The sequence below is a fragment of the Aeromonas sp. XH genome (assembly GCF_033348475.1).
GTDB lineage: Bacteria > Pseudomonadota > Gammaproteobacteria > Enterobacterales > Aeromonadaceae > Aeromonas > Aeromonas sanarellii.
In genome coordinates this window covers 2382409-2609347 of sequence record NZ_CP137630.1, presented here as the reverse complement: position 1 = coordinate 2609347, position 226939 = coordinate 2382409, and the positions used below count along the sequence as shown (strand labels likewise).

The following is a 226939-nucleotide window of genomic DNA, read 5'->3' as shown; positions in this document are numbered from 1 at the left end:
GCGGGCGCTGCTGATGCTACAGGATCTGGGCTGGCTGACCCTCAAGGAGGGGATAAACCCCCTCAAGGCGAGCGAGTTCGACGTGGTGAACAACCCCCACAACCTCAAGCTGGTGCTGCTGGAGGCGGCGCAACTGCCGCGCTCCCGTGAGGACGTGGACTTCTCGGTCATCAACGGCAACTTCGCCGCCTCGAGCGGTATCCCGTTCAGCAGCGGGCTCTTCCTCGAGCGCAGCTACGACTTCATCAACTGGGTGGTGGTGAAGAGCGCCGACGCGGACAAGCCGTTCGCCAAGGACGTGGCGGCCGCCTACAACTCCCCCGAGTTCAAGGCCTATGCCGCCAAGCGCTTCCAGGGGTACAAGTATCCCCAGGGCTGGCAGAGCAAGGGCTGAGCAGGCTCGACGGACAGCAAAACGGGCACCTCGGTGCCCGTTTTGCTTGGTGGCTCGCCTGCGGCGCTAGTAATGATGCAGCCACCAGCGGGCGGCCAGGAGTGCGGTCAGGCTGCCGAGCAGGGCGCTCGCCAGCACGTCCAGCGGCCAGTGCATGCCGATCAGGGTGCGCGACAGACCGATGCCGAGGGCCCAGAGCGGCAGCAGCCAGACCCCGGCGGGGGCGCGGGCCAGCCAGATCAGGCCGAAGAACTGGGCCAGGCTCATGGCGGCGATGCTGTGGCCGGAGGGGAAGGCGTAGTTGACCTCTGCCTGCCAGTGCTGGCCGAGCCAGGCGGGCAGCGCCAGCAACTGGGTCGCGGCGTGGACCTGTTCGCCGCGAAGCGCCAGGCTGCTGGCATAGAACTGGCGGATGGCGGGGATGAGCTCCTGGCGTTCCAGCCAGAGAAGGTAGGGTCTGGGCTCCTCGGTCAGCTGTTTGACGAGACTCTTGATGATCCAGTCGCTCGCCAACACGGCAAACAGGACGCCGGCCAGCGCCAGCAGGGCGCGACCATCCAGCGTCAGCTTGTGTCGGGTCAGCAGCAGCAGGGCGGCAACGGTGATGGCGATGCCCGGCAGGTCCACCATGCGGGTGAGGGCGTAGGGCCACCATAGCCAGCCCGAGTGCAGGGCGTCGCTCATGAAGGGCTGCCAGGGCAGGCAGACGAGCAACAGCTGCGGCAACAGCAGCACGGCGTTGAAGCCAAGTACCTGACGGCGGGGCAGTGAAGAGGAGTGGGTCGGCATGGCGGAGCTCTGGTCGGTGGCGCTGGGCGCGGCTAACAAGGAGGCGCCATTGTGCCAGCCAGGCCCCAGCGGTCAAGCCGGGGGCGGCGTGGGGCAACATGCTGTTACACAGGGAGGTCGCCAGCCCGTGGCGGCGCCGCCCCTCTGTGCCGGGTGGGGCGTTCGAGAACAAGCCTCTGAAAATTCGGTGCGTTTGGGCTAGAATGGCGCGCCTGTGGCCCTTGTGGATTGAGACCCGTGTCGATGAAGATCGTCGTTGATGAAAATATGCCCCATGCCCTGGAGCTGTTTGCCGAATTTGGTGAAGTGATCCCCCTGCCGGGAAGAGCAATAACGGCGGCGGATCTGCAAGAGGCGGACGTGCTGCTGGTGCGCTCCGTGACCCGGGTCAACGAAGCGTTGCTGGCGACCAGCCCCAGGCTGGGCTTCGTCGGCACCGCCACTATCGGCACGGACCACATCGATCAGGGCCTGCTGGCGGCACGGGGCATTCCCTTCTTCAGCGCCCCCGGCTGCAACAAGGTGTCGGTCGGCGACTATGTGCTCTCGGCCCTGCTGGTATTGGCCGAGCGCCACGAGCTGAACTTGAGCGAGATGAGCCTCGCCGTCATCGGCGCCGGCAACACCGGCGAGAGCGTGGCCGGCAAGGCCGAGGCGCTCGGCATGAAGGTGCTGCGCTGTGACCCGCCCCGGGTCCGCAGCGGCGCGGCCGGCGACTACGTGGGCTACCGGACCGCCCTTGGCGCCGACATCGTCAGCTTCCATGTCCCCTATACCCGCGAGGGACAGGATGCCACCTTCCACCTGCTGGGGGAGCGCGAGATAGCGGCTCGTCCGGCCGGGCAGATCCTCATCAACGCCTCCCGCGGCGAGGTGTGGGACAACCGGGCCCTGCTTGCCCGCCAGCAAGGCCCGGCCCCACTCAGGCTGGTGATGGACGTCTGGGAAGGGGAGCCCGAGCCACTAGAAGCCCTGGTGCCTTACACCGAGATAGCCACGCCGCACATCGCGGGCTACAGCCTGGAGGGCAAGGCCCGCGGCACCTGGATGCTCTATGAGGCGCTCTGCCGGCAGCTGGGGCGCACGCCGCGCCAGGATCTGCAATCCCTCTTGCCCGCCCCCGAGGTGCGCGACGTGACGCCGGGCCAGCCGGCGGATCAGGGCCTCATCAAGCAGCTCGTCCACCTCATCTATGACGTGCGCCGGGACGACGCCCGTTTTCGCAACCGGATCGGGCTGCCCGGTAGCTTCGACGAGCAGCGCAAGCGCTACCCGGAGCGGCGCGAGCTCTCCTCCCTGCAGGTGAAGGGCCCCTTCGCCGACGACAGGCTGGCCCGCCTGGGCTTTGCCGTCGTGGGCGCATCAACCTAATTTCAACGGCGAGGATCCGGGCGCAAGGCCGGATCTTCGCCTCGGCCCGGCGTGGTGCCGGGCCGCCATCAGACGATCACGCTTGCCACCCGGGGGGCCTCATGCCCGGCCCCGACAGGCAGCATCACAGGAGAGACAACAGTGAGTCAGCAATTCAACGTAGCGGTATTGGGCGCGAGCGGCGCCGTGGGTGAGGCCATGATCGAGATCCTGGAGGAGCGCGGCTTCCCGGTCGCCACCCTCTATCCGCTGGCCTCCAGCCGCAGTGCCGGCGACACGGTGCGCTTTGGCGGCAAGAACGTCGAGATCCTGGACGTGGAGGCGTTTGACTGGAGCCAGGTGCAAGTAGCCCTCTTCTCCGCCGGGGCCGAGGTCTCTGCCAAGTGGGCGCCGATTGCCGCCGAGCACGGCTGCATCGTCATCGACAACACCTCCTGCTTCCGTTATGACGAGGACATCCCCCTGGTGATCCCGGAAGTGAACCCGGACGCCCTGGCGGATTTTCGCAACCGCAACATCATCGCGAACCCGAACTGCTCCACCATCCAGATGCTGGTGGCGCTCAAGCCCCTGCACGACGAGGTGGGTATCGCCCGCATCAACGTGGCGACCTACCAGTCCGTCTCCGGCTCCGGCAAGGAGGGGGTGAGCGAGCTGGCGGGCCAGACCGCTCACCTGCTCAACGGTCGCCCGGTGGAGCCCGCCCTCTACCCGCAGCAGATCGCCTTCAATCTCATCCCGCAGATTGACGCCTTCACCGACAACGGCTACACCCGCGAGGAGATGAAGATGGTGTGGGAAACCCAGAAGATCCTGGGGGATGCCAGCATCGCCGTGAACCCCACCTGCGTGCGGGTGCCGGTCTTCTACGGCCACGCCGAGGCGGTCCACGTGGAGCTGCATCAGCCGCTGGACGCCGAACAGGTGAAGGAGCTGCTGCGCCATGCCCCGGGCGTCACCCTGTTTGACGACGAGCACGACTATCCGACCCCGGTGCGCGACGCCACCGGCAAGGACGAGGTGCTGGTGGGCCGGGTACGCCAGGATATTTCTCACCCTTGCGGTATCAATATGTGGATCGTGGCCGATAACGTTCGTAAGGGCGCGGCGACCAACAGCGTGCAGATTGCCGAACTGCTGGTGCGCGACTACCTCTGATGTCGGCCTGCGGCGGGGAGGGAACCCCGCCCTTGCGCCGGCGCCGTGGCGCCGGGATGTGACCGGGAACCCACTCTCCGGTTTTTGGAATCTTGAGAGATATCAGTGAACTAGGTTTTTTTCTACACTCTGGTTCGCGTCCGGGGCTCTTATTTGGCAGCGGCCGGGCGCGAAATATGTCGGATCGCTGGCTTGAGACCGGCGCCTGATTTATATTGAGCCGATTGTTTTGGGGTAACTATCCAGATTTTTCAATGTGATAGGGCCGTCATACGAAGGAACGAATATGGGACATTCCCGCATAACGCTGGCAACGCTACTCGCATTGGGGCTTCTGGGCACGGTTCAGGCCGACGAGGCGGGGCGAGAGCCTTTCTTTGTCGAGCTCAAGGGGCCGGACGGCTCACCGCCCCCCGCGGTGCAACCAGAGCCCCAGGCCCAGCCCGTGGCCCCCGTCGTATTGCCCAAGGCAGAGCCGATAGTGCGTCAGGTGGCTTCTGCGAAGGCGGGCAGTTATGGTCCCGTTCGTCCCACCGATACCCTCTGGAGCCTGGCGAGCAAGCATCGCCCCTCCAATCGGGTGAGCGTCTACCAGACCATGGTGGCTATCTATGACAAGAACCCCAGAAGCTTTGCCGATGGCAACATCAACCACATTCTGGTGGGCTCCCACATCCTGCTGCCCACGGCGGCCGAGGCGGGCCGCATCACGGATGCCGAGGCGCGCCGCCGCTTCAACAGCGACAACGCCAGCTGGAAGGGGCTGAGCCCCAAATACCTGGCCAGCAAGCAGGCTCGCACCGCGCAGCCCGTCGCCAGTCAGCCCGCGCCGGCCAAACCTGCTGCCGCCCCCAAGGCGGCCCCGATCCCGGCGGCGCCCAAGGTGACCGCTCCTGCCACCGAGGTGAAGGAGACCGCCAAGGCCGCGCCCGCCCCCGTGGCAGCGAACAGTGCCGCGAGCAGCGCCGCCGGCACGGCGCCAACCCCTCTTCCCGCCACCCCGGTGGGCAAGCCCTCCACCGAGATGGCGCTGGCGCTGGAAGATGCCAACGCCCAGCTCGGCCAGGTCACCGAGATGAACCACAGGCTCAAGCTGCGCCTGCAATCCCTGACCGAAGAGGTGGAGACCCTCAAGGCCCAGTTGCAGGATCAGACCGCGCTGCAAAAGGAGGTGGCGGAGCTCAAGGCCAAGCCGGTGCCCCCCGTGGTGGCACCCGCGCCCAAGCAGAGCTGGCTGATGGAGCTGCTCTCCTCGCCGCTCAACCTCGCCATGATCATCCTGCTGCCGGTGCTGCTGGTGCTGGCCCTGGTGACGCTCTGGCTGCGGGCCCGCGCGCGCCGCGAGCTGGAAGAGCAGGAGAAGAGCCTGTCCGAATCGACCTCCATGGTGATGGGGGACGAGAGCAGCGAGTTCGATCAGCTGATGACGGTGGGCATCACGGATGAAGACCCCCTGCACCCCATGCCGGATCTCAACGAACCGGATGGCAGCGGTAAGCAGGGCGGGGCCGATGCCTCGGCCGACGTCATCTTCAGTGATGACGAGACCGCCCTGTCCGCCTTCGACGTGGAGCCCGCGGTGGCGACGGCGAACCGGGATCCGGATCTGGTGCCAGAGCTCGATCTGGCCCACGAGGGGGGCTTCGATCTCCCCGTGGTGCCCGAACTGGATCTCTCCGACGAGTCCGATGCCGCCCCCCGTGCCCGCGACGAGGTCATGACGGAGGAGGAGCTGCAGGCCGCCCTGTTTGCCGAGCTGGATGCGGATCTCGAGGCGGATCTGGCCAAGGCCCAGGCAGAGAGCCGGAGCCGCCGTGACGAGCCGTTCGACAACTTCGACTTGAGCGATGTGGAGACCGGTTTTGGCGAGCCAGCCCAGGACGCGCCTGCCGCCAAGGACGCTCAGGAGGGGGCCGGCTATGGCAAGGATGACGTGGACGACATGCTGGCCGAACTCGGTCTGGAACCCACCAAGGGGGCGAGCCCGGCCTGGGATCCCAACGAGCTGGCCCTGGCGGACTTCGAGGATGCCTTCGCCGAGGTGGAGCCCCATGCCGGCGATCTGAAGCCCCGCGAGCAGGCGCAGGCCAACGACTACGTGGAGATAGACAAGCTCCTGGCCGAGGCCAACGCCAGCAGCACGGAGCAGGAACCCTATCAGGGCTTCTCCCTGGACGTGGGGCTGGACGGTTTCCCCGAGGTGTTGCCGGAGTCCAACGGTTTCGACGTGGATGCCGACGACGGCGGGGTGGGGGCCAAGCTGGATCTGGCCCGGGCCTACCTCGAGATCGACGACAAGGAGAGCGCCCGGGAGTTGCTGGAAGAGGCCGCAGCCCAGGGCAGCGAACACCAGCGCGCCGAGGCACAGAAGCTGCTCAAGCGCCTGGGATAAGGGCCGTTTGCCGGCGAACGAACCAAGAGGGCAGCCTGCGGGCTGCCCTCTCTTTCATGGTCACGAGTGCCGCCGCCTCCACGGTCTGGGACTTTTGAGCCCGAGCGCGTATAATCCGCCCCGTTTCTTTCACCGCATCCTTTCATCAGAAGACACCGTTATCCATGCGAATTGCCCTAGGTATTGAATATGACGGCAGCCGGTATTTCGGCTGGCAGCGTCAGCGCGAAGTGATCAGCGTCCAGGAGGAGCTGGAAAAAGCCCTCAGCCGCATCGCCAACCACCCCGTCTCCATCCAGTGTGCCGGTCGCACCGATGCGGGGGTGCACGCCACCGGCCAGGTGATCCACTTCGATACCGAGTCCAATCGCGCCGAGGGGGCCTGGACCCTGGGGCTCAACTCCAACCTGCCCCCTGACATCGCCGTGCGCTGGGTCAAGGAGGTGGACGAGCACTTCCACGCCCGCTTCAGCGCCACCGCCCGTCGCTACCGTTACGTCATCTACAACCACAACTACCGCCCAGCCATCCTCGGCAGCGGCGTCAGCCACTACCACGAAACCATCGACGCCGAGCTGATGCACCAGGCCGGCCAGTCCCTGCTGGGCGAGCACGACTTCAGCACCTTCCGGGCCGTCGCCTGCCAGTCCAACACCCCCTGGCGCAACGTGACCCACCTGTGCGTCAGCCGCTCCGGCCCCTATATAGTGCTCGACATCAAGGCCAACGCCTTCCTGCACCACATGGTGCGCAACATCACCGGCTCCCTGCTGCTGGTGGGGCAGGGTCTTCAGCCGGTGGAGTGGATTGCCGAGGTACTGGCGGCGAAGGATCGCAACCTGGCGGGCCCCACCGCCAAGGCGGGCGGCCTCTATCTGGTGGACGTGGATTACCCGGCCGAGTTCGGCCTGCCCCAGTTGCCCCTCGGGCCGCTCTGGCTGCCGGACTCGGCACCGGGTACGACCAGTTTTTAGTAACTGGGCCCGAAAATTTGTGGTTTAATGATCCGTCGTTTATTGCCATCGAGCCCTTAAGTCATTGAACAATCTAGGCTCGATGTGTTTTGTCAGGCACAAATGCATTAAGGAATTCCATGAGCTGGCTTGAGAAGATCCTTCCCAAGAGCAAGATCACCACACCGCGTCGTCACAACATTCCGGAAGGGGTGTGGACCAAGTGTACTGCTTGCGAACAGGTGCTCTACCGGGCAGAACTGGAGCGCAATCTCGAAGTGTGCCCCAAGTGTGATCATCATATGCGCATCAGCGCCCGCGCCCGTCTCGAGAGCTTCCTCGACGTCGAGGGTCGCAGTGAAGTCGCGGCCGAGCTGGAGCCGCAAGACATCTTGAAATTCAAGGATTCCAAGCGCTACAAGGATCGTCTGTCTGCCGCCCAGAAAGAGACGGGAGAAAAAGATGCGCTGGTGGTGATGAAGGGGACCCTCAAGGGGGTGCCGGTCGTCGCCTGTTCGTTCGAGTTCTCCTTCATCGGGGGCTCCATGTCCTCCGTGGTCGGCGCCCGCTTCGTGCGCGCCGTCGAGGAGAGCATCAAGGAGGGCCGCGGCCTGGTCTGCTTCTCCACCTCCGGTGGCGCGCGGATGCAGGAAGCCCTGTTCTCCCTGATGCAGATGGCCAAGACCAGTGCGGCGCTCGACAGGCTCACCAAGGCGGGCCTGCCCTTCATCTCCGTGCTGACCGACCCCACCATGGGGGGCGTCTCCGCGAGCCTGGCCATGCTGGGTGACATCAACGTGGGCGAGCCCAAGGCGCTGATCGGCTTCGCCGGCCCCCGCGTCATCGAGCAGACCGTGCGCGAGAAGCTGCCGGAAGGCTTCCAGCGCTCCGAGTTCCTGCTGGAGAAGGGCGCCATCGATCTCATCATCGACCGCCGCGAGATGCGCAACCGCCTGGCCGGCCTGCTGGCCAAGCTGATGAACACTCAGGTCATCGAAGACTGAAGATGAGTTCACACATGCAACAATCCCAAAGCCGGTCGCTGGTCGACTGGCTTTCTTATTTGGAACAGATCCACCCGGTCAACATCGACATGGGGCTGGAGCGGGTCGGCGCCGTCGCCCGGCGCATGGGCCTCACCGAGCTGCCGTTCAAGGTGATCACGGTGGCGGGCACCAACGGCAAGGGCTCCTCCTGCGCCATGGCGGCCAGCATACTGATGGCGGCGGGCTACAAGGTGGGGGTCTACTCCTCGCCACACCTGCTGCGCTTCACCGAACGGGTGCGCGTCAACGGTCAGGAGCTGGCCGACGACGCGCACTGCGCGGCGTTTGCCGAGGTGGAGGCGGCCCGGGGCGACATCGCCCTCACCTTCTTCGAGTTCGCCACCCTGGCGGGTCTGTGGCTGTTTTGCCGCGCCGCCCCCGATGTGCTCCTGCTGGAAGTGGGGCTGGGGGGGCGGCTCGATGCCACCAACGTGGTGGAATCGGACGTCGCCCTGATCACCTCCATCGCCCTGGATCACTGCGACTGGCTCGGGGATACCCGGGAGGCGGTGGCAGTGGAGAAGGCCGGCGTCTATCGCAAAGGTAAACCCGCCATCAGCGGGGAGCCCAATCCGCCTGCGACCATAGCGAGCGAAGCGGCGCGCCTCGGCGCCTGCCTGCGTCAGGTCGGCCGCGATTTTCACGGGGACGAGTACAAAGGCGACTGGGATTACCACGGCCTGCACCACTGGCTGGGGCTGCCCAAGCCGGCCCTGCCGCTGATGAACGCGGTCACCGTGCTGGCGGCGCTGGAGTCCCTCGGCCTGCCGCTGGCGGAGTCCGCCATCCGCGAAGGGCTGGCCAATGCCCGCCTCGCGGGGCGGATGCAGCGTCTGCAAAGCGATCCCGCCGTCATCGTCGACGTGGCCCACAATCCCCATTCGGCGGCCTATCTCGCGAACCAGCTGCGCCTGCTCCCCTGCAAGGGCAAGCGCCGCGCCGTGGTGGGCATGCTCAAGGACAAGGATATGGCGGGTTCCCTTAAGGAGCTTCAGGGGCTTGTCGATGGGTGGTATCTCGCGAGCCTTCACGGTCCCCGTGCCGCCACGGCGGCCCAGCTGGCCGCCGCCCTGGGTGAACAGGGGCCGGCCGCGCAGTTTGAGTCGGTGAGCGAGGCTTATGAGGCTGCTCTGGCCGTGTCGAGTCCTGACGATATGGTCATCGTGTTCGGCTCGTTTTACACTGTCGCCGACGTGCTGGCGGCGAGCGCCTGAGCCGTTTCTGCGCATCATGGGTCCAGCGACACGGGCAGGGCGCTGCCTGGTGCTGAGGTTTCAAAACGGAATGGCGTGAGGGGCCGTTCATGGTGGATGCCGGCAAAATTGCAAAAATACTAAGCAACATGGGTGGGAATTAACTTGGCTTCGAAGTTTCAAAACAGATTGGTGGGGACCGTCATCCTGGTCGCCCTGGTGGTCATCTTTCTGCCGGACCTGATGGACGGCAACAAGCTGGAGCAGAAGGACGAGGCCTTCGCCAAGATCCCGCTGCGTCCGGAGCTGGAGCCCGCCAAGCCCGCCCTTCAGGTCTCGGCGGCGAGCACCCTGCCGGCCGAGCATCTGGCGAGCCAGCAGCAGGCCTCTGCCGCGACCCAGTGGCAGGTGGAGGAGATCGGCGACACCGTGACCCTGGCCAATCAGGCGGGAACCAACCCGGCAGCGACCAACCAGGCGCCCGTCACCCAGCAGCAGCCGGTGCAGGCCGCGGCACAACCCAAGCCGCAGCCCAAACCCGAGCCCAAGCCGGAAGTGATCGCCAGGAAGCCGGTGGAGCAACCCAAGCCCAAGCCGGTGCCCCCCAAGCCGGTAGAGGTGCAAAAGCCGGTGGAGGCCAAGCCGCAGGCGGGCCAGATCAAATCCATGGATGATCTTATCGCGAGCAAGATGGCCCAGCCGGCCCCGGCTCCTGCCGCCACGTCGGCCCAGGGAAGCTGGATCCTGCAGCTCGGCGCCTTCAAGAATGCAGACAGCGTCAATGCCCTGGTGAGCAAGCTGAGGGCGGCGGGCTACTCGGCCCAGACGTCGCCGAGAACCCCGGTGCAGGGGCAGATCAACCGGGTCTTCATCGGGCCGGATGTCTCCAAGGCGAAGTTGCAGGGCATGCAGAGCCGGATCAGCCAGATGACCGGCTTGAGCGGCTCAGTGGTGGCCTACAACCCCTGACAGGGTGATGAAATGAAAAGACCGCGCCTCATGGCAACATGGGCGCGGTCTTTTTTTGTGTCCAAAACGGGGGAGGCAGTGTGGCTATCGGGCAGCCGAGGAGGCCTAGATGCACTTCACCGGCTTGGGCAGGCCCGCGATCTTGGTGGCCTGTTTGGCGGGGCCTTCCGGGAACAATTTATAGAGGTAGCGGCTGTTGCCCTTCTCCGGGCCATACTGCTTTTCCATCGCCTTGACCAGGGCGCGGATGGCGGGGGAGGTGTTGAACTCCAGGTAGAAGGCCCGCACGAACCGCACCACTTCCCAGTGGGGCGCCTCCAGCACTATCCCCTCCCGCTCGGCCAGCACCAGGGCCAGCGCCTCGCTCCAGTCCGTGACATGACGCAGATAGCCCTGGGCATCGGTCTCGATGGCCTGGCCGTTGAATTCCAGCTGATGATGCTCAGACATAAGGGCTCCTCACAAAGGGGCTGTCGGGACTGGGTTATTGAGATTGGGCGGGCATGGTAGCGCCTTGACCCCGGATCGGCAACCGGTGCGGAGGCACCGCCGCGTCCCTTTACCGATCATGGCCCTGCCGCCAGGGGGTCTGGTCGCGAGATCCGCGTCCTCAGGCCTGCTCCTGCCGGGTCAACAACTGGCCGTCGTTGGCGAGCATCAGCAGCTCGTCCGCCAGCTGGCTGATGAGGGTGAGCTGCTGGCTCAGCATCAGCTGCTCCTCGCTGCTCTCCGGAGCAATGGCCGGACAGGCTCCCGCGAGCGGGGCCGGCATCTCCCCCGCCAGGTGGCCGGCGGCCTGCTCCAGGGTCTGGCTGATGTGGCGGCTGATCTCCTCCAGCCCCTCGATGGGCTCGAGCTTGTCGCGGTGTGCCCCGAGCGCCGAGATGTAGGAGAGCAGGGCATGGTTGCGCCAGGTGAGGGTGAAGCAGAGATCCAGGAAGCGGCGGCGCTTGCTCGGCTCCACCAGCATGCTCTGCCAGGCCATGGCCAGCTCGCTGTCGGCGAGGTGGGCGCACTTGCGGGCCACCCGGTAGTCGAGGGATTCATCCCGCTGGCGATGCAGGCTGGCGAGCACCGCCGAGAGGTACTTCGCATTGGCGGACAGGGAGTTGGCAATCAGGGTCGGCAGCCGCTTGTATTGCCAGTCCGGCCAGAGCCAGGCCACCAGGGCGTAGGAGAGCAGGCAGCCTAGCAGGGTATCGAGCAGGCGGGGCCCCAGGATGGCGAAGCCGATGCCATCCAGCAGGTTGAACGCCATCAGCACGTAGAGGGTGATGAAGCAGACGGCGGCGCTGTAGTTGCTGCGCACCTGGGTGAAGAACAGGAAGGCGGCGAGCCCCATGATCCCGAGCTGCAGGTGCAACTCGGGGAAGAGCCAGAGCACGGGCACGCCGATGAGGATGCCGGCGAAGGTGCCGAGCATGCGTTGCACCAGGCGGCGGCGGGTGGCGCTGTAGCTCGGCTGGCAGACGAAGAGCACGGTGAGCAGGATCCAGTACCCCTTGTCCAGGCTGAACGCCTGCAGGATGCCATAGCCCACCACCAGGCCCAGCGAGAGCCTCAGGGCGTGACGAAACACCATGGAGTCCGGGGTCAGGTGCTGCCTGAGCAATGCCAGCAGGGGCAGGGCGACCGGTCGTGCCAGAGGAGGCAGGCTGGTGGGCGGCGCGGCGGGGTTTTGCAGCTCCTCGGCGCTTTGCAGCAGCTGGTTGATGCTGGCCAGGTTGCGGCGCAGGAACTTCATCGGCGTCAGCAGGGTCTTGGGGTAGTGCTGCTTGAGGTGGGTGAACTCCAGCTGATCGCCGAGGGCCTCCAGGGTCCAGTGAATGCGTTTGTGGTGGGTGTAGGGCTTGTGCACCAGGATGGCGTAGCCGAGCTGCTGACAGGCGTCGGCAAGCTGTGACAGCACCTCCTGGAAGCCGTCGAGGACGATGCCCTGCTTGAGTTCGGCTTCCAGCTTGCTGTAGGGGTAGTGGCTGGAGGTGGCCCGCTCCTGGATCTCCAGGGCAAGCAGGTAGAGGCGCAGCAGGCCCGCGAGCTCGGGGGCCACCCCGTGGCGGCCGGGGGCATGAAGACGGGCATTGAGCGCCGTCTTGGCCTGGTTCAGGGCATTGACCAGGTTGATGTTGAGCTGGGCCAGATTGTGGCGGATGGCCTGGGCGCCGTGTTCGTCGGCCGGGAAGAAGCGGGATTTCTCCTGCAAGTAGCGGGCGAGGGCGAAGTAGCTCTGGGCGAGCTGCTCGTGCAGGGTCTTGTAGGGCAGCAGCCAGAGCCAGACCAGGGACACCAGGCCGTACCAGAGGGCGCCGGCGCACAGGGCCAGCGGCTGATAGAAGAGATCCGGCGCCTTGGCGGCCCCCAGCATGGTGTAGGTGGCAATCAGCAGGGAACCAAAGCTGATGGTGGCGTAGCGTTGGCCGAGGGCACCCACCATGACGAAGATAAAGGTGGAGCCCGCGAGCCCGATGGCAAAGAGCCAGGGGGTGGGGAAGAGATACTGTACGCACAATGAGGCAAACAGGAAGCAGAGCAGGGTCATGGCGAGGTTCTTGACCCGGCCCCAGAGGCTGTCGTCGGTCTCGGCGATGGCGCCGGCCACCACCCCGAGGGAGAGCAGCACGGTGAGCTGGATGTCACCGGTAGCCAGCGCGAAGGCGAGCAGCCCCGCGATGGCGAGCAGGACCTTGAGGGCGAAATAGATGTGGCTGTCTGTCAGCAGTCGGCGCAGCAGGCCGGAGAAATCCATCGGCATGCTAGGCACCACCCTTGAACGAGGTGAAATCGATGTGGCAGTCGATCAGCAGACGGCGCAATAAACCTGAGAAGTCCATGGGCATGGGATGAAGGCAACCCTTGAGCGAAACGAAAGCGAAAGCATAACCCGTCGATAACGAAACGGCCCTGATTTGGATCAGGGCCACTTCGCTTCATATCCTTGATTTGCAACTTATCCTGACAGAAATGGGCGCCAATAAAAACCCCGCCGAAGCGGGGTCTTGTGCATCTTATGCATCCATCAGTTGCGGTTGCCGCCAAGCAGGCTCAGCAGGCTCAGGAAGATGTTGTAGATGGAGACATACAGGGTGACGGTGGCAGAGATGTAGTTGGTCTCGCCGCCGCGCACGATCTGCTGGGTGGTCAGCAGGATGGCGCCGGAGGAGAAGAGCATGAACATGGCGGACAGGGCCAGGCTCAGGGCGCTCATCTGCAGGAAGATGTTGGCGACCATGGCCACCAGCAGCACCCAGAACCCGACGAATAGCATGCCGCCGAGGAAGGAGAGGTCCCGCTTGGTGGTCAGGGCATAGGCAGACAGGCCGAAGAAGGTGAGCGCAGTACCGCCCAGCGCCGTCATCACGATCTCGCCGCCGCCGTTGTTCATGTACATGTTGATGATGGGGCCGAGGCTATAGCCCAGCAGGCCGGTCAGGGCGAAGGTGAACACCAGCCCCATGCCGTTGTCACGGTTCTTCTCGGTCAGGAACATCAGGCCGTAGACACCGATGAGGAACACGGCCCAGTGCAGGGGCGGCATGTTCATGACGGTTGCTACCCCGGCTACCACGGCTGAGAAGCCAAGAGTGAGGGAGAGCAGCATGTAGGTGTTGCGCAGCACCTTGTTGGTGTCGCGCACGGCACCCTGGGTGCCAGTGTAGATAGAACGGGTATCCATCTTGATGTCCTCTTGATTTCCGGGTGAAGCAACCCATTGTGCTTCGTTAACGCATTGTATGCACTGAATGTGTGGATGACGAGCGCTGATTTCAAGCGCCACCCCACCTGCGTGGTCCCTACTATCCCAGAGCAAAGATGTATTGCGCATGAACAAGTGGAGGTCGTTGCCATTCTGGGCCGCACCGCTCCCCTGTCCATGGCAGGGCGTCCCCCTTCCCCGGCCTGGCTGTCGACCAGCCTGAAGGCGCCCCTGTGCGGCATGAGGGCCGAGGCCTCTCCTTCCTCCTCGGTTGTCAGGGTTGGCCTGCGGCAGGGGAGGGCGTGTGTCGGCTGTGTCTGGAATCGTCGGAATGCCGCCCGTGACGGGTTTCGGCCCAAGGGGCGGGATGGCTACACTCCCCTGAGTCGATGCGGGCCGGGCGCCTCTAGCCCGGCGCATCCGGATCACACAGAGGGAGTGGCCTATGGCGGTTGCATGGAAGAGGGTGAGGTGGCTGGCGGCATTGCTGGTGGCGGGACTGATGACGGGGTGCGCCGCCCTGGTGCCGGCCCCCATCGAATATCTGAGCCAGGATCCGCCCCCGGGGGCGCTGCCCCATGGGCAGAAGCGCTATGTGGATGATGGCAGGTGTCCGGCCGGTCAGGTGAAGCAGTTGATCGGAGGGGATGCGAAGAAGAATATCCCGCGCCAGGTGGAGTGCGTGCCGCGTCCGCAATGAGGCGGGACACTGCTGGGTGAACTCACTGCAACAAAGAGAGCCGGGGCGATCGCCTCGGCTCTTTTCTATGGTCGAACGCCGATGGGGTGGCTAGAACGCATCCCCCGGCACCCGCACCCAGCCCTCCATCAGGATGCGGGCGGAGCGGGACATCACCGCCTTGGTGACGGACCACTCCCCGTTCACCAGCCGCGCCTCTGCGCCCACCCGCAAGGTGCCGGACGGGTGGCCGAAGCGCACCGTCTCGCGCTCGCCCCCCCCCGCGGCCAGATTGACGAGGGTGCCGGGAATGGCCGCCGCGGTGCCGATGGCCACCGCGCAGGTGCCCATCATGGCGTGGTGCAGCTTGCCCATGGAGAGGGCCCGCACCAGCAGGTCGATCTCGCTCGCGTTGACCTCCTTGCCGCTGGCGGTGCTGTAGTCCTTGGCCGGCGCGACGAAGGCGATCTTCGGTGTATGCTGGCGAGTGGCCGCCTCTTCGGGGCTCTTGATGAGCCCCATGCGCAGGGCGCCGGCAACCCGGATCGCCTCGAAGCGGGCCAAGGCCTCGGGGTCCGTGTTTATCTGCTCGCGCAGCTCGGTGCCCTCATAACCGATGTCCTCGGCATTGACGAACACAGTGGGGATGCCGGCGCTGATCAGGGTGGCTTTCAGTACGCCGCTCTTTACAACAGACGCGGGTACCTCCAGATCGTCCACCAGATTGCCGGTGGGGAAGAGGGCGCCGCCCTCCTCGCCATCGTCTGAGGGATCGAGAAACTCCAGCACGATCTCGGCGGCGGGGAAGGTGACGCCATCCAGCTCGAACGCGCCGGTCTCCTGCACCTGGCCGTTGGTCACCGGCACGTGGGCAACGATGGTCTTGCCGATATTGGCCTGCCAGATCCGCACCACGCAGATGCCGTTGTCCGGGATGCGGGCCGGATCCAGGAGTCCTGCGTGAATGGCGAAGGCCCCCGCGGCGGTGGAGAGGTTGCCGCAGTTGCCGCTCCAGTCCACGAACGCCTTGTCGATGGCGACCTGGCCGTAGAGGTAATCCACGTCGTGATCGGGCTGGCTGCTCCTGGAGAGGATCACGCACTTGCTGGTGGAGGAGGTGGCGCCCCCCATGCCGTCGATGTGGGCGCCGTAAGGGTCCGGGCTGCCGATGACCCGCATAAACAGCTTGTCGCGGGCCTGGCCCGGCTGTTGGCAGCGCTCGGGCAAGTCCTGCAGACGGAAGAAGACCCCCTTGCTGGTGCCGCCGCGAAGATAGGTGGCCGGGATCTTTACTTGAGGATTGTGGGTCATAGCGATTGTCCTGCTCGTGCTCATTCTGGATGTAAGACGGCAGCCAGGGTGGCTGCCGTCTTGAGGTGACGTTAGCTGGCGGCCTTGTGCGCGGTCGACGCCAGGAAGTCCTGGGCGAAGCGTTGCAGCACGCCACCGGCCTCGTAGACCGAGACCTCCTCGGCGGTGTCGAGGCGGCAGGTCATGGGCACCTCCAGCACCTCGCCGCTCTGGCGGCGCACAACGAGCACGAGATCGGCGCGCGGCAGGCGCTCACCCACCACATCGTACGTCTCGGTGCCATCGAGGCCCAGGGTGAGGCGGGTGGTGCCCGGCTTGAACTCCAGCGGCAGCACCCCCATGCCGATGAGGTTGGTGCGATGAATGCGCTCGAAGCCTTCCGCCGCTATCACCTCCACCCCGGCCAGCCGTACCCCCTTGGCCGCCCAGTCCCGGGACGAGCCCTGGCCGTAGTCGGCACCGGCGACGATGATGAGCGGCTGCTTGCGCGCCATGTAGGTCTCGATGGCCTCCCACATCCGCATCACCCGGCCCTCCGGCTCGACCCGGGCGAGGGATCCCTTCTTCACCGCGCCGTTGACCACCGCCATCTCGTTGACCAGCTGGGGGTTCGCGAAGGTGGCGCGCTGGGCGGTCAGGTGATCGCCACGGTGGGTGGCGTAGGAGTTGAAGTCCTCCTCCGGCAGGCCCATCTTGTGCAGATATTCGCCGGCCGCGCTGCTGCGCAGTATGGCGTTGGAGGGGGAGAGGTGGTCTGTGGTGATGTTGTCCGGCAACACCGCCAGCGGCCGCATCCCCTTGAGGGTGCGCTCACCCGCCAGGGCCCCTTCCCAGTAGGGGGGGCGACGGATATAGGTGCTCTGCGGGCGCCAGTCGTAAAGCGGCGCCACCTTGGGGCCTTGATCCTCCTCGAGGGTGAACATGGGGATATAGACCTGGCGGAACTGGGACGGCTTCACCGAGGCCTTGACCACGGCGTCGATCTCCTCGTCGCTCGGCCAGATGTCTTTGAGGCGAATTTCCTTGCCGTTCACCACCCCCAGCACATCCTTTTCGATGTCGAAGCGGATGGTGCCGGCGATGGCGTAGGCCACCACCAGGGGCGGGGAGGCGAGGAACGCCTGCTTGGCGTAGGGGTGGATGCGGCCGTCGAAGTTGCGGTTGCCCGACAGCACCGCCGTGGCGTAGAGATCCCGGTCGATGATCTCCTGCTGGATGGCGGGATCGAGCGCACCTGACATGCCGTTGCAGGTGGTGCAGGCAAACGCCACCACGCCGAAGCCGAGCCGCTCAAGCTCGCTGTCCAGCCCCGCCTCTTTCAGGTAAAGCGCGACTGTCTTGGAGCCGGGGGCCAGGGAGGACTTCACCCAGGGCTTGCGGCTGAGGCCGAGTCTGTTGGCGTTGCGGGCCAAGAGGCCTGCGGCGATCACGTTGCGCGGGTTGCTGGTGTTGGTGCAACTGGTGATGGCGGCGATGATCACGGCGCCATCCGGCAAGAGGCCGTCGGCCTCCTGGGCGCGAGCCTTGTCCAGATCCACCGCGATACCGCGCTCAGCCAGGGCGGAGACCGGCAGGCGGCGATGGGGGTTGGAGGGGCCCGCCAGGGTGCGTACCACGGTCGACAAGTCGAAGTGCAGCACCCGCTCGTACTGGGCGTCCGCCAGGGCGTCGGCCCAGAGGCCTGCCTCCCTGGCGTAGATCTCAACCAGCCTGACCTGCTCGTCGTCACGGCCGGTCAGCTTGAGGTAGTCGAGGGTCTGCTGGTCGATGAAGAACATGGCCGCGGTGGCGCCATACTCCGGCGCCATGTTGGAGATGGTGGCGCGATCGCCGAGGGTGAGGGCGGCGGCGCCCTCGCCACGGAACTCCAGGTAGGCGCCGACCACCTTCTGCTGGCGCAGGAACTCAGTGAGGGACAGCACCAGGTCGGTGGCGGTGATGCCGGGGCCGGGCTTGCCGGAGAGCTCGACGCCGACGATCGAAGGCAGCCGCATCCAGGAGGCGCGCCCCAGCATCACGTTCTCGGCTTCGAGCCCGCCCACCCCCACCGCGATGACGCCGAGGGCGTCCACGTGGGGGGTGTGGCTGTCGGTGCCGACGCAGGTGTCCGGGTAGGCCAGGCCGCGATCGGCGTGGATGACCGGCGACATCTTCTCCAGGTTGATCTGGTGCATGATGCCGTTGCCTGGCGGGATCACCTCGATGTTCTTGAACGCCTGCCTGGTCCAGTCGATGAAGTGGAAGCGATCCTCGTTGCGGCGATCCTCGATGGCGCGGTTCTTCTCGAACGCCTGCGGATCGAAGCCGCCACACTCGACGGCCAGCGAGTGGTCGACGATGAGCTGCACCGGCACCACTGGGTTCACCTGGGCGGGATCCCCCCCCTGATCGGCGATGGCGTCGCGCAGGCCTGCCAAGTCCACCAGGGCGGTCTGGCCCAGGATGTCGTGGCATACCACCCGCGCCGGGAACCAGGGGAAGTCGCGATCGCGCTTGTTGTGCACTATCTGGTCGAGGCACTCACCGAGGATGGCCGGATCGCACCGGCGAACCAGGTTCTCGGCGTGGACGCGGGCGGTGTAGGAGAGCCTGTCCCAGGTGCCGGGCTGGATGGCTTCGACCGCCTCACGGGCGTCGAAGTAGTCGAGCGCCGTGCCGGGCAGGGGCTTGCGATATTGGCTGTTGATCATCACTTGCGCTCCTTGAGCGGCACGAACTGGAGATCCTCCGGGCCGACGTAGTTGGCGCTCGGACGGATGATCTTGCCGTCGATGCGCTGCTCGATGACATGGGCCGACCAGCCTGAGGTGCGGGCGATGACGAACAGCGGGGTGAACATGGCGGTGGGCACGCCCATCATGTGGTAGCTGACGGCGCTGAACCAGTCCAGGTTCGGGAACATCTTCTTGGCGTCCCACATGACTTCTTCAAGGCGCTCGGCGATGTCGAACATCTTGGTGTTGTGCTGCTCCTGGCTGAGCTCGCGCGCCACCTCCTTGATCACCTTGTTGCGCGGGTCCGAGACGGTGTAGACAGGGTGGCCGAAGCCGATGACCACTTCCTTCTTCTCGACCCGGGCGCGAATGTCGGCCTCCGCCTCGTCCGGGTTCTCGTAGCGCTTCTGGATCTCGAAGGCCACCTCGTTGGCGCCGCCGTGCTTGGGTCCGCGCAGGGCACCGATGGCCCCCGTGATGCAGGAGTACATGTCGGAGCCGGTGCCGGCGATGACGCGGCCGGTGAAGGTGGAGGCGTTGAACTCATGCTCGGCGTAGAGGATGAGGGAGGTGTGCATGGCGCGCACCCAGGAGTCACGCGGCTTGTGCCCGTGCAGCAGGTGCAGGAAGTGGCCGCCGATGGAGTCGTCGTCGGTCTCTACGTGGATGCGCTTGCCGTTGTGGCTGAAGTGGTACCAGTAGAGCAGCACAGAGCCTAAGCAGGCCATCAGCTTGTCGGCGATGTCGCGGGCGCCCGGGTGGTTGTGATCGTCCTTCTCCGGCGACAGGCACCCCAGCACGGAGACGGCGGTGCGCATCACGTCCATGGGGTGGGCGCTCGGGGGCAGCTGCTCCAGGGCGGTCCTGACCCCGGTGGGCAGGCCGCGCAGGGCCTTGAGCTTGGCCTTGTAGGCGGTGAGCTCCGCCACATTGGGCAGGTGGCCGTGCACCAGCAGGTGGGCTATCTCTTCAAACTCGCAGCTGGTGGCCACGTCCAGGATGTCGTAGCCACGGTAGTGCAGGTCATTGCCGGAGAGGCCGACGGTGCACAGGGCCGTGTTGCCGGCGGCGGTGCCGGAGAGGGCGACGGATTTCTTCGGCTTGAAGCCGGTGGTTTCGGGAATGGCGCTCATCACATGTTTCCTCATTCAGTCCGTTGAAGCGCCGGCCGCCAGCATGAGACGGCCGGTCGCGGCTTATTCCTTGGTGGACAGGTCCTTGGTGAACAGCCTGTCCAGGGTCTGTTCGTAGTGGTGGTAGCCGAGGAAGTCGTAGAGGGACTCCCGGGTCTGCATGGTGTCGACCACGGCGCGCTGGTGGCCGTCGCGGCGAAGCGTCTGATAGACGTTGAGTGCGGCCTGGTTGGCGGCGCGGGCGGCACTCAGGGGGTAGAGCACCATGTCGACGCCGTGGGCAGCGAGTGCCTCCTTGTCAAACAGCTCCGTCTTGCCGAACTCGGTCATGTTGGCGAGGATGGGCACCCCGGCCGCCTGCTTGAAGCGATCGTACTGGTCCAGCTCGGTCACCGCCTCGGCGAAGATCATGTCGGCGCCTGCCTCCACATAGGCGGCGGCGCGCTCCAGGGCCGAGCCCAGCCCCTCTACCGCCAGGGCGTCGGTGCGGGCCATGATGACGAAGCTCTCGTCCTGGCGGGCATCCACCGCCGCCTTGATCCTGTCCACCATCTCGGAAACCGAGACCACCGCCTTGTTCGGCCTGTGGCCGCAGCGCTTCTGGGCCACCTGATCCTCCATGTGGACGGCGGCCACCCCGCCGCGCTCGAAGGCGCGAATGGTGCGGGCGATGTTGAAGGCGCCGCCCCAGCCGGTGTCGATGTCCACCAGGAGCGGCACCTGGGTGGCTGCCGTGATGCGCTCGGCGTCGATCAGCACGTCGTTCATGGAGGTCATGCCGAGATCCGGCAGGCCGAAGGAGGCGTTCGCCACCCCGGCGCCGGAGAGGTAGAGGGCCTGGAAGCCGCTGCGCTCGGCCATCAGCGCCATGTAGGCGTTGATGGTGCCGACGATCTGCAGGGGCTTCTCGTTGGCCAGGGCAGTGCGAAAACGCGTCCCGGCCGAGGGGGATAGGTTGGACATGATGACTCCTTTCATGGGGTGCTTGTCTGCTGTGGATGCTGGCTGTGAATACCATCATCTCACACTACGTTTACGTCAACGTCAATTATGCTTAGGTCCAAGGCCCGTCAATCTGCGGGCACCGGTGGCTTCCCTTCTGAGAACTGCTTTTTATTCAATCGGATAGCTCTTTCTTCCCCAGGTGCGCCTGGCCAATGCCATGGCGCCGCCGTGGTGGTTCAGGGCCGATTCTGGCCTCTTCCCCGAGGGGGGGCAACGGATTAGCAGGGGGGTGTCATGAGATGAAAAGTGGCTGTCGCCCGATGCAAAGCGGACGTTCACGTAAATCCCTAGATTCACTCTGGACGATGTTTTCACCCATGAATGAATCTGGAGAACAGCCATGGCCAACGCCATACGCTTCTATGAAACCGGGGGCCCCGAGGTCCTGCGCTACGAAGAGGTCTCGGTCGGTGAACCCGGGCCGGGCCAGGTACGGCTGCGCCATGCCGCGGTCGGCCTGAACTACGCGGACACCTATTTTCGCAACGGCACCTACCCGATCCCGCTGCCCAACGGCCTGGGGGTCGAGGCGGCCGGGGTGGTAGAGGCGGTGGGTGAGGGCGTGACCAGCGTCGCCGTCGGCGATCGCGTCACCTACACCGGCTTCATCAATACCCTAGGTGCCTACTCGACCGAGCGCCTGATCCCGGCCGCGCCGCTCATCAAGCTGCCGGACAACATCTCCTGCGAGACCGCCGCCGCCATGACCATGCGCGGCCTCACCGCCGCCTACCTGATGCGCCGCATCCACGCCTTCAAACCCGGTGACAGCATCTTGCTGCACGCCGCGGCAGGGGGCGTCGGCCTCATCGTCGCCCAGTGGGCCAGGCTGCTGGGGCTGACGGTGATCGGCACCGTCTCGAGCGACGCCAAGGGCGAGCTGGCCCGGGCCCACGGCTGCGACTACATCATCGACTACAGCCGCGAGGATGTGGCCACCCGGGTGCGCGCCCTGACCGGCGGCGCCGGCGTTGACGTGGTGTTCGACAGCGTCGGCAAGAGCACTTTCATGGGCTCGCTTGATTCCCTCAAGCGCCGCGGCCTCATGGTCTGCGTCGGCACCGCCTCCGGCCCCATCGAGGGCTTCAACCCCCAGTTGCTGGCCATGAAGGGCTCCCTCTACCTGACCCGTCCGGCGCTCGCCGACTACATCGCCGATCCGGACGAGAAAGGGGCCCTGGCCGCGGAGCTGTTCGACCACGTGGCCAGCGGCCGGATCAAGATCGAGATCAACCAGCGCTACGAGCTGCAGGATGCGGCGGCGGCCCACCGGGATCTGGAGGCGCGCAAGACCACGGGCTCCTCCATCTTCGTTATCTAGGGCCCGAGCTCTCCGCCCCATGGGGCGGGGAACTTGTCCGGTCGCCTGACTTGTCATCTAGGGAGAGAGACATGCGTGTAGAACAACTGACTTGCCATATCGGCGCCGAGCTCAGCGGCGTCCAGCTGGCGGATGCGGCCCACGACGCTGGGCTGTTTGCCGAGATCCGCGCCCAACTGCTCAGGCACAAGGTGCTGTTCCTGCGGGATCAAGAGATGAGCCGCGCCGATCACGTGGCCTTCGCCCGCCGCTTCGGCGAGCTGGAGGATCACCCGGTGGCGGGCAGCGACCCGGATCACCCCGGTCTGGTGCGCATCTACAAGTCGCCGGAGGTGCCCAACGATCGCTACGAGAACGCCTGGCACACGGATGCCACCTGGCGCGAGCAGCCCCCCATGGGCTGCGTGCTGCGCTGCGTGGAGTGCCCGCCGGTGGGGGGGGACACCCTCTGGGCCAACATGGCGGCGGCCTACGCCGCGCTGCCGGAGGAGATCAAGCAGAAGATCGCCGGCCTGCGCGCCCGTCACAGCATAGAGGCGAGCTTCGGGGCGGCCATGCCCATGGAGAAGCGGCTCGCCTTGAAGGCCATGTTCCCGGACGCCGAGCACCCCGTGGTGCGCACCCACCCGGAGACGGACGAGAAGATCCTGTTCGTCAACGCCTTCGCGACCCACTTCACCAACTACCACACCCCGGCGAATGTCCGCGTCGGCCAGGACTACAGCATGGGGGGCAGCGATCTGCTGCGCTACCTCATCAGCCAGGCCTATATCCCCGAGTTCCAGGTGCGCTGGCGCTGGCAGCCGGGCAGCGTGGCCATCTGGGACAACCGCAGCACCCAGCACTACGCCGCTATGGATTACGCCCCCTGCCATCGCAAGATGGAGCGGGCCGGGATCATGGGCGACAAGCCCTTCTGATCAATCCCCGGGCCCGCGCCCGGGGGATGTCACCACGCCAGGCGCTTCATGGAAGGCCAGCCAATTTAAGGAATGAACAGATGCAATTTTTTGACGATTCCCTGCACCCGGAAAACATGGAGAAGGTGGTCATCACCGTCGCCCCCTACGGCCCCGAGTGGGCGCCGGGCGACTTCCCGGAAGACATCCCGGTGACCATGGAGGAGCAGGTCCAGAAGGCGGTCGACTGCTACGAGGCGGGTGCCACCGTGCTGCACCTGCACGTGCGCGAGCTGGACGGCACCGGTTCCAAGCGTCTCTCCAAGTTCAACGAGCTGATCGCCGGGGTCCGCAAGGCGGTGCCGGACATGATCATCCAGGTCGGCGGCTCCATCTCCTTCGCCCCCGAGAGCGAGGGGGAGGCGGCCAAGTGGCTCTCCGACGACACCCGCCACATGCTGGCGGAGCTGACCCCGAAACCGGATCAGGTCACGGTGGCCATCAACACCACCCAGATGAACATCATGGAGCTGCTCTATCCGGAGTACCTGGAAGGCACCTCGCTCGCGAACCCCGCCTACCAGGCCGCCTACAGCGAGATGACGGTGCCGGCCGGCCCGGCCTGGGTGGCCGAGCACTTGAAGCGCCTGATGGCCAGCGGCATCCAGCCGCACTTCCAGCTGACCGGGATGCACGCCCTGGAGACCCTGGAGCGGCTGGTGCGCAAGGGCATCTACATGGGCCCGCTGAACCTCACCTGGATCGGCATCGGCGGCGGCTTCGACGGCCCGAACCCGTTCAACTTCATGAACTTCGTCCACCGTGCGCCAGACGGTGCCTGCGTCACCGCCGAGTCGCTGCTCAAGAACGTGCTGCCGTTCAACATGATGGCCATGGCCATGGGCCTGCACCCGCGCTGCGGCATCGAGGACACCATCATCGGCCAGCACGGCCAGCGCATGAGCTCGGTGGAGCAGATCCAGCAGTGCGTGCGCGTCGCCCACGAGCTGGGCCGCGAGGTGGCCAACGGCAAGGAGGCCCGTGCCATCTACCGCATCGGCGTGCAGTACGACAGCATCGAGGAGACCCTGAAGGCCAACGGCATGGCGCCGAATCGCGTCCCGGGTCAGCTCGGCGTGCCGCAGCGCTGAGCCAGTCGGGTCGCGGTGTGAAAAAGAAACGCTGCGACCCGCCAACACCGTTTGCCAAGAGGGCGGCAGCCCTTGCACTATGCAGCATCCGTCAAGCTGATAGATGTATCAATAATGGGGTCCCGGTGGCTCCGGCCACCGGGACCCAGACCGGGAACCTGCCAATTTGGAGTAGCACGAGGGATTGTATGGCTACGTATCGTATCGATGACGACGCCGAGGCCGGCAAGGTTGCCGTGCCCCGCCGCTATGCCTGGATAGTGTTTGCGCTGACCTTCGGTCTGCTCATCTCCGACTATATGTCGCGCCAGGTGCTCAACGCCGTCTTCCCCATGCTCAAGGGGGAGTGGGCGCTCTCGGATACCCAGCTTGGCCTGCTGAGCGGCATAGTCGCGCTCATGGTCGGGCTCTTGACCTTCCCGCTCTCTTTGCTCGCCGACCGGTTCGGGCGGGTGAAGAGCCTGGCCCTGATGGCCGCCCTCTGGAGCCTGGCCACCCTGGGTTGCGCCCTGGCCCAGAACTACGAACAGATGTTCGTCGCCCGCTTCCTGGTGGGAGTGGGGGAGGCCGCCTACGGCAGCGTCGGCATCGCCGTGGTGGTCTCCGTCTTCCCGCGGGAGATGCGGGCCACCCTCTCCGGCGCCTTCATCTCGGGCGGTCTGTTCGGCTCAGTGCTCGGCATGGCGACCGGGGGCGTGCTGGCCCATTTTCTGGGCTGGCGCTGGGCCTTCGCCGGCATGGCCCTGTTCGGCCTGGTGCTGGCGGCGCTCTACCCCATGGTGGTGAAGGAGTCGCGCATCGCGACCCCTTGCCGCACAGCCAGGGGCAAGGCTGGAGAGCGCAGCCCGCTGCGCAGCCTCTATGCCAGCCGTTCGGTGATCGCCGCCTATGTGGGCAGCGGCCTGCAGCTGTTCGTCGGCGGCACCGTCATCGTCTGGATGCCGAGCTACTTCAACCGCTACTACGGCATGGCGACGGACAAGGCGGGGGCGGCGGCGGCCATCATAGTGCTGTGCAGCGGCGCCGGCATGATCCTGTGCGGCATGCTGAGCGACAGGCTGTGCAAGGCGCGGCCGGATCGCAAGATAAGCCTCGCCATCGCCTATTGCCTCGGCAGCTGCGTCCTGCTCTCCCTGGCGTTCGCGCTGCCGGTGGGCTTGGCGCAGATACTCCTGATCTGCCTCGGCATGTTCATCGCCACCGGCACCTCGGGCCCGGCCGGCGCCATGGTGGCGAACCTGACCCACGCCAGCATCCACGGCACCGCCTTCGCGACCCTGACTCTGGCCAACAACCTGCTGGGCCTCGCGCCCGGCCCCTTCATCACCGGCAAGGTGTCCGATCACATAGGGCTGGACAACGCCTTCCAGCTGGTGCCCCTCATCAGCATCGCGGCGGCGCTCGTCTTCCTCTACGCCAGGCGCCACTACCACAAGGACGTGGCCCGGCTGGAGGGGGAGGCGCAGCCCAGGGGCGCCGGCGCCTCCGTCATCGAGCCGGCCCCCGCCGAGGCGAGGATCTGAGGCCCTGGGGGCACATGAGTTTTATCCGTCCGGCGACGATCGCCGGATAGGGGTTGATCACAGGGAGACAAGGGCATGGGCAGTACCCTGCACAATACGCTGAACATAGAGGTCTATTTCGATTTCATCTGTCCCTGGTGCCTGATCGGCAAGCGCCAGCTGGACCAGGCCCTGGCACTGCTGCGGGCCGAGCGCCCCGAGTTGCAGGTGACGCTGCGCTGGCGCGGGGTGCAGTTGCTGCCCCAGCTGCCGGCCGGGGGGGAGGATTTCAACGCCTTCTACCTGCAGAGGCTGGGGGGCGAGCAGGCGCTGCGCCTGCGCCTGCGCCAGGCCCAGGTGCGCGAGGCTGCGGCCGGCGTCGGCGTGACCCTGGACTTTGGCCGCATCCCCCGCATGCCGAACACCGCCGATGCCCACCGCCTGTGGCAGCGGGCCGGCGAGCTCGGCACCCCTGAGCAATGCGAGGCGCTGCTGGAATCCCTGTTTGCCTGTCACTTCCAGCAGGGGGGGGATCTGGGGGACTGTCATACCCTGCTCGATCTGGCTGCCGCGGCCGGTTTCGCCACCGACGCCCTGGTGGGCGGCCTGGAGGGGGACGGCAGCCCCTTCTGCGGTACCGCCGAGGGGGCCGCCAGCCGGGGGGTACCCAGCTTCGTGCTGGGGGGACGGGTTCTCTCCGGGGCCCAGCCGGTGGAGCGCCTGCTCGCCAGCCTGCGTCAGGCCGTCGTGACCGAGGGCACGGCGGCGCAAAGGCGCATCGCCGTGCCAGCCAGCCGGGTGCCGGCGCCGGGCAAGCGCGCCCTGATCGAGGAGGGGGGCAGGAGCCTGGTGCTGTTCAACATCGATGGCCGCTTCCACGCCATCGACGACGGCTGCCCCCACCAGGGGGCGTCGCTCTGCGGCGGCAAGCTGGAGGGAGAGGTGATCCAGTGCTGCGCCCACGGCCTGCGCTTCAACCTGAACACCGGCTATCTGCTGGGCTCCACCCAGCTCAGGGTCAACCGCTACCCGGTCGAGCGGGCGGGCGACCAGCTCCATATCGTCGTTGCACCGGAGGAGGACATCCCATGCACGCGTTGAACCCCGCCGTCACCGCCCGCGTCTCGCGGGTGCGCGAGCTGGCCCCCGGCATGGCGGTCAGCCTGGTGGTGGCCGCCGCCGCCACCTTCCTTTCCGAACACTACGGCGCCCCCGTGCTGCTGTTTGCCCTGCTGCTCGGCATGGCCCTGAACTTCCTCAGCGCCGAGGGGAGCTGCAAGGAGGGGATCGCGTTCACGGCCCGCAGCGTGCTGCGCATCGGGGTGGCCCTGCTCGGCATGCGCATCACCCTGGGCCAGATCGCCGAACTCGGCTGGATGCCGGTTGTCCTGGTGGTGACCCTGGTGGTGGTGACCATAGGCCTGTCGGTGGTGGTGGCCAAGGCGATGGGCTTCCAGCGTCTGTTCGGCATGCTGACCGGCGGTGCCACCGCCATCTGCGGTGCCTCCGCCGCCCTGGCCCTGGCCGCCTCCCTGCCCAATCATCCCCAGAAGGAGCGCGCCACCCTGTTCACGGTGATCGGGGTCTCGGTGCTCTCGACGCTGGCGATGATCACCTACCCCATGATCGCCCGTTTCTTCGAGCTGACGCCGGTGGAGGCGGGGGTCTTCCTCGGCGCCACCATCCACGACGTGGCCCAGGTGGTGGGGGCGGGCTACAGCATGTCCACCGAGACCGGGGACGTGGCCACCGTGGTCAAGCTGATGCGGGTCGCCATGCTGCTGCCGGTGATCGTCGCCGCCGCCATGCTCACCCGGATGCAGGGGGCGGACGGCGCCTTGGACAAGCGCCCGCCGCTGCTGCCCATGTTTGCCGTCGGCTTCCTGGTGCTGGCCTGCATCAACAGCACCGGCTGGGTGCCCGCCCTGGTCCAGAGCGGGGTCAACGATCTGTCGCGCTGGTGCCTGGTGATCGCCATCGCCGCCATCGGCATGAAGACCCAGTTGAAGGAGCTGGCCTCGGTCGGCATCAAACCCATCCTGTTGATGGTGGGGGAGACCGCCTTCCTCGCCGCCCTGGTGCTGGTGCTGATGCACTGGGGCATCAAGCCGTAACGAATAGAGAAACCCCACCCCTCCCCTTGGCAGGGGTGGGAGCTAAATAGCTCCTCCCTCTTATGAAGGGGGAGGCTGGGAGGGGGTTGTGAATGCGACACTGCGCCGAATAACGAAAACGGTCATAAAACGAACGCGCCCCCGTGGCCAACGGACTAGCCAGAGAGGTATCCATGAACAAGATTTATCCCAGCGCCCAGGCCGCCCTCGGCGATCTGGTGCAGGACGGCATCACCATCGCCTCGGGGGGCTTCGGCCTGTGCGGCATCCCCGAGCGGCTGATCGAGGCGCTGCGCGAGACCGGCAAGCGCGGCTTCACCGTCATCAGCAACAACTGCGGGGTGGACGAGTTCGGCCTCGGGCCGCTGCTCTACAGCCGCCAGATCAGGAAGATGATCTCCTCCTACGTGGGGGGCAACAAGGAGTTCGAGCGCCAATATCTCGCCGGCGAGCTGGAGCTGGAGTTCACCCCCCAGGGCACGCTCGCCGAGAAGCTGCGGGCCGGCGGCGCCGGCATTCCCGCCTTCTTCACCAGGACCGGTTACGGGACCCTGATCGCCGAGGGCAAGGAGACCCGTCAGTTCGACGGCGAGTGGTACGTGATGGAGCGCTCCCTCACCGCCGATCTCGCCATCATCAAGGGGGCCAGGGCGGACAAGGCGGGCAACCTGATGTTCAACAAGACCGCCCGCAACTTCAACCCGCTCTGCGCCAAGGCGGGCCGGGTCTGCGTCGCCGAGGTGGAGGAGATCGTCGAGGTGGGGGAGCTGGCCCCGGACGAGATCCACCTGCCCGGCATCTATGTGCAGCGGCTGGTCCTGAACCCCAACCCCGAGAAACGTATCGAAGTGCGGACAGTGAGGAGTTAACCATGGCCTGGACCCGTGAAGAGATGGCGCAGCGCGCCGCAAGGGAGCTGCAGGACGGCTTCTATGTGAACCTCGGCATCGGCCTGCCGACCCTGGTGGCCAACTATATCCCGGAGGGGATGGAGGTGTGGCTGCAGAGCGAGAACGGCCTGCTCGGCATAGGCCCCTTCCCGAGTGAGGAGGAGCTGGATCCGGACCTCATCAACGCCGGCAAGCAGACCATCACCACCCTGCCCGGCAGCAGCTTCTTCGACAGCGCGGAGAGCTTCGGCATGATCCGCGGTGGCCACATCAACCTGGCGTTGCTCGGGGCCATGCAGGTGTCCGAGCGCGGCGATCTCGCGAACTGGATGATCCCCGGCAAAATGGTCAAGGGGATGGGGGGCGCCATGGATCTGGTGGCCGGGGTCAAGCGGGTGGTGGTGCTGATGGAGCACTGCGCCAAGAACGGTGAGCACAAGATACTGGAGTGGTGCAACCTGCCGCTGACCGGGGTCGGGGTGGTGGATCGCATCATCAGCGATCTCGCCGTGCTGGACGTCACCCCGCACGGCCTCAGGCTGGTGGAGCTGGCCCCCGGCATCGCATTCGAACAGTTGCAGGCCGCGACCGGCTGCGCCATCGCGCGCTGAGCGCGCGGTTTTCCGGCGGGGAAGGGGCCTGGCCTTTCCCCGCCGTTTTTATTTTCCTCGCCCCGTTTTCCTTCGCCCCGAACGCCCCTCCCACGCTACCTGACCCTGCCGCCCGACAGGGCTGATCGGCCCGGCATCGGGGCTGGTTGACACCGCTTTCAGCCCCCTTTGCCATCGCCCGACGGCGCTGTCACCAAATGAAAAGTGGCTGACGTTCAATGGCAAGCGTGGTCCCGGAGGGAGGCCTTACAGTCGACGCACAAGAAGAGAGAGACCGCGTCATCAGCGCGAGCGACACCCCGGGGCCGATGCAAAAACAGAGCTGCATCCAGGAGCCGAACAAGGCGGTGCGCCATAGCCAGGTCATCCCGCTTGCATCAATAAAAAAGCCAACGGAAACGGCGTTCAGACAGATAACAACAACGACATCAGATGACGACACTCGGAGAGACTGTAATGGATTACAAGCACACGAGTCATGGTTGCGGTGCCCTGCGCCTCAGCCTGCTGGCGACGGCCATCGCGGCCGCTCTCCTGCCCAGCGTTCAGGCGGTCGAGATCGACACGGACAGCGAAGAGTGGTCCGTGCGCTTCGACAACACCGGCAAATTCAACTACGGCGTGCGCACCGAGAGTGCGGACGACCGCATGCTGGCCACCCCCAACAACAACGACGGCGACTACAACTTCAAGGACGCCGGTGACACAGTCACCACCCGCTTCGATCTGCTGACCGAGCTGGACGTGGTGAACAAGGGCAACACAGGTTTTCGCGTCAGCGCCGCCAGCTGGTATGACTACGCCTATCGCGACGTGGGGGCCGATGACAACCCCTTCATCAACGGCAACAACGTCAGCTCCGGGATCGTCGGCCAGCCGCCCGTGGCGGCCAACCCTCACCTGAGCGACTATGCGAACCGCTACTACCACGGCCCCTCCGGCGAGATCCTCGACGCCTTCGTGTTCCACAGCATGGAGGTCGGCGAGGAGTCGCTGCTGAGCTTCAAGGTGGGCCAGCACAACGTCTACTGGGGGGAGACCCTGCTCAACCCGGTGCACTCCCTGAGCTACGGCCAGTCGGGCCTGGATCTCGCCAAGCTGGCGGCGTCCCCGGGCACCGAGGCGAAGGAGCTGTTCGTGCCGCGCAACCAGGTCTCCGCCTCCTTCACCCTGAACCCCGAGTGGACCTTCGCCGCCCAGTACTTCCTGGAGTGGGACGCCGCCCGCCTGCCGGAGGCCGGCACCTATTACGGCAGCTCGGATCTGGTGGGCTTCGGCGCCCAGTCCTTCCTGCTGGGGCACACCGGCGGGCCGGGTCTCGCCGGGCCGAACGGCACCCTGACCAACATCCGCCGCGGCACCGACATCGAGCCGGGCAAGCACGGCGACTGGGGCATCATGGCCAAGTGGTCCCCCGAGGCGCTGGACGCCACCCTGGGGGCCTTCTACCGCCGCACCGCGGACATCCTGCCCCAGGCGGTGCTGGATGCCCGCGGCATGACCATTCGCGGCGCCGCGCCGCTGCCGGGCGGCGCCATCCCCAACCTGCGCCAGTCCATCGCCACCACCAGCTACTCCCTGGCCTACGGCGAGAGCATCGACATCTTCGGCCTGAGCCTCTCCAAGGACATCGCCGGGGTGAGCGTGGGCAGCGATCTGAACTATCGCCACAGGATGCCGCTCGCCAGCATCCCTGCGCTGCTCAGTGCCGCAGGGCCTGGTGGACTGGCCAATGGCTTCGGTGCCTTGCCCCCCCGCCACGCCGGCACCGGGGTGATCACCGATGATTCCGACGGCTACAGCGCCACCGGCGACACCCTGCACTGGACCCTGAACGGCCTGATGACCATGGCCGACACCCCGCTGTTCGACGGCGCCGCCCTGCTGGCCGAGCTCTACTACAGCAACCTGCTGAGCCTGGACGAGCACAACAAGGCGCTCTACAAGGGTGAGGAGAGCTACCAGGGCATCGACAAGCCGACCCGTGACAACTGGGGCCTGGCGGTCAACTTCACCCCCACCTGGTATCAGGTCTTCCCCGGCGTCGACATGACCATGCCGCTGTCGGTGAACTGGGGCCTGTCCGGCATCTCGCCGGTGCAGGCGGGCGGTGCGAAAGACACCGGCAACTACGCGGTCGGCCTCGGTGCGACCATCTACAACCAGTACTTCGTCGATCTGAAGTACGTGGACTCCTTCGGCAAGTCCGCCGAGTGCAACGACGGCGCCAGGGACGGCGCCACCCCCAATGCGCTCGATGCGACCCAGCGCACCACCTGTTACGCCGGCGGCTACTCCTCCTTCTCCGGTGGCGGTGCCACCACGGAAGACAGGGGCGCCATCTACCTGACCCTGAAGACCACCTATTGAGTCAAGCGACCGAGTCGGAGAACGAGATGATGAAACCTACACAAACATTGCTGGCCCTCTCCCTCGCCCTGGCCTTTGCCGGCCAGGCCCAGGCGGCCGTTTCCGCGAGCGAGGCGGGCAAGCTCGGCACCAGCCTGACCGGGGTGGGCGCCGACGCGGCGGCCAACGCCGATGGCTCCATCCCCGCCTATACCGGCGGCCTGACCACACCGCCGGCCAGTTTCAAGGCGGGCGACAGCATGCGCCCTGACCCCTATGCGAGCGACAAGCCCCTGCTGGTGATCGACGGCAAGAACGCAGGCCAGTACAAGGGGGCGCTGACCGCCACCACGGCGGAGCTGCTCAAGCGCTTCCCTGACTTCCGGGTGGATGTCTACCCGACCCACCGCAGCGTGGCGCTGCCCAGGGAGGTGTTGGACAACACCAGGCTGAACGCCGTCAGCGCCCAGACCCTGGAGGGGGGGCTCGCGGTGGACAAGGTGCTGCCGGGCATTCCCTTCCCGATCCCGCAGACCGGGGCCGAGGCCATGTGGAACTTCCTGCTGCGCTATCAGGGGGTGAACATCGCCACCAAGTACGACTCCTGGAACGTCGATGCCGCAGGCACGGCGGCGCTCTCCACCACGGGGCAGGCGTTCATCAACTACGCCATCTACGAGGACATGAAGAAGCCCATCTCGGCCAAGGACACCTACTACCAGATGAAGCTTTACTACACCGGGCCCGCCCGCCGCGCCGGTGAAGCCATCATGCTGCGCGATGCCGCCAACCCCTTGGAGCAGCCGCGCAAGGCCTGGCAGTACCTGCCGGGGCAGCGCCGGGTCAAACTGGCGCCGAACCTGGCCTATGACACCCCGAACCCGGGCACCTCGGGCGCCGGCACCTATGACGACGTCTTCGTCTTCAACGGCGCGCTGGACCGCTTCGACTGGAAGCTGGTGGGCAAGCAGGAGATGATCGTTCCCTACAACACCTACAAGCTGACCTATGAGCCCGATGCCCGGGCGCTGACCACCCCGAACTTCCTGTCGCCGGATCACGTGCGCTGGGAGAAACACAGGGTCTGGGTGGTGGAGGGGACCCTCAAGGCCGGCGAGCGCCACATCTACGCCAAGCGTCGCTTCTACCTGGACGAGGACAGCTGGATGGCCCTGGCGTCCGATCAGTACGACGCCCGTGGTCAGCTCTATCGCGGCTCCTTCGCCTTCCTGAGCCAGAGCTACGACAAAGAGACCCCGGATGCTACCCCCTTCATGATCTATGACCTGGTGGCGGGCACCTACAACATCAACGGTGTGGTGGGCCCCCATGGCGGCATCAAGTATGGCGCCCCCCTGTCCAAGGCGAAGTGGTCGCCGGAGTCACTGGCGGGCGCCGGGATCCGCTAAGCGTTGATGATCTCCACTGACCTCCCTCCCGGCCACCCCCTTCGAAAGGGGGAGGCGTGAAGTGCTCCCTCCCCTTGCCAAGGGGAGGGCCGGGGTGGGGTTGTTGCGACCATCCGATGGGTTTTGAAGACAAGGAAGTGGTATGGGTTCATTCAATAAGTTGGCGCCCTGGCTGTGCGGCGCCCTGCTGATGCCGGGGCCCGCGCAGAGCGCGGAGACGATCACGGCGGCGACGGCCTATGTGGACGTGCTGGACTTGCCGGCCAAGCCGAGCGCCCTGGCCAAGCAGAGCCCCCTGCTCGATCTGGCCCAGGCCGGGAAACGGCTGGTGGCGGTGGGGCAGCGGGGGCACATCCTCTACTCCGATGACGACGGCCGGCACTGGCAGCAGGCCGGGGTGCCGGTGAGCGTGGATCTCACCGCCGTCGCCTTCCCCAGCCCCGAGCAGGGCTGGGCCGTGGGTGGGGACGGGGTGATCCTGCACAGCGCCGACGGCGGCGCCAGCTGGCAGAAGCAGCTGGATGGCCGCCAGATAGGCGAGCTGGTACGCGCCTATTACGCCGAGAAAGCCAAGGCCGAACCGGACAACGAACAGTGGGCCGCGCTCGTGGAGGAGGGGCAACGCCTTATCGAGGAGGGGGCGGACAAGCCGCTGCTGGACGTCTGGTTCGCCGACGACCGGCTCGGCTATGTGGTCGGGGTCTTCAACCTGATCCTGCGCACCGAGGATGGCGGCCAGCACTGGACGCCGATGCAGGATCGCACCGACAACCCGGATGGGCTCCATCTCAACGCCATCGCCCGGGCCGGGGAGAGCCTCTATCTCGCCGGCGAGCAGGGTCTGCTGCGCCAGTGGGATGAGGCGGCGCAACGTTTCGTGGCGCTGCCATCCCCCTACGAGGGGAGCTTCTTCGGCCTGATCGGCCGCCCCGGCGAGCTGCTGGTCTATGGCCTGCGCGGCCACGTCTATCGCAGCACGGACGGTGGGGCGAACTGGGTTCAACTCGCCAGCAAGCTGCCCATCAGCATCAGCGCGGCGGTGCAGGACGCCGGCGGTCATGTCCGCCTCTTCACCCAGGCCGGTCACATGTTGCTGGTGGATGGGGATAGGCCGCTGCAACTGGTGGCCGAGGCGGAGCCATCCCCGGTGGCGGGCGCCCTGCTGACGCCCCGTGGCACCCTGGCGCTGGTGGGTCACCGCGGCGTGCGCACCCTGGCGGTGAATTGAGGCCGTCACAGGCTTTGCCAAATCAGGCCGTCAGGATGACGGCCCCATCACGATAACGAGGATCCAGAGATGGGCCATGTGAAGCAAGATGCGATGCCGGTGATCCGCGAGCTGGCGGATTTCGATCGGCGCTCCGGCAACCTGCTGGAACGACTGGTGTTCAACCACAGAGCCCTGTTCATGCTCTTTATGACGCTGGCGACCCTGGTGCTCGGCTATATGGCGACGACGAGGCTGGAGCTTAGGCCCAGCTTCGAGAAGATGATCCCCCAGAGCCAGCCCTATATCAAAAACTTCCTGGAGAACCGCCAGTCCCTGCGCGGCCTCGGCAACTCGGTGCGGGTGGTGGTGGAGAACACCCAAGGCGACATCTTCGATCCCGGCTATCTGAGCGTCCTCAAGCGGGTCAATGACGAGCTGTTCCTCACCGAGGGGGTGGACCGGGCCTGGATGAAGTCCCTGTGGAGCCCGGCGGTGCGCTGGACCGAGGTGACCGAAGAGGGCTTCCAGGGCGGGCCTGTGATGCCGGACGCCTATCAGGGCAAGCCCGCCGACATCGAGCAACTGCGCCAGAACATCCATCGGGCCGGCATCGTCGGCAGCCTGGTGGCGAGCGATTTCAAGTCCAGCATGCTGATCGTGCCCCTGCTGGACAAGGCCTCGGCCACAGGCCAGCCCCTCAACTATCACGAGTTCTCCCAGCGCATCGAACAGCTGCGCAGCCAGATCGAGTTCGACGGCAAGCCCCATCAGGCGGGGGAGGAGGGGACGGGCAAGTACAAGCTCCGGGTCATCGGCTTCGCCAAGCTGGTGGGGGATCTCATCGATGGCCTTATTCAGGTGATCATGTTCTTCGGCCTGGCGGTGGTGACTTCGCTTGCCATCATCTTCCTCTACACCCGCTGCGTGCGCAGCACCCTGCTGGTGGTGGGTTGCTCGCTGATCGCCGTGGTGTGGCAGCTTGGGCTGGTCGCCTGGCTCGGCTACGCCATCGATCCCTATTCGGTGCTGGTGCCCTTCCTCATCTTCGCCATCGGGGTCTCCCATGCGGCCCAGAAGATGAACGGCATCATGCAGGATATCGCCCGCGGCACCCACAAACAGATCGCCGCCCGCTACACCTTCCGTCGCCTGTTCCTGGCCGGGGTCACGGCGCTGCTCGCCGACGCGGTGGGCTTCGCGGTGCTGATGCTGATCGACATCCCGGTCATTCAGGATCTCGCCATCACCGCCAGCATAGGGGTGGCGGTGCTGATCTTCACCTCCCTGCTGCTGATGCCGGTGGCGCTCTCCTTCGTGGGGGTCGGGCGCAAGGCGGCGGAGCGGGCCCTCAGGATCGACACCAATGCCGCCGCCAACCAGGGTTTCGGCAAGCTCTGGGCGCTGCTGGACTGCTGCACCGAGCGCAAGTGGGCCACCTTTGTGGTGGCGTTGGGTCTGGCCATGGGGATCGGCGGCTACCTGGTGAGCCTGAACCTGAAAGTCGGCGATCTGGACAGCGGGGCCCCCGAGTTGCGGGCGGATTCGCGCTACAACAGGGACAACGGCTATATCACCAGCCACTATGCGCTCTCCAGCGATCTGTTCGCGGTGATGGTCAAGACGGCGCCGGAAGGTTGCCTCAACTATCAGACCCTGATCCTGGCGGATCGCCTGGGCTGGGAGCTGCAGCAGCACCCGGGGGTGCAGGCCACCAGCTCCCTGGTCAACGCGGTGCGCCAGATCACCGCCGGCACCTACGAGGGCAACCCCAGGCTCGCCAGCATCCAGCGCAACCAGAACGTGCTGAACTACGCCGCCCAGCAGGCCTCGGTCAACAGCCCCGAGCTGTTCAACACCGACTGCTCCCTGATGCCGGTGATAGCCTACCTCAAGGATCACAAGGCCGAGACCCTGAGCGGCGTGGTGGCCATCGCCGAGCGGTTTGCCCGGGAGAACAGCACGGCGGATCGCCAGTTCCTGCTGGCCGCCGGCTCGGCGGGCATCGAGGCGGCCACCAACCTGGTGGTGCACGAGGCGAACCGCACCATGCTGCTCTACGTCTATCTGGCGGTAACCGTGTTCTGCCTCATCACCTTCCGCAGCTGGCGGGCGACCGTGGTGGCCCTGGTGCCGCTGATGCTCACCTCTGTGCTGTGCGAGGCGCTGATGGTCTTCATGGGGATAGGCGTCAAGGTGGCGACCCTGCCGGTGATTGCGCTCGGGGTCGGCATCGGGGTGGACTACGCGCTCTACCTGCTGAGCGTGCAGTTGCACCATCAACGCCAGGGCATGTCGCTGGTGGAGTCCTATCGCCAGGCCGTGGCCTTCACCGGCCGGGTGGTGGGGCTGGTGGGCATCACCCTGGCCGCCGGCGTGGTGGGCTGGGTCTGGTCACCGATCAAGTTCCAGGCGGATATGGGGATCCTGCTCACCTTCATGTTCCTGTGGAATATGCTGGGGGCGCTGATCGGGGTGCCGGCGCTCTCCTACTTCCTGTTGCGCGGCACCCGGCCCGCCCTGGCCGGGGAGAAAGGGGCAGAACCCAGTGCGAGCGCGCCCCAGGGGAGGATGGCGTCGCCACTGCCGGCCGATGCCCGCTAGGAAGCGGCAAGGGGCAACAGAGGGAGGCGTCAGGCCTCCCTCTTCTTTTGGGCGCTATGGTGGAAATGTGCGGGATGAACAGGGTAGGGGATGTCGCTACCTTGATCCCCGTGCTGATAGGCGGTGGCTCCTGCCGCCAGGAGAGGGGAATACAAAGAGGGAGGCACTGGCCTCCCTCGTTAACCTCTGGCAACAGAGCTGACTGGCCTAGCCGTAGGCCAGGCTGGTGCGCACGTTCTGGGTCGCCTTGGGCACTATCTTGTTGCGGGTGCGCCAGGTGGCCGGCGGCATGCCGAACTGGGCGTTGAACCAGCGGGTGAAGGAGCTCGGCATGGAGTAACCCAGCATGTCGGCGATGTGGCCCAGCGAATAGCCGGAGTTTTGCAGGTAGCGCATCACCAGGTCCCGACGTACCTCGTTGACCAGCTCGCTGAAGGTGGCGCCGCTCTCCTCGAGGTGGCGCTGCAGGGTGCGCACGTTCATCCCCAGGGTGCGGGCGATCTGCTCTATGGTGGCGCGCCCCATGGGCAGCAGCAGGTAGATGGCCTTGCGCACGTCGGTGAGCAGGGATTGCTGGGTCTCCACCACCAGGGTGTCCAGGTACTGGCGCGCGTGGCGGGCCATGGCCTGGTTGGCCAGGGGATTGGGAACGTCCAGATCCGCGGCGTGGCAGACGATGCCGTTGAACTCGCTGCCGAACTCCAGCTTGCAGCCGAACAGCCGCTTGTGGATGGAGAGATCCGCCGGCGCGTCATGGGTGAAGTTGACGCTGATGGGATGCCAGTTGGCGCCAACCCCGACCTGGGAGGCGCAGAAACGGTACATGACGCCGACCGCGAGCTCCGTGGTCTGGCGCGACGGCATGGGGGTGTCGGTGATGATCTCCTCGCGGATGATGACCGTCTTGCCCGCCTCCTCGATGTAGATGGCCAGGGCGTTGTTGAACAGGTGGATGTACTGCACCATCACCTGCAGGGCTTCGCGCAGATTGGGCTGGTAGCTCAGCAGCAGGCTCACCTCGCCAAAATCCGACAGCTGGCGATGCTCTGCCATGCGCAGCCCCAGGCTCTGGCAGTCGCCGGTGCGGGCGGTGAGCTCCAGCAGGTTGATGATGGTGGCGACCGGGATGCGCTGATTCGGGACATCCAGTATGGAGGCGCTGAGCCCGGCCTGGGACAGCAGGCTGGGGGTGTTGAGGCCCAGTTGGCGGGCGACGTCGAGGTAGTTGGTGAGGGTAGCGGCTCTGGCAAGAAGGGTCATGATGCAGTTCCCATGGCGACAGCTCATCTGCTGGTTGTTAACCATTTATTATCATTTCGGCTACATCATGGGAAGGCTTATTAACTTATCTATTAGTCGCAGATCCCAGGGGGTGAGCTCGCTCACAGTCCGCTTCCGATGGCGTCCCGACCCCGTGATCGCCGCCTTGTCCGGCCGAGTCTCTGTCGCAAAAAGACAACTCCATGGCACCCAAGGTAAAGCAGCCGAATGGCGAGCCCCTTACTGTGGCTTCCATATCGGCCGGCTCTCGCCGGATAGCCAGGACAGGGGGAGTGAGATGAAACAAGGGCAACCCAGGGCCAGGGTGCTGATAGTGCCGGGCCTGCGCGATCACGTGGCGGATCACTGGCAGACCCTGCTCGCCGCCGAGCTGGAGCAGGTGGTCACCGTGCCGCCACTCACCTCGGACAAGCTGAGCTGCAAGGCCAGGGTCGAGGCCATCGAGGAGGCCCTCGCCGCCATCGAGGGGCCGGTGATCCTGGTGGCCCACAGTGCCGGGGTGCTGATGGTGGCCCACTGGGCTGCCCAGTACGGCGCAATCAGACAGCACAGGGTCCAGGGGGCTCTGCTGGTGACGCCACCGGATCTGGATGCCGACTGGCCGTCCCACTATCCCAGCAAGGAGGCCATGGCGGCCGGCGGCTGGCACCCCTTGCCGCGCACCGGGTTGCCGTTCCCGAGCCTGGTGGCCATGAGCCGGAACGATCCCCTGGCGAGTCCGGAGGCGGTCCGCGCCCTGGCCCGCGACTGGGGGAGCGAGCTCGTCGACGTCGGCGCCGTGGGGCACCTCAATCCGGCGAGCGGCTTCGGCCCCTGGCCAGAGGCCCGGGCGCTGCTGGCACGCTTCGAGCGCTGATCATCCCATTCAGGGGACGGAGTCTCCCCTGCAGTCCACAAGCCTGTGACCATGAACCGAAAGGAGTCCCTATGGTGAAGACCCGCATCATTGCGCCGGCAGAGGGCGCCCACGCCTATCCGCTGCTGATCAAGAGCCTGCTGCTGTCCGGGGGGCGTTATCACCCGGAGCGGGAGATCGTCTACGCAGACAGGCTGCGCTACGACTATCGCACCCTCAAGCAGCGCATCCACCGCCTCGCCAACCTGCTGACGGCGGCGGGAGTGGGCCCCGGCGACACCGTCGCCCTGCTGGACTGGGACAGCCACCGTTCCCTCGAGTGCTTCTTCGCGGTGCCCATGATAGGCGCCGTGCTGCACACGGTGAACGTGCGCCTCTCCCCCGAGCAGATCGCCTTCACGATGAACCACGCCGAGGATCACCTGGTGCTGGTGCACGACGACTTCCTGCCGGTGCTGGAAACCATCCAGCACCAGCTGCCCACGGTACGCGGCTATGTCCAGCTGACCGACGACAAAGCGACACCGACCCGCCTGCCGGTGCTGGGGGAGTACGAGACGCTGCTGGCCGGGGCGGGCGATCACTTCGACTTCCCCGACTTCGATGAACACTCGGTGGCGACCCTGTTCTACACCACGGGCACCACCGGGGATCCCAAGGGGGTCTATTTCAGCCACCGCCAGCTGGTGTTGCACACCCTCAACGAGCTGGGGACCCTGGCGGCCCATGCGGGACAGTCACTGCTCTGCTCCGACGATGTCTACATGCCCATCACTCCCATGTTCCACGTCCACGCCTGGGGCGTGCCCTATGTGGCGACCATGCTGGGGGTGAAGCAGGTCTATCCTGGCCGCTACGAGCCGAACAAGCTGGTACGCCTCTATCGGGACGAGGGGGTGAGCTTCTCCCACTGCGTGCCGACCATCTTGCAGATGATCCTCGATTGCGAGGAGGCCAAACAGACCTCGTTCGAGGGCTGGAAGATGCTGCTGGGGGGCAGTGCGCTGCCGCTCGGCCTCGCGGCCCAGGCCAGCCAGAAGGGGATCCGGGTGCACGCCGGCTACGGCATGTCGGAGACCTGCCCGCTCCTGTGCGTGGTGCACCTGACCGAGGCGGAGCTGGCGCTGCCCATGGCGGAGCAGTTGCCGCTGCGCATCAAGACCGGCAAGCCCATCGGCCTGGTGGATCTGCGCATCGTCGATCTGGCGGGCCGGGAGCTGCCCCACGACGGCGAGGCCATGGGGGAGATAGTGGTGCGCGCCCCCTGGCTGGTGCAGGGCTACCTGAAGGAGCCGGGCAAGGGGGCTGAGCTCTGGGACGGCGGCTGGCTGCACACCGGGGACGTGGCCTCCATCGATCCCCAGGGGACGGTGGAGATCAAGGACCGCATCAAGGACGTGATCAAGACCGGCGGCGAGTGGATCAGCTCGCTGGCGCTGGAGAACCTCATCAGCGCCCACGACGGGGTCCACTCGGTGGCCGTGGTGGGGGTACCCGACGAGCAGTGGGGGGAGCGCCCGCTGGCGCTGGTGGTCGGCAAGGAGGGAGTGAGCCTGGATCCCCAGGCCATCAAGACGCACCTGCAGGGGTTCGTGGAGAGCGGTTGCATCAACCGCTGGGCCATTCCCCGCCAGATCCGCATCGTACAGGAGATCCCCAGGACCAGCGTCGGTAAGGTGAACAAGAGGCTCATCCGGGAGCGGGAGCTCGGCGGGTCGGGGGGACACTGAGCCTCCCTCCGTCATACCTGAACCTGCCCCTAGGCCGCCCCCACTGTTTGAGGGGGCATATTGTTGGGACCAGAACGCTTGACTACGCTAATTGAGCCATTACATAAGAGGCGTGCGCTATGGGTAAACATCAGGTTCATCTTGTCAACGAAGAAGTGGATTTTCCCGCCAATGAACAGCTGGTCTCCACCACGGATCTGCAGGGGGTCATCACCTACGCCAATGATCACTTCTGTCGGGTGGCGGGATACAGCCGTGCGGAGATGATAGGGCAGCACCACAACATGGTGCGCCACCCGGACATGCCCAAGGCGGCCTTCGCCGATCTCTGGGGCAAGCTCAAACAGGGCAAACCCTGGCGCGGCATGGTGAAGAACCGCTGCAAGGATGGGCGCTACTACTGGGTCGATGCCTATGTCACCCCCATCTTCGAGCAGGGACGGATCAACGGCTACCAGTCGGTGCGCAGCCGCGCCACCCCCGAGATGAAGGAAGTGGCCGCCCGCACCTACGCCAGGCTGAAGGCGGTGGAGCGGGGGGAGCGCAAGGCGGGCCTGAGCCTGCGCCCCGTGCGCCCCGCGCTGGCCATCGTCGGCCTCTTGCTGATGCTGGCAGGGGGCGGCTATCTGATGGGGCCGTGGGCTCCCCTGTTCATGCTGCTGCCCATGGTGTGGCTGGGCCTTCTCTATCGCCACGCCCTCATCACCACCCCCCGCTATCTGCGCCAGCTGGCCGAGGAGTATGACAGCCTGACCCGGCTCATCTACTCGGGGGACGAGCCCAGCGCCATCGCCGATTTCCACATCAAGCTGCTGCAGGCCAGGATCCGCACCGTACTCGGGCGGGTGGACGATGCCACCCTCTCCCTGCAGGATCTGGCGGTGCACCTCAAGACCGCCTCCAGCGAGGCCAGCGCCGACATCGCCGAGCAGGACATCCAGACCCAGCAGGTGGCGACCGCCATCACCGAGATGGCGGCCACCGCCCACGAGATCGCCCGCAACATCCAGGAGACGGACAACCAGATCGCCCAGGCCAAGGCCCACTGCGAGAACACAGACCAGCAGCTGGAGGATACCCAGCAGAGGGTGACGGAGCTGGCGACCCAGGCAGAACATGCCTTCACGGCCGCGGTGGCACTGGCGGAGGAGTCGGATCGCATCGGAGTCCTGATGAGCGAGATCCAGGGCATCGCGGATCAGACCAATCTGCTGGCGCTCAACGCCGCCATCGAGGCGGCGCGGGCCGGGGAGCAGGGGCGCGGTTTCGCGGTGGTGGCGGACGAGGTGCGCACCCTCTCCACCCGCACCCACAAGGCGACCGAACAGATCCAGGGCAGCATAGGGCAGATCCAGCGCACCCTGAACAACTGGAAGGGGATGATGCAGCAGAACCTGCAGCAGACCCAGTCCTGCGTCGCCCTGACCCGGCAGGGATCGGAGAGCCTGCATCAGGTGCTGGCGGAGATAGAGCGGGTGGTCGACCTGTCGACCCAGATCTCGGCGGCGGCGGAGGAGCAGCAGGCGGTGGTCGAGGACATCAGCCGAAACGTCAACGTCATCTCCCAGCACTCCCACACCAACAGCAGCAAGATGCAGGACATGGACGCCTCGAGCGACATCCTGCTCACCAAGGCGCGCCAGCTCAAGTCCCTGGGGCAGACCTTCGGCTAGTCTCCATCCCCTGAATGCAAAGAGGCCACCCCTGGGTGGCCTCTCTCTTGCGGGCGCGGGGCTCGCGGTGTTGGATGCGGGGCATGCCCCCCTCGGCCGGCCCCCTCCGGCCTTCGCACCATCTGCCATCGCGGCATCAGCCGGACTGTTCCGCCAGCGTCATGAGGCCGCCGCTCTTGTCGCAATACATGGCCCTGTCGGCCTGGATGAGCCACTGCTCCGGGCTCCAGTCTTGCTGGTACTGGCTGACCCCTATGCTGATCCCGACCCGCATGGGTTGATCACTCACCACGAAGGGGGCCTCCATGGCCTGGCGGATCACCCCGGTGACCGCCTCCGCCTGATGGGTGTCGTAGCCGGGCAGCAGCAGGATGAACTCGTCCCCCGCGAGGCGCGCGAAGAAGTGATGATGGCCGATGGCGTCGTGGATCCGCCGGGTCAGCTGACAGAGCAGCGCATCCCCCTGGCTGTGGCCGAAGTTGTCGTTGATGCGCTTGAAGTCATCGAGATCGCAAAACAGCAGGCAGCCCGGCTTGTCGCTCTGTACCTGCGTCTTCAACTGCTCCATCAGGCTCAGGCGATTGGGCAATCCGGTGAGGGGATCGCGCCGAGCCAGCTGCAGTATCTCCTGCTCCCGCTGCTTGCGCAGCGCCACCTCCCGGTAGAGCCGCTTGTTGTTGGCGAGCAGGTAGAGGGCGAGCAGCAGTATGATGGCGCCGGCTCCCAGGCTCAGCAAGAACCAGGGGCGCCAGAAGATCCACTGCTCGGACGGCACCCGGTAGAGGAAGCGGGTCAGGGACACCGGCCTGGCCACCAGCCCTATCTCGACCAGCTGCTGCATGATGTGGGCGAAGCGATCCGGATTCATATACCCGATCTCCACATAGAGCGGCTGGATCATCTCCTTGCTCATCTGCAACTCGTACTCCATGTGGGCTTGGCTGCGGTTGACACCATATTCGGTGCGCAGCAAGGCGATGGCCTCCTCGGGATGGGCGAGGGCGTAGCGCCACCCCTTGAGACTGGCGGCCCGAAAGCGCGCCACCCGATCCGGGTTGAGCTGTTCCTGCGTCTGGGTGGTGAAGAGGATGTCGCTGTAGAAGTCGATGCCGTAGTTGCGGGGATTGATGACGGAGACCGAGACGCCGCGCTCCTCCAGGTAGAAAGGCTCGTTGCTGAGGTAGGCGTTGAAGATGTCTATCTTACCCTCGATCAGATCGTCGATGTTGACCGAGGTGGGCACCGGGATGAGCTGGCGCTCGTGCAGCCCCTGATAGTAGAGGGTGGCGAGCAGCTCGGCGTCCTGATGGCCGGGGAACATCATGATCCGTTTGCCACGCATGTCCGCAACGGTGAGAATGCCGCTGTCGCGACGGGCCAAGAAGATGGACGGGGAGTGCTGATAGACGCTGGCAAGTGCCAGCAGGGGTTCACCATTGGCGTAACTCGTCAGCACCTCGGTGTTGCCGACCCCGAAATCGGCGCGGCCACTCAGCACCTCCTGGACCGGGCTTATCCCCTTGCCGCCCGGACGGATCTCGACATCCAGCCCGGCGTCGGCATAGTACCCCTTGGCCTTGGCCATGTGATAGCCCACGAACTGGGGTTGGTGCAGCCAGCGCAACTGCAAGACCACCCGGTCCGGCAGCTCATGGGGGCGCTCACTGGCCAGGAGGGGGGAGGCGTAATTGATGCCAATCAACAACAGCCAAAACAGGCATTTTTTCATTCGTGCGATTCTTGTGCTGAGGGTCCATGGGGGATGGCCTGCAGGCCTGCATTCTAGTTGTTAACAAAATACATTCTAAAGGGTTATAGATGTACCGGATACAGTTGCAACACAAAGATTTCATGGTGATCAACAAGAGTCCAGGCCTTGGCATGCATGACGACGGCGGTGAGCCGGGCCTGGTCAGCCGGGTCAAGCAGGACACGGGGCTCACCCTCTATCCGGTCCACCGTCTGGACAAGATGACCTCGGGACTGGTGCTGCTGGCCCGCACGCCCGAGGCCAACCGTGCGCTCAGCATGGCCTTTGCGGCGAGGGAGGTGAGCAAGCAGTATCTGGCCCTCTCCGATCGCAAGCCGAAGAAGAAGCAGGGCTGGGTGAAGGGGGACATGGAGAAGGGGCGCGGTGGCAGCTGGATGCTGGCCCGCACCCTGAACAACCCCGCCATCAGCTGGTTCGATTCGGTGTCGGTGCGCGAGGGGCTGCGCCTCTATCGCATCAAGCCCCAGACTGGGAAGACCCACCAGATCCGGGTGGCCATGAAGAGCATCGGCGCCCCCATCCTCGGCGACGCGCGTTACGGCGGCACGGCGGCGGATCGCGGCTATCTGCACGCCTGGCGTCTCGCCTTCACCCTGGCGGGGGAGCCCTTCGATCTTGTCTGCCCGCCCGACGAGGGGGCGCAGTTTCTGCTACCCGAGCTGCACGCCGCCATCGCGGGACTTGGCGAGTGAGTGCCGCCGCCGCGAAGGTGCCTGCCAGCGGCTGGATCCTGGCGGACTTTGACGACACCCTGGCGCCCGGTGACAGCCATGCTGGCCTGCTGCGCCATATCCTGCGCCGCCGTCTCTGGCCGCTGCTGCTGTGGCCGGTGATGACGCTGGGCGGGCTTGTCTATCTGCTGCCAAGCCAGCGCCGACGCGGCATTTCGCTGATCTGGTGGGCCATCACCCTGGGGCTCTCGCCCCTGGCGTGGCGCCGACTGGTGCGGGAGTACTGCCTGACCCGGCCCGGCCTCTATCGGGAGGCGCGCGCCCTCTTGATGGGAGAGGGGCACCGCTGCTGGGTCATCTCCGCGAGCCCCCGCGCCCTGGTACGAGCCCAGCTCCATCGTCAACTGCCAAGGCTCCCCCATCGCATTCTGGGCTCACGCATGCACTATCGCCTCGGTGGTCTGGTGCCGCGTTGTTATTGCCACGGCAGGCACAAGTTGCAGCCCGAGCTCCTCACCCTGGACGCCGTGCTCACCCTGAGCGACAGCCTGCACGATCTGCCTCTGCTGGCGTTGGGGGAAGAGGCTTGGCTCATCAATCCGACGCGCCGCCGTCTGCAACTGGCGCGGGCCCGCTTGCCCCACCTCAGGGTGAAAACCTGACACCTGTAAGGCAAAGCTGACAGCCTTGTGGGGCGCCAAGGAGCGCAGCGCAAGGCTGGGACATGGTTGTCACATTTCATTTACATTTTTTGCCGCAGATCCCCGCCAAACTATCTGAATACCGCCTCTTCTCATCTTCGGCGCCCGCCTCTCTAATGAAACAAGTTGTTAACAAGGCCGTCTGGCTGCTGTCGAGTCATCCGGCGTGACCCATTTCGTTATCCGTTCATCGCAAGGAGCGCATCATGACGACCCCCTCTTCCCGTACTCACACCATCAACCCGCTTGGCACCGACGGGTTCGAGTTCGTCGAGTACACGGCGCCCGATGCCAAGGGCATTGATGCCCTCAAGGCGCTGTTCGTCTCCCTGGGTTTTGCCGAAGTGGCCAGGCACAGGCACAAGCAGTGCTGGCTCTATCGCCAGGGGGACATCAACTTCGTGGTCAATGCCGAACCCCACTCCCAGGCGGAGGAGTTCGCCCGGGCCCACGGCCCGAGCGTCTGTGGCATGGCGTTTCGGGTGGCGGACGCGGGCCTGGCCCAGCAGTACGCTATTGCCCAGGGGGCCAAGCCCTTCGTCGGCAAGATAGGCCCCATGGAGCTCAACATCCCCGCCATCTACGGCATCGGCGAGAGCACCCTCTCCTTTGTCGACCGCTATGGCGAGCGAGGCTCCATCTATGATGTGGACTTCGTCTTCTACCCCGACTGGCAGGCGCGCATGGCCGAGGTGGATGCGGGGCTCTATGAGATCGATCACCTGACCCACAACGTCCATCGCGGCAACATGAACCTCTGGTCGAATTTCTACGAGCGGATCGGCAACTTCCGCGAGATCCGCTACTTCGACATCGAGGGCAAGCTGACCGGGCTGCATTCCCGCGCCATGACGGCGCCCTGCGGCAAGATCCGCATTCCCATCAACGAGTCGGCGGACGACAAGTCCCAGATCGAGGAGTACCTGCGCCAGTACAAGGGGGAGGGGATCCAGCACATCGCGCTCGCCTCCGCCGACATCTATCAGACCATCCGCACGCTCAGAGGGCGGGGGACCGGCTTTATGCCGACCCCGGACACCTACTACGAGAAGGTGGACAGCCGGGTGGCGGGGCACCAGGAGGATCTGGCGGCGCTGAAAGAGTTGCGCATCCTCATCGACGGCTCGCCGACGAAGGACGGCATCCTGCTGCAGATCTTCACCGACACCGTGATCGGCCCCGTCTTCTTCGAGATCATCCAGCGCAAGGGCAACGAAGGCTTTGGCGAGGGCAACTTCCAGGCATTGTTCGAATCCATCGAGCTGGACCAGATCCGCCGTGGCGTGCTGGATGGCGCCGAGCAGGGCCAGAGAAAGGGAGAACCTAACGATGCGTAACTGGATAAGCTTCCCCCATCGGGAGGGGACCCACTCCCGCCAGGCCCATGCCGATCTGCCGGAGCAGGCCATCTACGAGCGCGAGCTGGGGCGTTCCGGCTTCTTCGGCCCCGCCACCCACATGCACCACAAGCACGCCCCCACCGACTGGAGCAACTGGGAGGGGCCGCTGCGGCCGCGGGCCTTCGATCTCAACGAGCTGCAGGAGGAGGTGAGTTCCCTTTCCCCCTGGGTGATGCCGGACATCCTCAGCAATCCCCACTGCCGCTACCGGATCTGGCGCCTGCATGAGCCCATGCCGTTCCTGGTGCGCAACGCCGACGGGGACGAGCTGCTGTTCATCCACGAGGGGGGCGGCGAGTTCTACTGCGACTACGGCCATCTCACGTTGAAAGATGGGGACTATGTGGTGATCCCCCGTGGCACCATGTGGCGCATCGAGCCGACGGCGCCCCTGTTCATCCTGATGATCGAGGCGACGGACGACAGCTACCAGCTGCCGGACAAGGGGCTGGTGGGCAACCACGCCATCTTCGATCCGGCGGCACTGGACGTGCCCGCCATCAACGAGCGTTTCCTGGCCCAGCAGGACGAGAACCCCTGGTCGCTGCAGATCAAGCGCCACAACCAGGTCTCGGTCGTCACCTGGCCCTTCAACCCCCTGGATGCCCAGGGCTGGCACGGGGACTTGTGCGTGGTGCGCCTCAACTGGCGGGACATCCGTCCCCTGATGAGCCACCGCTACCATCTGCCCCCCTCGGCCCACTCCACCTTCGTGACGAGCCGCTTTGTCATCTGCACCTTCGTGCCGCGCCCCATAGAGAGCGATCCCGGCGCCTTGCGGGTGCCCTTCTATCACAGCAACGACGATTTCGACGAGGTGCTCTTCTACCACGCCGGGGACTTCTTCAGCCGGGACAACATCGAGCGGGGCATGGTCACCTTCCACCCCGCCGGCTTCACCCACGGCCCCCATCCCAAGGCGTTTGCGGCAGGGCTGGCCCATACCAAGACCTTCACCGACGAGGTGGCGGTGATGCTCGATACCCGGGACGCCCTGGCCGTCGGCCAGATCGGCGAGAAGGTCGAGAACCTCCAGTATGTCTCCAGCTGGCAGCGGCCAGAGACCAGCGGCAAATAAGGAATTCCACATGAAATTGGCAACCCTGAACAACGGCAGCCGCGACGGCGCCCTGATGGTGGTGAGCCGGGATCTTTCCCGCGCCGTGCGCGTGCCGGCCATCGCCCCCACCCTGCAAGGGGCTCTGGACGCCTGGGACGAGGTGGCGCCACGACTGGCAAGCGTCTATCAGGCCCTCAACGACGGCACCAGCCCGGATGCCTTCCCCTTCGATGAGGGAGCCTGCCTCTCCCCGCTGCCCCGCGCCTACCAGTGGCTGGATGGCAGCGCCTACGTCAACCACGTGGAGCTGGTGCGCAAGGCCCGCGGCGCCGAGATGCCGGACAGCTTCTGGCACGATCCCCTGATGTACCAGGGAGGCTCGGATACATTCCTGGCTCCGCGCGGTCCCATCGTCATGGGTTCCGAGGCGTGGGGCATCGATTTCGAATCGGAAGTGGCCGTCATCACGGACGACGTGCCCATGGGGACGAGCCCGCAAGAGGCGGCCGGCCACATCAAGCTCTTGATGCTGGTCAACGACGTGAGCCTGCGCAACCTCATCCCGGGGGAGCTGGCCAAGGGGTTCGGCTTCTTCCAGTCCAAGCCCTCCAGCAGCTTTTCGCCGGTGGCCATCACACCGGACGAGCTCGGCGGCGACTGGCGCGATGGCAAGGTGCACCTGCCCCTGGTGACACATCTCAACGGCGCCCTGTTCGGGCAGCCCAACGCCGGGGTGGACATGACCTTCAACTTCTATGAGCTCATCGCCCACGCCACCAAGACCCGGCCCCTAGGAGCGGGCAGCATCATCGGCTCGGGTACCGTCTCCAATTACGACAGAAGCCTTGGATCCTCCTGCCTTGCCGAGCTGCGGATGCTGGAAATTATCGAGTCGGGTCAAGCCACTACACCCTTCCTGCGCTTTGGTGATACAGTGTCCATCGCGATGCAGGATCGCAATGGACTGAATCTGTTTGGCACCATTTTGCAGCGGGTCATGCCGGCGGACGCCAGCCAGACGCAGTGAGAGGATCGGCGGGGACAGGGGCTGGCGAGCGGCAGGTGTCCTTGCACCTGCCAACACAGGGACAGACTATGTTGCAGTTGTTTGGATATTGGCGGTCATCGGCAAGTTATCGGGTGCGGATCGTGATGCAGCTCAAGGGGCTCGATTATGAGCAGCATCCGATCAATCTGCGGCAGGGAGAGCAGCGGGAGAAGGCCTATCGCCGGATCAACCCCCAGGGGCTGGTGCCGTTTCTGGTGGACGGCGAGGTGCAGGTGGGTCAGTCGGTGGCCATCATGGAGTACCTCGACGAGACCTACCCCGCCCACCCCCTGATGCCGTCCGCCCCCGAGGAGCGGGCCCGGGTGCGCCAGATCGTCAACATGATCGCCTGCGACATCCACCCCCTCAACAACCTGCGGGTGCTCAACTATCTGGAGGAGGTCTTCAGGGTGGGCAAGGAGCAGGAGGCCAGCTGGTATCGCCACTGGATCGACGAGACCTTCACCGCGCTGGAGCAGCTCTTGATGACCACGGCCGGGGTCTACAGCGTCGGCAACGAGGTAACCCTGGCGGATTGCATGCTGGTGCCCCAGGTCTACAACGCCCGCCGCTTCAACATAGCCCTGGACGACTACCCCACCATCAACCGTATCGTCGCCAACTGCGAGCAGCTGCAGGCCTTTATCAAGGCCGCCCCCGCCAATCAGCCGGACGCCCAGCCCTGATTTCACCCCCGTGATAAACAACAAACATCCCGCACCGTCAGGCGACCGTGCGGGGTGTTTGCGTCATGGTCGGGGCTTGTCAGCTGCGAGCCTCCTGGCGCTGGAAGAAGGCGATGAACTTGCCGAATTTCGCCTCATCATAGCTCTTCTCCTTCTCCAGCAGCCCGGTGTTGAAGGATTCCAGCAGCTTGCCGCGGGCGTCCAGCACGTAGAAATGGGGCACCCCCAGATACTCGGGATAGGCTTTGAGGAAGGATTCGTTCTTGTTCTGCTCGCTGACGTTCACCTTGACCACCACGAAGGTGCGGTTGAGCTGGCTGGCAAGATCCGGCTCCCGGTCCAGAAAGCGGTTCATCTCCTGGCACCAGCTGCACCACTCGCCCCCCACCAGCAGCAGGACCTTTTTGCCCTCTTGCTGCGCCCTGGTGGTGGCGGCGGCCAGATCTTTCGCCGGATCCCGCGTCTCGTCATAGCCCTGGCTGTAATCGGGCAGGCCCCTGGCCCAGAAGTGCTCGTCCGCGCGGGCGGCGCCGTTGAACAGCAGGGTGCCCAGCACCAGGGGCAATAACAGGTGTTTCATGGTCTCTTCCTTGTGTCGTTATTGTTTGGCTTCCAAGCAGCAACAATGTGACACGAACGACCCCCTTCGCCAAGGGCTACAGGGGCATGGGATATGCGAAAAACGGCATTGTTAAGCCACGAAGACGCACATGAAGAAGACACGCATGAAAAAGCCCCTCGTGGGAGGGGCTTGGTGATCTCGATGGGAGAAGAGGGGCTTAGTAACCCTGCTGGTGGACGTCCATCACGGCGCGGCCTGACGGGTCGGCCATCTCCTTGAACTTGGCATCCCACTCCAGGGCGGTCGGGGTGGAGCAGGCGACGGACTTGCCGTAGGGCACGGTGCGGGCGGCGGACTCCAGCGGGAAGTGCTCGTCGAAGATGGCGCGGTAGTAGTAGGCCTCCTTGGTGAGCGGGGTGTTGATGGGGAAGCGGAACGCCGCCGCCTCGAACATCTGATCCGTCACCTCCTGCTCGACCATGGCCTTGAGGCTGTCTATCCAGGAGTAGCCCACGCCGTCGGAGAACTGCTCCTTCTGGCGCCACGCCACCTCGTGGGGCAGCAGATCCTCGAAGGCTTCCCGCAGGATGTGCTTCTCGATCTTGCCCTTGCCGCACATCTTGTCGGCGGGGTTGAGGCGCATCGCCACGTCCATGAACTCCTTGTCGAGGAAGGGCACGCGGCCCTCCACGCCCCAGGCGGCCATGGACTTGTTGGCCCGCAGGCAGTCGTAGAGGTGCAGGGCGGACAGCTTGCGCACCGTCTCCTCGTGGAACTCCCGGGCGTTGGGCGCCTTGTGGAAGTAGAGGTAGCCGCCGAACAGCTCGTCGGAGCCTTCGCCGGAGAGCACCATCTTGATGCCCATCGCCTTGATGTAGCGTGCCATCAGGTACATGGGCGTGGAGGCGCGGATGGTGGTGACGTCATAGGTCTCGAGGTGATAGATGACGTCCCGTAGGGCATCCAGCCCCTCCTGCACGGTGAAGTGGATCTGGTGGTGGATGGTGCCGAGGTGGTCTGCCACCTTGCGGGCGGCGGCCAAGTCCGGCGAGCCTTCCAGGCCGACGGCGAAGGAGTGCAGCTGCGGCCACCAGGCTTCGCTCTTGTCGTCATCCTCGACTCGGCGAGCGGCATAGAGCTTGGTGATGGCGGAGATGACGGACGAATCCAGCCCGCCGGAGAGCAGCACGCCGTAGGGGACGTCACACATCAGCTGGCGCTTGACCGCCGCTTCCAGCGCGGCTTTCAGCTCGGCCTTGTCGCTGACGTTGTGCTCGACTGCGGCGTACTCCATCCAGTCGCGCTTGTACCAAGTTTTAAGTTCGCCATCCTTGCTCCAGAGGTAGTGTCCCGGCGGGAAGGTCTCGACGCTCTTGCACACCGGCACCAGGGCCTTCATCTCGGAGGCGACGTAGAAGTTGCCGTGCTCGTCGCGGCCGGTGTAGAGGGGGATGATCCCCATGTGGTCGCGACCGATAAGATACGCATCCTGCTCGGCGTCATAGAGGATGAAGGCGAAGATGCCGTTGAGATCGTCCAGGAAGGCGGGGCCCTTCTCTTTGTAAAGGGCCAGCAGCACCTCGCAGTCGGAGTGGGTCTGGAACTGGAAATCGACCTTGAGGTTTCTCTCCAGCTCCTTGTGGTTGTAGATCTCGCCGTTGACGGCCAATACGTGGGTGCGCTCGGGGTTGTAGAGCGGCTGGGCGCCGTTGCCCGGATCGACGATGGCCAGGCGCTCGTGCACCAGGATGGCCTTGTCGGAGCTGTAGACGCCGGACCAGTCAGGCCCGCGGTGACGCAGTCGCTTGGACATCTCCAAGGCCGATTTGCGCAGAGTGGCGGAGTCGGTCTTGATGTCCAGAATGCCGAAAATAGAACACATTGGCGGTAATCCTCTTGATTTTTATATGAGCCCCCCACGTTTGGGCTCGAAATTCCATTTACATTCCTCGCCAATCACAATGCCTAGCGGAAAACCCTTTTGCAAGCGGGAAAACCGCAGAAAATCATGCCGTAAGCGTCAAGCCGTGCCAGGGGATGGTCACCGCACGGTCGCCCGGAAAAGGGAACGAGGTTGACGTGCGCGTCAGGTCGCGGCGGGTTCGAAGATCACATAGAGCTTGCGACAGGCCACCAGGGTCTCCCACTCGCCGACGAAGCCCGCCGGGATGACGAATTGATCGCCCGGCTTGAGGTGCAGCTGGCCACCCTGACCGTCGTGGATCCGCGCCTCCCCCTCCAGCAACTGGCAATACTCGTGCTCGGTGTAGTGCACGGCCCAGCGGCCCGGCTCGCAGGCCCAGAAGCCCACGTGAAACTGCTGGCTCGGGTCCGAGTAGTGATTCCACAGGGTCTGGCTCGGGTTGCCGGCCCGGATCCGCTCGGGGGCGGGCATCAGCGGGGTGGGGGAGACGGGGTGCTGGTCCAGCAGGATCCAGTCGTTCAGGCTCTTCATGGTGCGTCCTTGGGGTGGCGAGGGGAGCATCCTGCTCCCGTTTAGTTTGTTTAACAATGTTGCGGTTACGTTAAACGAAACGGGCCCCCTTTGCCAAGGGGCCCGTGTTGTGCGCTTGCCGCCCGGGGGCGGGGCAGGGGATCAGACGATGTCGATGTCGACCACGGAGTCGAAGATGTGGTTCGGCCGAAACGGCATGCGGTCGATGTCCGCCACCTTGCTCACCCCGGAGAGCACCAGCACCGTCTCGAGACCGGCCTGGAAGCCCGCCAGTATGTCGGTGCGCAGGTTGTCGCCGATGATGATGGTGTCGTCGGAGTGGGCCTCCATCCGGTTGAGCGCCGCGCGGATGATCCAGGCGCTCGGTTTGCCCACGTAGAAGGGCTTCTTGCCGGTCATCCGCTCGATGGGGGCGCACAGGGCGCCGCAGGCCGGGTGCATCAATGGGCCGTGGGTGTCCGGGTTGGTGGCGATGAAGCGGGCCCCCTGATCCACGAACTTGGCCCCCAGCTGCATCATGGACCAGTTGTAGTTGCGGGTCTCCCCCACCACCACGAAGTCGGGGTCGATGTCGGTGATGGTGAAGCCCGCCTTGTAGAGCTCGTGGGTCAGGGCCCCTTCGCCGATCACATAGGCCTTCTTGCCGTCCTGACGCTTGAGGAAGTCGGCGGTGCCCATGGCGGAGGTGTAGAAGCACTCCTCCGGCACCTCGATGCCGGCGGAGCGGAAGCGGTTTTGCAGATCTTTCTGGGTCTGGGCCGGGTAGTTGGTGAGAAACAGCAGCTTGCTGCCCTGCTCCAGCAGGCGATGGACGAAGCGATCGGCGCCGGGCACCAGATCGTTGTTGTGCAGGATGACGCCGTCGATGTCGCAGATGACGCTTTTTTTCATGGGGACTCCTTGTGTAGGCGCAAGAGGCGGCGGAACGTTGCGCCAACCCTCAAGATCTTCAAATAGTTATGTTGTTTTTTGTGACGCCATTATAAGGCGCTTTGATGACAAGTCTCCCCCGGCGCGCCAGATGGGTGCACAATGGAAGACAAGGGAGGGCGCCGCCCCGGCGGTGCCCGCACAGGATCTGACGATGGAGCCGTCATCATGGAGCACTTTATTGCCGGCTTGCCCAAGCTGGAACTGCACCTGCATATCGAGGGCACCCTGGAGCCCGAGCTGATGTTTGCCCTTGGCCAGCGCAACGGCGTGACCCTGCCCTGGCCCGACGTGGCGAGCCTGAGGGCCGCCTATGAGTTCGACTGTCTGCAATCCTTCCTCGATCTCTACTACCTGGGGGCCAGCGTGCTCGTCACCGAGCAGGATTTTTTTGACCTCACCTGGGCCTATCTGGAGCGCTGCGCCGCCGACAAGGTGGTGCACGTGGAGATCTTCTTCGATCCCCAGACCCATACCGCTCGCGGGATTGCGTTCGAGACGGTGCTGGGGGGCATAGAGCGGGCGCTGCAGGAGGCGGAGCGGGTGTTCGGTATCAGCTGGCGCCTTATCATGAGCTTCCTGCGCCACCTGAGCGAGGAGGCGGCCTTCGCCACGCTGGCGCAGGCCGCTCCCTTCATCTCCCGCATCCACGGCTTCGGTCTCGACTCGAGCGAGCTCGGCAACCCGCCCGGCAAGTTTGCCCGGGTCTTTGCCCGCTGCCGGGAGCTGGGGCTGCCGGTGGTGGCTCACGCCGGGGAGGAGGGGCCGGCGGCGTACATCTGGCAGACCATACGGGAGCTTGAGGTGAAGCGCATCGATCACGGGGTGCGTTGCAGCGAGGATCCCGAGCTGGTGAGCTATCTGGCGGATACCCGGCTGCCGCTCACCGTCTGCCCCCTCTCCAACGTGCGGCTCAAGGTGTTTGACGAGATGGCGCACCACAACGTGCTGACTCTGCTGGAGCAGGGGCTCTGCGTCACCGTCAACTCCGACGATCCCGCCTATTTTGGCGGCTACCTGACGGCCAACTTCCGGGCGCTGGTGCAAGCGCTCGGCGCCAGCCGGGAGCAGCTCTGCCGCCTGTGCCTCAATGCGGTGGAGGCGAGCTGGCTGAGCCTCGCGGACAAGGTGCGCCTGACTCGGGACATTCGCCAGCATGCTGCGTTGCACGGGGTGATCCTGCACTGAGCCAGGCGCCGATGAAGATGAGAGGCAAAGAGGCCCGCCATCACTGGCGGGCCTCTCTCTTGTCAGCCTAGGCGGCGGGCCGAGCGGGTATCAGGCCACCCGCACCAGAAACTTCTCCCCTTGCCCCTCGCGCTTGAGACGGTCGAGCAGGGCGGGCAGCGCCTCGAAGTCGCCGATCACCAACGGTGGCAAACCGAGCTCGCCGCTCGCCATCTGCGCCATCATGGTGACCCCGGCCGCCACCAGACGGCTCCACTGCCGGTCGGTGCCGAAGGCGTGCTGGGCCCCGAGCGCAATCTCGTGCAATGAGTGGCAATGACTAAAGGGGGGCTGCGGGTTGCTGGCGATGCGCCCGAGCACAGTCACCATGTGGCCGTAGTAGCCCAGGGCCGGCAGCAAGGCTTCGGCCTGCTGGCTGGAGACCAGATCGATGATCCCCTCGAACGGTTCCCCCCCGTTGGCGGCCTGCAGCTGGGCCAGCCAGTCGTGCTCGCTATAGTCGGCGACCCCTTGCACCCCCAGCTGCCTGAGCCAGCCATGGTGACGGTGGCTGGCGCTGGCAAAGACCCGTGCCCCCTGCCTGAGCGCGAGCTGCACCGCGAAACGCCCCACATTGCTGCCCGCCCCCGTGATGAGCAGCGCCTCCCCATGCAGGTGCGGCAGCTTGGCCAGCGCCTGCCAGGCGGTGAGGCCGGGGCAGGGCAGTGCGGCGGCGGCCTCGTCGCTCAGGGCATCGGGCACCGGCAGCAGGGCGCGGGCCGGCACGCAGCTGTGGTGGGCGAAGCTGCCGCCGTGGCGCAAGTCGGTGTGATAGGCGACCCGGGCGCCGAGGCGCAGATGGCTGACGTTGGCGCCCAGCGCCACTATGGTGCCCATGCCGTCGACGCCTGGCACATGGCCAGGCTGCCACTGGGGGTGGCCATGCTCGATGAGTTTCCAGTCCACCGGGTTGAGGGCGATGACCCGATTGGCGATGAGGACGTCGTTGGCCCCGGGGACGGGGAGCGCTTGCCGGGTGAGGGTGAGCTGGCCCGGCTCGCCGGGGGCGTGCCAGCACCAGGCCTGGGTATGGCTCATGGTGACTCCTTGTTGGATGAGGGGGGATCCCCTGATTGAATAAGGTAGCGCGACAACACCATTCTCCATGGTTGCAGTCACAAGACAGCGAGGCGGGCCCCCGCTGGTGGGGCCCGCCCGGGCTGTCTGTTGGTCATTTCTGCGAACTGGCCGCCTCAGGCCTGCGCGGCCTCATAGGCGGGATAGTCGGTCAGCCCCTTCTCGCCGCCACCAAACAGGGTGGCGGGATCGTGGGGCGCGAGGGGGTAGCCGTGGCGCAGCCGGTTCGGCAGATCTGGATTGGCCACGAAGGGGCGACCGAAGCCTATCATGTCGGCCCAGCCCGCCGCGAGGGCGGCGCGAGCCCGCTTGCCGTCGTACTTGCCCGCGTAGATGAGGGTGTTGGGGAAGGCGTCCCTCAGCCCCTGCTTGAAGCTCTCCGCCATCAGGGGCGCATCGTCCCAGTCCGCTTCGGCCACGTGCAGGTAGACGATGTCCATCTCCCCCAGCAGGCGGGCGGCGGCCAGGTAGGTCTCCTGGGGATTCGCATCCACGGTGCCGTTCAAGGTGGTGAGGGGGGCCAGGCGCACGCCAACCCGATCGGACCCGATTTCGCGGCAGACCGCCTCGGTCACCTCTTTCAGGAAGCGCAGCCGGTTCTCCAGGGAGCCGCCGTAGCCATCGGTGCGGGCGTTGGACTCGGAGTCGAGGAACTGGTTGATGAGGTAGCCGTTGGCGGCGTGCAGCTCGATGCCGTCGAAACCGGCCTCCATGGCGTTGCGGGCTGCCCGGCGGAACTGGCCCACCACGGCGTCGATATCGGCCTGGGTCATGGCGCGCGGGGTGACCGTCTCGACAAACCCCGGAGCATCGCTGCCGTTGTCGACAAACACCCGTACCCCTTTCGCCCGGATGGCGGAGGCGGAGATGGGCTGAGCGCCGCCGATGTTGTCGGGATGGGTGACTCGGCCCACGTGCCAGAGCTGGGCGAAGATGGTGCCCCCCTTGGCGTGGACGGCATCGGTCACCCCCTTCCAGCCCGCGATCTGTTCGGCGCTGTGGATCCCCGGGGTCCAGGCATAGCCCTTGCCCATGGGATCGATCTGGGTGCCCTCGGAGATGATGAGGCCGGCCCCGGCGCGCTGGGCGTAATAGGTGGCCATCATGGCGTTCGCCACGTCGCCGGGCTGGCTGGCGCGGGAGCGGGTCATGGGGGGCATGACGATGCGGTTGGCAAGGTGCAGCTGGCCGAGGCGTAGGGGGCAGAACAGGTTGTCGTGGCTCATGGTGAACTCCTCATCTTGGAATGGAGGAGACTCTAGAGGGGATGGTCGTTGTGAAAAAGAGGGGGCATTGCAGAAGAGAATTGCCGTTTTCACAGCAATGGGTCGAACTCCCCGGGTTGTCGCCATAAAAAAGAGGGCCGGCGGCCCTCTCTTCATGTCATTGCCGTCGGGGATCAGGGGGCGAGCGGCGTGACCCGTACCCGCTCGATGCGGCGCTCGCTCACGCCCATGACCTCGAAGCAGAACCGGCCGAGCTGCAGCTGCTGGCCCACCTCGGGCAGGCTGCCGAAGTGGGAGAGCAGCATGCCCGCCAGGGTCACGTACTCGTCGCTCTCGCTCACCAGGCCGTCGCAGTTCAGGGCCTGCTCGACCTGATGGATGTTGGTGCTGCCGTTGATGAGCCAGCCGGCGCCGTCGATGACCACGTCCGGGGCCTCGTCCTCGTCCGGCAGCTCGCCCACGATGGCCTCCAGCAGGTCGTGGGTGGTGACCAGCCCCTGGATGACACCGAACTCGTCCGCCACCAGGATGAGGCTGCCCCTGGCCTGGCGCAGCTCCGCCAGCAGCCGGATCACGTTGATGGTCTGGGGCACGATGACGGGATCGTTCTGCCTGGCCAGCTCGGCGAGGGATTGCCCCTCGTTCAGGGCAAACAGCAGATCCCGGGCCTTCACCACACCGATGATCTCGTCCAGCTCCCCGTCGCAGACCGGGAACAGGCTGTGAGGGGCCCGCTGCAGCAGGGCGCGGATCTCCTCGGCGCCGTCGTTCACGTCGACCCACTCCATCTCGGCGCGGGGGGTCATGATGGTGCGGATGGAGCGCTCTGCCAGGGAGAGCACGCCGCTCACCATGTAGCGCTCCTCCTCACCGAAGCCGGGGGGCAGGGGCGCATCCTGCTCCTCTTCCTCGTCCTCCTGCGGGTGTGCCGAGCGCTTGTTGCCCCCCATCAGCTTGAAGATGGCGGCCGTGGTGCGCTCGCGCAGGGGCTGGCGCGCCTCATGGCGCAGGGCGCTGCGCTGGGCCAGCTGGTTGAAGAACTCGATGAGCACCGAGAAGCCGATGGCCGCGTAGAGGTAGCCCTTCGGAATGTGGAAGCCGAAGCCTTCCGCCACCAGGCTGAAGCCGATCATCAGCAGGAAGCTCAGGCAGAGCACCACCACCGTGGGGTGGGCGTTGACGAAGCGGGTCAGGGGCTTGGAGGCCAGCACCATCACCACCATGGCGATGGTCACGGCCGCCATCATGACGCCGAGGTGATCCACCATGCCGACGGCGGTGATGATGGAGTCCAGGGAGAAGACAGCGTCCAGCACCAGGATCTGGGCGATCACCACCCCGAACCCGGCATAGACGCCGGTCGCGCCCTGCTCCTCCGGCCTGGCCTCGAGCCGCTCGTGCAGCTCTGACGTCGCCTTGAACAGCAGGAAGAGGCCGCCCCCCATCAGGATGAGATCCCGCCCCGAGAAGGGGTGATCCCAGACGTGCAGAATGGGGGTCGTGAGAGTGACCAGCCAGGACATCACGCTGAGCAGCCCCAGGCGCATCAGCAGGGCCAGCGACAGGCCGATGATGCGCGCCCTGTCCCGCTGGGCGGGGGGCAGCTTTTTCACCAGGATGGCGATGAAGACCAGGTTGTCTATCCCGAGAACGATTTCCAGGATGATCAGGGTAAGCAGACCGACCCAGATAGAGGGGTCCAGCAGAAATTCCATGTCATAAACCTCAATGAAGACAGATGCAGTGAATCGCGGTCACGGCAAGGACGCCGTGGAGACAGGGGCGTTCGCTTCAGAGGCGTTGGTTGAGCAGGTACAGATAGGCTTTGATGGGAAAAGACGAAGGGCTACTTCGGGGATTGTCCATGATGGGCAATAAAACCTCGGGTCAAAAGTGAGCCCTGATGATAGCGGTTGGCACCGTTTTGGCAAGAGGGAACCCAGGAAGATGTGATGACAGGGGGAGGCGCGGATGGCCTCCCCTCAGGGGCGTTACAGCCAGCGTTTCTCGCGGGTGAAGCAGACCGACAGCCAGGCATCCCCCAGGGTGTCGCCGAGGCGGGACCAGAGCTCCTGGCGCAGGGCGTCCTGACGTTCGACGGGCCACTCCTGGCCGGGGGCCACCAGGATGTTGAGTTCGAGATCGAAGCGGCGGCCGCTTTTCGCCAGGTGGCTGTAGCACTCGATCCCATGGCGCAGGCGCAGGGCCTCGACTTCGCTGGCCACCAGCCGGGAGACGTCTCCCTTGGGGGCAATCTTCAGCACTTCCCGCAGGTTGCGGCCCAGCACCTTGATGGGAATGAGGGTGGCACACAGGGCCAGCAGCGAGACCAGCACCGGGTCTATGAAGCGGTTGTAGTGGCCGTAACCCAGGGTATCGAGCCCGATGGCGACCAGGAAGCCGATGAGCAGGGTGGCGCTCAGCAGGGTGTCCACCAGCCACTCCTTGGAGTCCACCCGCACCAGCTCGGAGTCGACCCGCTCGGCCACGTCGGCCTCGATGAGGTAGAGGATGCCGCAGAAGAAGGTGGAGACGACGGCATAGATGAGGGCGTGGCCGAGATCGATTTCCCGTCCGCCCGTCAGCAGGGTGGTGAGGCCGTTGTAGAGTGCCGCCAGACAGAGCAGCAGAATGATGGCGCCGTTGATGACGTTGGCGATGGGTTCGAAGTGGGCGTAGCCGTACTGGAAGCGGGCGTCTGAGGGGCGGGTGACCAGGTAGGCTGTGATGAGTCCGAGGCCCGTCATGCCCATGCTGAACAGGGTGAAGATGCCGTCGAGCATGATGGCGTTGGAGCCGACGAAGAGGCCATAGCCGATGCCGAAAATGGCAAAGGTGATGCAACCAAACAGCGACAGGGTCAGCGCCTGTTTTTCGGTGCGGATCAGTGTACTGATAACATGGCTGTGATTAGCCATAAGAGTCCTCCTTTCAAATGGTGAAGATTGCGCGCGCAAGCGGTTTTCTAGCTGATATACTGCCCGCTCACATGTGAGCGGACTGGTTCGGGGGCCCGCGAAGAGGCTGGCCCGAACGGTCGTTGTCGCCGGAGTTCCGGCATCAAGCAAAGGAAGGGAACAAGGATTCATGATCCCGAGACTCGATTACCAGGACAGTTTGTCACCTACAACCCTGCAGTTTCTTGAGTTGCTGGCGCGCTCAGCATTTCGTGGTGATATCGAAAAGTCTTATGCAAGCCGGTTGGCGATGGCGACGGATAACAGCGTCTATCAGGTAGTACCTCAGGCGGTGCTCTATCCGCGCAGCGCGGATGACATAGCGGTGATGCTCAAGCTGGCCCAGGGGCCCGAGTACGCGGCCTTGAGTTTCTTCCCTCGCGGCGGCGGTACCGGCACCAATGGTCAGTCCTTGGGCGGCGGCATTATCGTCGATCTCTCGCGCCATATGAACCAGATCCTGGAAATTAATCTGGAGCAGGGTTGGGTACGGGCCCAGGCCGGGGTGGTCAAGGATCAGCTCAACGCCTATCTGAAACCCCACGGCTACTTCTTCTCGCCGGATCTCTCCACCTCCAACCGCGCCACCCTGGGGGGCATGGTCAACACCGACGCCTCGGGGCAGGGGTCCCTGGTGTACGGCAAGACCTCGGATCACGTGCTCGGCCTCAAAGCCGTGCTGGAGAACGGCGACATCATGGCCACCGAGCCGGTCAGCGGCACGCGTCTGGCGGACAAGCTGGCCCTGGAGAGCCGCGAGGGGGAGATCTATCGCACCCTCTATCGCATCGGCAAGGAGCGCCGCGCCGACATTGAGGCCACCTTCCCCAAGCTGAACCGCTTCTTGACCGGTTACGATCTCAAGCATCTCTATATCCCCGAGAGCGACACCCTGGATGTGAGCCGGGTGCTGTGCGGCTCCGAAGGGTCCCTCGGCTTTATCACCGAAGCCAGGCTCAACATCACCCCCATCCCGCGCTACCGGACCCTGGTCAACGTCAAGTACGACAGCTTCCCCTCCGCCCTGCGCAATGCCCCCTTTATGGTGGAGGCCCATGCGCTGTCGGTGGAGACGGTGGACTCCCGGGTACTGGGGCTGGCTCGCGCCGACATCATCTGGCACTCGGTCAAAGAGTTCATTCAGGAGGTGCCGGGCAAGGATCTGCAGGGGCTCAACATCGTCGAGTTTGCGGATACCGACGAGGATGAGCACAAGGCCAAGGTGGCCGAGCTGTGTCGGCGCATCGACGCCCTGCTGGCCAGGGGGGAGGCGGGGATCATCGGCTATCAGGTGTGCGATCACCTGCCGAGCATCGAGACCATCTACGCCATGCGCAAGAAGTCGGTGGGGCTGCTCGGCAACGCCGAAGGGCGCAAGAAGCCGGTGGCCTTCACCGAAGACACCGCCGTGCCACCGGAGTCGCTGGCGGACTTCATCATGGAATTTCGAGCCCTGCTGGACGCCCACGGCCTCGACTACGGCATGTTCGGCCACGTCGATGCCGGGGTGCTGCACGTGCGCCCGGCGCTGGACCTGTGCGACCCCGAGCAGGAGGTGTTGCTGCGGCGCATCTCGGATCAGGTGGTGGCGCTCACCGCCAAATATGGCGGCCTGATGTGGGGTGAGCACGGCAAGGGGTTCCGCTCCGAATACAGCCCCGCCTTCTTCGGCGAGCTGTGGGAGGAGCTGCAACGGGTCAAGGGGGCGTTTGACCCCCAGAACCGCGTCAACCCCGGCAAGATCTGCATGCCTTATGGCAGCGGGGCTTCGCTTGTCTCGGTGGACGGGCCCAAGCGCGGCAAGTTTGACCGCCAGATCCCGCTGGCGGTGCGCACCAGCTATACCCGGGCCCTCGATTGCAACGGCAACGGTCTGTGCTTCACCTTCGAGACCGACTCCCCCATGTGCCCCTCGGTCAAGATAAGCAAGGACAGGCGTCACTCCCCCAAGGGGCGGGCAGGGCTGATGCGCGAATGGCTGCGCCAGCTCGCACAGCAGGGCTTCGATCCCCTGGCCGAGGAGGTGGCGCTGCAAAGCGGCGGCTTGCGCGTCAAGCAGATCGTCGACAAGTTCCGCAACACCCTGGCCCGCGCCCGCGGTCAGTATGACTTCTCCCACGAGGTGATGGAGGCGATGGAGGGGTGCCTCGCGTGCAAGGCGTGCACCAGCCAGTGCCCCATCAAGGTGGACGTGCCCACCTTCCGCGCCCGTTTCATGCAGCTCTATCACAGCCGCTACCTGCGCGGGCCCAAGGATTACTTCGTCGGCACCGTCGAGAGCTATACCCCCCTGCTCGCCAAGGCCCCCAAGCTGGTCAACTTCTTCCTCGAGAAAGAGTGGGCCCAGAAGGCGAGCGAGAAGAGCATCGGCATGGTGGACGTGCCGCTGCTCTCGGTACCGACCCTGGCCGAGGAGCTGCGCGATCACAAGGCCCGCTACTTCGACCTGCCGGGCCTGGAGGCCATGAGCCCCGAGCAGCGTAAAAAAGTGGTGCTCATCGTGCAGGATCCCTTCACCAGCTATTACGACGCCCCCGTGGTGCGTGACCTGGTGAAGCTCGCCAGCAAGCTCGGACTGCAACCCTATTTGCTGCCGTTCAAGCCCAATGGCAAGCCCCAGCACGTGAAGGGTTTCCTGCGCGCCTTTGCCCGCACCGCGGCCAGCAGCGCCCAGTTCCTCAACAAGGTGGCGGCGCTCGGCATCCCCATGGTGGGGGTCGACCCCTCCCTGGTGCTCTGCTATCGGGACGAGTACGTGAAGGCGCTGGGCCCGGCCCGCGGCGACTTCCAGGTGCTGCTGCCCCAGGAGTGGCTGCTCTCCCTGCCGGCAGAGGTGCTGCCGGTACGGGAGGAGCATGCCGCTGCCGAGCCCTGGTATCTGTTTGCCCACTGCACCGAGAAGACGGCGAAACCCTCCACCCACGGCGACTGGGGCACCCTGTTTGGCCGCTTCGGTGCCCGGCTGCAGCCGGTCTCGGTGGGTTGCTGCGGCATGGCGGGCACCTATGGTCACGATGCCAAACAGGTGGAGAACTCCAAGGGCATCTATGGCCTCAGCTGGGCCGAGCCCCTGGCCCGCCTGCCGAAGGAGCGTTGCCTGGCCACCGGTTATTCGTGCCGTAGCCAGGTCAAGCGGATGGAGGGGGAGAAGCTCAAGCACCCGTTGCAGGCCCTGCTGGAACTGATCTGATGCTTAGCCTCCCCAAGGGATTTCGGGTGCCAAAGGCCCATCGGCACCCGCATTTTCTGTTGCTGTCGGTCAGCCCGGATCAGGCGGTGGTGGAGTTCGTCGCCATGCTGCGCGAGCGCGAGCAGCTCCATCAGCTGTTTCGCCCGGACGACGTCTGGCCCTCCGACCACTTCGGCCTGAGCCAGCACGAGGCGGATCTGGAGTGGCAGCGCTCGGAGTTTCTCGCCAAGCGCTCCTTTGCCTACGGCCTCTGGAGCCCGGATCGGGAGCCCGAGTTCTGGGGCGGCGTTTACCTCTATCCCTCGGTGCTGCCGGAGGTGCAGGTGGAGCTCTTTTTCTGGAAGGTGGCCGAGGCGCCGCTCACCGATGCCGAGCTTGAGGCCGAGCTGCGCGCCTGGCTCGGCAAGGTATGGCGCTGGTCCGAGCCGCGTCTGCCGGGGCGTGACCAGCCCTGGGCCGAGTGGCCAGGGGTGACCTATCCCTGGTGAGGGTCAACCTCGATGCAAGATGCCCCGGCGTGGGCATCTTTTTTTTTGTGCCTTTTTCGCCGACACTGCACGTTCGCCGACACAGCTCGACGATAACCCATTGATCACGCAAGGAGTCCGCTCGCCATGAGTCAAGAGAACGCCCCCATCTGGCGCAAGCCCATGAGCCTGGAGGGGCTCAACGCCAGCTCCCGCCACACCCTGATGGCCCACCTCGACATCGTCTACACCGCCTTTGGTCCCGACTGGCTGGAGGCCACCATGCCGGTGGATCACCGTACCCATCAGCCGCTCGGCATGCTGCACGGCGGGGCGTCCGTGGTGCTGGCGGAGACGCTCGGGTCTCTGGCCGCCAACATGGCGGTGGGGGAGGAGAGCTACTGCGTGGGGCTGGAGGTCAATGCCAACCACCTGAGGGCCAAGCGGGAAGGGGTGGTGACGGGACGCTGCTGCCCGCTGCATCTGGGGGCGACCACCCAGGTGTGGCAGATTGAAATCCGCGATGAACGTGGTCGTTTATTGTGCACCAGCCGATTGACCATGGCGGTACTCAAACACAAGCGGGGCAAGGACTCGAGTGATGAGTGATCGGCAATAACGCACCATGAGTGCAAAATAAGCAAGCCATAGTCGCGAGATCCCTCTATAATTGCCAACGTCTTGAGAGGCCTATCACATTTTTCAAGACAGCAGAACAAAGTGGCGCTATAATCGCCGCCTTTTTGCTATTCCGCGGTGTTAGCCGCCTGCCTTAATCTGGAAGAATCTATGTCTGATACCGAACAACTGCCCCTTTTTAGTGAGCTTGGACTGGCCGCGCCCGTGTTGAAAGCGCTGCAGGACGTGGGCTATGAGCGCCCGTCCCCCATCCAGGCCGCAGCAATTCCCCACCTGATGGCGGGACACGATCTGCTGGGGCAGGCGCAAACCGGTACAGGGAAGACCGCTGCCTTTGCCTTGCCTCTGTTGTCTCGTCTGGAAGCTGGTAACCGCAACACCCAGATCCTGGTGCTGGCGCCGACCCGCGAACTGGCCCTGCAGGTGGCGGAGGCGTGCCAACGCTATGCCCACCACATGCCCGATTTCCACGTGCTGCCCATCTACGGCGGCGCCTCCTATGAAACCCAGACCCGCGCCCTGCGCCGCGGTGCCCAGGTGGTCGTCGGTACCCCGGGCCGCGTGATGGACCTGATCCGTCGCAAGAACCTGGACCTCTCCGGCCTGAAGGCCCTGGTGCTGGACGAAGCGGACGAAATGCTGCGCATGGGCTTCATCGACGACGTGGACTGGATCATGGATCAGTGCCCGGCCGGTCGTCAGGTCGCGCTCTTCTCCGCCACCATGCCGGAGCAGATCCGTCGCGTGGCCCAGAAGCACCTGAAGCAGCCCAAAGAGATCAAGATCGCCTCCAAGACGGCCACCGCCACCACCATTCGCCAGCGTTACTGGCAGGTGACCGGTCTGCACAAGCTGGACGCCATGACCCGTCTGCTGGAAGTGGAATCCTACGAAGCCCTGCTGGTGTTCGTGCGTACCAAGAACGCCGCCGAGGAGCTGGCTGGCAAGCTGGCCGCCCGCGGTCACGCCTGTGAGGCGCTGCACGGCGACATCCCGCAGAAGCTGCGTGAGCGTACCGTCGACAAGCTGCGTCAGGGCCAGCTGGACATCCTGATCGCCACCGACGTGGTCGCCCGTGGTCTGGACGTCGAGCGCATCACCCACGTGGTGAACTACGACATCCCCTACGACACCGAATCCTACGTGCACCGTATCGGCCGTACCGGTCGTGCCGGTCGCAAGGGCGAGGCCATCCTGTTCGTGGCTCCTCGCGAGCGCCGCATGCTGCGCGCCATCGAGCACGCTACCCGCCAGGCCATCGAGCCGATGAAGATGCCGAGCACCGAGGACATCAACCAGCACCGTCTGGCCAAGTTCAAGGAGCGCATCCGCGAGACCATGATGGGCGAGGAGCTCGAGATCTACCACAACCTGGTGAACGAGCTGATCGAAGAGGATTCCGCCGATCCGCTGGAGCTGGCTGCCGCGCTGGCCAAGCTGGTGCAGGGCGACCAGCCGCTGCTGCTGGACGACTCCATCCCGGATCCGCTGCTGAACGCCGGCAACGATCGCGGTGGCTTCGAGCGCCGTGAGTTCAACGACCGCGGTGGTCGTGACTTCGGCAACCGTGACTTCGGTGACCGCGGCGATCGCCCGGCCCGTCGCATGCCGTCCCTGGAGCCGCGTCCGCTCAAGGACAACCCGGACGTGGAGATGGAGCGTTACCGCGTGGACGTGGGTGCCCATCACGGCGTCAAGCCGGGCCAGATCGTCGGCGCCATCGCCAACGAGGCGAACATCGAGAGCCGCTTCATCGGCAACATCGACATCGCCGACGACTTCTCCACCGTCGACCTGCCCAAGGGCATCAGCGCCGAGGTGCTGGAGGTGATCAAGAAGGCCCGTGTCTGCCAGCGTCCGCTGCAGATCACCCGCTACACCGAAGTGCCGGCCGGCAGCAACACGGCCCCCCGTCCGCCCCGCAGCGACCGCCCCTTCAACAAGGAGCGTCCTTTCAACAAGGATCGCCGTCCCAGCGGTGACCGTCCCTTCAACAAGGGTGGGGAGCGCCGTGAAGGTGGCTTCAACAAGGATCGCAAGTTCAGCAAGCGCCGCGACAGCTGAGTCCGGATCCTGTTGACAAGAGGCCGCTCATGATGAGCGGCCTTTTTTATGCGCGCTGCGCAGGGCGGACTCGCTCCTCGCCGCCTGGCGACGTCCTGTTGCCTCTGGTGCCGCAACGCAGGAGTGGAGCCGGCCAGGGCCTGGTGTTACCTTGGCCGGGCGGCGTGACGCCGCCGTAGCCGTGGATTGAGGGGGAAGCATGGATCGATTGGGGATGATGGAGGTGTTCGTGCTGGCGGTGGAGACAGGCTCCTTCTCGGCGGTGGCCCGCCGGCTGGGGCTGGGGCAGCCCACGGTCTCCAGGTTGATCGCCCAGCTGGAGGAGCACCTCGGCAGCCGACTGCTGCTGCGTTCGACTCGCGGCCTGACGCCCACCGAGGCGGGGGAGGCCTATTACCAGAAGGCCAGGGAGATCCTGCTCCAGGTCAACGAGGCCGAGGCCATGGTGCAGCAGTGCCGGGCCGGGCTGAGCGGACGCCTGCGGGTGAGCGTCCCCGTCACCTTCGCCCGCCTGCACATCATCCCCCGTCTTGCCGGCTTTCTGGCGGACCATCCCGGACTGGAGCTCGAGATCCTGCTGGATGACGGCAACATCGATCTCATCCCGGCCGGCATCGACGTCGCCTTGCGGCTGGGGGCACAGGCGGACTCAGCGCTGGTGGCCCGCCGCCTCTCCCGGTGCGGGATGCGGGTGCTGGCCACCCCGGCCTATCTGGCGACCAGGGGGGCGCCGGCCTCTCCCGGGGATCTGCAAGACCATGAGCTGGTGATCTACAGCCCGAAACCCGGGATGGGGCAGCAGTGGCGGTTTCATCGGGGGGAGGAGGAGGTGAAGGTGTCGGGGCGTGGCCGGCTGACGGTCTCGGCGGCCGAGGGCATGCGCGCCGCCGTGCTGGCAGGGCTGGGGCTTGGCATCGCATCGGAGTGGATGTTCGCCCCCGAGCTCGCCAGCGGGGAGGTGGTGGCGGTGCTGCCTGCGTGGCAACTGCCCACGCTGGATCTCTGGGCACTGCTGCCGGCTGGCCGCGAGCTCAGCGCCAAGGCCGGCGCCTTCCTGAGCTTCGTGGCAGGCCACTGTGGCCTGGGGCATGCACAGGCGGAATAGCTGTTATGGCGTGAGGTCGCCTACTGGCGACCCGCGTCCCTGGGTAGGCTGTGTGCATCCGGCCCGCCTCAGCGCGGGATCCATTCAGCCAAGAGGATGACAACGTGAGCACATCGCAACCCAGCCCCTCCCTGCTCTTCGCCATGGCCCTGTCGTGCGGCCTGGCGGTCGCCAACATCTATTACAACCAGCCCATGCTGGCGGTGATGGCCAACGACTTTCCCGGGCAGCCCGCCATCGCCCTGATCGCCATGCTGACCCAGCTCGGCTATGCCGCAGGCCTGCTGCTCCTGGTGCCGCTTGGCGATGTGGTCGAGCGCCGCTGGCTCATCGTGGGGCAGTTCGGGCTGATCGCCCTGGCCTCCCTGCTGGCCGCCACGGCCAGCGGGGCCATCAGCCTGATGCTGGCCTCTGTGCTGCTCGGCATCGGTGCCACGGCGGCCCAGCAGATAGTACCAGTGGCGGCGACCCTGGCGGCCCCGTCCCGACGTGGCGCCGTGGTCGGCAGCGTGATGAGCGGTTTGCTCGCCGGGATCCTGCTCAGCCGCACCCTCGCCGGGCTGGTCACCGCCTACGGCAGCTGGCGTGCCATGTTCTGGCTCGCCGTACCCCTGGCCCTGCTGGGGGCCCTGCTGATGGCCAGGACGATCCCGCTCGGGTTGCCGCGCACCACCCTGGGGTATGGCCGTCTGCTGCGCTCGCTCATGGGCCTGTGGCGGGAGGAGCCCGCCTTGCGCCGTGCCACCCTGATCCAGGCCCTGCTGTTTGCCTCCTTCAGCGCCTTCTGGACAGTGCTGGCCTTCTATCTCGCCGAGCCCGGCTACGGGCTGGGGGCCGATGTCGCCGGCCTGTTCGGCGCCATCGGGGTGGCGGGGGTGGTGGCCGCCCCGCTGGCGGGCCGGCTGGCGGACAGCCTGGGGGCCAGGCCCGTGGTGCTGGGAGGGGCCGTGATGGTGGCGCTGGCCTGGGTCTGTTTCGAGGCCTGGATCTCCCTGGCCGGGTTGGCGTGCGGAGTCATCCTGCTGGATCTCGGGGTGCAGAGCGCACTGGTCGCCCATCAGCAGCGGATCTATGGCCTCAGGGCCGAGGCGAGGGGGCGGGTCAACACCCTCTTCATGACCGGCATGTTTCTGGGAGGCACCCTGGGGTCGACTCTGGCCATGCTGGCCTGGCAGCAGGGGCACTGGGTGGGGGTGGGCTCGGTGGGCATGGGGCTGGCGCTGGTGGCCTGTCTCTGTGCCCTGGCCGGGCGGCGTCCTCTGCAAGCTGCCGGCTGATGGCGGTGCCGGAGACAACAAAGGCGACCCCGGGGTCGCCTTTTTCAGCCTTGCATCCTGTGCTGGTGGTTAGAGCACCATGGCGGCAACCCAGCCGAAGATCACCAGCGGGATGTTGTAGTGGATGAAGGTGGGCACCACGCTGTCCCAGATGTGGTCGTGCTGGCCGTCGGCATTGAGGCCCGAGGTGGGGCCCAGGGTCGAGTCGGAGGCGGGGGAGCCCGCATCCCCGAGCGCACCGGCGGTTCCCACCAGGGCGATGGTTGCCATGGGCGAGAAGCCGAGGTGGATGCACAGGGGCACGTAGATGGTGGCGATGATGGGCACGGTGGAGAAGGAGGAGCCGATCCCCATGGTGATGAGCAGACCCACCAGCAGCATCAGGAAGGCGGCCAGTCCCTTGTGGCCCGCCATCATGCCGGAGACGGACTGCACCAGGCTCTCCACCCCGTGGGTCTCTTTCATCACGGCGGCGAAGCCGGCGGCGGAGATCATGATGAAGCCGATGAGGGACATCATGCGCACCCCCTGGGTGAAGGCGTCCTGGCTCTCACGGAACTTGATGACGCCGCCGCAGGTGAAGATGACGAAGCCCGCCAGCGCCCCGAGGACGATGCTGTTGGTCATCAGCTGTAGCCCCAGCGCCACGGCGATGGCCAGCAGGGCCACCCAGATGTGGTTCAGGTTGAGCTCCACCGTCTCGGGCTCGGCGGCCAGGATCTTCTCCAGATCGTACTGGCGCGGCTTGCGGTAGCTGAAGAAGACGGCGATGAGCAGGCCGACGAACATGCCGAACACCGGGATGGCCATGGCCAGCGGCATCTGGCTGTATTCCACCGGCACGCCGTTGTCGACGAGGTTCTTGGCCAGGATGTTGTTGAGGAAGATGCCGCCAAAGCCCACCGGCAGCAGCATGTAAGTGGCGGTGAGGCCGAAGGTGATGACGCAGGCCACCTGGCGACGATCGATCTGCATCTGGGCCATGACGTGCAGAAGCGGCGGGATCAGGATGGGAATGAAGGCGATGTGCACCGGGATCAGGTTCTGGGAGGAGATGGAGACCGCGAGCAGGGAGGTGATCAGCAGGCTCTTGACCCAGAGAATGCGGGAGCTGCTGGCATCTTTGCCGAGCTGGCTGATGACCTTGCGGGCCAGCAGATCGGTGATGCCGGAGCGGGAGATGGCCACCGCGAAAGCCCCCAGCATGGCGTAGGAGAGGGCGATCTCGGCGCCGCCACCCAGGCCGCCGGTGAAGGTGCTGAGGGTCTTCTCGAGGGAGAGGCCGCCGAGCAGGCCACCCGCGATGGCGCCGATGGCGAGGGAGACCACCACATTGATCCGCAGCAGGCTGAGCACCAGCATCAGCGCCACCGCGATAACAACAGGATTCATTTGATTTCCTTATGGTTTGTATTGCTGTCTGTCGAGTGAAAGGCAGCTAGTTTGCGAAAAACCGGACAAATGTCGAGAAAAAAATCGGCGGATCCCGGCCATCGGCAGCATCTTGTGGCACAAGGTTGCTGGCAACCCGGTGCCTGGGCTTCGCCGCCTCTCCTGGTCCAACCTGTTCACCCCCTATCGGACCCCTGTAACGCAGACAGGCTGCCGTCCGGCAGCCTGTCTGGGCAGGTCGGGACTCTCAGACCCCGGCGTCGTCGCTGCTGTCATCCGGGGTGGCCAGGGGCCAGCCCCCCAGACTCTTCCAGCGGTTGACGATATGGCAGAACAGCAGGGTGGTGCGCTCGGTGTCGTAGAGGGCGGAGTGGGCCTCTTTGTTGTCAAAGGGGATGTTCGCACTCTGGCACGCCTTGGCCAGCACCGTCTGCCCCAGGGCCAGGCCCGAGAGCGCGGCGGTGTCGAAGGTGGCGAAGGGGTGGAACGGATTGCGCTTGAGGCCGGCCCGCTCGGCGGCGGCCATCACGAAGCCGTGATCGAAGGTGGCATTGTGGGCGACGATGATGGCGCGACCGCAGTCGCTCTCCTTCATGCCCTTGCGCACCCCCTTGAAGATCTCGGTGAGCGCCTCCTTCTCGTCCACGGCGCCGCGCAGGGGGTTGAAGGGATCGATGCCGGTGAACTCCAGCGCCGCCTTCTCCAGGTTGGCCCCCTCAAAGGGCTGGACATGAAAATGGAAGATCTGATCGGGCACTAGCCAGCCCTGTTCATCCATCTTGAGGGTGTGGGCGGCTATCTCCAGCAGGGCATCGGTCTTGGCATTGAATCCGGCGGTTTCAACATCGATGACGACGGGGTAAAAGCCACGAAAGCGGCCCTTGAGGGTGTGAACGGCGTCGGTCATGGTATCTCGGTCGGCATGAAAGGAGGCGGCATTATGGCAAAAAAGCGGGCCCTTGTCCCTTATCCGCCGTCATGGGGCCGGCATCTGGTTCTCTTTGAAGCGCTTGAGCTTATAATTGGCGACTTCAACCATGGAGGGAGAGGCGATGATGAAGCTGGGATTGGCGCACAAGATGCTGCTGGTAGTCTGTCTGCCACTGCTGGCCCTGCTGTTTTTTTCCGGTCGCTATGTCTATGAGCGCTACCGGGTCGAGCAGGAGATGAGCGAGGCCAGGGCCGCGCTGGAGGTGGTGAAGGAGGCGGCGCAGCTCGCCCATGAACTGCAAAAGGAGCGTGGCATGTCGGCCGGCTTCCTGGGGTCCGGCGGCAACAAGTTCCGCGATGCGCTGCCCGCCCAGCGCAAGGTGGTGGACACCCTGTTGCAGCGTTTTCGCCAGGAGCCGGCCCTGCTGGCCCTGACCGAGGTGCAGCAGGCGCTGGCGGGGCTCACCGCCATGCGTGAGCGGGTCAGTGATCTCGGGGTCGAGGTGGCGGAGCAGGTCGGCTTCTACACCCGCCTTGTGACGGAGCTGCTGGCGGTGGTGGACGGGATCAGCGTCGACAGCCGGGACGCCACCATAGCGCTGCAGACCAACGCCTACGCCGCCTTCCTGCAGAGCAAGGAGCGCATGGGGCTGGAGCGGGCGACCCTGAGCAATGTGTTCGGGCGAGGCCGCTTCACCCCGGCGCTGTTGCAGCAGTTCATCTCCCTGCTGGCGGCCCAGAACACCTATCTCGAGCGTTTCCAGGCGGTGGCGAGTCCCGCCCAGCGCCAGCTGCTGAGGGAGAGCCTGGCCTCCCCCGTGGTGGCCAAGGTGGCGGCCATGGAGACGCTGGCCCTGGACAGGGCGGCCAGCGGCGGGTTCGGGGTGGATGCGGAGGCCTGGTTTGCCCTGAGCACCGACAAGATAGGCCTGCTCAAGGAGATCGAGGATCGCCTCTATCTGCAGCTCTTCGAGCGGGTCGAACAGATGCGGGCAGACAGCGCCCGCGCGCTCTGGTGGGGGGCGTTTGGCGTGCTGCTGTGCATCGCCCTGACCACCTTCGTCTGCTGGCGGGTGGTGCGGGATCTGCATCTGGGCTTCATGACCCTGCACCAGACCTTCAAGCGGCTGGTGCAGGAGAACGATCTGACCGTGCGGGTCGACTGGCGCTCGGGGGATGAGCTGGGGGCGCTGGCGCAGGATTTGAACCGCTTCCTCGCCCACTTGGAGAGCCTGCTGCTGGCGGTGCGCCACTCCTGCGACGTGTTGAGGCGCAGCGCCGCCGTCTCTGCAGGGGTCATCGCCGAGGTGAACGCCGGCGTGGTCAGGGGATTTGGCCAGGTGGACCTAGTGGCGACCGCCGCCACCGAGATGGCCTCGACGGTGGCCGAGATAGCCCGCAACGCCACCCAGACCTCCCAGGCGACCCAGCAGGCCATCGGCCGGGCCCGGCAGGGGGACAGGGAGGTGGATCATACCATCAACGCCATCCAGCAGGTGGCGGGCACCCTGGTCGACACCCGGCACCTGGTGGACAGTCTGCATCAGGACACCGAGGCGGTGGGAGAGGCCCTGAACCTCATCAAGCAGATCTCGGACAGGACCAACCTCTTGGCCCTCAATGCCGCCATCGAGGCGGCCCGCGCCGGGGAGTCCGGCCGTGGCTTTGCGGTGGTGGCCGAAGAGGTGAGGGCGCTCGCCTCCCGCACCCAGCAGGCCGCGGACGACATTGCGCAGATGTTGGGCCGTCTGCGCCAGGGGGCCAATCAGGCGGTGACGGCCATGCACATGGGCACAGAGCAGGCCGGTCTGAGCGTGACAGAGGCCAGGAGGGCGGGGAGCGAGCTGAATGTCATCGTCGACGAGGTGCGCAAGGTGAGCGACATGACAGCCCAGGTGGCCACCGCCACCGAGGAGCAGCGCTACGTGACCGACGATATCCAGCACAACGTGATGACCATCCGCGAGGTCTATGAGGCCCATCGCCAGCATTCGGAAACCCTGCAGCAGCACAGCGCCGAGCTGGACACCCTGGCCAGGGAGCTCGCGGAGCGTCTCGCCAGCTTCAAACTGATGGCGCGTTCTCCCACCGACTGAGCGTTTTGCCCTAAAGCTTGCCCCGCCACGGCCGATAGGTAATTCGAGATAGTGTGGAGGGCAAGCCGTTGAATGCTTGGATGTTGGGGTTGATCAGCATATCCGTGAGTATGCCATTGCAGGCGGGAGTGACCGAATTCGGCGCCGGCCTGGATCAGTCCGTCTGGCGCCTGACCTCGGACACACAGGTGGAGTGCCGGCTGGAGCATCCCATTCCCCGCTGGGGGACGGGGGCCTTCGTCAGCCGGGCAGGGCGCAAGATCAATCTGGACTTCGAGCTGAAGGGGCAGCGGCCCCAGGCGCGTACCCAGACGGTGAGCCTCGGGATCATGCCGCCCAGCTGGCGCCCCGGGGTCTCCGGCAGGCAGATAAGCCAGCTGCAGTTCTACCAGCAGTTCGACGGCCTGGTCGCGGGTCAGACCGCCTGGACCATGCTGGACGAGCTGGAAGGCGGGCGCATGCCGACCTTCCAGTATCGCGACTGGTACCGCCAGGACAGGCCGGTCAGGGTCTCTCTCTCGTCGGTCAACTTCAGGGTCAAATACCAGGCCTTCATGGACTGCCTGAGCGGTTTGCTGCCCTACAGCTTCAACGACATCGCCTTCAGCGTGCTCTCCTATGACAAGAACAGCGACCAGTTGTCGCCGGCGTCCAAGCGACGGCTGGCGATGATCGGCGAGTACGTGAAGGCGGACAAGAGCATAGACGTAGTGGTGATCGACGCCTACAGCGACAGCTATGGCGGTCGCTGGCCGAACCAGAAGCTGTCCGAGAAACGAGCCGATGCCATCAAGCAGGTGTTTGTGGATCTCGGCATTGAGGAGGGCAAGGTCTCGGTGGAGGGGCACGGCGAGAAGCAGCACGTGGCTTCCAACGAGACGGAGGCAGGCCGTGCCAAGAACCGGCGGGTGGTGATCAACATGGGCCGTAACGGCACCATCTGAGCGCGTCGCGTACCCGGGCTGGCGAATCATCCACTTCACGCAGCCATAAAAAAATGCCAGTCGGCCCGGCCGACTGGCATTTTTCTTGAGCGAAACGCGAGCTTACTTGGCCAGGGATTCCGGCAGCTCTTCGCGGATCTTGCCGAGCATCTCTTTCAACACGCGGGGGTTGGCCACCACTATGTTGCCGGAGTTCTCGTAGTTGTGACCGCCGACGAAGTCGGTGACGATGGCGCCGGCTTCCTTGGCCAGCAGCTCACCGGCGGCGGTGTCCCAGGGCTTGAGGCCGATCTCCCAGAAGCCGTCGACGCGGCCGGCGGCCACATAGGCCAGATCCAGCGCGGCCGAGCCGGCGCGGCGGATGTCGGCACACTCGATGAACATGCTCTGGAACATCTTCAGATAAGACTCGATGTGGTGCTTCTGCTTGAACGGGAAGCCGGTCGCCAGGATGGTGCCGGACAGATCCTTGGCCTTGCCGACCCGGATGCGGTAGCCGTTCAGCTGGGCGCCGTTGCCACGGGTGGCCGTGAACAGCTCGTCACGGATGGGATCGTAGACGACGGCCTGCTCGGTCTTGCCCTTCACGCGCAGGGCGATGGAGACGGCAAAGTGCGGAATGCCTTTGACCAGGTTGGTCGTGCCATCCAGTGGGTCGATGATCCATTGGTAATCCGGATTGGTACCGGCGATCTCGCCGGACTCTTCAGCCACGATGCTGTGTTCCGGGTAAGATTTCTTGATGGTATGAATGATGGCCGCTTCGGCGTCACGGTCAACGTTGGTCACGAAGTCATTGCTGCCTTTCTGGATAACCTCGATGTTCTCGGGTTGAGAGAAGGCTTTTACTACTACTTGACCGGCGTTGCGCGCAGCGCGCACGGCGATATTCAGCATCGGATGCATAGGTTCACCACTGGATGTTAAAGAACGGGGGGATAAAAGGACGCGACATCTTACCAAGATATCCGGGAATAGCAACCGTTATGCCCGGGCGCGATCACGTTAGGGACTGACAGATCTGACGGCTCCAATAAAGGCTCATCTTCGTCTAGTCTTATCGCGACAGCCGGAGAACAGGCTGTGGTGAGCATAGGGATATGAGCCATGAATCTGTCATTAGTCAGTCAAAAACCGTCGGCAGCGACGACATTGAGTGTGCTGGCCGCCTTGCGCAGCGCCAGCGGATTTGGGGATTACTTCAGCGAGATCCGGGTGTCACAGCCGGGGCAGTGGCAACCATCGAAGGAGGAAGCAGCCATCTTGCTGCTGGAAGAAGATGGCGGTGCATGGCCGGCTCCCGCCTGGAGCACCAGCGGCGAGGCGCTGGGATTGCCGGTGCTGCCCCTCCTGGTGCATCGCCAATATGACCATCCCCCCCGGTGGCCGGATGTCAGGGATCCCCACTTCTACTTCGTTTCCAATGGCATAGTGCTGGATGAGGCGGAGCTGGCGGATCCCGCCTGCAGCCTGGTGCTGCAGAGCAAGCTCGAGTCCTATTTCCCGCTGCTTTCCCGTCTCATCCTGCTGCGTCAGCGTCAGCCCATGGCGATGTGCAGCTAGTCGTTTCCCCCTCAATGTGGACTGTTCAAACGGCGCAATATTTGTCATAACAGACCGATATTGCGCCATGGCCCATGTTCGCCTGTGGGAGATGGCTTCGATCTGTCCCGCCACAGGGGGTGAGATGAAGGTCTATGAATTGAAGCGGGCCCCAAATGCTCGCCGGGTCAGGATGTTTCTGGCGGAGAAGGGCATAGAGATGGCCTATCATCAGGTCGATCTGGGGGCGGGGGAAAACCTGGCGCCCGCCTTCCTGGCCAAGAATCCGGCGGGACGCATTCCGGTGCTGGAACTCGATGACGGTACCTGTCTCAGTGAAAGCCTGGCCATCTGCCGCTATTTTGAAGAGCTCAACCCAGAACCCAATCTGTTTGGTCGCACGGCGCTCGAGCGCGCCACCATAGAGATGTGGAGCCGCTTCATCGAGTTCAACCTCTGGCTGCCGACCGGCATGGCGTTTCGCCACATCACCGGTTTTTACAAGGACAGGGAGACCGTCTTCCCCGAGTGGGGTGAAGAGTGCAAGCAACAGGCGCTGGCCTGGTTTGACAAGCTCGATGCCCGTCTTGCCGAGGTGTCCTATGTTGCCGGGGATCGCTTCACCATTGTCGACATCCTGGCCCTGTGCACTCTCGACTTTGGCAAGGTCGTCGGCCTGCGCATCACCCCCGAACAACCCAATTTGCAGGCCTGGCATGAGCGGGTGAGCACCCGTCCCAGCGCCCAGGCCTGATCCTTACCTCTGCACATCCAAGGAGTCCAAGATGATAGAGTTGTACACTGCTGCCACGCCCAACGGGTTCAAGGTGTCGATCGCCCTCGAGGAGCTGGGACTGCCCTACAAGGTCATTCCCCTTGATTTCTCGACCATGGAGCAGAAGAAGCCCGAGTTTCTGGCCATCAACCCCAATGGTCGCATCCCGGCCATCGTCGATCGGGACAACGGCGACTTCGCCGTGTTCGAATCCGGCGCCATCCTGATCTATCTGGCGGAAAAAACCGGCAAGCTGCTGCCGCAGGATCCCAAGCGCCGCTCCCAGGCCATCCAGTGGCTGATGTTCCAGATGGGGGGGGTCGGTCCCATGATGGGGCAGGCCAACGTCTTCTATCGCTATTTCCCCGAGAAGATCCCGGCCGCCATCGAGCGTTACCAGAAGGAGGGGCGACGCCTGCTCGAGGTGCTCGACGGTCATCTGGCACACCATGAGTATCTGGCCGACGAGTACAGCATCGCCGATATCGCCACCTGGCCCTGGGTGCGCATCTACGACTGGAGCGGCATCTCCATCGAGGGGTTGGTGCATCTGCAGGCCTGGATGGCACGCATGGAAGCCAGACCCGCCTGCCAGAAGGGCATCACCATACCGCCGCGCAATGAGAGCCCCGAGGATCAGGTCAAGCGGGCACAGCAGATGGTGACCCGCTGATGCAAGAAGATGGCCTGCGATGGGCCATCTCTTTTTCTGCCCTCCTGTTATCCCTCCTTCCTTGCATCTCTTTCCCCAGTGCCCGCCTTGCGCCGCCGCGATACCGATTACGACCCTGTGAACTACCGGCTAACGGGGACTCAGGCACGTCACATTAGAAAAACTTGGGGAAGCAGATTATAAAGATTCGTTCGTGTTTTGTGACATGAATCACTAAGATTATCGCAAGCCAAAGAGCGTCCTGCTCCCGGCTGGTGCGGGTCCTCCGCCTTGTTTCAATCCTTCAACGACCCTTGTCTGGATCCTCCTGCAGATCTCTGCCCGGAGGGCGGTGGCTTTTTGATTTTTTCGGACGACATATGTATCGGCACAGTTTCTATCCCCTGTTTTTCCTGACCATTCTGATGGTCGCCGTGGGTCAGATGACCCAGACCCTCTATGTGCCCTCCATTCCCATGATGGCGGGGGACTTTCATGTGGCCTCCGGTCAGTTGCAGGCGGTGATGGCCTGCTACCTCATCCCCTACGGCCTCTCCCAGTTCGTCTACGGTCCCCTGTCGGATCGCATCGGTCGTCGCCCCGTGCTGCTCATCGGCATGATGGTGTTCCTGGCCGGCACCCTGGTCATCCAGCTCATACCGCACTTCGCGGCCCTGCTGGCAGGCAGTTTCATCCAGGGGCTGGGCACCGGCGCCGGGGGGGCCATGAGCCGGACCGTGATGCGGGATCGCTACAGCGGCGCCGAGCTCAACCGGGCCAACAGCCTGGTGAGCATGGGGGTCATCTTCTCCCCCCTGCTGGCGCCTGTGCTGGGCGGCTGGCTCACCGAGCTGTTCAACTGGCGTGCCGGCTACTGGTTCCTGTTCGGTTTTGGCACCCTGACCACGCTTGCGCTGCTGGCCTGGTTTGGCGAGACCCTACCGGAGGCGGCCAGGCAGCAGCCGCTGCGGGTCGGCGCGGCCTATCGCCACGTGCTCGGCAACCCGCGCTTCCAGGGCAACCTGCTCTGCCTGATGGCCACCTTCGCGGGGCTCGCGGTATTCGAGGCGGCGGCCGGCGTGCTGCTGGGGGACGTGCTGAAACTGAGTGCCCGCACCGTCAGCGTGCTGTTCGTGCTGCCGCTGCCGGGTTATCTGTTCGGCGCCTGGCTCTCCGCCCGCCTGAGCTACCGCCTGAGCCAGGGCAAGCTGATGCGCCTTGGCATCGCCTTCCTGGCGCTGGGCTCCCTCATCATCCTGGTGCCCGGATTGCTCGGGATGGTGAGCGCGGCCTCCCTAGTAGGCGGCGCCGCCGTCTACTTCATCGGCAGCGGCATCCTCTATCCGACCGCCACCTCCTGCGCCATCGAGCCCTTCCCGGGTCAGGCGGGCACCGCGGGCGCCATCCTCGGTGGCATGCAGAACCTGGGGGCCGGCGTGGTCACCCTGCTGGCGGCCAGCTTCCCCATGGAGGGGCAGGTCACCCTGGGGACCATCATGACCCTGATGGTGCTGATCGTGGCCGTGAGCTTCCTCTGGCTGCGCCACCACGGCGCCCCCCGGGAACAGATGGCCGTCTGACACGGCCAAGAGCCCGCCCCGTTGGCGGGCTTTTTACTGCCTCCTGCCGGGTGGCGAGACGCCGCAGGCGAGTGGAAGGGGGGGTTGCCGCGCGGCAAAGAAAAAGCCCGTCGCGATGACGGGCTTTTTGGGTAGGTACCCCGGAGATGCCGTTGCCGGTTTGGGCCCTTGAACCGTCGGTTCAAGGCGGAGATCTAATCTGGCCGCAGGCTTCTCGGTCGGGCCGAGCATGCTCAATAGCCAGAAGGCAGACCCCCTGTTTGGTATGAATATCGGCTCGGGGACTTGAACCGGCTGACAAACACTCCAGGGAATTTCAAAACTCGGTGCGATTAGGGCTGTTGCGCCTCTTCGCCGGATTCACCGTATTGTCCGTGCTCGATCAAGGCTGCTTCTATGGTGCGTTGCAGCATCTTGATCCGCTTGTCCATGGTCTCAGAGTATTGGTGGTTTTTCTCTTTTTCAAGGCAGAGCTCGTGACAGAAATTGAGCGCTGCCATGACGGCCAGCTGTTCGTTGCTGGAGACCTTGGAGCGTTGACGAAGCTCGATGAGCTTGTCGGTCAGCTGGTCGGCGGCCTGGCGCAGGGCATCCTGTTGTCCCAGGGGACAAGACACCTTGTAGGGACGTCCCAAAATGACGATTTCTACGGCCTCTATGCTCATGCCTTCCTCAATACGGCGGGGCTGATTTCCGCCTTTATCCACGTGGACAACTGGGCGGGACTATATAGCGCAGATGCAGAAGTTTCAAGGCCTTGCTGGCTCTGGGAAGGGGAGAATGCTAGGATCTCGGCCATAAATTCTGCATATTTGCCTGAACTTTGAGCGGATCCTAGATGAGCAAAACGACCCCCCTGAAATATGCGACCCTGGCCGACCTGATGACACAGCACGAACTGATGGCGACGGCCGTCGAGGCCCATGGCGTGATCTGCGGCCTGGTGTGCGGTGGCGTGGCCCTGGACGACAAGAGCTGGCTGCCCCATTTCAACGATCTGATCAACGACGGTTTCGGGTTGCCGGCACCGGTGCGCCAGGTGATGACCGAGCTCTACCACGAGGTGATCGAGAGCCTGATGGCCCAGAAAGGGGTGGAACTGCTGCTGCCAAGCGATGAGGCGCCTCTCGACGAGCGCATCGACTCGCTGGTGGACTGGTCCCAGGCCTTCTTGGCCGGCTTTGGCGTGGTGCAGCAGGAACTCTCCAAGGCCTCCGAGGAGTTGCAGGAGATGATCCAGGACATCGCCAGCATCACCCAGGTCTCAGCGGAGTTCGATCAGGAGGATGACGAGAACGAGGCCTCCTTCCTGGTGCTCTACGAGCACGTGCGCCTGGGGGTCATGATGGCGTTCGAGGAGTTCGGCAAGCGTCCGGACTCGCCAAGCAGCCCGCCGACCCTGCACTGATCGCCCGCCCCGTCGGGATGTCTGACAAGAGAGCGCCACGAGGCGCTCTCCTTGTTTTGCCGGTCAGGGCCGCCATGACTCGCTAACTGACGGCGCCGAATCGGTTTTTTGCCCGTGGCTTCGCATCCTGTCTGCCGGCTTTGTGGTAGGATTGGTCCACGTTTTTCGTCCATGCCCTCTTCTCATGTCTCAATCTGATCTGGTTCACGTCGACGTGGCTATCGTCGGTGGCGGTATGAGCGGCGCCGTGCTGGCCCTCTCCCTCGCCGCCCTCAAGGGGCCGGACGAGGCCCCCCTGCAGATCCTGCTGCTGGAGGCGAGCGCCCCCGAGCTCAACCTTCACCCCGGTTTCGACGCCCGTGCCATCGCGCTCTCCGCCGGCACCTGCGAGGCCCTGGCCCGTCACGGGCTCTGGCCCCGTTTCGCCCCCCACTGCGCCCCCATCACCGACATCCACGTCTCGGATCGGGGCCACTGCGGCCAGGTCAGGCTGTCGGCGGCGGAATACGGTCTGGCTGCACTCGGCCAGGTGATCGAGCTCTCTGCGGCCGGCATCGAGTTGCAGCAGGCGATGGCGGCCACCCCGCAGATCCGGGTGTGTTGTCCGGCCCAGCTCGCGAACATAGAGCCCGAAGAGGAGGGGGTGATGCTGACCCTGGCCGATGGCGCGCGCTACCGCACCCGGCTGCTGGTGGCGGCCGATGGGGGTCACTCCTTCGTGCGCCAGCACTTCAAGATGCCGGTCAGTCGCCACGACTATGGCCAGAGCGCCGTCATCGCCACCGTCAAGACGGCCCAGGATCCCGCCGGGCGGGCCTTCGAGCGTTTCACCGACGGGGGGCCGCTCGCCCTGCTGCCCATGCAGGACGGGCTATCCTCCCTGGTCTGGAGCGTCCCGCGGGACGAGGCGCAGGCGTTGATGGGGCTGGACGATGCCGCCTTTCTCGCCCGTCTGCAGCAGGCCTTTGGCTGGCGTCTCGGGCGTTTCCAGCGCACCGGCGTGCGTCACCTCTATCCCCTGGTGCTGACGGTGGCCGATTATCCCCTGGCGCAGCGTACCGTGCTGGTGGGCAATGCCGCCCACCTGCTGCATCCCATCGCGGGTCAGGGCTTCAACCTCGGCATGCGCGACCTTGACCTGCTCACCCGCGCCGTCGGCCGGGCGCTCGCGGCGGGGGAGGACATCGGCAGCTTCGAGGTACTGAGCGGCTACTGGCAGTCGCGCCGGGAGGATCAGGCCCAGACCGTCTGGCTCACCTCCTCCCTGGCCCAGCTCTTCTCGAACCATCACGCCCCCCTGGTGGTGGGCCGCAACCTGGCGCTCTCCCTAATGGGCAGAGTGCCCTGGCTCAAGGCACCGCTGGCCTCCCGCACCCTGGGATTCGTCACCGACCTGTGTCGCAAATGAGGTGCGCGCCCCCGGCGGCGGACTCGACATATTTGAGGAGGGACGCCCGCGGGCGTGCCTCCGCTGATCCCGGAGATCAGCCACGAAAGGACATAAGAGAATGCAGATGCAAGAGGTAGATGTGGTGATCGTGGGGGGCGGCATGGTGGGTCTGGGGCTCGCCGCCGCCCTCAAGCAGAGCACACTCAGGGTGGCCGTGGTGGAAGGCCGGCTGCCGGATCCCGTGCTGGGGGCGGCGCCTGACAACAGGGTCAGCGCCCTGAGCCTCGCCAGCCAGCGGATCCTGCAGGGGGTCGGCGCCTGGGACGGCATAGCGGCGCGCCGCCTGCAGCCCTATGAGAGGATGCAGGTGTGGGAGCAGGACAGCTTCGGCCAGATCGCGTTCGATGCCGCCAGTTTGCGCCAGGGCGCCCTCGGCCACATCGTCGAGAACCGGGTGATCCAGCTCGCGCTGCTGGAAGCCATCGGCGGCGCAGGCAATATCCAGCTGCTGACCCCGGCCCGGGCCAAGAGCCTGCAGAGCAGTGCGGCGGGCGCCCTGCTGCTGCTCGAGGATGGCCGCGCCCTCTCGGCCAGCCTGGTGGTGGCCGCCGACGGCGCCCACTCCTGGGTGCGCCGCCAGGCCGACATTCCCCTCACCAGCTGGGATTATGGCCACCACGCCCTGGTGGCGACGGTACGTTGTGCCGAGCCCCACGAGGCGGTGGCGCGCCAGATCTTCACCCCCCAGGGGCCGCTCGCCTTCCTGCCCCTGTGGGAACCCGACCTCTGCTCCATCGTCTGGTCTGTGCCGGCCAAACGGGCCGAGGCGCTGTGCGCCCTGGATGACGAGCGGTTCAGCCGCCAGCTCACCGCCGCCTTCGATGGCAGGCTCGGGCTGTGCAAGGTGGAGGGGGCCCGCAGCGCCATTCCGCTCACCGCCCGCTACGCCCGCGACTTTGCCCGCGAGCGGCTGGTGCTGGTGGGGGATGCGGCCCACACCATACACCCGCTGGCGGGGCAGGGGGTGAACCTCGGCCTCTTGGATGCCGCGGCCCTGGCGGAGCAGATCCTCAAACATCACGGGGCGGGGGCGGACATCGGCCTGCTCGCCAACCTGCGCGGGTACGAGCGCTGGCGCAAGAGCGAGGCGGCCCGAATGCTGGCGGCCATGGAGGGGCTCAAGCGGCTGTTTGCAGGCAGCAACCCCCTCAAGAAGCTGGTGCGCGGGGTGGGGCTCTGTGCCGTCGACGCCCTCGGCCCCCTCAAGCAGGGCATGATCCGGGCCGCCATGGGGCTGGACGGGGAGCTGCCCGCCCTGGCCAAGGGTGAAAAAATCTAATCTTACCCCGGAGTTTTGACAATAAAACTAATCTGATGGGGCAGTATGCCCCCTCGTGGTGTCAGCCTTTAATGTTGGCAAGAAGCGAAACGTTTTTCTGTAAATTGTGACGAAACGGTAAAAATCAACATTAAATCTCGCCAATGTTCGGTTTGCACTGTTTTTATCACTGTTTTTGCCTTAGTGTCTGGTGTCAGTTTGTCGGGTGTGGATTAGTTTTTTTTGAGCGGCGCCCCGGCGCGCTTGTCATATAATCCGCACCGTTCAAGGAATCACTCCTGCCCGCCCGGGCGGGGACGAGCACAGAGCTTGTGGTCCGTTTTGCCCGACGTGCCGGGGCGGATTGCGAGTGTTGTCGCGAACGCTTAAGGAAACACAGCGATGATCCAGACTACTGTATTGCATCCGAAACACCTGGAAGCGGGTGCCAAGATGGTGGACTTCCACGGTTGGGAGATGCCCATCAACTACGGTTCCCAGTTGGAAGAGCACCACGCGGTGCGCACCGATGCAGGCATGTTCGATGTCTCCCACATGACCATCGTCGATTTGACCGGCGAGCGGGTCAAAGCCTTCCTGCAACACCTGCTGGCCAACGACGTGGCCAAACTCACCGTCCCCGGCAAGGCCCTCTACAGCGGCATGCTCAATCCGGAAGGCGGCGTCATCGATGACCTCATCACCTATTACCTGACCGATACCTTCTATCGCCTGGTGGTGAACTCCGCCACCCGCGAGAAGGATCTGGCCTGGATCCGCCACCACGCCATCGACTTCGCCGTGAGCGTGACCGAGCGCCCCGAGCTCGCCATGATCGCCGTACAGGGCCCCAACGCCAAGGCCAAGGCGGCCAAGGTGTTCACCCCTGAGCAGAATGCCGCGGTTGAGGGCATGAAGCCCTTCTTCGGCGTGCAGGCCGGCGATCTCTTCATCGCCACCACAGGCTATACCGGTGAAGATGGCTACGAGATAGTGGTGCCCCAGGAGAAGGCGTGCGATCTGTGGCAGGCCCTGCTGGACAACGGCGTGGCCCCCTGCGGCCTGGGTGCTCGCGATACCCTGCGCCTTGAGGCCGGCATGAACCTCTACGGCCAGGACATGGACGAGTCAATCTCCCCGCTTGCCGCCAACATGGCCTGGACCCTGGCCTGGGAACCCAGCGATCGCCAGTTTATCGGCCGCGCCGCCCTGGAGGCCCAGAAGGCTGCCGGCAATCAGCCCAAGCTGGTGGGCCTGGTGATGGAGGAGAAGGGCGTGCTGCGCAGCGGCATGCCGGTCACCTTCACCAGCGAGAGCGGCGAAGTGCGTGAAGGGGTGATCACTTCCGGCTCCTTCTCGCCGACCCTGGGTTACAGCATCGCCCTGGCGCGGGTGCCCCGCGATATCGGCGAACAGGCCCAGGTGGAGATCCGCAAGAAGCTGGTCACCGTGAAAGTCACCAAGCCGGCCTTCGTGCGCAACGGCCAGCCCCTGGTGTCATGATTCATTGCGGCGAGGGGCGTCCCTTCGCCGACCCATTTTTGTTGAAGCGATCCAAGAGCATAAAGGAAGCACAAATGAGCCATATCCCGAGCGAACTGAAATATGCCACCTCCCACGAGTGGGTCCGTGTCGAAGCCAACGGCGAAGCCGTGGTCGGTATCACCGAGCACGCCCAGGATCTGCTGGGTGACATGGTGTTCGTCGATCTGCCGGAAGTGGGCAAGCAGGTGAGCGCCGGTGAAGATTGCGCCGTGGCGGAGTCTGTCAAGGCCGCCTCCGACATCTACAGCCCGGTGAGCGGCGAGATCCTGGCCGTCAACGAAGAGCTGGAAGGCAGCCCCGAGCTGGTCAACTCCGACCCCTATGGCGCCGGCTGGCTGTTCCGCATCAAGCTGGACGACGCGGGCGAGCTCGCCAACCTGCTGGATGCCGACGGCTACCAGAACGTGGTGGACGAAGAGTAATGCCCCCGGGCCCTGCCAACACAGCAGGGCCCTCTTGTATGACTGCCATCCTGCGGCCATGGAGGTTGCAGGAAGGGCGCAGCCTCTCTCTGCGCCTTCGGGATGCCCTTGCCGCATCACCCGTCTGCCTGCGGCGGACAGAGAACATGAGTGGAGCCGGTATCTGCCGGCTATCAGGAACATCAGGTCTTGGTTATCAGGCCTTCATACCAGGACTTATTTACCAGGAAATAGGGAAATGACCCAGTCACTGTTTGAACTCGAGCAAAAAACCGATTTCATCCGCCGCCACATAGGCCCGGGTGAGGAAGAGATGCGCGCCCTGCTCGCCACCGTGGGCGCCGAGAGCCTGGACGATCTGATTGAGCAGACGGTCCCCGCCGCCATCCGCCGCCCGGGCCCGCTCGGTATCGGCGCCCCCATGACCGAGGTGGAGGCCCTGGCCAAGCTCAAGGGCTATGCCGCCCAGAACCAGATCGCCAAGAGCTACATCGGCATGGGCTATCACGACACCCATGTGCCCCACGTCATCCTGCGCAACGTCTTGGAAAACCCGGGCTGGTACACCGCCTACACCCCCTATCAGCCCGAGCTGGCCCAGGGCCGTCTCGAGGCGCTGCTGAACTTCCAGCAGCTCACCCTGGATCTCACCGGCATGGATCTGGCGAGCGCCTCCCTGCTCGATGAAGCCACCGCCGCCGCCGAAGCCATGGCGCTGGCCAAGCGCATGGCCAAATCCAAGTCCAACCTCTTCTTCGTGGCCGACGACGTGCACCCCCAGGTGATCGACGTGGTCAAGGAGCGCGCGGTGCACTTTGGTTTCGACGTGGTCGTCGGCCCGGCGGGTGAGGCCGTGAGTGAAGAGGTGTTCGGTGCCATGTTCCAGTACCCGTCCACCACCGGCAATGTGACCGATCTGCGTTCCCTCATTGCAGCCGTCCAGGCCCAGAAGGGGCTGGCCTGCGTCGGCGCCGACCTGCTCTCCTTGCTGCTGCTCAAATCCCCGGGTGAACTGGGCGCCGACGTGGTGTTCGGCAGTGCCCAGCGCTTCGGCGTGCCCATGGGCTACGGCGGCCCCCACGCGGCGTTTTTCGCCACCCGCGATGCCTACAAGCGCTCCATGCCGGGCCGCATCATCGGCGTCTCCAAGGATGCCCGCGGCAAGGCCGCCCTTCGCATGGCCATGCAGACCCGCGAGCAGCACATCCGCCGCGAGAAGGCCAACTCCAACATCTGTACCGCCCAGGTGCTGCTGGCCAACATGGCGAGCTTCTACGCCGTCTACCACGGCCCTGTGGGGCTCAAGACCATCGCCTCCCGCGTGCATCGTCTGACCACGATCCTGGCGCTCGGCCTCAAGGCCAAGGGCGTGGCCCTCAAGCACGACAGCTGGTTCGATACCCTCACAGTCCTGACGTCGGACAAGGCGGCGCTGATTGCCAAGGCCGAAGGGCTTGGCATCAACCTGCGCGCGGATCTCGACGGCGCCGTGGGCGTCTCCCTCTCCGAGACCACCACCCGGGGTGACGTGGCCGAGCTGTTCGACCTCTTCCTGGGACAAGGCCACGGCCTGGATGTGGAGGCGCTGGACCAGGCGGCCCAGACTCATCACGCCATCCCGCAGGCGCTGCTGCGCACCGATGCCGTGCTGACCCACGAGGTGTTCAACAAGTACCACTCCGAGACCGAGATGCTGCGCTACATCCACCGTCTCGAAGCGAAAGATCTGGCCCTGAACTACGCCATGATCTCCCTCGGCTCCTGCACCATGAAGCTCAACGCCACCGCCGAGATGATCCCGGTGACCTGGCCCGAGTTTGGCAAACTGCACCCCTTCGCGCCGCTCAAGCAGGCCCAGGGCTACCAGCTGCTGCTGGCAGATCTGGAAGAGTGGCTGGTGAAGGTGACCGGCTACGATGCGGTCTGCATGCAGCCGAACTCCGGCGCCCAGGGGGAATACGCGGGCCTGCTCGCCATCAAGAAATACCACGAGTCCCGCGGCGAGGGGCATCGCGATGTCTGTCTCATCCCGGCTTCCGCCCACGGCACCAACCCGGCCTCAGCCCAGATGGCGGGCCTCAAGGTGATCGTCACCGCCTGTGACAAGGCCGGCAACGTGGACTTGGACGACCTGCGCGCCAAGGCTGCCGAGGTGGGGGACCAGCTCTCCTGCCTGATGGTGACCTATCCCTCCACCCACGGGGTGTACGAGGAGACCATCAAGGAGGTGTGCGACATCGTTCACCAGTACGGCGGTCAGGTCTATCTGGACGGCGCCAACATGAACGCGCAGGTCGGGCTGACGGCGCCAGGCTTCATCGGGGCGGACGTCTCCCACCTCAACCTGCACAAGACCTTCGCCATTCCCCACGGTGGTGGCGGTCCGGGCATGGGTCCCATCGGCGTGAAGAAACACCTGGCACCCTTCGTAGCCGGTCACGCCGTGGTCAAGACCGACAAGGAGAGCCGTGACAACGGCGCCGTGTCTGCCGCCCCGTTCGGCTCGGCCAGCATCCTGCCCATCAGCTGGATGTACATCGCCATGCTGGGTGACGAGGGCCTGAAGAAATCCACCCAGGTCGCCATCCTCAACGCCAACTACCTGGCCAAGAAGCTCGGCGAGTCCTTCCCCGTGCTCTACACAGGGCGCAACGGCCGGGTGGCCCACGAGTGCATCCTGGACATCCGTCCGCTCAAGGAGGCCTCCGGCATCAGCGAGATGGACGTGGCCAAGCGCCTGATGGACTACGGCTTCCACGCGCCGACCATGAGCTTCCCGGTGGCGGGGACCCTGATGGTCGAGCCGACCGAATCCGAATCCAAGCGCGAGCTGGATCGCTTCGTGGAAGCCATGACCGCCATCCGCGCTGAAATAGCCAAGGTGCAGGACGGCCACTGGAGCCTGACCGACAACCCCCTGGTCCATGCGCCGCACACCCAGGACGACGTGATGGATGCAGAGTGGAACCGTGGCTACAGCCGCGCCGAGGCGGTCTTCCCGTCCGACGCCGTGCGCGCCAGCAAGCTGTGGCCGTCGGTGAACCGCATCGACGACGTCTACGGCGATCGCAACCTGTTCTGCTCCTGCGTACCCACCGAGGATTACGCCAAGTAATCGCGGCGCCGTGAAGGGCTGACAGCCAATATGCACAAGGCCACCCCCAGGGGTGGCCTTGTTGTTTGTGGCGCCCGCGCAAACGGGCTAGTCGCCCCGGCGCGCCGCCTCGATAGTGGCAATGTCAATCTTGCCCATCTGCATCATGGCCTCGAAGGCGCGTCTCGCTGCCTCGGGGTCGGGATCGCTTATCGCCTCGATGAGGACCTGGGGGGTGATCTGCCAGGAGATGCCCCACCTGTCCTGGCACCAGCCGCACTCGCTCGCCTGACCGCCGCTGTCGATGATGGCGTGCCAGTAGCGATCCGTCTCGGCCTGGCTCTGGGTGGCCACCTGAAACGAGAAGGCCCAGTTGTGGTTGACCCCGGGCCCGCCGTTGAGGCCGAGGCAGGGGATCCCCATCACGCTGAACTCGACCGTCAGCACGTCCCCCTGCTTGCCGGCGGGATAGTCGGCCGGGGCCCGGTGTACGGCACCGACGGCGGAGTCGGGGAAGGTTCGGGCGTAGAAGTGCGCCGCCTCTTCGGCATCCCCGTCGTACCAGAGGCAGATCCGGTTCTTTGCAGCTTGCGTCATCTCATTTCTCCGTTGAAAACAGCGGGACAGTTGCCGGCCAGGCGCTGCTATTGGGCCGGAGGGGCGGCCGATACGGACGCCGCCTCGGTGGCGTCGACGGCGGCACTCAGGGCCTCGTTGAACTGATCCAGTTGCGCCCTGGCTTGATTGGCCTGCTCCGCCTGGAGTTTTCCGGTGGTTGCCGCCGTGCTGAGCAATTCGCCGCCGCACCCGGTCAACAGGGCAGTGATGAGTGGCAGCAGGTATCTGGATGTCGACATGGATCCCCCGTACGGTCTGGTGGTCAATGGTGTGCGCCTCCCTCGGCGAGGCCGTTCAGGGTTGAGTGTAGTGCCAGAGTGAATAGGGAAGCTCGAAGAGGCGTCAATCCCTTCCGTCTCACTCCGTCATGGGCCAATGCCTCATCACTGGGGCCTCTGCCAGGTTAAAGCCTTGTCCTAGCTTGAATGCCCTGCTTTTGCGGTCTGGCTGTCGCGACCACTCTACCAGTTCCCGATGAGCCCATGCTCAGGGGGATATCATTAAGGCGCAGTGCATGGCACGCGCCGATGCTGACGGAACTTACGCTGGCCAGGTCCGTTTTTTGTGGCAGTCAAGTGCCCTCATGCGGTTGCCCCGACTCTGGATGTTGGTGCAGGATGCCTGAACGGCATCATGCGACCCGCGTGATCCACCACAAGGAGCGAGCGATGGACAGTACCCAGCGATTCTCGACCCGGGTCGAGGCCTATGTGAAATACCGCCCCGGTTATCCTGCGGCCATGCTGGATTTTCTGGCCAGCGACTTGGCCATGGGGCCTGAGGCCCAGGTGGCCGATATCGGGGCGGGCACCGGCATCCTGACGGCCCTGCTGGCCCCCCGGGTGGCGCGAGTCTGGGCGGTGGAGCCCAATGACGAGATGCGGGCGGCCGCCAGACGGCTGCTGGCGGATGTGGGCAACGTCGGCTGGTCCCACGGCAGTGCGGAGGCCACCGGCCTGCCGGCGGGCTCGGTGGATCTTGTGACGGTCGCCCAGGCCTTTCACTGGTTCGATCGCACAGCCTTCCGACTGGAGTGCCAGCGCCTGCTCAAACCCGGTGGCCGGATCGCCCTCATCTGGAACGATCGCCTGATGAACACCCCGTTTCTCGAGGCCTACGAGGAGGGGCTGCACGCCTACTCGGGGGATTACGAGGAGGTCAATCACCGCAACCTGGACGAGGCCGATTTTCGTGCCTTCTTCGAGGGGGAGTATCGGCTCGATCGCTTCGAGAACCAGCAGCTGTTCGATCTCGACGGGGTGCTGGGGCGGCTCAACTCCTCCTCCTATGCCCCAGCCGTCGGCACCCGGGCCCACGATCAGATGACGGCGCTCATCCGCCGTGCGTTTGAGCGCCATGCGGTGAACGGCAAGATAGCGTTCAACTATTGCACCCTGGTCTACAGCGGCCGGGTATAGCGAAGCGCGAGTGGAAAGGGGCGGGAGGACGGCCGGGTCGCCGATCGCCTGCCCCTGTGTCGGCGCTTTTCCTGGCCCGGAGATCAGCGCCGTCGCCCAGGTTTTTCCTTGACCAGAAAACACTCAGCATCTCCCTGTTTTATCAGATAAAACCGTATTTACCCCCCAAATCTGCCTGAATCGTGCTTGAACAAGGCCGCGAAAGGATTCGCCCTCTCGAAAGTGATAACGGCATACTGCGCGCCTTTTGATGGCAGCCCCGTCGGTATCTCGGGGCAAGCGAAAAGGGTAATGGGCAGGATCCAGGGTATGTTGACGTTCAGACGCACGCAGAAAAATTTCACCTTCATCACGGGCTATCTCTGGCTGCTGGCCTTGCCGATGCTGCTCGGGATTGGCGGCCTGTTTGCCCTGTCGGTCTACAACCACGGCGTGGTCGTGGAGCAGAAACTGGCCAGCCTGAACGGCATGGCGGTGGTGACGGAAGACAGGATGCTCGACCACCTCGAGCAGCTGATGTCCGTCGAGGTCACGGCGGACCTGCTGACCCCAGTGTTCTCCTCGACCGAGGCCAGGCAGGTGTATCGCGAGCGGTGGGGCAACATGGCGGCCCTCGATCCCCTGGTGACGCTGATCTTTCATGCCGATTCGAACGGCTATTTCTTCTCCGGCAGCAAAGAGGCGGACCAGGCCTGGGTCAATGCCAGGGCCAATGTGCGATCCAGAGCCTGGTTCAAGGGGGCGCTGGAGGCCCGGACGTTTTACTGGACCCCGGCCTATCAGGACATCTTGACGGGCGACTACATCCTGACCCTGGCCCATCGTCTGACGGATGGCCGGCAGCAGGGTGAGCAGGGGGAGCGGGTCATCGGCATCGACGTGAACGTTGCACAGTGGTCCAAGATGCTCAGGGACATGCTGTATGGGGACAATGCCGTGAGCCACATGGTGATTGACCGGCGCACCCACCAGATCCTGGTGAGCTCGCAGTCGGCCAACAACGGCCAGATCCTGCAGGCCCCCTGGCTGGCGCGCCTGACGGCGCACTCCGGCTCCTTCTACTCGGACCTGAGCAACGAATATGTGGCCTACGGCACCCTGCCGGACCGGGAGCACTGGATGGCCATCACGGTACAGCCAAGGCGAGACTCGGTCGCCGCCATGGGGGGAGGCCTGGCGCTCGGGCTGCTGGTCATTGCCTGCGCCCTCTTCATCACCATGTCGGCCTTCTTCCGCCTGCGCCTGCTGGTGCTCATCGACAACCTGGCCGGCCGGATCCGTCGACTCGGTGCCGGCTCGCGAGAGGCTCGGCCGGCGAGTGCGCTGCCCGCCTTCCCGGAGATGGCCTTGCTGGATCAGGAGCTTGATCAGGTGTCAGATCACCTGCAAGAGTCGTTTGACCTGGCCCACAGGGACGCACTCACCGGCAGCTACAATCGGCGGTTTCTGGATCAGCGTCTGCGCCAGCTGCACGAGGAGGGGAACTGCTTTGTCCTGGCCCTGGTCGACCTGGACAATTTCAAGCAGCTCAACGACGTCTACGGCCATGCCGGCGGCGATGCGGCGCTGTGCCGCAGTGTCGAGCTGGGACAGACGTTGCTGGGCGAGGGGGTCTTACTGTGCCGCTACGGTGGGGAGGAGCTGGTGGCCCTCTTCGAGCAGCACTCGCTGGCAGAGGCCGAGCGGCTGATGGAGCTGTGGCGGTGCCAGCTCAGCGAGCAGAAATGGCGGGAGAAGGGGATGCGGGTCACCTTCAGCGCCGGTATCGGCACCAGCCTGGGCCGATCCCCCGAGGTGCTGATAGCCCTGGTCGACAAGGCGATGTATCAGGCCAAGCGTGCCGGCAAGAACCGCATCCATCGCATCGAGGAGGCATAGGCAGCGAGCGTCTGCCTGCCGCTCACCCCGCTCATGACAAGACCCTCGCCACGGGGGACGAGGGCCTTGTGTCAAGTGGGCAGCCTGCCACATCGGTGCGATGCGGGGCAGACCGTCGCGCGGCGAGCCGGCGACTAGCCCTCGTCGATGCCGAGAATGGCCATGGCCTTGGCCAGGCTATCGACGGATTCCTGATGTTTGCCTGCCTTGTGCAGGCTCTCTCCTTCGGCCCTGAGCTGCTTCACCTCGGCCAGCCGCTCGGCGCTGAGCGCCGGGTTTGTGGCCAGGGCGTCATCGATCTTCTTCATGTCCATGGGACAGTGGAAGGCGAGGGCGCTGGCGGAGAAGAGCAAAGTTGCCAACAACAGCGTGAGTCTCATCTTGACGACCTCCATGATGGGATCCCGTTAAGGATAGCCTCTCAAAAATGGGGGCGGTCGGTTGAAGTGGGCAAGAAACAGACGCTACCATGACCGTTTTACCCCGAGGGGAGGCGTCATGGCACTCACGAGATTGTTCTCACCCCTGACCAGTCTGGTGGTCTTCATCCTGGGTCACGGCCTGTTCAACACCCTGCTGACGGTGCGCCTCTCCGCCGAGCAGGTGTCCGCCCAGGCCATCGGCCTGGTGTCGGCGGCCTACTTCGGCGGCCTGGTGCTGGGGGCCTTCGTCAACGCCCGTCTCATCATTCGGGTGGGCCACATTCGGGCCTATGCGGCCTATGCCTCCCTGCTCTGCTTCCTGTTTCTGCTCCACGGCATGGTGGTGGATCCCATCGCCTGGACCGTGCTGCGGCTGGTGGGGGGCTTTGCCACCGGCGGGATCTTCGTGGTGCTGGAGTCCTGGATGCTGGTTTCCAGCACCCCGGCCAACCGGGGACGGCTGATGTCCCTCTACATGATCCTGCTCTATGGCTCCCTGGCCATGGGGCAACAGCTGCTCAAGTGGGTGGACCCCATGGTGCTGACCCCTTTCGCCCTGTGCGCCATGGCGGCGACCCTGTCGGTGGTGCCCCTGGCGATCTCCCGGGTATCGACCCCGGCCATGGTGGCCCCCCAACGGGTCGGGGTGCGGGAGCTGGTGCGCCTCACTCCGGCGGGGATGGGCAGCAGCTTCACCTCGGGCCTCATCCTCGGGGCCATCTACGGCTTGTTGCCGCTCTATTTTACCGACAGCGGTGCCACTCTCTCGCGGGTGGCGGACATGATGGCGCTGGTGATCCTGGGGGGCATGTGCCTGCAATACCCCATAGGCCGGATGTCCGACCGCCATGACAGGCGGCTGGTGATCCTGCTGCTGTGCAGCGCGCTGACCCTGCTCGCCCTCATGATGGTGCTGCTGCCAGGCGCCTGGCGTGCGCCGATCGAGGGAGGCCTGATCTTTCTGCTGGGGGGGATGGCGTTCTCCATCTACCCCTTGAGCCTCAGCCACGCCTGCGACGAGCTGCGCCCGGATCAGGTGCTGGGGGCCAACCAGGGGCTGCTGCTCGCCTACAGCCTGGGGGCCATGATAGGGCCGCTGCTGGCCCCCTCGGTCATGTGGCTGTTCGGGCCGCAGGGGCTGTTCGTCTACTTCGCCCTGTGCGGCCTGCTGCTCTCGGGTTATCTGGGCAGGCGCAGGCGGCAGCGGGCCCCCATTCCACTGGCGGAACACCAGGTGTTCATGCCGGTGCCCCCCAACACCCCCATGACGGCGGAGCTGGAGCCGAGAACGGATCTGGCAGGGGAGGCGGTACCCGCGAGTTATGCCACGCCGGACGGGACAGCCCCTCAGGAAGGGAAGCCCTGACCGCGCAAGGCGCAAAAAAAAGCCGACTCAGGGAGTCGGCTTTTTGCTGGCGGAGCCTATCAGGCGGTCACGGCCTCTGCCTTGGCGGCCTCGGGGGCCGGCGTGCGGATGAGGTAATCGAACGCCCCCAGGGCGGCGGTGGCACCGGCCCCCATGGAGATGATGATCTGCTTGAACGGCACTGTGGTGGCATCCCCTGCGGCGTAGACGCCGGGCAGGGAGGTGGCGCCCTTGGTGTCGATCTCGATCTCGCCGAAGCGGGTCAGGGCCACCTCGCTCCCTTTCAGGAACTCGGTGTTCGGGACCAGGCCGATCTGGACGAAGATGCCGGCGACGGCGAGGTGCTTGATCTCGCCCGTGGTGCGATCCTCGTAATCCATGCCCACCACCTTGCTGCCGTCACCGATCACCTCGGTGGTGCGGGCGTTCATGATGATGTCGATGTTGCCCATGGAGCGGGCCTTCTTCTGCAGCACGTCGTCGGCGCGCAGGGTATCGGCGAACTCCACTACTGTGACGTGTTCGACGATGCCGGCCAAGTCGATGGCCGCTTCTATACCGGAGTTACCACCACCGATCACCGCCACCCGCTTGCCCTTGAAGAAGGGGCCGTCGCAGTGGGGGCAATAGGCCACGCCCTTGGTGCGGTATTCCACCTCACCCGGCACGTTCAGGTCACGCCAGCGGGCACCGGTCGCCAGGATCACTGCGCGGCTCTTCAAGGTGGCACCGGAGGCGAGATCCACGTTGACGTAGCCATCCTTGCTGATGGCGGCGGCGCGCTGCTCGGTGATCACTTCCACGCCGTACTGCTTGACGTGCTGCTCCAGGCTGGCGGCGAGCTTGGGGCCCTCGGTGTAGGGCACGGAGATGAAGTTCTCGATGCCGACGGTGTCCATCACCTGGCCGCCGAAGCGCTCGGCGACGATGGCGGTGCGAATGCCTTTACGGGCGGCATAGATGGCCGCCGCGGCGCCGGCCGGGCCACCGCCCACCACCAGCACGTCGTAAGGCGCTTTTTCGCTCAGTTCGGCGGCCTTGCGCTCGGCGGCGCCGGTGTCGAGCTTGGCGACGATCTCTTCTAGGGAGGTACGGCCCTGGCTGAACGGCTGGCCGTTCAGGTAGACGTTCGGGACCGCCATGATCTGGCGCTCGTTCACCTCGTCCTGGAACAGGGCACCGTCGATCATGGTGTGACTGATGCCCGGGTTCAGGGTGGCCATCAGGTTCAGGGCCTGCACCACGTCCGGGCAGTTGTGACAGGAGAGGGAGATGTAGGTCTCGAAGTGGAACTCACCCTTCAGGTTCCTGACCTGCTCCAGCACGGCCGGATCGGCCTTGGAGGGGTGGCCGCCGCTTTGCAGCAGGGCGAGCACCAGGGAGGTGAATTCATGACCCATGGGAATGCCGGCAAAGTGCACGCGCGGGGCTTGGCCCTTCGGCGCGATGCTCATGGAAGGCTTGCGGGCGGCAGTACCATCGGTCAGGGAAATCTTGGGGGACATCTCGGCTATCTCGGTGGCCAATGCCAGGAGCTCTGCGGATTTGTCGCTGTCGTTGCCGGACACGCTGATCTCGATGGGATTGACGATGTACTGCAGGTAACCGTTGAGTTGTTGTTTGAGGTTGGTATCTAACATGGTCGAATTCCTTCTGTCTGAATGCGGGTCGGCGGTATGGCTGAATACTGAAAAGGCTGTGCCGAAAAGCAGGCCGTCACCCTTGAGCTAGGCCGGAAAACAGACCGGCCCTGAAACGGGCCGGTCTTTGGAGCGGGGAGGCTTAGATCTTGCCTACCAGATCCAGGGACGGGGCCAGGGTGGCGTCGCCTTCCTGCCACTTGGCCGGGCACACTTCACCCGGGTGAGCGGCAACGTACTGGGCAGCCTTGACCTTGCGCAGCAGCTCCAGGGCGTCACGGCCGATACCGCCGGCGTTGATCTCGACGATCTGGATGACGCCATTCGGGTCGATGACGAAGGTACCGCGGTCAGCCAGGCCAGCCTCTTCGATCATCACGCCGAAATTGCGGGTGATGGTGCCGGTCGGGTCGCCGATCATCGGGTACTGAATCTTCTTGATGGTGTCAGAAGTGTCGTGCCAAGCCTTGTGGGTGAAGTGGGTGTCGGTGGAGACGGCGTAGATCTCGACGCCCAGCTTCTTGAAGGCAGCGTAGTTGTCGGCCAGGTCGCCCAGCTCGGTCGGGCAGACGAAGGTGAAGTCAGCCGGGTAGAAGAAGACCACGGACCACTTGCCTTTCAGGTCAGCGTCAGACACCTGAACGAATTTGCCATTGTGGTAGGCGGTAGCGTTGAACGGCTTGATTTCGGTGTTGATGTAGGTAGACATGTATTTGCTCCTTGGTGATGTACATATGCCGGTCTGGTGTTGAAGAGTCGTGCCAGACGAGGCGCTTAACTTTCGATGGAGGCATCATAGGGCTTTTCGCTAATCGATCAAAGCCACAATTTTGAATCACTTAAATCTATTTATTAGATAGCCCATCCCAACTGTACCTAACATGAATATCTCAAGTCTTCTGAGATAACTCATTGTCGAAGTTCAATTTCTGTCCTGCAGTTCACATTTTCAAGTCCCGGATGGGATCTTGTTTTATGGATGGCATGCATGGGCGTGCCGCAGACGCGGCGGAGAGGGGAAGAACGCGGGCAAAAAAATCCCGGCGCGGTCGCGAGGACAGGGCCGGGTCATCAAACAAGGAATGGCGATAAAAATGCTTTACAGCAAAGACTAACTACGGGGTGTGCAAACTTGCGGATATATGAAGAGAAGACGTGGGTGCACAATCCTCATCACCTCTTCGGCAACCATTGCATGGATCGCATCATAGTGTGATGAGGATCACAAAGCAAGAATATGGTGTAATTTTTCAATCAAACTGAAAGTGTTTCAGTGTTTTAGCCGAAAAATAAGGCTGAAAACGCTTTTATTGTAATTTAATTTCATAAATAAGTGATCAGAAGTCGGTGGGGGGCTCCTGCTCTTCCATCAGCTCCAGCAGGTTGATGGCCACCGCGATGAAGTCAGACTCGGTGACGATGCCGATCAGCTTGCGCCCCTTGAGTACCGGCAGGCAGCCATATTTGTGGCGCTGCAGGTAGAGGGCCGCCTCCTTGATGCCGGCGTGGGGGTCCACGCTCGCCACCTGGCGGGTCATGATCTCGTCGAGCTGGACGCTGTCGGTGAACTCCGCCTCCCGCTCCGGGTTGATCAGCAGCAGCTTGGATTCGCGGGTGGCCAGGATGTCGGAGAGGGTGACCAGTCCCAGCAGATGCTGGTGCTCATCGACGATGGGGATGTGGCGGATCCGCTCTTGCTGCATCAGCTCCATCGCCTGCTTGACGCTGTTTTCCGGACCCAGGGTGAAGGGGTGTTCGGTCATGATCTCGGAGAGGGTCATCATGGTGGGCCTCCTTGTGTATCTATCTTCACCCTAGCCCAGCCCGGAGGGGCGGAATATGATCGGGGTCAATACAAAAGATTAAAGATTTTTTAACGGGTGTTGCCTCACATAATTGCCCGCTATCCCTTGTCTGCCTTGGGTTTTTGGTCTTTTGGGTTGCCTTGCAAGAGGGGGATAACTAGACTAGCCGCCGATTCCCCCGAGGTGAAAGATGCAAGTATCCGATTTTCATTTTGATCTGCCAGACGAGCTGATTGCCCGCTATCCGATGGCGGAGCGGACCGCCAGCCGCCTGCTGCAGCTCGATGGTCAAACCGGCGCCCTGCGCCACGGTCAATTTGTGGATGTGCTGGACCAGCTCAATCCCGGCGACCTGCTGGTGTTCAACAATACCCGTGTCATCCCGGCGCGCATGTTTGGTCAGAAGGCCAGCGGCGGCAAGCTGGAGGTGCTGGTGGAGCGCATCCTGGACGAGCACAGCGTGCTGGCCCACGTCCGCTCCTCCAAGTCCCCCAAGCCCGGCACCCGCCTGATCCTGGACGGTGGCCCCGATGGGGAGAAGGTGGAGGCCGAGATGCGTGTCCGCCACGACGCCCTGTTCGAGATCCATTTCCTGGATCCGCGCCCCGTGCTGACCATTCTGGAAGCCATCGGCCACATGCCGCTGCCCCCCTACATCGACCGCCCCGACGAGGACGCCGACAAGGAGCGCTACCAGACCGTCTACAACCAGAAGCCGGGTGCCGTGGCGGCGCCGACCGCGGGCCTGCACTTCGACGAGCCGCTGCTCGAGAAGATCCGCGCCAAGGGGGTGGAGCTGGCCTTCGTGACCCTGCACGTGGGGGCGGGCACCTTCCAGCCGGTGCGGGTGGAGAAGATTGAAGATCACCACATGCACTCGGAATACGCCGAAGTGCCGCAGGAGGTGGTGGACGCCATCGCGGCGACCCGTGCGCGCGGTGGCCGCGTGATTGCCGTGGGCACCACCTCGGTACGTTCGCTGGAGAGCGCGGCCAAGGCGACCCTGACCCAGGGCAAGCCGCTGGCACCCTTCTTCAGCGACACTGACATCTTTATCTTCCCTGGTTACCAGTTCCAGGTGGTCGACGCCATGATCACCAACTTCCACCTGCCCGAATCCACCCTGATCATGCTGGTCAGCGCCTTCGCGGGCTATGACAATGTGATGGCCGCCTATCAGGCCGCCGTGACCGGGCAGTATCGTTTCTTCAGCTACGGGGACGCCATGTTCGTCACCCGTCGCCGGGCGCAAGGTTAAGCCTCGCACTTCAGAAGCCGTTCAGGGTCTGCTTGTCAGGATCCCGGCCGGCTTCTTTATTACCGGGCCCTCGGGCCCTCCGTTGTCAGACTGTTTCTCTGACTGAATCGAGGTAGCAATGAAATTTGAACTGAAAACCACCGACGGTCGCGCCCGCCGCGGCCAGCTGGTATTCGAGCGCGGCGTGGTCCAGACCCCGGCCTTCATGCCGGTCGGCACTTACGGCACCGTCAAGGGGATGACCCCGGAAGAGGTGCGCGAGACCGGCGCCCAGATCCTGCTCGGCAACACCTTCCACCTCTGGCTGCGGCCGGGGCAGGAAGTGATGCGCGCCCACGGCGACCTGCACGACTTCATGAACTGGCAGGGGCCCATCCTGACCGACTCCGGCGGCTTCCAGGTGTTCAGCCTGGGGCACATCCGCAAGATCACCGAGGAGGGGGTGCACTTCCGTCATCCCATCAACGGCGAGAAGATCTTCCTGGACCCCGAGAAGTCCATGGAGATCCAGTACGATCTCGGCTCCGACATCGTGATGATCTTCGACGAGTGCACGCCCTATCCGGCCACCTACGAAGAGGCGCGCAAGTCCATGGAGATGTCCCTGCGCTGGGCCAAGCGCTCCCGCGCCAAGTTCGATGCCCTCGGCAACAAGAACGCCCTGTTCGGCATCATCCAGGGCTCCGTCTACGAGCCGCTGCGGGATGTGTCGCTGGACGGCCTGCTGGAGATCGGCTTCGATGGCTACGCGGTCGGCGGTCTCGCCGTGGGTGAGCCGAAAGAGGACATGCACCGCATCCTCGACCACGTCTGCCCGAAGATCCCGGCCGACAAGCCGCGCTACCTGATGGGGGTGGGCAAGCCGGAGGACCTGGTGGAAGGGGTGCGCCGCGGCATCGACATGTTCGACTGCGTGATGCCGACCCGCAACGCCCGCAACGGCCACCTGTTCACCACGGACGGTGTGGTGAAGATCCGCAACGCCAAGTACCGCGAGGACACCAGCACCCTGGATGCGGACTGCGACTGCTACACCTGCAAGAACTACACCCGCAGCTATCTGTACCATCTGGACAAGTGCAACGAGATCCTCGGTGCCCGTCTGAATACCATCCACAACCTGCGTTATTACCAGCGTGTGATGCAGGGTTTGCGGGACGCGATCGAGCAGGGTAAATTAGACGACTTTGTAACTGAGTTTTACCGTCGGCAAGGGAAGCCTGTGCCTCCACTGGCTGAAAATGACGTGAAATAACAACGATATATAAGTTAGTTATCAAATCTACATCAATAAGAGGTTGTTAAATGAGCATTATCTCCAAGGCGTATGCAGAAGGCGCGGCTCCGGCGGCACAGGGTGGTGGCATGGAAATGATCATCATGCTGGCCGTGTTCGGTCTCATCTTCTACTTCATGATCTACCGTCCCCAGGCCAAACGCGCCAAGGAGCATCGCAACCTGATGAGCTCCCTGACCAAGGGCGACGAAGTGCTCACTTCCGGTGGCCTGGTCGGCAAGATCGCCAAGGTCTCCGCCGACAGCGACTACATTGTGCTGGCCCTGAACGATCAGACCCAGGTCACCATCAAGCGTGACTTCGTCTCTGCCGTTCTGCCCAAGGGTTCTATCCAGTCCCTCTAATCTCCCGAGGAGCACAGCGTGTTAAATCGCTATCCGCTGTGGAAATACCTGATGGTGATCGTGGTGATCGCCATCGGTTTTCTATATGCAGCCCCCAATCTTTACGGCGAAGACCCGGCCCTCCAGGTCTCTGCCAGCCGTGGTGCCGAAGTCAAGCTCGACACCCTTGACCTGGTGAAGGAGACGCTCGAGGCGGCCCGGATCCCGGTCAAGCATGCGGCGTTCGAACACGGCTTCATCCTGATCCGTTTCAACAACACCGAAGACCAGCTCAAGGCCCGCGACATCGTGGCCAACAAGCTGGGGGACAACTTCATCACGGCCCTCAACCTGGCGCCCTCCACCCCGGCCTGGCTCGAAGCCATCGGCGCCGCTCCCCTCAAGCTCGGTCTGGACCTTCGCGGCGGCGTGCACTTCCTGATGGAAGTGGACATGGCCGAGGCGCTGGCCAAGCAGCAGGAGCAGATGGTGCAGGATTTCCGCTCCGAGCTGCGCACCCAGAAGATCCGTTACTCCGGCGTGCGCCGGGTCGGCGATCAGGTGCAGGTGGTGTTCCGTGACGAGGCCGATCAGGCCAAGGCGATCTCCCATCTGCGCCGTCAGAATCCGGATCTTGTCTTCACCGGCGAACAGAAGGGGGATGACTTCATCCTGCTGGCCAGCCTGAGCGAAGCCAAGATCAAGGAAGTGAAGAAGTACGCCCTCGAGCAGAACATCACCATCATCCGCAACCGGGTGAACGAGCTGGGGGTGGCCGAGCCGCTGGTCCAGCAGCAGGGTGCCGAGCGCATCGTGGTGGAGCTGCCGGGGATCCAGGACACCGCCCGTGCCAAGGAGATCCTGGGCGCCACCGCGACCCTGGAGTTCCACATGGTCGACGAGGCCGCCGACATCCAGGCCGCCGCCAGTGGCCGGGTGCCGCCGAGCTCCAAGGTCTACAACGATCGCAACGGACGCCCCGTGGTGCTGCACAAGCGCGTGATCCTGACCGGTGACCACATCGTGGGTGCCCAGTCCGGTTTCGATGAGTACAGCCGTCCCCAGGTCAACATCAAGCTCGATGGCCAGGGTGGCAACAAGATGGCCAACTTTACCAAGGACAACGTCGGCAAGGGCATGGCCACCGTCTTCATCGAGTACAAGCCTGTGGGTCAGCCGGGTCCGGACGGCAAGCGCAAGTTCCGCAAGCAGGAAGAGGTGATCAACGTCGCGACCATCCAGTCGCGCCTGGGCAGCCAGTTCCGCATCACCGGCATCGACAACGCCAACGAAGCCCACAACCTGGCGCTGCTGCTGCGTGCCGGTGCCCTGATCGCGCCGATCCAGATCGTGGAAGAGCGCACCATAGGCCCGAGCCTGGGTCAGCAGAACATCGACAGCGGCATGGAAGCCATCGGCTGGGCCATGCTGGTGATCGTGCTGTTCATGGGGATCTACTACCGTGCCTTCGGCTGGGTCGCCAACCTAGCGCTGACCATGAACCTGGTGCTCATCGTCGGCATCATGTCGATGATCCCGGGGGCCACCATGACCCTGCCGGGCATCGCCGGTATCGTCCTGACGCTGGGCATGGCGGTGGATGCGAACGTGCTGATCTACGAGCGCATTCGTGAAGAGATCCGCAACGGTCGCGGGGTGCAGCAAGCCATTCACATGGGCTTTGACCGCGCCTTCTCGACCATCGCCGACTCGAACGTCACCTCGCTCATCACCTGCGTGATCCTGTTCGGTATCGGCACCGGCGCCATCAAGGGCTTCGCCCTGACCCTCGGGATCGGTCTGACCGCCTCCATGTTTACCGCCATCACGGTATCCCGCGCCATCATCAACCTGGCCTGGGGCGGACGGCGCATCGACAAGCTGCCGATCTAAGGAAGAGACATGTTTCAAATTCTGCATTTTGAAAAGCCCATCCCCTTCATGCGCTTCGCCAAGCTGGGTATGGTCTTCTCTGCGCTGGTGACGGTGTTCGCCCTCTACATCCTGTTCGATCGCGGCCTGAACTGGGGCCTGGACTTCACCGGTGGTACCACCATAGAGGTGGGGTTCCAGCAGTCGGTGAGCCTGGACAAGATGCACGAGGCGCTGGATCAGCAGAAGATTGAGGGGGCGACCCTGCAATTCTTTGGCTCCAGCCGCGATGTGCTGGTGCGCATGGCCCCGAAAGAGGGGATCAAGGTGGAGCAGCAGGGCAACGAGGTGCTGGCGGCGGCCAAGCTCATCGACCAGGACGCCGTGCTCAAGCGCGTCGAGTTCGTCGGCCCCTCCGTGGGTGATGAGCTGGCGACCGACGGTGCCCTGGCCATGCTGGCCTCCATCCTCTGTATCCTGATCTACGTGGCGGTGCGCTTCGAGTGGCGTCTGGCCACGGGGGGCATTCTCTCCCTGGCCCACGACGTCATCATCACCCTCGGCATCTTCGCCTACTTCCAGTACGAGTTCGATCTGACCGTGCTGGCGGCATTGATGACCCTGGTGGGTTACTCCCTGAACGACACCATAGTGGTGTTCGACCGGGTGCGGGAGAACTTCCGCAAGGTACGCCGCGGGGATACCGCCGAGATCATGGATCTCTCCATGACCGAGACCCTGAGCCGGACCATCATCACCTCCGGCCTGACCTTCGTGGTGGTGGTGGCGCTCTTGCTCAAGGGCGGGCCGCTCATCCACGGTTTCTCCATCGCCATGGTGATCGGGGTGGCCTTCGGGACCTACTCCTCCATCTATGTGGCGAGCGCCTCCGCCATGTACCTCGGGGTCAAGCGGGAGCACATGCTGCCGACCCAGGTGGAAAAAGAGGGGGCGGATCAGCAAGAGATCCTGCCGTAACAGACAAGGGCGCCGCAAGGCGCCCTTTCTCTTATGGCCGGACTGCGCCATGATGCTCTCACCATGAGCAAGATGAGTGGCATCAATCAACACAAGGAGCAAAACATGCAGCACAATCCCCGTTTCCTGGCACTGGTCGAGGCCATCCGCCCCCGGGTCAAGGAGACAGACGTGCACCAGATCAAGCGCTGGCAGGACGAGGGCCGCGCCTTTCACCTCGTCGACGTGCGCGAGGAGAGCGAATGGGCCAGGGGCCATCTGCCGGGGGCCGAGTACCTTGGCCGCGGGGTGATAGAGCGGGACATAGAGACGCGCTATCCGGACCCTGACACCGAGCTCTACCTCTATTGTGGTGGGGGATTTCGCTCCATTCTGGTGGCGGAAAACCTGCAGAAGATGGGGTATTCCCGGGTCGTCAGCGTCGATGGAGGCTTTCGTGGCTGGAGCGAGGCCGGATACCCTGTCGAATCCTGATTTATTTGAGGGATAGGGGTTGCGCCACATGACAAACGGCCCCGTGATCTTTACCATATGCGGGGTCAAGCGTAAGCGTCGGAGTGTTCATTGAACGTCAGGATAGGGATTGGATACCTCACGGGTATCCTGTTGTTGCTCCCCATGTGGGGTTGCAGCAGTAGCAGTCAGGTACAAGCGCCTCAAGTTCCCAAGCCGCAACCCGCTTCACTGGTATTGGCGACCCCCTTGCAGGTCTCCTACCAGAGCGAGTTGGCGCTGGCGCGACTCGGGCAGATGCTCAGTGAAATGGAATTGACGACAGAACAGCGGGCCGAACTCTTCTATGAGCGCGCCGTGGTGTTTGACCGGGTGGGCCTGCGCTCCCTCGCACGGCTCGACTTCAACCGCGCCCTGCGGGAGAAGCCCGACTTTGCCGAGGCCTACAACTTCATCGGCGTCTATCTGGTGCAGCAGCAGAACTATGACGAGGCCTACGAGGCGTTCGACTCGGCGCTGGAGCTGGCCCCGGATTACGACTACGCCTATCTGAACCGGGGGATCGCCCTCTATTACGGCAACCGCCCCGAGTTGGCCACGGCCGACATGAAGCGCTTCTACGAGGCGCAGCCGGAAGATCCCTACCGGGTGCTCTGGCTCTACCTGGCCGAGCAGAAGCTCAACGGGCCGGCGGCCATGAGCCGGATGCGCGAACGGCTCAACAAGTATGACGACGACGCCTGGAACTGGGATCTGGTGCGCCTCTATACCGGCGAGATCAATGCCACCCAGTTGATGAGCAACGTGGTGAAGGGGGTCAAGGACAACCGGGAGCTTGCCGAGCGCCTGTGCGAGACCTACTTCTACCTGGGCAAGTTCGAGCTGGCCAAGGGCAACCGCAAGGAGGCCATCAGCTACTTCAAGCTGGCGCTCGCCAACAACGTCTATGACTTCATCGAGCACCGCTATGCCCTGCTGGAGCTGGAGCTGATGGCGCGCAAGCCCCTGCCGCCGGGAGCCCAGGGCAAGAGCGGCAAGGCGTGATGCATCTGTCACCCCTGTGAAAAAGGCCTCATTGCGAGGCCTTTTTGCTGTCTGCGGTCTGGGCGCCGGTTTATTCCACCAGGCTCATGCCCGGGATCTGGCGCCAGTAGCCGTTGCAGTCCAGCTCCTGCTGCAGGGGAAGCGGTGCCTGGCCGTGCTGATTGTCCTTGAAGCGGGCCAGCATCTCCAGGGTCTCCATCCCCTCGGGGGAGAGACGCACCACGTCCACCAGGCCGTCCATGCCCGCAAGCTCGTTGCCGAGGTTGTAGCAGTAGCCGGACTGGGTCTGGATGCCGTTGAGGTTGAACACCTTCTGCCCCTCGCGGCTGTTGGCCAGCCGGCCGGTGGGGTAGTGGATGCAGGCGAGCTCGCAGTTGTCTTTGGGCTTGTCGAGGGAGCGGGCGGTGAAGCAGCGTGCCGAGTAGGCGAGCGGCAGGTGGCCGTAGGCGAATACCTCCACCTCGAATTGCTGGCGCTCCTTGCCCAGATCCTGTGCAAGCTGCACCAGCCAGTCCCGGGAGAGCTCCACCGGCATCACCCAGCGCTGCATGCCATTTTTAAGCAGCAGGCGCAGCACCTCGGCGTTGTAGGCGTTGATGGCCGGGCCGCAGACGAACGGCAGGCCGGCTTCACGGGCGAGCTGGACGGTGCCGAGATCGTTGGCCTCGATCAGCAAGGAGCCGTTGTCCACCAGTCGCTTGACCTCCCTGAGCTCTGACGGGGCCGAGATCAGCGCCAGGGTGGAGAGCACCGTCTGCTTGCCCGAACTCGCCACCTGGCGGGCCAGGGCAATCCAGTCATCCACCTTGAGTTCGCGGCGCTTGCTGCACACCGTCTCCCCCAGATAGACGATGTCGGCCTGGCTCTGGGCCGCGGCCTCGTAGAAGGCCTGGGTGTCGGCCTTGGGCCAGTAGAAGAGCAGGGGGCCGAGAGAGAATTTCATGGGCAGGGCTCCTTATTGCCACTGGCGATGGTAGGCGCCGAGGGTGGTCTGACTCCCCTCGGAGACGCGGGCTAGCTGGGCATCCCACTCGCCCTTGACCTGGTAGGCGTCCGGGTTGGCCTGATAGGCGTCGATGGCGGCGCGCCAGACCCGGGTTACCTGCTCCACATAGGCGGGGCTGCGTTGGCGCCCCTCTATCTTGACCGACTGGATCCCGGTCTGGTACAGCTCGGGCAACAGGCCGAGGGTGTTGAGGCTGGTGGGCTCCTCCAGGGCGTGATAGGTCTGGCCATCCACCTCGAAGCGCCCCTTGCACAAAGTCGGGTAGCCGGCGTTCTCGCCCCGGCCGTAGCGATCGATCAGCACCTCGTTGAGCCGCGATTCGAGACCCTCCTGGGTCTCCTCCCAGCGCACGAACTTGGCGGGGGAGCAGGCGCCGACGGTATTGGGGCTCTCACCCGTCATGTAGGAGGAGAGGTAGCAGCGCCCCTCCGCCATGATGCAGAGGCTGCCGAAGGCGAAGACCTCGAGGCCGACGTCGGTCTCGCGGGCGAGCTGCCTGACCTGGTGCATGGAGAGCACCCGCGGCAACACCACCCGGCCGACGTTGAAATGCTGCTGGTAGAAGCGGATGGCGGCGGCATTGGTGGCGCTGGCCTGGACCGAGACATGCAGCTCCATGTCGGGATGGCGGCGGCTGGCGTAATCGAGCACGGCGAGATCGGCGATGATCAGGGCATCGGCGCCCAGTGCGGCGCCCTTGTCCACCGCCTGTTTCCAGCGGGCGTCGGAGCCCGGGTGGGCGAAGGTGTTGATGGCGATGTGCAGCTTGCGGCCATGCTGGTGCACGTAGTCGACCGCTTTTTCCAGCTTGCTGTCGGTGAAGTTGAGACCGGCGAAGTGGCGGGCATTGGTGTCATCCTTGAAGCCGATATAGACGGCATCGGCCCCGTTATCCACGGCTGTCTTCAGTGCCGGCAGGCTGCCTGCCGGGCAGAGTAATTCCATCGGGTACGCTCCGAGAGGGCAAAAATGCAAAAGTGGCCCGATTGTATTCATGCTTGCGTCCCCACTTTTTGACCTGAGGCAGCTTTAGGTGGCTTTACCCTTCTCGAGGTAAGTGGGCACAAGTTTGATTTTCAACAGGATCTTGATGAAGGGGCTGTGCTTGAATGCGCAAAAAACTGGGAGTTTATCGTGTTTCAACAACTGCAACGCCACCTGGTCGAACAGGCCCCCCGTCTCTTGCGCCGCCCCCTCAGGCTGGTGCCCTTCACCCTGCAGCAGAACCTGATGGAAGCCCTGCTGGCACAGGTTTTCAGGGAGGCCATTGCGGATGGGGACTTCGCGTTCCTGGCGGGCAAGTGGCTCAAGGTCGAGGTGACGGATCTCGACCTCTGCTGGTTTATCAGCGAGCGGGACGGGAAGCTGGTGGTGGCCCGCCAGTGCGAGCGACCCCATGTCTGCTTCAGTGGCAACAGCCAGGATCTCATCCTGATTGCTGGCCGCAAGGAAGACCCCGATTCCCTCTTCTTCCAGCGCAGGCTGAGGATCGAGGGGGATACCGAGCTGGGTCTGGAGGTGAAAAACCTGATGGACAGCCTGGATCTCGACGGGCTGGGGTTGATGAAGTATCCCCTGATGGATCTGGCGAGCCTGATAGAGCGCGTCCGTGCCGACGGGCAATCAGTGCGGGAGCCGGCGCCTGCGGTCTGAGCCGCGTTTCAGTTGCCTGGCCAGGCCTCTGGCATGGTGGCGGTGAAGGCGCCGTGCCCACAGACAGCGGCAGCCCCAGAGGCAGGGAAGCAGTGCCAGCAGCGGCGTGGTGTCCGGCAGGCGCAGCAGCGTCAGTCCCAGCGCCAGCCACAGAAAGGGCTGCGCCTCATAGAACCATTCTGGTTGCAGCCAGCGCTTGGCCGGAAAGATGACCAGATCGGTGCGCCTGTAATTGGATCGCATCATCCAGATGAGAGCCCCCACCACGAAGAGCAGGGCGGCCGCGAGCCAGAGCAGGGGAGAGTGGGCCAAGAGCCAGAGCAGGGCGGCCAGAAGCAGATAAGCCTGCGGCAACTGTTCGTAGATCCAGGGAGGAAGCATGGGCGGGCTCCATGACGGTGGCTCCATCCTGTTAAGGTTAGCCCGCGGGATCTCCTCTCTAAGGCCGGTTGGTTATACGAAGAGCCTTTTTTGTTCTGAAATGCAGGGCCAGAAGCGGTGCCAAAATAGCGATTGGTTATGTTACAATTGCGCGCCATTTTTGACTGAAGATTGACTGGGCATGTTGGATCAGATTCGAATCGTGTTGGTAAACACCTCTCACACCGGCAACATGGGATCCGCGGCGCGGGCCATGAAGACCATGGGGCTGACCCAGCTGGTACTGGTCGATCCGCAAGCCTTGCCAGACGAGGAGGCCGTCGCCCTGGCGGCGGGAGCCAGCGACATCCTGGCCGGCGCCCGTATCGTGTCGACGCTGGATGAGGCCATCGCCGACTGCGGCCTGGTGATCGGTACCAGTGCCCGCTCCCGCACCCTGAGCTGGCCCATGCTGGATCCCCGCGAAGCGGGCGAGAAGCTGGTTGCCGAGGGGATGCAGCATCCGGTGGCCCTGGTGTTCGGCCGCGAGCGCACCGGCCTCACCAACGACGAGTTGCAGAAGTGTCACTACCACGTGGCCATTCCGGCCAACCCGGAGTACAGCTCGCTAAATCTGGCCATGGCGGTGCAGACCCTCTGCTACGAGGTGCGGATGCGCTGGCTTGTGGTGCAGGAGCAGGTTTCGTCGGAATCGGACGCGGATCGGGTGGCCTATCCCAGCGCCCTTCAACTGGAAGGCTTCTATCAACACCTGGAGCAGACGCTGCAAAAGACGGGCTTCATTGCCGATGACCACCCCGGTCACGTGATGAGCAAGCTGCGCCGCCTGTTCAATCGGGCACGGCCGGAAGCCGCCGAGTTGAATATCCTGCGCGGCATCCTCACCTCGGTCCAGAAACCCAGGCCGCAGGATTAATCCCGACTGATTTACTCAAGCATATACTTGACTGATTTAGTCGGGTATGTGACCATGTGCCTTATATTGATTGGTTTGCTAGACGGTAAGGCATATGAGACTGACCTCAAAAGGACGTTACGCAGTGACAGCCATGCTAGACGTGGCGTTGCATGCAGAGCAGGGGCCCGTTCCCCTCGCCGATATTTCAGAGCGCCAGGGCATCTCCTTGTCCTATCTGGAACAGCTGTTTGCCCGTCTGCGCAAGCATGGTCTGGTGAGCAGCGTGCGCGGCCCGGGCGGCGGTTATCGCCTCGGTCTGGCCCCCGGCGAGATCTCGGTCGGTCAGGTGATCACCGCGGTCGATGAGTCGGTGGACGCCACCAAGTGTCTCGGCAAGGGGGGCTGCCACGGCGGTACCCAATGCCTGACCCACTCCCTGTGGCGCGATCTGAGCGAGCGCATCTCCAGCTTCCTGGGGGACATCACCCTGGCCGAGCTGGTCGGTCAGGCCGACGTGCGCCGCATTGCCGGCAAGCAAGATGAACAAATGAAGACCGTGTTGTCCCTGGTTGACCGGGCGGAACGCGGTGATGTGAGCTTGAAAGTCCAACTATAAACGTGCTTTCCACGACGAGTCGCTGTGTGACCCCGTCGTAACGGAGAAAAAGATGAAACTGCCTATTTACCTTGATTATTCGGCAACCTGTCCGGTGGACCCGCGTGTCGCAGAAAAAATGATGCAGTGCCTCACCATGGACGGCCTGTTTGGCAATCCTGCCTCCCGTTCCCACCGTTTCGGCTGGCAGGCCGAAGAGGCGGTGGATCTGGCCCGTAATCAAGTGGCAGAGCTGATCGGTGCCGACCCGCGCGAGATCGTCTTCACCTCCGGCGCGACCGAGTCCAACAACCTGGCCATCAAGGGCGTCGCCCATTTCTACGCCGGCAAGGGCAAGCACATCGTCACCTCCAAGACCGAGCACAAGGCCGTTCTGGATACCTGCCGCCAGCTGGAGCGCGAAGGCTATGAGGTGACCTACCTCGAGCCCATGCCCAACGGCCTGTTCACGCTGGAACAGATCGAAGGAGCCCTGCGCGATGACACCATCTTGGTCAGCATCATGCACGTCAACAACGAGATCGGCGTGGTACAGGACATCGCCGCCATCGGCGAACTGTGCCGCTCCCGCAAGATCCTGCTGCACGTGGACGCCGTCCAGAGCGTGGGCAAGATCCCGGTGGACGTCGAAGCACTCAAGGTCGACCTGCTCTCCATGTCCGCCCACAAGGTGTACGGCCCGAAAGGGATCGGTGCCCTGTACGTGCGTCGCAAGCCCCGTGTGCGCCTGGAAGCCCAGATGCACGGTGGCGGCCACGAGCGCGGCATGCGCTCCGGTACTCTGCCGACCCACCAGATCGTCGGCATGGGCGAAGCCTTCCGCATCGCCAAGGAAGAGATGGCGAGTGAGAGCCAGCACATCATGGCCCTGCGTCAGCGCCTGTGGAATGGCATCAAGAACATCGAAGAAGTCTACATCAACGGGGATCTGGACCACCGTGTGCCGGGCAACCTGAACGTCAGCTTCGCCTACGTGGAAGGGGAATCCCTCATCATGGCGCTCAAGGATCTGGCGGTCTCTTCCGGCTCGGCCTGTACCTCTGCCAGCCTGGAGCCTTCCTACGTGCTGCGCGCCCTGGGCCTGAACGACGAGCTGGCACACAGCTCCATCCGTTTCAGCATCGGCCGCTTCACCACGGAAGAGGAAATCGACTACGCAATCAAGCTCATCTGCGACTCCATCGGTCGTCTGCGCGAGATGTCCCCCCTGTGGGAGATGTTCAAGGACGGCGTCGATCTGAACACGGTCGAATGGGCACATCACTGATCCTTGCCAAGTTGGCAAGTGTTTGGTGAACAACGGAATTAGCAGGAGTTAGATATGGCTTACAGTGAAAAAGTAATCGACCACTACGAGAATCCCCGCAACGTCGGTGGGTTCGACAAGAATGACCCCAGCGTCGCCACCGGCATGGTAGGTGCGCCGGCCTGCGGCGACGTGATGAAGCTGCAGCTGAAGATCAGCGATGACGGCATCATCGAAGATGCCAAGTTCAAGACCTACGGCTGCGGCTCCGCCATCGCCTCCAGCTCCCTGGTGACCGAGTGGGTCAAGGGCAAGACCCTGGACGAAGCGGCCGGCATCAAGAACACCGACATCGCCGAAGAGCTGGCGCTGCCGCCGGTGAAGATCCACTGCTCCATCCTGGCGGAGGATGCCATCAAGGCCGCCATCGCCGATTACAAGCAGAAAAAAGGTCTTTAAGTCCGGAGAGCAGTATGGCCATAACCATGACAGATGCCGCAGCGGCACGGGTTTCCTCCTTCATGACCAACCGGGGCAAGGGCATAGGCCTGCGCCTCGGCGTCAAGACGACCGGCTGTTCGGGCCTTGCCTATGTGCTCGAGTTCGTGGATGAGCTGGCCGCCGAGGATCAGGTGTTCGAGCAGAAAGGTGTCAAGATCATCGTGGATGCCAAGAGCCTGATCCACCTGGATGGCACCGAGCTGGACTTCGTGAAGGAAGGCCTCAACGAGGGTTTCCAGTTCAACAACCCGAATGCGAAAGGCGAATGCGGTTGTGGCGAAAGTTTCAGCGTGTAGGCGGGCCTGACGGCCAGGTGTCAGTGCCTGATGCCTTGCTCATCAACACGGTGGCATGGGCGCCCGCCCATGCCACCGCTCTCTTCAAGACGAGTGTGATTGCGGTACCAGCGGTATTGTCTGAGGACGTACGATGAATCATTTCGAGCTGTTCGGGCTGGCAGAGGGCTTCGAGCTCGATACTCGCCAGTTGGCTGACACCTACCGTCAGTTGCAAGCCCGGTTCCACCCCGATCGTTTTGCCACCGCCCCCGAACGGGAGCAGTTGGCTGCGGTGCAGCGTGCCGCCCAGATCAACGATGCCTTCACCACCCTCAAGGCGCCCCTGCGCCGAGCCGAATACCTGCTCTCCCTGCGCGGTACCGAACTGCGTGGCGAGCAGCAGACGCTGCAAGATCCGGTCTTCCTGATGCAGCAGCTGGAGTGGCGTGAACGCCTGGCCGAGCTGAAAGGAGAGGCGGATCCTGAGGGGGCGATCCAAGATTTTCGCCGCGAGATCAGGCATGATCACCAGTCTCTGATGCAACGGCTGACCCAGGCTCTCACCTCGGGTGAGGATCTGATCGCCGCGGATTGCGTCCGCAAGCTCAAGTTTGTCGACAAGCTCCTCGAGGAGCTGGAACGATTCGAAGACTCGCTGTTCGAGTCTTGACCCTCTAACGCAGGAATTGTGATTACCCATGGCATTACTGCAAATCGCCGAGCCAGGCCAGAGCGCCGCGCCTCATCAGCATAAACGGGCCGTCGGCATCGATCTCGGCACCACCAACTCCCTGGTTGCCGCCGTGCGCAGCGGCCAGGCCGATACCCTCTGCGACGAGCAGGGGCGTTTCCTGCTGCCTTCGGTGGTGCACTACCAGGATGCAGCCATCCGTGTCGGCTTCGATGCCAAGCGTGAAGCCGCCCTCGATCCCCACAACACCATCGTCTCGGTCAAGCGGATGATGGGCAAGGCGTTGGCGGACATGGATACCCGTCAGCAACCCTATGAATTCGTGGCCGCCGAGAACGGCATGCCCCAGTTGCAGACCCGCCAGGGGCTGGTCAACCCGGTGCAGGTCTCGGCCGAGATCCTCAAAGCCCTGGCCGAGCGCGGTGCCCGTACCCTGGGGGGCGATCTCGACGGCGTGGTCATCACTGTGCCCGCCTATTTCGACGACGCCCAGCGCCAGGGCACCAAGGACGCGGCCCGCCTGGCCGGCCTGCACGTGCTGCGCCTGCTGAACGAACCCACTGCCGCGGCCATCGCCTACGGCCTCGACTCCGGTCAGGAAGGGGTGATCGCCGTCTATGACCTCGGTGGCGGCACCTTCGATATCTCCATCCTGCGCCTGCATCGCGGCGTGTTCGAAGTGATGGCCACCGGCGGTGATTCCGCCCTGGGCGGCGATGACTTCGATCACCTGCTGGCGGACTGGCTGAAAGAACAAGCCGGTTTGTCCGGCCAACTCGACGCCCGCACCCAGCGCGAGCTGCTGGACCTGGCCGCCAGCGTCAAGCACGGCCTGACCGATGCAGACTGCGTCCCTTGCGCCTTCGCCGGCTGGCAGGGCACAGTGACCCGCAGCCAGTTTGACGCCCTCATCACCCCCCTGGTCAAGCGCACCCTGCTGGCCTGTCGCCGCGCCCTGCGCGACGCCGGCCTTGAACAGGAGGAGGTGCTGGAGGTGGTGATGGTCGGCGGCTCGACCCGGGTGCCCCTGGTGCGCGAGCTGGTGGGGGACTTCTTCCAGCGTCCGCCGCTCACCAGCATCGACCCGGACAAGGTGGTGGCCATCGGTGCCGCTATCCAGGCCGATATCCTGGTGGGCAACAAGCCCGATGCCGAGATGCTGCTGCTGGACGTGATCCCGCTCTCCCTGGGGCTTGAGACCATGGGCGGTCTCGCCGAGAAGGTGATCCCGCGCAACACCACCATTCCGGTGGCCCGCGCCCAGGAGTTCACCACCTTCAAGGATGGCCAGACCGCGATGGCGATCCACGTGGTGCAGGGGGAGCGCGAGCTGGTGGCGGATTGCCGCTCCCTGGCCCGCTTCACCCTGACCGGCATTCCGCCCATGGCGGCGGGGGCGGCCCACATTCGCGTCACCTTCCAGGTGGATGCGGACGGTCTCCTGTCGGTCAGCGCCATGGAAAAATCCTCCGGCGTGCAGGCCGAGATCCAGGTCAAGCCCTCCTATGGCTTGGCGGAGGAGGACATCCTCAGCATGCTGAGTGCCTCCATCGCCAACGCCCAGCAGGACATGGATGCCCGCATGCTGGCGGAGCAGCAGGTGGAAGCCGATCGGGTGGTCGAGAGCCTCAATGCCGCCCTGGCCGCCGATGGCGAGGCGCTGCTGAACGCAGCCGAGCGTGCCGAGATTGATGCTGCCATCGCCCATCTGCTGACCATGCGCAACGCGGGAACAACCGATCAAATCAAAGTGGCCATCGAGGCGGCGGATGCCGCCAGTGGCGAATTTGCAGCCCGCCGGATGGACGCCTCCATCCGCAAGGTGCTGACCGGACAAAACGTCAACAAGGTGTGATATGCCAAAACTGATTATTCTGCCCCATCCCGAGCTCTGTCCTGACGGCGCGGCCCTCGAAGGTGCGAGCGGCGAGACCATTCTGGATGTGGCCCTGCGCAACGGCATCGAGATCGAGCACGCCTGCGAGAAGTCCTGCGCCTGTACCACCTGCCATTGCATAGTGCGCGAAGGCTTCGATTCCCTCGAGCCGAGCGACGAGCTGGAAGACGACATGCTGGACAAGGCGTGGGGACTGGAGCCGGAATCCCGTCTCAGCTGCCAGGCCAGGCTGGCGGACGAGGACCTGGTGGTGGAGCTGCCCAAGTACACCATCAACCTTGCCTCCGAACGCCACTGACGGCCGCCTGATTACACATGAGTGAAGTGCGCGTGCAGCACTCGGCGGTGAAGTAGTGATATGGTGAAGGCCGTGACCCTTGAGGGCGCGGCCTTTTTTGTGCCCGTGATTTCCCTATTCGTTGATGAAGTGCCAATAAAAAGGAAGCAAGAGAACATGGCTGACATGATGAACGTACAGTTATCCACCCAGGTTGCCGCTGCTGTCTGGGGGGAGGGGGCCCAACTCAGTTTCAGTGGTGACCAGGCCCTGATCCATCTGGGCGGCGTCCTTCAGGAGCAGGACGTGCTGCGCACCGTCCAGCGTGCGGCGCGTCGGCTCGAGTCGACCGGCATCAAGCAGGTCAGACTGGCCGGAGAAGGGTGGGATCTGGAACGTCGTTACGCCTTTGCCCAGGGCTTCTATGCCGCCAAGGGCGTGCGCGAGCTCGATTTCGGCGAGCAGAACGGCCAGGAGGCCGGCGAGCTGGCGGCCCTGCTCAAGGCGACCCACTGGGTGCGCGAGGTGACCAACGGCTGCCCGGAGGCAATCTACCCCATGAGCCTGGCGGAGTCCGCCCTGCTGCTCATCCGCAGCCTCGCCGGTGACAGGGTGACGGCCCGCATCACCGCCGGGGAGGCCCTGCGCGAATCCGGCCATATCGGGATCTGGTCGGTGGGTCGCGGCAGCGAGCGCGAGCCCGTGCTGCTTGAGCTCGACTACAACCCGACCGGGGATGCCAACGCTCCCGTGGTGGCGGCCCTGGTGGGCAAGGGGATCACCTTCGACTCCGGCGGCTACTCCATGAAGTCCTCCGACAACATGCTGCCGATGAAGTCCGACATGGGGGGAGCAGCCATGGTGACCGGTGCCCTGGCGCTGGCCATCAGCCGGGGCCTCGACAAGCGGGTCAAGCTCATCCTCTGCTGTGCGGAAAACCTGGTCTCCGGCCACGCCTTCAAGCTCGGCGACATCCTGACCTATCGCAACGGCATCTCGGTGGAGATCCAGAACACCGACGCTGAGGGTCGACTGGTGCTGGCGGACGGTCTGTTGGCCGCGAGCGAGAGTGGCGCCGCCCATATCCTCGACGCGGCCACCCTGACCGGCGCCGCCAAGACGGCGCTGGGCCGCGACTACAACGCCGTGTTTGCCCTCGATGAGGCGGAGCAGGTGCGCGCGCTGGCTGCCGCCAACGCCGAAAACGAGAAGGCCTGGCCCCTGCCGCTCGAGTCCTGGCACGCGGGCCAGCTCACCTCGGCCTTCGCCGATCTGGGCAACGTGGCCTCCGCCGAAGGCACCGCCGGCGCCACCACGGCCGCCGCCTTCCTGTCGCGCTTTGTGCGTGACGAGGGCAAAGGCTGGGTACACCTGGATCTGGCTGCCTCCTATCAGAAGTCCGGCAACGATCTCTGGGCGACCGGTGCCAAGGGCCATGGCCTGCGCACGATTGCCCGCTGGTTGCAGGAGGTGGCTGAATGAACATCTGTTTGAATCACGAGTGGAGCCGTGAAGGGCATCAGATGCCAGCAGGCCAGGCCTGCGCATCCATGATGGCCCGCTGGCTTGCGGAGGTGGCGGCATGAACGTCTGGCTGAGCCGTGAATTTGCCGCCCCCGAGTGGGGCGAGGGGGCGCTGATCTCCCACCGCGCCGATGGCATGGTGATCCACCTGGTGACCGCCACTCCACTGTTGGACATCCAGCAGGCGGCGCGGCGCCTGTGCAGCCAGGGGATCCAGCAGGTGGTCCTGGCCGGCCACTGGGAGCGCGAGCAGCAGTGGGCCTTCGCCCAGGGGCTGCAGACGCCCAAGGCGGAGGTGGTGCTGCAGTGGGCCACCTCGTCCGAGGAGGACAGGGAGGAGCTGGAGGCGCGCTGGCTGTGCGGGCGCTGGGTGCGGGAGATGACCAATGCCACCCCGGAGCAGCTGGGGCCGCTGGAGCTGGCGGTGGAAGCCGCCTCCTTCCTCACCGAGCTGGCGCCGGACAAGATCAGCCATCGCATCCTCAAGGGCGAGGCGCTGCAACAGGCCGGCTGGGTCGGTCTCTATCAGGTCGGCCGTGGCAGCGAGCGCGAGCCCGTGATGCTGGAACTGGACTTCAACCCGAGTCGGGAGCCCAAGGCCCCCGTGGCCGCGGCCCTGGTGGGCAAGGGGATCACCTTCGACTCCGGCGGCTACTCCATGAAGACCTCCCAGGGCATGCTCACCATGAAGCACGACATGGGGGGCGCCGCCATCGTGACCGGCGCCCTGGCGCTGGCGATTCTGCGCGGTCTCGACAAGCGGGTGAAACTCATCCTCTGCTGCGCCGAGAACCTGGTCTCCGGTCATGCCTACAAGCTGGGTGACATCCTCACCTACAAGAACGGCACCACAGTGGAGATCGTCAACACCGACGCCGAGGGACGGCTGGTGCTGGCGGACGGTCTGCAGCTTGCCGGGGAGTCCGGTGCCCCCCTCATCATCGACGCCGCCACGCTCACTGGCGCGGCCGTGATGGCGCTGGGGGGGCGCTACAATGCCCTGTTCGGTCTGGACAAGGGGCTGGTGAGCCGCGCCATGGCCTATTCAGATGCGGAGCAGGAGCCGGCCTGGCCCCTGCCGCTGGAACCCTGGCACCGCCAGCAGTGCCCGTCTCACTATGCCGACACCGCCAACAGCCGCCCCGTGCCGGGCGGCGGACCGGGGGGGGCCTCCAACGCGGCGGGCTTCCTCTCCCGCTTCGTCCCCAATGAGGGGAGGGGCTGGTTGCACGTGGATCTGGCCGCCTGCTTCAGCGAGAACGGTGACAATCTCTGGGCCCCCGGGGCCAACACCCTGGGAATGCGCACCATAGCGCACGCCCTGCTGGCGGAGACGCGTTCGGCCACCTGACGGCAGAAGGGCACCCCAGGGTGCCCTTCTGACAACTGCTGGTTTGGTGAGCAATTGATGGCGTTTTGAGGCATTAGCATGATGATCGTGCGCAAGCGCACATTTTTTCTTAACGCCCCGGTACAAGATGAGTCACCATGTTGTTTCAAGGATTCTTTTGTTTAACAAAAAGTTGATTTTTTGTGTGTTATTTCGTTTTTTGTTTACGTATAATCGCCGCCGAACATGGATTCCTACAATAAAACTCTGTAGTTAAGGAAAGAACTCAATGGCTATCGAACGTACCTTCTCCATCGTCAAGCCGGATGCGGTCAGCAAGAACCTGATTGGTGCCATTTACAGCCGCTTCGAGAGCGCGGGTCTGAAAGTGGTTGCCGCCAAGATGCTGCACCTGAGCAGCGAGCAGGCCGCCGGTTTCTACGCCGAGCACCAGGGCAAGCCTTTCTATGATGCCCTGGTCGGTTTCATGACCTCGGGTCCCGTCATGGTGCAAGTGCTGGAAGGGGAAGACGCCATCCGCCGCCACCGTGAAATCATGGGCGCCACCAACCCGAAAGAGGCCCTGGCCGGTACCCTGCGCGCCTGCTACGCCGAGAGCATCGATCGCAACGCCGTCCACGGCTCCGATGCCCCGGCCTCTGCCGCCCGTGAAATCGCCTACTTCTTCTCCGACGACGAGATCTGCCCGCGCGGCTGATGTTGTCAGGTGTGACCAAGGGAGCCTCGGCTCCCTTTTGTTTTTTGGCCCTCCGCCCAATAACCTCTTATTCTCCAGGTGGAAAGCCGGACCCATTATTTGTACAATGCCGCCCCCTGACGTAGGTCAGCCGATAATTTATGAAGTGTGTGAGCTGAGGCCCCTGATGAGCGAAACAAAAACCAACCTGCTGGATCTCGACCGGGATGCCATGCGTGCCTTCTTCGTCGAGTTGGGCGAGAAGCCGTTCCGGGCAGACCAGATAATGAAGTGGATCTATCACTTCGGTTGTGATGATTTCGATCAGATGAGCAACGTCAACAAGGCGCTGCGCGAGCGGCTCAAGGCCATCGCCGAGATCCGTGCCCCCGAGATCAGCCGCGAGCAGCGCTCCGCGGATGGCACCATCAAGTGGGCCCTGCAGGTCGGCGATCAGGAAGTGGAGACCGTCTACATTCCGGAAGCGGATCGGGCGACCCTGTGCGTCTCCTCCCAGGTGGGCTGCGCCCTGGCCTGCACCTTCTGCTCCACCGCCCAGCAAGGGTTCAACCGCAACCTGAAAGTCTCCGAGATCATCGGCCAGGTGTGGCGCGCCGCCAAGGTCGTCGGTGGCAAGCGTCCCATCACCAACGTGGTGATGATGGGCATGGGCGAGCCGCTGCTGAACCTGGCCAACGTGGTGCCGGCCATGAAGCTGATGATGGACGACTTCGGTTTCAGCATCTCCAAGCGTCGCGTCACCCTCTCCACCTCCGGGGTGGTGCCGGCACTGGACATGCTGGGGGATCAGATCGACGTGGCCCTGGCCATCTCCCTGCATGCGCCGAACGACAAGCTGCGTTCCGAGATCATGCCGATCAACGACAAGTACAACATTGAGTCCTTCCTTGCCGGGGTGCGCCGCTATCTGGCCAAGTCCAACGCCAACGGCGGTCGGGTCACCGTGGAGTATGTGCTGCTCGATCACATCAACGACGACATGCAGCATGCCCATGAACTGGCCAAGGTACTCAAGGAAACCCCTTGCAAGATCAACCTGATCCCGTTCAACCCCTTCCCGGGCAACCCGTTCGGCAAGCCGAGCAACAGCCGCATCGACCGCTTCTCCAAGGTGCTGATGGAATACGGCCTGACCGTCATAGTGCGCAAGACCCGCGGCGATGACATCGACGCCGCCTGCGGCCAGCTGGTGGGGGAGGTGATCGACCGCACCAAGCGCACCATGAAAAATCGGATGCAACAGGATGGGATTTCCGTCAAAATGGTTTAACTCCTAAGCCATTGTATAGACAGGAAATGGATATCCGTACATTGATCGTAGTGGCAGCGCTCTGCGCGCTGCCAGGCTGTGTCACCGAGACCACCTATGCCGGGCAGAATTCAACCCAGCGCGAGGTGGGCCCCGATCTCAAGGCCGCCGCCCAGACTCGCCTCGATCTGGGGATCCAGTACCTGCGTCAGGGCAATGCCGAGCAGGCCAAATTCAACCTCGACCGTGCCCTCCAGTACGATCCCGGCAACCCTCAGGTCTATATCGGTTTCGCCTATTTCTACCAGCAGGTGTCGGATTTCAAGGCGGCCGAGGAGAACTACAAGAAAGCGCTGGCCATGGACCCGACCAATGCTGACGCGATGAACAACTACGGCGCCTTCCTCTGCAACCGCGGTCGTTTCGAGGAGGCGGAGAAAGCCTTCCTGCAGGCGGTCAGTCAGCCCGATTACGTGAAAATCGCCGATACCTACGAGAATGCGGCGCTCTGCTCGATGCAAAATCACAGAAATGACAAGGCGAGTGAGTATTATCGCCTGGCCTTGGGGTATAATCCCCGCAATCCTAGGTTATTGCTGGACATGGCGGAGCTTTCCATGAAAGATGGCAAGCTGCCTGATGTTCAGTCTTACCTCGTTCGCTTTGCCGAAGTGGCGGAGGAAAACGAGGAGAGCCTCTGGCTCCGGCTGCGGCTGGCCCAGGCCATGGACAAACCGGCATTACTTCACCAATTCGGGACTGAGCTGGTAAGGCAATATCCCACTTCGCAACAAGCCAAGCGTTACTTAGCCAATGACTACTGAACAGCCACACGACTTCCAAGACGACTCCCAGGCAGTGGGCCCAGGCCAGCTGCTGCGCAACGCCCGTGAACAGCTCGGCTGGACCCGGGAACAGGTTGCGTCCCGCATTCACCTTCGTCTGACCCTGATCGCCGCCATCGAGGCGGATACCTACGACAAGCACACGTCCCACACCTTCATTCGTGGCTATCTGCGCGCCTATGCCAAGCTCGTCGGCATTCCCGAGGAGACAATTCTCGCCGCCTACGACAAGCTGGGACTGACGCCTCCCGACAACATCGATATGCAGAGCTTCTCCCGCCGCTCCCGCCAGCAGGCCAACGACAGCCGGCTCAAGGTGGTGACCTGGCTGGTGATCCTGGTGCTGATCGCCCTCTCCGTCGCCTGGTGGTGGCAGAGCACGGCGCGCCGCTCCGCCGGTGATGAGGCCCTGGCCGCCACCGAGATGAGCGGCACCGACAACACCCCGAGCGCCGCCGTCCCGACAGCGGTCGAGGTCGCCGCGCCCGTGCTGCCCGCCACCTCTGATGCCGTCTCCACCGCGCCTGCGGTGAGCGATGCCGTCGCCACTGTGCCGGTCGCCGTGGCCGCGCCCAGCGCCGCCGTGACGACGGATGCCTCTGCCGCGGTGGCGACAGCGTCCCCTGTCGAGAGCGCGACCACAGAGCCGGCCAAGGCGCCGCAGCTCAAGATGAGCTTCACCGCCGACTGCTGGCTGGATGTCAAGGATGCCAACGGCAAGACCCTGTTCAGCGGTCTGAAGAAGGCGAACGACGAGCTTGTGCTGGAAGGACCCGAGCCACTCAAATTCATCATTGGCGCGCCCATGGCGGTCAATCTCGAATACCAGGGCAAGTCCTTCGACATGAGCCGTTACAACAACGGCCGAACTGCCCGCTTCTCACTGCCGCAGGAGTAATCTGTTCGCCATGTCCGCACACGAATCTCCCATCGTTCGTCGTAAATCCAGGCAGATCATGGTCGGCAACGTACCGGTCGGGGGCGATGCCCCCATCACGGTGCAGACCATGACCAACACCAAGACCACGGACGTGGCCGCCACCGTCGAGCAGATCCAGCGGATCGAGCGGGTCGGTGCCGACATAGTCCGGGTCTCCGTGCCCACCATGGAGGCGGCGGAAGCCTTCCGTCTCATCAAGCAGCAGACCCGCATTCCCATCGTCGCCGACATCCACTTCGACTACCGCATCGCCCTGAAAGTGGCCGAGTACGGTGCCGACTGCCTGCGCATCAACCCGGGCAACATCGGTAACGAGGAGCGGGTGCGCGCCGTGGTCGACTGCGCCCGTCACTACAACATCCCGATCCGCATCGGCGTCAACGGCGGCTCCCTGGAGAAAGATCTCCAGGAGAAGTACGGCGAGCCGACTCCCGAGGCCCTGCTGGAATCGGCCATGCGCCACGTGGATTATCTGGATCGCCTCAACTTCGACAACTTCAAGGTGAGCGTCAAGGCGTCCGACGTCTTCCTCGCCGTCGGTGCCTATCGCCTGCTGGCCAAGCAGATCGATCAACCCCTGCATCTGGGTATCACGGAAGCGGGCGGCTTCAGAGCCGGTGCGGTCAAGTCCGCTATCGGCCTCGGCATGCTGCTGAGCGAGGGCATAGGTGACACCCTGCGCATCTCGCTCGCCGCCGATCCGGTGGAGGAGGTGAAGGTGGGCTTCGACATTCTGAAATCCCTGCGTATCCGCTCCCGCGGCATCAACTTCATCGCCTGTCCCTCCTGCTCCCGTCAGGAGTTCGACGTCATCGGCACCGTCAATGCCCTGGAAGAGCGGCTGGAAGACATCATCACCCCGATGGATGTTTCCATCATCGGCTGCGTGGTGAACGGCCCGGGGGAGGCGCTGGTCTCCGATCTGGGCCTCGCCGGTGCGGCCAACAAGAGCGCCTTCTACGAGGGGGGCCAGCGGGTCGACAGGCTCGACAACAAGGATCTCGTGCCGACCCTGGAGCGACGCATCCGTGCCCGGGCGGCCATGCTGGATCCGGCCAACCAGATCCAGGTGGACAAAGGTTGAACCATGAAGGGGCCACCTGGGGTGGCCCCGGCTTTAGGTTATTGATTTTGAATCCCGCATCCGGGTACCCGATTTTACCTCGGGGTCGAAAATCCCTATAATGCGGCCAAATTTTACCTCTTTTTCTCGAGTATCAACGTGGCAAAACAGATCCAAGCGATTCGCGGTATGAATGATTGCCTGCCGGAGCAGAGCCCGGTATGGCAGAAAGTGGAACAGATCCTGCGCCAGGTCGTGGCCAGCTATGGCTACAGCGAAGTGCGCATGCCCATCGTCGAGCAGACCCATCTGTTCAAGCGCGCCATCGGTGAAGTGACCGACGTGGTCGAAAAAGAGATGTACACCTTCGAAGATCGCAACGGTGACAGCCTGAGCCTGCGTCCGGAAGGGACCGCCAGCTGCGTGCGCGCCGGCATCGAACACGGCTTGCTCTACAACCAGGAGCGCCGGATGTGGTACATGGGCCCCATGTTCCGCCACGAGCGTCCCCAGAAGGGCCGCTATCGCCAGTTCCACCAGTTCGGGGTCGAGCTGTTCGGCATCAACGGGCCTGACATCGACGCCGAGCTCATCATGCTGACCCATCGTCTGTGGCGTCTGTTCGGCATCCAGGATCACGTCACCCTGCAGCTCAATACCCTTGGTCAGAGTGCCGAGCGCGCCGCCTATCGCGATGCCCTGGTGGCCTACCTGGAGCAGTACAAGGATCAGCTGGACGAAGAGAGCCAGCGCCGCATGTACAGCAACCCCCTGCGGGTGCTGGACTCCAAGGACGAGAAGGTGCAAGCCATCCTGGTCGGGGCGCCGCGCCTGTTCGATCACCTGGGCGAAGAGAGCCTGGCTCACTTCGAAGGGCTCAAGCGCCTGCTCACGGCCGCCGGCATACAGTTCGAGGTGAACGAGCGTCTGGTACGCGGTCTCGACTACTACAACCTCACCGTGTTCGAGTGGGTCACCAACAGCCTGGGTGCCCAGGGCACCGTCTGTGCCGGCGGTCGCTACGACGGCCTGGTGGAGCAGCTCGGCGGCCAGCCGACCCCGGCGGTGGGCTTTGCCATGGGGATGGAGCGTCTGGTACTGATGCTGGAGACCCTGGAGCTCAACGCCGACATCCGCCCGGCGGTGGATGTCTATCTCTGCATGGTGGGCGAGGGGACCGAGCAGGCGGGCTTTGCCCTGGCCGAGCGGCTGCGCGATGCCCTGCCTGACCTTCGCCTGATGAGTCACTGCGGCGGCGGCAACTTCAAGAAACAACTCAAGCGTGCCGACAAGAGCGGCGCGGCCATTGCCCTGATCCTCGGCGAGACCGAGGTGCAAAGCGGGGAGATCACCATCAAATATCTGCGTGGCCAGGCCGAGCAACAGACCGTCTCGGTCGATGCCTCCATCGCCCTGCTGGCAGCTAAAGGAGAGTAAGCTGTGGAAGTCTATACCACCGAAGAACAACAGGTTGAGGTCATCAAGAGCTGGTGGAAAGAGAACGGCACCTCGGTGATCGCCGGGACCGTGATCGGTCTGGTGGGGCTGTTTGGCTGGCGCTACTACAACGAGATGCAGCAGAGCAACCAGGAAGCCGCCTCCCAGGCTTACAACGCCATGACTGCCCAGCTCGCCAAGGGTGACGACGCCGCCCTGGAGCAGGCGAAGAGCTTCATCGCCGCCCATCAGGGCGACGCCTATGCCGAGCTGGCTTCCCTGCAGCTGGCCGCAGCCGCGGTCAAGGCGGGCAAGCTGGATCTGGCCGCCGAGCAGCTGACCCAGGTCGCCGCAAACGGTGACGACAGCATCAAGCCCATCGCCGCCCTGCGCCTGGCCCGCGTCCTGAACGATCAGGGCAAGGCCGACGAGGCCCTGGCCCAGCTTGGCAAGATCGGCAACGACGCCTTCAAGGCCCAGGTGGCGGAAGTGCGCGGCGACATCCTGCAGAAGCAGGGCAAGGCCGAAGAGGCCCGCGATGCCTACCAGGCGGCGGCCGATGCCGGCGGCCTGCAGTCGAGCAGCGAACTCAAGCTGAAGATGGACGATCTGGCGCTGCCAGCGGTCACTGCGGGCGAGGCTCCGGATGCGTAATCTGTATAAGCGAGTGGTGCTGGGGGCGGCCGTCTCCCTGGCCCTGCAGGGGTGCTCCCTGTTCAGTTCCGAAGAGGATCTCAACCCCATGGCGCCCCTGCCCACGGTGGAGTCCGCGTTCACGGCCGACACCGCCTGGTCCTCCTCGGTGGGGGATGGCATCGGCGACTTCTACTCCCAGCTCAAGCCGGTGGTGGAAGAGGACCGCATCTATGCGGCGGCCCGGGATGGCGACGTGACCGCCTTCGAGCGCGACAGCGGCAAGGAGCTGTGGAGCGTGGATCTGGCTGACTTGCCCATCAACGCCGACAAGCGCAGCGCCCGCCTCTCCGGCGGCCTGGTCTCCCGCTACGGCAAGCTGTTCCTTGGCTCCGAGAACGGGGTGGTCTACGCCCTGAACGCGGAGAACGGGGAGGTGTTGTGGCAGACCACGGTACCGGGTGAGGTGGTGGCGAGCCCCGCCGTCGAGGATGGCCGTGTGGTGGTGCTGACCACCTCGGGCCGCCTGGTGGCGCTCGATACCGACGAGGGCAAGCTGCAGTGGACCCTGTCCGAAGAGCAGCCGCCCCTGACCCTGCGCAGTGCCGGTGCCCCCGTCATCACCAACGGCGCCGTGCTGTACGGCCGCGCCGATGGCAAGGTGGGCATCGCCCTGCTGAGCAATGGTCAGCCGGTGCGCCAGTCCAAGGTGGCCGACCCGCGCGGCGCCACCGAGCTGGATCGCATGGTGGACGTGGATGCCGCCCCCCTCATCGCCGGCGACGAGCTCTATGCCATCGCCTACAATGGCCAGCTGATGGCCCGCAAGCTGATGAGCGGCGACGAGGTATGGAAGCGCAAGTATTCCGGCTACCGCGACATGGCGGTGACTGGCAATGCCATCGTGCTGACCGACAGCCGCAGCCACCTGTTTGCGGTGGACCGTCGCAACGGGCTCGAGCTGTGGTCCAACACCCAGCTGGAAAACCGCACCGTGACCGCCCCCGTCATCCTGGGTGACTATGTGGTGGTCGGGGATGTGGAAGGCTATCTGTATTGGCTGGACCGTACCGACGGCTCCATCAAGGCCATGCAGCAGCTCGACAGCAGTGGTCTGTACGCCGCCCCCCTGGTGGATGGCGACACCCTGTATGTGCAGAGCCGTGGCGGCAAGCTGTACGCTGTCAAGCGTCCCTGAGCGCCCGTTAATATGAATCTCCGGCTCCTGGTCTTCGGACCCGGAGCCTTTGTCGTCTTGAGAATGAGGCTTTTATGACTCCTGTAGTAGCCCTGGTGGGCCGCCCCAACGTGGGGAAATCCACCCTGTTCAACCGCCTGACCCGTACCCGGGATGCCCTGGTGGCCGACTTCCCCGGCCTGACCCGGGACCGTAAATACGGCCAGGCGAAGCTGGGCGAGCTGGAATTTATCGTGGTCGACACCGGCGGTATCGATGGCACCGAGGAGGGGATCGAGCTGAAGATGGCCGAGCAGTCCCTGCTGGCCATCGAAGAGGCCGATGTGGTGCTCTTCATGGTGGATGCGCGCGCCGGCCTGACCGCGGCGGATCAGGCCATCGCCGAGCACCTGCGCAAGACCCACAAGAAGGTGTTTCTGGTGGCCAACAAGACAGACGGCATCGACGGCGACTCCGCGGTGTCCGAGTTCTACGGCCTGGCCCTGGGGGAGGTCTACCAGATGGCGGCCGCCCACGGTCGCGGCGTGCTGAGCCTGCTGGAGCTGGCGCTGGCCCCCCATCTGGAGACCCTGGTGGAGTCTGCGGCCGAACAGGCGGCGGACGAGGAGCAGGAGGAGTTCGACGAAGAGGCGCTGGTGCGCATGCTGGCCACGGGCGAGCTGGACACCCGGGAGGACACCAAGGAGACGCCGTTCGCCGACCTGCCCATCAAGTTTGCCATCGTCGGTCGCCCCAACGTCGGCAAGTCCACCCTGACCAACCGCATGCTGGGTGAAGATAGGGTCATCGTCTATGACATGCCGGGCACCACCCGCGACTCCGTCTACATCCCCATGGAGCGCGACGAGCAGAAGTACGTGGTCATCGACACCGCCGGTGTGCGCCGCCGCGGCAAGGTGCACGAGACGGTGGAGAAGTTCTCCGTCATCAAGACCCTCAAGGCCATCGAGGATGCGAACGTCTGCCTGCTGGTGATCGACGCCCGCGAGACCATCACGGATCAGGACTTGAGCATCCTCGGCTTCGTGCTCAACAGCGGCCGCTCCGTGGTGCTGGTGGTGAACAAGTGGGACGGCCTGGATCAGAAGGTCAAAGAGGACGTCAAGAACGAGCTGGACCGTCGTCTGGGCTTCATCGACTTCGCCCGCATCCACTTCATCTCCGCCCTGCACGGCAGCGGCGTCGGTCACCTGTTCGAGTCCATCAACGAGGCCTATGAGTCCGCGACCCGCCGCACCAGCACCGCCATGCTGACCCGGATCATGCAGATGGCCCAGGAAGATCACCAGCCGCCCATGGTGAACGGTCGCCGGGTCAAGCTGAAGTATGCCCACGCCGGTGGCTACAACCCGCCGCGCATCGTGATCCACGGCAACCAGCTGAACGACTTGCCGGACTCCTACAAGCGGTATCTCATCAACTATTTCCGCAAGTCCCTGAAGATCATGGGCACCCCGATCCGGGTCGAGTTCCAGGAGTCGGTCAACCCGTTCGAGGGCAAGAAGAACACCCTGACCCTGAGCCAGGAGCGTCAGCGCAAGCGTCTGCTCAAGGCCAAGGCGAAGAAGTAAGGCCCTGCGGCTGCCCTCACCGGCAGCCGTTTTTCTTGGGGTCGATGGAGGAGGGGAATGTGCAGTGGGCCCGCCCAGCGCACATTCACTTTGCGAGGAGCCAATCATGAGCCATCTTGTCTGCCCGGCCTGCCGGGGGGAGCTGGACAGCCGCAGTGACGAGACCTGTTGCAGCCAGTGCCAGATCCGTTATCGCATCCGGGCCCTGTGTCCGACCTGCCAGCAGGCGCTGGAGCGGCTTCGGGCCTGCGGCGCCGTGGATTATTTCTGCAATCACTGCAATACCCTGGTTTCCAAGCGCAGGGTGCAGTTTGAGGCGCTGGCGGCGGGGGCGTGAGGGAATAAAAAACCCGGCGGATGCCGGGTTTATACTGTGTGCTCCGCTATCAGCAGCGTGAAGGAGCGGTTTCTGTGCCAGATCTTGCGCTTCATGTCGGCCAGTTTGAGCTTGCGTCTCGGGCTCCAGGCACATTTGGTTTTTCGGGCCAACATGGCTCTTCTGCGTGCTCGCATCTTGTTCTCCTCCCTGGTCTCCTCGGCCGAAGGGCTGCTGGGCAGGTAGTGCAACGTGATGAATACATTGCAATAAGCCAGACTCGCGTCCCTCGGATCTGGTTGGATGTTAACAGAGAATCTGCCGGGAAAACACACCCCCCAGGGCTAGGGGGTGATGATCTGCTTGACCACCTCGGCGATGATGGCGGGACGCTCTGCCGGGGCGGCCGGCTCGCTGCTGTCGTCCTCATCCAGCTCCTCGCGGCGGTGGGCCTTCTGCTGCTCGTTGTCGAGCCAGAGCAGGCTCTGGTAGTACTGGCGCACGTTGTTGACATAGTTGCGTGCCTCGCCGCCCCGGGCATAGCCGTAGCGCACCTTGCGATGCCAGCGTGACTGCTGCAGCAGGGGCAGTACCTCCTTCACGTCGCTCCAGGCGTCCGGGTTCTTGCCGAGCTCCTTGGTCAGCCGACGGGCATCCATCATGTGGCCGTAGCCGATGTTGTAGGCGGTGAGGGCGAACCACACCTTCTCGTCGGCCGGTACCGAGTCCGGCACCTTCTCCATCATCTCCTCCAGGTAGCGGGCACCGCCCTTGATGCTCTCCTCCGGATGGGTTCTGTCGCTGACCCCCATCGCCTTGGCGGTGGGCTCGGTCAGCATCATCATGCCGCGCACCCCGGTGTAGGAGCGGGCCTGGGGGTCCCAGTGAGACTCCTGATAGCTGATGGCCGCCAGCAGCCGCCAGTCGATCTCCCTGGCGTGGGTCTGGAACATCGCCTGGTACTTGGGCAGCAGGCTCTTGGCGCGCTTGAGGAAGGTGCGGGTGTCGACGAAATCGAAGTTCTGCACGTGGCCGAAGTACTTCTCGTCCAGCTTGGCGATGGCGCCGTCCATGAAGCGCTGGCCGAAGAAGTCGATGACGCTGGCGTAGAGGCTGTCATCGGGCAACCGGGTCATGGCCCAGGCCACGGTCTGCTTGTTGGCGAGGGTCAGCCCCTCGGTGAGCTCGGGGTAGTAGCGCTGGGTGCGGGCCAGTATGGTGTCCTGCACCACCGTGTAGTCCACCTCGCCATCGGCCACCTGCTTGAGCAGCTCCTCCACGTCGGCGTCCCGGTTGGTACTCCAGTTCAGGTTGGGATGCTGCTTGGCCAGCTCCTTCATCAGATCCTCGCCGGTGGATCCAGCCGGTACCACTATGCTGCCCTTGATGTCCCCCAGATCCTTGGGCCTGGGGGCGCCGTTACGGTAGACCAGCTTGGGGGAGACCTGATAGAAGCCGGGGCCGAAGCGGAACAGCTTGCGCCGCTCCGGGGTCACGACGATGGCCGCCGCGGCCAGATCCAGCCTGCCCTTTTGCAGCTGCTCGACCAGTTCGGCGGTGCTGTAGGCAGGCACTATGGTCAGCTTGACACCCAGCCAGTCGGCGTAGAGCTGCGCCAGCTCGTAGTCGAACCCCTGGGCGACGTCGTCACGCTGGTAATAGGAGGTAGGGCCATAGAGGGTGCCGACCCGGATCTCGCCCCGTTGGCGGATCTGTTCCAGCTGGCTGGAGGGGGTATGGAAGTCGCAACCGGCCAGGGCCAGCGTCAACATCATCCCGGTAAGCAGTCGAAAAATGCAGCGCAAGTAGGTGAGTACCCTTGTTGAAAAAATCGGCATTTGTCAAAAGAGAGGCCCCTTTATACCAGAGAGTCCGGAGGGAGTCACATCGTGCGGGGCGAGAAAAACGTTTGTTCGGGCTGGGCCTGATCCCTATAATACGCGCGTCTCAAATCCCCCCACACTCTAAAACTTGGTGAGAAAGGTATATGGAAATCTTGCGTGGTGCCCCAGCACTGTCTGAGTTTCGTGTCCACAAGCTGCTGCAGAGCTGCGCACAGAGAGGAGTAGAGATAGCAAGCGTCTATGCCGAATACGTGCATTTTGCCGAGCTGACGAGCCCGCTGTCGCCCCCGGAGCGAGCGACCCTGGGCCAGCTGCTGCGCTACGGCCCGACCATTCCGGAACACACCCCCAGCGGTCAGCTGTTCCTCGTTACCCCCCGCCCCGGCACTATCTCCCCCTGGTCTTCCAAAGCAACCGACATCGCCCACAACTGCGGCCTCAGCCAGGTCAAGCGACTCGAGCGCGGCATCGCCTACTACGTGCAGGCCAAGGGTGAGCTGAGCGCGGCACAGCGCGGCGAGGTCGCGGCCCTGCTGCACGACCGCATGATGGAAGTGGTGTTCGGCGAGATGCACGAGGCGGCTGCCCTGTTTGCCCACCACGAGCCGCGCCCCTTCACCCAGGTGGACGTGCTGGGTGGCGGTCGCGCCGCCCTCGAAGAGGCCAACGTGGCCCTGGGGCTGGCCCTGGCGGACGACGAGATCGACTATCTGGTGACGAACTTCACCCGCCTTGGCCGCAACCCCAACGACATCGAGCTCTACATGTTCGCCCAGGCGAACTCCGAGCACTGCCGCCACAAGATCTTCAACGCCGACTGGACCATAGACGGTGAGCAGCAGCCCAAGTCGCTGTTCAAGATGATCAAGAACACCTTCGAGCAGACGCCGGATCATGTCCTGTCTGCCTATAAAGACAACGCCGCCGTGATGGAAGGGAGCCAGGGTGGCCGCTTCTTCCCGAGCCCCGCCAGCGGCGAATACCAGTATCACCAGGAGCGCGTCGACATCCTGATGAAGGTGGAGACCCACAACCACCCGACCGCCATCTCCCCCTTCCCGGGCGCCGCCACCGGCTCCGGCGGCGAAATCCGCGACGAGGGTGCGACAGGCCGTGGCGCCAAGCCCAAGGCGGGCCTGGTGGGCTTCTCCGTCTCCAACCTGCGGATCCCCGGTTTCGAGCAGCCCTGGGAGCAGGATTTCGGCAAGCCGAGCCGCATCGTCAGCGCCTTCGACATCATGCAGGAGGGGCCGCTCGGCGGCGCCGCCTTCAACAACGAATTCGGCCGTCCGGCCATCCTCGGCTACTTCCGCACCTTCGAAGAGCAGGTGCCGAGCCACAATGGCGTCGAGGTGCGTGGCTACCACAAGCCCATCATGCTGGCGGGTGGCATAGGCAACATCCGCTCCGAACACGTTCAGAAGGGCGAGATCCCGGTGGGGGCGGCCCTCATCGTGCTGGGTGGCCCGGCCATGAACATCGGCCTGGGGGGCGGCGCCGCATCAAGCATGGCCTCCGGCCAGTCTGCCGAAGATCTCGACTTCGCCTCGGTGCAGCGTGACAACCCCGAGATGGAGCGCCGCTGCCAGGAAGTGATCGACCGCTGCTGGCAACTGGGGGACGACAACCCCATCGTCTTCATCCACGACGTGGGGGCGGGCGGCCTCTCCAACGCCATGCCGGAGCTGGTGAGCGACGGGGATCGCGGCGGTCGCTTCTCCTTACGCGCCATTCCGAACGACGAGCCGGGCATGAGCCCGCTGGAAGTCTGGTGCAACGAATCCCAGGAGCGTTACGTGCTGGCCGTGGCCCAGGACAAGCTGCCCCTGTTCAAGGCCCTGTGCGAGCGCGAGCGCGCGCCCTATGCCGTGATCGGCACGGCCACCGAAGAGAAGCACCTCACCCTCTCGGATGCGCACTTCGACAACCAGCCCATCGACCTGCCCCTGGACGTGCTGCTGGGCAAGGCGCCCAAGATGCACCGCGACGTGCAGAGTCTGCCGGCCCAGGGCAAGCCGCTGGCGCTGGATGGCGTCACCCTGTCCGAGGCGGCCGAGCGGGTGCTGCGCCTGCCGACCGTGGCGGAGAAGTCCTTCCTCATCACCATCGGCGATCGCACCGTGACGGGCCTCGTCAACCGTGACCAGATGGTCGGTCCCTGGCAGATCCCGGTGGCCGACTGCGCCGTCACCGCCGCCACCTATGACAGCTACCACGGCGAAGCCATGTCCATGGGCGAGCGCACCCCGGTGGCGCTGCTCTCCCACGCCGCATCGGCCCGCATGGCGGTGGCCGAGGCCCTGACCAACCTGGCCCCGGCCCACATCGGCTCGCTGAAGCGAGTCAAGCTCTCCGCCAACTGGATGTCCGCCGCCGGTCACCCGGGTGAAGATGCCGGTCTCTATGAGGCGGTGAAGGCCGTGGGCGAGGAGCTCTGCCCGGCCCTTGGCATCACCATCCCGGTGGGCAAGGACTCCATGTCCATGAAGACCCGCTGGCAGCAGGATGGCAAGGAGCACAGCGTCACCTCGCCGCTCTCCCTGCTCATCTCCGCCTTCGCCCGGGTCGAGGACGTGCGCAATACAGTCACGCCGCAACTGCGGACCGATCTCGGTGAGACCGACCTTATCCTGATCGACCTTGGCAACGGCAAGCAGCGCCTCGGCGCCTCCGCCCTGGCCCAGGTCTATCGCCAGCTGGGGCAAAGTGCCCCGGATCTGGACAACCCGGTCCAGCTCAAGGGCTTCTTCAACGCCATCCAGGCGCTGGTGGCGGATCGCAAGCTGATTGCCTACCACGACCGCTCCGACGGCGGCCTGTTCGTCACCCTGGTGGAGATGGCCTTCGCCGGTCACTGCGGTCTCGACCTGCAGCTCGACCGCATCGGCGGCGAGCTGCTGCCGGCCCTGTTCAACGAGGAGCTGGGCGCCGTCATCCAGGTGCGCCGCGACGACAAGGAGGCGGTGCTGACCCTGCTGGCCGGCCACGGCCTGGCGGCCTGCTCCCACGTGCTGGGCACGGTGCGCGAAGACGACCTCATCCTGTTCCAGCGTGCCGGGACAGAGGTGTATCGCGCCAGCCGCACCGCCCTTCGCACCCTCTGGGGCGAGACCAGCTGGCAGATGCAGCGCCTGCGTGACAACCCCGAGTGCGCGGATCAGGAGCACGCAGCGCGGCAGGACGCCACTGACCCGGGCCTGCAGGCCAGACTGACCTACAACCCGTCCGAGGACGTGGCCGCCCCGTATATCGCCCGCGGGGTCTCCCCCCGTCTGGCGGTGCTGCGCGAGCAGGGGGTCAACTCCCACGTGGAGATGGCGGCGGCGTTCGACCGCGCCGGCTTCACCGCCGTCGATGTGCATATGAGCGACATCCTCTCCGGTCGCATCAAGCTGGATGATTTCCAGACCCTGGTGGCCTGTGGCGGCTTCTCCTACGGCGACGTGCTGGGGGCGGGCGAGGGCTGGGCCAAGTCCATCCTGTTCAACGACAACGCCCGCGAGCAGTTCCAGCGCTTCTTCGAGCGCGGCGACACCCTGTCGCTCGGCGTGTGCAACGGTTGCCAGATGATGTCCAACCTGCGCACCCTGATCCCGGGGGCCGATCTGTGGCCGCGCTTCGTGCGCAACCGCTCCGAGCGCTTCGAGGCGCGCTTCAGCCTGGTGCAGGTGCAAGACTCACCGTCCGCCTTCTTCGCCGGCATGGCGGGCTCGGTGATGCCCATTGCCGTCTCCCACGGGGAAGGGCGAGTAGAGGTGCGTGACGCCGCTCACCTCGACGCCTTGCAACAGAGCGGCCTGGTGGGGCTGCGTTTCGTCGACAACCGCGGCAACGTGACCGAACAGTATCCGGCCAACCCGAACGGCGCCCCGGCGGGCATCACAGCGGTGACCACCACGGACGGGCGCGCCACCATCATGATGCCGCACCCGGAGCGGGTGTTCCGCACCGTGGCGAACTCCTGGCACCCGGACCACTGGGGCGAGGATGGCGCCTGGATGCGGATGTTCAGAAACGCCCGGGTGCGTCTGGGTTAATCCCTCCGCGTACACAGCAACCATGGAAAACCGGCCAACAGGCCGGTTTTTTTATGGGCGCAGCACAAGCGTTGCGTGAATGATCCTGATTCAGGACTCAGCATGTAGCAGCCCCGGTGCTTTGACCCTGGATGAGGAGGGGATGGCGAGGGGAAAAGGTGAGGGCGCACGTTACCGGCTGGAGCAGGATGAATATCGTCTCGGATAGGGAATAAAAAAACCGGCCACGGGGGCCGGTTTTTGTTGTGTGCCTGAGGCTTAACGCAGCACCACGTGCTGGAAGCCCTGCACCAGGCTGATGACGGGCTGGGGGTAGATGCCGAGCAATACCACCAGGATGGCGGAGAGCAGCACCACCAGGCCCCCGGAGGAGAAGGCCCAGTCGGCCCTGGCATCGCGCAGCTGCATGCCGGGTTCGCGCAGGTAGAGGGTGACCATGACCCGCAGGTAGTAGTAGAGACCCAGGGCACTGCCGAGCACGATGGCGCCGGAGAGCCACCACAGCTGCGCCTCGACGGTGACGCCGATGAGGTAGAACTTGCCGATGAAGCCGAGGGTCATGGGGATGCCCGCCAGGGAGAGCATCATCACCGTCATCACCGCCGTGAGATAAGGGCGCTTCCAGAACAGACCGCGGTAGCTGTGCAGGGAGTCCGCATCCTTGCCGCGGTAGGGGCTGGACATCATGCTGATGACGCCGAAGGCCCCCAGGCTGGTGAACAGGTACATCAGCAGGTAGACCCCCGCCGCTTCCACCGGGATCTGGCCGAGGCGGCTCGCCACCACCACCGCCAGCAGATAGCCGAAGTGGGAGATGGAGGAGTAACCCATCATCCGCTTGATGTTGGTCTGGATCAGCGCCAGGAGGTTGCCGACCACGATGGAGATGACTGCCATGGCCGCCAGCAGCCAGTGGATCATGGGATCCGAGGTGGCCGGCACCGCCAGGTAGAAGCGCAGCAGCACGCAGAACACGGCGATCTTGCTCACGGTGGCGAGGAAGGTGGCGACCGGTGCAGGGGCACCCTCATAGACGTCCGGGGTCCAGAGGTGGAAAGGGGCCAAGGAGAGCTTGAAGGCGAAGCCCACCAGCATCAGGCCGAAGCCCCCCATCAGCAGCGGGTGATGGGCCGGGCTCTGGGACAGGGTCAGGCCGAGATCGCTGAAGCTGAGGCTCCCTGCCTGGGCGTAGAGCAGTGCCATGCCGAACAGCAGGAAGGCGGTGGCGCTGGCGGAGAGCACCATGTACTTGATGCTGGCCTCCAGCGAATGGCGCTCGCGATAGGCATAGCCCACCAGACCGAACATGGGCAGGGTCAGCATCTCGATCCCGATGAAGAGCGACGCGAGATGACGGGAGCCCGCCAGCACCAGACCACCGGCGGTGGCGATGAGCAGCAGCAGGTAGAACTCTTCCCGGTTGTCCGGGTAGCCCTTGAGCCAGGTGCGGCCGAAGGTACAGGTGGCCAGGGCGCCGATGAGCACCAGCCCCATGTAGAAGACCGCATAGCTGTCCACTTGCAGCAGGGGAGTGACCCCCTGATCACCCTGGGCCATCACGACGGGCAGGGAGAAGAGCGCCAGGTTGAGACCGGCGATGGTCACCACGAAGGCGGTGTCGTCGCAGCGCTTCCAGGCGATGGCCAGCATCAGGGCCACCATGGCCCCTGTGGTCAGCAACAGGGGCAGCAGGGCCAGCAGTTGAGAAACAGTAAACGTCATGACAGGGCTCCCGACATGGACATGGAAGGCAAAAGAGAAAGCATCATTGCAGCGCTCCCGTGTCTGGCAGCGCATACCAGTGCAGCACGCTCAGGAGGCTGCTGCTGGCGGTGTCCAGCACTGGCTGGGGATAGAGGCCGAGCAGCACCAGCAGGCCGGCTATGGTCAGCATCATGGCCAGCTCCCGCTTGTCCAGCCCCTTGAGCACGCTCTCATCCTTGGGGGTACCGAAGCAGGCGCGCTGCAGCATGATGAGGGAGTAGACCGACGCCAGCACCAGGCCGAAGGTGGCGATGACGGTCATGATGGGGGCCACCTGGAAGCTGCCGATGAGGATCAGGAACTCGCCGACGAAGTTGCCGGTGCCCGGCATCCCGAGGGAAGCGACCGAGAAGAACAGCATGACCCCGGGCAGGTAGCGCAGGCGTCCCCAGAGGCCGCCCATCTGGCGCAGATCCCGGGTGTGCAGGCGCTCGTAGAGCTGGCCGCACAGGATGAAGAGGCCGGCGGCGGAGAGGCCGTGGGCGATCATCTGCACCACGGCACCCTGCAGGGCGAGCTCGCTGCCGGAATAGATGGCGATCATCACGAAGCCCATGTGGGAGATGCTGGTGTAGGCCACCAGCCGCTTGATGTCGGTCTGGGCGAAGGCCAGCAGGGCGCCGTAGACGATGCCGATGAGGCCGAGGCCCATGGCGTAGGGGGCGAACTCGGCGGAGGCCTCGGGGAACAGCGGCAGGGTGAAGCGCAGCAGGCCGTAGGCGGCGGTCTTGAGCAGGATGCCAGCGAGATCCACGGAGCCCGCGGTGGGCGCCTGGCTGTGGGCGTCAGGCAGCCAGCCATGGAGCGGCACCAGGGGCATCTTGACCGCGAAGGCGATGAAGAAGCCCAGCATCAGCAGCCACTGTACCGTGCTGCTCATGGGGGTGTTCAGCAGCTCCTGATAGTTGAAGGTGAAGATGCCGGTGGCGGCGTGGTGGGTCAGCACCAGGCCCAGGATGGCCACCAGCATGATGAGGCCGCTCGCCTGGGTGTAGATGAAGAACTTGGTGGCGGCGTTGATGCGCGACTTGCCGTCGGTGACCGAGTGGCCCCAGAGCGCGATCAGGAAGTACATGGGGACCAGCATCATCTCCCAGAAGAAGAAGAAGAGGAACAGGTCCACCGCCATGAAGACGCCGAGCACGCCCCCCAGGATCCACAGCAGGTTCAGGTGGAAGAAGCCGATGCGCTGCACGATCTCCTTCCAGGAACAGAGGATGGCCAGCACGCCGATGAAGCTGGTGAGCATCACCATCAGGAGCGACAGGCCGTCCACCGCCAGATGCAGGGAGATGCCGAAGCGGGGGATCCAGGGCTGTTGCCACTCTGCCGCCCAGACGGGCAGGCCGGGGCTGGCCAGGGTGAAGTCGCCGCCGAGCCAGATGGCGCTGGAGAGCACCAGGCAGGCGCTCATGGAGGCGAGGGCCACCCAGCGGACGAACTGGCCGCCGAGTCGCTCCATCTGCCAGCAGAGCAAGCCGCCGATGAAGGGTATTAACAAGATCCAGAGTAAGGTCACGATATCAGCTCTCGTCTATGTTCTGGTCGTTGTGCAGGCCCGCAGGCCTGCGTGAAATTGACATGCCATGGGATCAACCGAGCAGCAGCAGGGCCAGGATCAGGGCGGCACCCATCCCCATGGAGGCGGCATACCAGCGCAGTTTGCCGGAGACGGTCCATGCCAGCAGCTGGTGGCCGGCTTGTGCCAGCACGGCGGGCAGATTCATCAATCGGTCCAGCGGGTCCTTGCCGAGCAGCCGTGTCGCCAGCAGGTAGGGCTTGACCCAGAGCAGGTCATAGAGCCAGTCAAAGCCCCAGGCGTTGAACCAGAGGGTACCCAGCAGACGGCCAGGCCCGCTCTCGGCGACACCCTTCACCAGACGGCGCTCGCCCAGGAACAGGAAGGCGGCCAACGCGATGCCTGCCACGGCGATGAGGCCGGAGAGGATCTCCAGGGCATGGCGACCCTCCTCGATCTGATCCCCCGGGCCCGCCGGCAGCACACCGGCCAGCGGCGGCACGATGAGGGCACCCACACCGGTGGAGAGCACCAGCAGCACCAGCAGCGGCAGCTGGTGGGCCAGGCCGTGACCGGCGTGAGCCTCGGTCTGCGCCTTGCCGTGGAAGGCGATGAAGATGAGGCGGAAGGTGTAGAGGGAGGTCAGGAAGGCCCCACCCAGACCGGCCCACAGCAGGGCGCTCTGGCCACTGGCCTGCACCTGCCAGAGGATGGCGTCCTTACTGTAGAAACCGGCGGTCACCAGCGGCAGCGCGGCGAGCGCCGAGCCCCCCACCAGGAAGCAGGCATAGACCAGCGGAAGGCTCTTGCGCAGGCCCCCCATCTTGAAGATGTTCTGCTCGTGGTGGGTCGCATTGATCACGGCACCGGCGGAGAGGAACAAGAGCGCCTTGAAGAAGGCGTGGGTCATCAGGTGGAAGATGGCCCCTTCCCAGGCACCGACCCCCAGGGCCAGGAACATGTAGCCGATCTGGCTCATGGTGGAGTAGGCCAGGATCCGCTTGATGTCGGTCTGCACCAGGGCGGCGAAGCCTGCCAGCACCAGGGTCACGGCACCTACGACGGCCACCAGATGCAGGATCTCGGGGGCGAGCAGGAAGAGACCGTGGGTACGGGCGATGAGGTAGACCCCCGCCGTCACCATGGTGGCCGCGTGGATCAGCGCCGAGACCGGGGTCGGGCCCGCCATGGCGTCCGCCAGCCAGGTCTGCAGCGGGAGCTGGGCGGACTTGCCGACCGCACCGCCGAGCAGCATCAGGCAGGCGAACGACAGGGCAGGGGAGCCTTCGGCAAACATCGCCGGGGCCCGCACCAGCAGCTCGTGGATGTTGAGGGTGCCGAGTTCGCGATAGAGCACGAAGAGCCCGATGGCGAGGAAGACGTCACCGACCCGGGTCACCACGAACGCCTTGAGGGCGGCCGCCCCGTTGGCGGGGTTGCGGTAGTAGAAGCCGATCAGCAGGTAGCTGCACAGGCCCACCCCTTCCCACCCCAGGTAGACGAACAGCAGATCGTCTGCCAGCACCAGGAACAGCATGCTGGCGATGAAGAGGTTGGTGTAGGTGAAGAAGCGGGAATACCCCTCTTCCCCGCGCATGTACCAGGAGGCGAACAGGTGGATGAAGAAGCCCACCCCGGTCACCACCCCCAGCATGGTCAGCGACAGCCCGTCCAGGGAGAGGCGGAAGGCGGGCTGGAACTCGCCCACCGTCATCCACTGCCACAGGGTCTGGGTATAGACGCCGCCTTCCGGCATGGTGTTGAGGAAATCGATGCCGACCCAGAGGGTAGTCAGGGCCGACAGGCCTATGCTGCCGACGCCGATGAGCGCCGAGGTGCGCTCACCGAGGCGGCCGAGGGAGAAGGCCAGCAGCAGCCATCCCAACAGAGGGAACAGAAAAGTCAGATATAGGAGGCTCATCCGCGCATCTCGCTCACAGTGTCCACGTTCAGGGTGTGGTAACGACGATAGAGCAGCAGTAACAGGGCGAGGCCGATACTGGCCTCCGCTGCCGCCAGAGAAATCACCAGTATGTACATGATCTGGCCGTCGGCCTGGGCCCAGCGGCTACCCGCCACCACGAACGCCAGCGCCGACGCATTCATCATGATTTCGATACTCATGAGGATAAACAGCAGGTTGCGGCGTATCAGCAGGCCGCACAAGCCGATGGCGAACAGGATGGCCGCCAGCAGAAGGCCGTGTTCCATGGGTATTCCACTCATCGCCATTCTCCTTGCGCTTGCTGGATGGAAAGGGGGCAGGCCGCCAGCAGCAGGTTATGCATCACCATGGGAATGCCGCTCATTGCTGACCTCCTTCTTGTGTGGTGCGGGGCACCGAGAGCACTTCGCCGCTCTTGTCCTCGCGGCCAAGGTGATAGGCGGTGACCAGACCCGCCAGCAGCAGGATGGAGGCGAGCTCCACCGCCAGCACATAGGGTCCGAACAGGGCGATGCCGACCTCCTTGGCGCTGACGTCGGTCTGGCCAAGCGTGCCGCCGGTCACACCGAGGATGCCGTGGGCCAGGAAGCCCAGCAGGACGAGGGAGAGCAGGGCGGGGCCACCCCAGGTGGTGGGGGTGAGCCACTTCTTCTCCTGATCCTGGGCGCTCCCCAGGTTCAGCATCATCACCACGAACACGAACAGCACCATGATGGCGCCGGCGTAGACGATCACCTGCAGGGCCCCCGCGAAGGCGGCGCCCAGGCAGAAGAAGATCATGGCCACGGCGATGAGGGAGATGATGAGATTGAGCAGCGCATGCATGGGGTTGCTGGTGCTGATCACCCGCAGCGTGCTGTAAACGGCGACCAGGGCCGCGGCATAGAATGCCAGTTCCATGATTGACTCCTAGGGCAGCAGGCTCTTGACATCGATGGGCTTGGCTTCGTTCTCGGCATCCCCTTTCGGTTTGCCGTCGATGGCCATCCCGCTCATGCGGTAGAAGTTGTAATCCGGGTACTTGCCGGGGCCGCTGATCAGCAGATCTTCCTTCTCGTACACCAGATCCTGGCGGCGATACTCTCCCATCTCGAAATCCGGCGTGAGCTGGATGGCGGTGGTGGGGCAGGCCTCCTCGCACAGGCCGCAGAAGATGCAGCGGGAGAAGTTGATGCGAAAGAACTCCGGATACCAGCGGCCGTCTTCCCGCTCCGCCTTCTGCAGGGAGATGCAGCCGACCGGGCAGGCCACGGCGCACAGGTTGCACGCCACGCAGCGCTCGTCGCCGTCGGGGTCACGGGTCAGCACGATGCGGCCGCGAAAACGCGGGGCGGCATAGACCGGCTGTTCCGGGTAGCTCAGGGTCTCGCGAGGGCGCCAGGCATGGGAGAAGACCATCCCCAGGCTGCGCAGTTGGGTGCCGACACCCTTGATAATGCTCGTAATTTTCATTGGTGCCTCATTACATGTTCAGCAGCACGACTGCGCCTGTGACCAGCATGTTGAGCAGGGTCAGGGGCAGGCACACTTTCCAGCCAAAGGACATCACCTGGTCGAAGCGCGGGCGGGGCAGGGAGGCCCGCAGCAGGATGAAGAACACCATGAAACAGGCGGTCTTCAGGGCGAACCAGATGAAGGGCGGCAGCCAGGGGCCGTGCCAGCCACCGAAGAAGAGGGTCACGATGAGCGAAGAGATCAGCACGATGCCGATGTACTCGCCCACGAAGAAGAGACCCCACTTCATGCCCGCGTACTCGATGTGATAGCCGTCGGCGAGCTCCTGCTCGGCTTCCGGCTGATCGAACGGGTGGCGGTGGGTGACGGCGACCCCGGCGAACAGGAAGGTGACGAAGCCCAGGATCTGGGGGATCACGTTCCACATGCCGGCCTGGGCCTCGACGATGTCACGCAGGTTGAAGCTGCCGGTCTGGATGACGATGCCCATGAGCGACAGTCCCAGGAACACCTCGTAGGAGAGGGTCTGGGCCGAGGCGCGCAGGCTGCCGAGCAATGAGTACTTGTTGTTGCTCGACCAGCCGGCGAACAGCACGGCGTAGACCGCCAGCCCCGCGATGGCCAGGATGTAGAGCAGGCCCACGTTGAGATCCGCCACGCCCCAGGTGGGGGTGATGGGCACCACCGCAAACGCCAGGATGAAGGCGGTGAAGGCGATGATGGGGGCCAGCACGAAGATCCGGCGATCCGCGAACGGCGGGATCCAGTCCTCCTTGAAGAACATCTTGACCATGTCGGCCGCCAGCTGCAGCAGACCGAAGGGGCCAACCCGGTTGGGGCCGTAACGATCCTGCCAGAGTGCCAGCAGACGGCGCTCGATGAAGCTCATGAAGGCACCGGCCCCCACTATCCCCACCAGCACGATCAGGGCCTTGCCGATTTCCAGCAACAGATCAATCAGCGCATCGCTCATGCGATCACCTCCTGCAGGTTATCGAGAAGGGCGTGGTGCAGCGCGGTCGGCAGACCGTTGACGCCGAGCGGCAGCCCCACCAGACCCTGGGCCAGCTTGTCGCTCAGGCGCAGGGCCAGGCGCCAGTGGTTGCCCCCCCAGGAGAAGGCGACCTGGCTGCCGGCGCCCAGGGCCAGACGCGCCGCGTCGGCCGGGTTCAGCACCAGGGCGGGCTCGCCCATGCGGGCCTGGATGACCGGACTGCGGGCGGAGAGCTCTTCGCCGCCGAACAGCTGATCGTAACTCACCACCTGCAGGGCTGCCTGGGCGTGGAAGGGGGCGGGGATGACATCGAACCAGCCGAGGCTATCCTCGCCCGGCTCCAGCAGGCGACGGCCGGGATCCCCGGCGCGCAGGTTGCCACCCACCTCGTCCTGGAACTTGTTCCAGGCGGAGGGCGAGTTCCAGCCCGGTGCCCAGGCGAAGGGCACCTGGGAGAGGGGCTGGCGGGCACCGGCGTAGCCTTCCATGGAGAAGGCGAACGGGGAGTCGGGATCCTGCGCCACCCTGGGCTCGCTCACGTTCTGATCCGCCAGCATGGAGGTGCGGCCGCTGTAGCGGTGCGGCTCGCGGGCGAGCTTCATGCCGCGGATGCGCAGGCCGGCGTTGGGAGCAGGCTCGCGCATGGTGCTGAGCTGCGGGGTACTGGCGGCGCACTCGGCGCTCACGTCGTCGAAGGTGCTCCAGCGCAGGGGCTTGCGTGCCAGCGTCCCCTGCAGGGCTGCCAGCCAGCGCCAGCCCTCGCGCACCTGGATGTCGGCGTCGTAGAAGGCGGGGGAATAGACCTGGAAGAAGCGCTGGGCGCGGCCTTCCATGTTGATAAGCGTCCCGTCGCCTTCGGCGAAGCTGGCGGCGGGCAGCACCAGGCTCGCCTTCTTGGCGGTCTGGGTGTCCTGGTGGTCCACCAGCAGCAGGTGCTGCAGGCGATCCAGGGCGGCATCCACCCGGCTGCGCGGCGCACGGCGGTAGAGATCGTTCTCAAGCACCACCAGGGCGAGCTGCTCCTCCCTTTCGATACGCTCGAGGGCGCTCTCCAGCGGGGCGGCATCCCGGGCCAGCATGGCCAGCCCCAGGCTGTTGGCCTCCTGGGCCACCAGGGCGAGCTCCACGGCCTGGCCGCGGCCCTTGAGGGCGCGGGCGATGTTGCTGGCCGCCTCGATCAGCGCCAGTGAACGGGCACCATTGCCTGCGATGATGAGGGGCTTCCTGGCGCTGCCCAGCAGTTCGGCCCAGCGGGTTGCCAGGGCCTGCTGCTCGGGGGCGAGATCCGTCGGCGCCGGGGCGGTGCCGTCAAGCAGGTGCGCGATGGCAAAGCCGAGGCGCGCCTGATCCGCGTGAGGGGCGTGCAGGGTGCCGCTCGCCACGTCGTCCAGACGGGTGGCGTCCAGGCTGGTGATGAGCAGGGGATAGCGTTCATTCTGGGCCAGGGTCTGCACTGCAGCGACCTGCCAGAGATCCACCTTCAGCTTGCGGGCGATCTCGCGGCCCTTGCCCTTGACCGCCTGGCGCAGGGCCAGGGCGATGCGGGCGGCAGTCTGGGTGACGTCCTCGCCGAGCACCAGCACGGCGTCGGCCTCCTCCATGTCGCGCAGGCTGGGGGTGCGCACACCGCCCTGCTCCAGGATCTGCAGCATCTTCTGCAGGCAGGCCCACTCGCTCTGCTCAACACCAGAGTAGAAGTTGGCGGCGCCCACCAGCTCGCGCAGGGCGAAGTTGCTCTCCAGGGAGGCGCGGGGCGAGCCGATGCCGATGACGCCGGAGGCGGTGCGCAGGGCATCCGCGGCGCGGTTCAGGGCACCGTCCACCGTGATGGCCAGCTTGTCGCCGCCATCTTGCAAGAGGGGCTGGCGGGGGCGGTCGGCCAGGTTGACGTGACCGTAGCCGAAGCGGCCGCGATCGCACAGGAAGTAGTGGTTGAGGGCGCCGTGGAAGCGGTTTTCGATGCGGCGCAGCTCGCCGTAGCGCTCACCCGGGCTGATGTTGCAGCCGACCGAGCACCCCTGGCAGATGCTGGGGGCGAACTGCATGTCCCACTTGCGGTTGTAGCGCTCTGAGTGGGTCTTGTCGGTGAAGACGCCGGTGGGGCAGACCTCCACCAGGTTGCCGGAGAACTCGCTCTCCAGGGTGCCATCCTCGACCCGGCCGAAGTAGACGTTGTCGTGGGCGCCATAGACCCCGAGATCCTCGCCGCCGGCGTAATCCTTGTAGTAGCGCACGCAGCGGTAGCAGGCGATGCAGCGGTTCATCTCGTGGTTGATGAAGGGGCCCAGATCCTGGTTCTGGTGAGTGCGCTTGGTGAAACGGTAGCGGCGGCTGTTGTGGCCGGTCATCACCGTCATGTCCTGCAGGTGGCAGGCGCCGCCCTCTTCACACACCGGGCAGTCGTGGGGGTGGTTGGTCATCTGCCACTCCACCACCGTCTTGCGAAACTCCTTCGCCTCTTCGTCCTCGATGGAGATATAGGTGCCATCGGTGGAGGGGGTCATGCAGGACATGACCAGGCGGCCGCGCTTGTCGTCGGCATTCTGATACTGTTTGACCGCGCACTGGCGGCAGGCACCGACGCTACCCAGCGCCGGGTGCCAGCAAAAATAGGGGACGTCCAGACCCAGCGACAGACAGGCTTGCAGCAGGTTGTCTGCCCCGTCTACCTCGTACTCTTTACCGTCTACATGAATGGTTGCCATACAACTTCCCTGAAACCTGTTTTGTGAAATCGGCTATTGCCCGATGCGTCCTGGCGCTTACCAGCGCTCGCCCAGCAGGTTGGGCTGGATACCCTTGAACAGCTTGTGATTGTCGTGGGGCGCCTTGACCCCGGCCTCGAATTCGGACCGGAAGTACTTCATCGCACTGCCAAGGGGCTCGACGGCGCCGGGGGCATGGGCGCAGAAGGTCTTGCCCGGGCCGAGGAAACTGACCAGCTGCTCCAGGGTGGCGAGATCCTCGGGTTGGCCCTCGCCCCGCTCCAGCGCCCGCAGCAGCTTGACGCTCCAGGGCAGGCCGTCGCGGCAGGGGGTGCACCAGCCGCAGGATTCGCGGGCGAAGAACTCCTCCATGTTGCGCAAGAGGCTCACCATGTTGATGCTGTCGTCCACCGCCATGGCGAGGCCCGTTCCCATCCGGGTGCCGACCTTGCCGATGCCGCCGGCATACATCTGGGCATCCAGGTGCTCGGGCAGCAGGAAGCCGGTACCGGCGCCGCCAGGCTGCCAGGCTTTCAGGCGATAACCGGGCTTCATGCCGCCGGCATAGTGCTCGAACAGCTCGCGGGCCGTGATGCCAAAGGGCAGCTCCCAGAGGCCGGGGTTGTTCACCTTGCCGGAGAAGCCCATCAGCTTGGTGCCGTGATCCTCGGAGCCAGGCAGCGCCAGTCCCTTGTACCATTCGACACCGTTGCCGATGATGGCGGGCACGTTGCACAGGGTCTCGACGTTGTTGACGCAGGTGGGCTTGCCCCAGACGCCGGAGACGGCGGGGAAGGGGGGCTTGGCCCGCGGGTTGGCGCGCCGTCCTTCCAGGGAGTTGATAAGCGCCGTCTCTTCGCCGCAGATGTAGCGGCCGGCGCCGGTGTGGACGAACAGCTCGAAGTCAAAGCCCGAGCCCAGGATGTTCTTGCCGAGGAGCCCGGCGGCCTTGGCCTCTTCCACGGCGCGGCGCAGGTGAATGGCGGCATCCACGTACTCGCCGCGCAGGAAGATGTAGCCGCGGTAGGCCTTGAGGGCCCGTGCCGAGATGATCATCCCCTCGATCAGCAGGTGGGGCAGCTGCTCCATCAGCAGCCGATCCTTGTAGGTGTTCGGCTCCATCTCGTCGGCGTTGCAGAGCAGGTAACGGATGTTCATGCTCTCGTCCTTGGGCATCAGGCCCCACTTCACCCCGGTGGAGAAGCCGGCGCCGCCGCGCCCCTTGAGGCCGGCATCCTTGACGGTGCTGACGATGTCGTCCGGGCTCATCTGGCCCAGCGCCTTGCGGGCGGCCTCGTAGCCCTGCTTGGCCTGGTACTCCTCGAGCCAGACCGGCTGGCCGTCGTCCCGCAGGCGCCAGGTGAGCGGGTGAGTCTCGGCGGCGCGAGGGATGCGGTTGGCGGTGCCGAGGGAGGCGAGTGTCTTGCCTGGCTGGATGCTCATGGGTAGGCCTCCAGGGTCTTGAGCAGGCTGACGGCGTCGAGCCCGCCGTGGGTGTCGTCATCGATCATGATGGCCGGCCCCTTGTCGCAGTTGCCGAGACAGCAGACGGGCAGCAGGGTGAAACGACCGTCCGGGGAGGTCTGGCCTGGGGCCAGATTGACGACCTCTTTCAGACCGGCCAGCAGCTGCTCGTGGCCGTTGATATAGCAGACCATGCTGTCGCAGACGCGGATGATGTGGCGACCCACCGGCTGGCGGAAGATCTGGCTGTAGAAGGTGGCGACCCCTTCCACGTCGCTGGCGGGGATGCCGAGTTCGGCACCGATGGCGTGGATGGCGCCGTCGGGCACCCAGCCGCGGGCCTGCTGCACTATCTTTAGCGCTTCGATGCTGGCGGCACGGGGATCTTCGTAGTGGTGTTTCTCGTGTTCGATGGCATCGCGTTCAGCCTGGCTCAGGACGAAATCGCCCTGTTTGCTGCTGCATGCCCCTTGCCCTTGTGGGGTCTGGTTATTGTGACACTGACATTGGCTCATGACTTGACCTTTTGTGGCTTTTCCCTTTACTGCGCGTCTTGCCCTTCGCCCCGTCGGTCGGGGCGAGAGGACTCAACGATCCACATCTGACATAACGAAATCGATACTGCCCAGGTAGACGATGAGATCCGACACCATCTGGCCGCGGATCACCGAGGGGATCTGCTGCAGGTGGGCGAAGCTCGGAGTGCGGATCCGGGTCCGGTAGCTCATGGTGGAGCCGTCGCTGGTCAGGTAATAGCTGTTGATCCCCTTGGTCGCCTCTATCATCTGGAAGGACTCGGCGGCCGGCATCACCGGGCCCCACGACACTTGCAGGAAGTGGGTGATCAGGGTCTCGATGTCCTGCAGGGTGCGCTCCTTGGGGGGCGGAGTGGTGAGCGGGTGATCCGCCTTGAACGGCCCTTCCGGCATGTTCTTCATGCACTGCTCTATGATGCGCAGGCTCTGGCGGATCTCCTCGATGCGCACGGTGGCGCGGTCGTAGGCATCTCCGTTGGCGCCCACCGGCACCTCAAACTCGAACTGATCGTAGCCGGAGTACGGGCGCCATTTGCGCACGTCGAAGTTGAGGCCGGTGGCGCGCAGACCGCCTCCCGTGGTGCCCCAGGCCAGCGCCTGCGCCGTGTTGTAGGCGGCGACGCCTATGGTACGGCCGCGCAGTATGCTGTTGCGCATGGCCGCCTTCTCATACTCCATCAGCCGCTTGGGCAGCCAGCTCAGCAGGTTGTCCTGGATGAGGCGGGCCCAGCCCACCGGCAGATCGTGGGCCACGCCGCCGATGCGGAACCAGGCCGGGTGCATGCGCGCGCCTGTGATGGCCTCGATGATGGTGTAGATCTTCTGCCGGTCGGTGAAGGTGAAGAAGACCGGGGTCATGGCCCCCACGTCCTGGATGTAGGTACCGAGGAACAGCAAGTGGCTCTGGATGCGGAACAGCTCCGCCATCATGACCCGGATCATGTCGACCCGGGCCGGCACCTTGATGCCTGCCAGCTTCTCGACCGCCAGCACATAGGGCAGGTTGTTCATCACCCCCCCCAGGTACTCGACCCGGTCGGTGTAGGGGATGTAGCTGTGCCAGGACTGGCGCTCGCCCATCTTCTCGGCGCCGCGGTGGTGGTAGCCGATGTCGGGCACGCAGTCGCGGATCTCCTCGCCGTCGAGCTGCAGCACCAGGCGGAAGGCGCCGTGGGCGGAGGGGTGGTTCGGGCCGAGGTTCAGGAACATGTAGTCCTCGTTCTCGTTGCCCCGGGCCATGCCCCACTCTTCCGGCTTGAACAGCAGGTTGTCCTGTTCCTGATCCTGCTTGACCGCATCGAGCATGAAGGGGTCGAATTCGGTGGCCCGTGCCGGATAGTCCTTGCGCAGCGGGTGGCCCTGCCAGCTCTTGGGCATCATGATGCGGGTCAGATGGGGGTGACCCTCGAAGGTGATGCCCATCAGATCCCAGACCTCCCGCTCGTACCAGTTGGCGTTGGGGAAGTGGCGCGTGACGGTGGGCAGGTTCAGGTCGCCCTCTTTGAGCGGCACCTTCAGCATGACGTCGGCGTTGCGGTCGATGGAGATGAGGTGATAGAAGACGGTGAAGTCGCTGTCCGGCAGGCCGTGGCGATGGCTGCGCATTCGCTCGTCGGTGGCGCTCAAGTCAAACAGCATCACGAAGGGGGAGGGCAGCTTTTTCAGGAAGCCCATCACGTCCAGCAGCAGCTCGCGGGAGAGCCAGATGACTGGCACGCCGGTACGGGTGCTCTGCACGGTGAAGCGTTCGGCCCCGAAGTGGGCGAACAGCTCGCCGACCACCTGGGCATCGCCATGATCTGAGGTCTGCCACTGGGCCATGGTGTAGTTGCTTGGGAATTCTCGAGTCAGTTTCATGGTCAGATCTCATCCGGCGTGCGCAGGTTGGTGACTTGGATGCGCTCGCCGCGCTTGCGATCCTTCTCGGCCTGCATCTGGGGACGGTAGATCCCCTGATCGCCGACCACCCAGGAGAGGGGACGGCGCTCCTTGCCGATGGAGTCCTGCAACAGCATCAGGGCCTGCAGGAAGGCCTCGGGACGGGGCGGGCAGCCCGGGATGTAGACGTCGACCGGCAGGAACTTGTCGACACCCTGAACGACCGAGTAGATGTCATACATGCCGCCCGAGTTGGCGCATGCTCCCATGGAGATGACCCACTTGGGTTCGAGCAACTGCTCATAGAGTCGCTGGATGACGGGAGCCATCTTGATGAAGGGGGTACCGGCGATCACCATGAAGTCCGCCTGACGGGGCGAGGCGCGAATGACTTCGGCACCGAAACGGGCCACGTCGTGGGGGGAGGTGAAGGCGGTACACATCTCCACATAGCAGCAGGAGATGCCGAAGTTGTAGGGCCAGAGGGAGTTCTTGCGGCCCCAGTTGACGGTGTCTTGCAGCACCTCTTCGAGACGCCCGATCATGATGCCGCGGGTCGCTTGCTGCGCCAGTGGATCATCGACGGTCTGGCGCTGTTCCTGGGGGTAGCGCTCGACGGGCGCATCCGGGTCAATCCGGGTCAGGGTGTACTTCATGGTGCAACCTCAAAGAGATAATCGGTAGTTCAGTCTGGTTTCTTGTCAGTCAGGACACGCTTCTTCGGGGCCCAGTCGAGGGCGCCGATGCGCCACAGGTAGATGAGGCCTACCAGCAGCAAGGTGATGAAGATGGTGGCTTCGATGAAGCCGACCCAGCCGCTCTCCCGCACGGAGACGGACCAGGCAAACAGGTAGAGCGCCTCGACATCGAAGATGACGAAGAACATGGCGACCAGATAAAACTTGGCGGAGAAGCGCAGGCGGGCGTTGCCGACAGAATCCACCCCGGATTCGAAGGGTTTGTTCTTGGCTCGACCATAGGCTCGCCCCCCCAGCAAGGCTGCCAGGCCTATCATGGTCAGGCAGATACAGATGGCGCCAATGATGTAGACAGCAAAAGCCCAATGCTGGACGGCAATATCAGCAAACATATAGGTTTTTCCCTAACCAAATTAATCATGTGACTTAACAAGGGTGTTACGTAGTATGCCACTTTCGTACTGATTTACATGTCATTTCAAAGGATTAATTATTAATCACCAAGATGAAAATCTGGTTTTGCTAGCGGGGTCAAGTTTCCCATTTGAGAGTCATTTTCAATAACGACCATGAGGTGCGGGAAATCGCGAGAACGTTTGAAAAATAAACTAATCAGCGCAAATGAAAGACCCCGCCAGGGCGGGGTCTGTTGTCAGGGGGTGAGGAGGGGAAGCGCCTGTTCGGCGGCCTTGCCCTGGGAGAGCACTATTTCCACCCGCCGGTTGGCCTGGCGGTGGGCCGGGGTGTCGTTGGGATAGCGGGGCTGGGTGTCGGCCACACCCTGGGCGATGACCCGGCGGGAGTCGAGCTTGGGGTTGGTCAGCAGGGTGTGGACTATGGTGGCGGCCCGCAGCACCGAGAGTTCCCAGTTGTTGCGGTAGAGTTCCACCGGGGCCTGGGAGTTGTCGGTGTGGCCGGTGACCACCACCATGCCGGGGATGTCCGCCAGCACGTCGGAGACCTTGTTGACCAGGGGGATGAACTGGGGCTGCAGGAAGGCCGAATCCGCCGGGAACAGGGTCTTCTCGCCGATGCGGATCACCAGCTGGCTGCCGAGCTGCTCCACCTCGATCTCCTTGGACTCGATCTGGCTCTTTAGCTGCTGCTCCAGCTTCTGCTTGGTGCTGGTGGTCCAGTCCTGCTCCTTGGTCTTGTGCGGCCAGGATTCGGTCGCGCTGGGTTTCTCGGACGCGCCTATGGTCTCGTTGAAGGGATCGGCGGCCGACGCGGGGGCCTCCGTCTCGAGCACTTTCTCCTTGTCGGAGGTCCCCGGCGTGGTCTTGGACTCGGGCTCCAGGATGCCGGTTCCCCCCTGCATCACGGGGGAGCCCGCGGGCAGGGAGATGAGGCCTATCTTGCCGAGGGATTCGATAAAGCCCTGGATCAGCACCCGGGTCTCCGACTGCTTGGCCATGGCGAAGGAGTAGAGCACCACGAACAGGGCAAACAGCAGGGTCATGAAGTCGGCATAGGAGACCAGCCAGCGCTCATGGTTCTCCGGCGCCTCAGCCTTTTTCTTTTTCGCCACCATGGCCTCCGAGGTAGGGTTCAAGGGTCACTTGCAGCCGCTGCTGTGACTCGCCGTCCACGATGCACAGGATGCCGGTCAGGGTCATCTCCTTGTAGTGGCGGATCTGGTGGGCGAAGCCCTTGTAGCGGTTGCCGAAGGGCAGGAAGATCAGGTTGGCGGCGCCCACCCCGTAGATGGTGGCGATGAAGGCCACCGCGATGGCGCCCCCCAGCTTGTCCGGCGCATCCAGCAGCCCCATGGCGTGAATGAGGCCGAACACGGCCCCGACGATCCCCATGGTCGGGCAGTAGCCCCCCATGGCCTCGTAGAATTTGACGGTCTGCTCGAGATCTTCCTGCTCGAACTCGATCTCGTTTTCCAGCACCTCGTGGATCTTGGTCTTCTCGTAACCATCCACCATCATCTGGACCCCCTTCTGCAGGAAGGGATCCTTGATGTCGTCGATCATCCCCTCCAGCGCCAGCATGCCGCTGCGCCGTGCGTTGCCCGCGAGGGTCTCGAGCAGCTGGGCCTGCTCCAGCATGTCGAGGCGCAGGGGAGAGATGAGCCACTTGAAGCGTTTGAAGGTTTTGCCGACGACCGAGAAGGGGAATTGAGTCAGCGCCGCCCCCACGGTCCCGCCGATGACGATAAGAAAGGCGGGCAGATCGAGCAGGGCGCTGGGATGTCCCCCTTCGATGATGTTGCCGCCCAGGATGGCAGCCAGGGCCAGCAGCAGACCAATCAGACTCATTTGTCCATATCCTATGCGATGTGTGTGGCTAGTGTAGCTATTTAACTATCAGTTTTTCAAAACGATATCCAATCGGTGAGCAAATATCCGGGGGGCTGCACCGACAGGGAGACACCTCCCTGTGTCGGCCAGAACGGGAAGATCATAAGGGCAGGAAAACGAGGATGACGGGCTTGTCCATCGGGCGCGATGGGGCGAGGGCGGGCTTGTGCAACGCTGGAAAGCGAAGGGGGGGGCTGTGGACTGCGTTTTGAGGCCAGTCGCCTTGTCTGCACCCGGTGAGGGGGCTGGCTTTTCCCTTGCGGCATTTGCGGGCAGGCCGGTGTGGAAAGCAAAAAACCGACCCTGAGGTCGGTTCTTTAGAATTTGGTGCTGGGTCGGGATTGATTCGCGCCGTCCCTGGCACTCGCCCTGCGGGCAGCCTGCGGCTGTCCAAGGGGGCTGTCCAAGGGGGCTGTCCTGCCCCCTTGTCGAACCAGGGTTAGAACCGAGCCGCCCATCACCGGATAAAGTAAAAGGGCCTGTCTTGCGACAGGCCCTTTTACTTTATTTGGCGGTGAGGGAGGGATTCGAACCCTCGATACGTTGCCGTATACACACTTTCCAGGCGTGCTCCTTCAGCCACTCGGACACCTCACCAAATTTTCGCTCACAGCGCCGTTGCGCCGGAACGGGGCGTAATGTAGGGGAAAGCGGGATTGGGGTCAATCATTTTTCCCCTTATTTTTCATCATCTTTATCGAATGCCTATCCCTTGAGCAGAATGCCGGTTTTTTAAACCCGATCAGGGTTTATCCAGGATGATCAGGCTGTCGGGCAGCTCGTTCTGATCCCGGGTGGCGGGGAAGGCATCGGTCAGGATGGCGCTGGTGCGCTCCACACATTCGAGGAAACCCTGCTCGACCTCCTTGTTGCGCACCCGTACCACGAAGTCGTCGATGATCTGCTGCCACTGGGCGTTGTCGATGTGCTGGGCGATGCCGTCATCCACCAGGATCTCCACGTAGTGCTCCGCCACCGAGACGAAGATCAGCACCCCGAGCCGGTCGCGGGTGCGGTGCAGCCCCTGCTCGACGAATTGCAGGCGGGCCATCAGGGCGGCGCGGTGCTGACGCACCTTCTTGGGAATGAGCCGCATCTTGATAGGGGTCCAGTGGAACAGCAGGCTCAGCAGCAGCCAGACCGACCACTGCACCAGCAGGATCTCGTACCAGCCGAGCCAGAAGCCGAGCTGGAACACCAGCAGGGGGGTGAGCATGGCCAGCAGGGCGGCCCACAGAGTCGGAATATAGCGATAGCCGTCGCTGGCGGGGGCCAGCACTGTGACCAATTCGGCGTCCGTGGCGAGCTCTGCCTGTCGCACCCTGGCCTGCAAGGTGTGGAAAAACTGTTTCGAAATCATTGTGTTGTCTCTTGCTCCCTGATTACCAACCGCCGGAGGCACCGCCGCCGCCAAAACTGCCGCCGCCGCCACTGAAACCGCCACCACCGCCAGAGCGGCCGCCAAAGGATCCGGCACCGAATCCACCGGCCAGGTAGGCGGCGCGGCGACGACCGCGGCCGCCACCTCCACCCCCCCCGCGCAGGTGGTGCAGCACTATCATCGCAATCACCACCAGGATGAAGAGCCAGGGGCCGCCCGGCTTATCCTCCTTGCTGGTGTTGTCCACGGGCTGATACTCCCCGGCCAGGGCCTGCATGATGCCCTGGCTGCCGGAAACGATGCCGGCCACCATGTCGCCGCGCTTGAAGGCGGGCAGGATCCGGGTCTGGATGATGTTGGCGGCGATGGCATCGGGCAGGGCCCCTTCCAGGCCATACCCCACCTCGATGCGCACCTTGCGCTCGTCTTGGGCGATGAGCAGCAGGACGCCGTTGTCCTTGCCCTTCTGGCCGATCCCCCAGTGACGGCCAAGCTGGTAGCCGTACTCCTCTATGGTCTCGCCATCCAGGCTGTCGATGGAGACCACCACCAGCTGGATGCCGCTGCGCTGCTCGAAGGCGGCCAGTTGCTGGGTCAGCTGGTGGGCCTGCTTGCGGGACATCAGGTTGGCCTCGTCCACCACTCGCCCGGTGAGGGGCGGGAAGTCGGGGGCGGCCTGCAGTGCCGAGGCAAAGAGCAGCAGGCAGAGCGCCAGCCAGCGTTTCATCTGGTTCATTGGAAGCTGACCTTGGGCGCCTCATCGGTGCCGGGTTTGGCGCTGAACGTGGGTTTGGCCTCCAGATCCGAGTAGAGCAGCTTGGACCAGATGACCCCGGGGAAGGTGCGGATCTCGGTATTGAACTGGCGCACCGCCTCTATGTAGTCCCGCCTGGCCACCGCGATGCGGTTCTCGGTGCCCTCCAACTGGGCCTGCAGGGTGAGGAATTGCTGATCGGCCTTCAGATCCGGGTAGCGCTCGACCACCACCATCAGGCGGGAGAGGGCGCTGGAGAGCTGATCCTGGGCGGCCTCGAACGCCTTGAGCTGGGAAGGGTCGCTCACCTGCACGCTGCCGACCCGGGCACGGGCATCGGTCACCGCCTTCAGGGTCTCCTGCTCGTGGCTGGCGTACCCCTTGACGGTGGCCACCAGGTTGGGAATGAGGTCGGCCCGGCGCTGGTACTGGTTCTCCACCTGGCCCCAGCTCGCCTTGACCTGCTCGTCCAGGGTCGGAATGGTGTTCACGCCGCAGCCGGTCAAGCCCAGCAGCAGGGTCAGGGTCAGCAGGACGCGGGTGCTCCGCTGCCAGAGTGAAGTGGCCATCTTGTTGTTCTCCATTGAGATTTTTAGCGGATATCGGCTCACCATAACAGTTTGTGGTCAGCCCTCACAACGCCTGGGCAGCACGGGGGCGCGGTAGCTCATCGACACCTTGGGCAACTGGGGCTTGTCCTTGAGCCAGGAGGCCAGCTCCTCCCCGCAGCCGTTGCCGGGGGGGATGGGGGCCTGGGGCTGGCAGTCCGGGCTGTTCGCCGGGCAGCGCAGGCGCACGTGAAAGTGGCTGAAGTGGCCGACCCAGGGGCGCAGCTTGGCGACCCAGGGTTCACCGGGAGCCTGCTTGCACACCTCGGCCTTGATGACGGGGTTGACGAAGATGCGCGCCACCTCGGGGCGATCGGCCGCGAGGCGCAGCAGGTTGAGCTGCCGCGGGCCGAATCGGCCGGGCAGCATCCGGTAGCTGGGCTCGTCGATCAGCGCCCACTCCCTGGGGGCATCCTGCTCCCATTTGCTGATGGGCCTGTCGGCCATCCGGAACCAGATGTCCGCATCGAGGCCGGTCTGGTGGCTGCGATGGCCAGAGGTGAAGGGGCCCCCCTGCATCATGGCGAGATCGGCGATGTAGAGATCCGGCATGCCGGCCAGCCGGGTCCGGCTCGCCAGCCCCTGCAGGTAGTGAATGAGAGCCGGGTGGCCGTAATAGCGCAGTCGCTTGCTGCGGATCACCTGATAGCCAGGGCCTTCGAGCGGCAGGGCCACGGCATTTTTCAGGCAGCCGGCCGAGTAGCCGCCGATGGCTTCGGCATAGAGTGCGCTGGTGGTGAACAGCAGGGCGGTGGCGAACATGGGACTCCCGGGGATGGCGCCCTGTACGGGCTCAGACAGCCCCAAGCATACCAAGAGTGCCTGCCGGCCGTCATCCGCGCCGCGCATCGGTTGCAACGCGCGGGCCGGCTCGCGCACAATGCGCGGCAACGCGAAACGGCATGGCCGTTTGCATCACATGAGGAGAAGGACACATGAGAGTCAGCGAGCTGGCGACGCAGGAGAACGTGAACTGGCTGATGCCCCCGGCCCGGCGCTTCTACGGGGTCATGAGCGTCTTGTTGCTGGCGAGCCTGGGCACAGTAGTGGCCGCGCTCTGGCTGGGGTATCCCGAGATGGGGCTGCTGCCCTGGGTGGGGCTGGTGTTTGGCGGCATAGTGCTGGTGATGATGGCGTTGCCGCGCAACTGGCAGCGGTGGCGGCTGGCGGAGCTCGCCTGGGATGAGAGCCACCTCTATCTGCTCAACGGCGGCGAGGACAGGGCGCTGGCCCTGCCCAGAGCCGCGCTGGTGGCCATGGTGCGGGAGCGCAAGGTGGGTCACGACGGCCAGTGGCTCGATGTCAGCCTGGATCTGGGGCTGGATGACGAGGCCCTGGCCGAGGCCACCGCCTTGCTGGGGTTGACCCGGGAGGGCACCCACGAGGTGGCCCCCGGGGTCTATCGTTTCGGCTTCAAGCGGGCGTGGCACGGCCGCCGTGCGCTGGACAGGCTGCTGGCCACCCTGCACCCGGCCTGACTATTTTCTCGACAATTCAACCCAAAGCTCAGATACTGCCTCTGATCCGATTTGATCTTTTCTGCTCCGATAATCCAAGAGATCAACCACTTGGAATGCGAAGCGGGAAGTGCCACGGCATGATGCCATGGCGGGTCCGGCAGGGGGTTGTGCCCTTACTCCCTGATCGGTGGATGCATAGACAAGGCACCTTGAATCGAGAGTGGATGGCATGAAGATTTACGTAGGTAATCTGTCGTACCGGATGACGGCCGACGAACTGACAACCGTGTTCAGCCAATTTGGGCAGGTAGACAAGGTCGATATCATCATCGACCGGGATACCGGTCAGTCCAAGGGTTTTGGCTTCATTGAAATGCCTGTCAACGGGGATGCCGAGAAGGCCATCGCCGGGCTGCATGGCACCGAGGTCGGCGGCCGCACCATCACGGTCAATCAGGCCAAACCGAAGACAGATGCACCCCGTGGTCGCCCCCAGCGCCATCGTTGAATCGTCTCGATAACGGAAAACGGCATGGATTGCTCCATGCCGTTTTTGTTTTCACTGTCCTCTGGCGGGATCAGGGCACATCGTACCCCAGGGCCGCCTTGCGGATGCGGAACCACTGCTGACGGCTGAGCTGGATGGACTCGGCCGCCACGGCGGCGGCGATCCGCTCCCGCTTGCCCGAGCCGATGAGCGGCAGCGGCTGGCTCGGCAGCATCATCACCCAGGCGTAGACCACCTGCTCGATATGCTGGGCGCCCACTTCCTGTCTGATCTGCTCGAGCTCTGCGCGCAGGGCGCCACAGGCGGGATCGTTGAACAGTCGCCCGCCGCCGAGGCAGGACCAGGCCATGGGCTTGATGCGCAGCTGCTGGCACTGATCCAGGGCGCCATCCAGGGTGCCTTCCTGATGCAGCGGCGAGATCTCCAGCTGGTTGGTGACCAGGGGGAAGGGCAGGCGGGACTGCAGCAGCGCGAACTGATGGGGCGTGAAGTTGGAGACCCCGGCGTGCTTGATCTTGCCCGCCTGCTTGAGCGCGATGAAGGCCTCGGCCACCTCGTCGGCGTTCATCAGGGGGTCGGGGCGGTGGATCAGCAGCAGATCCAGGTGATCGGTGCCGAGCTTTTGCAGGGAGGCTTCGGCACTGGCGACGATGTGCGCCTTGCCGGTGTTGTAGTGGTTCAGGGCGTGGGCCGGGTTGGCGGTGAGGGCGATGCCGCACTTGCTGACGATTTCCATCTTGTGGCGCAGGGAGGGCTCCAGGCGCAAGGCATGGCCAAAGGCCTCCTCGCACTGGTAGCCGCCGTAGATGTCGGCGTGATCTATGGTGGTGACCCCGAGGTCCAGGTGGTATTTCATCAGATCCAGCAGGGCGGCCGGGGAGAGCTGCCACTCCATCAGGCGCCAGTAGCCCATGATGAGGCGGGAGAAGGTGGGGCCCTGATCGTGCAAGGCGAGGCGGGATACGGACATGGTGACTCCTCTACGGATAACGAGACGACAACGAAAGGGACAAAGAATATTGCCAGCATCTTGGTCTCTTCCGGCGGACAAGGCAATAATGCCCCCTGCGTGAATTCGAACTATGGTTCTGAGCCTCCCAGGGGGCCGGCATGACGGAGAGAGTGTGATGGAAGGATTTGCCGCCAGGCTGCAGAGCCTGATCGGGGAGGGCAGCGTGAGCGCCTTCGCCCGCAAGGTGGGGCTGAGCGAGGCCCTGATCCGCAAATATCTGAAGGGGGCCGAGCCCGGCCTTGGCAAGGCGAACCAGATCGCCATGGGGGCCAACTGCTCCCTGGAGTGGCTCGCCACCGGTTGCGGCTACCTCTATCGTCAGGCCGAGGTGGTGGACAGGGACGCGCTGGCGGCGGCGGGGTCCCTGGTGCAGGAGAAACGCCCCGGGCAGCCGATGCCGGACGAGGAGCAGCTGGTGACCCTGCTCGCCTACTACCAGTTTCTGCGCAGCCACAAGCAGGCGGACGGTTTTCTGGATCTGGCGCGGGCGCGGGAATTCGGCCGCCATCTGGCGGAGGCCTGAGCCCGGGGGCTGCATGCGGCAGCCCGCCATTCTTCTGATACCCTCTAAGCAGTGAACAAATCCAAGGACACGCAGATGAGCTATCTGATCCTGGGCAGTGGCGGGTTGGGGATCGCGCTGGCCCATGAGCTCGCCAGGCGGGGCGACGAGTGGCTGCTGGCGGGCAGGCAGTTGCCCAGGGGGCTGGATCCCGCCTGTTACTTCCCGCTGCAGGAGGTGGACCCGCTCTCCTTCGAGGCCCTGTTCACCCTCTATGACGGGGACTCCCTGCCCACAGTGGTGATCAACACCATAGGCCTGCTGCACGATCTCACCCACATGCCGGAGCGGCGGGTAGAGGAGGTGGAGCCGGGGTGGCTCTGCGAGAGCCTGCAGGCCAATGCCTGGCCCCACCTGGCCCTGGGGGCCAGCCTGAGCAGGCTGATGACGTCCGAGAGCCGGCTCTGGCTCTGCACCCTCTCCGATCTGGCGGGTAGTCTGGGGGCCGCCCATCAGGAGCCCATGCGCCGCTACAGCTACCGGATGAGCAAGGCCGCCCTCAACATGGGATCCCGGATCTTGGCGGGGGAGTGGGCCGAACGTTTTCCGGGTGCCGGCGTCATCACTGTGCACCCCGGGCTCATGGATACCCCCATGCAGCAGCCCTTCCGCCAGGAGACGGATCCGGCCCTGCTGCAGGATCCCGCCCTGGTGGCCCCTCGGCTGCTGGATCTCATCGGCACCCTCACCCCGTCCCAGTCCGGCAGCTTCTTGGATCTGCAGGGCCAACCGCTGCCCTGGTAGACCGCCGGGCTCACATTCCCGCCTCCCGTTTCTTGCCAGTCGGGTCCCGGCTGGTTAATGTCATCGTCCTGCATCAGGAGGATGACATGCGCTATATCGATTTACGAAGTGATACCGTGACCCAGCCCACGGAGGCCATGCGCCAGAGCATGCTGCATGCCGAGGTGGGCGATGATGTCTACGGGGAAGATCCCAGCATCAACGCGCTGGAGCGCCGGGGGGCGGAACTGCTCGGCAAGGAGGCGGCCCTGTTCGTGCCATCCGGCACCATGTCCAACCTGCTGGCCATGATGAGCCACTGCCAGCGCGGGGAAGGGGCCGTGCTAGGAGCGGCCTCCCACATCTATCGCTACGAGGCGCAGGGCTCCGCGGTGCTGGGCTCGGTGGCGCTGCAATCCGTCACCATGCAGGCGGACGGGACCCTGGCACTCGAGGACGTGCGGGCCGCCATCGCACCCGACGACGCCCACTTCGTCCAGACGCGCCTGGTCTGCCTCGAGAATACCCATAACGGCAAGGTGCTGCCCCTGCACTACCTGCACGCCATGCGCGAGTTCGTCGACGAGCACGGCCTGGCGCTGCACCTGGACGGCGCCCGCCTGTTCAATGCGGTGGTGGCGAGCGGGGAGCCGGTGGCGGCCATCGCGGCCCCCTTCGACAGCATCTCCGTCTGCCTCTCCAAGGGGCTGGGGGCACCGGTCGGTTCCCTGCTGGTGGGCTCCCATGCCTTCATCGCGCGGGCCAGACGGCTGCGCAAGATGCTGGGGGGCGGCATGCGCCAGGGGGGGATCCTGGCCCAGGCGGCCCTGTTCGCCCTGGATCAGCACGTGACCCGGCTGGCGGACGATCACCGCCGCGCCAGGCGCCTGGCGCAGGGGCTGGCCGCCTTGCCGGGTATAGAGCTCAGTGGCGGTGAGGTGCAGACCAACATGGTGTTCCTGCGCCTGGCGAAGGGGGAGAGTGCAGAGCTGCTCGCCTTCATGAAAGAGCGCGGCATCCTCTTCTCCGGCTACGGGGAACTCAGGCTGGTCACCCACCTGCAGATCACCGACGACGACATCGACGAGGTGATCGACGCGTTCACCGAGTTTGTGAGCGACTGAGTGCGGTCACCACCATACAACAAGGGCGCCTGATGGCGCCCTTGTTGTGGTCGTTCTGCGGGATCAGCCCTGGCGCTGGCCTGTGATCAGCATGGCCTCGTCGGTGGCGTCGTAGATCATCACGGCAAGGTGGGTGACCTCGCCAGTGAAGTCGGCCAGGGGGACCAGGGTCAGGTTCTGGTACATGTAGGGGGCCGAGCCCGTGATGGGGCGGTAGTTGGAGAAGCGCAGCAGATAGGGGCGCTGCTCCCAGGTGCTGAAGGCCCGGTTGTTGAGCTTGAACACCATGTTGGCCTTGCGTTCGAACCAGGCCTTGTCCACGTCGGGGAAGAGCGCAAACAGTCCCTGATCGCGCACCTCGCCGGCCAGCCGTCCGCTGTGGCTCTCCATGAAGCCGTTCCACACCTGGATCCTGTACTCCCTGTCGAGCACGACCAGCCCCACGTCCAGGTTCTGGACTATGTTCATCAGCCAATGAAATTCCCGAATTTCCATGGTCACTCCTGGTGGTTGTGCCTGGGTTGATGGTTGCTGCCGCCGGGGAGCGGTCAGAGCATATGCATGATCTTGTGGTTCATGGTGGCGATGGAGTCTTCGGTAAACAGCAGCAGCAGGTCGCACTGCACCGCGTAGCCCTGCACCCGGTAGTTGATCTCGATGGCCAGGGTGCGGCGCCAGCGGCTCTGGTTGGTGCGAATGAGTTCCTGGATGGGCCTGTGCTGGCCCAGCACCACGGGGTGGCCCTGGCTGAAGGGGGTGTCGAGCTGGTTGGCATAGCCGCGCAGGAAGGCGCCGATCAGCACGTTGGCGGTATCCATCAAGAGCTCCAGCTCGGCGTTGTGATCCAGCGTCCCCTGATGGTTCATCAGCCGCGCCATATCCTGGAAGCTGGCGTCGTGGAACAGCAGGAGTGCCTCGCCGGCGATACCGGCACCGATGAAGCCCTGGCAGACCGCGGAGAGGGTGTCCGACTCGGCGGCCGCCGAGAGCGCCATGTGCAGCTCGGAAACCTCCAGCACGTTGACGTTCGGGATGGGGAGCTGAACGAAGGCATCCAGCAGACGGGCCAGCAGATCCGCCCCCTGGCCCATGGCGACGTTGGCGAGCTCCTGATAGACATCCCGCAGCTCGGGGGTGAGCAGGGCGGGGGCGTCGACGGGGGCGTGTCCGGCAACGGGCTGGGTGGGGGAGAGGGGCGCCCGCACCGCCGGCTGCCACAGGCCGTGCCGCTGGAGCAGGGCAAGCAGGGTTTCCGGGGAGGCCGGCTTCTTGATGAAGTCGAGGGCCCCGAGCGCCATGACGCGCTCGTGGGCTTCCGGCTGGATGTCGCCGGAGACCACGATCACCTTGCTGCGCAGCCCCTCCTGCCGGAGGGTCTCCAGCACGCCGTAACCGTCCATCTCGGGCATGGTGAGATCCAGAAAGATGAGGTCCCCGTGGCCCATCAGGATCTGCTCGACGCCCTCCAGGCCGTCGGCGGCCTGGTGCAGGGTGACAGGCCAGTCGGCAGGCAGGGCGCGCACCAGCTGTTTGCGTGCGAACCCGGAGTCATCACATATCAATACATTCATAGTGTTAGCCGACCTGTGCAACGAGGATTGCGCTAAGTGTGGGTCATCAGCCGTCAGATGCAACGGGCAGCGGCAGCGCCGGTAAAAATTGATCGTCCCGCCGATGAGTGCGATAGCGTGCGGAATATTTCTCGACGAAATCGGCGAACATCTTAACACGCAACGGGGTGAACTGGGGCTGGCAATGGAGCATGTAGAAGGGACGCTTCCCCGATTGCCAGTCCGGCAGCACAGGGACCAGCTGCGCATCCTGCAGGAAAGGGTGCACGTAGTGCTGCGGGGCGTTGACGATGCCGAGGTGGCGCCGGGCCGCCCGCACCGCGGCCTGGGTCTGATCGATGCAAAGGCGGGGAGGGCGCTTGATGCAGACCGTCTGCTCGTCCCGTCCGCTCAACTGCCAGTACTGATGGGGCCAGCAGTGAATGAGGTCGTGCTCTTCCAACTGGGTCGGATGGGAGGGGACCCCCTTCTTCTCGAGATAGAGGGGGGAGGCGAAGAGGCCGTACTCGATGTGGCCCAGGCAGAGGGCATTGGGCAGGGTCTGGGAGAGCTCGCCGTTGAAGAAGACCAGGTCCCTGTCCTGATCGCAGTGGGGGGCATGGTCATTGGCCTGGCGGATGTCGAACTGCACCCCGGGATAGCGCAGGCCGAAGTCGGCCAGCATGTCGACCAGTATGGTGTTGGAGAGGGCGATGGGGGCGGCGAGACGGATGAGGCCGCTGATGTCCGTCTCCTCTCCCCGGATCTCGCCGGTGGCCTGCTCGATCTCGGCCAGCGGCGTGCACAGGCGTTCGTAGTAGCGCAGCCCCTCGTCGGTGAGGCGCAGCTTGCGGGTGGATCTGTGCAGCAGGCTGCATCCGAGCTGCTCTTCCAGTTGGGAGATCCGTCGACTGATGGTGCCGGTGGGCATGCCCAGCGCGGTGGCGGCGTGGGAGAAACCGCCCTCTTGCACCACCTTGACGAACAGATAGAACTCTTCGATGTACTTCATAAGCGGTTCAGGGGGTGTTCTGGCTGTGACAAACCAGTGACCTTATGAAGAGTCACCAGGCTTGGCAAGCGCAATCCGGCGTTTAATTGATCTGGATTAGATTCGACTCGCGCTGGTATTGATGGAGCAGATGGACGAAGTCGGCGGGGGGTCTGTCCAGGCTGTTGTCCGGCACCAGCAGGTCGTAGCCCAGCAGATCCCGCAATCGGGTCATGCGGTTGCCCAGCATGGCGATCACTCCCTCGTAATGCCGGCCCGAGGGGGAGCGAAAGCGGCTCTCTTCCAGCAGACCCTCTCCCAGCAGCCCGCTGCCGCAGCCCCCGAGGGGGCAATCTGGGCGCTCGCTCTGCATGGCCTGCAGCAGCACGGCGCGCTGCTCGGTCAGCAGGCGGACGGCGAGCCTGGGTGTGATCAGCGTCAAAAAAGCGTCGTAATCCTTGATCTTCAGGCCTATGTAGGGCAACGCCACCAGATCCCACCCCAAATGGATACGCGGTTGGTCAATTCGCTGAATATTTCTCCATTTCAGTATCCAGCCGCCGTACTTGTGGTGATATTGCAGGCAATCCTGACACAAAGAGAGACTAAAATGAGGCTCACCCAGTTTCAGCGCCCCGACAAGAACTGTCACCAGGCCCGCCAGGAGGAGGGAAATGGCGGGCATTAGTAGTTGTTCACGAAGGAAAAAAAGTATAAAAATCATAGCAATGGTTATAACCATGCCCAACAATACCAGTGTGAGTCCATTTCTTCTGACCATGGGGATCACATGTAGCGTTTTCATATGATTTCGGCCTTTTTTCACATGCTCGTTACCCGATTATGGGCCGGAACGGATTTTGTACCAGCGCGATCGCTCCTGCCAGAGGGGGATCCCGGCTGGTTCGGCCATGAGTTTTCAGCATGAATCATCACTCAACATGAATACGCTAGACGAACGCCTGCTCACCGTGATGGACGTGCTCCACACGCCAGTCTGGGTCTACGACATCCAGCGTCATCATATTTACTGGGCCAATGGTTCCGCGCTCGGGCTGTGGGAGGCGAGCTCCCTTGCCGAGCTGCAGTCCCGGGACTTCTCGGCCGACATGGCTGCCGCCATCGACCTGCTGCTGCAGCGTTATCTCGGGGATTTTCAGCAGGACCGCAGTTACAACGAGTGGTGGACCCTCTCTCCCAAGGGGGTCAAGAAGCAGGTCTACTTGCGCCTCTCCGGCATCCAGCTCGCCGGACGGCAGATGATGATGGCGGAGGCGGTCATCGATGCGGACACCCTCTATCAGGAGTCTTCCCTCGCCACCGGCGATACCCTGGCCTGCCTGTTTGACAACGAGGGGCGACTCGAGAGCGGCAACCATCACTTCGACATGTGCTTCGGTGGCGGCGTCCAGAGCCTGCCCCAGATCTTCTCCGGTGCGGACGAGGCCTTCTATCGTCGCCTCTCCCGTCTGGACGAGGTGGTGGCCGAGGGGGAGTGCCGCACCCAGAAGGGGATGCGCTGGTTCCAGTACCAGTTCCGCCACATCCAGCAGGGGGCGCGGATCCTGCTCACTATGAGGGACATCACGGATCGCAAGCTCGAGGAGCTCGAGCACCGCCACCTGGCCTGGCACGACTCCCTCACCGGGCTGCTCAACCGCTATGGGCTGATGAAATCCCTCGAAGCCTACTGCGGCATGGGGGGGCGCTTCGCCCTGGTGTTCATGGACTTGGACAACTTCAAGCTGGTCAACGACAACTACGGCCACAAGGCGGGGGATCGCCTGCTGGAGCGGGTGGCCGGGCGGCTCAAGCAGATCTGCCCGCGGGACGTGGAGCTGGCGCGCCTGGGCGGGGACGAATTCACCGCCCTGGTGCCCCTCAGCCAGGCCAGTGAGCGGGCCCAGGAGGTGGCGGATCTCATGCTCTCCCAGATGAGCAAGCCGCTGCAGCTGAGCGGCGTGCCTGAGGTCACCATAGGCGGCAGCATCGGCATCGCCATCTACCCGGACGATGCCGATGACGGCGACAACCTCATCACCCGCGCCGACATGGCCATGTACCAGGCCAAGCAGATGGGGCGCCTGCGCTGGCAGCGCTTCACTCCCAGCATGCAGCAGAGCCTGCACCGCAAGCTGACCCTGAAGCAGTTTCTGGCCAAGGCCGTCGGCCGGGGGGAGCTCAGCCTGCGCTATCAACCCCAGGTGGACGTGGCCCAGCAGCGGCTCATCGGGCTGGAGGCGCTGGTGCGCTGGTACAACCCCGTGCTCGGCCACGTCTCGCCGGCGGAGTTCATCCCGCTGGCCGAGGAGATGGGCCTCATCCGCGAGATAGGGAGCTGGGTGCTCTCCACCGCGCTGGCCCAGATGGGGGAGTGGCAGCGCCAGTGGCAGCGGCGGGTGCCTGTCTCGGTCAACCTCTCGGGCTTCCAGCTCTCCGCGGCCCTGCCCGAGCTGGTGGCCCAGCAGCTCGAGGAGTTCGGGGTCGATGCCGGCCTGCTGACCCTGGAGCTGACCGAGACGGTGCTGATGCTGGACATGAAGGGCTGCATCGAGATCCTCGACGCCCTGAGCGAGCAGGGGATCAAGATCGCCATCGACGATTTCGGCACCGGCTACTCGTCGCTCGCCTACCTCAACCGCCTGCCCATCGACACCATCAAGCTGGACCGCTCCTTCGTGGTCGGCCTCAACCTGCCGGTGATCCGGGCCACGGTGGCCATGGCCACCAGCCTGGGGCTCGGGATCCTGGCGGAAGGGGTGGAGGACGAGCACGAGCTGGCGGCCCTGCAGGCCCAGGGTTGCCACGTCTTCCAGGGATTCCTGTTCAGCCCGCCCATGACCCCGGAAGAGGTGGTGGCATCTGGGTTCGGCGTCCGGTGCCGGATCGGTCACTATCCGCTGGCAAGTCGTTGAGATCCTTGCCGATAAGTGTGCGGCATGTCCCATTTATGAAGTGTGACATGCCAAATTAAACATAATTAATCGAATATTTGTCTCATATCATGGGATTCATTAGACGTTATCGCTAGCCTGCGCGCTCATTTCCTGGTCATGGAGTATCACCACAATGAGTCAAGCCGCAGTGAACGAGCGTCCCGCCAGCCCGGGTGGCTGGTTGAACCGCTTCCTGAACGGGGTCGAGAAGGCGGGCAACAAGCTGCCGGATCCCGCCATGCTGTTCCTCTACGCCCTGCTGATCGTCTGGGTCGGCTCCTGGGTGCTCTCCCAGTTCACCTTCGATCTGGTCAACCCCCGCACCGGGGAGGCGGTGGTGGTCAACAACCTGCTGACCGGGGCGGGCCTGGCCGAGTTTCTCGCCAGCATGGTCACCACCTTCACCGGCTTTGCGCCGCTTGGCATCGTCCTGGTGGCCATGCTGGGGGTCGGGGTCGCCGAGCAGTCCGGCTTCATCAACACCGGCCTCAAGAAACTCCTGAAGGTCACCCCGGCGCGCTTCCTGACCCCCATGCTGATCCTGGTGGCCATCGTCAGCCACACGGCGGCGGATGCGGGCTATGTGCTGGTGATCCCCATCGGCGGCATCATCTTCCACGCGGCGGGTCGCCACCCGCTGGCGGGGATCGCCGCGGCCTTTGCCGGGGTTTCCGGCGGCTTCGCCGCGAACTTCCTCCCCTCCGGCGGGGACGCCTTGCTGCAGGGGTTCACCCAGTCGGCCGCCCAGCTGCTCGACCCCGGCTACATGGTCAACACCCTGTGCAACATCATCTTCACCGGTGCCTCCTCCCTGCTGATCATCTGCGTGGGCTGGTTTGTCACCGAGCAGGTGGTGGAGCCGCGTCTCAGGCACGTCGCGCTCAACGAGGATCTGGCGAGCGCCGACGAGATGGGGCGTTACAGCGCACGGGAGAGCCGAGCCTTCAACTGGGCCGGCTTCGCCATGCTGGCGGCCGTGGTGCTGCTGGGGCTGGCTCTGTCGCCGGGCGACTCGCCGCTGCGGGCGCCGGACGGTTCTCTCACCACCTTCGCCGCCCCTGTGATGAAGTCCATCGTGCCCCTCATCTTCCTGCTCTTCATCCTGCCTGGCATCGTCTACGGCTTCGTGGCGGGAGCTTCGGGAGCGGCAAGGACGTGATCGATGCCATGTCCGCCACCATGAACAAGATGGGCTCCTACATGGTGATGGCTTTCTTCTGCGCCCTCTTCATCAAGGCGTTCGGTGACTCCAACCTGGGAACCCTGCTGGCCCTCTCCGGCGCCGAGGTGCTGCACGCCCTGGCACTGCCCGGCGAGGTGACCATAGTCGGCATGATACTGCTCACCGCCACCGTCAATCTGGTGGTGGGCTCGGCCTCCGCCAAGTGGGCCCTCATCAGCCCCATTCTGGTGCCCATGCTGATGGCGGTGGGGATCTCGCCGGAGCTGACCCAGGCCGCGTATCGGGTGGGGGATTCCGCCTCCAACATCATCACCCCGCTGATGGTCTTCTTCCCCCTGGTGGTGGTCTATTGCCAGCAGTACGTGAAGAGCACGGGCATCGGTACCCTGGTTTCCATGATGCTGCCCTATTCCCTGGCCTTCCTGGTGAGCTGGACGTGCTTCCTGCTGCTCTACTGGGCGCTGGGGTTCCCGCTCGGGTTGCAGGCTCCCTATGTCTATCCTGCCCCCTGAGGGCGGCGAGGGGCCTTGGGCCCCTCGCTTTTTTTGGGTACAGTGTGGCCTCCACTGCGGAGGTACCATGAACCCGACCATCGATCTCATCCTTTCCCATCGCTCCATTCGCCAGTTCACGCCGGAGCCCGTCAGTGCCGAGCAACTCGATCAGATCCTGAGCGCCGCCCAGAGCGCCGCCAGCTCCAGCTTCCTGCAGGCCAACAGCATCATCCGGGTCACCGACAAGGGGCTGCGCGCCAGTCTGGCCGAGCTGGCCGGCCACCAGGCCTACGTGGCCGAGGCGGCGGAGTTCCTGCTGTTTTGTGCCGACTACCAGCGCCACAGCCAGATAGTACCGGAGGCCCGGACCGGCTTCGTGGAGCAGCTCCTCATCGGTGCCATCGACGGCGCCCTGATGGCACAGAATGCGCTGCTGGCCGCCCAGTCCCTGGGGCTGGGCGGTGTCTATATCGGCGGCATCCGCAACAACCCGGCCGCGGTGAGCGAGCTGCTGGGGCTGCCCCATCAGGTGATCCCCCTATTCGGCCTCTGCCTGGGCCATCCCGCCCAGCAGCCCGAGCAGAAGCCGCGGCTGCCCCGTGCCCTGGTGGTGCACGAGAACCGCTATCCAGAGACGCTCGATCGCGCCCTGCTGGCCCAATATGATCGGCAGATCCACGACTACTACCAGGCGCGCAGCAGCAACAACAAGGAGCAGACCTGGAGCGGGCAGATCAAGGCCATCCTCGGCAAGGAGGCCAGACCCTTCATGCTGGGCTTCCTGCAGTCGAAGGGTTTTTGCCTCAAGTAATGGAGGCGGCGGGCGATATGGAGCATGACGCCATGGAGATGGCTGTCACTTGGTTGCGTTGTTGTGAGACAAGCTGGGATCTGGACGCTACCCTACGGGGCTAAGCTGTTGTAGGATCTCGCAATTGGATTGGGACTGGAGTGTGAACACCCTATGATTTTAACCTTGATATTGCTGTCAATCGGCGCACTCCTGTTTCTGGTCATCGCCTACAACGTGGTGCAGCAATACAAACAGAAGGCCGAGGCCGACAAGCGCCAGGCCATCGCCCGTCACAAGGCCGTGGCGGACGAGACCGAAGAGCTGCTGCTGAACGTCAACCTGGTGCCCTTCTCCAAGAACATGGTACTGCTGATGCAGCACCGCATCCTGGATGCCTATCGCGCCATCGCCCTGGTGATGCCCAATGTGCAGATCAAGCAGCGCATCGCCGACGTCCAGACCCAGATCAAGAATGTGCAGGAGAATTACAGCAGCCAGGACGAGGGGCACTTCAAGACGCCGGAGTCCGACCGCCAGGCCATCCAGATGCTGCAACTGGCCAAGAAGATGCGAGCCGTGCTGCGGGTCGAGCACAACAAGGGCAAGATAGATCCCCAGGGGTTCGCCCAGGAGGATCGCCGCCTCGAGCTGATGCAGCTCAAGATCAACATCGCCAACCTGCTCAAGCGGGCCATGGATGCCCAGATCCAGGGGCAGTACGGCACCTGCCGTCAGCTCTACACCAAGGGGCTCGGCGCCCTGGCCAATGTCTCCGACAAGGATCCCTACCTGCTGGCGCGGGAAGAGGACATGCGCCAGGGGATGCGGCAGCTGGAAGAACACCTGCAGCAGCACAGCGAGAAGGAGCTGCAGAACATCAAGGACAAAGAGGCGGACGAACTGGACGTCCTGTTCCAACCGAAGAAGAAATGGTGATCATGTCTCATCCACTGGATTCCACGCTGGGGCCCATGGCCCCATTCGTTTGCCAACTGCTCACGGAAATGCAGGCCGTCATGGGGGGCTCCGCGTCCCCCGTGGTGGATCACCTCTGCTACCGGGCTGCCACCCTGCCGGAATACCTGGACTTGAAAGAGGCACTGGCGGCCCACGGGGTCTTGCTGGTGGAGGGGATGATAGGAAGCCGCCCCATCGCCACCTATCGCCTGCACCAGCCCGTCTGCTGGCAGCGGGTCACCGTGCCCTGCATCGAGCTGGCTGCCCCCAAGGCGGGTCGCAGCCATCAGGTCGGTCTCGAGCATATCGAGCTGGTGGTGCCGTCACTGCACGCCCTGGTGGCGACCCATCCCGGCGTGGCCTTCAAGACGGCCAACATCGACGACAGGCGCAACCCGGACGTGGGCCTGATGTTGCCCTCGGGGCAGATCAAGTTTCATCTGCGCCCTCTGAGCGAGGTGATCGACGAAGAGCTGTGTACCGGCGCCGTGGTGCCGGTCCCGCTGGACTATTACGACGGCCTGTGAACTGACGGCCGAACGCCGTGCCGGGTGACGGGAGGGGGCGGTGCCATGCGCCCCTTCAACCGGCCGAGCCAGAGGCTCAAGCCTGCGGTCACCCCCAGCACCAGCTCGATGCCGAGCACCAATCCCCCTAGTCCCCCCCGCTCCCAGAAGGGATGCAGATAGAGCCCACCCAGACTGGCCCCCAGGTAGTACCCCACCAGATAGAGCGACGAGGCGAGCGCCCGGTCGTGCTCCACGTGCTGGCCGACCCAGGCGCTGGCGCAGGCGTGGGCGAGGAAGAAACCGAAACTCGAGACCAGCAGTCCCCCTATGATGGCGACTAGGGTTCCCTGCAACAGGGCGAGGCTGCCGAGCGCCATCAGGGCTATTCCCGCCAGCAGCATGCGCTGTGCCCCAAAGCGATGGGCGCCGCGGCCGCTCAGGGAGGAGGCTAGGGTGCCGGTGAGGTAGGTCAGGAACAGCATGCCGAGCCACTGGGTCGGCAGGGAGAAGGGGGCCTTGGCCAGCAGGAAGGTGAGGTAGCTGTACTGGTTCAGGAAGACCATGAAGTTGAGGCCGCCGATGAGGTAGGCCCCCGCCAGCAGGGGGTTGCCGAGGTGACTCTGGATGGCGCGGCGCAGCTGGCCGGGAGCGGGCTCCACGGCCACGAAGCGGGTCTGGGCTGGCAGCAGCCAGATGACCAGGGGCAACAGTGTCAGGCTGATGGCCCCGATGCCGAGGAAGGTGTGCTGCCAGTCGCCAAACCAGCCGGCCAGCAGGCCGCCGACCACCCGGCCCGCGATGCCGCCGAGGGAGTTCGCGGCGATGTAGACCCCGACGGCGACGATCAGGGCACGCTTGCTGAACTCTTCCCCCATGTAGGCGATGGCGGTGGCCGGCAACCCCGCCAGCAGGGCTCCCTGCAGGATGCGCAGGCTCACCAGCAGATCGAAGCGGGTCACCCAGGGGATGCACAGGGAGAGCAGGATGGCGCCGAGCAGGCTACACAACATGATCCGCCGCCGTCCGAATCGGTCCGCCAGACGGGCACAGATCAGCAGGGAGCCCGCGAGCCCGGCGGTGCAGCCGGCGAGGGTCCAGCTGGCGGACAGGGAGCTGACCGAGAAGACCTCGGCCAGGAGAGGGAGCAGGGGGTGAGTCTGGTAGAGATTGAGAAATACCAGGAAGGAGCCCAGGCTGAGGGCCAGGGTGGCGCGTATCCATGCGCGGCTGCCGACTTCGATCATGTTGAGGTGTCCCGACGACTTTTGTGCAGGGTAGTGCGGCGCGATATATAAATATAATATATTTAAATTATCACTCTAATAAATAAAGTTGATATGGATCTGAAACAGCTCGGTTACTTGCTGGCGGTGCGCGATGCCGGCTCCTTCACCCGGGCAGCCCAGGCACTGCATGTGGCCCAGCCGGCCGTCAGCATGGCCATCGCCAAGCTGGAGCAGCAGCTCGATCTGCGGCTGTTCGACCGCCAAGATCGCAGCGTGCGCCTCACCCCTGAGGGAGAGGTGCTCTGCCGTCATGCCGAACGGCTGCTGCGCCAGATGCACCAGGCCGAGGCCGAGATGGCCGAGCTCAAGGGGCTGGAGCGGGGGGAGGTGCGCATCGGCATTCCCTACATGATGGGTTCCTATTACTTCCCGCCGATCCTGATGGCGTTCAAGCATCGCTACCCCGGTTTGAAGATCCGGGTGGAGGAGGCGGGCACCCGGGAGCTGCTCAGCCGCATGGTGGACGGCAGCCTGGATCTCGCCATTCTCATCACCAGCGATCTGCCGCCGGCCCTCGAGGGGGCCCAGCTGCTGCGCGAAGAGATGTTGATGGTGGTAGGGGAGGAGCACCCGCTGCGAGGCGCGGATGCGGTCTCGCTGGCGCAGTTCTTCGAACAGGAGCTCGCCATGTTCCGGCGGGGGTTCTACCACAGGGAGCACATGGAGGTGTTGGCGCAGGGGCTTGGGCTAGAGCCCAATATCGCCTTCGAGAGCAACCTCATACCACTGCTCAAGGCGGTGGTGCGGCAGGGATTCGCCGTGACCACCTTTCTGCGCATGGCGCTGGAGGAGGAGCCGGCGCTCACCGGCGTGCCTTTCGCGCCGCCCATCTTCCTGGATCTCTGCGTAGCCTGGCGGCGGGGGGACCCCCTCTCCATGGCCAACCGGGCGCTGCGGGATTTTCTATTGTCCCAGGCCTCGCCCGAGGATGGCCCCACCAGGGGCCGCCGCCCGCGGTGACGGCACCCACAAAAAACGCCTCCAACGGGAGGCGTTTTTCATGTCGGCGCTGACTCGCCGGGCATCACTTCTTGAACAGGTGATCCAGCTTGTTCGCCTTGGTGGAGAGGTAGAACTCGTTGTGGGGGTTGCGCCCTTCCTGCAGCGGCACGCGTTCCGCCACCGGAATGCCAAAGGATTCCATCGCCTTCATCTTGCGCGGGTTGTTGGTCATCAGGCGCAGGGACTTGACCTCCAGGGCCTTCAGCATATCGGCACAGATGGTGTAGTCGCGCATGTCGGCGGCAAAGCCCAGCGCCACGTTGGCCTCGACGGTGTCGGCGCCCTGATCCTGGAGGTGATAGGCGCGGATCTTGTTGAGCAGGCCGATGCCGCGCCCTTCCTGACGGACATAGAGCAGGACGCCGCGGCCTGCCTTGGCGATCTTCTCCAGGGCGGCCTGCAACTGGAAGCCGCAGTCGCAGCGCAGGCTGAACAGGGCATCCCCGGTCAGACACTCGGAATGGATGCGCCCCAGCACGGGCTCACCGTTCGTGATGTCGCCCATCACCAGCGCGGCATGATCCTTGCCAGTGCCGGTTTCCTGAAAACCAACCAGCGTGAAAGTGCCCCAGGGGGTCGGCAACTTGGATTTGGCCACGAGGGTAACGCTGCTCATATGGTTGCTCCTGACTACAGCTGCTTGAAAAAGGGCGGCTAGTGTAGCGCGCCTTGTGCATAACAACCATAAGAACAAAACCTTGCGCGAGGAGGGGGTTAGCAGATCGGTCAGAATTGGCGCAATCGCGACGACTTTTGCGCAATTGTGTGCCCTGACAACTGCCAGCGTCGATGCATTCGGGTATAATCGGCGCCCATTATCCCATCCCGATCAGGGATGCGGGCAACCCGTCAAGATGCCGAGTACGCAGGAGAAAAGTTATGGCTCGTATGGCCCCTGTTATGACAATTGATGGCCCGAGTGGAGCCGGTAAGGGCACCCTGTGCCAGCTGTTGGCAGAGAAACTGGGTTGGCACCTGCTCGACTCCGGAGCCATCTATCGGGTGCTGGCCCTGGCGGCCTTGCATCACGATGTGGAGCTTGACTCCGAAGCCGCGCTGGTCCCCCTGGCCGCCAACCTGGACGTGCAGTTCCAGGTCGATGGGGATCTGGTCAAGGTGGTGCTGGAAGGGGAGGATGTCTCCCGTACCATTCGCTCCCAGGAAGTGAGCGATGCCGCCAGCAAGGTCGCCGTCTTCCCCCGGGTGCGCGAAGCCCTGCTGCGCCGTCAGCGTGCCTTCCGTCAGGCTCCCGGCCTCATCGCCGATGGCCGCGACATGGGCACAGTGGTTTTCCCCGAGGCCGAGGTGAAGATCTTCCTCGACGCCAGCGCCGAGGAGCGGGCCCAGCGCCGCTATAAGCAGTTGCAAGATAAGGGCTTTGATGTTAACTTTGAGCGTCTTTTAACCGAGATTCGGGAACGTGATGATCGCGACAGAAATCGCGCCGTCGCCCCCCTGAAACCCGCGGAAGATGCTCTTGTGGTAGACTCAACGTCTATGACCATAGATGAAGTGCTGGTGACGGTACTCGCCTATGCGGAGCAACAACTTGGTGACATCGGCGCGAGCTGATGCCAGTCGTCTGCACCACGGATGGCGCAGATAATTAAAAACAACCCCGCTTGTGCCGGATTGCGAGTGGATGTTTCATTTGTGACATAAACAATGATCGAATCTTTTGCTCAACTCTTTGAAGAGTCCCTGAACGCCGTTGAAACCCGTCAAGGTTCCATCGTCAAGGGTACTGTCGTTGCTATCGAAAATGGTTTCGTACTGGTTGACGCCGGTCTGAAATCCGAGTCCGCTATCCCGGCTGAAGAATTCAAGAACGCCATGGGCGAGCTGGAAATCAACGTAGGTGACTCCGTTGACGTAGCTCTGGACTCTATCGAAGATGGTTTCGGCGAAACCAAGCTGTCCCGCGAAAAAGCCAAGCGCCACGAAGCCTGGCTGCAGCTTGAAAAAGCTTACGAAGAGCAAGCTACCGTTATCGGTATCATCAACGGCAAGGTCAAGGGTGGTTTCACCGTTGAACTGAACGGCATCCGTGCCTTCCTGCCGGGTTCTCTGGTTGACGTGCGTCCGATCCGTGACACCGCTCACCTGGAAAACAAAGAACTCGAGTTCAAGGTCATCAAGCTGGACCAGAAGCGCAACAACGTTGTGGTTTCCCGTCGTGCCGTGATCGAAACCGAGAACACCTCCGAGCGCGAAAGCCTGCTGGCCAACCTGCAAGAAGGTCAAGAAGTTAAGGGTATCGTCAAGAACCTGACCGACTACGGTGCATTCGTAGATCTGGGCGGTGTTGACGGCCTGCTGCACATCACCGACATGGCGTGGAAGCGCGTTAAGCATCCTTCCGAAATCGTCAACGTTGGCGACGAGATCGCAGTCAAGGTTCTGAAGTTCGACCGCGAGCGTACCCGTGTATCCCTGGGTCTGAAGCAACTGGGCGAAGATCCCTGGGTTGCTATCGCCAAGCGTTACCCGGAGACCACCCGTCTGTCTGGCCGCGTGACCAACCTGACCGACTACGGCTGCTTCGTTGAAATCGAAGAAGGCGTTGAAGGCCTGGTACACGTATCCGAGATGGATTGGACCAACAAGAACATCCACCCGTCCAAGGTTGTCAACGTTGGCGACGTGGTTGACGTGATGGTTCTGGACATCGACGAAGAGCGTCGTCGTATCTCCCTGGGTCTGAAGCAGTGCAAGTCCAACCCGTGGCAGCTGTTTGCCGAAACTCACGCCAAGGGCGACCGTGTTTCCGGCAAGATCAAGTCCATCACTGACTTCGGTATCTTCATCGGTCTGGATGGCGGCATCGACGGCCTGGTTCACCTGTCTGACATCTCCTGGAACAACCAGGGCGAAGAAGCCGTGCGTGAATTCAAGAAGGGCGACGAAATCGAAGCCGTTGTTCTGCAAGTGGACCCGGAGCGCGAGCGCATCTCCCTGGGCGTCAAGCAGATCGAAGAAGACCCCTTCAACAAGTACCTGTCTGACAACAAGAAAGGTGCTATCGTGAAGGGTAAGGTTACCGAGGTTGATGCCAAGGGCGCCGTGATCGAACTGGCTGACGGCGTGGAAGGCTACCTGCGTGCTTCCGACGCTGCTCGTGACCGCGTAGAAGATGCCACTCTGGTGCTGTCTGTTGGTGACGAAGTTGAAGCCAAGTTCATGGGCGTTGATCGCAAGAACCGCACCGTAAGCCTGTCTGTCCGTGCCAAGGACGAGGCTGACGAGCGTGTTGCCATCGACAGCCTGAACCAGCAAGAAGAAGTTGTGTTCAGCAACGCCATGGCTGAAGCGTTCAAAGCCGCCAAGGGTGAATAATCCTTGATGCAAGAAAAGGGCGGCATTGCGCCGCCCTTTTTTATCCTGGCAAAATGATTATTGCATGTGATCGGGGAAGGAGATTTAACCTTATGACCAAATCAGATCTCATCGAACAACTGGCAGCCAGCCGCATGCATATGCCGGCCAAGGATGTTGAAGCCGCCATCAAGGAGATCCTTGAGCAGATGGCATCGACCTTGCAAAACGGCGACCGGATTGAAATCCGAGGATTTGGAAGTTTCTCACTGCACTATCGTGCGCCTCGCGTGGGCCGCAACCCCAAGACAGGGGACAAGGTTGAACTGACCGGGAAATATGTCCCGCACTTCAAGCCTGGCAAAGAGTTGCGCGAGCGCGTCAACATCGTCGAATAATGCAGAAATTGGCATACAAGGGTATGCCTTTTTTATTTTTGCGACATTGAGGCCGTTCATTGTCGGGTTTCTCGAACTCTTTTCCCATTCGCTCTAGAGTCTGCCTGCGATTTTAAGGATAATCAGTCTCTCATTAGCTACAGACAGGGAGCTCCTATGAAGCGTATCTTGGCCCTCATCCCATTGGTGCTGGTGTTTGTATTGACCCTGGCCATAGGATCGCAAAATGGTCAGCTGGTTCAGTTCAATTATCTGATAGCTCAGGGTGAGTTCTCGCTGTCCATGCTGCTGGGTTTCTTCTTTGCCGGTGGCTTCCTGCTGGGCTGGCTGGTCTTCGGCCTGCTGTTCCTGCGCCTCAAGCTGCAAAACCGCACCCTGAACCGAACCATGCGTCGTCAATCTCGTGAATTGGAGCTTGCCCGGTCGACAGCCAAGGAATAACGTCCCTCGATGCTTGAACTGCTTTTCCTGCTGTTGCCTATCGCCGCTGGTTATGGCTGGTATATGGGACGCAGGAGTGTTCGCCAGGACACCCAGCAACAGAGTAACCAGTTTTCCCGCCAGTACGTGGCGGGTCTCAACTATTTGTTGTCCGACGAATCCGACAAGGCGGTGGACCTCTTCATCCAGCTGCTGGAAGTCGACAGCGATACCATCGAAACCCACCTCTCCCTCGGCAACCTGTTTCGTCAGCGGGGCGAAGTCGATCGCGCCATCAAGATCCACCAGAACCTGGTTGCTCGCCAGCTGACCCGGGAGCAGCGCCAGCTCGCGCTGCAGGAGCTGGCCCGCGATTTTCTGGCTGCCGGCCTGCTGGATCGGGCCGAGGCCATCTGGAAGGAGCTGTGCGAGGACAGCGACTTCGAGGAGACGGCGCTCTCCCAGTTGCTCGTGATCCATCAGCAGTTGCGCGACTGGGACAGGGCCATCGAGGTGGCCATTCGCCTGCAGAAATTCCAGGGCAAGAAGCTGGCCGAGCCCATCTCCCATTTCTATTGCGAACAGGCGGAGAGCGCCTTGCGCGACGGCGACAAGTCGGCGGGCATCGCCAGACTGAAACGTGCGCTCGTCGCCCACCCGGCCTGCGCGCGCGCCAGCCTGCGCCTTGCTGAGCTCTCGATGGAGGAGGGCAGGTACGAGGAGGCCAGCAAGGATCTGCTGCGGGTGTTCGAGCAGGACATCGATTTTGCCTCCGAAGCCATGCCAAAACTGCTTCGGTGCTACCAGCAGATGGGCCGCAGCCAGGAGCTGATCCCGCTGCTGGAGAAAGCGGTGGAGGATCATGCCGGCGTCAGCGTGACCCTGGCCCTGGCCAATCTGGTGGAGGCGCGCGACGGCCTGAGCCAGGCCCGCGCCCTGGTGCTGCGCCAGTTGCGGCGCCACCCCTCCATGAAGGGCTTCTACCAACTGGTGGGCTTCCAGCTGGCGAGCGCCGAGGAGGGGCCGGCCAAGGAGAGCCTCGAGCTGCTGCAGCAACTGGTGGGCGAGCAGATCAAGATCAAGTCGACCCACAAGTGCCGCCAGTGTGGCTTCGCCACCCATTCGCTGTTCTGGCAGTGCCCCTCCTGCCGGCAGTGGGGCACCATCAAGCCGATCCGCGGTCTGGATGGGGAATGAAGGGCACAAGGTGCCTTGCCTCTTGGGCTTAGCAGGCCTGAGCCCCGGACGAACAGGGCTATCCAAGTGATTCAGATGCCAGCGTGCAACCGGGGCCCCGGCTCGTGTTGCGCCTGGAGATGGCATAACAACCCATAGGAAGTGACATGCAAGACCCCAAAGTACTGGTTGCGCTGGATTATCAGCACGAGGCCGATGCCTTCGCCTTCATTGAGCAGATCTCCCCGGCCCAGTGCCGCCTCAAGGTGGGCAAGGAGATGTTTACCCTGTTTGGTCCCCAGTTCGTGCGCCAGTTGGTGGCCAAGGGTTTCGACGTCTTCCTGGATCTGAAATTCCACGACATCCCCAACACGGTCGCCAAGGCCGTGGCCGCCAGCGCCGAGCTCGGCGTCTGGATGGTCAACGTCCATGCCAGCGGTGGCGAGCGCATGATGCGGGCCGCCAGGGAGGCGCTGCTGCCCTATGGTGACAAGGCGCCCCTGCTCATCGGGGTGACGGTGCTGACCAGCATGGAGCAGTCCGATATGGCTCCTCTGGGTCTGGATGTTACCCCGGCCGAGCAGGTGATCCGCCTGGCCACCCTTGCCAAGACGGCGGGACTGGACGGGGTGGTCTGCTCCGCCGAAGAGGCGAGCGCACTGAAGGCCCTGCTCGGCGCCGACTTCAAGCTGGTGACCCCGGGCATTCGTCCGACTGGCTCAGCCGCCGGGGATCAGCGCCGCGTCATGACACCGCGGGCCGCGGTGGAGGCGGGGGCCGACTATCTGGTGATCGGTCGCCCCATCACCCAGGCTGCGGATCCAGCCGCCGTGCTGGGGGCGATCAACGCCGAGCTCAACGGCTAGTTTGTGTCGCCCAAATGCAACAGGCCGGATCCCGATCCGGCCTGTTGCATTTTGATGGGAAGACTAGTGCTGCTGCGAGCGGGTGAACCTCGTACCCGCAGGGTTCAAGACTTGACGGCCTGCACACCCAGACCGAGGGGGAAGAGGCCGAGCAGCAGGCCGGCGGCCGAGCCGATGAAATGGGATTCGATGTGTACCCTGGCACCGATGAGGGCGGAGACCGGGCTCTCCCCGGCGCTGTAGAAATCCAGGCCGAGCTTGATGACGATGCCCGCCAGCATCAGCCAGCCGGAATAGCGGCGGTAACGGATGTCCTGCATGGCGCCCCACACGAACAGGCCGTGCAGCAGGCCGGACAGCCCCATGTACCACTGGGTCTGCGGGCACCACCACCAGATCCCCAGCCCCACGGCCGCGCCCAGCAGCAACAGCAGCACGGGCAGGCGCCAGGCCGCCAGGTACTCCTGGAACAGGCTGTAGAGGACCGCCAGTCCGCTCAGGTTGAGCAGCAGGTGCCACAGATTGGTGTGGGCCAGATTGCCTGTTATGATGCGCCACCCTTCCCCCTGGGCGATCAGGTTGCGATCGAAGGCGAGCTGATGGTTTGGCACGGTGAAGAAGAGCAAGGCAGTGACGAGCGAAAGCGTGATGACCCAGAGCAGACCCGATTTTTCTGACAACATGAAACAGCCCAACGACAAAGAGAGCCGATACTGTACACGCTGTACCCGAGCCCTCAAAGCGTGCCTGTGCGAATATGTTCGGCAAGTGCCCCATCATGCTCCGCTCCATATCCTGCAACACCCGACCGAGGTGGGTCACCCCAAGGGGACGGCGGCGCTGCTGGCCGCTTCGCTCGGCCATGCCCGCATCCATGTGGGAGAGGATTTTGAGGGGGATGAAGGGCTCAACGCCCTGCTGGCCGACCCCGACGCGCAGTGTTACCTGTTGTGGCCAGATGACGAGGCGCTGACTCCGCTACAGGCCAGGGCGCACCTTGCGCGCCGCGCAGGGCAAGGGAAGGCGAGCGCGCACTTTATCCTGCTCGACGGCACCTGGCGCAAGGCCTATCGCATGTTGCACCGCAACCCGGCCCTGCTCGGGCTGCCGCGGATCACGCTCGGCACCATCGCCGGGCAATATTCCATTCGCAAAAGCCCCTTTCCCGGGGCCTTGTCGACCCTGGAGGCGGGCTACCATCTGTTATCCCAGTGGGAGGGCGACGCCGAGCGCTTCGCCCCGCTGATGGAGCTCTTTACCCATTTGAACCGGCAGTGGCATGAGTTTGCCGATGGCCGCCGCCGATGAACTGTCCAGAGTACGCCGCCTGCTCGTCAGGGGGCCAAGAGGAGTGACCAACGTGAAAAAAGCCGTCGTGGTATTCAGTGGGGGGCAGGACAGCACCACCTGCCTGGTGCAGGCACAGGCCCGTTATGACGAAGTGCACGCCATCACCTTCGATTACGGCCAGCGCCACCGGGCGGAGATAGAGACCGCCCGCCAGCTGGCAGGGACGCTCGGGATCGCCGCCCACAAGGTGATGGACGTGACCATGTTGGGGGAGCTGGCCATCTCTGCCCTGACCCGGGACGTCATACCGGTCAGCGGTGAACTGCAGGATAACGGCCTGCCCAATACCTTCGTGCCGGGGCGCAACATCCTGTTCCTGACCCTGGCCGCCATCTATGCCTACCAGGTCGGTGCCGAGGCAGTGATCACCGGGGTGTGCGAGACGGATTTCTCCGGCTATCCCGATTGCCGCGACGACTTCGTCAAGGCGCTCAACCAGGCGGTGTCGCTCGGGCTGGATCGCGCCATTCGCTTCGAGACCCCCCTGATGTGGCTCGACAAGGCCGAGACCTGGGCGCTGGCGGATCACTATGGCCACCTCGACACCGTGCGCCACCAGACCCTCACCTGCTACAACGGCATTCAAGGGGACGGTTGTGGCACCTGTCCCGCCTGCGAACTGCGGCGGCGGGGGCTCGATCGCTATCTGGCCGATCAGGGGGGCATCCGGGCCAGGCTGTTTGAGAAAACCGGGCTCGGCGAGAAAAGCGGATCTTGAGCCTGCGCCTCGGCAGCCTTTGGGGTATAATCCGCGGCTTTTGCAGCCAGTCGTGATCAAGATGCACTACCCAATCAACGAGATCTTCCAGACCATCCAGGGGGAGGGGGTCTTCACCGGCCTGCCCGCCATCTTCGTACGCCTGCAAGGCTGCCCGGTGGGCTGCCCCTGGTGCGATACCCGCCATACCTGGGTCGTGGATCCCGAGCGCGAGGTCGCGCGCGACGAGGTGCTCGATCGATCCAACGAATCCGATGGCTGGAGCAGGATGAGCACGGAGGATATTCTGGCCAGCTTCCAGCGGCTTGGCTACCTTGCGCGCCACGTGGTGTTAACCGGCGGCGAGCCCTGCCTCTATGATCTGAACGAGCTCTCGTCGGCCCTGGTGGCATCGGGCTACCAGGTTCAGATCGAGACCAGCGGTACCAGCGAGATCCTGACCCACGAGCAGACCTGGGTGACTGTCTCCCCCAAGATCGGCATGAAGGGGGGCCTGCCGGTGCTGGTGTCGGCCCTCGAGCGGGCCAACGAGATCAAGCATCCGGTGGCGACCGAGCGCCATATCGAGGAGCTGGATGCCCTGCTGGCGACTGCCCGGCTGCGCCCCGACGTGGTGATCGCACTGCAACCCATCAGCCAGAAGCCCAGGGCCACCGAGCTGGCCATGGCGACCTGCATCGCCCGCAACTGGCGGCTCTCCATCCAGACCCACAAATACCTGAATATCGATTGATATGGATGGACTCTCCGATGAGCGGGTATTGCTCACCCTGGCCAGCAAGATGCCCTACGGGAAATATCGGGGGCGACGCATCATCGATATTCCGGAGCCTTATCTGGTGTGGCTGGCGCGCAGCGGTTTTCCGGCCGGTGCCCTTGGCCAGTCATTGGCGCTGGCCTACGAGATAAAACTCAATGGGCTGGAGTCGATGATTATTCCCATTATTAACAGGATGTCAGAATGAGAATATATACGAGGCAGGGGGACAAGGGTCTCACGCGGCTGGCCGACGGCACGTCTCTGGCTAAAGATGATCGGCGCGTGGAAACCTATGGCGCCATCGATGAGCTGAATTCCCAGATAGGGCTCTTGATGGCCGAAATACCCGCCGACGAGACGGCATTATTGGCCGAATTGATATTGTTGCAGCAGGAGCTGTTTGATTTGGGGGGCGAGCTGGCCTTTTCCAGCGAGGCGCAAAATCCCGCCTTGTGGCAGGTCAACGAGCGCTGGACCCAGAGGCTCGAACAGCAGATCGATGCCTATAGTGCCCAGTTGCCGGCACTGCGTAATTTCATCCTGCCGAGCGGCTCGCGGGCGGCGGCCCAGGCTCACGTAGTGCGAACCCTGACCCGTCGCTGCGAGCGCCTGCTGCTGGGCCTGAGCCGCGAGGAGCGGGTGAACCCCGCCGTGTTGCCCTATCTGAACCGGCTGAGTGACTGGTTTTTCACCGTAGCCAGATACCTGCTGGTCTCCTCGGGCACGCCGGAGATCCTCTGGGTCAAGGCGGCGGATAGGCGCTGAGGAGCTCATGGAGCGGGCAATAAAAAACCTCGCCTAGCGAGGTTTTTTATTGGGCGGGACAGCGTGTCAGGGATCAGATGGCAAATTCTTCCACCGACTTGCCTTCGGCCACGGCCTTGGCAATGACGGAGGGCATGCGACCCTGGCCGGTCCAGGTTTTTTCCACACCATTGTCCAGATAGCGATATTTGGCGGGGCGGGGGGCTCGCTTGCCCTTGCTTGCCTTGGGAGCATCGGCGACAACGGTATTGACCAATTCAGCGGGATCGATCCCGGCTGCCTTCAGCATTTCGGCGTATTCGGCAATTTTCTTTTGATGTTCTTCACGGGCCTGGCGCTCGGCAGATTCATCCTGCTGACGTTCGGCCACCACGGCGGAGAGTTTCTCCAAACCTTCTTCCAGCTGTTCCAGAGTCAATTCGCGGCAAGTCGCCCGCAGGCTACGGATATTCAACAGTACTTTCAAAAATTCGTTCATATTGGCTACCACGCGAGCAAGATATTAGGGGAAGAGATTGTTTTTTCGATAATCTATAGGGGGATTCGGCTTCAAGTCAAGCCTGCCGAAATAATTAATTAGCCTGATAAATTAAGTCAGATAAATATTCGTGGCGATATATTTTCCCGCATCTGTCTGCGTTCATTTCCGAATGAGTTCCAGCCAGATGAAAATATCGTCGACATGAGTGATGGCGCACCATTTGACTACCATTTTCCTTGCTTGTGCCATACCTGCCTTGAAATTTAATCAAAAAACTTGCTATCACCCGGTAGCTCGATAAAATGTGCCGCGAATACCTTTAAGTAGAGGCGCGCTGCCTATGAGTAACCGAGCGGAGGGTGATGCCTGTGATGCTCGATGAAAGGAGTCGGCGCCGAAGTGACCAGGCCATCATACCGGGTTGCTGGTTCTGTATCTAATAGGTGCAGGACTGCCATAGTCATTCACTATGGAGCGCTACCTGAAGGGGCTGAGGAGTATACCCTCCCCATGGGTTTTGTTTCTTTGATCCTCTCGGTAGATCTCCACCTGTTGTCTTTAGGTGCAAAGAGATCATGGACATCATTCATTACGCCGACTCCGGTTGGTCCGTCGTTCCCCCCTTGCTGGCCGTCGCCCTGGCGATCATCACCCGTCGCGTCCTAGTGTCGCTGGGGGTGGGCATAGTCGCGGGCAGCCTGCTGCTCAACCAGTTTTCCCCCCTCGCGTCACTGCACTACATGCTCGACACCGTGCTCAGGATCTTCTGGGTCGACGGTGCGCTCAACCGCGACAACGTCAACATGATCCTCTTCATGTTGCTGCTCGGCGGCCTCATCAGTCTGATGAGCGTCTCCGGCGCCACCCGGGCCTTTGCCGAGTGGGCCGAGCGCCGTGCCAAGACCCGCAAGGGAGCCAAGACCCTCACCGGCATGATGGTGTTCGCCTTCTTCATCGACGACTTCTTCCACAGTCTGTCGGTGGGGGCCATCTGCCGTCCGGTCACCGATCGCTTCCAGATCTCCCGCGCCAAGCTGGCCTACCTGCTGGACTCCACCGCGGCGCCGGTCTGCGTGCTGATGCCCATCTCCTCCTGGGGCGCCTACATCATCGCCCTGGTGGGTGGCATCATGGCGGCCCACGGTCTGACCGAGCAGAGCCCCATCTCTGCCTTCGTCGAGATGATCCCGATGAACCTCTATGCGGTGTTCACCCTGATCATGGTGCTGGTGGTGATCGCCTTCCAGCTCGACATCGGCCCCATGCGCCAGCATGAGCAGTGGGCCCTGGAGGGCAAGCTGTGGGATGAGTCCAAGGGACGTCCCATCGGTCTGGACATGGAGAGCCCGGAGGAGAGCAACGGCGGCATGATCGACATGGTGCTGCCGATCCTGACCCTCACCCTGGCCACCGTCTACTTCATGATCGACTCCGGTGCCAGCGTGCTGGAGAGCAAAGGGCTGCCGTTCAGCGTGCTCGGATCGTTCGAGAATACCAACGTCGGCTCCTCCCTGGTCTATGGCGCCCTGTGCAGTCTGGTGGTCTCCATCGGCCTGGCCATGCGTCTCAAGCTCGGGGCCAGCAATTGGATGAAGGCCGCACCTCAGGGGATCATGGCCATGCTGCCCGCCATCAACATCCTGCTGTTTGCCTGGACCATAGGCGCCGTGGTGCGCGACGTGGAGACCGGCAAATACCTGGCTTCCCTGGCCAACGGCAACCTGCCCATCGAGGTGCTGCCGGCGGTGGTGTTCATCCTCTCCTGTGCCATGGCCTTTGCCACCGGCACCAGCTGGGGCACCTTCGGCATCATGCTGCCGCTCGCCGGCGACATGGCGGCCGCCAGCGACCTCAGCCTGATGCTGCCCATGCTGGCCGCCGTGCTGGCGGGCTCGGTGTTCGGCGATCACAGCTCGCCCATCTCCAGCACCAGCATCCTCTCGGCCACGGGGGCCGGTTGCCACCACATCGATCACGTGATGACCCAGCTGCCCTATGCGCTGGCCATTGCCTTCGGCGCCGCCCTCGGCTATCTGGTGATGGGCTTGATGCACTCCGTGCTGGCTGGCTTTACCGTCAGTGCGCTCTGGTTCCTGGTCTTCTCCGGTTACCATCTGCGCAAAACCCGGCAGCATCGCGCGCTGGCCGTCGCATAAGAGAACAAGGGGCCTTCGGGCCCCTTGGTTTTGGCGGGGGCTTTCGTTAGCATGCCCCCCATCATTCCCGTATCGGAACTCCACCATGGCTTCATTGCACTACAAATTCGCCACCATGAACTCGGGCAAGTCGACCCAGCTCATCCAGGCGCACTTCAACTACCTGGAGCGGGGCATGGTTCCGCTGGCCATGACCCCCGCCATCGACGATCGCTTCGGCGTCGGGGTGATCAGCGCCAGGGTGGGGCTGGAGTTGAGGGTGGAGGTCTTCAGCGACAGCTGCGATCTGTTCGAGATGGTCAAGGCCCGCCACGCCGAGCGGCACATCGATGTCTTCATCGTCGACGAGGCGCAGTTCCTGACCCGCGAGCAGGTCTACCAGCTCGCCCGCATCGTGGACGAGCAGGACATCCCGGTGATCGCCTACGGCCTCAAGACCGATTTTCGTGGCGAGCTCTTCCCCGGCTCCTACCACCTGCTCTGCCTGGCAGACAAGTTCGAGGAGCTGAAAAGCATCTGCTGGTGCGGCAACAAGGCGCACATGAACTCTCGCGTCAACGAGGCGGGGCAGGTGATGCGCGATGGCGAGCAGGTGGAGATTGGCGGCAACGATCGCTATGTGTCGCTCTGCCGCAAGCACTACCTGGAGGGACGGGCGTTCAAGTAAGGCTGGCCATCATCCACAAAGGGCGCCCATCCGGCGCCCTTTTGTTTGCCCGGGGCTCAGTCGATCTCGATGTCGACGGGGGCGATGATGGGATCGGCCACCGGCAGGCGGTGGAACAGCTGGCGGAAGTGTTGCTGCACCCGTCCTATGTCGACGAGCGACATGCCGGAGGCGAAGCCGAACCAGACGTAGAGACCGGTGAGATCGCGAAACATGGGGGGCAGGTAGCGCGGTGCATCGATGAGCCCCTCCAGATAGTGCTGGTAGAGCACCGGGATGTCGTCCAGGGTCACCTTGCCGACGAACAGCATGGGCAGGATCTCGGGGACTCCCTCCAGCACGGTGCTGCGGATGAAGTTGACGGTCTCCACATAGCCCTTCACATAGGAGAGATCCTTGGTAAAGCAGGCGCCCCCCGCCACCATGCCGCCGCGAAACACCCGCTGGGTGATCTTGTAGGCGTCGTGCTCGCTGGTGCCTTTCTCGACGAAGTGGCGAAACACCTCGACGAAGTCGGCGCCGCGCTCCGCCATGTCGATGGCCATGACCCGATCCGAGATGCGCTTGGCCCTGTCCGGAAAGGAGCTGAAGGTGAGGGTCTCGATAAGCACGGCCAACCCCTCCTGACAGGCGGTGATGCGCGGCGAGCCTGCCCCGAGCCAGGTGGCATAGGATTGCTGCCGACCGTTCAGGGTGGTGCCCACGTGGACCCAGCCCTCGTGCACCTCCAGCACCTGCAGGTCGAGCTCAGAGAAGCGGGCGTGGGAGCTCAGCTTGATGTAATCCCCCCCGGCGGCGGCATCGGAGACGATGCCATCGCTCAGCTTGACCTGCACGGTGCCGTCGCTGAAATAGTTCGACAGCTTGCCCTGCAGCCTGGCCACCGCCGCGTCCCCCTCGAACTCCTTGGGGTAGGGGCGCACCAGATGGCGGGCCCCCGGCAGGGAGAAGATGTCGCACAGCCTAGCGCCCAGTTCCTTGAGAGTCTTGCGATCACCGCGCAGGTGATCGCTCGCCGAGCCGTAGAGTCGCTGGCTGTAACGCTGAAAGTCCGGCTGCCCGCGCTGGCGCAGCATCTCGATCACCACCATGTACTGATCCACCGTCTCTTGCAGGATCCGGCCCAGATCGTCCTGGGGGCCGAGCCGCCTGCGGATCCTGTCCCTCAGCTCCTTGAGCTCCAGATACTTGTTGCGCGGCTCGAAGCCGAGGGGGAGGGTGCGATAGAAGTCGGCATCGATGGCGGGCAGCGCCTGCCCCCCCCTGGCGAGAAAGTCGGCTTGCAGGTGGCGGGGCCACTTGATGGCATCCAGGATGCGGATGGGTTTTTGCAGGGCGAGCAGTTCATCCGAGAGGGATTTCAGGTGCAGGCGATACTTTTCTTGGATGGTCATCGGGCTCTTTGGTTGGAGGCGGGTGCGCTACGAGAATGGCTGAGTATAGGCATTGGGATAGTCAAAAAGAAGCGGGACGACGGCCGATCCGGCCCCTCTACTTTTGGTTGCCTGAAAATTGGTTTAGACTGCGCCCCTTGATCCTTATTGTGTCGTGGAAATGATGAATATCCCCAGCTCTGAAATGATAATGCGTTGGTTGCAGCAGGCCCGGATCGAGCACTATGTGTGCGATCAGTGCCACGGCATCCACATGGTCTCCCTGCAGTCCGTCGAGGGCATCCAGGAGAGCCGGATCTTCGTCGAAGAGGAAGGGCTGCTGTTCTCATCCGAGCTGGAAGTGCGCCCCTCGGCGTTGCTGTCGCTCGTGGCCGAGCTGGGCCGTCTCAACATGCAATACCCGTCCCTCAAGGTGTTCCTCGACATCATCGACGACAACTTGCCGCGTCTCATCGTCGGCCATACCGTCTTCACCAGGGCGGGGCTCAGCGTGGAGCAGTTCCTGCTGTTTGTGGAAAGCACCACCTCCGCGACCCACGAAGTGGTCTCCGAGTGCGAGCGCCTGGGCTTCCTGAACCTGCCGGAAATCCAGGTGGCACCGGAGTCCGTGCACTGATCCCGGGGATGGCGCTGTGCGTTAAATGCGCGAACGGTTCGCCGCGGTCAAAAAGCCGTTGACGCCAGCGGGCCTTTCCCCTAAATTACGCCCCGTTCCGGCGCGATGGCGCAGTGACCCGTGTTGGCTGAACACGTTAAACCACAGACCAAAATTTGGTGAGCTGTCCGAGTGGCTGCCCACCGACGAAGTCGGCAAGAAAGCACGCGTAGCATGTTCCGAAAGCCACTTCAAAGAAGTAAAAATTTGGTGAGGTGTCCGAGTGGCTGAAGGAGCACGCCTGGAAAGTGTGTATACGGCAACGTATCGAGGGTTCGAATCCCTCCCTCACCGCCAAATTATAAAAAACCGACCTCAGGGTCGGTTTTTGGCATCTGGGGTTATCATATTCCCTGATACCCAGGCGAGGGAGGGTGAAAACCCTCGCCTGGGTTCGAGCAGAGCGGCTTGCCGCGATGAACGGCCAGAGGCCGCCCCGAAGGGGTGAGCCACGAAGTGGCGAATCATCCCTCCCTCACCACCAAATAACGTAAAAGGGCCTGTCGCAAGACAGGCCCTTTTGCATTTCCGGTGATGAGTGGCTCGGTTTGAACCCTGGTTCGACAACTGGGCAGAATGGTCCGCCTGGATAGCCGAAGGCTGCCCGCAGGGTGAGCGCAAGGAAGGGCGCGAGTCAATTCCAACCCAGCCCCATGTTTAACGAACCGACCTCGGGGTCGGATTTTTGCATCCTGGGCCCTGCATATCCCCTGATGCCGACAAGAGAGGGTGAGCCGCCTCGCCGGGTTAGAGCAAAACGGCTTGCCGCGATGAACGGCCAGAGGTCGCCCGAAGGGGTGAGTCACGTAGTGGCGAATCATTCCTCCCTTAGCTCCAGGTAAAGGGCGTACCCTTGCCCAGGTCGATACGGTTTCTCGATGACCAAACCAGTTGAAGGGAGCCAGCTCCGGGCCCGGAGCCATTTTGGGGAAAGGGACTCAGGGCCGATGAAAGTCACGCATGGCATCATGGTAGAAATAAGGGCTGCGGGAGCGGCCATCGATCAGCTGGCTAACAATGTTCGCCGTGTGGACCTGAGAGTGTCAATTCGGAGCTGGGTGTTGGCGGGCATTTTAAATGACGTATTTTCTTAAGGTCCTGTACATGTTACCCCACAAGGATCGTAGTAAAATGTCGCACCATTAAAATCATCCAGTTAACAGAATACACTGATATGTAATAGGAAAAGTGGTAAGAAAGACCTGAAAATAAATTCAATGTTCAACGGCAATCACGAGTGAAGAATACTTTATGTTGGCAATCTACTTCGTATGAATATTGTTGGACAGTCTGTGTTAATAAGGATGACAAGTGTGCATTTTCTGCCTTTTTTATTTCTTGTCACCTCGCCTATGGTGTCGGCAGCAGAGCAGCCATCATCAGAGGCGACAGGCCTGAATGATAGCCAGAAGCAGATCAGGGCATTACGCAAAGCGGCGCGAAAAGCCACCGTTCCAGCCGATGTGCGCCCCTCTATCACTCGGTCATCTCCGTCAAACCAACAGAGACTGAATCGCAAATGGGAGCATGCGTTACCTTTTTATGCGCAGAGTGCGATTGATCTCGGGTTTGATCTGCCTCTGCCATTCTCTCTCTCCATTGTACCAACGTATATGCAACAAGGGTTCAGCTTCTCCGATTTGAAGCTGGCCATTCCCGATCGTCCGGATATCGATTTTGGCCGTCTAAATCTGGATGAGATCGACTTCGGTCATCCAGAAGGCCATACCCGGACATGGCAACTGAAACTCAGCTCGTGGATCTTGCCATTCATGCAGGTTGGAGTGCACGCCGGACGTTTTGATGGCGACTCTGATCTGGAAGTCACCATTCCTGATTCGGTGTTTAAGCATATCAAGCCAGGTCTTGAGACGATTCATTTTTCACCTGATTTTTCAGGCTGGAATTATGGGGTGAATACGAATTTTACCGCCGGCTTCGGCCAGTATTTTGCGGTTCTGCCGGTCAGCTATACCCGATCGGAAACCGATGATAAGCGCACCGAGAGTAAGGCACTGCTGGTGAGCCCACGAGTTGGCCGCTCATTCCACCTCGATAATTTGGGTTTAGTGAGCCCTTTTGTGGGCTTCTCTTATATGAAAGTGGAAGGATTTACTCAGCAGTCTGAACCTTTTGGCTATAACATTGCTTACAGCATCTCTTCCGAAAACGAAAATGAATGGGCTGGGGTGGTTGGGCTGAACTGGAACTTGGCCAGAAACTATGGTGTGGTGGCAGAGCTCAATGTCGGCCCTGAGCGAACCAGCATGGTCATGATGCTGGACTATCGGTGGTAGGCGGAGGCATGGCGGTAGGAATCCCTTGGCATGTCTTGCATCTCAATGGAGAGGTGTCCACTCGTCCTGTTTGCCGTGCTCGCCCATGTCGCATTTTTATCAGGAGTTCTGGTACAGCATCAAGCTATTAATAATGCGGCTTTGTTCTGTGATGGAATATGTTTTTCGACGTGATTGTTTTATTTATAACAAGGTTGACATTCCACGATTCATGATAGCTCGACTTGTGGAGAGAAATAACAAGTTAGTTCATATAATTGTTTTTAAGTGTTTCCTTGGTGAGGTCTTACATATGTCAGGAGGATGATCGTTTTTTAGAAACTTCCTTCCGGGGCGGAGAACTAAGTCAGAAGATTAGAATGTATTGCTTTACCTTAAATAATTATTGAGTGGGGTGTTGAGCCATCGAGTGTCAACCCATGGACTTGTTGGTGAGAGCAGGTTTCACTTCAGTTCATCTGCTTATGTCACCATTTTAACATGTCAAAATCAGGGGCGGAATGACGGATGAAAATAAAGCAGTGTTTGTTGATAGCGATGGCCCTTTTTATCACGGGTTGCAGTCATTTGGATGATGAACCACGGGGTATAAAACGACAGGGTATAAATGAAATGGCGGACAGTACCCTTCATCAGTTGATGGCACAGGATGAAAAGCTCAATAAATCATTCGAGGAGTCGTTGGCCTATCTTGTCGTCAATATGAAGGTGACTAAGGTACCTGCCATTGGCGTGGGGCGTGGCGAGGGCGTGCTGTTTGTAAAGGCAGAAAAAGAACCTGTTTTTTATCGTGTTCAGCGATGGGATCTGGGGGCCGGTTGGGGGGCTCGGTCTTACAAGGTCTTAGTCTTGCTGTATTCGCAAGATGTCATTGACAAAGTAAAACATGACCATTGGGCATTCGACATCGGTGGTGAGGCTTCCGTTGGCACCGCTGCGATGGAAGGGGCGTCGAGTGGCATTATTCCTGAATATTCCGTGCATATATTGTCTGATGGTGGTGTGTCAGCCTCAATTACGGCAAGAGCAATCAGAATGAGTAAGAGTGACCTCAATATGAGTCAGGACACGTACTGAAGGCTTCTGGCAAGGCTCGCCTCCCGAAGTCAGCTCCCCAAGAGCCACTTGCTCGGCCCCAGGTGACCGTCATACCCGGAGCAAGCCCATCACGATACCCCACCCGATAAAAACCCGACCTGATGGTCGGGTTGTTGTCTGCGTTGCGTCATCCGGTTATTTCTCGCGCCATTCCCGGGAAACAGGCCCGCCGATTCCTGGCGGGCCTGGGAACGGCGCCCGGGATCAGACGAGATCGAAGCGATCCAGATTCATGACCTTGGTCCAGGCCGCCACGAAGTCCTTCACGAACTTCTCCTTGGCGCCCGAGCTGGCATAGACCTCCGCCAGGGCCCGCAACTGGGAGTTCGAGCCGAACACCAGATCGACCCGGGTGCCTGTCCACCTGGCCTTGCCGCTCTTGCGATCCATGCCCTCGTAGACGCCCTTGTCTGCCGCCGGCTTCCACTCGGTGCCCATGTCGAGCAGGTTGACGAAGAAATCGTTGGACAGGGTGCCCGGGGTCGCGGTGAATACCCCGTGGCAGTTGCCGACGTTGGTGCCGAGCACCCGCATGCCGCCGACCAGCACCGTCATCTCGGGGGCACTCAGGGTGAGCAACTGTGCCTTGTCGATCAGCATGGTCTCCGCGAAGGTGGCGCACTCGCCCCCGTAGTTGCGGAACCCGTCGGCGAGGGGCTCGAGCACGGCAAAGGAGTCGACATCCGTCTGGTCCTGGGAGGCATCCATGCGACCCGGGGTGAAGGGTACGGTCACGGAGACACCGGCCTTCTTCGCCGCCTGCTCGACGCCGACACCACCCGCCAGCACGATGAGATCGGCCAGGGATACCTTCTTGCCACCGGTGGCCGAGGCGTTGAAGGCCTGCTGGATCCCTTCGAGGGCCTGAAGCACCTTCGCCAGTTGCGCCGGCTGGTTGACCGCCCAATCCTTCTGCGGGGCGAGGCGGATGCGGGCACCGTTGGCGCCGCCACGCTTGTCGGAGCCGCGGAAGGTGGACGCGGAGGCCCAGGCGGTGGAGACCAGCTCGGCCACGGAGAGGGGGGCTGCCAGGATCTTCTCCTTGAGCGTTGTCACGTCCTTGTCATCGACCAGGGGGTGGTTGACGGCGGGAATGGGGTCCTGCCAGATCAGCTCCTCCTTGGGCACTTCCGGCCCCAGGTAGCGCGTGATGGGGCCCATGTCGCGGTGGGTCAGTTTGAACCAGGCGCGGGCAAAGGCATCGGCGAAGGCTTGCGGGTCTTCGTGGAAGTGGCGGGAGATCTTGCCGAATTCGGGGTCAAAGCGCAGGGTCAGGTCGGTGGTCAGCATGGTCGGCTTGTGGAACTTGCCCGGGATGTGGGCATCGGGAATGATCTCCGGGGCATCTTTTGCGACCCACTGCTTGGCACCGGCCGGCGACTTGGTCAGCTCCCATTCGTACTTGAACAGGTTCTCGAAGAAGTTGTTGCTCCACAGCGCCGGGGTCTTGGTCCAGGTCACTTCGAGCCCGCTGGAGACGGTGTCCTTGCCGTGCCCGCTGCCGTAGTCGCTCATCCAGCCGAGGCCCTGTGCCTCCAGAGGGGCGCCTTCGGGCTCTGGCCCCTTGTGGGATTCCGGCGCGGCGCCATGGGCCTTGCCGAAGGTGTGACCGCCTGCGATGAGGGCCACCGTCTCTTCATCATTCATCGCCATGCGGCCGAAGGTGGAGCGGATGTCTTTGGCCGCCTCCATATAGTCGCCGCTGGCATTCGGTCCTTCCGGGTTGACGTAAATCAGGCCCATGTGGGTGGCGCCGAAGGGGGGGCTGAGCTCGCGGTCGCCCTTGACCCGATCTGGGTCGACCCCGAGCCAGGCAATCTCATCCCCCCAGTTGACGTCCTGATCCGGCTCCCACACGTCCGGCCTGCCACCGCCGAAGCCGAAGGTGCGGAACCCCATGGATTCCAGGGCGACGTTGCCGGCGAGGATCAGCAGATCGGCCCAGGAGATCTTGTCGCCGTACTTCTGCTTGATGGGCCAGAGCAGGCGGCGCGACTTGTCGATGTTGACGTTGTCGGGCCAGCTGTTGAGGGGGGCGAAACGCTGCTGGCCCCGGCCGCCGCCGCCGCGACCATCCGTGGTGCGATAGGTGCCCGCGGCGTGCCAGGTCATGCGGATGAACTGGGGACCGTAGTGACCGAAGTCCGCCGGCCACCACTCCTGGGAATCTGTCATCAGTTTGACCAGGTCCTTCTTGAGCGCCTGATAGTCGAGGCTCGCGAAGGCCTTGGCGTAGTCGAAGTCCTTGCCCATGGGATCGGAGCTGGGGGAATGCTGGTGCAGCAGATCCAGCCGCAACTGGTTCGGCCACCAATCACGATTGGTTCTGCCGACGCCGGCGGTGTGGTTGAAGGGGCATTTGCTTTCGTCACTCATCTCGGTCTCTCCTTGGAGGGCATCTACATTGCTGACAACTTAGTATGGAAACATTTCCACCGTGCGGTGTAACGCCATGGCAGGGAATGCCTCATGGCGCGACGGTGTGGTGTCAATTACTCCTTATTTTTCAATAAATTGGTTGGTTTTTATGGGGCGGATTACGAAAAGATGAATCACGGCCATCGAGTTTGGCGATCTGCCGGTGCCCCGTGCGGGTCGTTGCGTCCGGCGGTTGTTCATCTTTTTACCCATATCACGGCCATCCGGGTCCAAGTTTGCGCTGCATCATGGCGAGCCGGGTTCCCGGCCTTGGGGCGGGGCACTCGCGTATTTTTGTGACGCAGGCCCTCGAGAGTCTGGCGACGTGGCCGGCGTGTGGTGGTGCGCCGTGCTGGGCAGACAGTGAAGACATAGGGGATTCACGGCGATGGGACAGGCAGGGCAGGGGGCACTTCCTCTTGGCGGGCCGCCAGGCGATGAGTACGTCAGGAGAAGGGGGGGCAGGGGCGGAAAACAAAAAGACCGGCACTTGGCCGGTCTGAAAGGGCAGCATCGAGGGCTGCGGCATCAGGTTGCAGGCAACCTGAAAGGGGAATGATGGGGTGGCTGATGGGGCTCGAACCCACGACAACCGGAATCACAATCCGGGACTCTACCAACTGAGCTACAGCCACCACTGAAATCTGCCTTCGATGCCGCTCTCAAGGAGTCGCATCAATGGCGCGCCCTGCAGGATTCGAACCTGCGACCCACGGCTTAGAAGGCCGTTGCTCTATCCGACTGAGCTAAGGGCGCGTTGTATCAAGAAATCCTAAGGACTTCCCGATGAACCTGGTCGGTGATAAAGGATTCGAACCTTTGACCCTCTGGTCCCAAACCAGATGCGCTACCGGGCTGCGCTAATCACCGAAAATTCGTGCTCCAGCATACCTTCGGCGGCACCACTGGGCAACGGGCGGGCATCATACCCAAGCGCCAAAGTCAGCGTCAACGACTTTTTCCGCCAGTAAATTCAAGTGCCTACTTATTGCCCGTCAGGCGAGAGCCGCTAACACCCGCGCCAAAAAAATGCGACAATGCGCCGCAGTTGAACACAGGATGAGTGAAGAACGATGTCTGCCAAAATCATTGATGGAAAACAGGTTGCGCAAACGATTCGCAACCAGGTCGCCGCGCAAGTCCAACAGCGGTTGGCACAGGGGAAGCGGGCACCGGGTCTGGCGGTGATCCTGGTGGGGCTGGATCCGGCCTCCCAGGTCTATGTGGGCAGCAAGCGTCGTGCCTGTGAAGAGGTGGGGTTCGTCTCCCGCTCCTACGATCTCAGCGCCAATGCGACCCAGGAAGAGTTGCTGGCGTTGATCGACCAGCTCAACGAGGATCCGGCTGTGGACGGCATCCTGGTGCAATTGCCCCTGCCGGCCCATTGCGATACCACCCAGGTGCTGGAGCGCATTCGCCCCGACAAGGACGTGGATGGCTTCCACCCCTACAACGTGGGCCGTCTGGCCCAGCGCATTCCGGCGCTGCGCCCCTGCACCCCCAAGGGGATCATGACCCTGATCGAGACCACCGGCGTCAAGACCCATGGTCTGCATGCGGTGGTGGTCGGGGCTTCCAACATCGTGGGGCGCCCCATGACGCTGGAGCTGCTGCTGGCCGGTTGCACCACCACCACCTGTCACCGCTTCACCCAGGATCTGGAGACCCAGGTGCGCCGGGCCGACTTGCTGGTCGTGGCGGTGGGCAAGCCCAACTTCATTCCGGGGGAGTGGGTCAAACCCGGTGCCCTGGTGATCGACGTGGGCATCAACCGCCTTGCGGACGGCTCCCTGGTGGGAGATGTGGAGTATGAGACCGCGCGTAATCACGCCGCCTTCATCACGCCGGTACCGGGGGGAGTAGGCCCCATGACGGTCGCCAGCCTGATGGAGAACACCCTGAGCGCCTGCCAGGATTACCACGACGCCTGATGAGGGCGACGGGCAGAAAAGAGAAAGGGAAGGCATTGCCTTCCCTTTTTTTATTGCGTCACTCCCCCGGATCGCCACTGGATATCAGAGGAGGGCCAGGGCGGCGGCCAGATCGGCAATCAGATCGTCGGCGTCTTCCACCCCGATGCTGAATCGAATGAGATCGTCATTGACTCCGGCGGCGAGGCGGCTCGCCTCGTCCATGGCTGCGTGGGTGGTGCTGGCCGGATGGCAGGCGAGGCTCTCGAGATCGCCGAGGCTCACCGCCTGCACGAAGAGTTGCAGGTTGTCGAGCAGGGTGGCGCAGCGCTCAAACCCGCCTTCCAGCTCGATGCTCACCATGCCGCCAAAGCCGCTGGCGAAGGCGCCGAGGGCATCGTGGCCCGGATGGCTGGCAAGGCCCGGGTAGATCACCTTCTTCACCGCTGGGTGGGCATCCAGGAACTCGGCCACCTTCTGGGCGTTGTGCAGGTGGGCATCCATGCGCAGGGGAAGGGTCTTGACCCCCCGTTGCAGCAGGTAGGCCTCCTGCGGGCCGATGGGAGAGCCGATGTGCTTGAGGGCCACGGTGCGAATCGACTTCATCAGCTCATGACGACCCGCCACCACCCCGGCGATGATGTCGCCGTGACCGCCCAGATACTTGGTGCCGCTGTGCATGACGATGTCGATGCCAAGCTCGAGCGGGCGCAGCAGGTAGGGGGTGAGGAAGGTGTTGTCACATACCGTGATGGCGCCCACCTTGCGGGCCGCCTCCACCACCACCCGCGGATCCACCACCTTGAGGGTGGGATTGGTCAGGGTTTCGAACAGTACCACCTTGGTGGCGGGGCGGATGTTGGCCAGCAGCGCCTGATCGCTCTCGTAGGCGGTGATCTTGATGCCGGCGCGGCTGAAGGTCTGCTTGAGGAAGGCATCGGTGCCGCCGTAGAGGGGGCCGATATAGGCCACTTCATCACCGCTGTCGGCCAGGGCATACATGATGGCACTCACCGCCGCCATGCCGCTCGCCACCACCAGTGACTCATCTGCACCTTCGAGGGCTGCCAGCTTCTGCTCCAGTTCGGCGGTGGTGGGGTTGCCAAAGCGGCTGTAGATGAAGCCGGGGGCCTGACCTGCGAAGCGCTCCTTGCCCGCCTGGGCGTTGAAGTAGCTGAAGGTGCTGCTCTGGTAGAGCGGGGTGGTGAGGGCGCCGGTCTGGGGATCGATCCGCTGGCCGCTGTGCACGCTCATGGTCTTGAATTTCATTTTTTTACTCCGTCATTGTCAGGTCGTTGCCCGACTGCTTGTGTTATCCGGGGCGCCGTCGCGCCCCTTTTCTCATGTCGAGTGGCGGGTTGTCAGGCTAGCGCTGGCTCGCGCTGCGGCTCGCCTGCATAGTGGCGGGCCGCCACATCCGGGTGGGAGCGCAGCCTCCCCTTGAGCACGTTCTCCCCCACCTGATAAAAGAGCGGGTTGGCGGGATCGCTCTGGGGCCCTTCGGCCAGCGCCGCCAGCTCGGGGGAGAGGCTAAGCAGTGGCACAGTCGCATCCAGCCTTGCCGCCATGAAGAAGGCGCAGGAGAGGCGCGATACCCCGGGAGGGGGGCTCACCACCCGGTGCAGGGTGGCCTTGAGGTAGCCGTCGGACGCGAGCTCCAGCAGCTCGCCGATGTTGACCACCAGGGCGCCCGGCAAGGGGGGGGCGGGGATCCAGCCATCCGCCGTCTCCACTTCGAGCCCGGAGTGATCGTCCTGCATCACCAGGGTCAGGTAGCCGGGATCCTTGTGGGCACCTACCCCCTGACCACTGCTGCCTTCCGGTTGTCCGGGGTAGTGAATGAGCTTCATGTGCTGGTAGGGGGCACCGCGAATGCTCTCGTCAAATACGCCGGCGGGCTGCCCCAGCACCTCTGCGAAGGCGTCCAGCAGGGTGAGGGTGATGTCGCTCAGTCGATCCTGCCATGCCAGCAGACGTGTTTTCATCTCGGGCAGGGCGGCGGGCCACTGATTGGGGCCGATGAGGCGCTGCCAGGGTCCACGAATGTGCGCAACAGGCAGGGCCTGGGCCTCGTTCATGATATCGAACTGCTCCCGCAGATCCGGCCGTGCCCGGGTGAGCTCTGCCCCCACCTGGTTGTAGCCGCGAAAGTGGGGGGAGTGGACCATCTGCACCGCCAGCTTTTCTTCAAGTGGCAGGGCGAAGAAGCGGGCGGCGAGCGCCAGGGTCTCCTGGCGCGCCGATTCGCTCAGATCATGGCCCACCAGATAGAAAAAGCCCACTTCGCGGGCGGCCTGGCCAAGCTGCGCCAGCATCTGGCTGCGTGCAGCCGGGGTGCCCTTGAGGGCGGCGAGATCGATGATCGGCAATGATGGGGTGGTCATGGGCATCTCCTCACTTTCCGTGAATGGGGTCCGCGTGGCCCGGCGTGCGGGGTGTTGCGAAACCGGGGCGCACTCTTCTTGAGTGGCGCCGTTTGGGTTGAGGGTGATGCTACTGTTCGAGGTTATAAGGTGGAAGCAACAAAATATTCTTAGTTATATACAAAATTCGAAATGAAATTCGGGCTTGGGCGAATGGAGCGAGCATCGGGCGGCTCAGGCGACGATCTGCCGTACCGGGCGAGAGCGACATTGGCGTGACGGGATAGACGCGGGAGAGAAAAGGAGGAGGGAGGCATCCGCCTCCCTCCGTGTGACTGTCATGGGAACGGTTGCTGGCGCACCTTTCCTCAATACCCCAGGGTGAAGCGCTGGCGCAGGTGAGCCGGTGCTTGCGCCTCGTTCAGTACGCCGTCCGCCAGATCGCCGACCGTGATCCCGGCGGGTTTGTCACCGTCAAACAGCACCCGATCGGCACCGAGGCGATAGTCGCCGCGCTTCTCGCCGGGTTCGAGGAACACGGGCGGGGAGACGAAGCGCCAGTCGAGGACGGTTTCCCGGCGCAGTGCCCTGAGGCCGTCGCGGGCCGCGAGCGCCCCTTGCTTCCACTCGGCCGGAAATTCCGGGGTATCCACCAGTTGCACGCCCGGCGCTATCTCAAGGCTGCCGGCGCCGCCGACCACCAGCAACCAGCTGCTGGTCGCCTTGGCCGCCGCCACGATGGCGCTGGCACCCTTGAGGTACTGGTCGTAGATGTCCGGCACTGTCCAGCCGGGGTTGTAGGCACTGATCACCCGATCGTGACCCGCGAGCACTTGGGCCAGGGCCTGGCTGTCCTGGGCATCCACCGCCACGGCGCGGACCTGGGGATGGGCTGCGACCTTGCTGATGTCGCGCACGATGGCGGTGACCTGATGGCCGCGGCTGACGGCCTCCTGGAGGATGGCGGAACCGACAAAGCCGCTGGCACCGATGAGGGCAATCTTCATGGGAAACTCTCCTTCGCTGTGGGAATGGGGCTATCCTACGCCCCCGGATATGATTTAATAATCCACTGAAAATTGCATTCACTTGTAAGCAGGGCTTCATAATGGATCAGCTCAGACGCTACGCCATCTTCGCCGCCGTGGTGGAGGCGGGCAGCATGACCGGCGCCGCCAAGGCCCTCGGCATGACCCCGTCCGCCGTCAGCCAGCATATCGGCCAGCTCGAGGGGATGCTCGGCCTGCCCCTGCTGCACCGCTCCACCCGCCGCCTCAGCCTGACCGAGGCGGGGGAGGTGGTATGGCAGGGGTGCCAGTCCCTGCAGCAAACCCTGAGCCAGACCGAACTGCGCCTCTCGGAGGTACGCGACAGCCTGCTTGGGGAGGTGCGGATCACCGCCCCGGTGGGGATGGCGGGTCAACCTCTGGCACGGGCGCTCTCGCCGCTGCTGCAGGCGCATCCGGGCCTGTGCATCCAGATCATCGCCGACGACGAGAAGCGGGATCTCATCAAGGATCGCATCGACGTGGCGCTGCGGGTCGGCACGCTCGAAGATTCCACCCTGGTGGCTCGCAGGCTGGGACAGACCCGGATGCTGCTGTGCGCCGCCCCCGCCTACCTGGCGCGCAAGGGGACGCCGCGCAGCCCGGCGGATCTGCTGACCCACGACTGGCTGGCCTCGGAGATGCTGGGGGGAGGGTTGCTGTTGCTGGATGAGAAAGGGCAGGCCCACAAGGTGAAGCCCAGGCCCAGGGTGCTGTGCAACAACGTGCTGCCCCTGCGCCAGTTCACCCTGGCGGGACAGGGGATCTCGTTGCAACCCGAGGGAGAGATCGCCGAGGATCTCGCCTCGGGCCGCCTGCTGGCACTGCTGCCCGGCTTTTGGGCGCCCGCCATGGAGATCCACGCCATCACGCCCCAGCGGGAGATCCCGGAGAAGGTGCGGCGGGTGATCAGCGCCCTGCGCAGCCACTTCGCCGAGCACGGTCAGAGCCGCGCCCAGTGAGTGGCCGCGGGAGCGAGCAAGGGCGATCGGGATCGCCCGCGCGCCCCCGTCCCTTGCCCGCGCTCATTTCATGTAGAGCCCGCCGTTGATGGCCAGGGTCTCCCCCGTGATATAGGCCCCCGCTTCGCTCGCGAGGAAGGCCACGGCGGCGGCGATCTCCTCGGGCTTGGCGAGGCGGCGCATGGGAATGTCGGCCTTGATGCTGTCGAGCACATCGGTGCGGATCGCCGCCACCATGGGGGTGGCGGTATAGCCGGGGGCGATGGCGTTGACCGTGACTCCGAAGCGGGCCCCCTCCGCCGCCAGCGCCTTGGTGAAGCCCAGCATGCCCGCCTTGGCGGCCGAGTAGTTGACCTGGCCGAATTGCCCCTTCTGGCCGTTGACCGAGGAGATGTTGATGATGCGGGCGTCGCGCTGCTCGCACATGGCGTCGAACAGTGGCTGGGTCACGTTGTAGAGGCTGCACAGGTTGGTGTGGATCACCTCGAACCACTGATCCGGCGTCATCCGCTTGAAGGCGCCGTCCCGGGTGATGCCGGCGTTGTTGACCAGCACGTCGACCCGTCCCTCCTCCTGCAGCAGGTGGCCCAGGGTCTCGCGGCACATGGCGGTGTCGGCCACGTCCAGCGCCAGCAGGCGCACCCGATCCGGCTGGTGCCCCTGGGTGTCGAACCACTCCCTCGCCGCCGCCGCGCTGGTGCTGGAGTGGGTGGCGATGATGCGATAGCCCTGCTCCAACAGGGCGGCGGTGATGGCGGTGCCGATGCCGCCACGGGCTCCGGTGATCAAGGCGATTTTCTTCATGCTGCTCTCCTTGGCATGTCACGACGGGAAGAGTGCCCTGCACTGCCCGGGCAATTGACAATGTTGTCGGCATCCACTGTGGCAGGAGAAGGCGTCACTTTTGTGACAGACCAGGAGGGCGGTTGGCGGACGAGGAGAGCGGCGCCTCGTCCCGCCGTCGCCGGAGAAGGCTTGCCGCCGGCACGACGGCCATGTTTAATGTGGCCTCCCGGGCGAGCGCGCCCCTGCCGGCAGTGGTCTCGAGCGCATCATGATACCGACATCCCCCCTTCCATCCCCAGGCCAGGCGCCCGAGGCACATGCCCACCTCACTCGCATCGAGCGGGTGCTGGACTATATTCACGCCAACCTGGATCAGGTGCTCTCCCTGGAGCTGCTGGCCGAGCAGAGCTGCTGGTCCCGCTGGCAGCTGCAGCGGGTGTTCCTGCACGAGACCGGCCAGACGGTGGCCCACTATGTGCGCGAACTCAAGCTGAGCCAGGCGGCGGAGGCGCTGCTCTCGACCCGGCAGCGGGTGCTGGATCTGGCGCTCAGCCATGGCTTTGGTTCAGAGGTGAGCTTCAGCCGCGCCTTCAAGCAGCAGTTTGGTTGCTCGCCCCTGGCCTATCGCAAGCGCGGCCTGCGGCTGGGGTTGCGCACCCCGCTGGTGCGGGCGGCGGCGCTGCCCACCCCGCCCAGGCTGGTGCAGGTGCGGATCGAGAGCCAGCCCGGCTTCACCCTGCACGGCGTCAGGGGGGAGATCCTGGGCCTCTTTGCGAAGGAGCCCGACTTCCAGCAGACGGTGCCCGCCATCTGGCATGCCCTGCGGGAGGCCGGCGGTCTGTGCCCGTCGAGGGAATGGCTGGGGGTGGTGGACGTCTCGGGGGCGGGGCCGAGGTTGCCCTACTGGGCCGGGATGGTGGCCGGGGAGGGGACGCCGCCGCCAGGCCTGTCGCGCCTCGAGGTGCCGGCCCAGGAGTATGCGGTGCTCACTCACCTGGGCCCCATTGAGCAACTGGGGCAGAGTCTCAACTGGTTCATCCAGCACTGGCTACCGGGCTCCTCCTACCGGGGGCTGGATGGCTTCGAGCTGGAGCGCTATCCCCCCGGTTTCGACGCCAGGCAGCCGGACGCCCGCATGGAGTACTGGTTGCCCATCGCCCCTTGCGGGGAGCCTTGATCGCCTGCTCCTGCCGCCCTCCCGCCGGCGTCATCAGTCTGCGCCCCCGGACCCAAGGCGCGCTGGTTCCGAGGCCGATAGCCATTTGAACTCACTTGCGCCGTCCGTTGCCAGTGGATGTTGTCAGTTGAGGCTGACTTCCTCCTGATTTCTCCGCTTTTCCCGCCAAGATGCCCCAAATTGTTAATTTCGGGGCGAAATAGAACAATAAAATGCAAATGATATTTGTTACTATTCACATGCAGTAGGCAGTCGAGGATCAGATGCAACTTGTTCACCCCCCATTGACCGTGGTCGCCGCGACCATCTCCACCCTGTTGGCCGGCTCGGCGCTGGCCGCCGCTCCCGCGAGCACCGAAGCGGCGCGTGCCGACGAGACCCTGACCGTGCTGGGTCAGACCTATCGCAACACGGCGACCAAGACCCGGCTCGACCCCATCGAAACGCCCCAGGCGATCTCCGTGGTGGACGGCGAGACGCTGGAGCAGCGGGGGGTGAGCTCGGTGAGCGAGGCGCTGCGCTACGTGCCCGGCGTCAATACCGAGCTGCGGGGCGGGGCGGTCAACCGGCTGGATCTGTTCAACATCCGCGGCTTTGACAACTACCAGAACTTCTATGACGGTCTCTTGTTGCAATACAACGAGTGGAACCTGCAACCCCAGATAGATCCGGTGGCCATGGAGCAGCTGGAGGTGTTCAAGGGGCCGACCTCGGTGCTCTATGGCAGCATGCCCCCCGGTGGCATGGTCAACCTCATCGCCAAGCGCCCCCAGCGGGAGGCCAGCCACAACGTGAGCCTGGCGACCGGCACCGGCGCACTCAAGGAGATGACCCTGGACAGCACCGGGGCCATCGACGACAGGTTCGCCTACCGGGTGGTGGGGCTGGCCCGCCAGAAGGAGGGCCAGGCGGTGACCTCCGAAGAGGAGCGCTACGTGTTCGCCCCCTCCCTGGACTGGCAGCTCGGCGAGCGCACCCTGCTGAACCTCAACCTCTACTACCAGAAGGATCCCGCCGCCGGCATCTACACCACAGTGCCCGCCAGCGGCTCGGTCAAGAGCAATCCCCTGGGGCAGCTTGGCAGCGACACCTTCCTCGGCGACGAGAACTGGAACGAATACAACCGGGACGTGACCCTGATCGGCTACAAGCTGAGCCACGAGCTCAACGCCGACTGGCAGCTGCTGCAAAATGCCCGCTACATGGATGCCTCCGCCTACCAGCGCAACACCTACAACGCGGCCCTGGCGGCGGACAACCGCACCCTGGCGCGCAACGCCTACCTGACGGACGAAGACTCCCGCGGCTTTGTCATCGACAACCAGCTCGCGGGCAAGGTGCAGACCGGCGCGGCCCAGCACAACCTGCTGCTCGGGGTCGATTACCAGTATCTGGATGCCCACGTGCTCTACCGGGACACCCTCGACTACTCGGCCCCCAGCATCGACATCTTCAACCCGGACCACAGCCAGATAGTGCCGGGAGCACTCACCTTCAACTACCAGGATCAGAAGGTGATCCGCCAGTCCCAGACCGGCGTCTATCTGCAGGATCAGGTGCGCCTCGACCGCCTGGTGGCCATCGGTGGCGCCCGTTACGACCGCTACCGGATGGACACCGACAGCCATACCCTCTACCTGGGGGCAGCCAGCCAGTCCCTGGCACAGATCGATCAGGACAACCTCTCGTTGCGTCTCGGCGCCCTCTATGAGCTGGACCATGGCCTCTCGCCCTACGTGAGCTATGCCGAGAGCTTCGAGCCGGTGCCGGGGGCAGACAAGGACGGCAAGGCGTTCAAGCCGGCCACCGGCCACCAGTGGGAGGGGGGGCTCAAGTTCCTCTCCGAGGACATGAGCAAGACCTTTACTGTCGCTGCTTTCCATATCACCAAGGAGAACGCCCTGGTCACGGATCCGGACAACGTCTACGGGCCCAAGCTGCAGACCGGCGAGACCGTCTCCAAGGGGGTCGAGCTGGAGGGGCGTGCCGATCTCACCAGCCGGCTGGACCTGGCTTTCAGCTACACCCTCATCGACATGGAGATCACCCGTGACACCACCAGCCTGCAGGGCAAGACCCCGGTCTGGGTGCCCGAGCAGATGGCGTCGCTCTGGAGCAACTACCTGCTGGGCGGCAGCCTGGAGGGGATGCGGGTGGGCGCCGGCCTGCGCTACGTGGGGGAGGCCGAGATGGATGCCGCCAACACCGACAAGGTGCCGGACTACCTGCTGATGGACATGTCCGCCTCGTACGATCTCGCCGCCCTCAGCGCGAGCCTGAAGGGGGTGGGGGTGTCGCTCAGCGCCAGCAACCTGCTCAACAAGACCTACTACTCCTGCTACGACCAGAACAACTGCTGGTTCGGGGCACAGCGCAACCTGGAGGCTCGACTCAAATACGCATTCTGACCCTGCGCCCCGGGCTGCGTCCGGGGCATTCACCCTCTGCGGGCGGCGATGACCGCAAGCACGTCCTGCCACGGGGCCTGGGGGCGCTGGCGCTGCATGCCGAGCGCACCCTGGCAGCGGATCATGACACCCTGTTTGCGGCGGCGGCCAGCCTGATCCCCTCCCTCAGGGGGCAGGGACTGGCGGCGGGAAGCCGGCCTCCGTTGCTGGCCACTCACACCGAGGCGACCCCGACCGAGGTGGCGGCCGCCCTCCATGCCCACTGGCGGCAGGCACACCCGGAGGCGGGCCCCGCCTACTGGCTGACCCGCAGCTGGGGCATGCTCTGCTGGCAGTCCATCTATCTGGCCATGGTGGCCGTCTATCGGGTCGGCGCCGTGCCCGCGCTGGACAGACTGGGGCAGGGGTATGAGGCCGGGCTGGTGTCCGGCTTCTGTCTGCCCCGGGAGCCCATGATCAAGGGGGAGGTCGATGTGTTGATCAAGGCGGCGGGCTCTCGGCTGCGCAGCCACTGGCAGCAGCTGTTCGAGCTGTTTGCCGGGGTGCAGCGACTGCGGCCCGGATTCGTGCATCCGCTCCTGGCGGACGATCTGCTGGCGGCCCTGGTCAGGGTGCCCGATTTCTTTGGAGAGGTGAACCGGGACGAGGTGTCAGCCCATGCACCGCGCTGGCTTGCCGCCTGCGGCCTGCCGGCCTCGCATCTGGCGGGTTGGCGCGAGGCAGTGCGGCCTTTGGAGGCGGTCTTCCCCGGCTATGTGCGCCAGCGCTGCTGTCTGCACTACAAGCGCCGGGACGGGGAGCTGTGCGACAACTGTCCACGGCGACACGGCCAGGGCAGTTGCGAGGGGGTGGAGACTTAAGCAGGAAGAGTGGGCAGCAAGGGGTCGTGAGGCCACGACCTTGCTCCTGTGGCATCTGGCCGCCCCGAGGGGCGGCTTTTTCATGCCCTGTTACTGCGCGGCCATCCGGGTGCGAATGCGCTCGAACAGGCTCTGCAGGCAGGGCTGATCCCGGTCGGCGGCGCGCACGGCGCCATACATATGGCGGCGGATCCCGCCGCCCAGGGGCCTGGCCTGGAGCAACCCCTGGCGGACAAACTCCTCGCTGGCCCAGCGGGGCAGGGCGGCGACCCCGAGGCCGGCGGCGGCCATCTGCAGCATGACGGAGGTGTTGTCCACCGGCTTGCAGCGGGCGGGCTCCACCCCGGCAGGTTGCAGGAAGCGGCTGAACACGTCCATGCGGGCCCGCTCCACCGGGTAGACCAGCAGCACCTCGGCGCGCAAGTCGTCCGGCGCGATGCCACTCTGCTGGCAGAGGGGGTGATCCGGCGCCATCACCAGTTCGAGATCGAAGGCGAACAGGGGGTCGAAGTGGAGATCCCCGCGGGCCTGCACATCCGAGGTGAGCAGCAGGTCGAGCTGGCCGCCGAGCAGGGCGCTGATGGCATCGAAGCCGGGGACCGATTCGACCTCCAGATCCACCCCGGGCCACTGGCGACGAAAATCCGGCAACAGCGGAAGCAGCCACTGGATGCAGCTGTGGCAATCCAGCGCCAGGTGCAGCCTGCCCGCGTCGCCGCTGTGCAGGGCCAGCAACTGGCGCTCGGTTTGGGCCAGGGCGGGCAGCACCTGACGGGCCAGGGCGAGCAGATGCTGCCCCGCCGCCGTCAGCACCAGAGGGCGGCTCTTTCGAAGAAACAGCTCCAGATTGAGGCGGGTCTCCAGCTCCTTGAGCTGGTGAGAGAGGGCGGACTGGGTGAGGTTGAGGGTGAGCGCGGCCCCGGCCAGGGACCCTTGCTCCGCCAGGGCGCTGATGGTCTTCAGGTGTTTGAGATCGATGCCCGGATTGCTGCTCGCGGGGGGGCTGGATAGGTTGGGCGCGACCATGGCACTGCTCCTTTGTGCGTCAGTTGAGGATTTCTTGAGAGCCAGTTGAAGAGGATTCAATAGCCAGGGCCACCTTATCTCGCCATTCTGGATGTGTAAACATCTGGATGGCCAAATCATCCAGTTTCCCATCAGATGAACGAGCATAAGGAATTGGACCTATGACACGAGCACACACCCTGGGCTTTCCCCGTATCGGCGCCAAGCGCGAGCTGAAATTTGCCCTCGAATCCTACTGGCGTGGCGAGACCACCCAGAGCGAGCTCCTCGCCGTGGGCAAGAGCCTGCGTGAGCGTCACTGGCAGGCGCAGCGCACCGCCGGGGTCAATCTGCTGCCGGTGGGGGATTTTGCCTGGTACGATCAGGTGCTGGGTACCAGCCTGCTGGTGGACGCCGTGCCCGCCCGTCACCGCCACGGCGAAACCGACCTCGACACCCTGTTCCGGGTGGCCCGTGGCCGTGCGCCGACCGGCCCGGCGGCGGCGGCTGCCGAGATGACCAAGTGGTTCAACACCAACTACCACTACCTGGTGCCGGAATTTTACCGCGACCAGCGCTTCAAGCTGGGCTGGCGCCAGCTCTTTGACGAGGTGGAGGAGGCCAAGGCATTGGGGCTGCCGGTCAAGGCGGTGCTGCTGGGCCCGCTCTCCTACCTGTGGCTCGGCAAGGAGAAAGAGAGCGGCTTCTCCCGTCTCGAGCTGCTCGACCGCCTACTTATCGTCTATCAGGAGATTTTGGCCAAACTGGCGGCCCAGGGGGTGGAGTGGGTACAGATCGACGAGCCGGCCCTGGCGCTGGACCTGCCGGACGAGTGGCGCCTCGCCTACCTCAAGGCGTATGAGCGCCTGAGCGGCCCCTGCAAGCTGCTGCTCACCACCTATTTCGGTTCGGTGGCTCATCAGCGCGACATCATCACCAGCCTCAAGGTGGACGGCCTGCACCTGGATCTGGTGGCGGCCCCCGAGCAGCTCGAGACGCTCGTTCCGCATTTACCGGCCCAGTGGGTGCTCTCCGCTGGCGTCATCAACGGCCGCAACGTCTGGCGCGCCAACCTGGCCAGGCTGGCGCCGACCCTCAAGGCATTGAAAGAGAGGCTCGGCGAGCGCCTCTGGGTGGCCTCCTCCTGCTCCCTGTTGCACAGCCCGGTGGATTTGACCCTGGAGCACGAGCTGGATCCCCAGACCCGCAGCTGGTTCGCCTTCGCCCTGCAAAAGTGCTATGAGCTGGGGCTGCTGTCCGACTACCTGGACGGCGGCGCCCTGGACAAAATCGAGGCTTACAGCCAGCCCATCGTGGATCGGGAGTCCGACAGCCGGGTCCACAAGAAGGCGGTGCAGTCGCGGCTCGCCAGCCTGACCAACAGTGACTTCGATCGCCACAGCGCTTACCCGGTGCGCGCCGAAACCCAGCGCACGGATCTCAAGCTGCCGCTGCTGCCGACCACCACTATAGGCTCCTTCCCGCAGACCGCCGAGATCCGGGCGCTGCGCCAGGATTGGCGGGCCGGTCGCATCGATGACCAGGCCTACGAGGCGGGCATTCAGGCCCAGATCAAGGATGCGATCGCGCGCCAAGAGGCCATCGGGCTGGATGTGCTGGTGCACGGCGAAGCCGAGCGCAACGACATGGTGGAGTATTTCGGTGAGCTGCTGGACGGCTTTGCCATCACCCGCTTCGGCTGGGTGCAAAGTTATGGCTCCCGCTGCGTCAAGCCGCCGGTGATCACCCGTGACATCGACCGGCCGACCCCCATGACGCTGGCGTGGACCAAGTTCGCCCAGAGTCTGACCGACAAGCCGGTGAAGGGGATGCTGACCGGGCCCGTGACCATCCTCTGCTGGTCCTTCCCGCGGGAAGACGTGAGCCGCGAGCAATCCGCCCTGCAGATTGGTCTGGCCATTCGCGACGAGGTGGCAGATCTGGAAGCCGCCGGCATCAAGATCATCCAGATCGACGAGCCGGCGATCCGCGAAGGCTTGCCCCTGCGCAAGCAGGATCATCAGGCCTATCTGGACTGGGCGGTGCGCGCCTTCCGCCTGAGCGCCAGCCCTGTGGCGGACAGCACCCAGATCCACACCCACATGTGCTACAGCGACTTCAACCTCATCATAGAGGCGGTGGCGGCGCTGGATGCGGACGTGATCACCATAGAGACCAGCCGCAGCCAGATGCAGCTGCTCGAAGCGTTCGAGCGCTTCAACTACCCCAACGAGATTGGCCCGGGCGTCTACGACATCCACTCCCCGAACGTGCCGAGCCAGGGCTGGATTGAGGACCTCATCCGCAGGGCGGCCAGACAGATCCCGGCGGAGCGGCTCTGGGTCAACCCGGATTGCGGCCTCAAGACCCGCGGCTGGGAAGAGACTGAGGCCGCCCTCAAGGTGATGGTCGATGCCACCAAGGCGCTGCGCGCCGAGCTGGCCTGAGCCGCGGGAATCTGACCGGCCAGGCGACACAGGCATCCAGTGGGTCCAAGCACCGATAACGAGTAAAACCCGCGCAATGAGGGAGGGGAGGCCGAGGCCTTCCCTCTTTTTTGCGTGGTGGCGTCCTTCTCGGGAGGCGGCCTGGTGAGCGGCGCGGCACCCGAGCCTCAGGGGCCGTCCACGCGCCCAGGCAGCCAGCGGATGTCGAGGGGCATTGCGACCCCCGATCACCGGATTGAGGTGTGCCGGGCCCGGGGCGCCGGGATCCTGAGGCCGCGATGACGCCCACGCTGGTGCTGGGCGGGGAGAAATGGCTAGAATTGCGCATTTCAAATAAATCTTATCGTCAGCGGGAGCAGGATGCAGTTCAGGGATTTCTTGCCGGTATCGACCAATACCAGCCTCAAAGAGAGTTGTTACGGCGCCCTCGGCGCCCTCGTCGGGTTGCTGGGCACCGCCTGGCTGTGCCGGTGGGGGCTGGGGCTCGAGGTGCACTGGCTCATCGCCCCCATGGGGGCCTCCGCCGTGCTGCTGTTTGCCGCCCCGGCGAGCCCCCTGGCCCAGCCCTGGTCCATCCTGGTGGGCAACGGGGTGTCGGCGCTGATGGGGGTATTGAGTGCCAGCCTAGTGCCGGACATGGCCCTCGCCTCGGCCCTGGCGGTGATGCTGGCCATCGCCGCCATGTTCCTCACCCGCAGTCTGCACCCGCCCGGCGGCGCCGTGGCCCTGACCGCCGTGATCGGCGGTGAGGGGATCCGGGCGCTGGGGGTGAGTTACGTCTTGCTGCCGGTGCTGCTCAACTCCCTGTTGCTGCTGAGTCTGGGGCTGCTCTACAACCGGCTGCTGGGACGCCGTTATCCCCATGGCGGCAAGGTGGCCCCCAATCGCCACCAGACCGCGGATCCCCAGCCGAGCGCCCGGCTCGCCACCGGGGACATCGACTTCGCCCTGGAGAAGCACGGGGAGCTGCTGGACATCAGCCGCCAGGATCTGCAGGAGCTGCTGCAGGAGGCCCAGTTGCACGCCCTGCGGGGGCGGGTGGGCACGGTGCGCTGCCAGGATGTGATGTCGCGGGATCTCGTCGTCACGGCGCCGACAGCGTTTGCCATGACCGCCTGGCACCTGCTCTCCCACCACCAGATCAAGGCGCTGCCGGTGGCGGACGAGGAGGGCAGGCTGGTCGGCATCATCACCCTGCACGATCTGATGATCGACCGGGCAGGCCGCCAGCCCAGGGTGCGCGCCGAGCTCGAGCGGCTGAGGGTGGCGGATCTGATGACCCGGGAGGTGCGCACGGCGCGGCGCTACCAGCCGCTCTACGATCTGGTGGAGGCCTTCTCCGACGGCGGCCTGCACCACATGCCGGTGGTGGAGGGGGACAAACTGGTGGGGATCATCACCCAGTCCGACATGGTGGCGGCCCTCTTCACCCTGGCCCTGAAACCCGGAATGGCGAAAGAGGGGGCTCCCGCCAGCGAGCCATAAGAAACGGGCCCCGCGAGGGGCCCGTGTCGTTCAGGGTTTGCGGTAGACGGTCTCCCCCATGAAGACCGTCTGCTCGACCCGGGTGTCCGCGATCCGCTCCGGGGTGCCGGCCTGGACCAGAGCGTACAGATCCCGGTCCAGCACGATGAAGTCCGCCGACTTGCCCGCCTCAATGGAGCCGGTGATGTCCCCCTGTCGTACCGCCCTGGCCCCGTTAATGGTGTAGGCGGCCAGCATCTCGGTCAGCGAGGTGCGCTGGCTGGCGTGATACTCATCGCCGCTGCCGGCGGACTGCACTATGCCGGCCGCCATGTTCTCGAACGGGCGCGGATCCCGGCTGTCCACCGGGGCGTCGCTGCCGGCCACCAGCACGGCCCCCGCCTTGCGGCTGCTCTCGACCGGGTAGAGGGCGCCGTGCAGGTAGCCCTGGGGATCGTAGAGCGCCTCGGTGAGGGGCTGCCCCGCCTTGCCTGGCTGGATGAAGGGGGTGACCAGCATGTCGTAGGCGAGCTGGGGTGTGGTCCAGGCGTAGGTGAAGGTGAGGTAGAGGCCGAGCGCGCCGAGGCGGCGCTGATCGTCCGGATGCACCACCTGCAGATGGGCCAGGGTGTGGGGAATGCCGCTGTCGCCGTGGTGGGCGCGGGCTGCCTCCAGGGCATCGAGGGCCACGCGGGTGCTGCGATCGCCGATGCTGTGCATGTGGATGCCAAAACCGGCTTCATCCAGCGCCGTGACGTAGCGCGCCAGATCCGCCTCCCGGTAGTTGACGATGCCGTTGCTGCCCGAGTCCTCGCTGTCGGCGGTGATGCTCACCTCGCCGCTGGCGGGGTCCATGGCGAGGTGTGGGTGCAGGTAGTTCTCCAGCATGCCGGCGTTGGGCAGGAAGGGGGGCGTGGTGAAGGGATCCCCTTCCAGCACCCCGTCGAGGAAGATCTTCACCGTGTCGGCCTTTATCAGGGGGTTGCCTGCGAAGGCATCGCGCACCTGGTTCGCCTTGGCCAGGTGCCCCTCGATGTCCAGCCTGCCGGCGTAGTCATCCTGGTGGAAGCAGGTGGCGGCGTTGATCCTCATGTGCAGCAGCCCCTGCTCCTGCATGGTGCGCAGCCGATCGCGGATGAAGTCGTTGGCGCAGGCGTCCTGCACCCCTGTGATGCCGCGGGACGCCATCAGCTCGGCGATGGCGGGGAGGATCTGGTCGTACTGGGCCGCGGCCTGCTCGCCGCTTGCGCTCAGCACCCCGGTGTCGGGCACGGCGATGGCGCTGCGGGCGGCGTCCCGCACGACGCCACTGGCCAGATCCACATAGAGGCTCAAGGCCTCGAACACGCCGCCGGGCGCCAGGGTGGCGGGGTTGAAGCCGACCACATTGCCGTCCTTGTCCGCCGCCTGGGCCAGCGCCAGGCTGTTGTAACCGCCGGCGTGGCCGTCGACCCCGGCCAGCATCACGGGATTGTCCGGTGCCGCCGCGTCCAGGGCCGCGAGCAGGGTGGCATGGGCGGCGGTGGGGGCGTTGCCGTCATAGGGGGACCACTGGTTGACCACCAGCCAGTCCCCCTGCTCGGGGGCGTAGCGGGGCAGGCACTCCCTGACCTTGGCCACGAGCTGATCCAGATTGACGGCCTCGCCGTCCAGATCGCACATGTCGAGCGCCACAGTGCCGAGCAGGTGGATGTGGTTGTCGTGCAGGCCGGGCAGCACCATCCTGCCCTGCAGATCCACCACCCGGGTGGCCTGGTTCCTGAGGGCCTCGGCCCCTTCGCGGGAGCCCACATAGGTGAACTTGCCGCCCTGCACCACCATGGCCTCGGCCTGGCTGCGGGCGTCATCCTGGGTGTGGATCCTGGCGTTGAGGTAGAGGGTGTTGGCCGGCGGCGGTTCGCTGCTGTCCTGTTGGCAACCGATCAGCAGGGTACCGGCCAGCAGGGCGATGAGACCCGGCCTGAAGGGGGGAAATGGGCTATCCATAGCGTGCTCTCCTGGGTTGATTGCAGTGATTACTGCAAATATGGGCACCTATGGTTATTGCAGCCTTTGGTGAAAATGCCAGTGATTGCTGCACTTTTTTTGACTTATGTTTATCTTGTCTCATCATGTAGTTATGAAAGACAGTCACCATGGCGGGAGAAACGGTATGGGGGAACATTCGCTGCCTGACGGCCTCTGCATGCGGCGCCAGCCCAGGCAGCAGCGCAGTCAGGAGGTGGCGTCGCGCATCGAGCAGGCCACCCTGGATCTGCTGCAGGAGCAGGGGTTCGCGGCCCTCAACACCAATGCCATCGCCGCCCGGGCCGGGGTGGGGATCAAGTCCCTCTACCATCTCTACCCCAACAAGGAGGCGATCATCTGCCAGCTGGCCATGGCCTGGCTTTCGGCGGTGTGCGAGGCCCAGGAGGCCATCCGCACGCAGGCCGACAGCTGGCCGCAGACACTCCTGCTGCTGGATGAGGCGCTGGAGGCGCTGGACGCGCGCTTCGTCGGCTACGGGGCGCTGTGGCAGGCGATGGATCTCATCCCCGCCCTGCACCAGGTGGAGCAGGAGCACGAGGGGCGCCAGATAGCGTTCTGGTCCGAGCGGCTGCGCCATTTCGGCTGCCGCTGGCCCGAGCCCGAGCTCACCACCCTGGTGCGCTATTTCTACCGCACCGCAGACGTGGCCAGGCAGTGCACCAAGGGGCAGGGGGAGGCGGGCAGCGCACTGTGGCAACTCCATCGGCGCTGGAGCGAGCAACTGGTGGCGACGGCCATCGCCGAGCCGGATCCGGCGCGGGTCTGGCACTCCCTGCCCGGGCTGGTACCCGTGCCCTGACGAGGCGTGAAAATACGAGAGAGGGAGTGCTTGGCACTCCCTCTCTCGTCTGAACCCGGTGGCAGAGCTAGCCGTAGCGGGCCAGGGTCAGCCCCTCGTCGCTGATGGCGGGGGCGCTGCCCGAGATGAGATCGCTGAGCAGCTGACCCGATCCCGCCGCCATGGTCCAGCCCAGGGTGCCGTGGCCGGTGTTGAGCCAGAGCCCGGGGATGGGGCTCGGGCCCACCAGGGGCGTGCCGTCCGGGGTCATGGGGCGCAGCCCGGTCCAGAAGCTGGCCTGCGCGAGATCGCCCCCTTCGGGGAAGAGGTCTCTTACCACCATGGCCAGGGTGTCGTGGCGCTTGGGGTTGAGCGCCAGGTTGAAGCCCGAGAGTTCGGCCATGCCGCCGACCCGGATCCGCTCGTCGAAGCGGGTGATGGCCACCTTGTAGGTCTCGTCCAGCACAGTGCTGCGGGGGGCACCGGCGGCATCCGTCATCGGCAGGGTGAGGGAGTAGCCCTTGACCGGGTAGACGGGGAGCGCTATCCCGAGGGGGCGCAGGAAGCCGGTGCCATAGCTGCCGAGGGCACAGACGATGGCGTCGGCCTGGAAGCGCCGCTCGCCGGCCCGGACCGCCACGGCGCGCCCCTTGGCGGTCTCGACCTCGTCGATGGCGCAGTTGAAGACGAAGGTCACCCCGATCCGACGAGCCTCGTCAGCCAGGGCCCGGGTGAAGCGGAAGCAGTCCCCTGTCTCGTCTCCCGGCAGGCGCAGGCCCCCCACCACCTTGCCGCGTACCCGCGCCAGGGCGGGCTCCACCTCCTCGCAGCCGCTGGCATCCAGGGACTGGTAGGGGACGCCGTACTCTTCCAGCACGGCGATGTCGCGCTGGCTGGCATCGCGCTGGGCCTGGCTGCGGAACAGTTGCAGGGTACCGAGCTGGCGCCCTTCGTACTCGAGGGCCAGCTCCTCCCTCAGGGCCTTCATGCAGTCGCGGCTGTATTCGGCCAGCCGCACCATGCGCCCCTTGTTGACCGCATAGGCCGCCGGAGTGCAGTTGGCGAACATCTTCAGCATCCAGCTCAGCTGGAAGGGATCCGAAGTGGGGCGCACCGTGAAGGGGGCGTGTTTTTGCAGCAACCACTTGGCCGCCTTGAGGGGGATCCCGGGAGCCGCCCAGGGAGAGGCATAACCCGGGGAGATCTGACCCGCATTGGCATGGCTGGTTTCAAGGGCCACCCCGTCACGTCGCTCCAGCAGGGTCACCTTGTGACCGGCCTTGGCCAGATACCAGGCGCTGGTCACGCCGACCACGCCACCACCGAGTACCACTATGTCCATCTTGTCTCTCCTTGACTGGGGCCTCCACCTTAATCAGCCGCCACAGGATATTCAACTGGTGTCGATGTCATTGGTGGTTATTGCTATTCACATTTTGTTAACTGGCTCTCAATGTTGTCATTCACTCACTTTCTGGCATGAAATCCGGTCGATTCAGAGCCGCTCCAGGTGGAGCAGATGGTGCTCCGCCGTCGCCAGTATGGCCTGCCGCTGCGCCTCGGGTTGGCCGTCCCAGTTGGCATAGGGGAGGGCGAGGCGGGGATTGGCTCCCAGCTTGTCCCGATGGCGCCAAAGAAAGTGCCAGTAGAGGCTGTTGAACGGGCAGCTCTCCGGCCCGCTGCGGGCCTTCACCTCATAGCGGCACCCCTTGCAGTAGTGGCCCATGCGCGTCAGATAGGCGCCGCTGCTGGCGTAGGGCTTGCTGCCCATCAGGCCGCCATCGGCAAACTGGCTCATGCCGCGGGTGTTGGGCAGCTCCACCCATTCGATGGCGTCCACGTAGATGCCCAGATACCAGGCGTCCACTTCGTCCGGGTGGATACCCGCCAGCAGGGCGAAGTTGCCGGTCACCATGAGCCGCTGGATGTGGTGGGCATAGGCGTGATCCAGAGACTGGCGGATGGCGTGGCGCACGCAGGCCATTTTAGTTTCTGCGCTCCAGAAAAAGCCGGGCAGGGGGCGATCGGCCTCCAGAAAATTGACGCGCCCATAGTCCGGCATCTGCTCCCAGTAGAGGGCGCGGACGAACTCGCGCCAGCCGAGGATCTGGCGAATGAAGCCCTCCACCTGGGAGAGCGAAATGGTGGCCTGGTTGGCCCGCCAATGGGCTTCTGCTGCGCGGATCACCTCGAGGGGATGGAGCATCTTGCTGTTGAGTGAAAACGACAGGCGGCTGTGAAACAGGCTCCAGCCCCGCTCGCTCAGGGCGTCCTGATAGCGGCCGAAGTGGGGCAGGCAGTGCACCAGAAAGTGTTCGAGCAGTTCGCGGCTCTGGCGCCGGGTGACGGGCCAGGGCAGGGCGCCGGCATCGGCTGTGCCAATGGTGCTGACGCCGTGGCGGGTCAGCATGGCGTCTATCTCCCTCACCTCGTTGGCAAAGATGAGGGGCGTCGGGATGGGCTGGCGATCCGGCAGCCTGGCGCGGTTCTCGTCATCGAAGTTCCAGCGCCCGCCCAGGGGCTGGTCGCATTCATCGAGCAGCACCCGGTACTGCTTTCGCAGGGCGCGATAGAAGAACTCCATCCTGCCGTGGGGGTAGCGGCGCCAGCCATCCCTGGGGGTCAGAAAATGCTCGCTGTCCACCTCGCGGGCCGGGATGGCGAGGCCAGCGGCCCACTGGGTAAGCTGGCTCGCAAGGCGCCACTCGTCCGGGCTCTGCCAGGCAAAGCGTTCGGCCTGATGCGCTTCGAGCTGGGCCGTCAGCAAGCTGGGCAAGTCGGGCCAGGGGGCGCTCTCGTCCAGGGTCAGGTAGCAGACCCGGTGGCCCGCCTGGGTGAGGGCGGCGGCGAAGGCGCGCATGGCGGCAAAGAAGGCGAGCACCTTCTGGCGATGGTGACGGCAGTAGTCCGTCTCTTGGCGCAGCTCCGCCATCAGGTAGCAGACAGCGGGATCCTGCGTGCGAAACCAGCTGTGGCCGGCATTCAGCTGATCGCCGAGGATGAGGCGCAGCTCCATCAGGCGTGCTCCTTCTGACGGCGGCAGCGTTCGCGGCAGTAGCGCACCTCCTGCCAGCAGCGCGCCCACTTGCGCCGCCAGGCGAAAGGACGCTGGCAGACGGGACAGATCTTCTGGGGTAGATGGGGTTTGAGGTGCATGCTCCGCCTCGTTCACTGGGTTGACCTATCTCTGCCTGCATAACGAAGCGCAGCCAGGATGGGATCACCGCGGGACGGGAAAGACGGCGCTGCGGTTCGTGAGGGGAGAGGCGCAATGAGAAGGCCCCCGCACCTGCTGGTGCGGGGGCCTGCTGTGGCCGTTACTGGTTGCTGAACAGCTTGGCGGGAGGCGTGGACTGGGCGGTCAGGGTCATGCGGCCCGAGGTCTCCAGCCAGCTCTTGATCTTTCTGGCATCGGCCACCCGCTCATTGGTGGTGTTGGCGTGGAGCAACACCATGACCACGGGCTCGTTGTTGACCCGGGTGCCCATGACCAGGCAGCGACCCGCCTCGCGGATATAGCCGGTCTTGGAGACCAGGATGGGCCATTCGCCTTCCCGGACCAGGCGGTTGGAGTTGAGATAGTGCAGCTGGCGCTTGCCGTTACGCACCAGACGCTGCTCGGAGGCGGTGTACTGGCGGATCAGCGGGTAGGTGGACGCAGCGGCGGCCAGCTTGGCGAGATCGTGGGCGGTGGAGACGTTGCGCGGGTTGAGACCTGTGCTGTCGGCGAAATGGGTGCTCCACATGCCGAGCATGCGGGCCTTGGCATTCATCGCCTCGATAAAGGCCTTGCGGCCACCCGGGTAGTGCCGTCCCAATGCCGAGGCGGCACGGTTCTCCGACGACATCAGGGCAATGTGCAGCATGTCGGCGCGGCTCAGGCGCGAGCCCACCGCGAGGCGCGAGCCCGTGCCCTTGAGTCTGTCCACGTCGTCCATGGTGACGGTGAGGGTCTCGTTGAGGCGCTGGTTGCCGTCCAGTACCACCAGCGCCGTCATCAGCTTGGTGATAGAGGCGATGGACATCACCCGGTTGGCGTTGCGTTCGGCCAGGATCTCGCCGGTTTTCGGGTTGGCGACCACGTAGGCATCGGATCTCAGGGCGAGATTGGTACGGGGCTCGAGCAGGCTGTTGGTGGAGGAAGAGGTCGCAGAAAACGGGTTGGCATGGGCGCTTTCCATGCTGGCGGGAAGGAGGAAGGCGCCGAGCAGCAGGGGAAGAAAAGGGCGAAGGTTCATGATTGGACTCTACTACGACTCACAGGGACATTTGGCTAAGTTATATGACGGTAATTGACGCTTCACAACGTCTGGCGGCCCGATATTTCAATTTTATGGGTTGGCGCACCTTGAAATAGCCGAATTCACGGCTATGGCGCCCTTTCACGGGATTCATAATGAGCCACACCTGGCGCGCACATTGGCCGGGTTCAGCCCGTCATGGGGCACACTATATGCCCTTTCTGACCCATCATTGCTACTCTTTTTGTGCCTTCCGGTGCGGCATCGGGTCGAACGCACCATTAATCCTCTTTGTGTCGGTGAAGATGGGCGCCGTCAGGGGCTTCGAGGGAGGTGTCAGCCGACCCGGATCAGCGCAGTGCCACCCTCATCAGCGGCGAGGGGCGGCACGCCACAAAATGGTGCCAGACATGGTCATAGAGCGCCTGCTGGCCGGGGAAACTCACCAGTCCCTTGGCCTCGGCCAAGGTGCACCAGCGATATTCGGTGTGCTCGTCGTTGAGAGTGACCGTTTGATTGGGCGGGCAATAGACCACAAAGACCGGCACTACCTCCACCGTATTTGAAGCGCTTTCGTAAAATTGTTCCAGATAATGGGCTGTGTATAACTCGCAAACCGAGATACCCGTCTCTTCGCCAAACTCGCGAATAATGGTCTGCCAGCCGGTTTCCCCCGCCTCAACCGTGCCCGCCACATGGCACCAGAAACCGCCCTTGACCCGTTTCATCACCAGCAGCTTTGTTTCGCCATCAATCGTTGAGAGGGCGACACCGGAGACGGCTTTACAGCGAATGGGGATCATGGGGGAGGCTCCAAAAAAAGGTTCAATAGACGCCTATTGTTCGACCGCCGACGGGAGGCTGGCAAGTGATTTCCCTGCCATCAGCGCTTGTGCGGGCCAAACGTGACAGGGGCATTCAGCCCCCATTATGTGTGTAGTCAGCCCCCCATCATGCGGGCTGTATGGATCGCCTCGATCAGCGCGGCACGGTTGATGCGGGGGCGCTCCTCGTCCAGCAACTGCTGCCAGAGGGTGATGGCCCGGGAGTAGCGGCCGTGCAGGAAGTGATCGGAGGCGAGCAGCATCAGGGCGCTCACCTCACCCTTGTCCTGCTTGAGCGCACTATCGAGCAGGCGCTTGGCCTCCGGGGTCAGCTGCTGGCCCGCCTGGTAGTAGAGCACGGTGGCCTGGGCGGCCTGGGTCGCGGCGCTGGCACCCCCTTCCTGCAGGGCGAGGCGCTGGTAGGCGAGCAGGGCGTTGTCGTACTCGTCCCGATACAGATACAACTGGCCGAGCGCCGCCCAGCCGTCGAGATCGGCGGGGTTGACTTGCAGGCGCTGGTGCAGGGCGCCCAGCGCCTTGTCCTGCAGATCCCGCGGGCTCAATCCTGCCAGCGGATCGGGGCGCGACTGATAAGCCTGCCACGCCTGATAGCGGCCGCTGCCGGCATAAATGCCGGCCATCAGAGCCAGCAGCAGGGTCCCAATGAGTATCCATGACTGCAGCCAGGGCAGCGCGCTGGCAGAGGGCTCCCTTGCCAGCCGGTCGCGCAGGGCCTGCTCGGCGATTGGGGTGGCGTTGGCGAGGCGGGCCAGCTCCAGCTCCCGGTAGAGGCGGCTGTGGGGAGCAAGCCCCGCCTGCTGCTCGGCCATGATCAGCCGGTTCAGCTCGGCCCTGGGGTCGTGGGCGAGCATCCCCTCGGCTCTGTCGCCGATAAGTGGCACCCGCGCCGGTTGCCGGCGATGCAGGCTCCTGCGCAGGCGATTGAGGGCCAGCAACAGCAAGAGGGCGGGGCCGCCCCACAGCAGCGCCGTGCTGCGCTTGAAGGGGGGATCGTAGCGCACGAAATCGCCGAAGCGCTCCGTCATGCGGGCGATCACCTGCTCATCGCTCTGCCCCTCGTCCACCCAGCGGTAGACCTCGAGCCGCAGATCCCGGGCGATGGGGGAGTTGGACTCCACCAGGTTCTGGTTCTGGCACTGGGGGCAACGCAGGGCGCGGGCCACTTCCTGAGCGCGGGTCTGCAGCTCTGGATGGCGAAACTGATAGGTATCGACCCCGCTGGAATATGCAGTTGCACTCAGCAGCATGCCGAGGGCCAGCAGGGTGCAGGCAAGAGAACGGCGCATCATGGCTGTGTCTCCCGAGCTGATGTTGCAATAGATGGCGCAATAGCTGGTGCAGTAGTGGCGGCTTTCATTTGCGCATCCGCTCGCGCCTTGTCGAGCAGGGGGGCAAACTGGCGTTGCCAGATCCCTTTGGTAAGCTCGCCGGTATGGCGGGCGAGCAGGGCACCATCGGCATCAAACAGATAGGTTTCCGGCGTGCCGTAGACGCCGAGCTCAAGGGCCAGTTTGCCGTCAGGGTCGGCCAGCACAGCGCGATAGGGGTTGCCCGCCTGGATAAGCCAGGCGCGGGCGGCATCCCCCTTGTCCCGGTAGTTGAGACCGTAGAGGGGCACTGTGGCAGCGAGCTCGCTGAGCAGCGGATGCTCGGCGCGGCAGTTGGGGCACCAGCTGGCCCAGACGTTAAGGACAAAGGGTTCGCCCTTGAGGCTGGCGGTCTGGATCCGACTCCCATCCAGCAGATTGTCGCTCTGCCACGCAGGCAGGGTACGTCCGAGCGTTGCCTCATCCTGGCTGTAGGGATTGTTGCCAAGGCCGAGCCAGAGCAGGATGCCGAGGCTCAGGGTCAGCAGCAGTGGAAGAAAGAGGCGCAGGCGGGATCTCATAACGCCTCCTGTTCGAGCCGGGGATGGGAGGTGCCAACCGCAACGGAACGGGAGGCAAGCAAGGGGCGGCGGGCGAGCAGGCGCAGGGTGCCGCCCGCCATCATCAACAGGCCGCCGAACCAGATCCAGCGCACCAGCGGCTTGTAGTGCAGCCGCATGGCATAGGCATCTGGCCCCATCTTCTCACCCAGCACCACGTAGAGATCGCCGAGCATTCCCCACGCGATGCCCGGCTCGTTCATGTTCATGGTGCGCACGCTGTAGTGGCGCCGCTCAGGCGTCAGCTGTGCCACCTCTTTATCGTTCTTGTGCACGCTAAGCGTGATCCGCTCTGCGGTATAGTTGGGGCCGATCACCGGCTCGCGTCCCTCATAGCGAAATTCGAACGCACCGAGCTGGTAGGGCTGGTTGGCAGTTAGCACAGTGCCCCCCTCCTGACTGTGGTGACTCACCTGCGCGATGCCAAGGGCGCACACCGCCACCCCGAGGTGGGCCAGCAGGCTGCCGAACCGATTGAGGGTGAGTTCACGCAGCGACGTCAGTTGCAAGAGCGGGAGCAGCAGGCTGGCCACCAGCCAGAGGCTCACCATATTGGCGAGGATGCCAATCCAGCTACCGGAAAACGATCCCTGTTCCAGATAAGCAAGGCTAAGCAGCCCGCCGCCAAGCAGGCCAAACAGCGGCGGTAACAGCGCGTTGAGTCGGGAATGTGCCGCAAGCTGCTGCCAGCGCAGGCGCGGCAGCTGGGTCATCAGCGTCATCAGGCAGAGGGCCAGCGGCACGAAGAGGGTATTGAAATAGGGGGCGCCCACCGAGAGCGAGCCCAGATGCAGCGACTGGAAGACCATGGGGTAGAAGGTGCCGAGCAGCACGCAGGCGCAGGCCACGCAGAGCAGCAGGATGGCGGCGCCCAAGAGTCCCTCTTTTGACAGTAAGCCGAAGCGGGCGTAGGGGGCGCGGGTATCGGCCCGCAGGGCAAACAGGGTGAGGGCGCCAGTCAATAGCAGGCCGAGCAGCAACAAGAGGGTGAGGCCGCGATTGGGATCCACCGCAAAGGCGTGCACCGAGGTGAGCACCCCGGAGCGCACCACGAAGGTGCCGAGCAGGCTCAGGGCGAAGGTGAAGATGGAGAGCAGCAGCACGCCGTGGCCGTAAGCGCCGCGCTTCTCGCACACCACCAGGGCGTGCAGCAGGGCGGTGCCGAGCAGCCAGGGCAAGAGGGAGGCGTTTTCTACCGGATCCCAGAACCACCAGCCGCCCCAGCCGAGCTCGTAGTAGGCCCACCAGGAGCCCAGCACAATGCCGGCGGTGAGAAACACCCAGGAGCCGAGCGCCCAGGGGCGGCTCCAGTGGGCCACGGCGCCATCGAGCCGACCCGAGTGCAGCGCCGCCATGGCGAAGGCGAAGTTGACCGCAAAGCCGACGTAACCGAGATATAGCAGGGGCGGGTGGATGATGAGGCCGATATCCTGCAGCATGGGGTTGAGATCGCGCCCCTCCAGCGGCCCCGGGAACTGGCGGTCAAACGGGCTGGAGAAGATCAGGGTATAGAGGCCGAACAGCCCGACGATCAGCCCCATGATGGCCAATACCCGGGTTGTGATCAGCGGATCGACCCGCCTGGAGCAAAGGGCAACCAGGGCGCCCCACAGCCCCAGCGCAAAGACGAAGAACAGCATGGAGCCCTCGTGGCCGCCCCACACGGCCGCCAGCTTGAAGCCAAGGGGTAGGGCGCTGTTGGCGTGCTGGGCCACATAGACCAGGGTGAAGTCATCCTGGCCAAAACAGCTGGCGAGCAGCAGCAGAGCGGCCCCGAGCAGGAGCGCGACCAGGAGGGCCAGCGGTGCTGCGCAGCCCAGCAGCAGGCGTGAGGCGAGCCGCAATCCCAGCCAGGGCAGGGTGCCTTGCAGCAGGGCAAGCCCGGTCGCCAGCAACAGTGAGAGATAGCCGAGCTCCGCCAGCACACAACCTCCAGTCAATCATTCGTCTATGTTATGCCGCAGCGTCTGCACCGTACCGGCGCTGGGGGATAACATCCACATTTCTGGCAACAACCAATCGCAACAACTCATCGCAACAAATAAGCGCCAGTCTCCCGAAGGGCGGCTGGCGCTTATCCCCAGCTTTCAATAACCGATTCACGATCCGTCGTGAGAGGTCGTCAGCAAGGTAAAGAGCAGCGCAGGAACCGGAGTGTATGTTAATACATGAGGATTCCGAGCAGCACATGAGCCTTGATGACGGCCTCGCAACAGGAGCGTGAACCGGTTTTTAAACTACCGTCATCTGGCCGGCATAAAGCACGAAGTAGCGCAGCAGCAGGATCCCCACTAGGGTCAGGCTGCAGACCAGCACCAGATAGCCGTTTTTGGCCCGCAGCGGCGCGGGGGCCAGCAGGGCCAGCAACTGGGGCAGCAGCATGCCGATGCCCACTACCCCGAGCCAGAACACCTGAGCCCAGAAGCCGCTGCCGATGGCGGCCCACATGGCTGCCTCCTTCTGGCCGCCACCGAAGTAGAGGCCGGTAAAGAAGCAGACCAGCAGCAACACCTCTACCGCCAGCACCGGCCGCTCGAAGCGGTGCACGAAGCTCACCCCCTGGCTGTGATGGTTCTCCCTGAACAGGGTGACCGCCAGCAAGATGGTGGAGGCGATGCCGGAGCTGACGCCGGAGATGAGGAACAGCACCGGCAACACAGGGTTGTTCAAGAGCGGATAGGTCTTGAGCGCCGACAACAGAAAGCCGGTGTAGACCCCCAGCAGCACGGCAAGCAGCAGCAAGAGCGGCGCCAGCAGCCGCTCGATACGGGCAAGCCAAGCGATCAGGCTATCCACAAAGGCGAACTTCTCTTGCAGCAGGTGACTGCGCAATGTCTCGATCTCGGAGCGAAACACCACCGCCAGCCAGGCGAACAGCACTGCCATGTAGACCTGAAACAGCATGACCCCCATGGACATCACGGAGTCGAACTGGTAGTGGAACATCAGCTTCCAGAAGGTCCAGGGGCGGGCCAGGTGGAAGATAAGGATCAGTAACCCCAGCACCACGCTCACCGGCGCCAGAATGGCCGTCGCCTTGATGATGCCGCTCTCGCTGCCGGCCCCCTTGCGGCGCAGCAGCACCGACAGGGTGGTGGCCCCGGCGGAGATACCGAGCAGGAACAGGTAGATCGCGATCGGCCAGTCCCACACCAGAGAGGGGAAGTGAAATGCGTCATGCCACATGGTTCATTCCTCCCTCTGTCACTGCGGCAAATCCCCAGAGAAGGGAAGTAAAGTGAAATGCTGCTTGCATGGTCATGACGTTATCTCCCCTTTGGGCACGCGGTACATCTTGGGCGAGGTGCCGAGTGCCTGCTTGTAGCGATAGGTGGTCTCCTTCACCAGCCGTTGGGCGATGGGGCTGTCCGGGTCATCCAGATTGCCGAACACCAGCGCCTTGGTGGGGCAGGATTCCACGCATGCCGGCTCCTTGCCCGCCGCCAGGTTGGTCTTGCGGCAAAAGTCGCACTTATCGGCAACCTTGGTCACAGGGTTGATAAAGCGCACCTGATAGGGGCAGGCGGCGAGGCAATACATGCAGCCAACGCAGAGATCCGGGTTGACGTCGACGATGCCATCCTCGGTGCGGATATGGGAGGCACCGGTCGGGCAGACGTGCACGCAGGGGGCGTTGTCGCAGTGCTGGCAGGACTTGCGAAAGAAGTGGTACTCGGCATCGGGGAAGGTGCCGATGGGGCCGGAGCGAATGATCTCGAGGCGCGAGACCCCCTCCGGCACCTGATTCACCTCCCGGCAGGCATCCATGCAGGCGGTACAGCCGATGCAGGCCGTCTCGTCGTGGATCATGCCATAGCGGACCCCGTCGATGGTCTGGCTGTGGGTGAGGGGGGTGGCAAGGGCGCGAGTCGGCCCCGTCATCATGATAAGGGCCCCTGCGCCCATGCCCGCCATAAAGTCACGGCGAGAGCAGCTCATGGCGCCTCCTTGCCCAGGCTGGCAGTCTGGTTGGCTGCCTTGGCCTGATGCTGCTTGCTGTGGCAGTCGACGCAGAGCTTGATGCGGGACTTCTCCGGAATAGCCGCCATGGGCTCCTTGGCCGGGTGCAGCTGGTGGCAGCTGGTGCAGGTGAGCCTGGTGGCGTGCACGTCGTGGGCCCAGAGCGCCTCGCGCAGCACTTTGGGCTCGTGACAGCTCATGCAGACCCCGTTCTGCTCGGCGATGGGGTAGCTCTCGGTGCTCTGCTTTTCTGCCAAGGCGCTTTGCTTGTCTGCCAGGGCGCTTTGCTTGTCATTGAAGCTGTCGCTAAAGCGCATCACGTCCTTGACCCCTTCCCTGTGCTGAGGGGAGGGCTGACCATGGCAGTTGGTGCAGGTGACCGGCGCCAGGTTGTTGGGGTTGGTCGCCTGGCCGTGCTTGCCGTGCATCCCTTCGACCTGCTCCTTGTGGCAGTCGGTGCAGGCCTTGTCGGCACTGCGCAGAAATTCCACTTCATGTGTAGTCGGTGCCGGGGCGGTTGCCGCATCGGCGGCCTGGCCCTGCAGGCTGGTCAGCAGCATGGCTGCCATCAGCATCAGTCGTAAGAAATCCATCGTTAAATCACCCATAGGAAGCCTCCATCCGGCTGCGGGCCCGACACTGCGGGCCCGCATGCCTCGTCATTGTGCGAGCCGTCCGGCCGCTTTGGCCTCGGCATCCCAGGCGGGGACTGTGGTCTTGAGGAACTGGGCCTTGTCGCTGTTCATCTGCTTCATGTCCATGCCAAGAGCGGCCTGGGCCTTCTCCTTGCTGGAGATGTCAGGAATGGCGATCTCGTGGCTGATCCCCTTGGCGGCCAGCAGGCGTGCCAGCTTGGTGCGGGCATCGGCGGCCTTGTCCAGGGCGGTTCCCAGCATGCGCAGCGCCACTTCCGGGGCGTGCATCTGCACCCCGTGGGAGGCGATGGAGAAGTCCCAGCGCCATTGGGCGTGACGGATGTCCTGCAGAATGTCCTTCATTTCGGCCTCGGTGGCACCGGCATCCCAGGCGGCCTTGGCCTCGAAGTGGGCGTGCACCAGCTGCTTCTCGACTCTGAGCTTGAGATCGTGAATGGCATCCTTGCGCTGCTTGACCACCCCCTGCAGCATCTCCTTGCTCTGGGTGTGGCAGTTGCGGCAGGTCTGATCGAAGCGATCGAAGGGGTTGCCCACCTTGTGATCCGTGTAGACCTTGCCCTGTTCGTTCTGCACCTTGGGCATGTGGCAGTCGACACAGGCGACGTTGTTCTGGCCGTGAATGCCGGCGCGCCAGGTCTCGTACTCGGGGTGCTGGGCTTTGAGCATGGGGGTCCTGGAGAGGGCATGGGTCCAGTCGGCAAAGCCTATTTCATCGTAATACTGCTCCATCTGCTCCACTGTGGTGCCCTTGTCCCAGGGGAATTTCACCGCCTTGGTGGGGCCGCTGAAGTAGTACTCCACGTGGCACTGGCCGCACACCTGGGACTGCTGATCGAAGCGCCCCTGCTCCTTGAACGGCTTGTGGATGGCGGTCATGGCGCGGTCGGCATAGGGACGGGAGAGGTGCAGGGCAGGTTTGCCTTCCTTGAACTCTTTCGAGGCGGTGTCGTGGCAGTCGGCGCAGCCGATGGTGTTGACGATCTCGGGGCCGCCTTTTGCCCACATCCCCTTGAAGTAGCCATCCTCACCCTTCTCGTCGATGACGCGGGCCACGTCCGGGCCTTTGCAGCTCCAGCAGGCCATGGGCAGCGGACCGTCTTCGGCGGTCTTGGGGGCGCCGGTACGCAGGGTTTCCCGCACGTCGGTCAGCGCATAGAAGTGGCCGCGCGGCTTGTTGTAATCCTTGGAGAAGGGGTAGCCGGCCCAGAGCACCACCATCTGCGGATCTTCCGCCAGGGCGTCGGTGCGTTCGCGGCTCTCGCTGGTGCCTTTCCAGCTGGTGAACTGATCGGCGTGATCCTTGGCGAACAGCTCGCTGCGCGCCTCTACCTTGCCCTCGGGGGCGGCCTCCTCTGCCTGCGCCAGAGTGCCGGCACCGAGCAGGGCGGTCAGCAGCAGAGCGGCGAGGCCCTGTCTGCAAGCTTTGTCATATGAACCCACGGTCATCACTCCCAGATAAAAAAGTCCATGTCGGGCCTGACCGTTCCATCTAGCTGCGGACATCTGTGCTCATCATCGACGGGCATGGCAGGCCGATTAATTGTTATGGCTGCATAGAAAGTGCTGTTTATGCAATTGCTCCCGGAGATAATACCAAATGGGTAAAATGGATAATCATTTATCCCCCCGGGAGTTGCGCTAGATCAATTGGCAGGGGGGGAGGATCCCAAAAGTGGGATCCAGGTTGAATTATTGAAATCCATCCGATGGTTAGTCCCACCTTTTTCCTTCGTCAGGGGGGATGGCAAGGGAGTGGCGTCAGGTAGGAGGAGGTGCCGGGGGGAGGCGGGAGATGGGCGGCCCCCCTGGTCTAGACAGGTCTGTATTGAGTAAATATTCATTTTATGTCGACAGGGGAGAGGACGAGATGCTCAGCCTGCTGAAATAGCGCACCCTGGAGGCGAGGGCGGTGCGTGTCAGAAGCTGTCGCGCCAGAGGGAGCCAGAAGGGCCATCCTTTCCCTCCGCAGGAGAAAACAGGTCTTTATTTTGGTGAATATCGGGGTTTGCAGCGTTTAATTTAATTAAATAGGAAGGTTTGCGGCATTTGCTTTCGATATTTTCGAAAATGCTGAAGGGTTGTATGGGGTGTTTGGCGGTAAAATGTCCGCCTGTCACGGTGGCGTCCCTTAGGCTTCATGTCCTGGGAAGCCTGTGTTTACCCGTTGGAGGATATATGGCCGAGCTGCGAATCGATAAACCGACTCTTATTGCCAAGGTGGAGGGCGCCGTGTTTGTGATGGATGCCGATGGCGCCCAGCGCCCTGCCGCCCCTGGCATGCAACTGGAGCCGGGCATGCGGCTGCTGACCGGATCCGACGGGCAGGTGGAGTTGGCGGACGCGGTTGACCAGCGCCCCGAGCCCCCCCAGCCTGAGGCGGCATTGCCTGCCGAGCTGGCGAGCCTCCAGGAGGCCATCCGTCAGGGGGCCGACCCGACCGCGCTGTTTGAGGAGACCGCAGCCGGTAACGCGGCGGCCGGCACGGTTGACGGTGTGGCCGGCTCCAGTGCCGGCGGCTTCGTGGTGGTGGATCGCATCAATGATGCGACCCTGGCCGAGGCGGGCTTTGACACCGACCATCAGGGGGCACTGCCAGGCGACGAACTGCGCTATTCGGAAGATCAGGATCTGCTGGCGGCCATCACCATCACGGAGCCCCAGACCGCCGACAACATCATCAACGCCGACGAGGCGACCGGCGTCATCATTCGCGGCTTCGTCGAGGATGTGGAAGTCGGCCAGACGGTGACCGTCACCCTGATCGATCAGGAGGGCAATCGCCTGACCACCACCACAGTGGTGCTGCCCGGCTTTGTCTGGGAGGCAAACTTCGGCGACGTCACCGGCAAGCTGGTGGATGGTCCGCTGACGATCCAGGCCGATACCCAGGACGCGGCCGGCAACAAGGCCAGCGACACCGGCCAGACCCTGCTCGACACCATCACCACCATCACGCTGGATCTGGCGGATGAGAGCGACACCGGCGCCAGCCAGGTGGACGACCTGACTAAGGACACCACTCCGTTGCTGCAGGGCAAGGGGGAACCGGGTGCCACCGTCACCCTGAGTCTCGGCGGCAGCGTGCTGGCGGTGCTCGTCGTCGATGGCAACGGCAACTGGCAATACCAGATCCCGAGCGACATGGCGGATGGCGCCTATGATTTTCGGGTCGACTCGGTGGACATCGCCGGCAACCGGGCCAGCAACACCCTGACCGTCACCGTCGATACCCGGGCCGCCATCGACATCGACGATCTCGACACCGGCAGCATCCTGGGTCACGACAGCGTCACCCTGAGCGGCACCACCACCCAGGTGGAAGCGGGTCAGAGCGTCACCATCACCCTCATCGGCCAGAATGGTCAGACCCTCTTCAGCGGCACCGCCCTGGTGGGCAGTGACGGCCGCTGGCTGCTGGGCGGCCTTGATCTCTCCAGCATCCAGGGCCCCTACGAGGTGCGCGCCGAGGTGACGGATCTGGCGGGCAACCGGGTGATCGACGGGGCCCCCCTCATCGGCCAGAGCGATACCCTGACCCTGTCTGAGGCGGACTTGGCCGAGGGGCCGGTGAGCGCCACCGGCTCCCTGCACACCGGGGCCGGGCTAGATGGCAACCTGCAGGTGAGCTTCGGCGCCGATCAGAGCGCCCTCGAGCAGCTCGGCTTGACCAGCCACGGGACGGCGCTCGCCTACCAGACAAGCGGTCAGACCCTGACCGCCAGTGCAGGGGGCGTGATCGTCTTCACCCTGACCCTGGCCAATGACGGCAGCTATCGCATCGTCTGGCACCAGAGCCTGGATCACGGCCAGGATAGCCTGAGCCTGCCCTTTGCCCTGGAGTACCGCGACAGCGACGGGGATCTGGTGCACGCCAACCTCAACGTCAACCTGGTGGACAGCACGCCGCCGGACTTCACCATAGCCCCCGTCACCCTCATAGAGAATGGCTTTGATAACACAGATGCCGTGGTGGGGCAGAGCCCGTTCCTGATCGGGCACCAGTCCGATCCCCTGCTGGCGGACTCGGTCGCCTTCGCCGACCAGGCCGCGACCCTTGCTCGTCTCAACGGCAGCGGTCTTGCCAGCGACGGCCATGTGCTGAGCTTCGAGTTCGGCAGTGATCGCCTGCTCACCGGGTATTACCTCGATGATCAAGGCAGTCGGATCGAGGTGATCAGGGCAGAACTCGGCGCCAGCCAATCCGGCAGCGACATCCAGGGCAAGGTCACCGTTTCCCTCAGCGGGCCCCTGGATCATCAGGGCAGCGACCGGCTTTCTCTGGGGCTCACCGTCTCCGCCAGGGAGATCGACGGGGACGAGACCCGCGCCGACCTTCAGATCGCCATCGATGATGGCATCGATCCCGGCCTCGGCCTCGACGCCGGCGGCAGCCTGCAAGAGGGCGGTGCCAGCCAGATCCTGGACGGCCAACTGCCGGTCAATGTGGGCAGCGATCGCCTGGTGTCGCTGAACTTCGAGGCCAATCAGCCCGGTCTGAATGGCCTCACCAGCGGCGGCCAGCCGACCCACTATGAGGTGAACGGCAACCGGATCATCCTGTTGGATGCGGGGAACAAGCCCATCCTGACCGTGACCCTGGGGCTGGATGGCAAATACCAAGTGGCGCTCGATGGTGTGCTGGATCAACCGGTCAGCACCAACAGCGTCAACCTGGGGCTGCAGGTGCAGGGCACCGACTTTGACGGGGACAAGAGCAACCTCGGCACCCTCAATATCCATATCACCGACGGCGCCTTGCCCCAGGTGGACCCGGTTTCCCTCACCCTGGTGGAGGATAGCGACTGGAGCGCGGCCCAGACCCTCAGCGGGGATCTGGCCATCACCGCTGGTGCCGATCCCCTGGTCCATATCGGCTTCGATGCCAGCCAGCCCGGCCTGCAGGGCCTCACCAGCGGCGGCGCGCCTGTGGTCATCAGCGTCAGCGGCAACAGCATCAGCGGCATGGTCAACGGCCAGAATGTCTTTACCCTCACACTTGATCAGCAGGGCCACTACGTCTTTACCCTGAACCAGCCGCTGGATCAGGGCAGTGTCGACAGTCTGCTCAAGGCGGGCTTCACCCTCACGGACAGCGACGGCGACAGCGTCTCCTCGACCCTGACCGTGGCCATCGGCGATGGCGCCAACCCGGTGATCAGCGCCGTGACCGGCACCGAGATGACCGAGGGTGATCAGGGGGCGGGGGCTCAGGTCAGCCATATGAGCTTCACCGTGAGCCACGGCTCTGATGCGCTCGATGGGAGCAGTCTGAAGTTCGATATCGGCGCCATTCAAAGCAGCCTGGACGGCAAATACAGCAGCCACGGCAGCAAGGTCACCTTCACCCTGGATGCCAACGGGGATCTGGTGGGCACCAGTAGCGACGGCCACGAGGTGCTGCGGGCCGAGCTGAGCCTGGTGGAGAGCAACGGCAACTGGAGCGTCACCGCCAAAGTTGTCTTAAGCGGTGAGCTGGATCACCAGGGGAGCGAGTCCCTCAATTTGCCGCTCACCGTAACCCTGAC

At 64.1% G+C, this 226939-nt stretch carries 197 protein-coding genes, 5 tRNA genes, 2 other RNA genes, 1 pseudogene and 1 riboswitch (2 of these 206 running past the window's edge); of the genes and pseudogenes, 119 read left to right on the top strand and 86 right to left on the bottom strand.

Features of this window, described 5'->3' with window-relative positions; genetic code table 11:
* On the top strand, positions 1–394 hold the end of the coding sequence (locus tag R2B70_RS12040; RefSeq protein ID WP_209792812.1) for a MetQ/NlpA family ABC transporter substrate-binding protein. Its footprint begins 428 nt before the window's first position; 394 of the gene's 822 nt are visible here — the last part of the coding sequence; its start codon lies off the left edge, out of view; it ends in the stop codon at positions 392–394.
* A 66-nt stretch (positions 395–460) separates the two neighbouring features.
* Here R2B70_RS12040 and R2B70_RS12035 read toward each other — a convergent pair whose 3' ends face one another.
* Positions 461–1183 (bottom strand): phosphatase PAP2 family protein, encoded by a 723-nt coding sequence (locus R2B70_RS12035; RefSeq protein WP_318163347.1) that lies wholly within the window; start codon positions 1181–1183, stop codon positions 461–463.
* A 243-nt stretch (positions 1184–1426) separates the two neighbouring features.
* Between R2B70_RS12035 and R2B70_RS12030 the strand changes: the two genes are divergently transcribed.
* The 7 genes from R2B70_RS12030 (at position 1427) to dedD (ending at position 10265) form a co-directional block, all read left to right on the top strand.
* Positions 1427–2554, top strand: a complete 1128-nt coding sequence (locus R2B70_RS12030) for a 4-phosphoerythronate dehydrogenase (RefSeq protein WP_219142153.1) — start codon at positions 1427–1429, stop codon at positions 2552–2554.
* Between the two features lie 141 nt (positions 2555–2695).
* Complete coding sequence (locus R2B70_RS12025) at positions 2696–3712, top strand: aspartate-semialdehyde dehydrogenase (RefSeq protein WP_042078538.1); 1017 nt, start codon at positions 2696–2698, stop codon at positions 3710–3712.
* 286 nt (positions 3713–3998) lie between these two features.
* Complete coding sequence (locus R2B70_RS12020) at positions 3999–6104, top strand: FimV/HubP family polar landmark protein (protein ID WP_318161577.1); 2106 nt, start codon at positions 3999–4001, stop codon at positions 6102–6104.
* Between the two features lie 164 nt (positions 6105–6268).
* Positions 6269–7078, top strand: a complete 810-nt coding sequence (gene truA / locus R2B70_RS12015; protein ID WP_042078536.1) for a tRNA pseudouridine(38-40) synthase TruA — start codon at positions 6269–6271, stop codon at positions 7076–7078.
* Positions 7079–7197: 119 nt separating this feature from the next.
* Positions 7198–8061 (top strand): acetyl-CoA carboxylase, carboxyltransferase subunit beta, encoded by an 864-nt coding sequence (accD, locus tag R2B70_RS12010; RefSeq protein WP_209792798.1) that lies wholly within the window; start codon positions 7198–7200, stop codon positions 8059–8061.
* A 2-nt stretch (positions 8062–8063) separates the two neighbouring features.
* Positions 8064–9317: a bifunctional tetrahydrofolate synthase/dihydrofolate synthase gene (gene folC, locus R2B70_RS12005; RefSeq protein ID WP_318161576.1), complete on the top strand. Its 1254-nt coding sequence runs from the start codon at positions 8064–8066 to the stop codon at positions 9315–9317.
* A gap of 144 nt (positions 9318–9461) precedes the next feature.
* Positions 9462–10265, top strand: coding sequence for a cell division protein DedD (dedD, locus tag R2B70_RS12000; protein ID WP_318161575.1), 804 nt, complete (start codon positions 9462–9464; stop codon positions 10263–10265).
* Between the two features lie 105 nt (positions 10266–10370).
* Here dedD and R2B70_RS11995 read toward each other — a convergent pair whose 3' ends face one another.
* From R2B70_RS11995 to R2B70_RS11985, 3 genes are all read right to left on the bottom strand, one after another.
* Complete coding sequence (locus R2B70_RS11995; RefSeq protein WP_042078532.1) at positions 10371–10715, bottom strand: TusE/DsrC/DsvC family sulfur relay protein; 345 nt, start codon at positions 10713–10715, stop codon at positions 10371–10373.
* Between the two features lie 160 nt (positions 10716–10875).
* Positions 10876–13017, bottom strand: coding sequence for a YccS family putative transporter (gene yccS, locus R2B70_RS11990; RefSeq protein WP_318161574.1), 2142 nt, complete (start codon positions 13015–13017; stop codon positions 10876–10878).
* A 264-nt stretch (positions 13018–13281) separates the two neighbouring features.
* Positions 13282–13938 carry a Bax inhibitor-1/YccA family protein gene (locus R2B70_RS11985; protein ID WP_010675134.1) on the bottom strand — a complete coding sequence of 219 codons (657 nt, stop codon included), beginning with the start codon at positions 13936–13938 and terminating at the stop codon, positions 13282–13284.
* 466 nt (positions 13939–14404) lie between these two features.
* On the opposite strand from R2B70_RS11985, the gene R2B70_RS11980 reads away from it, so the two are divergent.
* A complete protein-coding gene (locus R2B70_RS11980; protein ID WP_157005451.1) occupies positions 14405–14659 on the top strand; it encodes a DUF6719 family protein in 255 nt (84 codons plus the stop codon).
* Between the two features lie 90 nt (positions 14660–14749).
* Here the strand turns inward: R2B70_RS11980 and prpF are convergent, their stop codons facing one another.
* From prpF to prpB, 4 genes are all read right to left on the bottom strand, one after another.
* Entirely contained in the window at positions 14750–15949 is a 1200-nt protein-coding gene (gene prpF, locus R2B70_RS11975; protein WP_318161573.1) for a 2-methylaconitate cis-trans isomerase PrpF, read from the bottom strand.
* Positions 15950–16020: 71 nt separating this feature from the next.
* A complete protein-coding gene (gene acnD / locus R2B70_RS11970; RefSeq protein WP_318161572.1) occupies positions 16021–18639 on the bottom strand; it encodes a Fe/S-dependent 2-methylisocitrate dehydratase AcnD in 2619 nt (872 codons plus the stop codon).
* Positions 18639–19796, bottom strand: a complete 1158-nt coding sequence (gene prpC / locus R2B70_RS11965; protein WP_318161571.1) for a 2-methylcitrate synthase — start codon at positions 19794–19796, stop codon at positions 18639–18641. Before prpC ends, acnD begins: the two co-directional genes overlap by 1 nt.
* Before the next feature lie 63 nt (positions 19797–19859).
* Positions 19860–20759: a methylisocitrate lyase gene (gene prpB, locus R2B70_RS11960; protein WP_209792785.1), complete on the bottom strand. Its 900-nt coding sequence runs from the start codon at positions 20757–20759 to the stop codon at positions 19860–19862.
* A gap of 382 nt (positions 20760–21141) precedes the next feature.
* On the opposite strand from prpB, the gene R2B70_RS11955 reads away from it, so the two are divergent.
* The 12 genes from R2B70_RS11955 to R2B70_RS11900 all read left to right on the top strand — a co-directional run bounded on the left by R2B70_RS11955 (position 21142) and on the right by R2B70_RS11900 (position 36858).
* The gene (locus tag R2B70_RS11955; RefSeq protein ID WP_318161570.1) at positions 21142–22122 is read left to right on the top strand and encodes a quinone oxidoreductase; all 981 of its coding nucleotides are present in this window, start codon (positions 21142–21144) and stop codon (positions 22120–22122) included.
* A 71-nt stretch (positions 22123–22193) separates the two neighbouring features.
* A complete protein-coding gene (locus tag R2B70_RS11950; protein WP_042078522.1) occupies positions 22194–23042 on the top strand; it encodes a TauD/TfdA dioxygenase family protein in 849 nt (282 codons plus the stop codon).
* A gap of 80 nt (positions 23043–23122) precedes the next feature.
* Positions 23123–24172 (top strand): 3-keto-5-aminohexanoate cleavage protein, encoded by a 1050-nt coding sequence (locus R2B70_RS11945; RefSeq protein WP_042078521.1) that lies wholly within the window; start codon positions 23123–23125, stop codon positions 24170–24172.
* A 188-nt stretch (positions 24173–24360) separates the two neighbouring features.
* Entirely contained in the window at positions 24361–25695 is a 1335-nt protein-coding gene (locus R2B70_RS11940; protein ID WP_318161569.1) for an MFS transporter, read from the top strand.
* Positions 25696–25770: 75 nt separating this feature from the next.
* Positions 25771–26775 (top strand): DsbA family protein, encoded by a 1005-nt coding sequence (locus R2B70_RS11935; RefSeq protein WP_318161568.1) that lies wholly within the window; start codon positions 25771–25773, stop codon positions 26773–26775.
* Positions 26763–27788, top strand: coding sequence for a YeiH family protein (locus R2B70_RS11930; protein ID WP_042078518.1), 1026 nt, complete (start codon positions 26763–26765; stop codon positions 27786–27788). Before R2B70_RS11935 ends, R2B70_RS11930 begins: the two co-directional genes overlap by 13 nt.
* Before the next feature lie 173 nt (positions 27789–27961).
* Positions 27962–28657, top strand: coding sequence for a CoA transferase subunit A (locus tag R2B70_RS11925; protein ID WP_042078517.1), 696 nt, complete (start codon positions 27962–27964; stop codon positions 28655–28657).
* A gap of 2 nt (positions 28658–28659) precedes the next feature.
* Complete coding sequence (locus tag R2B70_RS11920) at positions 28660–29289, top strand: CoA transferase subunit B (RefSeq protein ID WP_042078516.1); 630 nt, start codon at positions 28660–28662, stop codon at positions 29287–29289.
* Between the two features lie 456 nt (positions 29290–29745).
* Positions 29746–31659: a DUF1302 domain-containing protein gene (locus R2B70_RS11915; RefSeq protein WP_318161567.1), complete on the top strand. Its 1914-nt coding sequence runs from the start codon at positions 29746–29748 to the stop codon at positions 31657–31659.
* A 26-nt stretch (positions 31660–31685) separates the two neighbouring features.
* Positions 31686–33047: a DUF1329 domain-containing protein gene (locus R2B70_RS11910; RefSeq protein WP_318161566.1), complete on the top strand. Its 1362-nt coding sequence runs from the start codon at positions 31686–31688 to the stop codon at positions 33045–33047.
* A 142-nt stretch (positions 33048–33189) separates the two neighbouring features.
* On the top strand, positions 33190–34275 hold the full coding sequence (locus R2B70_RS11905; protein WP_318161565.1) for a WD40/YVTN/BNR-like repeat-containing protein: 1086 nt from the start codon (positions 33190–33192) through the stop codon (positions 34273–34275).
* Positions 34276–34344: 69 nt separating this feature from the next.
* Positions 34345–36858: an efflux RND transporter permease subunit gene (locus tag R2B70_RS11900; RefSeq protein ID WP_318161564.1), complete on the top strand. Its 2514-nt coding sequence runs from the start codon at positions 34345–34347 to the stop codon at positions 36856–36858.
* A 207-nt stretch (positions 36859–37065) separates the two neighbouring features.
* Here the strand turns inward: R2B70_RS11900 and R2B70_RS11895 are convergent, their stop codons facing one another.
* Positions 37066–38118: an AraC family transcriptional regulator gene (locus R2B70_RS11895; RefSeq protein WP_318161563.1), complete on the bottom strand. Its 1053-nt coding sequence runs from the start codon at positions 38116–38118 to the stop codon at positions 37066–37068.
* 298 nt (positions 38119–38416) lie between these two features.
* Here R2B70_RS11895 and R2B70_RS11890 point away from each other — a divergent pair, with 298 nt between their 5' ends.
* From R2B70_RS11890 to R2B70_RS11880, 3 genes are all read left to right on the top strand, one after another.
* Positions 38417–38995 (top strand): RBBP9/YdeN family alpha/beta hydrolase, encoded by a 579-nt coding sequence (locus R2B70_RS11890; protein ID WP_042078513.1) that lies wholly within the window; start codon positions 38417–38419, stop codon positions 38993–38995.
* Positions 38996–39066: 71 nt separating this feature from the next.
* Positions 39067–40725 (top strand): fatty acid--CoA ligase, encoded by a 1659-nt coding sequence (locus R2B70_RS11885; RefSeq protein ID WP_042078512.1) that lies wholly within the window; start codon positions 39067–39069, stop codon positions 40723–40725.
* A 119-nt stretch (positions 40726–40844) separates the two neighbouring features.
* Positions 40845–42398 (top strand): methyl-accepting chemotaxis protein, encoded by a 1554-nt coding sequence (locus R2B70_RS11880; RefSeq protein ID WP_042078511.1) that lies wholly within the window; start codon positions 40845–40847, stop codon positions 42396–42398.
* A gap of 136 nt (positions 42399–42534) precedes the next feature.
* Here R2B70_RS11880 and R2B70_RS11875 read toward each other — a convergent pair whose 3' ends face one another.
* Positions 42535–44127 carry an ABC transporter substrate-binding protein gene (locus R2B70_RS11875; RefSeq protein WP_318161562.1) on the bottom strand — a complete coding sequence of 531 codons (1593 nt, stop codon included), beginning with the start codon at positions 44125–44127 and terminating at the stop codon, positions 42535–42537.
* An 89-nt stretch (positions 44128–44216) separates the two neighbouring features.
* Here R2B70_RS11875 and R2B70_RS11870 point away from each other — a divergent pair, with 89 nt between their 5' ends.
* From R2B70_RS11870 to maiA, 6 genes are all read left to right on the top strand, one after another.
* Positions 44217–44861: a TIGR01621 family pseudouridine synthase gene (locus R2B70_RS11870; protein ID WP_318161561.1), complete on the top strand. Its 645-nt coding sequence runs from the start codon at positions 44217–44219 to the stop codon at positions 44859–44861.
* Complete coding sequence (locus R2B70_RS11865) at positions 44858–45502, top strand: HAD family hydrolase (RefSeq protein ID WP_318161560.1); 645 nt, start codon at positions 44858–44860, stop codon at positions 45500–45502. Before R2B70_RS11870 ends, R2B70_RS11865 begins: the two co-directional genes overlap by 4 nt.
* A gap of 245 nt (positions 45503–45747) precedes the next feature.
* Entirely contained in the window at positions 45748–46878 is a 1131-nt protein-coding gene (gene hppD / locus R2B70_RS11860; RefSeq protein ID WP_042078506.1) for a 4-hydroxyphenylpyruvate dioxygenase, read from the top strand.
* Positions 46871–48019 carry a homogentisate 1,2-dioxygenase gene (locus tag R2B70_RS11855; protein ID WP_318161559.1) on the top strand — a complete coding sequence of 383 codons (1149 nt, stop codon included), beginning with the start codon at positions 46871–46873 and terminating at the stop codon, positions 48017–48019. The genes hppD and R2B70_RS11855 overlap by 8 nt, the downstream gene beginning before the upstream one ends.
* 10 nt (positions 48020–48029) lie before the next feature.
* Positions 48030–49028 carry a fumarylacetoacetate hydrolase family protein gene (locus tag R2B70_RS11850; protein WP_318161558.1) on the top strand — a complete coding sequence of 333 codons (999 nt, stop codon included), beginning with the start codon at positions 48030–48032 and terminating at the stop codon, positions 49026–49028.
* 68 nt (positions 49029–49096) lie between these two features.
* On the top strand, positions 49097–49735 hold the full coding sequence (gene maiA, locus R2B70_RS11845) for a maleylacetoacetate isomerase (protein ID WP_318161557.1): 639 nt from the start codon (positions 49097–49099) through the stop codon (positions 49733–49735).
* 79 nt (positions 49736–49814) lie between these two features.
* On the opposite strand, the gene R2B70_RS11840 is transcribed toward maiA, so the two are convergent.
* The 4 genes from R2B70_RS11840 to R2B70_RS11825 all read right to left on the bottom strand — a co-directional run bounded on the left by R2B70_RS11840 (position 49815) and on the right by R2B70_RS11825 (position 53643).
* Complete coding sequence (locus tag R2B70_RS11840; RefSeq protein ID WP_318161556.1) at positions 49815–50315, bottom strand: thioredoxin family protein; 501 nt, start codon at positions 50313–50315, stop codon at positions 49815–49817.
* Positions 50316–50514: 199 nt separating this feature from the next.
* Positions 50515–52179, bottom strand: coding sequence for an asparagine synthase B (gene asnB, locus R2B70_RS11835; RefSeq protein WP_216990474.1), 1665 nt, complete (start codon positions 52177–52179; stop codon positions 50515–50517).
* Between the two features lie 204 nt (positions 52180–52383).
* Positions 52384–52752: a cupin domain-containing protein gene (locus R2B70_RS11830; RefSeq protein ID WP_111911474.1), complete on the bottom strand. Its 369-nt coding sequence runs from the start codon at positions 52750–52752 to the stop codon at positions 52384–52386.
* Positions 52753–52893: 141 nt separating this feature from the next.
* Complete coding sequence (locus tag R2B70_RS11825) at positions 52894–53643, bottom strand: HAD-IIA family hydrolase (RefSeq protein WP_052816355.1); 750 nt, start codon at positions 53641–53643, stop codon at positions 52894–52896.
* A 207-nt stretch (positions 53644–53850) separates the two neighbouring features.
* Between R2B70_RS11825 and R2B70_RS11820 the strand changes: the two genes are divergently transcribed.
* Positions 53851–54870 carry an adenosine deaminase gene (locus R2B70_RS11820; RefSeq protein WP_318161555.1) on the top strand — a complete coding sequence of 340 codons (1020 nt, stop codon included), beginning with the start codon at positions 53851–53853 and terminating at the stop codon, positions 54868–54870.
* A gap of 90 nt (positions 54871–54960) precedes the next feature.
* Here the strand turns inward: R2B70_RS11820 and R2B70_RS11815 are convergent, their stop codons facing one another.
* The 4 genes from R2B70_RS11815 to R2B70_RS11800 form a co-directional block, all read right to left on the bottom strand.
* Positions 54961–55947, bottom strand: a complete 987-nt coding sequence (locus R2B70_RS11815; protein WP_318161554.1) for a zinc-binding dehydrogenase — start codon at positions 55945–55947, stop codon at positions 54961–54963.
* A gap of 155 nt (positions 55948–56102) precedes the next feature.
* Positions 56103–57212: an alkene reductase gene (locus tag R2B70_RS11810; protein WP_318161553.1), complete on the bottom strand. Its 1110-nt coding sequence runs from the start codon at positions 57210–57212 to the stop codon at positions 56103–56105.
* 173 nt (positions 57213–57385) lie between these two features.
* Positions 57386–58927 carry a TerC family protein gene (locus tag R2B70_RS11805; RefSeq protein ID WP_042078826.1) on the bottom strand — a complete coding sequence of 514 codons (1542 nt, stop codon included), beginning with the start codon at positions 58925–58927 and terminating at the stop codon, positions 57386–57388.
* Positions 58928–59203: 276 nt separating this feature from the next.
* On the bottom strand, positions 59204–60130 hold the full coding sequence (locus tag R2B70_RS11800; RefSeq protein ID WP_318161552.1) for a cation diffusion facilitator family transporter: 927 nt from the start codon (positions 60128–60130) through the stop codon (positions 59204–59206).
* Positions 60131–60299: 169 nt separating this feature from the next.
* Here R2B70_RS11800 and R2B70_RS11795 point away from each other — a divergent pair, with 169 nt between their 5' ends.
* From R2B70_RS11795 to R2B70_RS11770, 6 genes are all read left to right on the top strand, one after another.
* Positions 60300–63359, top strand: coding sequence for an FAD-binding and (Fe-S)-binding domain-containing protein (locus R2B70_RS11795; RefSeq protein ID WP_318161551.1), 3060 nt, complete (start codon positions 60300–60302; stop codon positions 63357–63359).
* Positions 63359–63847, top strand: a complete 489-nt coding sequence (locus R2B70_RS11790) for a hypothetical protein (RefSeq protein WP_318161550.1) — start codon at positions 63359–63361, stop codon at positions 63845–63847. Before R2B70_RS11795 ends, R2B70_RS11790 begins: the two co-directional genes overlap by 1 nt.
* A 126-nt stretch (positions 63848–63973) precedes the next feature.
* Positions 63974–64435 carry a hotdog fold thioesterase gene (locus tag R2B70_RS11785; RefSeq protein WP_209792737.1) on the top strand — a complete coding sequence of 154 codons (462 nt, stop codon included), beginning with the start codon at positions 63974–63976 and terminating at the stop codon, positions 64433–64435.
* 180 nt (positions 64436–64615) lie between these two features.
* Positions 64616–66529 carry a DEAD/DEAH box helicase gene (locus R2B70_RS11780; RefSeq protein ID WP_318161549.1) on the top strand — a complete coding sequence of 638 codons (1914 nt, stop codon included), beginning with the start codon at positions 64616–64618 and terminating at the stop codon, positions 66527–66529.
* Positions 66530–66728: 199 nt separating this feature from the next.
* Entirely contained in the window at positions 66729–67634 is a 906-nt protein-coding gene (locus R2B70_RS11775) for a LysR family transcriptional regulator (protein ID WP_318161548.1), read from the top strand.
* Positions 67635–67738: 104 nt separating this feature from the next.
* Positions 67739–68911: an MFS transporter gene (locus R2B70_RS11770; protein WP_318161547.1), complete on the top strand. Its 1173-nt coding sequence runs from the start codon at positions 67739–67741 to the stop codon at positions 68909–68911.
* Between the two features lie 69 nt (positions 68912–68980).
* On the opposite strand, the gene R2B70_RS11765 is transcribed toward R2B70_RS11770, so the two are convergent.
* Together R2B70_RS11765 and rnt are read right to left on the bottom strand one after the other, a co-directional pair.
* Positions 68981–70303, bottom strand: coding sequence for a Na+/H+ antiporter family protein (locus R2B70_RS11765; protein WP_042076192.1), 1323 nt, complete (start codon positions 70301–70303; stop codon positions 68981–68983).
* Positions 70304–70550: 247 nt separating this feature from the next.
* Complete coding sequence (gene rnt / locus R2B70_RS11760) at positions 70551–71210, bottom strand: ribonuclease T (RefSeq protein ID WP_318161546.1); 660 nt, start codon at positions 71208–71210, stop codon at positions 70551–70553.
* A 145-nt stretch (positions 71211–71355) separates the two neighbouring features.
* Here rnt and R2B70_RS11755 point away from each other — a divergent pair, with 145 nt between their 5' ends.
* Both R2B70_RS11755 and R2B70_RS11750 read left to right on the top strand, forming a co-directional pair.
* On the top strand, positions 71356–73329 hold the full coding sequence (locus tag R2B70_RS11755) for a methyl-accepting chemotaxis protein (RefSeq protein WP_318161545.1): 1974 nt from the start codon (positions 71356–71358) through the stop codon (positions 73327–73329).
* A gap of 68 nt (positions 73330–73397) precedes the next feature.
* Complete coding sequence (locus R2B70_RS11750) at positions 73398–74273, top strand: flagellar protein MotY (RefSeq protein ID WP_209428953.1); 876 nt, start codon at positions 73398–73400, stop codon at positions 74271–74273.
* 102 nt (positions 74274–74375) lie between these two features.
* Here R2B70_RS11750 and suhB read toward each other — a convergent pair whose 3' ends face one another.
* On the bottom strand, positions 74376–75179 hold the full coding sequence (suhB, locus tag R2B70_RS11745) for an inositol-1-monophosphatase (RefSeq protein ID WP_042076198.1): 804 nt from the start codon (positions 75177–75179) through the stop codon (positions 74376–74378).
* Between the two features lie 201 nt (positions 75180–75380).
* Here suhB and R2B70_RS11740 point away from each other — a divergent pair, with 201 nt between their 5' ends.
* The 4 genes from R2B70_RS11740 (at position 75381) to emrD (ending at position 78822) form a co-directional block, all read left to right on the top strand.
* Complete coding sequence (locus tag R2B70_RS11740; RefSeq protein ID WP_318161544.1) at positions 75381–75836, top strand: hypothetical protein; 456 nt, start codon at positions 75381–75383, stop codon at positions 75834–75836.
* 124 nt (positions 75837–75960) lie between these two features.
* Positions 75961–76569, top strand: a complete 609-nt coding sequence (locus tag R2B70_RS11735) for a glutathione S-transferase family protein (protein ID WP_318161543.1) — start codon at positions 75961–75963, stop codon at positions 76567–76569.
* 31 nt (positions 76570–76600) lie between these two features.
* Positions 76601–77263, top strand: a complete 663-nt coding sequence (locus R2B70_RS11730; RefSeq protein WP_318161542.1) for a glutathione S-transferase family protein — start codon at positions 76601–76603, stop codon at positions 77261–77263.
* 359 nt (positions 77264–77622) lie between these two features.
* Positions 77623–78822, top strand: a complete 1200-nt coding sequence (emrD, locus tag R2B70_RS11725) for a multidrug efflux MFS transporter EmrD (RefSeq protein ID WP_318161541.1) — start codon at positions 77623–77625, stop codon at positions 78820–78822.
* A gap of 133 nt (positions 78823–78955) precedes the next feature.
* On the opposite strand, the gene ssrS is transcribed toward emrD, so the two are convergent.
* Both ssrS and zapA read right to left on the bottom strand, forming a co-directional pair.
* Positions 78956–79138: non-coding RNA, 6S RNA (gene ssrS, locus R2B70_RS11720), on the bottom strand.
* 16 nt (positions 79139–79154) lie between these two features.
* Positions 79155–79487, bottom strand: coding sequence for a cell division protein ZapA (gene zapA, locus R2B70_RS11715; RefSeq protein WP_042076205.1), 333 nt, complete (start codon positions 79485–79487; stop codon positions 79155–79157).
* A 173-nt stretch (positions 79488–79660) separates the two neighbouring features.
* Between zapA and R2B70_RS11710 the strand changes: the two genes are divergently transcribed.
* From R2B70_RS11710 to gcvP, 6 genes are all read left to right on the top strand, one after another.
* Positions 79661–80230 (top strand): UPF0149 family protein, encoded by a 570-nt coding sequence (locus R2B70_RS11710; protein WP_318161540.1) that lies wholly within the window; start codon positions 79661–79663, stop codon positions 80228–80230.
* A 184-nt stretch (positions 80231–80414) separates the two neighbouring features.
* Positions 80415–81638, top strand: coding sequence for a 2-octaprenyl-6-methoxyphenyl hydroxylase (gene ubiH / locus R2B70_RS11705; protein WP_318161539.1), 1224 nt, complete (start codon positions 80415–80417; stop codon positions 81636–81638).
* A 100-nt stretch (positions 81639–81738) separates the two neighbouring features.
* Entirely contained in the window at positions 81739–82959 is a 1221-nt protein-coding gene (locus R2B70_RS11700) for an FAD-dependent 2-octaprenylphenol hydroxylase (protein WP_318161538.1), read from the top strand.
* Between the two features lie 381 nt (positions 82960–83340).
* Complete coding sequence (gene gcvT / locus R2B70_RS11695) at positions 83341–84441, top strand: glycine cleavage system aminomethyltransferase GcvT (protein WP_216990461.1); 1101 nt, start codon at positions 83341–83343, stop codon at positions 84439–84441.
* A 74-nt stretch (positions 84442–84515) separates the two neighbouring features.
* A complete protein-coding gene (gene gcvH / locus R2B70_RS11690; RefSeq protein WP_042076214.1) occupies positions 84516–84905 on the top strand; it encodes a glycine cleavage system protein GcvH in 390 nt (129 codons plus the stop codon).
* A 238-nt stretch (positions 84906–85143) separates the two neighbouring features.
* A complete protein-coding gene (gene gcvP, locus R2B70_RS11685; protein WP_318161537.1) occupies positions 85144–88020 on the top strand; it encodes an aminomethyl-transferring glycine dehydrogenase in 2877 nt (958 codons plus the stop codon).
* A gap of 87 nt (positions 88021–88107) precedes the next feature.
* Here the strand turns inward: gcvP and R2B70_RS11680 are convergent, their stop codons facing one another.
* Together R2B70_RS11680 and R2B70_RS11675 are read right to left on the bottom strand one after the other, a co-directional pair.
* On the bottom strand, positions 88108–88596 hold the full coding sequence (locus tag R2B70_RS11680) for a VOC family protein (protein ID WP_318161536.1): 489 nt from the start codon (positions 88594–88596) through the stop codon (positions 88108–88110).
* Positions 88597–88643: 47 nt separating this feature from the next.
* Entirely contained in the window at positions 88644–88856 is a 213-nt protein-coding gene (locus R2B70_RS11675; protein WP_318161535.1) for a hypothetical protein, read from the bottom strand.
* A gap of 429 nt (positions 88857–89285) precedes the next feature.
* Between R2B70_RS11675 and R2B70_RS11670 the strand changes: the two genes are divergently transcribed.
* Positions 89286–90035, top strand: coding sequence for a class I SAM-dependent methyltransferase (locus R2B70_RS11670; protein WP_318161534.1), 750 nt, complete (start codon positions 89286–89288; stop codon positions 90033–90035).
* Positions 90036–90344: 309 nt separating this feature from the next.
* The gene (locus R2B70_RS11665) at positions 90345–91913 is read left to right on the top strand and encodes a diguanylate cyclase domain-containing protein (protein ID WP_318161533.1); all 1569 of its coding nucleotides are present in this window, start codon (positions 90345–90347) and stop codon (positions 91911–91913) included.
* A 134-nt stretch (positions 91914–92047) separates the two neighbouring features.
* Here R2B70_RS11665 and R2B70_RS11660 read toward each other — a convergent pair whose 3' ends face one another.
* A complete protein-coding gene (locus R2B70_RS11660; protein ID WP_042076661.1) occupies positions 92048–92293 on the bottom strand; it encodes a hypothetical protein in 246 nt (81 codons plus the stop codon).
* A 118-nt stretch (positions 92294–92411) separates the two neighbouring features.
* Between R2B70_RS11660 and R2B70_RS11655 the strand changes: the two genes are divergently transcribed.
* Complete coding sequence (locus tag R2B70_RS11655) at positions 92412–93701, top strand: MFS transporter (protein ID WP_318161532.1); 1290 nt, start codon at positions 92412–92414, stop codon at positions 93699–93701.
* A 59-nt stretch (positions 93702–93760) separates the two neighbouring features.
* Here the strand turns inward: R2B70_RS11655 and ahpF are convergent, their stop codons facing one another.
* From ahpF to R2B70_RS11640, 3 genes are all read right to left on the bottom strand, one after another.
* Positions 93761–95341, bottom strand: a complete 1581-nt coding sequence (gene ahpF / locus R2B70_RS11650; protein WP_318161531.1) for an alkyl hydroperoxide reductase subunit F — start codon at positions 95339–95341, stop codon at positions 93761–93763.
* A gap of 142 nt (positions 95342–95483) precedes the next feature.
* Positions 95484–96050: an alkyl hydroperoxide reductase subunit C gene (gene ahpC / locus R2B70_RS11645; protein WP_042076637.1), complete on the bottom strand. Its 567-nt coding sequence runs from the start codon at positions 96048–96050 to the stop codon at positions 95484–95486.
* 628 nt (positions 96051–96678) lie between these two features.
* Positions 96679–97125, bottom strand: a complete 447-nt coding sequence (locus R2B70_RS11640) for a CBS domain-containing protein (RefSeq protein WP_042076634.1) — start codon at positions 97123–97125, stop codon at positions 96679–96681.
* Positions 97126–97336: 211 nt separating this feature from the next.
* Between R2B70_RS11640 and queA the strand changes: the two genes are divergently transcribed.
* The 7 genes from queA (at position 97337) to nlpI (ending at position 104371) form a co-directional block, all read left to right on the top strand.
* Positions 97337–98404, top strand: coding sequence for a tRNA preQ1(34) S-adenosylmethionine ribosyltransferase-isomerase QueA (queA, locus tag R2B70_RS11635; protein WP_318161530.1), 1068 nt, complete (start codon positions 97337–97339; stop codon positions 98402–98404).
* 118 nt (positions 98405–98522) lie between these two features.
* Positions 98523–99659 carry a tRNA guanosine(34) transglycosylase Tgt gene (gene tgt / locus R2B70_RS11630; protein WP_042076631.1) on the top strand — a complete coding sequence of 379 codons (1137 nt, stop codon included), beginning with the start codon at positions 98523–98525 and terminating at the stop codon, positions 99657–99659.
* Positions 99660–99709: 50 nt separating this feature from the next.
* Positions 99710–100045, top strand: coding sequence for a preprotein translocase subunit YajC (yajC, locus tag R2B70_RS11625; protein WP_042076628.1), 336 nt, complete (start codon positions 99710–99712; stop codon positions 100043–100045).
* 18 nt (positions 100046–100063) lie between these two features.
* Entirely contained in the window at positions 100064–101917 is a 1854-nt protein-coding gene (gene secD / locus R2B70_RS11620; RefSeq protein ID WP_042076627.1) for a protein translocase subunit SecD, read from the top strand.
* Between the two features lie 9 nt (positions 101918–101926).
* A complete protein-coding gene (gene secF / locus R2B70_RS11615) occupies positions 101927–102874 on the top strand; it encodes a protein translocase subunit SecF (protein ID WP_042076626.1) in 948 nt (315 codons plus the stop codon).
* A gap of 105 nt (positions 102875–102979) precedes the next feature.
* Positions 102980–103348 (top strand): rhodanese-like domain-containing protein, encoded by a 369-nt coding sequence (locus tag R2B70_RS11610; protein WP_042076660.1) that lies wholly within the window; start codon positions 102980–102982, stop codon positions 103346–103348.
* A 90-nt stretch (positions 103349–103438) separates the two neighbouring features.
* Complete coding sequence (gene nlpI, locus R2B70_RS11605; protein WP_280136285.1) at positions 103439–104371, top strand: lipoprotein NlpI; 933 nt, start codon at positions 103439–103441, stop codon at positions 104369–104371.
* A 70-nt stretch (positions 104372–104441) separates the two neighbouring features.
* On the opposite strand, the gene R2B70_RS11600 is transcribed toward nlpI, so the two are convergent.
* Both R2B70_RS11600 and ubiU read right to left on the bottom strand, forming a co-directional pair.
* The gene (locus R2B70_RS11600) at positions 104442–105314 is read right to left on the bottom strand and encodes a U32 family peptidase (RefSeq protein ID WP_318161529.1); all 873 of its coding nucleotides are present in this window, start codon (positions 105312–105314) and stop codon (positions 104442–104444) included.
* 12 nt (positions 105315–105326) lie between these two features.
* Entirely contained in the window at positions 105327–106322 is a 996-nt protein-coding gene (gene ubiU, locus R2B70_RS11595) for a ubiquinone anaerobic biosynthesis protein UbiU (RefSeq protein ID WP_219142033.1), read from the bottom strand.
* Between the two features lie 189 nt (positions 106323–106511).
* Between ubiU and ubiT the strand changes: the two genes are divergently transcribed.
* Complete coding sequence (ubiT, locus tag R2B70_RS11590; protein WP_042076657.1) at positions 106512–107030, top strand: ubiquinone anaerobic biosynthesis accessory factor UbiT; 519 nt, start codon at positions 106512–106514, stop codon at positions 107028–107030.
* Here ubiT and R2B70_RS11585 read toward each other — a convergent pair.
* A complete protein-coding gene (locus tag R2B70_RS11585) occupies positions 107001–107411 on the bottom strand; it encodes a hypothetical protein (RefSeq protein WP_042076619.1) in 411 nt (136 codons plus the stop codon). The two genes, ubiT and R2B70_RS11585, sit on opposite strands and share 30 nt — an antisense overlap.
* Before the next feature lie 181 nt (positions 107412–107592).
* Between R2B70_RS11585 and trmJ the strand changes: the two genes are divergently transcribed.
* The 20 genes from trmJ (at position 107593) to R2B70_RS11485 (ending at position 126660) form a co-directional block, all read left to right on the top strand.
* Complete coding sequence (trmJ, locus tag R2B70_RS11580; RefSeq protein ID WP_318161528.1) at positions 107593–108327, top strand: tRNA (cytosine(32)/uridine(32)-2'-O)-methyltransferase TrmJ; 735 nt, start codon at positions 107593–107595, stop codon at positions 108325–108327.
* Positions 108328–108421: 94 nt separating this feature from the next.
* Entirely contained in the window at positions 108422–108925 is a 504-nt protein-coding gene (gene iscR, locus R2B70_RS11575; RefSeq protein ID WP_025327241.1) for a Fe-S cluster assembly transcriptional regulator IscR, read from the top strand.
* Positions 108926–108977: 52 nt separating this feature from the next.
* Positions 108978–110192 (top strand): IscS subfamily cysteine desulfurase, encoded by a 1215-nt coding sequence (locus R2B70_RS11570; protein ID WP_042076615.1) that lies wholly within the window; start codon positions 108978–108980, stop codon positions 110190–110192.
* A 54-nt stretch (positions 110193–110246) separates the two neighbouring features.
* Entirely contained in the window at positions 110247–110630 is a 384-nt protein-coding gene (gene iscU, locus R2B70_RS11565; protein WP_010675059.1) for a Fe-S cluster assembly scaffold IscU, read from the top strand.
* 14 nt (positions 110631–110644) lie between these two features.
* A complete protein-coding gene (gene iscA, locus R2B70_RS11560; protein ID WP_042076614.1) occupies positions 110645–110968 on the top strand; it encodes an iron-sulfur cluster assembly protein IscA in 324 nt (107 codons plus the stop codon).
* A 133-nt stretch (positions 110969–111101) separates the two neighbouring features.
* The gene (gene hscB, locus R2B70_RS11555; RefSeq protein ID WP_042076613.1) at positions 111102–111620 is read left to right on the top strand and encodes a co-chaperone HscB; all 519 of its coding nucleotides are present in this window, start codon (positions 111102–111104) and stop codon (positions 111618–111620) included.
* A gap of 28 nt (positions 111621–111648) precedes the next feature.
* The gene (hscA, locus tag R2B70_RS11550; RefSeq protein WP_042076611.1) at positions 111649–113496 is read left to right on the top strand and encodes a Fe-S protein assembly chaperone HscA; all 1848 of its coding nucleotides are present in this window, start codon (positions 111649–111651) and stop codon (positions 113494–113496) included.
* Between the two features lies 1 nt (position 113497).
* On the top strand, positions 113498–113836 hold the full coding sequence (gene fdx / locus R2B70_RS11545; protein ID WP_042076608.1) for an ISC system 2Fe-2S type ferredoxin: 339 nt from the start codon (positions 113498–113500) through the stop codon (positions 113834–113836).
* A gap of 156 nt (positions 113837–113992) precedes the next feature.
* Positions 113993–115297 carry an aminopeptidase PepB gene (gene pepB, locus R2B70_RS11540; protein ID WP_318161526.1) on the top strand — a complete coding sequence of 435 codons (1305 nt, stop codon included), beginning with the start codon at positions 113993–113995 and terminating at the stop codon, positions 115295–115297.
* Between the two features lie 100 nt (positions 115298–115397).
* On the top strand, positions 115398–116690 hold the full coding sequence (gene pepB / locus R2B70_RS11535; protein WP_209792671.1) for an aminopeptidase PepB: 1293 nt from the start codon (positions 115398–115400) through the stop codon (positions 116688–116690).
* Between the two features lie 268 nt (positions 116691–116958).
* On the top strand, positions 116959–117387 hold the full coding sequence (gene ndk / locus R2B70_RS11530) for a nucleoside-diphosphate kinase (protein WP_042076603.1): 429 nt from the start codon (positions 116959–116961) through the stop codon (positions 117385–117387).
* A gap of 166 nt (positions 117388–117553) precedes the next feature.
* Entirely contained in the window at positions 117554–118657 is a 1104-nt protein-coding gene (locus R2B70_RS11525; RefSeq protein ID WP_042076601.1) for a bifunctional tRNA (adenosine(37)-C2)-methyltransferase TrmG/ribosomal RNA large subunit methyltransferase RlmN, read from the top strand.
* Between the two features lie 11 nt (positions 118658–118668).
* The gene (gene tapF, locus R2B70_RS11520; protein ID WP_084202675.1) at positions 118669–119460 is read left to right on the top strand and encodes a PilW family type IVa pilus biogenesis/stability lipoprotein TapF; all 792 of its coding nucleotides are present in this window, start codon (positions 118669–118671) and stop codon (positions 119458–119460) included.
* Positions 119450–120379, top strand: a complete 930-nt coding sequence (locus R2B70_RS11515; protein ID WP_318161525.1) for a RodZ domain-containing protein — start codon at positions 119450–119452, stop codon at positions 120377–120379. Before tapF ends, R2B70_RS11515 begins: the two co-directional genes overlap by 11 nt.
* 10 nt (positions 120380–120389) lie before the next feature.
* Entirely contained in the window at positions 120390–121505 is a 1116-nt protein-coding gene (ispG, locus tag R2B70_RS11510; protein ID WP_042076598.1) for a flavodoxin-dependent (E)-4-hydroxy-3-methylbut-2-enyl-diphosphate synthase, read from the top strand.
* 138 nt (positions 121506–121643) lie between these two features.
* Positions 121644–122921 (top strand): histidine--tRNA ligase, encoded by a 1278-nt coding sequence (gene hisS, locus R2B70_RS11505; protein WP_318161524.1) that lies wholly within the window; start codon positions 121644–121646, stop codon positions 122919–122921.
* Between the two features lie 3 nt (positions 122922–122924).
* On the top strand, positions 122925–123575 hold the full coding sequence (locus R2B70_RS11500; RefSeq protein WP_042076593.1) for a YfgM family protein: 651 nt from the start codon (positions 122925–122927) through the stop codon (positions 123573–123575).
* The gene (gene bamB / locus R2B70_RS11495) at positions 123568–124752 is read left to right on the top strand and encodes an outer membrane protein assembly factor BamB (RefSeq protein WP_209792666.1); all 1185 of its coding nucleotides are present in this window, start codon (positions 123568–123570) and stop codon (positions 124750–124752) included. Before R2B70_RS11500 ends, bamB begins: the two co-directional genes overlap by 8 nt.
* Before the next feature lie 74 nt (positions 124753–124826).
* Entirely contained in the window at positions 124827–126323 is a 1497-nt protein-coding gene (gene der, locus R2B70_RS11490; protein WP_216990446.1) for a ribosome biogenesis GTPase Der, read from the top strand.
* Between the two features lie 106 nt (positions 126324–126429).
* The gene (locus R2B70_RS11485) at positions 126430–126660 is read left to right on the top strand and encodes a zinc ribbon domain-containing protein (protein ID WP_042076587.1); all 231 of its coding nucleotides are present in this window, start codon (positions 126430–126432) and stop codon (positions 126658–126660) included.
* Positions 126661–126983: 323 nt separating this feature from the next.
* Here R2B70_RS11485 and mltF read toward each other — a convergent pair whose 3' ends face one another.
* Complete coding sequence (gene mltF, locus R2B70_RS11480; protein WP_042076583.1) at positions 126984–128477, bottom strand: membrane-bound lytic murein transglycosylase MltF; 1494 nt, start codon at positions 128475–128477, stop codon at positions 126984–126986.
* Positions 128478–128626: 149 nt separating this feature from the next.
* Between mltF and purL the strand changes: the two genes are divergently transcribed.
* Positions 128627–132520 carry a phosphoribosylformylglycinamidine synthase gene (gene purL, locus R2B70_RS11475; RefSeq protein WP_318161522.1) on the top strand — a complete coding sequence of 1298 codons (3894 nt, stop codon included), beginning with the start codon at positions 128627–128629 and terminating at the stop codon, positions 132518–132520.
* 258 nt (positions 132521–132778) lie between these two features.
* Here the strand turns inward: purL and nuoN are convergent, their stop codons facing one another.
* From nuoN to mepA, 20 genes are all read right to left on the bottom strand, one after another.
* A complete protein-coding gene (gene nuoN, locus R2B70_RS11470) occupies positions 132779–134242 on the bottom strand; it encodes an NADH-quinone oxidoreductase subunit NuoN (RefSeq protein ID WP_042076576.1) in 1464 nt (487 codons plus the stop codon).
* Positions 134243–134285: 43 nt separating this feature from the next.
* Positions 134286–135803, bottom strand: coding sequence for an NADH-quinone oxidoreductase subunit M (gene nuoM / locus R2B70_RS11465; RefSeq protein WP_318161521.1), 1518 nt, complete (start codon positions 135801–135803; stop codon positions 134286–134288).
* 73 nt (positions 135804–135876) lie between these two features.
* Positions 135877–137724, bottom strand: coding sequence for an NADH-quinone oxidoreductase subunit L (gene nuoL / locus R2B70_RS11460; RefSeq protein ID WP_318161520.1), 1848 nt, complete (start codon positions 137722–137724; stop codon positions 135877–135879).
* A complete protein-coding gene (nuoK, locus tag R2B70_RS11455) occupies positions 137721–138029 on the bottom strand; it encodes an NADH-quinone oxidoreductase subunit NuoK (RefSeq protein WP_010675036.1) in 309 nt (102 codons plus the stop codon). Before nuoK ends, nuoL begins: the two co-directional genes overlap by 4 nt.
* 79 nt (positions 138030–138108) lie before the next feature.
* Positions 138109–138648, bottom strand: coding sequence for an NADH-quinone oxidoreductase subunit J (gene nuoJ, locus R2B70_RS11450; RefSeq protein WP_043154784.1), 540 nt, complete (start codon positions 138646–138648; stop codon positions 138109–138111).
* Positions 138649–138657: 9 nt separating this feature from the next.
* Positions 138658–139200, bottom strand: coding sequence for an NADH-quinone oxidoreductase subunit NuoI (gene nuoI / locus R2B70_RS11445; protein ID WP_042076570.1), 543 nt, complete (start codon positions 139198–139200; stop codon positions 138658–138660).
* 10 nt (positions 139201–139210) lie between these two features.
* Complete coding sequence (gene nuoH / locus R2B70_RS11440; protein ID WP_042076569.1) at positions 139211–140176, bottom strand: NADH-quinone oxidoreductase subunit NuoH; 966 nt, start codon at positions 140174–140176, stop codon at positions 139211–139213.
* The gene (nuoG, locus tag R2B70_RS11435; RefSeq protein ID WP_318161516.1) at positions 140173–142902 is read right to left on the bottom strand and encodes an NADH-quinone oxidoreductase subunit NuoG; all 2730 of its coding nucleotides are present in this window, start codon (positions 142900–142902) and stop codon (positions 140173–140175) included. Before nuoG ends, nuoH begins: the two co-directional genes overlap by 4 nt.
* Positions 142903–142959: 57 nt before the next feature.
* Positions 142960–144345: an NADH-quinone oxidoreductase subunit NuoF gene (nuoF, locus tag R2B70_RS11430; RefSeq protein WP_216990439.1), complete on the bottom strand. Its 1386-nt coding sequence runs from the start codon at positions 144343–144345 to the stop codon at positions 142960–142962.
* Positions 144342–144881 carry an NADH-quinone oxidoreductase subunit NuoE gene (gene nuoE / locus R2B70_RS11425; RefSeq protein WP_318161515.1) on the bottom strand — a complete coding sequence of 180 codons (540 nt, stop codon included), beginning with the start codon at positions 144879–144881 and terminating at the stop codon, positions 144342–144344. The genes nuoF and nuoE overlap by 4 nt, the downstream gene beginning before the upstream one ends.
* A gap of 72 nt (positions 144882–144953) precedes the next feature.
* On the bottom strand, positions 144954–146759 hold the full coding sequence (gene nuoC / locus R2B70_RS11420) for an NADH-quinone oxidoreductase subunit C/D (RefSeq protein ID WP_042076566.1): 1806 nt from the start codon (positions 146757–146759) through the stop codon (positions 144954–144956).
* A 2-nt stretch (positions 146760–146761) separates the two neighbouring features.
* On the bottom strand, positions 146762–147436 hold the full coding sequence (locus R2B70_RS11415; protein ID WP_042076564.1) for a NuoB/complex I 20 kDa subunit family protein: 675 nt from the start codon (positions 147434–147436) through the stop codon (positions 146762–146764).
* 29 nt (positions 147437–147465) lie between these two features.
* Positions 147466–147870: an NADH-quinone oxidoreductase subunit A gene (locus tag R2B70_RS11410; protein WP_042076561.1), complete on the bottom strand. Its 405-nt coding sequence runs from the start codon at positions 147868–147870 to the stop codon at positions 147466–147468.
* Positions 147871–148130: 260 nt separating this feature from the next.
* Positions 148131–149009 (bottom strand): flagellar motor protein MotB, encoded by an 879-nt coding sequence (locus R2B70_RS11405; RefSeq protein WP_042076559.1) that lies wholly within the window; start codon positions 149007–149009, stop codon positions 148131–148133.
* On the bottom strand, positions 148984–149742 hold the full coding sequence (locus R2B70_RS11400) for a flagellar motor protein (RefSeq protein ID WP_042076558.1): 759 nt from the start codon (positions 149740–149742) through the stop codon (positions 148984–148986). The genes R2B70_RS11405 and R2B70_RS11400 overlap by 26 nt, the downstream gene beginning before the upstream one ends.
* A gap of 551 nt (positions 149743–150293) precedes the next feature.
* Positions 150294–150381: transfer RNA gene (locus R2B70_RS11395), tRNA-Ser, on the bottom strand.
* Positions 150382–150526: 145 nt separating this feature from the next.
* Positions 150527–151144, bottom strand: a complete 618-nt coding sequence (locus R2B70_RS11390; protein ID WP_042076556.1) for a TPM domain-containing protein — start codon at positions 151142–151144, stop codon at positions 150527–150529.
* Positions 151145–151166: 22 nt separating this feature from the next.
* Positions 151167–151901, bottom strand: coding sequence for a TPM domain-containing protein (locus tag R2B70_RS11385; RefSeq protein ID WP_318161514.1), 735 nt, complete (start codon positions 151899–151901; stop codon positions 151167–151169).
* The gene (locus R2B70_RS11380) at positions 151898–152503 is read right to left on the bottom strand and encodes a LemA family protein (protein ID WP_042076550.1); all 606 of its coding nucleotides are present in this window, start codon (positions 152501–152503) and stop codon (positions 151898–151900) included. Before R2B70_RS11380 ends, R2B70_RS11385 begins: the two co-directional genes overlap by 4 nt.
* A gap of 42 nt (positions 152504–152545) precedes the next feature.
* Entirely contained in the window at positions 152546–153289 is a 744-nt protein-coding gene (mepA, locus tag R2B70_RS11375; RefSeq protein WP_318161513.1) for a penicillin-insensitive murein endopeptidase, read from the bottom strand.
* A 173-nt stretch (positions 153290–153462) separates the two neighbouring features.
* Between mepA and R2B70_RS11370 the strand changes: the two genes are divergently transcribed.
* Entirely contained in the window at positions 153463–154005 is a 543-nt protein-coding gene (locus tag R2B70_RS11370) for a hypothetical protein (protein WP_318161512.1), read from the top strand.
* A gap of 211 nt (positions 154006–154216) precedes the next feature.
* On the top strand, positions 154217–154495 hold the full coding sequence (locus tag R2B70_RS11365) for an RNA recognition motif domain-containing protein (RefSeq protein WP_167335702.1): 279 nt from the start codon (positions 154217–154219) through the stop codon (positions 154493–154495).
* A gap of 70 nt (positions 154496–154565) precedes the next feature.
* On the opposite strand, the gene R2B70_RS11360 is transcribed toward R2B70_RS11365, so the two are convergent.
* Positions 154566–155465: an aldo/keto reductase gene (locus R2B70_RS11360; protein ID WP_216990433.1), complete on the bottom strand. Its 900-nt coding sequence runs from the start codon at positions 155463–155465 to the stop codon at positions 154566–154568.
* 157 nt (positions 155466–155622) lie between these two features.
* Here R2B70_RS11360 and R2B70_RS11355 point away from each other — a divergent pair, with 157 nt between their 5' ends.
* The 3 genes from R2B70_RS11355 (at position 155623) to ltaE (ending at position 157916) form a co-directional block, all read left to right on the top strand.
* Complete coding sequence (locus tag R2B70_RS11355) at positions 155623–156030, top strand: XRE family transcriptional regulator (RefSeq protein WP_257711690.1); 408 nt, start codon at positions 155623–155625, stop codon at positions 156028–156030.
* A 75-nt stretch (positions 156031–156105) separates the two neighbouring features.
* A complete protein-coding gene (locus R2B70_RS11350) occupies positions 156106–156813 on the top strand; it encodes a short-chain dehydrogenase (RefSeq protein ID WP_318161511.1) in 708 nt (235 codons plus the stop codon).
* An 86-nt stretch (positions 156814–156899) separates the two neighbouring features.
* Positions 156900–157916 (top strand): low-specificity L-threonine aldolase, encoded by a 1017-nt coding sequence (ltaE, locus tag R2B70_RS11345; RefSeq protein WP_318161510.1) that lies wholly within the window; start codon positions 156900–156902, stop codon positions 157914–157916.
* Between the two features lie 63 nt (positions 157917–157979).
* On the opposite strand, the gene R2B70_RS11340 is transcribed toward ltaE, so the two are convergent.
* The 4 genes from R2B70_RS11340 to R2B70_RS11325 all read right to left on the bottom strand — a co-directional run bounded on the left by R2B70_RS11340 (position 157980) and on the right by R2B70_RS11325 (position 161262).
* Positions 157980–158411, bottom strand: a complete 432-nt coding sequence (locus tag R2B70_RS11340; protein WP_042076534.1) for a PAS domain-containing protein — start codon at positions 158409–158411, stop codon at positions 157980–157982.
* A 53-nt stretch (positions 158412–158464) separates the two neighbouring features.
* Positions 158465–159487, bottom strand: a complete 1023-nt coding sequence (locus tag R2B70_RS11335; RefSeq protein ID WP_318161508.1) for a response regulator — start codon at positions 159485–159487, stop codon at positions 158465–158467.
* A 46-nt stretch (positions 159488–159533) separates the two neighbouring features.
* A complete protein-coding gene (locus tag R2B70_RS11330; protein WP_042076529.1) occupies positions 159534–160478 on the bottom strand; it encodes a LysR family transcriptional regulator in 945 nt (314 codons plus the stop codon).
* A gap of 82 nt (positions 160479–160560) precedes the next feature.
* Positions 160561–161262 (bottom strand): DUF2982 domain-containing protein, encoded by a 702-nt coding sequence (locus R2B70_RS11325; RefSeq protein ID WP_209792639.1) that lies wholly within the window; start codon positions 161260–161262, stop codon positions 160561–160563.
* Positions 161263–161431: 169 nt separating this feature from the next.
* Between R2B70_RS11325 and R2B70_RS11320 the strand changes: the two genes are divergently transcribed.
* The 5 genes and pseudogenes from R2B70_RS11320 to R2B70_RS11300 all read left to right on the top strand — a co-directional run bounded on the left by R2B70_RS11320 (position 161432) and on the right by R2B70_RS11300 (position 167347).
* Entirely contained in the window at positions 161432–163372 is a 1941-nt protein-coding gene (locus R2B70_RS11320; protein WP_318163346.1) for a putative bifunctional diguanylate cyclase/phosphodiesterase, read from the top strand.
* A gap of 154 nt (positions 163373–163526) precedes the next feature.
* Positions 163527–165088: pseudogene (locus tag R2B70_RS11315) on the top strand (AbgT family transporter).
* Between the two features lie 67 nt (positions 165089–165155).
* A complete protein-coding gene (gene nfsA / locus R2B70_RS11310) occupies positions 165156–165881 on the top strand; it encodes an oxygen-insensitive NADPH nitroreductase (protein WP_042076524.1) in 726 nt (241 codons plus the stop codon).
* Between the two features lie 153 nt (positions 165882–166034).
* Entirely contained in the window at positions 166035–166799 is a 765-nt protein-coding gene (locus R2B70_RS11305; protein WP_042076523.1) for a hypothetical protein, read from the top strand.
* Positions 166793–167347: a VOC family protein gene (locus R2B70_RS11300; RefSeq protein WP_318161502.1), complete on the top strand. Its 555-nt coding sequence runs from the start codon at positions 166793–166795 to the stop codon at positions 167345–167347. Before R2B70_RS11305 ends, R2B70_RS11300 begins: the two co-directional genes overlap by 7 nt.
* On the opposite strand, the gene R2B70_RS11295 is transcribed toward R2B70_RS11300, so the two are convergent.
* Positions 167332–168573: an MFS transporter gene (locus R2B70_RS11295; RefSeq protein ID WP_318161501.1), complete on the bottom strand. Its 1242-nt coding sequence runs from the start codon at positions 168571–168573 to the stop codon at positions 167332–167334. The genes R2B70_RS11300 and R2B70_RS11295 overlap by 16 nt on opposite strands.
* Before the next feature lie 93 nt (positions 168574–168666).
* Here R2B70_RS11295 and R2B70_RS11290 point away from each other — a divergent pair, with 93 nt between their 5' ends.
* Positions 168667–169575, top strand: a complete 909-nt coding sequence (locus R2B70_RS11290) for a LysR family transcriptional regulator (RefSeq protein WP_318161499.1) — start codon at positions 168667–168669, stop codon at positions 169573–169575.
* A gap of 64 nt (positions 169576–169639) precedes the next feature.
* Here R2B70_RS11290 and ribA read toward each other — a convergent pair whose 3' ends face one another.
* Positions 169640–170233, bottom strand: coding sequence for a GTP cyclohydrolase II (ribA, locus tag R2B70_RS11285; RefSeq protein ID WP_042076516.1), 594 nt, complete (start codon positions 170231–170233; stop codon positions 169640–169642).
* A 263-nt stretch (positions 170234–170496) separates the two neighbouring features.
* Here ribA and cmk point away from each other — a divergent pair, with 263 nt between their 5' ends.
* The 6 genes from cmk (at position 170497) to pyrF (ending at position 175792) form a co-directional block, all read left to right on the top strand.
* On the top strand, positions 170497–171189 hold the full coding sequence (gene cmk, locus R2B70_RS11280) for a (d)CMP kinase (RefSeq protein WP_042076515.1): 693 nt from the start codon (positions 170497–170499) through the stop codon (positions 171187–171189).
* A 93-nt stretch (positions 171190–171282) separates the two neighbouring features.
* Positions 171283–172953, top strand: coding sequence for a 30S ribosomal protein S1 (gene rpsA / locus R2B70_RS11275; RefSeq protein WP_011705690.1), 1671 nt, complete (start codon positions 171283–171285; stop codon positions 172951–172953).
* A 92-nt stretch (positions 172954–173045) separates the two neighbouring features.
* Positions 173046–173330, top strand: coding sequence for an integration host factor subunit beta (gene ihfB, locus R2B70_RS11270; protein WP_005337145.1), 285 nt, complete (start codon positions 173046–173048; stop codon positions 173328–173330).
* A 156-nt stretch (positions 173331–173486) separates the two neighbouring features.
* Positions 173487–173771 (top strand): LapA family protein, encoded by a 285-nt coding sequence (locus R2B70_RS11265; RefSeq protein WP_042016623.1) that lies wholly within the window; start codon positions 173487–173489, stop codon positions 173769–173771.
* Positions 173772–173780: 9 nt separating this feature from the next.
* Positions 173781–174947 carry a lipopolysaccharide assembly protein LapB gene (gene lapB / locus R2B70_RS11260; RefSeq protein WP_042076514.1) on the top strand — a complete coding sequence of 389 codons (1167 nt, stop codon included), beginning with the start codon at positions 173781–173783 and terminating at the stop codon, positions 174945–174947.
* A gap of 146 nt (positions 174948–175093) precedes the next feature.
* Positions 175094–175792, top strand: coding sequence for an orotidine-5'-phosphate decarboxylase (gene pyrF / locus R2B70_RS11255; protein ID WP_318161498.1), 699 nt, complete (start codon positions 175094–175096; stop codon positions 175790–175792).
* Positions 175793–175896: 104 nt separating this feature from the next.
* On the opposite strand, the gene rrtA is transcribed toward pyrF, so the two are convergent.
* Positions 175897–176475, bottom strand: a complete 579-nt coding sequence (rrtA, locus tag R2B70_RS11250; protein ID WP_244462922.1) for a rhombosortase — start codon at positions 176473–176475, stop codon at positions 175897–175899.
* On the opposite strand from rrtA, the gene R2B70_RS11245 reads away from it, so the two are divergent.
* The 5 genes from R2B70_RS11245 to R2B70_RS11225 all read left to right on the top strand — a co-directional run bounded on the left by R2B70_RS11245 (position 176441) and on the right by R2B70_RS11225 (position 179385).
* Positions 176441–177100 (top strand): tRNA-uridine aminocarboxypropyltransferase, encoded by a 660-nt coding sequence (locus tag R2B70_RS11245; protein ID WP_318161497.1) that lies wholly within the window; start codon positions 176441–176443, stop codon positions 177098–177100. The genes rrtA and R2B70_RS11245 overlap by 35 nt on opposite strands.
* Before the next feature lie 52 nt (positions 177101–177152).
* On the top strand, positions 177153–177860 hold the full coding sequence (queC, locus tag R2B70_RS11240; RefSeq protein ID WP_318161496.1) for a 7-cyano-7-deazaguanine synthase QueC: 708 nt from the start codon (positions 177153–177155) through the stop codon (positions 177858–177860).
* Positions 177861–177921: 61 nt separating this feature from the next.
* Positions 177922–178593, top strand: a complete 672-nt coding sequence (gene queE, locus R2B70_RS11235) for a 7-carboxy-7-deazaguanine synthase QueE (protein ID WP_318161495.1) — start codon at positions 177922–177924, stop codon at positions 178591–178593.
* Between the two features lies 1 nt (position 178594).
* Entirely contained in the window at positions 178595–178825 is a 231-nt protein-coding gene (locus R2B70_RS11230; RefSeq protein ID WP_042076511.1) for a DUF3820 family protein, read from the top strand.
* A complete protein-coding gene (locus tag R2B70_RS11225; protein ID WP_042076510.1) occupies positions 178822–179385 on the top strand; it encodes a cob(I)yrinic acid a,c-diamide adenosyltransferase in 564 nt (187 codons plus the stop codon). The genes R2B70_RS11230 and R2B70_RS11225 overlap by 4 nt, the downstream gene beginning before the upstream one ends.
* A 73-nt stretch (positions 179386–179458) precedes the next feature.
* Here the strand turns inward: R2B70_RS11225 and R2B70_RS11220 are convergent, their stop codons facing one another.
* Positions 179459–179863, bottom strand: a complete 405-nt coding sequence (locus tag R2B70_RS11220) for an H-NS family nucleoid-associated regulatory protein (protein ID WP_216990424.1) — start codon at positions 179861–179863, stop codon at positions 179459–179461.
* A 319-nt stretch (positions 179864–180182) separates the two neighbouring features.
* A riboswitch (Lysine riboswitch) is annotated at positions 180183–180354 on the top strand.
* Positions 180355–180441: 87 nt separating this feature from the next.
* Between R2B70_RS11220 and R2B70_RS11215 the strand changes: the two genes are divergently transcribed.
* Together R2B70_RS11215 and R2B70_RS11210 are read left to right on the top strand one after the other, a co-directional pair.
* Positions 180442–182022 carry a Na+/H+ antiporter NhaC family protein gene (locus tag R2B70_RS11215; RefSeq protein ID WP_216990423.1) on the top strand — a complete coding sequence of 527 codons (1581 nt, stop codon included), beginning with the start codon at positions 180442–180444 and terminating at the stop codon, positions 182020–182022.
* Between the two features lie 85 nt (positions 182023–182107).
* On the top strand, positions 182108–182689 hold the full coding sequence (locus tag R2B70_RS11210) for a thymidine kinase (RefSeq protein WP_042076506.1): 582 nt from the start codon (positions 182108–182110) through the stop codon (positions 182687–182689).
* 56 nt (positions 182690–182745) lie between these two features.
* On the opposite strand, the gene R2B70_RS11205 is transcribed toward R2B70_RS11210, so the two are convergent.
* Positions 182746–184083: a flavohemoglobin expression-modulating QEGLA motif protein gene (locus R2B70_RS11205; protein ID WP_318161494.1), complete on the bottom strand. Its 1338-nt coding sequence runs from the start codon at positions 184081–184083 to the stop codon at positions 182746–182748.
* Positions 184084–184243: 160 nt separating this feature from the next.
* Between R2B70_RS11205 and R2B70_RS11200 the strand changes: the two genes are divergently transcribed.
* The 5 genes from R2B70_RS11200 (at position 184244) to R2B70_RS11180 (ending at position 188112) form a co-directional block, all read left to right on the top strand.
* Complete coding sequence (locus R2B70_RS11200) at positions 184244–184699, top strand: YbjN domain-containing protein (RefSeq protein ID WP_209428955.1); 456 nt, start codon at positions 184244–184246, stop codon at positions 184697–184699.
* Between the two features lie 248 nt (positions 184700–184947).
* A tRNA-Ser gene (locus tag R2B70_RS11195) sits at positions 184948–185035 on the top strand.
* 57 nt (positions 185036–185092) lie between these two features.
* Positions 185093–185222: non-coding RNA, RtT sRNA (locus R2B70_RS11190), on the top strand.
* An 829-nt stretch (positions 185223–186051) separates the two neighbouring features.
* A complete protein-coding gene (locus R2B70_RS11185; protein WP_318161493.1) occupies positions 186052–187035 on the top strand; it encodes an autotransporter outer membrane beta-barrel domain-containing protein in 984 nt (327 codons plus the stop codon).
* A gap of 507 nt (positions 187036–187542) precedes the next feature.
* Positions 187543–188112, top strand: coding sequence for a hypothetical protein (locus R2B70_RS11180; RefSeq protein WP_318161492.1), 570 nt, complete (start codon positions 187543–187545; stop codon positions 188110–188112).
* A 225-nt stretch (positions 188113–188337) separates the two neighbouring features.
* Here R2B70_RS11180 and katG read toward each other — a convergent pair whose 3' ends face one another.
* The 4 genes from katG to R2B70_RS11160 all read right to left on the bottom strand — a co-directional run bounded on the left by katG (position 188338) and on the right by R2B70_RS11160 (position 191421).
* Positions 188338–190509, bottom strand: coding sequence for a catalase/peroxidase HPI (gene katG, locus R2B70_RS11175; RefSeq protein WP_318161491.1), 2172 nt, complete (start codon positions 190507–190509; stop codon positions 188338–188340).
* Positions 190510–191110: 601 nt separating this feature from the next.
* Positions 191111–191186: transfer RNA gene (locus tag R2B70_RS11170), tRNA-His, on the bottom strand.
* Positions 191187–191230: 44 nt separating this feature from the next.
* Positions 191231–191307, bottom strand: a tRNA-Arg gene (locus R2B70_RS11165).
* Between the two features lie 37 nt (positions 191308–191344).
* Positions 191345–191421, bottom strand: a tRNA-Pro gene (locus R2B70_RS11160).
* Between the two features lie 203 nt (positions 191422–191624).
* Here R2B70_RS11160 and folD point away from each other — a divergent pair.
* Positions 191625–192482 (top strand): bifunctional methylenetetrahydrofolate dehydrogenase/methenyltetrahydrofolate cyclohydrolase FolD, encoded by an 858-nt coding sequence (folD, locus tag R2B70_RS11155; protein ID WP_318161490.1) that lies wholly within the window; start codon positions 191625–191627, stop codon positions 192480–192482.
* An 84-nt stretch (positions 192483–192566) separates the two neighbouring features.
* On the opposite strand, the gene R2B70_RS11150 is transcribed toward folD, so the two are convergent.
* The 3 genes from R2B70_RS11150 to R2B70_RS11140 all read right to left on the bottom strand — a co-directional run bounded on the left by R2B70_RS11150 (position 192567) and on the right by R2B70_RS11140 (position 195831).
* A complete protein-coding gene (locus tag R2B70_RS11150) occupies positions 192567–193730 on the bottom strand; it encodes a trans-sulfuration enzyme family protein (protein WP_270821997.1) in 1164 nt (387 codons plus the stop codon).
* Between the two features lie 92 nt (positions 193731–193822).
* A complete protein-coding gene (locus R2B70_RS11145; RefSeq protein WP_318161489.1) occupies positions 193823–194845 on the bottom strand; it encodes an isopenicillin N synthase family dioxygenase in 1023 nt (340 codons plus the stop codon).
* 347 nt (positions 194846–195192) lie between these two features.
* The gene (locus tag R2B70_RS11140) at positions 195193–195831 is read right to left on the bottom strand and encodes an NAD(P)-dependent oxidoreductase (protein ID WP_318161488.1); all 639 of its coding nucleotides are present in this window, start codon (positions 195829–195831) and stop codon (positions 195193–195195) included.
* Positions 195832–195932: 101 nt separating this feature from the next.
* Between R2B70_RS11140 and R2B70_RS11135 the strand changes: the two genes are divergently transcribed.
* Positions 195933–196832 (top strand): LysR family transcriptional regulator, encoded by a 900-nt coding sequence (locus R2B70_RS11135; RefSeq protein ID WP_318161487.1) that lies wholly within the window; start codon positions 195933–195935, stop codon positions 196830–196832.
* A 63-nt stretch (positions 196833–196895) separates the two neighbouring features.
* On the opposite strand, the gene R2B70_RS11130 is transcribed toward R2B70_RS11135, so the two are convergent.
* On the bottom strand, positions 196896–197636 hold the full coding sequence (locus R2B70_RS11130; protein WP_042076487.1) for an SDR family oxidoreductase: 741 nt from the start codon (positions 197634–197636) through the stop codon (positions 196896–196898).
* A 250-nt stretch (positions 197637–197886) separates the two neighbouring features.
* On the opposite strand from R2B70_RS11130, the gene R2B70_RS11125 reads away from it, so the two are divergent.
* From R2B70_RS11125 to R2B70_RS11115, 3 genes are all read left to right on the top strand, one after another.
* Positions 197887–198795, top strand: coding sequence for an AraC family transcriptional regulator (locus R2B70_RS11125; RefSeq protein WP_318161486.1), 909 nt, complete (start codon positions 197887–197889; stop codon positions 198793–198795).
* Positions 198796–199058: 263 nt separating this feature from the next.
* Positions 199059–201203, top strand: a complete 2145-nt coding sequence (locus R2B70_RS11120) for a TonB-dependent siderophore receptor (RefSeq protein WP_318161485.1) — start codon at positions 199059–199061, stop codon at positions 201201–201203.
* A 65-nt stretch (positions 201204–201268) separates the two neighbouring features.
* The gene (locus R2B70_RS11115) at positions 201269–202063 is read left to right on the top strand and encodes a siderophore ferric iron reductase (RefSeq protein ID WP_318163345.1); all 795 of its coding nucleotides are present in this window, start codon (positions 201269–201271) and stop codon (positions 202061–202063) included.
* Positions 202064–202153: 90 nt separating this feature from the next.
* Here the strand turns inward: R2B70_RS11115 and R2B70_RS11110 are convergent, their stop codons facing one another.
* Positions 202154–203089, bottom strand: a complete 936-nt coding sequence (locus tag R2B70_RS11110; protein WP_318161484.1) for a LysR substrate-binding domain-containing protein — start codon at positions 203087–203089, stop codon at positions 202154–202156.
* A 161-nt stretch (positions 203090–203250) separates the two neighbouring features.
* Here R2B70_RS11110 and metE point away from each other — a divergent pair, with 161 nt between their 5' ends.
* The gene (gene metE, locus R2B70_RS11105) at positions 203251–205515 is read left to right on the top strand and encodes a 5-methyltetrahydropteroyltriglutamate--homocysteine S-methyltransferase (protein WP_318161483.1); all 2265 of its coding nucleotides are present in this window, start codon (positions 203251–203253) and stop codon (positions 205513–205515) included.
* Between the two features lie 360 nt (positions 205516–205875).
* On the top strand, positions 205876–207000 hold the full coding sequence (locus tag R2B70_RS11100) for an HPP family protein (RefSeq protein ID WP_209792598.1): 1125 nt from the start codon (positions 205876–205878) through the stop codon (positions 206998–207000).
* A gap of 30 nt (positions 207001–207030) precedes the next feature.
* On the opposite strand, the gene R2B70_RS11095 is transcribed toward R2B70_RS11100, so the two are convergent.
* Positions 207031–208965, bottom strand: a complete 1935-nt coding sequence (locus tag R2B70_RS11095) for an amidohydrolase (protein ID WP_318161482.1) — start codon at positions 208963–208965, stop codon at positions 207031–207033.
* Between the two features lie 166 nt (positions 208966–209131).
* Here R2B70_RS11095 and R2B70_RS11090 point away from each other — a divergent pair, with 166 nt between their 5' ends.
* On the top strand, positions 209132–209806 hold the full coding sequence (locus tag R2B70_RS11090) for a TetR/AcrR family transcriptional regulator (RefSeq protein ID WP_042076476.1): 675 nt from the start codon (positions 209132–209134) through the stop codon (positions 209804–209806).
* Positions 209807–209873: 67 nt separating this feature from the next.
* Here the strand turns inward: R2B70_RS11090 and R2B70_RS11085 are convergent, their stop codons facing one another.
* The 13 genes from R2B70_RS11085 to R2B70_RS11025 all read right to left on the bottom strand — a co-directional run bounded on the left by R2B70_RS11085 (position 209874) and on the right by R2B70_RS11025 (position 223531).
* Positions 209874–211127 carry a D-amino acid dehydrogenase gene (locus R2B70_RS11085; protein WP_318161480.1) on the bottom strand — a complete coding sequence of 418 codons (1254 nt, stop codon included), beginning with the start codon at positions 211125–211127 and terminating at the stop codon, positions 209874–209876.
* Between the two features lie 153 nt (positions 211128–211280).
* The gene (locus R2B70_RS11080) at positions 211281–212801 is read right to left on the bottom strand and encodes a cryptochrome/photolyase family protein (RefSeq protein ID WP_318161479.1); all 1521 of its coding nucleotides are present in this window, start codon (positions 212799–212801) and stop codon (positions 211281–211283) included.
* Positions 212801–212941 carry a DUF2256 domain-containing protein gene (locus R2B70_RS11075; RefSeq protein ID WP_318161478.1) on the bottom strand — a complete coding sequence of 47 codons (141 nt, stop codon included), beginning with the start codon at positions 212939–212941 and terminating at the stop codon, positions 212801–212803. The genes R2B70_RS11080 and R2B70_RS11075 overlap by 1 nt, the downstream gene beginning before the upstream one ends.
* A gap of 161 nt (positions 212942–213102) precedes the next feature.
* Complete coding sequence (locus R2B70_RS11070) at positions 213103–214023, bottom strand: serine hydrolase (protein ID WP_042076471.1); 921 nt, start codon at positions 214021–214023, stop codon at positions 213103–213105.
* Positions 214024–214376: 353 nt separating this feature from the next.
* Positions 214377–214829: an NUDIX hydrolase gene (locus R2B70_RS11065; protein ID WP_318161477.1), complete on the bottom strand. Its 453-nt coding sequence runs from the start codon at positions 214827–214829 to the stop codon at positions 214377–214379.
* A 137-nt stretch (positions 214830–214966) separates the two neighbouring features.
* Positions 214967–216160: a heme lyase NrfEFG subunit NrfF gene (gene nrfF, locus R2B70_RS11060; RefSeq protein WP_318161476.1), complete on the bottom strand. Its 1194-nt coding sequence runs from the start codon at positions 216158–216160 to the stop codon at positions 214967–214969.
* On the bottom strand, positions 216157–216759 hold the full coding sequence (locus tag R2B70_RS11055) for a DsbE family thiol:disulfide interchange protein (RefSeq protein ID WP_318161475.1): 603 nt from the start codon (positions 216757–216759) through the stop codon (positions 216157–216159). The genes nrfF and R2B70_RS11055 overlap by 4 nt, the downstream gene beginning before the upstream one ends.
* Positions 216756–218723: a heme lyase NrfEFG subunit NrfE gene (nrfE, locus tag R2B70_RS11050; RefSeq protein WP_318161474.1), complete on the bottom strand. Its 1968-nt coding sequence runs from the start codon at positions 218721–218723 to the stop codon at positions 216756–216758. The genes R2B70_RS11055 and nrfE overlap by 4 nt, the downstream gene beginning before the upstream one ends.
* 307 nt (positions 218724–219030) lie before the next feature.
* On the bottom strand, positions 219031–219984 hold the full coding sequence (gene nrfD, locus R2B70_RS11045) for a cytochrome c nitrite reductase subunit NrfD (RefSeq protein WP_318161473.1): 954 nt from the start codon (positions 219982–219984) through the stop codon (positions 219031–219033).
* 72 nt (positions 219985–220056) lie between these two features.
* On the bottom strand, positions 220057–220737 hold the full coding sequence (gene nrfC, locus R2B70_RS11040) for a cytochrome c nitrite reductase Fe-S protein (protein WP_318161472.1): 681 nt from the start codon (positions 220735–220737) through the stop codon (positions 220057–220059).
* Positions 220734–221366 (bottom strand): cytochrome c nitrite reductase pentaheme subunit, encoded by a 633-nt coding sequence (nrfB, locus tag R2B70_RS11035; RefSeq protein ID WP_318161471.1) that lies wholly within the window; start codon positions 221364–221366, stop codon positions 220734–220736. The genes nrfC and nrfB overlap by 4 nt, the downstream gene beginning before the upstream one ends.
* Before the next feature lie 51 nt (positions 221367–221417).
* On the bottom strand, positions 221418–222860 hold the full coding sequence (gene nrfA / locus R2B70_RS11030; RefSeq protein WP_318161470.1) for an ammonia-forming nitrite reductase cytochrome c552 subunit: 1443 nt from the start codon (positions 222858–222860) through the stop codon (positions 221418–221420).
* A 470-nt stretch (positions 222861–223330) separates the two neighbouring features.
* Positions 223331–223531: a hypothetical protein gene (locus R2B70_RS11025; protein WP_216990367.1), complete on the bottom strand. Its 201-nt coding sequence runs from the start codon at positions 223529–223531 to the stop codon at positions 223331–223333.
* Between the two features lie 58 nt (positions 223532–223589).
* On the opposite strand from R2B70_RS11025, the gene R2B70_RS11020 reads away from it, so the two are divergent.
* Positions 223590–226939, top strand: the 5' portion of a protein-coding gene (locus R2B70_RS11020) for a retention module-containing protein (RefSeq protein ID WP_318161469.1). It continues 9859 nt past the right edge of the window; the window shows 3350 of its 13209 coding nt (coding positions 1–3350); the start codon lies at positions 223590–223592; its stop codon lies off the right edge, out of view.

What these genes read in the sequence shown, in the direction of transcription:
- R2B70_RS11205 (WP_318161494.1), bottom strand. Translation starts at nt 184,083, where the DNA reads ATGACCATCCAAGAAAAGTATCGCCTGCACCTGAAATCCCTCTCGGAT.
- lapB (WP_042076514.1), top strand. Translation starts at nt 173,781, where the DNA reads ATGCTTGAACTGCTTTTCCTGCTGTTGCCTATCGCCGCTGGTTATGGC.
- iscU (WP_010675059.1), top strand. Translation starts at nt 110,247, where the DNA reads ATGGCTTACAGTGAAAAAGTAATCGACCACTACGAGAATCCCCGCAAC.
- prpC (WP_318161571.1), bottom strand. Translation starts at nt 19,796, where the DNA reads ATGAGCGCCATTCCCGAAACCACCGGCTTCAAGCCGAAGAAATCCGTC.
- purL (WP_318161522.1), top strand. Translation starts at nt 128,627, where the DNA reads ATGGAAATCTTGCGTGGTGCCCCAGCACTGTCTGAGTTTCGTGTCCAC.
- prpF (WP_318161573.1), bottom strand. Translation starts at nt 15,949, where the DNA reads ATGACCCACAATCCTCAAGTAAAGATCCCGGCCACCTATCTTCGCGGC.
- ahpF (WP_318161531.1), bottom strand. Translation starts at nt 95,341, where the DNA reads ATGTTAGATACCAACCTCAAACAACAACTCAACGGTTACCTGCAGTAC.
- R2B70_RS11800 (WP_318161552.1), bottom strand. Translation starts at nt 60,130, where the DNA reads ATGGCTAATCACAGCCATGTTATCAGTACACTGATCCGCACCGAAAAA.
- gcvT (WP_216990461.1), top strand. Translation starts at nt 83,341, where the DNA reads ATGATCCAGACTACTGTATTGCATCCGAAACACCTGGAAGCGGGTGCC.
- ribA (WP_042076516.1), bottom strand. Translation starts at nt 170,233, where the DNA reads ATGAGCAGCGTTACCCTCGTGGCCAAATCCAAGTTGCCGACCCCCTGG.
- R2B70_RS11100 (WP_209792598.1), top strand. Translation starts at nt 205,876, where the DNA reads ATGCAGTTCAGGGATTTCTTGCCGGTATCGACCAATACCAGCCTCAAA.
- katG (WP_318161491.1), bottom strand. Translation starts at nt 190,509, where the DNA reads ATGAGTGACGAAAGCAAATGCCCCTTCAACCACACCGCCGGCGTCGGC.
- R2B70_RS11515 (WP_318161525.1), top strand. Translation starts at nt 119,450, where the DNA reads ATGACTACTGAACAGCCACACGACTTCCAAGACGACTCCCAGGCAGTG.
- tgt (WP_042076631.1), top strand. Translation starts at nt 98,523, where the DNA reads ATGAAATTTGAACTGAAAACCACCGACGGTCGCGCCCGCCGCGGCCAG.
- ltaE (WP_318161510.1), top strand. Translation starts at nt 156,900, where the DNA reads ATGCGCTATATCGATTTACGAAGTGATACCGTGACCCAGCCCACGGAG.
- nfsA (WP_042076524.1), top strand. Translation starts at nt 165,156, where the DNA reads ATGAACCCGACCATCGATCTCATCCTTTCCCATCGCTCCATTCGCCAG.
- R2B70_RS11325 (WP_209792639.1), bottom strand. Translation starts at nt 161,262, where the DNA reads ATGAAAACGCTACATGTGATCCCCATGGTCAGAAGAAATGGACTCACA.
- rpsA (WP_011705690.1), top strand. Translation starts at nt 171,283, where the DNA reads ATGATCGAATCTTTTGCTCAACTCTTTGAAGAGTCCCTGAACGCCGTT.
- R2B70_RS11075 (WP_318161478.1), bottom strand. Translation starts at nt 212,941, where the DNA reads ATGCACCTCAAACCCCATCTACCCCAGAAGATCTGTCCCGTCTGCCAG.
- mltF (WP_042076583.1), bottom strand. Translation starts at nt 128,477, where the DNA reads ATGCCGATTTTTTCAACAAGGGTACTCACCTACTTGCGCTGCATTTTT.
- prpB (WP_209792785.1), bottom strand. Translation starts at nt 20,759, where the DNA reads ATGTCCAACCTATCCCCCTCGGCCGGGACGCGTTTTCGCACTGCCCTG.
- R2B70_RS11330 (WP_042076529.1), bottom strand. Translation starts at nt 160,478, where the DNA reads ATGAAGTACATCGAAGAGTTCTATCTGTTCGTCAAGGTGGTGCAAGAG.
- asnB (WP_216990474.1), bottom strand. Translation starts at nt 52,179, where the DNA reads ATGTGTTCTATTTTCGGCATTCTGGACATCAAGACCGACTCCGCCACT.
- gcvH (WP_042076214.1), top strand. Translation starts at nt 84,516, where the DNA reads ATGAGCCATATCCCGAGCGAACTGAAATATGCCACCTCCCACGAGTGG.
- R2B70_RS11355 (WP_257711690.1), top strand. Translation starts at nt 155,623, where the DNA reads ATGGAAGGATTTGCCGCCAGGCTGCAGAGCCTGATCGGGGAGGGCAGC.
- folD (WP_318161490.1), top strand. Translation starts at nt 191,625, where the DNA reads ATGTCTGCCAAAATCATTGATGGAAAACAGGTTGCGCAAACGATTCGC.
- nuoL (WP_318161520.1), bottom strand. Translation starts at nt 137,724, where the DNA reads ATGAGCCTCCTATATCTGACTTTTCTGTTCCCTCTGTTGGGATGGCTG.
- emrD (WP_318161541.1), top strand. Translation starts at nt 77,623, where the DNA reads ATGTATCGGCACAGTTTCTATCCCCTGTTTTTCCTGACCATTCTGATG.
- queE (WP_318161495.1), top strand. Translation starts at nt 177,922, where the DNA reads ATGCACTACCCAATCAACGAGATCTTCCAGACCATCCAGGGGGAGGGG.
- iscR (WP_025327241.1), top strand. Translation starts at nt 108,422, where the DNA reads ATGAGACTGACCTCAAAAGGACGTTACGCAGTGACAGCCATGCTAGAC.
- rnt (WP_318161546.1), bottom strand. Translation starts at nt 71,210, where the DNA reads ATGACCGACGCCGTTCACACCCTCAAGGGCCGCTTTCGTGGCTTTTAC.
- R2B70_RS11735 (WP_318161543.1), top strand. Translation starts at nt 75,961, where the DNA reads ATGAAGGTCTATGAATTGAAGCGGGCCCCAAATGCTCGCCGGGTCAGG.
- R2B70_RS11485 (WP_042076587.1), top strand. Translation starts at nt 126,430, where the DNA reads ATGAGCCATCTTGTCTGCCCGGCCTGCCGGGGGGAGCTGGACAGCCGC.
- R2B70_RS11600 (WP_318161529.1), bottom strand. Translation starts at nt 105,314, where the DNA reads ATGAAATTCTCTCTCGGCCCCCTGCTCTTCTACTGGCCCAAGGCCGAC.
- R2B70_RS12035 (WP_318163347.1), bottom strand. Translation starts at nt 1,183, where the DNA reads ATGCCGACCCACTCCTCTTCACTGCCCCGCCGTCAGGTACTTGGCTTC.
- R2B70_RS11680 (WP_318161536.1), bottom strand. Translation starts at nt 88,596, where the DNA reads ATGACGCAAGCTGCAAAGAACCGGATCTGCCTCTGGTACGACGGGGAT.
- R2B70_RS11610 (WP_042076660.1), top strand. Translation starts at nt 102,980, where the DNA reads ATGCAGCACAATCCCCGTTTCCTGGCACTGGTCGAGGCCATCCGCCCC.
- bamB (WP_209792666.1), top strand. Translation starts at nt 123,568, where the DNA reads ATGCGTAATCTGTATAAGCGAGTGGTGCTGGGGGCGGCCGTCTCCCTG.
- nuoK (WP_010675036.1), bottom strand. Translation starts at nt 138,029, where the DNA reads ATGAGTGGAATACCCATGGAACACGGCCTTCTGCTGGCGGCCATCCTG.
- ubiU (WP_219142033.1), bottom strand. Translation starts at nt 106,322, where the DNA reads ATGGAATTACTCTGCCCGGCAGGCAGCCTGCCGGCACTGAAGACAGCC.
- ndk (WP_042076603.1), top strand. Translation starts at nt 116,959, where the DNA reads ATGGCTATCGAACGTACCTTCTCCATCGTCAAGCCGGATGCGGTCAGC.
- R2B70_RS11755 (WP_318161545.1), top strand. Translation starts at nt 71,356, where the DNA reads ATGATGAAGCTGGGATTGGCGCACAAGATGCTGCTGGTAGTCTGTCTG.
- nrfB (WP_318161471.1), bottom strand. Translation starts at nt 221,366, where the DNA reads ATGGGTGATTTAACGATGGATTTCTTACGACTGATGCTGATGGCAGCC.
- R2B70_RS11290 (WP_318161499.1), top strand. Translation starts at nt 168,667, where the DNA reads ATGGATCTGAAACAGCTCGGTTACTTGCTGGCGGTGCGCGATGCCGGC.
- R2B70_RS12020 (WP_318161577.1), top strand. Translation starts at nt 3,999, where the DNA reads ATGGGACATTCCCGCATAACGCTGGCAACGCTACTCGCATTGGGGCTT.
- R2B70_RS11870 (WP_318161561.1), top strand. Translation starts at nt 44,217, where the DNA reads ATGTACCGGATACAGTTGCAACACAAAGATTTCATGGTGATCAACAAG.
- R2B70_RS11940 (WP_318161569.1), top strand. Translation starts at nt 24,361, where the DNA reads ATGGCTACGTATCGTATCGATGACGACGCCGAGGCCGGCAAGGTTGCC.
- R2B70_RS11230 (WP_042076511.1), top strand. Translation starts at nt 178,595, where the DNA reads ATGGATGGACTCTCCGATGAGCGGGTATTGCTCACCCTGGCCAGCAAG.
- nuoE (WP_318161515.1), bottom strand. Translation starts at nt 144,881, where the DNA reads ATGAGCCAATGTCAGTGTCACAATAACCAGACCCCACAAGGGCAAGGG.
- R2B70_RS11350 (WP_318161511.1), top strand. Translation starts at nt 156,106, where the DNA reads ATGAGCTATCTGATCCTGGGCAGTGGCGGGTTGGGGATCGCGCTGGCC.
- R2B70_RS11915 (WP_318161567.1), top strand. Translation starts at nt 29,746, where the DNA reads ATGGATTACAAGCACACGAGTCATGGTTGCGGTGCCCTGCGCCTCAGC.
- R2B70_RS11890 (WP_042078513.1), top strand. Translation starts at nt 38,417, where the DNA reads ATGAAACAAGGGCAACCCAGGGCCAGGGTGCTGATAGTGCCGGGCCTG.
- R2B70_RS11525 (WP_042076601.1), top strand. Translation starts at nt 117,554, where the DNA reads ATGAGCGAAACAAAAACCAACCTGCTGGATCTCGACCGGGATGCCATG.
- folC (WP_318161576.1), top strand. Translation starts at nt 8,064, where the DNA reads ATGAGTTCACACATGCAACAATCCCAAAGCCGGTCGCTGGTCGACTGG.
- ubiH (WP_318161539.1), top strand. Translation starts at nt 80,415, where the DNA reads ATGTCTCAATCTGATCTGGTTCACGTCGACGTGGCTATCGTCGGTGGC.
- R2B70_RS11360 (WP_216990433.1), bottom strand. Translation starts at nt 155,465, where the DNA reads ATGTCCGTATCCCGCCTCGCCTTGCACGATCAGGGCCCCACCTTCTCC.
- R2B70_RS11905 (WP_318161565.1), top strand. Translation starts at nt 33,190, where the DNA reads ATGGGTTCATTCAATAAGTTGGCGCCCTGGCTGTGCGGCGCCCTGCTG.
- R2B70_RS11410 (WP_042076561.1), bottom strand. Translation starts at nt 147,870, where the DNA reads ATGTTTGCTGATATTGCCGTCCAGCATTGGGCTTTTGCTGTCTACATC.
- R2B70_RS11780 (WP_318161549.1), top strand. Translation starts at nt 64,616, where the DNA reads ATGTCTGATACCGAACAACTGCCCCTTTTTAGTGAGCTTGGACTGGCC.
- R2B70_RS11215 (WP_216990423.1), top strand. Translation starts at nt 180,442, where the DNA reads ATGGACATCATTCATTACGCCGACTCCGGTTGGTCCGTCGTTCCCCCC.
- R2B70_RS11660 (WP_042076661.1), bottom strand. Translation starts at nt 92,293, where the DNA reads ATGAGACTCACGCTGTTGTTGGCAACTTTGCTCTTCTCCGCCAGCGCC.
- R2B70_RS11805 (WP_042078826.1), bottom strand. Translation starts at nt 58,927, where the DNA reads ATGGAATTTCTGCTGGACCCCTCTATCTGGGTCGGTCTGCTTACCCTG.
- R2B70_RS11380 (WP_042076550.1), bottom strand. Translation starts at nt 152,503, where the DNA reads ATGGAGAACAACAAGATGGCCACTTCACTCTGGCAGCGGAGCACCCGC.
- nuoN (WP_042076576.1), bottom strand. Translation starts at nt 134,242, where the DNA reads ATGACGTTTACTGTTTCTCAACTGCTGGCCCTGCTGCCCCTGTTGCTG.
- hscA (WP_042076611.1), top strand. Translation starts at nt 111,649, where the DNA reads ATGGCATTACTGCAAATCGCCGAGCCAGGCCAGAGCGCCGCGCCTCAT.
- R2B70_RS11340 (WP_042076534.1), bottom strand. Translation starts at nt 158,411, where the DNA reads ATGGAAATTCGGGAATTTCATTGGCTGATGAACATAGTCCAGAACCTG.
- nuoG (WP_318161516.1), bottom strand. Translation starts at nt 142,902, where the DNA reads ATGGCAACCATTCATGTAGACGGTAAAGAGTACGAGGTAGACGGGGCA.
- R2B70_RS11855 (WP_318161559.1), top strand. Translation starts at nt 46,871, where the DNA reads ATGCGTAACTGGATAAGCTTCCCCCATCGGGAGGGGACCCACTCCCGC.
- R2B70_RS11390 (WP_042076556.1), bottom strand. Translation starts at nt 151,144, where the DNA reads ATGATTTCGAAACAGTTTTTCCACACCTTGCAGGCCAGGGTGCGACAG.
- R2B70_RS11910 (WP_318161566.1), top strand. Translation starts at nt 31,686, where the DNA reads ATGATGAAACCTACACAAACATTGCTGGCCCTCTCCCTCGCCCTGGCC.
- cmk (WP_042076515.1), top strand. Translation starts at nt 170,497, where the DNA reads ATGGCTCGTATGGCCCCTGTTATGACAATTGATGGCCCGAGTGGAGCC.
- R2B70_RS11950 (WP_042078522.1), top strand. Translation starts at nt 22,194, where the DNA reads ATGCGTGTAGAACAACTGACTTGCCATATCGGCGCCGAGCTCAGCGGC.
- R2B70_RS11830 (WP_111911474.1), bottom strand. Translation starts at nt 52,752, where the DNA reads ATGAAGAGCCTGAACGACTGGATCCTGCTGGACCAGCACCCCGTCTCC.
- R2B70_RS11150 (WP_270821997.1), bottom strand. Translation starts at nt 193,730, where the DNA reads ATGAAATTCAAGACCATGAGCGTGCACAGCGGCCAGCGGATCGATCCC.
- queA (WP_318161530.1), top strand. Translation starts at nt 97,337, where the DNA reads ATGCAAGTATCCGATTTTCATTTTGATCTGCCAGACGAGCTGATTGCC.
- mepA (WP_318161513.1), bottom strand. Translation starts at nt 153,289, where the DNA reads ATGTTCGCCACCGCCCTGCTGTTCACCACCAGCGCACTCTATGCCGAA.
- R2B70_RS11935 (WP_318161568.1), top strand. Translation starts at nt 25,771, where the DNA reads ATGGGCAGTACCCTGCACAATACGCTGAACATAGAGGTCTATTTCGAT.
- R2B70_RS11925 (WP_042078517.1), top strand. Translation starts at nt 27,962, where the DNA reads ATGAACAAGATTTATCCCAGCGCCCAGGCCGCCCTCGGCGATCTGGTG.
- truA (WP_042078536.1), top strand. Translation starts at nt 6,269, where the DNA reads ATGCGAATTGCCCTAGGTATTGAATATGACGGCAGCCGGTATTTCGGC.
- R2B70_RS11985 (WP_010675134.1), bottom strand. Translation starts at nt 13,938, where the DNA reads ATGGATACCCGTTCTATCTACACTGGCACCCAGGGTGCCGTGCGCGAC.
- trmJ (WP_318161528.1), top strand. Translation starts at nt 107,593, where the DNA reads ATGTTGGATCAGATTCGAATCGTGTTGGTAAACACCTCTCACACCGGC.
- R2B70_RS11300 (WP_318161502.1), top strand. Translation starts at nt 166,793, where the DNA reads ATGGTGATCATGTCTCATCCACTGGATTCCACGCTGGGGCCCATGGCC.
- R2B70_RS11740 (WP_318161544.1), top strand. Translation starts at nt 75,381, where the DNA reads ATGAATCTGTCATTAGTCAGTCAAAAACCGTCGGCAGCGACGACATTG.
- nrfD (WP_318161473.1), bottom strand. Translation starts at nt 219,984, where the DNA reads ATGTGGCATGACGCATTTCACTTCCCCTCTCTGGTGTGGGACTGGCCG.
- R2B70_RS11840 (WP_318161556.1), bottom strand. Translation starts at nt 50,315, where the DNA reads ATGAAACACCTGTTATTGCCCCTGGTGCTGGGCACCCTGCTGTTCAAC.
- R2B70_RS11955 (WP_318161570.1), top strand. Translation starts at nt 21,142, where the DNA reads ATGGCCAACGCCATACGCTTCTATGAAACCGGGGGCCCCGAGGTCCTG.
- R2B70_RS11305 (WP_042076523.1), top strand. Translation starts at nt 166,035, where the DNA reads ATGATTTTAACCTTGATATTGCTGTCAATCGGCGCACTCCTGTTTCTG.
- R2B70_RS11875 (WP_318161562.1), bottom strand. Translation starts at nt 44,127, where the DNA reads ATGAAAAAATGCCTGTTTTGGCTGTTGTTGATTGGCATCAATTACGCC.
- iscA (WP_042076614.1), top strand. Translation starts at nt 110,645, where the DNA reads ATGGCCATAACCATGACAGATGCCGCAGCGGCACGGGTTTCCTCCTTC.
- zapA (WP_042076205.1), bottom strand. Translation starts at nt 79,487, where the DNA reads ATGAGCATAGAGGCCGTAGAAATCGTCATTTTGGGACGTCCCTACAAG.
- acnD (WP_318161572.1), bottom strand. Translation starts at nt 18,639, where the DNA reads ATGATCAACAGCCAATATCGCAAGCCCCTGCCCGGCACGGCGCTCGAC.
- R2B70_RS11130 (WP_042076487.1), bottom strand. Translation starts at nt 197,636, where the DNA reads ATGAAGAAAATCGCCTTGATCACCGGAGCCCGTGGCGGCATCGGCACC.
- nrfA (WP_318161470.1), bottom strand. Translation starts at nt 222,860, where the DNA reads ATGACCGTGGGTTCATATGACAAAGCTTGCAGACAGGGCCTCGCCGCT.
- R2B70_RS11995 (WP_042078532.1), bottom strand. Translation starts at nt 10,715, where the DNA reads ATGTCTGAGCATCATCAGCTGGAATTCAACGGCCAGGCCATCGAGACC.
- R2B70_RS11095 (WP_318161482.1), bottom strand. Translation starts at nt 208,965, where the DNA reads ATGGATAGCCCATTTCCCCCCTTCAGGCCGGGTCTCATCGCCCTGCTG.
- pyrF (WP_318161498.1), top strand. Translation starts at nt 175,094, where the DNA reads ATGCAAGACCCCAAAGTACTGGTTGCGCTGGATTATCAGCACGAGGCC.
- nuoF (WP_216990439.1), bottom strand. Translation starts at nt 144,345, where the DNA reads ATGAGCATCCAGCCAGGCAAGACACTCGCCTCCCTCGGCACCGCCAAC.
- R2B70_RS11365 (WP_167335702.1), top strand. Translation starts at nt 154,217, where the DNA reads ATGAAGATTTACGTAGGTAATCTGTCGTACCGGATGACGGCCGACGAA.
- pepB (WP_209792671.1), top strand. Translation starts at nt 115,398, where the DNA reads ATGAACGTCTGGCTGAGCCGTGAATTTGCCGCCCCCGAGTGGGGCGAG.
- rrtA (WP_244462922.1), bottom strand. Translation starts at nt 176,475, where the DNA reads ATGTTGTCAGAAAAATCGGGTCTGCTCTGGGTCATCACGCTTTCGCTC.
- R2B70_RS11785 (WP_209792737.1), top strand. Translation starts at nt 63,974, where the DNA reads ATGAGTCAAGAGAACGCCCCCATCTGGCGCAAGCCCATGAGCCTGGAG.
- ispG (WP_042076598.1), top strand. Translation starts at nt 120,390, where the DNA reads ATGTCCGCACACGAATCTCCCATCGTTCGTCGTAAATCCAGGCAGATC.
- nuoC (WP_042076566.1), bottom strand. Translation starts at nt 146,759, where the DNA reads ATGAAACTGACTCGAGAATTCCCAAGCAACTACACCATGGCCCAGTGG.
- metE (WP_318161483.1), top strand. Translation starts at nt 203,251, where the DNA reads ATGACACGAGCACACACCCTGGGCTTTCCCCGTATCGGCGCCAAGCGC.
- suhB (WP_042076198.1), bottom strand. Translation starts at nt 75,179, where the DNA reads ATGCATCCGATGCTGAATATCGCCGTGCGCGCTGCGCGCAACGCCGGT.
- R2B70_RS11405 (WP_042076559.1), bottom strand. Translation starts at nt 149,009, where the DNA reads ATGGTGGCGAAAAAGAAAAAGGCTGAGGCGCCGGAGAACCATGAGCGC.
- maiA (WP_318161557.1), top strand. Translation starts at nt 49,097, where the DNA reads ATGTTGCAGTTGTTTGGATATTGGCGGTCATCGGCAAGTTATCGGGTG.
- R2B70_RS11710 (WP_318161540.1), top strand. Translation starts at nt 79,661, where the DNA reads ATGAGCAAAACGACCCCCCTGAAATATGCGACCCTGGCCGACCTGATG.
- R2B70_RS11585 (WP_042076619.1), bottom strand. Translation starts at nt 107,411, where the DNA reads ATGCTTCCTCCCTGGATCTACGAACAGTTGCCGCAGGCTTATCTGCTT.
- yccS (WP_318161574.1), bottom strand. Translation starts at nt 13,017, where the DNA reads ATGCCGATGGATTTCTCCGGCCTGCTGCGCCGACTGCTGACAGACAGC.
- der (WP_216990446.1), top strand. Translation starts at nt 124,827, where the DNA reads ATGACTCCTGTAGTAGCCCTGGTGGGCCGCCCCAACGTGGGGAAATCC.
- R2B70_RS11730 (WP_318161542.1), top strand. Translation starts at nt 76,601, where the DNA reads ATGATAGAGTTGTACACTGCTGCCACGCCCAACGGGTTCAAGGTGTCG.
- accD (WP_209792798.1), top strand. Translation starts at nt 7,198, where the DNA reads ATGAGCTGGCTTGAGAAGATCCTTCCCAAGAGCAAGATCACCACACCG.
- R2B70_RS11385 (WP_318161514.1), bottom strand. Translation starts at nt 151,901, where the DNA reads ATGAACCAGATGAAACGCTGGCTGGCGCTCTGCCTGCTGCTCTTTGCC.
- R2B70_RS11790 (WP_318161550.1), top strand. Translation starts at nt 63,359, where the DNA reads ATGCTTAGCCTCCCCAAGGGATTTCGGGTGCCAAAGGCCCATCGGCAC.
- pepB (WP_318161526.1), top strand. Translation starts at nt 113,993, where the DNA reads ATGGCTGACATGATGAACGTACAGTTATCCACCCAGGTTGCCGCTGCT.
- R2B70_RS11665 (WP_318161533.1), top strand. Translation starts at nt 90,345, where the DNA reads ATGTTGACGTTCAGACGCACGCAGAAAAATTTCACCTTCATCACGGGC.
- nuoH (WP_042076569.1), bottom strand. Translation starts at nt 140,176, where the DNA reads ATGAGCGATGCGCTGATTGATCTGTTGCTGGAAATCGGCAAGGCCCTG.
- R2B70_RS11700 (WP_318161538.1), top strand. Translation starts at nt 81,739, where the DNA reads ATGCAGATGCAAGAGGTAGATGTGGTGATCGTGGGGGGCGGCATGGTG.
- R2B70_RS11320 (WP_318163346.1), top strand. Translation starts at nt 161,432, where the DNA reads ATGGACGTGCTCCACACGCCAGTCTGGGTCTACGACATCCAGCGTCAT.
- R2B70_RS11415 (WP_042076564.1), bottom strand. Translation starts at nt 147,436, where the DNA reads ATGAAGTACACCCTGACCCGGATTGACCCGGATGCGCCCGTCGAGCGC.
- R2B70_RS11570 (WP_042076615.1), top strand. Translation starts at nt 108,978, where the DNA reads ATGAAACTGCCTATTTACCTTGATTATTCGGCAACCTGTCCGGTGGAC.
- R2B70_RS11900 (WP_318161564.1), top strand. Translation starts at nt 34,345, where the DNA reads ATGGGCCATGTGAAGCAAGATGCGATGCCGGTGATCCGCGAGCTGGCG.
- R2B70_RS11820 (WP_318161555.1), top strand. Translation starts at nt 53,851, where the DNA reads ATGGAGCACTTTATTGCCGGCTTGCCCAAGCTGGAACTGCACCTGCAT.
- R2B70_RS11810 (WP_318161553.1), bottom strand. Translation starts at nt 57,212, where the DNA reads ATGAGCCACGACAACCTGTTCTGCCCCCTACGCCTCGGCCAGCTGCAC.
- nrfF (WP_318161476.1), bottom strand. Translation starts at nt 216,160, where the DNA reads ATGATGCGCCGTTCTCTTGCCTGCACCCTGCTGGCCCTCGGCATGCTG.
- R2B70_RS11980 (WP_157005451.1), top strand. Translation starts at nt 14,405, where the DNA reads ATGGCGGTTGCATGGAAGAGGGTGAGGTGGCTGGCGGCATTGCTGGTG.
- secF (WP_042076626.1), top strand. Translation starts at nt 101,927, where the DNA reads ATGTTTCAAATTCTGCATTTTGAAAAGCCCATCCCCTTCATGCGCTTC.
- ihfB (WP_005337145.1), top strand. Translation starts at nt 173,046, where the DNA reads ATGACCAAATCAGATCTCATCGAACAACTGGCAGCCAGCCGCATGCAT.
- R2B70_RS11200 (WP_209428955.1), top strand. Translation starts at nt 184,244, where the DNA reads ATGATGAATATCCCCAGCTCTGAAATGATAATGCGTTGGTTGCAGCAG.
- R2B70_RS11085 (WP_318161480.1), bottom strand. Translation starts at nt 211,127, where the DNA reads ATGGACATAGTGGTACTCGGTGGTGGCGTGGTCGGCGTGACCAGCGCC.
- R2B70_RS11795 (WP_318161551.1), top strand. Translation starts at nt 60,300, where the DNA reads ATGATCCCGAGACTCGATTACCAGGACAGTTTGTCACCTACAACCCTG.
- R2B70_RS11055 (WP_318161475.1), bottom strand. Translation starts at nt 216,759, where the DNA reads ATGAGATCCCGCCTGCGCCTCTTTCTTCCACTGCTGCTGACCCTGAGC.
- nrfC (WP_318161472.1), bottom strand. Translation starts at nt 220,737, where the DNA reads ATGAGCTGCTCTCGCCGTGACTTTATGGCGGGCATGGGCGCAGGGGCC.
- R2B70_RS11135 (WP_318161487.1), top strand. Translation starts at nt 195,933, where the DNA reads ATGGATCAGCTCAGACGCTACGCCATCTTCGCCGCCGTGGTGGAGGCG.
- R2B70_RS11090 (WP_042076476.1), top strand. Translation starts at nt 209,132, where the DNA reads ATGGGGGAACATTCGCTGCCTGACGGCCTCTGCATGCGGCGCCAGCCC.
- gcvP (WP_318161537.1), top strand. Translation starts at nt 85,144, where the DNA reads ATGACCCAGTCACTGTTTGAACTCGAGCAAAAAACCGATTTCATCCGC.
- R2B70_RS11670 (WP_318161534.1), top strand. Translation starts at nt 89,286, where the DNA reads ATGGACAGTACCCAGCGATTCTCGACCCGGGTCGAGGCCTATGTGAAA.
- R2B70_RS11210 (WP_042076506.1), top strand. Translation starts at nt 182,108, where the DNA reads ATGGCTTCATTGCACTACAAATTCGCCACCATGAACTCGGGCAAGTCG.
- R2B70_RS11125 (WP_318161486.1), top strand. Translation starts at nt 197,887, where the DNA reads ATGATACCGACATCCCCCCTTCCATCCCCAGGCCAGGCGCCCGAGGCA.
- R2B70_RS11815 (WP_318161554.1), bottom strand. Translation starts at nt 55,947, where the DNA reads ATGAGCCATACCCAGGCCTGGTGCTGGCACGCCCCCGGCGAGCCGGGC.
- hscB (WP_042076613.1), top strand. Translation starts at nt 111,102, where the DNA reads ATGAATCATTTCGAGCTGTTCGGGCTGGCAGAGGGCTTCGAGCTCGAT.
- R2B70_RS11675 (WP_318161535.1), bottom strand. Translation starts at nt 88,856, where the DNA reads ATGTCGACATCCAGATACCTGCTGCCACTCATCACTGCCCTGTTGACC.
- R2B70_RS11775 (WP_318161548.1), top strand. Translation starts at nt 66,729, where the DNA reads ATGGATCGATTGGGGATGATGGAGGTGTTCGTGCTGGCGGTGGAGACA.
- R2B70_RS11370 (WP_318161512.1), top strand. Translation starts at nt 153,463, where the DNA reads ATGAGAGTCAGCGAGCTGGCGACGCAGGAGAACGTGAACTGGCTGATG.
- R2B70_RS11225 (WP_042076510.1), top strand. Translation starts at nt 178,822, where the DNA reads ATGAGAATATATACGAGGCAGGGGGACAAGGGTCTCACGCGGCTGGCC.
- R2B70_RS11825 (WP_052816355.1), bottom strand. Translation starts at nt 53,643, where the DNA reads ATGAAAAAAAGCGTCATCTGCGACATCGACGGCGTCATCCTGCACAAC.
- fdx (WP_042076608.1), top strand. Translation starts at nt 113,498, where the DNA reads ATGCCAAAACTGATTATTCTGCCCCATCCCGAGCTCTGTCCTGACGGC.
- R2B70_RS11110 (WP_318161484.1), bottom strand. Translation starts at nt 203,089, where the DNA reads ATGGTCGCGCCCAACCTATCCAGCCCCCCCGCGAGCAGCAATCCGGGC.
- R2B70_RS11220 (WP_216990424.1), bottom strand. Translation starts at nt 179,863, where the DNA reads ATGAACGAATTTTTGAAAGTACTGTTGAATATCCGTAGCCTGCGGGCG.
- R2B70_RS12030 (WP_219142153.1), top strand. Translation starts at nt 1,427, where the DNA reads ATGAAGATCGTCGTTGATGAAAATATGCCCCATGCCCTGGAGCTGTTT.
- R2B70_RS11945 (WP_042078521.1), top strand. Translation starts at nt 23,123, where the DNA reads ATGCAATTTTTTGACGATTCCCTGCACCCGGAAAACATGGAGAAGGTG.
- R2B70_RS11850 (WP_318161558.1), top strand. Translation starts at nt 48,030, where the DNA reads ATGAAATTGGCAACCCTGAACAACGGCAGCCGCGACGGCGCCCTGATG.
- R2B70_RS11245 (WP_318161497.1), top strand. Translation starts at nt 176,441, where the DNA reads ATGACCCAGAGCAGACCCGATTTTTCTGACAACATGAAACAGCCCAAC.
- R2B70_RS11640 (WP_042076634.1), bottom strand. Translation starts at nt 97,125, where the DNA reads ATGATGACCCTCTCCGAGATCATGACCGAACACCCCTTCACCCTGGGT.
- R2B70_RS11180 (WP_318161492.1), top strand. Translation starts at nt 187,543, where the DNA reads ATGAAAATAAAGCAGTGTTTGTTGATAGCGATGGCCCTTTTTATCACG.
- yajC (WP_042076628.1), top strand. Translation starts at nt 99,710, where the DNA reads ATGAGCATTATCTCCAAGGCGTATGCAGAAGGCGCGGCTCCGGCGGCA.
- ahpC (WP_042076637.1), bottom strand. Translation starts at nt 96,050, where the DNA reads ATGTCTACCTACATCAACACCGAAATCAAGCCGTTCAACGCTACCGCC.
- R2B70_RS11765 (WP_042076192.1), bottom strand. Translation starts at nt 70,303, where the DNA reads ATGAATCCTGTTGTTATCGCGGTGGCGCTGATGCTGGTGCTCAGCCTG.
- R2B70_RS11145 (WP_318161489.1), bottom strand. Translation starts at nt 194,845, where the DNA reads ATGACCACCCCATCATTGCCGATCATCGATCTCGCCGCCCTCAAGGGC.
- R2B70_RS11265 (WP_042016623.1), top strand. Translation starts at nt 173,487, where the DNA reads ATGAAGCGTATCTTGGCCCTCATCCCATTGGTGCTGGTGTTTGTATTG.
- R2B70_RS11895 (WP_318161563.1), bottom strand. Translation starts at nt 38,118, where the DNA reads ATGACCCTTCTTGCCAGAGCCGCTACCCTCACCAACTACCTCGACGTC.
- R2B70_RS11400 (WP_042076558.1), bottom strand. Translation starts at nt 149,742, where the DNA reads ATGAGTCTGATTGGTCTGCTGCTGGCCCTGGCTGCCATCCTGGGCGGC.
- nuoJ (WP_043154784.1), bottom strand. Translation starts at nt 138,648, where the DNA reads ATGGAACTGGCATTCTATGCCGCGGCCCTGGTCGCCGTTTACAGCACG.
- R2B70_RS11920 (WP_042078516.1), top strand. Translation starts at nt 28,660, where the DNA reads ATGGCCTGGACCCGTGAAGAGATGGCGCAGCGCGCCGCAAGGGAGCTG.
- R2B70_RS11070 (WP_042076471.1), bottom strand. Translation starts at nt 214,023, where the DNA reads ATGAACCTTCGCCCTTTTCTTCCCCTGCTGCTCGGCGCCTTCCTCCTT.
- nuoI (WP_042076570.1), bottom strand. Translation starts at nt 139,200, where the DNA reads ATGAAAATTACGAGCATTATCAAGGGTGTCGGCACCCAACTGCGCAGC.
- R2B70_RS11335 (WP_318161508.1), bottom strand. Translation starts at nt 159,487, where the DNA reads ATGAATGTATTGATATGTGATGACTCCGGGTTCGCACGCAAACAGCTG.
- R2B70_RS11140 (WP_318161488.1), bottom strand. Translation starts at nt 195,831, where the DNA reads ATGAAGATTGCCCTCATCGGTGCCAGCGGCTTTGTCGGTTCCGCCATC.
- R2B70_RS11295 (WP_318161501.1), bottom strand. Translation starts at nt 168,573, where the DNA reads ATGATCGAAGTCGGCAGCCGCGCATGGATACGCGCCACCCTGGCCCTC.
- R2B70_RS11880 (WP_042078511.1), top strand. Translation starts at nt 40,845, where the DNA reads ATGGGTAAACATCAGGTTCATCTTGTCAACGAAGAAGTGGATTTTCCC.
- R2B70_RS11930 (WP_042078518.1), top strand. Translation starts at nt 26,763, where the DNA reads ATGCACGCGTTGAACCCCGCCGTCACCGCCCGCGTCTCGCGGGTGCGC.
- R2B70_RS11655 (WP_318161532.1), top strand. Translation starts at nt 92,412, where the DNA reads ATGGCACTCACGAGATTGTTCTCACCCCTGACCAGTCTGGTGGTCTTC.
- R2B70_RS11080 (WP_318161479.1), bottom strand. Translation starts at nt 212,801, where the DNA reads ATGGAGCTGCGCCTCATCCTCGGCGATCAGCTGAATGCCGGCCACAGC.
- R2B70_RS11065 (WP_318161477.1), bottom strand. Translation starts at nt 214,829, where the DNA reads ATGATCCCCATTCGCTGTAAAGCCGTCTCCGGTGTCGCCCTCTCAACG.
- hppD (WP_042078506.1), top strand. Translation starts at nt 45,748, where the DNA reads ATGACGACCCCCTCTTCCCGTACTCACACCATCAACCCGCTTGGCACC.
- R2B70_RS11120 (WP_318161485.1), top strand. Translation starts at nt 199,059, where the DNA reads ATGCAACTTGTTCACCCCCCATTGACCGTGGTCGCCGCGACCATCTCC.
- R2B70_RS11885 (WP_042078512.1), top strand. Translation starts at nt 39,067, where the DNA reads ATGGTGAAGACCCGCATCATTGCGCCGGCAGAGGGCGCCCACGCCTAT.